The organism is Burkholderia sp. IDO3 (genome assembly GCF_003366075.1).
Taxonomy (GTDB): domain Bacteria; phylum Pseudomonadota; class Gammaproteobacteria; order Burkholderiales; family Burkholderiaceae; genus Burkholderia; species Burkholderia anthina.
Map to the genome: position 1 here is coordinate 3,015,224 of NZ_CP028963.1, position 226,862 is coordinate 3,242,085.

Below are 226,862 nucleotides of genomic sequence, written 5' to 3' on the forward strand. Positions count from 1 at the left end.
GGGTCTCCTGCTCGTAACACAACGACCAACTGAGCTTCCGGACACTGCTCTGGCGCAATGCGGGACCTTGATCGCTCTTCGTTTAACAAATGCTGGAGATCAGGGAGCAATACGTTCTGCTCTACCGGATATGGTAGCGGGCCTTGCCTCAGTTTTGCCATCACTGCGCACAGGTGAGGCGATAGTGAGTGGTGAGTCTCTCGTGCTACCCGTAAGGGCGATGCTGGACAAACCGAATCCAATGCCGCTGGCTGAAGACCCTTCGCTCGATTCATGGCGGATGGATCCTCAGCCGCCTGATATTGCTGCGCCCTTGGCGGCTTGGCGCGGAACATACGAGGCTGAACATGAATGATTGGATACCGGTGGCCGGCTCAACCCGGATTGTTGCGGAAAAATACGACGCGGAGTCTGAGACAATTTACGTGCGGTTCCCAGATGGCGTTGAGTGGTGGTATTCGGGCTGTCCTCCGCATGTTTGGGAGGCGTTTACAGCACCTGGGCAGTCGCGAGGACAATACATCCATCAAGTGCTCGACTACAAGCCAAACGGTCGTTACGCTGGTTAATTGATTGCATTTGGTGTTCAGATGCGTAAAGCGCTTCAAAACCCTAGATTTCTTCTCATTTTTTCGATGTTGGCTGTCGGGTTGTCTGTCCACGCTGACCTGGGAAAGTCGTCATGGGTGTGGTTCCAGCGATCAGGGGCTATTGTCACGTTGGCTGGAGCATTGCTCGGTTACCGCAGCGTCATTCGCCTAGGCCGACATGGTGTGGGTGGTGCATCCATGCATATCGCAATGGGAAAAATCGTCTCAGTAGATGACTCTGGTCCGATCCAGACTGCAAAGATCAAATACGACGAAGAGACGATCGAGCGATTTCGTCAAGATGGCTTGGATAAGGTCGCAGGTTATCTCGGAGCGTGGATGATCGTTCTTGGTACTGCCATTTGGGCTTACGGCGATTTGCTCGGGCAAGTTTTCTAGCATCTCAGTCCAAGGTGCGCTGTCGCTTCCTGAAAATATTTGCTGACGGTCTTTATGTTCATGCCAGTGTGCTCTACGAGCAGGCGACGGCTAAGCTCGTTCCGATAGGCGGGATATAGCTCGTTAGCCGCGTTGACCAGTGTGTCGAGCGACTTCTGCCGACGCACTGCGTTGGTGTGGTCTGCTCCGCGACGCATACGCTCGACGGTTGTTTCATCGGAGAAAGTCAGCACGTGGCGACGGCTATCGACCGAGTTCCGGTTTTTCCAATGCCATTTGGCAACAGATCGAGCGGTCGCCCTGATTTCGGAAACGGGTAGTGGCCTGTCGAAATGCCCGTTGATTTCCTCGGCTTGGGCAAGGGCTGATCGATACCAGACATCCATATCACCGTGCTGACGCACGGCACTGTATGCCCACAGACGAAGTGTATGGAACAGTTCGTCGTTGCGGCCCTGGATGACGATGTTGCCGGGAAGCGAATGCACGGTCGACCGCTTGGGTAGGTCGATCCACTCGATAAAGTCCGTCAGATCGTAGCTGGTCGGGAACGTGATGACTTCCCAAGCGGGATGCAACGGATTCTTCGTCAGCGTGTGATTAAAGGCGGGGTCAGCTGATAGACGAGATTCCATCTCGGACTGAATCGCCTCGAAATAATCCTGTGGGGCGCTCCGACTGTTCCGGTGGTACGCAACCGGGGTATTGAGCCGGTAGAGCATGTGGCAATGCCCGTTCGTTCGGTTCACGGTGATGATGGTGGGGGCTGGTAGGTTGGCATCCTCGAACCGGAATGCCGATGCTGGGCTGTCGAGGTCAAAGCTGAGGTAAGCCCGATAGACCGGGTTCAGTCCGCAATAGGCGAACTGATCGACCTTCTCGCGCTTGCGAAACTTGGTGCCTTCCGCGAAATCGTTGGTGGTGACTACGGCCTCATTCAGATGGTTATAGAAATCTTCTAGTTGTCGGTTCATTCATTTTGTTCGTTGTACAGACAACTAACAAACAAAATTTCCAACACGAAGTCAAGGCCCGCCACGCAGCAATGTTGAGTTCGCTTGCTCGGTGGCTAGGGCCTTCCGGATTGGTGGCTAACGTGGGACACTTGGTGCGTCCGTTTTTTCCGAAAATTCGACCTACCATATGGGGTAAGTGGTTGATCTTGAATGATTTTTCATGAAATGGAATTTCATCCCTGATTCGCCACCAAATGCGAAAAGCCGCTGTTCCGCAAGGATCAGCGGCTTTTTTCATTGTCTCATCCGGCGCAAGCGGGTATCGCGCGTCACCCGTCTTTCAGGTCACGCGCATGTTGCGCGCTATGCCACCACCGCCCCGCGCTGCGACTCAGGCACCTCCGCCCGCACTTTCCCTCGCCAGTTCTCCCCGCCTTCCAGCGCCGGCGTCGATTCGAACAACTCCGCGATCCAGTCCGCGAACACGCGCACCTTCTGCGACAGATGCCGGTTGTGCGGATACACGATCGAGATCGGCTTGGGTTTCGGATTGCAGTCGGGCAGCACCTCGACGAGCGAACCATCGAGCAGGTTCGGCAGCACCATGAACAGCGTCGGCTGGATCATCCCGAACCCTTCGAGCCCGCACGTCACGTACGCATCCGAATCGTTGACGGTCACGCTGCCGTTCATCCGCACCTCGACCGGCTTGCCCTCGATCATGAACACCCACGGAATCGCGCGCGCGCCGTGGCTCGCCCGGAAATTCACCGCATGGTGATCGGCGAGATCGGCGATCTCCTGCGGCTCGCCATGGCGCGCCAGATAGTCGGGCGACGCGCAGGTCACGCGCTTGAGCATCCCGATCCGCCGCGCGACCATCGACGAATCCTCGAGCGGCCCGACCCGGATCATGCAGTCGATGCCCTCCTCGACCGGATCGACGTAGCGGTCCGACAAGCCAAGATCGAGCGTGATGTCCGGATAGCGCTGCCGGAAGCGCGACAACTCGGGCAGCACGACGCGCCGCCCGAGCGAGCTCGGCATGTGTACGCGCAGCACGCCGCTCGGCTTGCGGTTGCCGGTCTGGAAACTCGCGTCGGCTTCCGCGATCTCCGAAATGATCTTCATGCAATGCTCGTAGTACGCGGCGCCCTCCGGCGTCAGCGACAGCCGGCGCGTCGTCCGGTGCATCAGGCGCACGCCGAGCAGCGCCTCGAGATTCTGGATGATGGTCGTTACCGACGCGCGCGGCATCGCGAGCGTGTCGGCCGCGCGCGTAAAGCTGTTTGCGTCGACCACGCGGGTGAAAACTTCCATTGCCTGGATGCGGTCCATGCTGCGCCCCCTTCGAATCGCTAACGGAACAGAATAGAGCGCGCCGCGGGCACGGCACAAGCCCCCGCCTATTGTTCTCCACTTCTGAATAGTCGCAGCGTTTCGGACTCGAAAGTGATCGACCTGCGTTCAGTTCGACACCGCAATCGTTCCGCCCCCGGCAATCGCACGCGGCCGCCAACGGCGTATCGGTGCCGTTACCGCACGAACCGCTCGCGATAGCCCTGCGGCGACACGCCGAGCACGCGCACGAAACTGCGCCGCAGCGTCTCTTCGGAACCGAAGCCGCAGCGCGTGGCAATTCGCTTGATGGGCCACGTGGTTTCACCGAGCAGACGCTGCGCAGCCTCGATACGGATCTGCTCGACCGCGCGCGCCGGCGTGCGGCCGGTTTCGGCGCGATAGTGACGCACGAAGCTGCGCTCGCTCATGCTGACGCGCTCGGCCAGCGCCGGCACCGACAGGTCGGCCGCCAGATGCTCGGCGATCCACGCATGCAGCTCGCCGAAGCGATCGTCGGTGCGCTGCATCGACAGCATCGCGCTGAACTGCGCCTGTCCGCCCGGCCGCTTCAGGAACACGACGAGTTCACGCGCGGCGTCGAGTGCGACCGCCCGCCCGAGATCCTCCTCGACGAGCGCGAGCGCGAGATCGATGCCGGCCGTCACGCCGGCCGACGTCCACAACGCGCCTTCGCGGATGAAGATCGGATCGGCTTCGACGCGCACGTTCGGGTAGCGCGCCGCGAATTCGTCGCAGCGCGCCCAGTGCGTGACCGCACGCCGCCCGTCGAGCAAGCCGGCCTCGGCAAGCAGGAACGCGCCGGTGCAGACCGACGCGACACGTCGTGCGCGCTGCGCCTGCTGCCGGACCCAGCGCACCATCCGCGCATCCCGCGACGCCGCCTGCACACCCTTGCCGCCGGCCACGATCACCGTATCGGGCCGTCCGGCCGAGCGCAGCGAATCGGCCATCACGACGAGGCCGGACGACGTCTCGATCGGCCCCGCGTCGGCGGCGACGACGCGCGGCGCATACGGTGCGGGCTGGCCGCGCTCCTGCGCGAGCTCGTTGACGGAAGCGAACACCTGCAGCGGCCCGGTCACGTCGAGCAGTTGCGCACGGGGAAACGCGAGGACCAGGATCGAGCGTGGCGCAGCGGACATGGCGATTGGCTGAAAACGTGGGTGATATGGCAATTTCGCCAAACACTACGCGCCTAGAATCGATCTGTCCATCGTGCGCCGGCCGCGGCGCGTTCCCCTTCCATCCGGAGTGTTCGCATGACCCTGCATATCGGCCTTCTCGTGTTTCCGGGCGTCCAGCAACTCGATCTCACCGGCCCGCATGACGTGCTCGCGTCGCTGCCCGACGCGGCCGTCCATCTCGTCTGGAAATCGCGCGACACGGTCGCGTCGAGCAGCGGCCTCGCGCTCGCGCCGACCTGCACGTTCGACGACTGCCCGCCGCTCGACGTGATCTGCGTGCCCGGCGGAATCGGAATCAACGCGTTGCTGCTCGATGCCGAAACGATCGCGTTCGTGCAGCAGCGCGCGGCCACGGCGCGCTACGTGACGTCGGTCTGCACGGGCGCGCTGCTGCTCGGCGTGGCCGGCCTGCTGCGCGGACGCCGCGCAACGACGCACTGGACCTTTCATTCGCTGCTGGAGCCGCTCGGCGCGGTGCCCGTGCGCGAACGCGTGGTGCGCGACGGCAACCTGATCACCGGCGGCGGCGTAACGGCCGGCATCGACTTCGCATTGACGATCGCCGCCGAGCTGGCCGGCGACGAAGAGGCGCAGTCGATCCAGCTCGCGCTCGAATACGCGCCGGCGCCGCCGTTCAATGCGGGCTCGCCGGATACCGCACCGGCATCGGTCCTGAAACGCGTGACGGAGCGCTCGGCGGCCGGTCTGGAGAAGCGCAGGCAGATCGTCGACGCCGCGTTGCGTGCGATGTCGCGCTGACACCGAGCAAACGGCATCCCGCAGGCGGGCACCGTCCGTCCGCCGGCCTGTCAGCGTATCAGCACGCAAGGATCCATCGATGAACATCGTCCGCAGTCGCGCGTTCACCGCGCAGCGCCCATGGGGTGCACTGGACATTGCGAACCTGAACGGCATCACGGTCCGTCTGCACTGGACCGATCAGCCGTACCGATGGCACGTGAACGACGGCGAGGAAGTGTTCGCGGTGCTCGACGGCCGTGTCGAGATGCGCTATCGAGAAGCGGGCATCGAGCATGCGGCGGTGCTCGAAACGGGAGACGTTTTCCATGCGACGGTCGGCACCGAACACGTCGCGCACCCGCTCGGCGAAGCGCGCATCCTCGTGATCGAGACCGAAGGCAGCGTCTGACGACGGGCTTCAGCCCGAGATGGTCCCCGTGCCCTGCGACGGGATCAGCTTCGGTTGCGGCGTGCACAGGCACTGGCACAGGTCGTGTTCGAGCGCGACGACCTTGCCCATCACGGTCATCGTCCGCTCCCCGCCGTCCGACACGATCACGCCCTGGGTCTTGCACGTGGCGCAGAACACCGGCGCGCCGAGATAGGCAAGCTCGCGGCCGTCGAACGACGAATTGGCGATTCCGTCGAGCACGACGCCGCCATGGTCGGTCGTGTCGCCCTTCAGAATGAATTTTCGGCTCATGTTCGGCTCTCCCTCGGAAACGCCGCGCAACGCAGCGTCGGGCCGCGTGCGGGCAATCGGTATCCGCCCGTCGGTCGCGGGCGTTTCGCGAGGATATCACCGTGCGGCCGATCTCCATCGTCCGGCTCGGCGCGTCAGAACTTGTGCCGCATGCCGATGCGCGCCTCGAACTGCCGGTCGTTCGCGGACGCGCCCGGGCCGTTGATCGCCGCGACGGCCGCATGCCCCGTCGAATCGGTGCCCGACGCGCGCTGATAGACGGCGGTCACATAGACGTCCGTACGCTTCGACAGGAAATAATCGAGCCCGGCCGCGACCTGATGATATGTCGCGCCGTCACGTCCGTTCACGCCGCCGCCGCGCGTGTAGTCGTACGCGACGCCGCCGAACAGATAGGGCGTGAACTGGTAGCGCACGCTCGCCTCGGCGTTGTTGAACACCGCGTTGCCGGACACGCCGCCCGGGTTCGGTCCGGACGACAGGTCGCCGAGCTGGCGGAACGACGTGTTCGTATACATCGCGCCGAGCGTCACCGCGCCGATCGCGTAGGTGCCGCCCACCGCCGCGACCTGCAGCGTGCGCGCCGATGCATAGCCCGAATACACCGGCGACAGCATGTTGTTGCCGGGCACGCCGCCCACGGTCGGCGCGGGGCTGCCGGTCGTGCCGAAGAACGACACGTTGGGGTTGCGCGCATTCAGGTAGCCGGCCGCCACCGCGAGCGGCCCGCGCGTATAGCCGACGGTCGCCGACCACACCTGGTCGCGCGTCGCCGCGCCCGCCACGCCGCCGACCCCGACCATCGCCGCAAAGCGGAACCCGCCGTAGTCGTTGCTCGTGAACTTGATCGCATTGTTGGTCGAGTTCGCGTTGTTCACGTTGTCGAGGTCGCCGGGGTGCGCAACCATGTAGCCGCCGAACAGCGCGGCGGCCTCCAGCGGGCCAAGGAAGTCGACGTTGGTGTCGTATTGCCGGCCGAGCGTCACGGTGCCGAACGGCCCCGACAACCCGACGAACGCCTTCTTGCCGAAGATCAGCCCGCCCTGCCCGAGCTTGCCGGTGCTCGGATCGAACCCGTTCTCGAGCGTGAAGACCGCCGCCAGCCCGCCGCCGAGATCCTCGCTGCCGCGCAGCCCCCAGCGGCTTGCCTGCTGCACGCCGCCCAGCAACCGCAGCGCGGGCTTGCCACTTACCGTGCCGTTCGCACCGGTCGACGCGACATTGCTCGTGTAGGTCAGCCCTTCATCGATAATGCCGTACAGCGTGACGCTGCTCTGTGCGTGCGCCGCACCCGCGATCAGCGCGACGCCCGCGCCTGCCAACAGCCGTTTTTTCATCGAGAGATCTCCATTGCGCGGGTCGAATGGCCAAACGCAGGCGTGCGCGCCCCCCGCAGGCGCGCGGCCTGCCGGCACAAACCGGAACGGTCCGGTGTCAGCCGGGAAAAATGGTCAGCGCAGTGCGTCGATGACGACGGGCGGCGGCGTCCAGCAACGGCCGGCCGCGACTTCGTACGCATGGCCGAGTTGCAGCACGCCCCAGTCGTCGCGGTAGCGGCCGACGATCTGCATGCCGATCGGCAAGCCGGTCGCGGAGAAGCCGCACGGCACCGACAGGATCGGCGCCTCGGTCGACGACAGCAGCCAGCACACGCGCATCCAGTCGATGTAGGAGGTATTCGCGATGCCGAGCACATCGGCGGGCGCGCGCAGCGCGGCGTCGAACGGCATCACCTGGGTCGTCGGCAGCACGTAGAACGCATGGCGCTGCATGAACGCGCGCATCCGTTCGAACAGGCGCGTCTTCGTCACGAACATGCGGCCGAGATCCGCGGCCGTGAGCGAGCGATGCAGCCGGTATTCGTCGAGGAGCTCGGGTTTCAGCGCCGCGCGCTGCCGCTCGTCGAAACCGTCGACCAGCGTGCCGATCATCCACGCGCGCTCGATCCGGAACACGTCCTCGGCTTCGGCGAGATCGGGGTCGTCGAATTCGACTTCGCAGCCGAGCGACGCGAATACGCGCGCCTGCGCGTCCACCGCGCGCCGGATCTCGGGATCGACCGGCACGCCGGGCAGACCGCGCGACATCGCGATCCGCGTGCCGCGGAAATCGCGTTCGAGCGGCTGCGCGAAGCGCGCGCCCGGCTCCGCGATTTCGGTCGCCGTTTCGCCGCTCGGCCCGGCGATCGCCGACAGCAGCAACGCGGTATCGGCGACATCGCGCGCCATCGGCCCGTCGACGCCGAGCGTCGCCCAGCCGTTGAGGTCCGGTGCACGCGGCACGCGGCCGGACGACGGCCGCAGCCCGACGACGTTGTTCCACGCGGCCGGGTTGCGCAGCGAGCCGCCCATGTCGCTGCCGCACGCGAGCGGATTCATCCCGCATGCGAGCGCGGCCGCCGCGCCGCCGCTGCTGCCGCCCGCGGAGCGCGTCAGGTCCCACGGATTGCGCGTGGTGCCGAACACCTCGTTGAACGTATGCGAGCCGGCGCCGAATTCCGGCGTGTTCGACTTGCCGATCATCAGCGCGCCGGCGCTCGCGCAGCGGCGCACGATCAGCGCGTCATGCTGCGGCACGTGATCGGCGAACAACGGCGAACCGAAGGTCGTGCGCACGCCGCGCGTCGCGGTCAGATCCTTCTGCGACACCGGCAGCCCGTGCAGCGGCCCCTGCCATTCGCCGCGCATCCAGCGCGCATCGAGCTCGCGCGCCCGGGCGCGCAGCGCATCGGGATCGACGAGGGTGACAAGCGCATTCACGCGCGGATTGACCGTCGCGATTCGCGCGAGATGCGCATCGAGCAGGTCGCACGCGCCGATCTGCCGGGACTTCAGCAGCTCGAGCATCGTGCGTGCGGGCAGGTCGCACAGGTCGCCGGCGGCGACGTCGGCAGGCGACGACGAAAACGGAACGGTAGTAGTCATGGGGCGAATGGAAGAATAAGAATAACGATCAGTCATCCTGATCGCTTCGGTCCGACGCAAACACGAGTGCGACGAGCGACAGCACACCGCAGACGATCACGTACCACGCCGGCGCGGCCGGATTGCCGGTCGTGCCGATCAGCCAGGTGACGATGAACTGCGCAAAGCCGCCGAAGATCGATACGCCGCCGGCATACGCGATCGACAGCGCGGTCGCACGCGTGCTCTTCGGAAACAGCTCCGCGAGGATCACGCCGTTCGCGCCGGCGTTGATCGAATGCAGCGCGGCGAGCAGCATCACGACGGCGTACATCGTCGCGATCGACGGCACCGCGCGGATCAGCCAGAAGCCCGGAAGGATCAGCACGGTCAGCGCCACGCGCGTCCACAGTGCGACACGCTTGCTGCCGACGCGGTCCGACAGGCGTCCGCCGATCGGCGCGGCGACGAACATCACCGCACCGGACAGGATCCCGCACCACAGCGCGGTATCCATCGGCAGGTGCAGCACCCGGATCGCGTACGTCGACATGTAATAGAGGACGATGAAGTGCGCGGCCGTGCCGCCGACCACGAGGCCGAGCGCGGTCAGCACCGCGCCGCCGTCGCGCCGCAGCACGGTGCCGAGCACCGCGGACGAGCGTCGCGCAGCGGCGGCCGGCGCATGCTGCTCGATCGCATTGAAGCGTGCGCGCAGATACAGGCCGACCGGCGCGATCAGCACACCGGCGAGAAACGGCACGCGCCAGCCCCACGATTCGAGCGCGGCCGGCTCGAGGAAATACGACAGCAGGAAGCCGACGAACGAGCCGGCCAGCGCCGCGGCGCCCTGGCTCGCGAATTGCCAGCTCGTGTAGTAGCCGCGTTCGCCGGGCGGCGCACGCTCGGCGAGCAGCGACGTCGATACGCCGACTTCGCCGCCGGCCGAAAAACCCTGCAGCAGCCGCGCGAGCACGACGAGCACGGGCGCCGCGACGCCGATCTGCGCATAGGTCGGCAGAATGCCGATCATCCCTGTGCCGAGCGCCATCGTGACGAGCGTGAGGTTCATGGCCGGCACGCGGCCGAAGCGGTCGGCCACGAGCCCGATCGCGACGCCGCCGAGCGGCCGCGCGATGAAGCCGACGCCGAACGTCGCGACCGACATCAGCAATTGCTGCTGCGCGGACGCGGCCGGAAAAAACAGTTTGCCGAGCAGCACCGCGAAGAAGCTGAACACGGTGAGATCGAAGAATTCGAGGCCGTTGCCGATCGTGATTGCGACGATCAGCTGGCGATTGGACGGGGATGCGGCAGCGTCGCCGACATGCCCGCCGAACATGCTGTCCGCTCGGGGCGCCTTCATGAAGGTGTGTCTCCGTACTGGTTGTGCGTGTCTGGTGCGCGGCCCGTTCGACGGCCTGCGCATGCAGTCTAGGCATTCAAAATACGCAGCCCGGAGCGACATTTTTCGATCGTGATAACGCATGGTTATCACGTGTTTTTCCCGCGCCGGCGCGGTGTAGGATACGAACGTCGCCACTGCTGCCGCGCCCCGCCACGCCGTGAAACATCACCAGCTCCGCGCGCTTGCCGCCATCGCCGAACACGGCAGCCTGCGCGCCGCCGCGCGCGCCATCCATTTGTCGCAGCCCGCGCTCACGAAGGCGATCCGCGAACTCGAGCAAGACCTCGGCGTGCCGCTCGTCACGCGCAACGCGCGCGGCGCGCAGCTCACGCGCTTCGGGCAGGCCGTCCATGCACGCGCGCGGCTGATCCTCGCGGAAATGCAGCATGCGCGCGACGACGTGATCCAGTTGTCGGGCGGCACGGAAGGCGCGCTCGCGTGCGCGTTGACGCCGCTGATGTCGCTCGGCTTCCTGCCGGCCGCGCTCGACGCATTCCGCCAGCGGATGCCGACGATCCGCCTGGACGTGCGCGAAGGCTTTCTCGACACGGCACTGCCGCGCCTGCGCGACGGCTCGCTCGATTTCGTGATCGCGATCGTCGATGCGACGCGGCTGTCGCCCGAATTCACGTTCCGGCCGCTGCTCGAATCGGAGCTGATCCTGATGACGCGCGCGAGCAATCCGCTGCGCCACTGCACGTCGCTCGCGCAGCTGCAGGATGCGCAGTGGGTGCTCAACACGTCGCCGGAAAGCATCGGCCGGTTGCTGCAGAACGTGTTCGTCGCGCACGGCTACCCGGCGCCGCAGCCGATCGTCGAATGCACGTCGTTCAGCGCGGCGTTCTCGCTGTCGGTGCACACCGACACCGTGTCGTGCGTGCCGAAGCACTTCATGGAAGTCGACTGGATACGCGAGCGGATGGTCACGATCGACGTGGAGGAGACGATTCCGGCCGTGTCGGCCGGCGTGCTCACGCGGCGCGATGCGCTGAACACGCTCGCATGCGACTACCTGATCCACTGCTTCGTCGAAGCCGTGCGCCGGTACGATCCAGCGAAGCTGCTGTGGCGATAGCGACGCGTTCCGTTCGAATCGAATCGAGCCGGATCGAATCGCACCTGCATTCCGCGAAAATTTGTCGATAATTTCGACCGCGTCGAGGAAACGATCGCGTCGCTGCGCCGCGAGCCGACCGAGTCGCTGACAATCGCCGCCCCCATCATGTTCGGCATGCACGTGCCCGCCCCCGCGATCGATGCGTTCAAGACGCGGCATCCGGCCATCGTGTCGGAAGTCACGATCGTGGGTCGCCACGTCGACCTCGTATCGGAGGGCTCGACGCACCCGGGATGAATATCGCGCACCCGGGCCCGCGCCGTTTTCCGCGCAAGGCCGGCTCTTCGCCGATCACCTGATCGACCATTTCGTCAGGTGAATGAAGGGTGTAATCGCGCACCATTTCCCGGCATCGATCCGGCCCGTTGCGCACCTCCCCGCACGGCCGCAACGGCACGCCAACCGGGGCGCCGGCGGCTCCCGCCCCCTGCTTCGCGCGGCTCGGGCACACGTGTTGCGTCGGTGCATCTCCGTAGTGAACCGCTCTTGGCAGCCCGCGGTTGAGGACTAAACTAATCCTTAATGAGGGGCGCGGCCGGAGCCCGCGCCTTCAGGGAGACGCCGCCATGAATCGGCCGCTGAATCGCATCCTGCCGCGCGTGACCGGTAGTGCATCGGTCTGGACGTGGATCAAATGGTCTTTGCTGGCCGCGCTGGTGATCGCGATCGCGATCATTGCGCGCGTCGTACAGACCGAGATCGAGACGTCGCGCCTGCAGGCGCACTACCTGTCCGAACTCACCCGCGACATCGGCTACACCGTCGAGCCGGGGCCGAGCGACCATATCCGCTTCCCGGCGAACGGCCCGTACGACGCGCGGCTCGGCTATTCGATGATTCCGGTATTCCAGCAGCGCCTGCTCGCGCGCGGCTTCGTCGTCGGCCAGCAGGCGCGCGACTCCGACCGGATGCTGTCGCTCGCCGATCGCGGCCTGTTCCTGCCTTACGACGAGAAAGACCAGACCGGGCTGATGCTGTTCGACTCGACCGGCTCGCCGCTGTTCGCGACGGTGTTCCCGCAGCGCGTGTACGCGGATTTCGACACGGTGCCGCCCGTGGTCGCCAACTCGCTGATGTTCATCGAGGATCGCTACCTGCTCGACCCGACCCAGCCGAACCGCAATCCGGCAATCGACTGGGGCCGCTTCAGCCGCGCGCTCGCCGACCAGGCGATGCACGTCGTCAACCATCACCAGGCGCGCCCGGGCGGCAGCACGCTCGCCACGCAGATCGAGAAATTCCGCCATTCGCCGAACGGGCGCACCGCGACGCCGCCCGAGAAGCTGCGGCAGATCGCGTCCGCGTCGATCCTCGCGTACATGAACGGCCCGCAGACGATGCTCGCGCGCCGCACGGTCCTGGTGCGCTACCTGAACTCGGTGCCGCTCGCCGCGCGTCCGCACATCGGCGAAATCACCGGTATCGGCGACGGCCTGGCCGCCTGGTACGGGCGCGACTTCAACGACGTGAACCGCATCCTGTCCGCGCCGACCTCCGGCGACAACGTCGACGAACAGGGCAAGACGTTCCGCGAGGTGCTGTCGCTGATCATCGCGCAGCGCGCGCCGTCGTACTTCCTGAATCGCGGCTATCCGGCGCTGCAGAAGCTGACGGACAGCTATCTGCGGCTGCTGTCGAGCGGCGGCGTGATCTCGCCCGCGCTGCGCGATGCGGCGCTCGCCGCGCAAATCGAGCGCAGCGCGCCGCCGGCCGCCGCGCACGTGCAGTCGTTCGTGTCGCGCAAGGCCGTGACGTCGGCGCGCGCATCGCTGTTGTCGGTGCTCGGCATCAGCGACCTGTATCAGCTCGACCAGCTCGACCTGCAGGCGACCAGCACGCTCGACAACGGCGTGCAGCAGGCCGTCGCCCAACGGCTCGCGCAGGCGTCGACCCGCGACGGCGCGCAGGCGGCCGGCCTGTACGGCTTCGAGATGCTCGCGCCGAAGGACGATCCGTCGCACCTGACGTACAGCTTCACGCTGTACGAGCATCGCAACGGCGCGAACATGCTGCGCGTACAGACCGACAGCGTGAACGAGCCGTTCGACGTGAATCGCGGCGGGCGCATCAACCTCGGCTCGACCGCGAAGCTGCGCACGCTGATCACCTACCTGCAGATCATGTCCGACCTGCACGCACGCTACGCCGGCCTGTCGAACGCGCAGCTCGCGCAGGTGAAGCCCGATCCGGTCGACGCGCTGTCGCGCTGGGCGCTCGACTACCTGTCGCATACGCGCGACCGCTCGCTGCAAGCGATGCTCGACGCGGCGGTCGAGCGCAAGTACTCGGCGAGCCCCGACGTGTTCTACACAGGCGGCGGCGCGCAGGTGTTCTCGAACTTCGACAAGTCGGACAACGGCCGCATCATGACGCTGCACGCCGCGTTCGAGCATTCGGTCAACCTCGTGTTCGTGCGGCTGATGCGCGACATCGTCCATTACGAAATGCTGAAGGCGGCCGGCCCGTCGTCGTCGTGGCTCGACGATCCCGAACAGCGCCGGCATTACCTCGCGCAGTTCGTCGACGGCGAAAGCCAGGTCTACGTGAAGCGCTACTACACGCGCTATGCGGGCAAGGCCCCCGACGACGCGCTCGCGCTGATGCTGCAGGACGTGCGCAAGTCGCCGCCGAAGATCGCGACGGTGCTGCGCAGCGTCGCGCCGAACGAATCGCTCGCGTGGTTCGATGCGCAGATGCGCGCGCAACTGAAGGGCACGCCGGCCGCGTCGCTGTCGGACGACGATCTCGCCGCGCTCTACGCGAAATACGCGATCGACCGCTTCAACCTGAACGACCGCGGCTATATCGCGAGCGTCCACCCGCTCGCGCTGTGGACGCTGAACTACCTGCGCGCGCACCCGGACGCACCGCTCGCCGACGTGCAGCGCGACAGCCACGACGCGCGCTTCTACACGTATTCGTGGCTGTACAAGACGCGCTACCACGCGACCCAGGATCGCCGCATCCGCCGCATGGTCGAGCTGCGGGCGTACGCGGAAATCACGAAGGCGTGGCGCGCGCTCGGCTATCCGTTCGCGAACGTCACGCCGTCGTATGCGGCCGCGATCGGCGCATCGGGCGACCAGCCCGACGCGCTCGCCAAACTGATCGGCCTGATCGCGGACCACGGCGAGAAGGCACCGACCGAGACGATCACGCGCCTGGACTTCGCGAAGGGCACACCGTACGAAACGCGCTTCGTGCGCGCGGCCGCGCAACCGCAACCGACGCTGTCGCCGGAGATCGTCAACGTGTCGCGCACGCTATTGCGCGACGTCGTGCTCAACGGCACCGGGCGGCGGCTTGCGGGCGGCCTCACGCTGCCCGACGGCAAGACGCTGGCGGTGTACGGCAAGACGGGGACGGGCGACCAGCGCTTCAACGTGTATGCGCGCGGCGCGCGGCTGATCGAGTCGCGCAAGGTCAATCGCAGCGGCACGTTCGTGTTCGTGCTCGGCGACCGCTTCTTCGGCGTGCTGACGGCGACCGCGCACGAGCCGTACGCGGCCCGCTACGACTTCACGAGCGCGATGGCCGTGCAGTTGCTGAAGTCGATGGCGCCGGCGCTCGCGCCGCTGATCGAGCGCCCGGCCGAGGCCGGCACGCGCACGACAGGCCCGGCGCCGCAGGCCGAAATGCCGGCGCCGGTCGAGCCGTCCTGACGGCAACGGGCGCTCGCGCGACGACGCGCCGTCCGAGGCCGGCTCACGCTGCTGCCGGCGCTAGTGCGAGCGGCCGTCGAAGTGCGTGACGGGCAGCGCGTCGATATCGACATCCTCGAGGCATCGCACGTTGATCGCGGCCATTGCGGTGCCGTTCGGATGAGTGCCCTCGCCGAACGGGTGAATCCCGCAGCGCTTGCAGAAGCGATGCCGGATCACGTGCTTGTTGAACATGTAGGTCGCGAGGTTCTCGTCGGGCGTGAGCAGCTTCAGGTGCTCGCGCGGCACGAACCACATCAACGCACCCTTGCGCTGGCAGATCGAGCAGTTGCAGGCCATCACGCCCTGCAGGTCGCCTTCCGCCTCGAACTTCACGTCGCCGCAGTGACAGCTTCCGCGATAAAGCATGGTCGTCTCCCGGGGCAGCCCGTGCGCGTCGACGGCACCCCGGCGGGACACCGTTGGCCGGGCCGACTCAAGCGCGTACAGTAGCGCGCAGCCGCACCGTGCGCAATGTCCCGCGACGGCCGTCCCGAACCGCTCCGATCACGAGGAAACCGCCATGCTCGAACTGCGCCCCGGCTGCGAATGCTGCGACAAGGATCTGCCGCCCGATTCCGCGGAGGCACGCATCTGTACGTTTGAGTGTACGCGGGCGGCCAGCCTTTTTGCGCGAGCTGCGCCGACGACGTGCTGAAGGGCCGCTGCCCGAACTGCGGCGGCGATCTGGTCGCGCGCCCGCGCCGGCCGGCGAGCCTGCTCGCGAAATACCCGGCGTCGACGCAACGCGTGCTGAAGCCCGGCGGCTGCGCGAACGCCTGACGGCGCGCCGGCGCCGCGCCCGTCACGACATCTCGATCCGCGCGCGCGTCACCGCGAGCAGCGTCGTCATCGCGCGGCGCGCGCCGTCCTCGTCGCGCACGCGGATCGCATCGCTGACGGCCGTGTGCTCGGCGAGCGACGCGTTGAACACGTGCGCGCGCCGCGCATTCAGATGCAGTTGCGCTTCCAGCGTGCGGTCGATCAGCGCGCCGAGCGGCACCAGCAGTTCGTTGCCGCCCGCCTCCAGCACGCTCAGGTGAAAGCGCAGGTCGGCGCGCACCCATTCGTCGATGTTGCGTGCGGCGGCCATCGCACGCACCGCGTCCTCGATCGCATCGAAGCCGCCCGGGCCATGTGCGCGCGCAGCCAGCGCGGCCGCGTGCGGCTCGATCATCTCGCGCATCTCCTGCAGCTTCAGCGCGAACGTGAGCGGCGGCGCGACGCGCGCATACCAGTCGAGCAGGTCGGCATCGAGCAGGTTCCACGCGCGGCGCGGCCGCACGCGCGTGCCGACCTTCGGCCGCGATTCGACGAGCCCCTTCGACGTCAGCGTGCGCAGCGCCTCGCGCAGCACCGTGCGGCTCACACCGAACATCTCCATCAGCTCGGGTTCCCTCGGCAGCAGCGATTCGGGCGGATAGTCGCCGCGCAAGATCGCGGTCGCAAGCTGGAAAGCCGTCTGTCCATGCAGGTCGCGTTGAATGATCGTTCTCCGTTGGCGGACGTGCCGCCGGTTGCCCACTATCTGCGCAATAATGCTATTAATACTATTTTTTATCCGCCTACGCTAGGATAACCGCAACGTACGCGACCGGCGCGGTACCCGCACGTCCGCGCCGGTCACTCCTGGAGACTCCCGACATGAAAATCACCCGCCTCGAAACCTTCGTCGTCCCGCCGCGCTGGCTGTTCCTCAAGATCGAAACGGACGAAGGGATCGTCGGCTGGGGCGAGCCGGTCGTCGAGGGTCGCGCGCACACGGTCGAGGCCGCCGTGCAAGAGCTCGCCGACTACCTCGTCGGCCGCGACCCGCTGCTGATCGAGGATCACTGGCAGGTCATGTATCGCGCCGGCTTCTACCGCGGCGGCCCGATCATGATGAGCGCGATCGCGGGCGTCGACCAGGCATTGTGGGACATCAAGGGCAAGCATCACGGCGTGCCCGTGCACGCGCTGCTGGGCGGCCAGGTACGCGACCGGATCAAGGTGTATTCGTGGATCGGCGGCGATCGCCCGAGCGACGTCGCGAACAATGCGCGCGCGGTGGTCGAGCGCGGCTTCAAGGCCGTGAAGATGAACGGCTCCGAGGAGCTGCAGATCGTCGACACCTACGACAAGGTCGAGCAGGTGATCGCGAACGTCTCGGCGGTGCGCGACGCGGTCGGCCCGCACGTCGGGATCGGCGTGGATTTCCACGGCCGCGTGCACAAGCCGATGGCGAAGGTGCTCGCGAAGGAACTGGACCCGTACAAGCTGATGTTCATCGAGGAACCGGTGCTGTCGGAGAACGCCGAGGCGCTGCGCGACATCGTCAACCAGACCAGCACGCCGATCGCGCTGGGCGAGCGGCTCTACTCGCGCTGGGACTTCAAGCACATCCTCGCCGGCGGCTACGTCGACATCATCCAGCCCGACGCATCGCATGCGGGCGGCATCACCGAGTGCCGCAAGATCGCGACGCTCGCGGAAAGCTACGACGTCGCGCTCGCGCTGCACTGCCCGCTTGGGCCCATCGCGCTCGCCGCGTGCCTGCAGCTCGATGCGGTCAGCTACAACGCGTTCATCCAGGAGCAGAGCCTCGGCATCCACTACAACCAGGGCAACGACCTGCTCGACTACCTGCGCAACCCGGAGGTGTTCCGCTACGAAGACGGCTTCGTCGCGATCCCGCAGGGCCCGGGGCTCGGCATCGACGTCAACGAGGAGAAGGTGCGCGAGATGGCAAAGACGGGCCACCGCTGGCGCAACCCGGTGTGGCGTCACGCGGACGGCAGCGTCGCCGAATGGTGAAAGCGGTGAAAGTGGCGAGACAAGCCGGATTGCGCGGCCGTCATGCCGCGCCGCCGGTTTCGAGACGGCCGCCCGACCAGGCGGCCGTTTTTGCGTGCGCGGCACGCGCGGGCCACGCCGCCGCGCACCGCGCCGGACGTACCGTCAGCCGAGCGCCGCGAAGCCCGGCACGCTGAACGACAGCACGGCGGCCGCGACGAACACGCCGATCATCGTCAGCGCTTCGAGATGCAGGATGTTGCGGAACGTGTGCGCATCCTCGGTCGACGCGGTGCGACGCAGGCGCGGCAGCGCGGAGAAGCGGTTCAGCCCGCCGAGCACGAGCGCGAGCACGACGAGCAGCAGCTTGAGCAACAGCACGCGGCCCCACGTGCTGCCGTCGAGCGGCGCGAGCGAGCCGCCGAGCCCGCGCAGCGCATTGAGCACGCCGGTGGCGAGCACGAACACGACCGCGATCATCGACGTGCGCGACAGGTGCTGGCCGACGCGGATCAGCGCGCCGCGCGCGACCGACGAGCCGAGCGCCGGCAGCACCGCGAGCCCGCCCGCGAGCACGAGGCCGCCCCACACCGCGGTGGCGAGCAGGTGCAGCGTCTGCACGCCGACCGCCGCGGACAGCGGGCCCGTGTCGGCCGCATGGCCGAGCGACGCCTTGCCGCCCGCGACCACGATCACCGCGAGCCACAGCACCGCATGCGCGAGCGGGCTGTCGGGCTTGGCCAGCGCGACGATCGCGAGCACCACGGCGCCGGCGAACGCGACGCTCCAGGCGAAGCCCGCATGGGTCTGCATGAGCACGACGGGAATCGCGGCGAACGCGCCGCCGAGCCCCGCGCCGCTCATCGACGCCGCCTCGTACACCAGCCAGCCGAGATCGGCGAGCACGAGCGCCAGCGCCGCCGCGACCAGCGAATGTTGCGCGCGCAGCCATGCGGGGTGCGACGGCGCGACGACCGGCCGCGCGCCGTCCTTGCCGAGCCACGCCTTGAGCAGCGCCGAGCCGACCGCCATCGCGAACGTTGCGTCCATCAGCGCCGCGAGCGCGACCTGCCCGATCCACAAGCTGTCGATCCTCATCGTGCGCGCCCTCCCGAGAACGGCAGGCCGGCGATGCGGCGGCAGGCGGAACAACGGCGGGAAGACGGCAACGGCATGGTAAAAAACGTCATCGATGATTCCGGAAACGGGAGAAATGACTGGATCTGCGGCGGAGGCGGCGCCGCGCGACCCGCGAGTGTACGGTCTTCGATGGTCAAAGCGCACGCCGGTTCACACTGCCGGCGCCCAAACCGCGTCAAATTGTCGCAAGTCGCAAACAGACAGGAACTGACGTCCTTTTGCCAAATAGCCGTCATTACCCATCGATGATAGAATGCCGCGTCGCAGCAGCCCGGCTGTCCTGCCGTCCACGCGCCGAGCCGATCGTAGCCCGGACAGGTCCCCGACGAATAAACATGGAGTCTCGTGTGTCTTCAAGACGCCTCTTCCGTCCGTTGCTCGCCGTTCTCTTGATCGGCAGCGCGGGCCTTATGAGCGCTGCCCAAGCGCAGACCAAGCCCGAGCAAGCGCACGCCCAGCAGGCGCCGCTCAAGGCACCCGATACGATGGCCGAGCGTGTGCGCGGCTGTACCGCATGTCACGGCGTTCACGGCCAGGGCACGGACAACGACTATTTCCCGCGGCTTGCCGGCAAGCCCGCCGAGTACCTGTACAACCAGCTCGTCAATTTCCGTGACGGCCGGCGCAAGTACCCGCCGATGAACTACCTGCTGACGTACCTGAACGACGATTACCTGAAGGAAATCGCCGAGCACTTCTCGGCCGAGCGTCCGCCGTACCCGGCGCCGGCCAAGCCGACGCTGCCGGCCGCCACGCTCGCGCGCGGCAAGCAGCTCGTCACGCAAGGCGACCCGTCCCGCAAGCTGCCGGCCTGCGTGGCCTGCCACGGCGCAGGGCTGACCGGCATGCAGCCGGCGATCCCGGGCCTCGTCGGCCTGCACGCCGACTACCTGAGCGCACAGCTCGGCGCATGGCGCTCGGGCAACCGCCACGCGAAGGCACCCGATTGCATGCACGAGATCGCGTCGAAGCTGTCCGACGAAGACGTGACGGCCGTGACCGCATGGCTTGCGGCTCAGCCGGCGCCCGCCAACCCCGTGCCGGCTCCGGCGCGTTCGATGAAGACTCCGCTCGCCTGCGGCAGCGAACCGCAATAAGGCAAGGGAGACAGACACAATGAAACGCAAGTCCCTGTTTGCACTCTCGGCTGCCGCCATCGTCGCGGCCGCCGCTCTCGTCCCGGTCCTGTGGCCGGGCAACGACACGCTGCACGGCGCTGCTGCCGTCGCGGCCACGCCGGCCGACCAGGCCGCGCTGATCAAGAAGGGCGAATACCTCGCGCGCGTCGGCGACTGTATCGCGTGCCACACCGTGCGCGGCGGCAAGTCGTTCGCGGGCGGCCTGCCGATGGCGACGCCGTTCGGCACGATGTACACGCCGAACATCACGCCGGACGACACCGACGGTATCGGCAAGTGGACATCGGACGACTTCTACCGCGCGATGCACACCGGCCGTTCGAAGGACGGCAGCCTGCTCTACCCGGGCTTCCCGTTCGCGAGCTACACGAAGGTCACGCGCGCCGATTCGGACGCGATCTACGCATACCTGCGTTCGGTCGCGCCGGTGTCGGTGCCGAGCCGCCCGCACGAACTGAAGTTCCCGTTCAACAACCGCAACCTGCTGATCGGCTGGCGCACGCTGTTCTTCAAGGAAGGCGAGTACAAGCCGGATCCGACGAAGTCGGTCGAATGGAACCGCGGCGCGTACCTCGTCGAAGGCCTCGGCCACTGCTCGATGTGCCACACGTCGATCAACATGATGGGCGGCCCGGTGACGGGGTCGGCGTTCGCCGGCGGCCTGATTCCGCTGCAGAACTGGTATGCGCCGTCGCTGACGAACGACAAGGAACTCGGCCTCGGCGACTGGCACGTGCAGGAGCTGTCCGACCTGCTGCAGGCCGGCGTGTCGAACAAGGGCGCGGTGTTCGGCCCGATGGCCGACGTCGTGCACAACAGCCTGCAGTACATGAACGACGAAGATACGCGCGCCATGTCGACGTACCTGAAGTCGATTCCGCAGAAGGCTGAAGCGCCGAAGAACATGCAGTACGAGCCGTCGAAGCAGTTCGGCAATGCACTGTTCGACCAGGGCAAGAAGATCTACGCGGACAACTGCGCGACCTGTCACGCGGCAACGGGCTCGGGCAAGCCGCCGGCCTATCCGCCGCTGGCAGGCAACCATTCGATCGTGATGGAATCGGCAGTCAACCCGATCCGCATGGTGCTGAATGGCGGCTATCCGCCGAGCACGTTCAAGAATCCGCGTCCGTACGGGATGCCGCCGTTCGCACAGTCGCTGTCGAACCAGGAAGTCGCGGCAGTCGTCACGTATATCCGGATGTCGTGGGGCAACAACGGTACGCCGATCTCGCCGCAACAGGTGAGCGACCTGCGTTCCGCGCCGCTTGACTAAATAACGCGCGACACAGACGGGGGCGCGGCTGCGGGAAACCGCAGCCGCGCCCCTTTGCTTTTTGCGACGCCAGTTCCCCGCGCGGGCCGCGCGAGGCGTCGCCGATCATAAAACTCAAGAGTGGTATCTATGTCTTTCGAATCTCTCGGCTTGGCCGAACCGCTCGTCAAGGCGGTCAACGAGCTCGGCTACACATCGCCGACCCCCATCCAGCAACAGGCGATCCCGGCCGTCCTCGGCGGCGGCGACCTGCTCGCCGGCGCACAGACCGGCACCGGCAAGACCGCCGGCTTCACGCTGCCGATCCTGCAGCGCCTGCACACGTTCTACGCCGAGCACCGCGGCGCGAAGCGCGCGGTGCGCGCGCTGATCCTCACGCCGACGCGCGAACTCGCCGCGCAGGTCGAGGAAAGCGTACGTGCATACGGCAAATACCTGAAGCTGCGCTCGACCGTGATGTTCGGCGGCGTCAGCATCAATCCGCAGATCGATGCGCTCAAGCGCGGCGTCGACATCGTCGTCGCGACGCCGGGCCGCCTGCTCGATCACATGCAGCAAAAGACGATCGACCTGTCGGATCTCGACATCCTCGTGCTAGACGAAGCCGACCGGATGCTCGACATGGGCTTCATCCACGACATCAAGCGCGTGCTCGCGAAGCTGCCGCCGCAGCGCCAGAACCTGCTGTTCTCGGCCACCTTCTCCGACGAGATCAAGTCGCTCGCCGACAGCCTGCTCGATTCGCCCGCGCTGATCGAAGTCGCACGCCGCAACACCACCGCGGAAAGCGTCGCGCAGAAGATCCATCCGGTCGACCGCGATCGCAAGCGCGAGCTGCTCACGCACCTGATCCGCGAACACAACTGGTTCCAGGTGCTCGTGTTCACGCGTACGAAGCACGGCGCGAACCGGCTCGCCGAACAGCTGACGAAGGACGGCATCAGCGCGATGGCGATCCACGGCAACAAGAGCCAGTCGGCCCGCACGCGCGCACTCGCCGAATTCAAGAGCAGCACGCTGCAGGTGCTGGTCGCGACCGACATCGCCGCACGCGGGATCGACATCGATCAACTGCCGCACGTCGTCAACTTCGACCTGCCGAACGTGCCGGAAGATTACGTGCACCGGATCGGCCGTACGGGCCGCGCGGGCGCGACCGGCGAAGCCGTGTCGCTCGTATGCGTCGACGAGAAGCAACTGCTGCGCGACATCGAGCGGCTCATCAAGCGCGAGATTCCGCAGGAAGTGATCGCGGGCTTCGAACCCGATCCGACCGCGAAGCCGGAGCCGATCCAGCAGCGCCGCGGCCAGCAGCCGCGCGGCGGCAACAGTGGTGGTGGTGGTGGCGGCAATCGCCAGCCGCGTGCAGGCGGCTCAGGCCAGCCGGCCGCGAAGCGCGACGGCAACGCGCAGCCGAAGGCCGCGAAGGCGGCGAAGCCGCGCGCGGCAGGCGGCGCGAGCGGTAACGGTGGTAACGGCGGCGGCAGCGGTCGCCCGGCCGCCGGCAACGGTGCCCGTCCCGCGAACGGCAATGCCGCGCACGCGAACCGCAACCGTTCGTCGCGCAGCGGTCAGCGCGGCCACTGAAGCCGCGCGGCCGCGCGCCGCAGGTGCTCGACCTGGCGCTGCCAGCGCGCGAGCACCTCGGTGCGCTCCCCTTCCAGCGCAAACGTGACGCCCGTCGCGAGACGCGCATAGCCGACCCGCTGCGCATCGCCGTGCGCGATCGTCGCAGCGAATCCGGCCAGTCCGCCGAAGTCTCCTTCGAGCGGATCGATCTTCAGTTGAGCCTGCCAGAACGCCCCGTCCGCGACGAGCGTCAACGCGGCCGCACGCCGTTGCGCCAGCGCGCGCGCCGCACGCGATTGCGGCCATAGCGCGAGCAGCAGCATGCCCGCATCGTGTGCGTAGATCTCGCCGACGCTGAGCAGTGTCGTGCGCAGCTGGCCGTCGTCGGTCGCGACGATCAGCGATGCGGCGAAGTCGGCGTGGCGTTCGGGCGCGGTGCCGTCGAACAGTGCGACGACGGCCAGCGGCCACGTGTCGAACGTCCATTGCTCGAGCGCGTGGCGATCGGAGTCGGTCATGATGGGGGGCCTCGGTCGGAGCGGATAGATGCGGCAGCCTGGCCGCGATGAACCGCGCCGTGGCAATCGGGCGATCAGCGCAGGAACACGTGCCGCGTGATCTTCGCGAGCGGATAGTGGATGCTCGGCTGGATCTTCGCGGGCAGGTCGAGCGGCTTCAACAGCATCTTCACGCACATGTCGGCCGACACGTTGCGCCGCACGAGCGAACTGATGCGCGCCGCGCGTTCGCGGTTGTATTCGCTGTCGCCGACGCGATCCGGGTAGCGCATCGCGAACACGTGGCGCAGCGCGATCTCCGAATCCTCGTTCTTGATTTCCATCACGCGACGCGCCAGCGCGCCCAGGACCGCGAGCCGGCCGTTGCCTTCGACCTGGTTGTACTTCTTGAAGAACTTGAAGAAGTGCTTGTAGTGGCGCACTTCATCCGTGCGGATGTTGTCGGTGATTTCCTTCAGCACGGGCTCGTCGGAGCATTCGTTGATCGCGCGATAGAGCGTGGCCGTGCCCGTCTCGACGACGCAGCGCGCGACCATCTCGAGCGCGCGCGTCTTCTCGAATGCCTCGACCGAGCAGGTCTTCGAATACTCTTCGAAGAAATTCGCGAAGGCCGTGTCCCAGTCAAACTCGGGCCACACGTGCGCGATGTACGCCTTCAGCGCGCGGCCATGCTGCAATTCTTCGTGCTCCCATGCATTGTTGAGCCATGCGGAGACTTCCGGATCGTCGTTGAAGAACTGGCTCAGATTGCTCGTGTAGAGATCCGAGCCGCTCTCGATGAACGACGATGCGCACAACAGCAGCAGCAGATCCTCGTTCGCGGCGGCGCGCTGACGATCGATCCGGTTCAGGTCGATGTCCTCGATTCGCCACGGCATGACATGTGTCGTTTCGGTGTGCATGGTGGTTCGCTCCCAGTCGTCGCGCGCTCGGGCCGCCCATGCCTCCGGCACGGGCGCCGGCCATCCTGCAGGCGGCGTCTTGCTTGCGTTTATAGTGAGTTGGTCCGGCCGAACCATTCAGGCATCTTAGCCGGACTTTGATGTTCGTGCTTCAAGCACTGACCATGCCCGGGAAGCGCAGTTCCACGCCCCGTGTTGCCGTTCGTTAGACGAGTCCTTCGACGCCGCCCCGTTGACGTGCGCGCCGCGGGGCGCACCAAACGAAACGGGCGGCCATCCGGCCGCCCGTCGTGCCACGAGACTGGAAGCGTTCCGTCAGAAACCGGCCGCCAGCCCGTCGCGACGGCTGTCGCTCGCGGCCACGTAGCCGCGCTCGGGATCGTCCGGATCGAGGCGCCACACGAACTGCCCCGAACCGAAATCCATGTAAGGGTCGTCGATCGACTTGATCGTATGGCCACGCGCGGCGAGCGCATCGACCGTGTCGCGGTTCATCGTCGCCTCGACGTCGAGCGTGAAGTCGCGATTGACCTTCCAGCGCGGCGCGCAACATGCGGCCTGCGGCTGCTGCCCGTAGCCGAGCATCCGCACGATGGTCTGCAGATGGCCCTGCGGCTGCATGTCGCCGCCCATCACGCCGAAGCTCATCACGGCCTCGGTGCGGCCGTTCGCTTCCTCGGTGACGAACGCCGGGATGATCGTGTGGAACGGCCGCTTGCCGCCCGCGACGACGTTCGGCGACGCCGGGTCCATCGAGAAGCCGTGCCCGCGGTTCTGCAATGCAATGCCGGCGCCGGGCACGACGAGGCCCGAACCGAAGCCCATGTAGTTCGACTGGATGAAGCTCACCATCATCCCGCGCTCGTCCGCGGCCGACAGATAGATCGTGCCGCCCGAATGCGGCCGGCCGGCCGCGAAGTGCGTCGCGCGCGAGCGGTCGATCAGCTTCGCGCGCGCCGCGAGATACGCGTCGTCGAGCATCTGCTCGGGCGTCACTTCCATCGCGCGCGGATCGGCGACGTAGCGATAGACGTCCGCGAACGCGAGCTTCATCGCCTCGATCTGCAGGTGCTGCGAGTCGGCAGAATCGACGGGCCATTCGGTCACGCCCGCATGCTCGGCGATGCCGAGCGCGATCAGCGCGGCAATGCCCTGCCCGTTCGGCGGAATCTCGTGAATCGTATGGCGGCCGAAGCGCTTGCCGATCGGCTCGACCCATTCCGGCCGGTACGCGCGCAAGTCGGCTTCGGTCAGCGCGCCGCCGCCTTCGCGCGAGAACGCCGCGATCTGCTCGGCGAGTGCGCCCTCGTAGAAGGCGCGCGCGCCTTCCTTCGCGAGCGTGCGCAGCGTCCGCGCATGGCCCGGCAGGCACATGCGTTCGCCGACGAGCGGCGCGCGCCCGCGCGGCATGAAGGTCTCGGCGAAGCCCGGCAGCCCCTGCAACTCGGGCACCGCGGCCGCCCACTTGTGCGCGACGATCGGCGACACCGCATAGCCGCGCTCGGCGATCTCGATCGCCGGCTCGAGGAGATCCGCGAACGGCAGCGAGCCGAACTTCGCATGCAGCGCTTCCCAGCCCGCGATCACGCCCGGCACCGTGACGGTATCCCAGCCGCGCGTCGGCTTGTTCGCGATGCCGTTCGCGCCCTCGCCGTGGCGCTTGCGGAAATAGTCGGGGTTCCACGCGGCAGGCGCGACGCCCGACGCATTCAGCCCCGACAGCCGCTCGCCGTCCCACACCAGCGCGAACGCGTCGCCGCCCAGCCCGCACGACACGGGCTCGACCACCGTGATCGCGGCCGCGGCGGCCAGCGCCGCGTCGACGGCGTTGCCGCCCTTCCACAGCATCCGCAGCCCGGCCTGCGCGGCGAGCGGGTGCGACGTCGACACGACGTTGCGTGCGAACACCGGGATGCGGGTCGTCGGATACGGGTTGTGCCAGTTGAAGCCAGTCATCGGTTCTACCTCGTCGAAAGCTGAATGAATGCGCGCCCGCGCGTGCGGGCAGTCCGCCATTGCAGCGCGATCCAGGCAATCATGCAAATTCATTTGTCACATCAATCCATGCGATTTGCACATGAATCGCCGGCAACCGTGCGCGGCAGGCCGGTCGAACGCCCTTCCCGCCCTTACAATAGCCGCTCCGCCTTACGATCCGACCGCCGAGCCATGACCCGAGATCCTCGCCTCACCCTCAACGCGCGCCAGCAGGAATTGCTCGAATGGGTGCAGCGCGACGGCTTCGTGACCGTCGACGATCTCGCTGCGCATTTCGCGGTCACGCCGCAGACGATCCGCCGCGACGTGAACTGGCTCGCCGACCTGAACCTGCTGCGCCGCTACCACGGCGGCGCGAGCCTGCCGACCAGCTCGGAGAACGTGTCGTACACCGCGCGCCAGCGGATGTTCCACGACGAGAAGCGGCGCATCGCGGCGCTCGCGGCGTCGCACATCCCCGACCAGGCATCGCTGTTCATCAACCTCGGCACGACGACCGAGGAAGTCGCGCGCGCGCTGAACCGCCATCACGGGCTGCACGTGATCACGAACAACCTGAACGTCGCGTCGATGATGAGCGGCTACCCCGATTGCGAGGTGCTGATCACGGGCGGCATCGTGCGGCCGTGGGACAAGGGCATCGTCGGCGAACTCGCGATCGACTTCATCCGCCAGTTCAAGGTTGACTACGCGATCATCGGCACGTCGGCGATCGAGGCCGACGGCACGCTGCGCGACTTCGACACGCGCGAGGTGCGCGTCGCCGAAGCGATCATGCAGCATGCGCGCACCGTCTATCTCGTCGCCGACCATTCGAAGGTCGGCCGCCCCGCGCTGGTGCGCCAGGGGCATCTGAGCCAGGTGCATGCGCTCTTCACCGACAAGCCGCTGCCGCCCGAGATGGCCGACGCGATCGCGGCCGCCGGCACCCAGGTGTACGTCGCGGAATGACGGTTGCGATGCTGCACCGCACCCAAAACCTCAAGTGAAATCAAGAAGTTGGCGCGCCAGCCGAACCGCTTGCAGCAGGCGTGCCTGTCAAACTGAAAATTAACGGGGCACGATTTGTCGTTGCCCGCGCGCTCGACTAGACTCCAGTTCCCCGGCCCGTTCGCCCGATCCGCCTGTGCCAAGGCGTGTGCGAATCTCAAGGCCGGCGAATACAGCTTTCCCCCCAAGCCATACCCCGCGGGGTATCGCGCACCGGCGTTTGCGCCGGCCGCGCGGGCAAACCGGTTGCCATGGAGAGAACGATGCTGAGTCCGCATGAATTCGCCACGCTACTGCTAGTGAAGGACGCCCCCGATCACGGCGACATGGATCGCGATGAACTCGACGCGCTGCTCGAACAGCAGCTCGTGCGACTGGAAGGGCTGGGATCGGGACGCAAGTACTGCGTGACCGAAACCGGCGACGCCGCGTTGCGATCGATCAAATGCCGCTATTCGTGAAGTCCCGCTGTTCCTGACCCGGGCGCGCCGGCCGGATTCCCGGCCGTGGCGCGTTCCCCGCTCGTTCCGCCTCCCGCAGCTTTCCCGCGTCAGCCGCCGCGCAGCGTCGGATCTACCGCGGCCCGCCAGCTCACCGCCTGCGCACGCGCGCCGTTGAAATACGCGACCCAGCCGGCGCGCCCCGCCGCATCCGGCGCCGCATAGTGCGTCGAAAGTTCGTTTACGAACGCACAATAGTTCGCTTGCGTCAGCCCGCGATACCGTTTCGCGACGTACGCGTCGTACAGCGTCGAATAGACCGGCTGCGCGTCCGCGCCCCAGTCGCGCGCGGCGCCGCCGCACGACGTCTGCAGGTCGACGAACGACGGCGCACGCCAGTTGCCGGCCAGCGGCGGCGTGCCGGTGGTGCAGCCTGCCAGAACGACGGCGCACGCGCCGGCCCACATCCCAATACGCATGATTCACCTCGCGAAACGGTCGATTCCGCCAGTATCGTCCGGGATCGCGTCGCGCGCTACTGGCCCCGCTTTTTCGAACTTTACTTTTTCGATTTCGTTCGTTAAATTTCGAATTCGAACATTTCATGTTCGCCAATTTCCATCAGACGATAAGGACAGCAGGGTGACCCAACCGAATCGCTACGATCTGCTCGTCGTCGGCGGCGGCATCAACGGCGCGGGCATCGCGCGCGATGCGGCCGGCCGCGGCCTGTCGGTCCTGCTCTGCGAGCAGGACGACCTCGCGTCGCACACGTCGTCGTGCAGCACGAAGCTGATTCACGGCGGCCTGCGCTATCTCGAATACAACGAGTTCGGACTGGTGCGCAAAGCGCTGCAGGAACGCGAGACGCTGCTGCGCGCGGCGCCGCACATCATGTGGCCGCTGCGCTTCGTGATGCCGCACATGCCGAACCTGCGGCCGGCGTGGCTGATCCGCATCGGCCTGTTCCTCTACGATCACCTCGCGAAACGCGAACTGCTGCCGGGCTCGCGCGGCATCGACATGCGCCGCCATGCGGCCGGCGCGCCGCTGATCGACTCGATCAAGCGCGGCTTCGTGTATTCGGACGGCTGGGTCGACGACGCGCGCCTCGTCGTGCTGAACGCGCTCGATGCGCAGGAGCGCGGCGCCGAGATCCTGACGCGCACGAAGCTCGTATCCGCCGAACGCCACGGCGACGAATGGGAAGCCCGGCTGCAGCACGCGGACGGTTCGATCCGCGTCGTGCACGCGCGTGCGGTCGCGAACGCGGCCGGCCCGTGGGTCGGCGACGTGCTGCACGGCGCGCTCGGCCGCGGCGCGCATCACAGCGTGCGGCTCGTGAAGGGCAGCCACATCATCACGCGGCGCCTGTTCGATCACGACCACGCCTACATCTTCCAGAACCCGGACAAGCGGATCATCTTCGCGATTCCGTACGAACACGACTTCACGCTGATCGGCACGACCGACGTCGAGTACACGAGCGATCCCGCGAAGGTCGCGATCGACCGCGACGAGACGCAGTATCTGTGCGAGTCGATCAACCGCTACTTCAAGCGCAAGATCTCGCCGGCCGACGTGCACTGGACCTATTCGGGCGTGCGCCCGCTGCTCGAGGACGAGAACGCGGCGAACGCATCGGCCGTCACGCGCGACTACCGCCTCGAGATGGACGACGGCGCCGGCGCGCCGCTGCTGTCGGTGTTCGGCGGCAAGATCACGACGTTCCGCAAGCTCGCCGAAGAAGCCGGCGACATGCTGTGCCGCGCGCTCGGCCGCGACGCGAAGACGTGGACGGCCGGCGCCCCGCTGCCGGGCGGCGACATCGCGAACGCGAAGTTCGACGCCTTCGCCGCCGCGTTCGCGAAACGCCATCCGTGGCTGCCTGCCGCGCTTGCGCGCCGGTATGCGCGTGCGTACGGCACGCGTGCGGAGCGCGTGATCGACGGCGCGAAGTCGCTCGCCGACCTCGGCGCGGAAATCGCACCGGGCATTCACGACGCCGAACTGCGCTACCTGCGCGACGTCGAATGGGCGACCTGCGCGCAGGACGTGCTGTGGCGCCGCTCGAAGCTCGGCCTGCACGTCACGCCGGGCACGCTCGACGCCGTGACGGCCGCGGTCGACGCTTGGTTCGCCGCCGCGCACGCGCCGCACGCCTGATTCCGATTGCAGTAGCAGTTGCGTTACCGACGTTGATTCACCGACGCGCCGCCACACGCGGCGCGCATCACAACTACGCCAATCCACGGATGGAGATGAGAGACATGCAGGATCAGTACATCCTCGCGCTTGACCAGGGCACGACGAGCTCCCGCGCAATGCTGTTCGATCGCCAGGGCAACATCGTATCGATCGCCCAGAAGGAATTCGAACAGATCTACCCGCAACCCGGCTGGGTCGAGCACGACCCGCAGGAAATCTGGTCGACGCAAGCGGGCGTCGCCGCCGAAGCGGTCACGCGCACCGGCCTGAACGGCACGTCGATCGCCGCGATCGGCATCACCAACCAGCGCGAGACGACGATCGTCTGGGATCGCGAGACGGGCCAGCCCGTGTACAACGCGATCGTCTGGCAGGACCGCCGCACCGCCGACTTCTGCGATTCGCTGAAGAAGCAGGGCCTCGAAGCGAAGGTGCGCGCGAAGACCGGCCTGCCGATCGACTCGTACTTCTCCGCCACCAAGATCCGCTGGATCCTCGACAACGTGCCGGGCGCGCGCGAGAAGGCGCGCCAGGGCAAGCTCGCCTTCGGCACCGTCGACAGCTGGCTCGTGTGGAACTTCACGAAGCACGAGTTGCACGTGACCGACGTGACGAACGCGTCGCGCACGATGCTGTTCAACATCCACACGCGCGAGTGGGACGGCGAGCTGCTCGAACTGCTCGACATCCCGCGCAGCATGCTGCCGGAAGTGAAGGCGTCGTCGGAAATCTACGGCCACACGAAGACCACGGTGTTCGCGTCGAAGATCCCGCTCGCGGGCATCGCCGGCGACCAGCACGCGGCGCTGTTCGGCCAGATGTGCACGACCTCCGGCATGGTGAAGAACACCTACGGCACCGGCTGCTTCCTGATGATGAACACCGGCAACAAGCCGATCGAGTCGAAGAACAACCTCGTGACGACGATCGCCTGGCAGATCGGCGACGACGTGCAGTACGCGCTCGAGGGCAGCATCTTCATCGCGGGCGCGGTCGTGCAGTGGCTGCGCGACGGCGTCGGCATCATCAAGACGGCCGCCGAAATCGAAGCGCTCGCCGCGAGCGTGCCGCACACCGACGGCGTCTATCTCGTGCCGGCGTTCGCGGGCCTCGGCGCGCCGCACTGGAACGCACGGGCACGCGGCTCGGTGTTCGGCGTCACGCGCGGCACGACGTCCGCGCACCTCGCACGCGCGGCGCTCGATGCGATCGCCTACCAGTCGCTCGATGTGCTGGCCGCGATGGAAGCCGACTCGGGCATCAGCATCGGCGAACTGCGCGTGGACGGCGGCGCAAGCGCGAACAACCTGCTGATGCAGTTCCAGGCCGACCTGCTCGGCGTCGACGCGGTGCGTCCGCAGATCACCGAGACGACCGCGCTCGGCGCGGCCTACCTCGCGGGCCTCGCGATCGGCTACTGGAAGAACCTCGACGAAGTGCGCAGCCAGTGGCAGCTCGATCGCCGCTTCTCGCCGTCGATGCCGAAGGAGCAGGTCGAACGCTGCATGGCCGGCTGGCAGCGTGCGGTGCGCGCCGCCAAGGCGTGGGCCGACGACGCGCAGTAATCGCAAACAATCCAGAGAAATACAACAACATCGGCGGACCGCGCAGCGCGCGAGTCCGCCGCGACTTACGAGAGACAAATCATGTCACCTTATATTGCGGAATTCATCGGCACTGCGATCCTCGTGCTGCTCGGCAACGGCGCGGTCGCAAACGTGCTGCTGGCGAAGACCAAGGGCAAAGGCGCGGACCTGATCGTGATCGTGATGGGCTGGGCGATGGCCGTGTTCGTCGCCGTCTACGTGACCGCGTCGTTCAGCGGCGCGCACCTGAACCCGATCGTGACGATCAGCCTGGCGCTCGCGGGCAAGTTCGCGTGGTCGAAAGTCGGCGGCTACATCCTCGCGCAGATGCTCGGCGGGATGGCCGGCTCGCTGCTCGTGTGGCTCGCGTATCGTCAGCACTTCGCGAAGGAAGTCGACGCCGACCTGAAGCTCGCGGTGTTCTGCACGGCGCCCGCGATCCGCAGCGTCACGCACAACGTGCTGACCGAAGCGATCTGTACGTTCGTGCTGATCCTCGGCGTGCTGTATCTGGCGTCACCGCAAGTCGGCCTCGGCGCGCTCGACGCGCTGCCCGTCGGCCTCCTGGTGCTCGGCATCGGCATCTCGCTCGGCGGCCCGACCGGCTATGCGATGAGCCCGGCACGCGACCTGTCGCCGCGCATCATGCATGCGCTGCTGCCGATTCCCGGCAAGCGCGACAGCGACTGGCGCTATGCGTGGGTGCCGGTGATCGGCCCGCTGCTCGGCGGCGCCGCGGCCGCCGGCCTGTATCTGCATCTGCACGCGATGGCCTGATCGCGCTGCGATTCTTCACATTCGCCACATTCGGCGCGCGGCATCGGTTGCCGCGCGCGACCCGCATTCTCCTGCCCTCGCACCTTCGCCGCCACCGATCGCCCGCGGCCGGCACCAAAGGCTTCCGCTTCGCACCCGGACAGCAACCGCCGCCGGCGTCGCGTCGATCGCGCGCTCGACCCGCATCCGCGCCACGCGTGAGCGGCACGGGATCGACGCGACGGTGAAAGCGGCCGGCCGAACGGCTCGCGGCGCATCGGCGAAAGCACGTATCATGGCGGCATGATCGGCGTCGCCGACACCCCGCTTCTTCACCATCATGCTCGATCACCTCATCTGCGACTGCGACGGCGTCCTCGTCGACAGCGAAGTCATCGCCGACCGCGTCCTGCTCGAAACGCTGTCCGCCACGTTCCCGCACCTCGATTTCGAAGCCGCCGCAAAATCCGCGTTCGGCCAGCAGACATCCCGCTTTCTCGCCGGACTCGAAGCGCACTTCGCGATCCGGATGCCCGAGAACTTCATCGAAACCATCGAGCACAACATCGAGATCGCGCTCGCTCAGTCGCTCGCGCCGATCACCGGCGTGCGCGATGCGTTGCTGAAGGTCGGCCTGCCGGCCGCGGTGGTCTCGAACAGTCGGCTCGTGCGCGTACGCAACTCGCTGAAGCGCGCGTCGCTGACCGAAATCTTCGGCGAGCGCGTGTTCAGCTCCGAGCAGGTCGCGCGGCCGAAGCCCTACCCCGACGTGTACCTGCATGCAGCGCAAACACTTGGCGTCGCGCCGGCGCGCTGCATCGTCGTCGAGGACAGCGTATCGGGCCTGAACGCCGCACGCGCGGCCGGGATGAAGACGATCGCGTTCGTCGGCGCGAGCCACATCCCCGACAACTACGCGGACGCGCTGCGCGCGATGGGCATCACGCGGATCATGCGCAAGATGGATGAACTGCCGGCGCTCGTCGCGGCCGGCCAGCGCGGCGAATTCGGCGACGTGCAGTCCTGACGGCCGGCGCGCGTGCGCCGATGCGCGCACGCCGTGTCTGTCGCGGGCGCATCGATGCGCCCGCTGTCTTCCCCCGCTGCCCTCCCCGTCAGGCCGGTTCGCAGCAACGCTCGCGCGCAGCCGCCAGCGCCTCGCGGAATTCGACCAGCTCGGCGATCGTCAGCATCGGCAGACCGTGCTGCTGCGCGAAACGCTCGACGTCGTCGCCGCGCGTCATCGTGCCGTCCGGATTCATCAGCTCGCACAGCACACCCGCCGGCTTCAGGCCCGCGAGAATCGACAGGTCGACCGTGCCTTCGGTATGGCCGCGGCGCGCCAGCACGCCGCCCGGCTGCGCACGCAACGGGAATACGTGGCCGGGGCGCACGATGTCGTACGGCTTCGCATCGTCGGCGATCGCCGCGCGAATCGTCGTCACGCGGTCGGCCGCGGACACGCCGGTGTGCACGCCTTCGCGCGCCTCGATCGAGACGGTGAATGCGGTGCCGTTACGGCTCTCGTTGGTCTGCACCATCGGCGGCAGCTCGAGCGCGCGCACCTGGTCGTCGGTCAGGCACAGGCACACGATGCCGCTGCATTCGCGGATCAGCAGCGCCATCGTCTCGGGCGTGATGCGCTCGGCGGCGACGATCAGGTCGGCCTCGTTTTCGCGGTCGTGATCGTCCTGCAACACGACGGCACGGCCCGCGCGCATCGCGTCGAGCGCGGCGGCGATGCGCGGCGGCACCGGTTCGGAATCGAGCAACGGGAGATCGGCAAAGGCGTCGGACGGTGCCGACGAAACGGACATCAAGGACATGTGAAACGCTCCTCGCAAATACGATTTGGGCGAAAAACGTTTCAGGGCATTGCAAACAGACAGAACGACAACCCGCTTCGCACGGATGGCAAAGCGGCCCTGACGGACATGACTATCTGCACATCTTCTCTCATCCGGACTGTGACCGTCGGCTCTGGCATTCGACCAGATCTGCTGACCCCGCGCGGATGCGCGGGCGCTCGCGGGCTCGCCGGCTTTCGCCAGCCTACCGCCGGTGGGGAATTTCGCCCCGCCCTGAAGACGCACTGATGCCGGCCGGGGGCTACCCGTGACCGGCAGGCCAAGCATACATCAGCTGCGCGCACCGCGCAGCGAACCACACCTAAAACCTTACTGACGACGCCGTCTAACGGCATCGTCCAAACGACCGATACCGGGCGCCGGGCGCCCGTCCGGAACGCGACAGGCGCGGGCCCGGCTTCGGCCGAAACATCAGCCGGCCGCGTGTGCGGCGTCGGGCACGAGCCAGCGCGGCGGCACCTCGGGGCTCACCGTCACGCGAAACGCGCGCGCTTCGCTGTCGCCCGGGTTGCGCAGGCTGTACGGCTGGTCGGCGTCGAACACGATTGCGTCGCCGGTCGCGAGCAACTGGCGGCGATCGTGCACGCTGACTTCGAGCGTCCCCTCGCTGACGACCAGGTTCACCGTCGTGCCGGGCGCGCGGCGCGCGCCGGGCTCCGTATGCAACGGCGCGATCCGCAGCTCGTGGAACTCGGCGGCGGCCGGTTCGCCTTCCGGATACAGCGCACGTGCCGAAAAACGGCCGTTCGAACTGACGACGCGCGACGCACGCTCGGCCGCCAGGTGCTCGAAGCCGTTCACCGCGTGCCGACGCAGAAACGCGGCGACCGACACCTTCAGCGCCGCGGCGATCTTGCAGAGCACCTTGATCGACGGCACGCTGCGCGCCGACTCGATCTGCGCGAGCATCGCACGCGATACACCGGACAGCCGCGCGAGCGCATCGAGCGACAGTTGCCGCTCGGCGCGCAAACGCGCGAGGTTCACGCCGACGACCTGCTCGAGGACATCGAGCGACGCGGACGTCCGCGCGTCGGCGGCATCGCCGGACTCGAAGGAAGACACGCCGCGCACCAGCGCCAGGGGTGAAGACATAGCATTGCCTCCGGGCCGCCGCGCGGCCCTGCAAATGGGGTAAACCGGAATCGGGTTGCGCCACGAACAGCGCGTATCGAGACGCTATCACCCGCCCCCCGGCCGGCAAACGAAGTTATCTTCACACCGTTATCAGCATCGCGGAGGAATGCGTTTCTCGCGAACCTTTTCCTGCCGCTGCGGCGTCGATCCGGCACCGAAGGAGGCGCCGGTCGATGCGCCGCTCGTCACACCGCTCAATGCGCCGCCGGTGCCGCACCGCGCGCCGGTGTGCGCGCATCGAGCCGCATCGCGATCCACGTGACGACGAGCGCCGCGAACGTCACCGCGACGGCGACCCACGGCAACGCATCGAGTGCGAAGCCGTGTTCCAGCGCGAGCCCGCCCAGCCACGCGCCGCCCGCGTTGCCGACGTTGAACGCGCCGATGTTCAGCGTCGATGCGAGATGCGGCGCGCTCGCGGCCTTCTCGACCACGCGCGCCTGCAGCGGCGGCACCGTCGCGAACGCGGCGATCCCCCACACGAACACGGTCACGGCGGCCGCGACCGGCAGGTGGCTCGTCTTCGCGAACACGGCCATCACCGCCATCAGCGCGACGAGAATCGCGAGCAGCGACGGCATCAGCGCGCGGTCGGCGAGCTTGCCGCCGAGCATGTTGCCGATCGTCAGCCCCGCGCCGAACAGCACGAGGATCAGCGCGACCGCGCGCGGCGAATAACCGGACACGCTCTCGAGAATCGGCGCGATGTACGTGAACACCACGAACACGCCGCCGAAGCCGAGCACGGTCATCAGCAGTGCGAGCCACACCTGCGGCTCCTTCAGCACGCGCACCTCGCGGCCAAGGCCGACCGGCCCGCTGTCGTGCCGGTTCGGCACCAGCAGCGCGACGCCGCCGAGCGACAGCACGCCGAGCGCGGCGACGATCCAGAACGACGCGCGCCAGCCGAGCAACTGGCCGACGAACGTGCCGAACGGCACGCCGAGCACGTTCGACAGCGTGAGGCCGGTGAACATCAGCGCGATCGCGCTCGCACGCTTGTCGGCCGGCACGAGCGACGCGGCGACCACCGCGCCGATCCCGAAGAACGAGCCGTGCGCGAACGACGTGACGACGCGCGCGACCATCAGCATCGCGTAGCCGGACGCGGTCGCGCACAGCACGTTGCCGACGATGAAGATCGCCATCAGCAGTTGCAGCGCGGCCTTGCGCGGCATGCGGCTCGTCAGCACGGCGAGCAGCGGCGCGCCGACCGCGACGCCGAGCGCGTAGCCCGTGACCAGCAGCCCGGCCGACGGCAGCGACACGGCGAGGTCGTGCGCGACTTCGGGCAGGAGCCCCATGATGATGAATTCGGTGGTGCCGATGGCAAACGCGCTGATCGCGAGCGCCAGTAACGGGATGGGCATGACGTTCTCCGGAAGGCGGCGGATGCGGCGTCGGATCGGTGCCGCACCGCACAAAAAGAGGATGTGCGCGCATTGTCCCGAATACGCCTATCTTTGATAATTGGCGTGGCATTTGAACCATTTTCAAAAAACAGTGAAAAATCCGATGGATCGACTGGGCGATATCCGGCTGTTCGTCGAGGCGGCGGAACTGGGCAGCCTGTCCGCCGCCGGGCGCAAGCTGAACCTCACGCCGGCCGCCGCGAGCGCGCGCCTCGCGAAGCTGGAGGCGGCGGTCGCCACCCGGCTGTTCGACCGTTCGACCCGGCGGTTGCGGCTCACCGACGAGGGCCGCCTGTACCTGAACGGCTGCCGGCAGGCGTTGCAGGCGCTCGACGACGCAAACGCGCTGCTGCAGGCCGGCCGCAACGTCGTCGGCGGCCGGGTGCGGCTGTCGGCGACGTCCGATTTCGGCCGCCGCCGGCTGCTCGACTGGCTCGACGAATTCACCGCGCGCTACCCGGACGTGACGTTCTCGCTGACGGCGTCCGACTCGACGGTGAACCTGTGGCAGGACGAGATCGACCTCGCGATCCGTTTCGCCGCGCCGCCCGACGGCGCGCTGATCGCCCGCCGGCTCGCCGAGGACCGGCGCGTGCCGTGCGCGGCGCCGTCGTTCGTCGAACGCCACGGCGAGCCGCGCGATCCGCACGATCTGGCCCGCTTTCCCTGCAACGTGATCACGGTAGCGTCCGGGCCGATGAACGCGTGGCGCTTCACGCGCGGCGACGACACGCAGACCTGCACGGTGCCGCTCGCCACCGCGTTCGAGACCAACGACGGCGGCCTCGCCCGCGAGTGGGCGCTGCGCGGGCGCGGCATCGTGCTGAACTCGATCTGGGATGTCGCCGACGACATCCGCGCCGGGCGGCTCAAGGTCCTGCTGCCCGACTGGCGGCACCAGAGCGCGCCGCTGCACGCGATCTATCCCGGCAAGCGCTACATGGCGCCGCGCGTGCGCGTGCTGCTCGACTTCCTCGTCGAACGCTTCGCGCGCGAGGAAGCGGCGCACGACGACCTGCTCCGCTGACGGCCGCCGCCGCGGCTGGCCACGTGCCGTTTCGGGGTCGGAGCGCGACGAACGGCGTCGCGCGGCTGCAACCCGCCGGCCGCTCCAGGCAGCGCGTAAAGCTATAATGGAAGGCTTTCCCGACGGCTTTTCACCGCAGTTCACGACAGGCTCGACGCGCGCTGCGCGCCCCGGTCCGCCCTTCGGCGCCGGCAGGCGTCGGCCCGAGCCGCTGCTCCGGCAGCAGCCGTCCCGATTCACCCTTGACGACGCCCCCAGGTCAACCACTGCGAACGGCGAATCCCCATGACCAAGAAAGTTTACGTAAAGACCTTCGGCTGCCAGATGAACGAGTACGACTCGGACAAGATGGTGGATGTGCTCAATGCGGCCGAAGGCCTCGAAAAGACCGATACCCCGGAAGACGCGGACATCATCCTGTTCAACACGTGCTCGGTGCGTGAGAAGGCGCAGGAAAAGGTGTTCTCCGACCTCGGCCGCGTGCGCGAGCTGAAGGAAGCGAAACCGGGCCTGCTGATCGGCGTCGGCGGCTGCGTCGCCAGCCAGGAAGGCGCGTCGATCGTGTCGCGTGCACCGTACGTCGACCTCGTGTTCGGCCCGCAAACCTTGCACCGCCTGCCGCAGATGATCGACCAGCGCCGCGCGAGCGGCCGTGCCCAGGTCGACATCACGTTCCCCGAGATCGAGAAGTTCGACCACCTGCCGCCCGCGCGCGTCGAGGGGCCGAGCGCGTTCGTGTCGATCATGGAAGGCTGCTCGAAGTACTGCAGCTATTGCGTCGTGCCGTACACGCGCGGCGATGAAGTGTCGCGCCCGCTCGACGACGTGCTGACCGAAGTGGCCGGCCTCGCCGACCAGGGCGTGCGCGAAGTCACGCTGCTCGGCCAGAACGTGAACGCCTACCGCGGCGCGCTGACGGCAGGCTCCGCCGAGATCGCCGATTTCGCGACGCTGATCGAATACGTAGCCGACATCCCCGGCATCGAGCGGATCCGCTACACGACGTCGCACCCTAAGGAATTCACGCAGCGCCTGATCGACACGTACGCGAAGGTGCCGAAGCTCGTGAGCCACCTGCACCTGCCCGTCCAGCACGGCTCCGACCGCATCCTGATGGCGATGAAGCGCGGCTACACGGTGCTGGAATACAAGTCGGTGATCCGCAAGCTGCGCGCGATCCGCCCGGACCTGTCGCTGTCGACCGACATGATCGTCGGCTTCCCCGGCGAGACCGAGGACGATTTCGACAAGATGATGGCGCTCGTGCACGACATGAGCTACGACACCAGCTTCTCGTTCATCTACAGCCCGCGCCCCGGCACGCCGGCCGCGAACCTCGCCGACGACACGCCGCGCGAAGTGAAGCTCAAACGCCTGCAACATCTGCAGGCGACCATCGAGGAAAACGTCGCACGCATCAGCCAGTCGATGGTCGGGAAGGTCGAGCGGATCCTCGTCGAGGGTCCGTCGCGCAAGGACCCGAACGAACTGTCGGGCCGCACCGAGAACAACCGGGTCGTGAATTTCCCGGCGCCGCTCGCGTCGCACCCGCGCCTGATCGGCCAGATGATCGACGTGAGGATCAACCATGCGTACCCGCACTCGCTGCGCGGCGAGCTGCTGCTCGTGAGCGACGAAGCGAGCACGGCCACCCACTGACCGATTGACGCTCAACAGGAGCCCGACGCTACTTTGAAGACCGTCCAAGCACTGGAATTCACCGCGCCGCGCGACGACAACGCGCGCCTCGCCAATCTCTGCGGCCCGCTCGACGAGAACCTGCGGCAGATCGAACAGGCGCTCGACGTCACGCTCGCGCGGCGCGGCCACCGGATCACGATCCGCGGGCGCGGCGCAAAGCTCGCGCTCGCCGCACTCGAGAACTTCTACAACCGTTCGCGCGATCCGCTGTCGGTCGACGATATCCAGCTCGCGCTGGTCGAGGTGCGTCACACCGCCGGCAACGGCCGCCAGGACACGCTCGACGTACGGTTCCGCGGCGACCCCGATCATCCGTTCGACGAACCGGGCGTGCAGATCGACGACGACAATCCCGACGAGGAACCGGCACCGAAGCTCTACACGCGGCGCGCCGACCTGCGCGGCCGCACGCCCGCGCAGCGCGAATACCTGAAGCAGATCCTGCAGCACGACGTGACGTTCGGCATCGGGCCGGCCGGCACCGGCAAGACCTACCTCGCGGTCGCGTGCGCGGTCGACGCGCTCGAGCGCGACCAGGTCAAGCGGATCGTGCTGACGCGCCCGGCCGTCGAGGCCGGCGAGCGGCTCGGCTTCCTGCCGGGCGATCTCGCGCAGAAGGTCGATCCGTACCTGCGCCCGCTGTACGACGCGCTGTACGACCTGCTCGGCTTCGACAAGACCGCGAAGATGTTCGAGCGCCAGATGATCGAGATCGCGCCGCTCGCGTACATGCGCGGCCGCACGCTGAACCACGCGTTCATCATCCTCGATGAGGCGCAAAACACCACGCCCGAGCAGATGAAGATGTTCCTCACGCGGATCGGCTTCGGCTCGAAGGCCGTCGTGACCGGCGACACCAGCCAGGTCGACCTGCCGCGCGGACACAAGAGCGGCCTCGTCGAGGCGCAGCAGGTGCTCGGCGGCGTGCGCGGCATCGCGCTCACGCGCTTCACGAGCGCGGACGTCGTGCGCCACCCGCTCGTCGCGCGCATCGTCGAGGCTTACGACGACTTCCACGCTCAGCACAAGGACGCGTGAAGCACCGGCGGCGCCCGCGCGCCGCACCGGCCAACGGCCCGGCCCGCCCGACGGCGCGCCGAGCTTTTTTTCGCCCGCGCGCGGCCGGTTCGAATTCGGGTGCGATCGGCCGTTTGGTGTATCCTCAACGCGTCCCAATCGCCTCACCCGTCATGAAATCTTCCCGCTCCCGCAAGTCCGGTCGCGACCAGTCCGCCGCGCCCGATTCCCCCCGTGTTTCGCTGTTCGATGCGAAGGGCAAAGCCCGGACCATCAGCGCACAAGGACTGCGAATCGACTTCCCGGACGGCCGCAGCCTGATGTTCGACCTGTCGGGCAGTTCGGGCGAGGCGGCCGTCGCGATCGTCGCGCAGCACAACGACCCGGCGATGCGCGCGAAGCTCGCGCTGCAGCCCGAGCACTACGACAGCGTGACGCTGCACGTGGGCGCCGAGCTCGCGCCGCGCGAAGAGGAACTGGAAGCCGAACTGCGCGAACCGGAACTCGACCTGTCCGTGCAGTACGGCGACGAGATCGCCGGCGACGTGCGCAAGGCGCTCCCCAAGCGCAAGCTGATCGCCGAGTGGATCGAACCGGCGCTGTTCGCCAGCGCGCAGCTGACCGTGCGCTTCGTCGGCGAGGAAGAAGGCCGCACGCTGAACGCCGGCTACCGCCACAAGGACTATCCGACCAACGTGCTGACCTTCGCGTACGACGCGGCGCCCGACGGCACCGTGATCGGCGACCTCGTGCTGTGCTGCCCGGTCGTCGAGAAGGAAGCGCACGAACAGGGCAAGCCGCTCACGGCCCACTACGCGCACCTGCTGGTGCACGGCGCGCTGCATGCGCAAGGCTACGATCACGAGACGAGCGACGAGGACGCGGCCGAAATGGAAGCGCTCGAAGTCGACATCCTCGCGAAACTGGGCTTCCCGAACCCGTACCAGTAAGCACCGCCTGCACCATGCACCACGCCGCGATACTGCCGCCCGCCTACCCGCCGTCGATCGGCGACGGACGGCTGCTGACGGAAGACGAGCTCACGGCGTCGCTCGCGCACACGATGCGCGACTGGGACGGCCAGCAGGATCTGTGGCTGTTCGGTTACGGCTCGCTGATCTGGAACCCCGGGCTGCCGACCGTCGCCGCCGTGCGCGGCAAGGTGCACGGCTACCATCGCGGGCTCTACCTGTGGTCGCGCGTGAACCGCGGCACGCCCGAACGTCCGGGGCTCGTGCTCGCGCTCGATCGCGGCGGCTCGTGCTCGGGCATCGCATTCCGGCTCGCGGGCCCCACCGCGCAGCCGCATCTCGAAACCTTGTGGAAGCGCGAAATGCCGATGGGCTCGTACCGGCCCGCATGGCTGCCGTGCTCGCTCGAGACCGGCGAACGCGTGAACGCGCTCGCGTTCGTGATGCGCCGCGACGTGCCGACCTACACCGGCAAGCTGACCGACCCGGTCGTGAAGGAGGTGTTCGACTGCGCGGCCGGCCGCTACGGGACGACGCTCGACTACGTGAGCCGCACCGTGGACGCGCTGCGCGCGAGCGGCATCCCCGACCGCGCGCTCGAAGGGCTGCTCGCGCGATGCCGGTAACGTCCGACCGGCACATCGGCGTCCCGCCGGCGGTCGTCGGCGCGGGACGCGCATCCGGACCCAAAACCGCTCCGCGGCAACCGTCACGCCGTTCGCGCTGCAGGCTCGCCGCGCTGATCGTCGCCGCGAGCGTCGCGCTGTCCGGCTGCGGCCTGCTCGGCTGCGGCGGCGCCGCGACCAACGGCGCGGCTGCCGGCGGCTGCTCGGCCGGCATGCGCTTCTGAACCCCGCGCCGGCGCGGCGCGACGAAATGCCGCCGTGCCGCGCTGCCGCCCGAGCGGCCGGCCACCGCCGGCGCCCGATTTTTGCCGCCGCTGCCCCGGCGACCCTTTCTGAGATACGATGGATATGAAGGACGGCGCCGTGCGCGGCATGGCCGTCCCCGAGCGGGGCTCGCGCGGGCCGCCTGAGCCCGGCCGGACGGCCGGTGTGACACGGCCGCGCCATGCCCTTGGTGTATCCTTGCCTACTCCGTGACAGCGCGCCCCGGCATGACCCGGGCGCACCACCATGAACGATTCGTATCCCAGTCGAAAGCCCACCGACAAACCGCAAGAAAAGCGCTCACTGCTCGAGCGCCTGACCGACTTCATCTCGCCCGAGCCGGAATCCCGGACCGAGCTGCTGGAAATCCTCCAGGACGCCCACGAACGCAACCTGATCGACGCCGATTCGCTGTCGATGATCGAAGGCGTGTTCCAGGTATCCGACCTGTGCGCCCGCGACATCATGGTGCCGCGCGCACAGATGGACGCGATCAACATCGCGGACAAGCCTGAAGACTTCATCCCGTTCGTCCTCGAGAAGGCGCACTCGCGCTACCCGGTGTACGAGGAGAATCGCGACAACGTGATCGGCGTGCTACTCGCCAAAGACCTGCTGCGTTTCTATGCCGAAGAGGAATTCGACGTGCGCGGGATGCTGCGTCCCGCCGTGTTCATCCCCGAATCGAAGCGCCTGAACGTGCTGCTGCACGACTTCCGCGTGAACCGCAACCACCTCGCGATCGTCGTCGACGAATACGGTGGCGTCGCGGGCCTGATCACGATCGAGGACGTGCTCGAACAGATCGTCGGCGACATCGAGGACGAATACGACTTCGACGAAGAAGCCGGCAACATCATCTCGGGGCCGGACGGCCGCTACCGCGTGCGCGCGCTGACCGAGATCCAGCAGTTCAACGAGACGTTCGGCACCGATTTCCCCGACGACGAAGTCGACACGATCGGCGGCCTGATCACCCATCATTTCGGCCGCGTGCCGCATCGCGGCGAGAAGCTGCAGCTCGGCAACCTCGTGTTCGAGATCCAGCGCGGCGATGCGCGCCAGGTCCACGTGCTGCTGGTGCGCCGCAACCCGCTCGCGAGCCGCCGCGCCGAAGCCTCGCACGAGGACTGACCGTCTCGCGCCGGCCGCGCCTCCTTCAACCGCTCGCCCCCTTCCGCTTCACATGGACGATCCGATCCCGTCCCGCCCGGCTGGCGGTCTTCTCGCGCCGGCGCCCGGCCGCGCGCTGCCGCGCTGGCACTACCCGGCCGCGCTGCTCGCCGGCGCGGCCAATACGCTCGGCTTCGCGCCGACGCCGCATGGCGGCTGGCTGCAGCTCGTCGTATTCGTCTGGTTTTTCGCGCAGCTGACACGCACGTCGAGCTGGCGCGGCGCCGCGCTCACCGGCGGCGCGTTCGGCTTCGGCAACTTCATCAGCGGCATCTGGTGGCTCTACATCAGCATGCACGTATACGGCGAAATGGCGGCGCCGCTCGCGGGCGGCGCGCTGGTGCTGTTTTCGCTGTACCTGTCGCTGTACCCCGCGTTCTCGGCCGGGCTGTGGTCGTTCTGCGCGGGCCATGCGTGGCATCGCCGTACCCCCGATCCGCGGCCGTTCTCGCCGACCTGGCACGGCGCATTCGCGTTCGCCAGCGCGTGGGCGCTCGGCGAATGGCTGCGCGGCACCGTGTTTACCGGCTTCCCGTGGCTCGCGAGCGGCTACCCGCAGGTCGACGGCCCGTTCGCGGGCTTCGCGCCGGTCGTCGGCGTGTACGGGATCGGCTGGGTGCTCGCGCTGTTCGCCGCGCTGGTCGTGCAGGCGCTCGTCGCCGCGCGCCGCGCGCCCGCGAATGCGGACGAACAAGGCGCCGGCGGCAACGCGCGCGTGCGGATTGCCGCGCCGGCCGCCATCGCCGTCGCGCTGGTCGCCGCCGGCCTCGGGCTGTCGCAGGCCACGTGGACCGTGCCCGCGAACGCGCCGCTCACCGTGCGGCTGCTGCAGGGCAACGTGAAGCAGGACATCAAGTTCGAGGAAGCGGGCATCGACGCGGCGATCAAGATGTACCAGCAGATGATCGTCGAGAAGCCGGCCGACCTGATCGTCACGCCGGAGACCGCGATCGCGGTGATGATCCAGGAACTGCCCGAGCCGTTCGCCGTCGCGATCCGCAAGTTCAGCGACACGACGGGCTCGGCCGTGCTGTTCGGCGCGGTCGGCGCGTCGGTGACGCCGGACGGCCGCTACGTCGACTACACGAACAGCCTGTACGGCGTGACGCCGCACTCGCGCGACATCTATCACTACGACAAGCACCATCTCGTGCCGTTCGGCGAATTCATCCCGTGGGGCTTCCGGTGGTTCGTCGACCTGATGAAGATGCCGCTCGGCGATTTCGCGCGCGGCGCGCCGGTGCAGAAGCCGTTCTTCGTGCACAACCAGCCGGTGATGGCCGACATCTGCTACGAGGACTTGTTCGGCGAGGAAATCGCCGCGACGATCCGCGACAATCCGCAACCGCCCGGCGTGCTCGTCAACGTGACGAACCTCGCGTGGTTCGGCGACACGATCGCGCTCGACCAGCACCTGCAGATCGCGCGGATGCGCGCGCTCGAAACGGGCCGGCCGATGCTGCGCTCGACCAACACCGGGATGACGGCCGCGATCGACGCGCACGGCCGCGTGCTCGGCCAGTTGAAGCCGTTCACGATCGGCTCGCTCGACGTGCGGATCGAAGGCACGAGCGGCTTCACGCCGTACGTGACGAGCGGCAACAACATCGTGCTCGCGGTGTCGCTGGTGCTGCTCGCATTCGGCTTCACGTTCGGGCCCGGCCTGCGCCGCCGCAACGGCGCGAAGACCGGCGACGACCGCAACGCCTGACGCATCGGGCGGCCGTCGCGCGCTGCGCGGCGGCCGCTGCCCCGGCCTGCGGTTCGGCCCGGGTGCCGAAGCCTCGGCGTGATTCCTTCGAAGCGCCGGTCAACGCTTGCGCTTCGCCTCCTCCACCACCCCGCGCAAATCCCGCGCAAGCGCGTCCATCACCGGCGCCCATGCGCCGAACGCCGGCTGCCGGTACAGCGTGGCGGTCGGATACCACGGGCTGTCCGTGCGTTCGAGCAGCCACGGCCAGTGCGGATTCACGTCGAGCAGCACCCACGTGCGCGCGCCGAGCGCGCCCGACAGGTGCGCAACCGACGTGCACACCGTGATCACCAGATCCAGCGCGCCGATGAACGCGGCCGTATCGTCGAAACTCTTCAGTTCGGCCGTGCGGTCGTCGATCGCGAAGCCGGCCGCGCGCGCCGCGGCGACGTCCGCTTCCGCGCCCGGCTGCAGCGAATGGAATGCGACACCGTCGATGCCGCGAAACGCGCTCGCATAGCGCTCGAGCCCGACGCGCCGGAACGGGTTGCGCTGGTGCCCCGCGCTGCCCGTCCACACGAGCCCGACCTTCAGCCGGCCGTCGCCCGCGAGCCGCGCGCGCCACGCGTCGCGCGCGCGCGGCTCGGCGTGCAGGTACGGCACCGATGCATCGAGCGTCGACGCCTGCGTCCCGAGCAGCAGCGGCAGGCCGATCAGCGGCACTTCGTAGTCGAATGGCGGCAGCGCGTCGACGCCGCCGCCCGCGCTGAACGCGTCCGCGTGCGCGCCGAGGCTGCGCGCCATCAGCGTGCCGACCTGCGGGAACGTGTTCCAGACGAGCCGGCCGCCCTCACGGTGCACGCGCTCGGCGAGCGGCGCGACGTAGCGGCTGAACTGCAGCACGTCGCCGAGCCCCTGCTCGCCCCACACGAGCAGCGTCTTGCCCGCGAGCGGCTCGCCGCGCCAGCGCGGGCCGGGCAGCACCGGCAGGCGGCCGCGCAGTTCGCCGGCACCGTCCCAGCGCGCCTCGTGGCCGCGCCAGCCGTCCGCGTAGTTGCCGCGCACGAGCTGGATGATCGCGAGGTTGAAACGGAACGCCGCGTCGTCGGGCGCCAGCTCGCACGCGCGCGTCGCGTAGCGCTCGGCGTCGTCCCAGCGCTGCGCCTCCTTCATCGTCATCGCGATATTGTTCAGCGCGAGTGCGTTGTCGGGCGCGATCTCCGCGAGCCGTGCGGCGCACACGAGCGCACCGTCGAGATCCTGCATCGCGAGCCGCGCGACGACGAGGTTGATCCACGCCTGCACGTCGTGCGGATCGGCCTCCGCGGCCGCGGCGAGCAGCGCGATTTCCTCGCGGCGATCGCCGCCCGACAGACGCAGCGCGACCGCGAGGTTGTTGCGCAGCGACGGCCAGCCGGGGTCGAGCGCGAACGCCGCGCGGTACGGCGCGACGGCGTCGGCGTGACGGTCGAGCATCTGCAGCGCGTAGCCGTGATTGAAGCCGGCGCCCGCGCCCGGGTGAAGGCGCGCCGCGCATTCGGCCAGCGCGAGCGCGTCGGCCTTGCGCTGCCGCGCGACCAGCGTCGAGGTCAGCCGCGCGAGCGCGGTCATGTCGGTCGCGTGCAGATGACCGGCGGCGCTCAGCCACAGATCGTACGCGGCGCGCTCGCCGCGCGCGTGCGCGTCGGCGGCCCGGCCGAGCAGCGCGAGCAGCGGCGGCAGCAGCGGAATGAGGAGGTCGTTCGAGTCGTCCATGCGCTCCGGGAATCGGCAATCGGTCGCGCGACAACGGCCGCGCGCACCGCGATACGCGCATCTTAACGCCCGCGGGAACCGCTGCCGCAAGCGCATCGCGAACGCCGTCGCGACGCAGCGCCCGAGGCCGCGCCGGGCGCGTCGGCGCCCCGCACGAATGCGGCGAAAATACCGTCGACGGCCCCTTCGTCCGCGTTCCGGCCGCATCCGGTCGCCGATCCGGTAAAATTGCACGTTTCAGCACACTAACAAGCCGCGCCGCCGCGCGAGCCGACCCTCCGGGCCCCGCCCGGAGCGCCGCCCGCAACGGAGCGCCAGCGCCACGAAGGCTCTTCATGCTTACGTTTCAGCAAATCATCCTGACGCTGCAGTCCTACTGGGACAAGCAGGGTTGCGCCCTGCTCCAGCCCATCGACATGGAAGTCGGCGCGGGTACGTCGCACGTCCACACGTTCCTGCGCGCGGTCGGCCCCGAGCCGTGGCGCGCCGCCTACGTGCAACCGTCGCGCCGCCCGAAGGACGGCCGCTACGGCGAGAACCCGAACCGCCTGCAGCACTACTACCAGTACCAGGTCGTGCTCAAGCCGGCGCCGGAAAACATCCTCGACCTGTACCTCGGCTCGCTCGCGGCACTCGGCTTCGACCTGAAGCAGAACGACGTGCGCTTCGTCGAGGACGACTGGGAGAACCCGACGCTCGGCGCATGGGGCCTCGGCTGGGAAGTGTGGCTGAACGGGATGGAAGTCACGCAGTTCACGTATTTCCAGGAAGTCGGCGGCCTCGAATGCAAGCCGGTGCTCGGCGAGATCACGTACGGCCTCGAGCGCCTCGCGATGTATCTGCAGAAGGTCGAGAACGTGTACGACCTGGTCTGGACCGAGTGGGAAGAGCAAGGCCCGAACGGCCCCGAGCTGCGCCGCCTGTCGTACGGCGACGTCTACCACCAGAACGAGGTCGAGCAGTCGACCTACAACTTCGAGCACGCGAACGTCGACCTGCTGTTCACGTTCTTCAACAGCTACGAAGCGGAAGCGAAGAAAATGATCGACGCGCAGCTCGCGCTGCCCGCGTACGAACTCGTGCTGAAGGCCGGCCACACGTTCAACCTGCTCGACGCGCGCGGCGCGATCTCGGTGACGGAACGTGCGGCGTACATCGGCCGCATCCGCGCGCTGTCGCGTCTCGTCGCGCAGGCTTACTACGACTCGCGCGAGAAGCTCGGCTTCCCGATGCTCGGCAACCCGCCGGGCGTGCCGGGCCTCACCACCGACGCCCAGGACGCCGCACAACCGGCATGGGCGCCGCCGCTGAAGGTCGAACGCAAGATCGATCAGGACTGACGAGACGAGATTTATTCCAGACATGACGCACAATCATCCCGCCCCCCTGCTCGTCGAACTGCTGACCGAAGAGCTGCCGCCGAAGGCCCTCGCGCGCCTCGGCGACGCATTCGCCGAAGGTGTCGCACAACGCCTCGCCGCGCGCGACCTCATCGAAGGCGAACTCGTATTCGAGCGCTACGCCACGCCGCGCCGCCTTGCGGTCGTCGTGCAGAACGTGCGCGCCGTCGCGCCTGAAAAGCAGGTCCGCGAAAAGGTCCTGCCCGTGTCGGTCGCGCTCGACGCCGAAGGCAAGCCGACCGCCCCGCTCGCGAAGAAGCTCGCGGCGCTCGGCCACCCGAACCTGACGATCGCCGATCTCGAGCGCGCGCAGGACGGCAAGGCCGAAGCGTTCTTCGTCAACTATTCGGCGGCCGGCGCAACGCTCGCCGACGGGCTGCAGGCCGCGCTCGACGAAGCGCTCGCGAAGCTGCCGATCCCGAAGTTCATGACCTACCAGCGCCCGGACGGCTCCGACGTGAAATTCGTGCGGCCGGTGCACCGCCTGACGGTGCTGCACGACGATCGCGTCGTGCCGGTCACCGCGTTCGGCATCGATGCCGGCGACACCACGCTCGGCCACCGCTTCCTGTCCGACGGCCTCGTCGCGATCCAGCATGCGCATGCGTATGCCGACACGCTGCGCGACAAGGGCCGCGTGATCGCGCACTTCGCCGATCGCCGCGAAACGATCCGCACGCAACTGAACGAGCACGCGAACGGCGACACCGTCGTGATGCCCGAATCGCTGCTCGACGAAGTGACGTCGCTGGTCGAATGGCCGGTCGTCTACCCGTGCCGCTTCGAGGATGAATTCCTGCAGGTTCCGCAGGAATGCCTGATCCTCACGATGCAGACGAACCAGAAGTACTTCGCGCTGACCGACGTGGGCGGCAAGCTGCGCTCGCGCTTCCTGATCGTGTCGAACATCGAGACGAAGACGCCGGGCGAGATCATCGAAGGCAACGAGCGCGTCGTGCGCCCGCGCCTCGCCGACGCGAAGTTCTTCTTCGAGCAGGACAAGAAGAAGCCGCTCGCCGAGCGCGTGCCGCTGCTCGCGAACGTCGTCTATCACAACAAGCTCGGTTCGGCGCTCGCGCGCGTCGAGCGCCTCGAAGCGCTGGCCGGTGAAATCGCGCCCGCGATCGGCGCCGATGCCGCGCACGCGAAGCGCGCCGCGCGCCTCGCGAAGGCCGACCTGCTGACCGACATGGTCGGCGAGTTCCCGGAACTGCAGGGCACGATGGGCACGTACTACGCGCGTCACGACGGCGAACCCGACGACGTCGCGCTGGCATGCGCCGAGCACTATCAGCCGCGCTTCTCCGGCGACGCGCTGCCGACCACGCCGGTATCGACCGCCGTCGCGCTCGCCGACAAGCTCGAGACGATCGTCGGCATCTGGGGCATCGGCCTCGCGCCGACCGGCGAGAAGGATCCCTTCGCGCTGCGCCGTCACGCGCTCGGCGTGCTGCGCCTGCTGCTCGAGAAGCAGTTGCCGCTCGATCTCGTGTCGCTGCTGCGCACGGCCCACGCGCGCTTCGAAGGCGTGCCGGGCGTCGCCGAGTCGACCGATGCGATCTTCGCGTTCTTCATGGATCGCCTGCGCGGCCTGCTGCGCGAACGCGGCTACACGGCCGGCGAAGTCGACGCGGTGCTGAGCCTGAACCCGACCCGTGTCGACGATCTCGTCGCGCGTCTCGACGCCGTGCGCGAATTCACGCGTCTCGCGGAAGCCGAAGCGCTCGCGGCCGCGAACAAGCGGATCTCGAACATCCTGAAGAAGTCGGAAGGCGGCGCGAACGGCGCGGTACAGCCGACGCTGCTCGTCGAAGCGGCCGAAAAGGCGCTGCACGAACAGCTCACGGCCGTGACGCCGCACGTGCAGTCGCAGCTCGAAGCACGTGCGTACACGGGCGCGCTGTCCGCGCTCGCCGCGCTGCGCGCACCGGTCGACACGTTCTTCAACGACGTGATGGTCAATGCCGAGGATCCCGCGCTGCGCGCGAACCGCCTCGCGCTGCTGTTCGCGCTGCACCAGCAGATGAACTGCGTCGCCGACATCTCGAAGCTCGCCGCATAAAGGCCGAACGATGCCGACCAGCCCCAACCGCAAGCTCGTCGTCCTCGACCGGGACGGCGTGATCAACGTCGATTCGGATGCGTTCATCAAGACGCCCGACGAGTGGATCGCGCTGCCCGGCAGCCTCGAGGCGATCGCACGGCTCAACCACGCAGGCTATCGCGTGGTCGTCGCGACCAACCAGTCCGGCATCGGTCGCGGGCTGTTCGACATGGCCACGCTCAACGAGATGCACCTGAAGATGCATCGCGCGGCGGCCGCGGTCGGCGCGCGCATCGACGCGGTGTTCTTCTGCCCGCACACGGCCGAGGATCACTGCGACTGCCGCAAGCCGAAGCCCGGCATGATGCAGATGATCGCCGAGCGCTTCGAGATCGATCCCGATCACACGCCGGTCGTCGGCGATTCGCTGCGCGACCTGCAGGCCGGCGTCGCGGTCGGCTTCCAGCCGCACCTCGTGCTGACCGGCAAGGGCAAGAAGACGCTCGCCGCGGGCAACCTGCCCGGCGGCACGAAGGTCCACGACGACCTGCGCGCGTTCGCCCTGGATTTCCTTTCACACGAACACGAGTGATGCGGGCGCCGCGCGCATCCTCCTTACTGTCAGACCCACGCCGATGCGCTTCGTCCGCTCCCTGCTGCTGCTGCTCTACTTCATCGTGTACACGGTGCCGTACGCCACCGCGTGCTTCATCGCGTTTCCGTTCATGCGTCCCGACGCGCGCTACTGGATGGCGGCCGGCTGGTGCAAGTCGACGCTGTGGGTCGTGCGCTGGCTGAACGGCATCCGCTACCGGATCGAAGGGATGGAGAACCTGCCCGACGGCCCGGCCGTGCTGCTGTCGAAGCACCAGTCCGCGTGGGAGACGCTCGCGTTTCCGGCGCTGATGCCCAAGCCGCTCTGCTACGTGTTCAAGCGCGAGCTGCTGTACGTGCCGTTCTTCGGCTGGGCGCTCGGGCTGCTGCACATGGTCAACATCAACCGCAAGGAAGGCAAGAACGCCTTCGTGTCGGTGATCCGCCAGGGCAAGAAGCGCCTGTCGGAAGGCGCATGGATGATCATGTTCCCGGAAGGCACGCGCACGCCGGTCGGCAAGCAGGGCAAGTACAAGACGGGCGGCGCGCGCTTCGCGATCGAAACCGGCGCGCCGGTCGTGCCGATCGCGCACAATGCAGGTCGTGTGTGGCCGCGCAATTCGTTCACGAAATTCCCGGGCGTGGTCACCGTGTCGATCGGCAAGCCGATTCCGGTCGAAGGCAAAACGCCCGACGTATTGAACTCGCAGGTCGAAGCATGGATCGAAGCGGAAATGCGCCGCATCGACCCGGATTCTTATCGCGAGCCGGGCAATGCGGGTACGCGCGATGCCGCGCGCGTCTGAATCCCCCGGATTGCCGCCGTTGCGTACGACGAAACGAAGCGAATTGATGAAAAAGCGTCCGCGGCCACGGCCTGCCGTCGTGGCTCTCGATCATCGCCAGATGGATCTGCCGCTCTTCGACGGGCCGGCTGCCGCACCGTCGGCGCCCGCCGCACCGCCCACGCCGACGCAGCCTGACGCCACGCCGGTGGCCGCCGCGCCCACCGCCCCGCTCGCCCCGGGCCGCGCGCCCGATCGCTCCCGCGTCCGCACGTTCGCGCTCGACAGCCGCGTGCTCGAATACCGGCTGAAGCGCTCGGCGCGCCGCACGATCGGCTTCACGATCGACGGCAGCGGGCTGTCGATCACCGCGCCGCGCTGGGTCACGCTCGCCGACATCGAAGCGGCGATCGCCGAGAAGCAGCGCTGGATCTTCGCGAAGCTCGCGGAATGGAAGACCCGCACCGAGCAGCGCGCGCTGCCGCAAATCGACTGGCGCGACGGCGCGCAACTCCCGTATCTCGGCAAGACGGTGACGATCGCACTCGGCGCGGGCGCCCTCGCGTTCGACGCCGATGCACTGCGACTGTCGCTGCCGCTGCCCGTGCAGGCGGACATGCAGCAGATCAAGGATCGCGTGCAAGGCTGGCTGCAGAACGAAGCGAAGCGGATCTTCGGCGAACGTCTCGTCGTCTACGCGGAAAAGCTCGGCGTCACGTATTCGATGGTTGCGCTGTCGTCGGCCGCGACGCGCTGGGGCAGTTGCTCGAGCGACGGCAAGATCCGGCTGAACTGGCGGCTGATCCATTTCCCGATGTCGATCATCGACTACGTCGTCGCGCACGAACTGTCGCACCTGCGCGAAATGAACCACAGCCCGGCCTTCTGGCAGACGGTCGAATCGATCTTTCCGGAATTCCGCGAAGCGCGGCACACGCTCAAGCATCATCCGCCCGAGCTGCTGCCGTCGCTGTAACGCTACCGGTATCGGTACGACGTAAACGCCAAACGGGCGATGCGGAGAACTCCGCATCGCCCGTTTTCGTTGCCCGCGGCGCGCAATGCGCCGCGAACCGCTCATCCGGCGCTCAGTGCGCCTTCTTCTGGATGAACTCGATCTTGTAGCCGTCCGGATCCTCGACGAACGCGATCACGGTCGTGCCGTGTTTCATCGGGCCCGCTTCGCGCGTGACCTTGCCGCCTTGCGCCTTGATCTTGTCGCAGGCCGCGTACGCGTCTTCGACTTCCAGCGCCAGGTGACCGAAGCCGTTGCCGAGATCGTAGGACGGCGTATCCCAGTTGTGGGTCAGCTCGATCACGGTGCCCGTGCTTTCCGCTTCATAGCCGACGAACGCAAGCGTGAACTTGCCGTCCGGATAATCCTCGCGACGCAGCAGCTTCATGCCGAGCAATTCGGTGTAGAACTTGATCGAGCGGTCGAGATCGCCGACTCGCAGCATCGTATGCAGCAAACGCATGTGTTGTACTCCTGTGGGGCCTTTCCAGAACCGGAAATTCTACCGGAGTCGCGTGAATCTCGCCGCGCACGCCCCGTGCGCCACCGGCCGATATCGCGCATCGGTGCGCGGCACCGCCGCCCGCACGCCCGTGGAAACCATCAGGCGCGACGCGCCCCGGCACCGCGGCCGATCGGGTAACATCGTCCCACCTCGCACTAAAAGCGGGCATGCCGCCCGCCGCGGAAACGCGACTCACCCCCTTCATTCAGCCACACTGCCTCCCGTGCGAAACCGCCGATTCGAGCGCACCGTCCGCGCCGTCCGCCTGCCGTCGTCTTCCCGTCATTGCGCCGAGGCCCGCCGATGAGCGCGCTCGCCGCTTCGCCCGTGCGCCGCGCGCTCGACACGCGCGCCGTCGGCGTCATGCTGCTGCTCTGCGCGATCTGGGGCTTCCAGCAGGTCGCGATCAAGAGCACGAACGCAGCCATCCCGCCGATGTTCCAGGCCGGACTGCGCTCGGTGATCGCCGCACTGCTGCTGTGGGGCTGGGCCCGCTCGCGCGGCACGCCGCTGTTTCGCGCGGACGGCACGCTCGGCGCGGGTATCGCGGCCGGCGCACTGTTCGCCGGCGAGTTCATCTGCGTGTTCTTCGGGCTGACGCTGACGAGCGCATCGCACATGGCGATCTTCCTGTATACGGCGCCGTGCTTCACGGCGCTCGGCCTGCACCTGTTCGCGCCAGGCGAGCGGCTGCAGCGCATGCAGTGGGCCGGCGTCGCGCTCGCCTTCGCCGGCATCGCGCTCGCGTTCGCGGACGGCTTCCTGAAGCCAAGCGCACCCGGCGCGTCGGTGCTGGCCGGGCTCGCCGGCGACGCGCTCGGGATCCTCGGCGGCGCGATGTGGGCCGCGACAACCGTCGTCGTGCGCTCGACGTCGCTCGCACGCGCGAGCGCGAGCAAGACGCTGTTCTACCAGCTCGCGGTATCGGCCGTCGTGCTGGTCGGGCTCGCGGCCGTGCTCGGCGAGACGTCGTTCGCACGCGTCACGCCGCTTGCGCTCGCGAGTCTCGCTTACCAGTCGGTGATCGTCGCGTTCGTCAGCTATCTGTCGTGGTTCTGGCTGCTCACGCGCTACAGCGCATCGCGGCTGTCCGTGTTCACGTTCCTGTCGCCGCTGTTCGGCGTTGCGTTCGGTGTGCTGCTGCTCGGCGAGTCGGTCGGCTGGCGCTTCATGTCCGCGGCCGCGCTGGTGCTGACCGGCATCGCACTCGTCAACGCGCCGCCGCGCCGGCGGGCATGACGCGCGCACGGCGGCGCGGCACCACACCGCCGAAACGGCCCGGCAATAAAAAGGCTGCCCCGCAGGGCAGCCTCGTGAACCGCGACACGGCGCGCGACGCGCGCTGCGATCAGCCGGCGGCCTTGCGCACCGCCGCAAGCGCCTGCGCGACGCCGACGTATTCGGCCACGCTGACATCCTCCGCACGCCGTGCGAGATCGAAGCCGAGCGCGTCGAAATCGATCGTCTCGCGATAGTCGCCCAGCGTATTGCGCAGCATCTTGCGGCGCTGCGAGAACGCGGCCGTGACGACTTCGCCGAGCAGCACGGGATCGACGTCCGGCAGTTCGTGCGGCGCGTACGGAATCATCCGGACGATCGCCGAATCGACCTTCGGCGGCGGCTGGAACGATTCCGGCGGCACGTCGAGCATCTTCTCCATCACGTAGCGGTACTGCAGCATCACCGACAGCCGCGAGAATGCCTTCGTGCCCGGCTCCGCAACCATCCGCTCGACGACTTCGTTCTGCAGCATGAAATGCTGGTCGATGACCGCGTCCGCGAACGACATCAGGTGAAACAGCAGCGGGCTCGAAATGTTGTACGGCAGGTTGCCGACGATGCGCAGCGACGGCGTGTCGCCGGGCGCCGCGAGCGAGCGGAAATCGAAGGCGAGCGCATCGCCCGCGTGCAGCTCCAGCAACGCACCGAAGCGCTGCTGCAGGCGGCCGATCAGGTCGCGATCGAGTTCGACCGCGTGCAGCGGCGACTCGGGCGTCGCGAGCCGCTCGATCAGCGGGCCCGTCAACGCGCCGAGCCCGGGGCCGATCTCGACCATCCGCTGGCCGCGCGCGGGGCCGATCGTCGAGACGATCGAGTCGATCACGCCGTGATCGACGAGGAAGTTCTGCCCGAAGCGCTTGCGCGCGAAGTGGCCTTGGTGCTGTCTGCTGTTCGACATCGACTGAGAAAAACGAAAAATACGACGAATAAAGTCAGGCCGCGAAGGCCTGCGTGCGTCAGGACGCGCGGCGATGGCGCGCCATCGTGACGGCCGTGTCGAGCGCGGCGACCATGCTGCCCGGATCCGCGCGGCCCGTGCCGGCCAGATCCAGCGCGGTGCCGTGATCGACCGACGTGCGGACGATCGGCAGCCCGAGCGTGACGTTGATGCCCTCGCCGAACGTCGCGTACTTCAGCACGGGCAAGCCCTGATCGTGGAACATCGCGAGCACGCAGTCGGCATCCGCGAGGTAGCGCGGCTGGAACAGCGTGTCGGCCGGATACGGGCCGCGCGCGTCGATGCCCTGCGCCTTCGCGCGCGCGAGCGCCGGCGAGATCACGTCGATCTCCTCGCGCCCGAGATAGCCGTTCTCGCCCGCGTGCGGGTTCAGCCCCGTGACGAGGATGCGCGGCGCGGCGAGACCGAAGTCGCGCCGCAGATCGTGATCGATGATCGCGAGCGTCTCGACGAGCCCATCGATCGTCAGCGCGGCCGATACGTCCTTCAGCGGCAGGTGGGTCGTCGCGAGCGCGACGCGCAGCGGCCGCTCGCCGGTGCCCGCCAGCATCATCACGACGCGCGGCGTGTGCGTGCGTTCCGCAAGATATTCGGTGTGGCCGGTGAACGGCACGCCGGCATCGTTGATCGTGCTCTTCTGCAGCGGCGCGGTGACGATCGCGTCGTACCGCCCCGCCACCGCCCCGTCGATTGCCGCGTCGAGCAGCCCGAGCACGTAGCGGCCGTTGGCCGCGTCGAGCGTGCCCGCCTGCGCGGGCGCGGCGAGCGCGTGATGCGCGACCGACACCTGGCCGCCCTGACTGCCACCGGCAAGCACCGCCCGGTCGGCGCCGACGGCCGCCGCGCGTGCATCGAGCAGCGCGGCGTCGCCGAGCACGGTGAAATGTGCATCCGGCCAGCGCCGTGCGGCGTCCTGCAATGCCTGCACGGTCAGCTCCGGACCGACACCCGCGGGCTCACCGGTCGTGATCGCGATCTGCAGCGCGGGTGTCGTCATCTGGCGCTCGCTCAGTTCGCCGGGCCCATGCCACTGATCTTGTACTGAACGTACGACGAATCGCGCAGCTCGCGCAGCCAGTCGGCATACGCCTGCTCGGCCTTGCGCTGGCCGATGGCCTGACGCGCGATATCCATCTGCTGCTGCACCGAACCTTCCGCGTCGCGACGGCCGATCACCTGGATCAGGTGATAGCCGTACTCGGTACGCACCGGCTGGCTGATCTGGCCGTCCTGCAGGTTGTTCATCGCGCGCTCGAATTCAGGCACGGTCTCACCCGGGCTGATCCAGCCCAGATCGCCGCCTTGCGACGCCGAACCGTCCTGCGAGTAGGTGCGCGCGAACTTCTCGAAATCGCCGCCGGCCTCGATCTGCTTGCGGATGTCGAGCAGTTGCTGGCGCGCCTGGCCTTCCGACTTGCCTTCTCCCACGCGCAGCAGGATGTGGCGCACGTGCGTCTGCACGATCTTCGGCGCAGCGGCCGAGGTCCCCTGGCTCTCGCGGCGATCGACCAGACGCACGACCTCGAAGCCGTCCGGCACGCGGATCAGCGTCGGGTTGACCTGGCCCGGGCGCAGCTTCGATGCGGCTGCGACGACGTCCGGCGGCAGCGCGCCCGGCGCCTTGAAGCCGAGGTCGCCGCCCTTCTTCGCGTCGTCCGCTTCCGAATTGCTCTTCGCGAGCTTCTCGAAATTGGCGCCCGACGTCGCCTGCTGCAGCAACGCTTCAGCCTTCTTCTGCGCGGCTTCGATCTCCGGCTGCGGCGCGTTGGTCGGCGCCTTGATGAAGATGTGCTCCAGGCGCAGGTCCTGCTGCTGCGATGCGCTCGGCCCGCGCTGGCTCGCGATGTAGTTCGCGACTTCCGCGTCCGACACGGTGATCTTGCCGTCGACTTCGCGCTCGCGCAGCTTCGACAGCATCAGTTCGGTACGCGCATCGTTCGTGAAGATGCTCCAGGGCACGCCTTGCCCCTCGATACGCGCACGATACTGGTCGAGCGTCATCCCGTTCGCCTGCGCGAGGCGCTGCAGCGTGGACTGCACGGTGGCATCGTCGACGCGGATCCCGTCGTCCTTCGCCTTCTGCACCTGGATGCGCTCGAGCACCATCTGGTTCAGCACCTGCGCGCGCAGCTGGTCGGCCGGCGGCACGGGCGCGTTCTGCTGCTGCAGCCGGCGCGAGATCAGGCCGACGCGCTGGTCGAGTTCGCGGCCCGTGATCACGTCGTTGTTGACGACCGCGACGACTTCGTCGGCGAGCTGCGCGCCTTGCGAACCGAGCGCCTGCGCCGCAGCCGGCGCAGCGGCGAGCAGCGCGGCGGACGCGGCGAGGCTGGACACGACTGCCGCGAAACGAAGGGTTTTCTTCATTGCCACTGATACTCCATTGAAATCGTGCTGACCGGTGCAGACAAGCCGGCGTTACTCGTAGTTGCTGAAGCGGGACATCGGCGGCGGCGCGGACGGCAGCGGCGTGTAGCCCGGCACCCCGGCGCGGAATGCCGAGACGAGGCCGTTGTCCACCGTCGACAGGCCCTTGAGCGTCAGTTGCATCATGAAACGCGTCGACGAGTTCTGCTGCCCCGACGTATTCACGCCGTTCGCAAACCGCTGGACCCCGACCCCGAGCGCCCAGCAATCCGCGTCATATTGTAAGCCGAGCAGACCGTCGACCACGCGATCTCCGGCCAGGTCGTAGTTGAAACGGCCGATCGCGTACAGGCGGCGCGTGAGCGGCCACTGCGCGGACACCAGGAACTGGTTGATCGGCTGGCCGTCGAGCGTCGTGTTCGCACGCGTGTAGCGATAGCCGACGTTGATCACGCGGCGCTCGCCCGGGCTGTAACCGAAACCGACGCTCGATTTCACGAGCTGGTTGTTGTTCTGGTTGTACTGGAACGCCGTCTCGGACATGAAGCCCGAGCCGAGCTTCAGCGCGGCGCCGACGATCAGGTCCGAGTGGCGCGCCTGCACCGCGGTCTGGCCCGAGTTCAGCGTGACGCGCTGGTCGGCGAAGTAGTACTGCTGCGCGATCACGAAGCGCGCGCGTTCGTCGCCGGTGCGCGGATCGATGAAGCGCGACGTCAGGCCGGCCGTGATCCGGTTCGCGTCCGCGATCCGGTCGTTGCCGACGAACGTGTTCGGCTGGTAGATCTCCGCGAGCCCGAAGTCCGACTCCGCGGTGTCGAACAGCGGCGCGTTCGACTGGTCGCGATACGGCGTGTACACGTAGTACAGGCGCGGCTCGAGGGTCTGGATGAAGTCCTGGCCGAACAGGCGCACCGAGCGGTCGAAGATCAGGCCCGAGTCGAAGCTCACGGTCGGGATCGACTCGGTGAAGCGCTTCGGGCTGTTCGGCGTGCTCGACGACAGGTAGTTGAGGTCGTACGACGCGAAGTGGTACTGGACCTTCGGCACGACGAAGTAGCCGGGGCCGTACACGCCGTACGAGAGGTACGGGTTGAAGACGACGCGGTCGCCTTCGGTCGAATCGGCGGTCGTGATGCGGAACCGCGAATAGTCGGCTTCCGCGCCGTAGTCGAAGCCGCCGACGTTGTACTTCGTGTACTTCACGTTCAACTGCGGCTCGCGGCTGTACGGCGCGATCGACGGCGGCAGCGTCTGCCAGTGCTGATAGCGCGCGAGCACCGACCACGGGCCCTTGTTGTACGTGAGGCCGGCTTCCTGCTGGTACAGCGTCTGCGTCCCGTTGATGAACTGGTTCATCGACCCAAGGTCTTCGGGATACGTGTTGTCCGAGACCTTGTTGAAGTAGACGTAGCCGCCGAAACCGCCGCCGAAGTTCTGCTGGTGCTGCCAGTAGATCGCGTAGCGGTCGCGGTGCGCGAGCCGGTCATCCGGCAGGTAATTCGCCGTAAACGTGCCCGAATACGTCGGCGACAGATAGCGGAACGTCGCCTCGGTCTGCACGCCGCGCCGCGAGATGATGCGCGGCGTGAGCGTCAGGTCGCGGTTCGGCGCGATGTTGAAGTAGTACGGCAGCGTCAGCTCGAACCCGTTGTTCGAGTTCATCGAGAACGTCGGCGGCAGCAGGCCGCTGCGCCGCTCGCCCGACAACGGGAACGTCATCCACGGGCTCGCGAAGATCGGCACGCCCTGGAAGAACAGCACGCTGTTGCGCACGGTGCCTTCGTCGGCACCCGTATCGAAGTCGAAACGGCTGCCCTTGATGTACCACGCGGGATTCGTCGAGCACTGGCACGCCGTGTAGGTGCCGTTCACGAACACCGAGCGCTCGCTGTCGAGCAGGTCGACGCGCTCCGCGCTGCCCGATCCGCCCGTCACGTTGAAGTGGTACTTCGGCGCCGTCATGAAGCCCTGGTTCGCCTCGATCTTCAGATGCGCTTCGGGGCCCGCGAACGACGTGCCGTTGTTGACCACCCGGACCTGGCCGTACGCATCGGCCATGTCGGTATCCTGATCGTAGTGGATCGCGTCGGCCTTCACGACCGCGTCGCCGCGCCGCAGCTCGGCCGAGCCCTTCGCGGCCAGGTCCTGATCGGCCGTGCCGCTCGTATGGTCGGCGATCACGAAGGCGGCCGGCTTCGCGCCGTCCTTCAGCGGATGATCCTCGAGCTGGGGTGCGAGACGCAGATCCCACGGCGAATCGAGCGGCTGCGGCTGCGCGGCCGCACCCGACAGCTGCGCGTACGACACGGCCGGCACGAGGCCGGGCACGGCCAGGAGCGCGAGCGCGAGCCGCCGTTTGCGCGGCGCCCCGTCACCGGGGAAGACATTCGGGAATAGCGGTTTGGGCGGCATCTATCGTTTGGCGAATCGCCCCTTGTCAACCGTACCTGCATGGCACATTCGCGCGCGGCCGGCCGCACCGTCGAACCGCGACTGCGGCTGAGCGCAAACGAGGGAGGCGATCGGGCGAGCGGCGCGACAGGCGGCGGACCTGCACGGCGGAAGCTGACGCGGGGCGCGTCAAAAAAGTCGTGGGGTATTATATGGCAAGACGTTCCCCCCTCCTCCGAGTTTCATGACGCCCCCATCCGCCGCATCCCAGCCCGACGCCCGCCTCGAAGCGCTCACCGCGTGGCTGCACTCGCTCGCCGGGCGCTACGCCCTTGACCTGTCGACGCTCGCGCCCGCCTCGTCGGACGCCAGTTTCCGCCGCTATTTCCGTGTCGCGTCTGCCACGATCCCCGGCGGCGCGCTGATCGCCGTCGACGCGCCGCCGCCCGAGAAGTGCCGCGAGTTCGTCCAGGTCGCGCAGTTGCTGGCCGCGGCCGGCGACCACGTGCCGGACGTGCTGGCATGCGATTTCGACGCGGGTTTCATGCTCGTGACCGATCTCGGCCGCACGTCGTACATCTCGATGCTCGATCCGGCCGACCCGCTCGCCGCCCGCCCGCTGATGCGCGACGCGCTCGACGCGCTGATCCGCTTCCAGCTGAGCTCGAAGCCCGACGTGCTGCCGCCGTTCGACGAAGCGTTCCTGCGCCGCGAAATGGAGCTGCTGCCCGAGTGGTACGTCGGCCGGCACCTCGGCAAGCCCGTGACCGACGCGATGCGCGGCACGCTCGACCGCACCTTCGCGCTGCTGGTCGCGAGCGCCCATGCGCAGCCGCAGGGCTTCATGCTGCGCGACTTCATGCCGCGCAACCTGATGATCTGCGAGCCGAACCCGGGCATGCTCGACTTCCAGGATGCCGTGTACGGGCCGCTGACGTACGACGTCGTGTCGCTGCTGCGCGACGCGTTCATCAGCTGGGACGAGGCGTTCGAGCTCGACTGCTTCGCGTACTACTGGGAGAAGGCGAAAAAGGCCGGCCTGCCGGTCGACCCGGATTTCGGCGAGTTCTACCGTCAGCTCGAATGGATGGGGCTGCAGCGCCACATCAAGATCCTCGGCCTGTTCGCGCGCATCAACTACCGCGACGGCAAGCCTCACTATCTGAACGACCTGCCGCGCTTTTTGACCTATGCGCGCAAGGTCGCGCTGCGCTACCGCCCGCTCGTGCCGTTCGCGAAGCTGCTCGATGAACTCGAGGACAAGGCGGCGCCCGACGTCGGCTATACGTTCTGACCGCCCTCTACCGTTCTGATATCCGGCCGAACATGAGCACTCCCCTGACCACGGCGATGATCTTCGCCGCCGGGCGCGGCGAACGGATGCGCCCGCTCACCGACACCCGCCCGAAGCCGCTGCTCGAAGCAGGCGGCAAGCCGCTGATCGTCTGGCAGATCGAAGCGCTCGCACGCGCGGGCATCGAGACGATCGTGATCAACCACGCCTGGCTCGGCGACCAGCTCGAGGCCACGCTCGGCGACGGTTCGCGCTGGGGCGTGCGGCTCGCGTATTCGGCCGAGGGCGACGCGCTGGAAACTGCCGGCGGCATCGCGCAGGCGCTGCCGCTGCTCGAACGCGACGGCCGGCCGACGGTGTTCGCGGCGGTTGCCGGCGACGTGTACTGCGCATTCGACTACCGGACGCTCGCCGCGCGCGCCGCGCAGATGGCCGCGCTCGACGCGCCCGCGATGCATCTCGTGATGGTGCCGAACCCGCCGTTCCACCCGGCCGGCGATTTCGTGCTCCGCGACGACGGCCGGCTGTCGCTCGCCGGCACGCCGCGCGTGACGTTCGGCAGCATCGGCGTGTACGACACGCGGATGTTCCGCGACATCGTGCCCGGCACGCACCGCGCGCTGTCGCCCTACTTCAAGGCGACGATCGAGGCCGGCCGTGCGACCGGCGAATTGTATGAAGGTATCTGGGAGAACGTCGGGACGCCCGCGCAGCTCGGCGAGCTCGACGCGCGGCTGCGCGCCGCCGCGGGCTGATCGTTTCGTGACCGAGCGCCGGCCGCCGGCCGCCGGTTCGCCGGTTCGCCGGCCGATGGCCCGACAGGCCGCTGAAGGCCCCGCCGAGCCGGGTTCAGGCTGCGAACGCGCCACCGGGTCACCCGGTCGTGACGTCGTGACACCGCGACACCGCTGCGCCACCCGCTACCGAGCGAACGAACGGCCAACCACCCGCTCCCGCCGCGCACCGCTTCGCGCGCCCCCCCACGCTCACGCGGCCTCGGCCGCTTCCCCGCCCGCCGCCGCGCGCTGCTGCTGCAGCGCCCACATCTGCGCGTACAGCCCGTCGGCGCGCACGAGTTCGTCATGCGTGCCGCGCTCGACGATGCGTCCGTGGTCCATCACGAGAATCTGCTGCGCATGCACGACCGTCGACAGCCGGTGCGCGATCACGAGCGTCGTGCGATGCCGCGCGATCTGGTCGAGCTCGTGCTGGATCGCTCGCTCCGAGCGCGAATCGAGCGCCGACGTCGCCTCGTCGAACAGCAGCACCGGCGGATCCTTCAGCAGCGTGCGCGCGATCGCGACGCGCTGCTTCTCGCCGCCCGACAGCTTCAGTCCGCGCTCGCCGACCGGCGTGTCATAGCCCTTCGGCAAGCTTTCGATGAAGTCGTGGATGTGCGCGGCGCGCGCGGCCGCGATCACTTCGTCGCGGCTCGCGGTCGGCCGGCCGTATGCGATGTTGTAGTAGATCGAGTCGTTGAACAGCACGGTGTCCTGCGGCACGATCCCGATCGACGCGCGCAGCGAATCCTGCGTGACGTCGCGAATGTCCTGACCGTCGATCCGGATCGCGCCGCCCGTCTGGCGGTCGAGATCGTAGAAGCGGAACAGCAGCCGCGACAGCGTCGACTTCCCCGAACCGCTGTGGCCGACCACCGCGGTCGTCGTGCCCGCGTCGATCGTGAACGTCACGTCGTGCAGGATCGCGCGCGACGCTTCATACGAGAAGTTCACGTGCTCGAAGCGCACCTGCGCGCCGGCCACCGCGAGCGGCCGCGCATCGGGAAGATCCGCGACTTCCTTCGCGGCCGACAGCAGCCCGAACATCCGGTCCATGTCGGTGAGGCTCTGCTTCAGCTCGCGATACACGACGCCGAGGAAATTCAGCGGAATGTACAGCTGCAGCATGAACGTGTTGATCAGCACGAGATCGCCCAGCGTCAGCTTGCCCGCCAGCACGCCCTGCGTCGCGCGCCACAGGATGAACACGAGCCCCGTGCCGATGATCGCCTGCTGGCCGAAGTTCAGCACCGACAGCGAGTTCTGCGAGCGGATCGCGGCCTTGCGGTAGCGCCTCAGGTTCTCATCGTAGCGCTGCGCTTCCCACTCCTCGTTGCCGAAGTACTTCACCGTCTCGTAGTTGATCAGCGAATCGATCGCGCGCGAGTTCGCACGCGAGTCGAGCTCGTTCATCGTGCGGCGAAAGTGCGTGCGCCAGTTCGTGACCTTCACGGTGAACACGATGTACGTGACGAGCGCCGCGAACGTCACGTACGCGTAGTACGCCTCGTACTTGACCACGAAGAAGCCGAGCACGAGCCCGACTTCGACGAGCGTCGGCAGGATGCTGTACAGCGAATAGGAAATCAGTTGCTGGATCCCGCGCGTGCCGCGCTCGATGTCGCGCGACATGCCGCCCGTCTGGCGCTCGAGGTGAAAGCGCAAAGACAACCCGTGCAGATGCCGGAACACCTGCAGCGCGAGCTGGCGCACCGCGCTCTCGGTGACCTTCGAGAACAGGATTTCGCGCAGCTCGGTAAACAGCGACGTCGACAGCCGCACGAACGCATACGCGACGACGAGCAGGCCCACGCCGCCCGCGAGCACGATGCCGGCCGAGTGCTCGGCGCGGCCGAGCGCGGTGAGCTGCTGCACGGCGGACAGATGATCGACGATGCGCTTCATCACGACGGGCACGCCGAGGTTCGCGACCTTCGCGCCGATCAGGCAGCCGAGCGCGAGCGCGACGCGCCATTTGTAGGTAGCGAGATACGGCAGCAACGACCGGATGGTCTGCCAGTCGTTGCGAGGCCCGGTCGAAGCCGGCGCGGGCTCGCCGGAAGCAGGAAATCGGCGCATGGGGGAAGGATCGGCGGTGTGTCGGGCGCGTGCGGCGGCGACCGACTGGCGCGCTTTCTCGTACAATTTGCGAACGTTGTATTGTCGCAGAAGCCGCTTCGCGCCGCTGCCGGCGGCCTCGCCGGCTGTCGTGCGCGCGGCGGCGCATTTATTACAGGATGAAAGCACCCGCCATGACCGATTCGACCCTCGAGCTCCCGCACAAGCAGCCCGCGCTGCGCGTCGTCCCGCAACCGCACGACGCCAACGTCCACGGCGACGTGTTCGGCGGCTGGATTATGTCGCAAGTCGACATCGCCGGCTCGATCCCCGCCAGCCAGCGCGCGAACGGCCGCGTCGCGACGGTCGCGGTCAATTCGTTCGTGTTCAAGCAGCCGGTGTTCGTCGGCGACCTGCTGAGCTTCTACGCCACCATCACGCGCACCGGCAACACGTCGGTGACGGTCGACGTCGAGGTGTACGCGCAACGCATGCGCCTGATGGGCGAAATCGTGAAGGTCACCGAAGCGACGCTCACCTACGTCGCGACCGGCGCCGACCGCAAGCCGCGGTCGCTGCCGCCGCTGTAATGCGCGCGCCGCGCTGCGGCGCGGCACCGCGACCCGTCAGTGCGTGGCCGTCAGCCCGAACTCCCGCATCGCGGGCAGGAAGTCGTGATTGAGCTTCGGCTTGCGCGACAGCTTCATCAGCACGTAGCGCTGGAACGGCGCGAGCCGCTGCCACTGCGCAAGGGCAGGCGCCGGCAGCCCGGCCAGCGCGCTCTGCTGCACCAGCGCATCCGGCACGGTGTCGGTCCCGCGCCAGGCCGGCTGATCGTCCGGCTGGAACCACGACGGCTCGAGGTCGGCATGCGTGCGCAGCATCTCGAATAACGCGTGATCGAAGTTGGGCTCGATCGCGGTGTCGTCGTCGGCCGGAAAGCGCGCGAGCAGCTTGCGGTCCTCGAGCGGCAGCAGTTGCCACTGCTCCAATGAAATCCGCAGACCGAAACGGTCGAGATTGAAACGCACGATCATCGGGATGTACGTCAGGTTTTCCGACGAATCGTGTTCGAAATTGAATAGCAGCGGAGCGTCGCTGAGTCCCATGGTCGTTACCTGAGTGGCGGATGCCGGCGCGGCCGGCCTGCCTGAGGTATTTTAGAACCTCTGCGCGCGAGCGGCGAATGCGATCGCCGCCGCACGGCTTCGAATCAACGGGAGTGCTCGTGAATCCGACCCAATCCGACCCACTGCGCGACGAACCGCAAGATGCACCGCGAGACGAGCCGCGCGGCGCGATCGAGCTGTCCGTGCGCCGCACGCGCGGCAGCGCGGTCGAGACCGCGCACGACTATGTCGGCCAGGAATGGCCGGTCGCGCTCGTCTTCAACGGCATCTCGCATGCGGTGATGATGTGCACGCCGCTCGACCTCGAAGCATTCGCGGTCGGCTTCGCGATATCGGAAGGGATCGTCGCGCGCGGCAGCGACATCAAGGACATCGAGGTGATCCTGCACGCCGACGCGCCGCTGCCGCACGCGGAGGTGCATCTGGAGGTCGTCCAGCAGGCGTTCGCCGCGCTGAAGGACCGGCGTCGCGCGCTCGCGGGGCGCACCGGCTGCGGCGTGTGCGGCATCGAGAGCATCGACCTGCTCGACCTCGCGCCCGAACGCGTGCCCGATACCGGCTTTCTCGCCCGCCTCGCGCCCGACGCACTCGCCCGCGCGGCCCACGGGCTGCCCGCGCACCAAGCGCTCACGCGACTCACCGGCGGCCTGCACGCGGCTGCGTGGTGCGACGCAACAGGCGCGATCCGGATGGCGTTCGAGGATGTCGGCCGCCACAACGCGCTGGACAAGCTGATCGGCGCGCTCGTGCTGTCGCGCGCCGACGCGACCGACGGCTTCGTGTTCCTGTCGAGCCGCGCGAGCTACGAGCTCGTGCGCAAGTCGGCGCGGGTCGGCATCCCGATGGTCGCGACGATCTCCGCGCCGTCGTCGCTCGCGATCGGCATCGCGAAGGCGGCCGGGTTGCGGCTGGTCAGCTTCTGCCGGGAAACCGGCCACGTCGATTACGGGACGGCCTGACCCCGGCCGTCCGCGCGCGCCGGCCACGCATCGCCGGCGCGGCCCGCTGTATCAGTCGAACTGACGGAAATCCGGCTTGCGCTTCTCGAAGAACGCCGTCATCGCCTCGCGCGCTTCCGGCGCACGAAGCATCGCGGCGAAGTGGCCGGCTTCCTCTGCCATCCGCGCGGCAACCGCCACGCCGCCCGTATCCTTCAGCAGCGCCTTCGTCACGCGCAGCGACGACGCCGGCAGCGCCGCGAGCTTCGCAGCCTGCTTCGCCGCGAAGGCGTCGAGTTCGGCCGCCGGCAGCACGCGATTGACGATGCCGATCCGGTGCGCTTCCAGCGCATCGAACGCTTCGCCGAGCAGCAGCTTTTCAGCGGCGACCTGGTGGCCGGCCAGACGCGGCAGCAACACGCTGGACGCCGCTTCCGGGCACAGCCCGAGCTGCGCGAACGGCAGCGAGAACGTCGCGGTGTCGGCCGCGTAGACGAGATCGCAGTGCAGCAGCATCGTCACGCCGACGCCGATCGCGATGCCCGGCACCGCGGCGACGACCGGCTTGCTGGCGCTGCTGATGCGCGCGAGAAACTGGAACACCGACGCGTTCTCGTCCTTCGGCGGCGTCTTCAGGAAGTCCTCGAGATCGTTCCCCGCGGTGAAGTTGCCGTCGCTGCCGCGCAGCAGGATCACGCGGATTGCCTTGTCTTCCTGCGCGTCGGCGAGCGCATCGGCCATCGTCTGATACATCGCCGCCGTCAGCGCGTTCTTCTTCGCCGCACGCGCGATCGTGATCGTCATCACGCCGTTGGCGCGTTCCACTTGAATTTCGGCCACAACCGTCTCCTTGGTCTTTCCGCTTCCGGAATGAAAAACGGTGCGCAAGCTCGTGGCTCGCGCACCGTGATCGCTACTGCCCCGCTCCGCTTACAGGCGTTCGATGATGCCCGCCGCACCCATGCCGGTGCCGACGCACATCGTGACCATCCCGTACTTCAGGTTGCGGCGGCGCAGGCCGTGCACGACGGTCGCCGCGCGGATCGCGCCGGTCGCGCCGAGCGGGTGGCCGAGCGCAATCGCGCCGCCCATCGGGTTGACCTTCGACGGGTCGAGGCCGAGATCGCGCATCACCGCCAGCGACTGCGCGGCGAATGCCTCGTTCAGTTCGATCCAGTCGAGGTCGTCCTGCTTCAGGCCCGCGGCCTTCAGCGCGGCCGGAATCGCTTCCTTCGGACCGATGCCCATGATTTCCGGCGGCACGCCGCGCACCGCGAAGCTCACGAAGCGCGCGAGCGGCGTCAGGTTGAATTCCTTGAGCACCTTCTCCGACACGACGAGCAGCGCGCCCGCGCCGTCCGACGTCTGCGAGCTGTTGCCGGCCGTGACCGAGCCCTTGTTCGCGAACACCGTGCGCAGCTTCGCGAGGCCTTCGATCGACGTATCCGCGCGCGGACCTTCGTCGAGCACGATCTCGCGCGTCTTCACGTCGACTTCGCCTGTCGCGAGGTTCGGGAAACGCTCAGTGAGCGTGTAGGCAGCGATTTCGTCGCCGAACTCGCCGGCCTGCTGCGCGGCGAGCGCCTTGCGGTGCGATTCGACCGAGAACGCGTCCTGGTCTTCGCGGCTCACCTTCCACTGCTCGGCGACGCGCTCGGCGGTCAGCCCCATCCCGTATGCAATGCCGAAGTCTTCGCTGCGATCGAAGATGTGCGGCGACATCGACGGCTTGTTGCCCATCATCGGCACCATGCTCATCGATTCGCAGCCGCCCGCGAAGATCGCGTCCGATTCGCCGACGCGGATGCGGTCGGCCGCCATCGCCAGCGCGGTGATGCCCGACGCGCAGAAACGGTTGACCGTCACGCCGCCGACCGTCTGCGGCAGGCCGGCGAGCAGCGCGCCCATCCGGGCGACGTTCAGGCCCTGCTCGGCCTCCGGAATCGCGCAGCCGATGATCGCATCCTCGATCAGCTTCGTGTCGAAGCCCGGCACCTGCGCGACCGCCGACCTGATCGCGTGGACCAGCAGCTCGTCGGGGCGCGTGTTCTTGAAGACACCGCGCGGGGCCTTGCCGATCGGGGTGCGGCTGGCGGCGACGATGTATGCGTCTTGCAGTTGTTTGCTCATTTCAGACTCCTTGTCTGCTCGCTCAGTTACGCACCGGCTTGCCGGTCTGCAACATGCCCATGATCCGTTCCTGCGTCTTCTGCGTGCCGAGCAGCTCGACGAACGCGCGGCGCTCGAGCGCGAGCAACCACTGCTCGTCGACGAGGCTGCCGGCTTCGACGTCGCCGCCGCACACGGCTTCGGCGATGCGGCTCGCGATCAGGTAGTCGTGGTCGCTGATGAAGCGGCCGTCACGCATGTTGACGAGCGATGCCTTGATCGTCGCAATCGCCGAACGGCCGGCCACCGGCACGTCCTTCGCACGCAGCGGCGCACGGTAGCCGACGGCGGCCAGCGCGCGGGCTTCCTTCTTCGCGGTGTCGAGCAGTTCGAACACGTTGAAGACGATCGTGTCGGACGGCTTCAGGTAGCCCATCGCACGCGCATCGTGCGCCGACGACGACACCTTCGCCATCGCCGCGTTCTCGAACGACTTCGTGACGAACTTCAGGATGTCGGTGGTCGCATTCGCGGCCGTTGCGGCATCCGCCGCGCGCAGCGCCGCTTCCTTCAGGCCGCCGCCCGCCGGCACGAGGCCGACGCCCACTTCGACGAGACCGACGTAGCTCTCGACGTGCACGACGCGCTTCGCGCTGTGCAGCATCAGCTCGCACCCGCCGCCGAGCGCGATGCCCGACACGGCCGCGACGACCGGCACGTTCGCGTACTTCACGCGCAGCATGCCTTCCTGGAACTTCTTCACGAACGGCTCGATGCCCTTCGCGCCACCCATCATGAACGCGGGCATCGCCTCTTCGAGGTTCGCGCCGGCCGAGAACGGGCCGCCCGGCGTGCCGAGCTTCAGCGACGTCGGCTGCCAGATCACCACGCCCTTGTAATCCTTCTCCGCGAGTTCGATCGCCTGCACGAGGCCGTCGATCACGCTCGGTCCGATCGTGTTCATCTTCGACTTGAACGACACGATCACGACGTCGTCTTCACCGGCACGATCGTCGACCCACGCGCGCACCGCGTCGGTTTCGAACAGCGTCTTGCCGTACGTCTTCGGATCGGCGCCCGTTTCACCGATGAGCGGCGCGCGGAATACCTGCTTGTCGTAGACGGCGAGGTCCGAACGCGGCACGAAGCGCTTCGATGCCGGCGCCCACGAGCCTTCGGCCGTGTGCACGCCGCCCTTCTCGGCGACCGGGCCTTCGAGCACCCACAACGGCAGCGGCACGTTCGCGAGCGCCTTGCCGGCCGCGATGTCTTCCTGCACCCACTCGGCGACCTGCTTCCAGCCGGCGGCCTGCCAGCCTTCGAACGGGCCTTCGTTCCAGCCGAAGCCCCAGCGGATCGCGAGGTCGACGTCGCGCGCGTTGTCGGCGATCGATTCGAGATGCACGCCGATGTAGTGGAACACGTCGCGGAAGATCGACCACAGGAACTGCGCGTGCGGATGGTCCGTCTCGCGCAGCAGCTTCAGGCGTTCCGCCGGCGGGCGCTTCAGGATGCGGCCGACGGTCTCGTCGGCCTTCGCGCCCGCGTCGACGTAGCTGCCCGTCTTCGCGTCGAGCACCTTGATCGCCTTGCCTTCCTTCTTGTAGAAACCGCCGCCCGTCTTCTGGCCGAGCGCGCCCTGCTTCACCAGCTCGGCGAGCACGGCAGGCGTCTGGTAGACCGGGAAGAACGGATCGTCGGCGAGGTTGTCCTGCATCGTCTTGATCACGTGCGCCATCGTGTCGAGGCCGACCACGTCCGCGGTGCGGAACGTCGCCGACTTCGCGCGGCCGAGGCGGCTGCCCGTCAGGTCGTCGACTTCGTCGAAGCGCAGGCCGAACTTCGCGGCCTCGGTGATCACCGCGAGGATCGAGAAGATGCCGACGCGGTTCGCGATGAAGTTCGGCGTGTCCTTCGCACGCACGACGCCCTTGCCGACGATGCTCGTCAGGAAGGTTTCGAGCTGGTCGAGGATCTCCGGGCGCGTATGCGCGGTCGGGATCAGCTCGACGAGGTGCATGTAGCGCGGCGGGTTGAAGAAGTGCACGCCGCAGAAGCGCGACTTCAGCTCGTCCGAGAAACCTTCGGACAGCGTCGTGATCGACAGGCCCGACGTGTTGGTCGCGAAGATCGCGTTCGGTGCGATGTGCGGCGCGACCTTCTTGTACAGGTCGTGCTTCCAGTCCATCCGCTCGGCGATCGCTTCGATCACGACGTCGCACTCGGCGAGCTTCGCGATGTCGTCTTCGTAGTTCGCGGCTTCGAGGTATTTCGCGTCGTCCTTCACGCCGAACGGCGCGGGCGACAGCTTCTTCAGGTTCTCGATCGCCTTCAGCGCGATCGCGTTTTTCGGGCCTTCCTTGGCCGGCAGGTCGAACAGCAGCACCGGCACGCGCGCGTTGACGAGGTGCGCGGCGATCTGCGCGCCCATCACGCCGGCGCCCAGCACGGCGACCTTGCGAATCAGGAAATTGCTCACGGGATGTCTCCGGATAGTGTCGTGCAGCGCGGGTTGTGAGGGCTGCACGGCGAAGTGAGTACCAGGAACCGTTGCGTTCGGGCGGCGCGCGGCGCGCACCGCCCGGACTCGCGTCAGAACAGCGATTCGTCGACTTCCATCATCGTCTTCGAACCGGCGCGCGCGGCGCGGATCGTCGACGCCGTCTCGGGCAGGAGGCGCGCGAAGTAGAAGCGCGCGGTGGCGAGCTTCGACTTGTAGAACGGATCGCCCGACGCTTCGTTGTCGAGGGCGAGGCGTGCCATGCGCGCCCAGAAGTACGAGAACACCAGGTGGCCGACGGTGCGCAGGTACGGCACGGCAGCAGCGCCGACTTCGTCCGGGTTCTGCATCGCCTTCATGCCGATTTCCATCGTCAGCTTCTGCACCTTCTCGCCGATGTCGGCGAGCGGGTTGATGAACTCGGCCATCTCCGGCTTCACGCCTTCGGCTTCCGCGAATTCCGTGACGAGCTTGCCGAACTTCTTCAGCTTCGCGCCCATGTCGCCGAGCACCTTGCGGCCCAGCAGGTCGAGCGACTGGATCGAGTTCGTGCCCTCGTAGATCATGTTGATCCGCGCGTCGCGCACGTACTGCTCCATGCCCCACTCGGAGATGAAGCCGTGGCCGCCGTAGATCTGCATCGCGTGGTTGGTCGACTCAAACGCGTTGTCGGTCAGGAACGCCTTGATGATCGGCGTGAGCAGCGCGACGAGATCGGCCGCTTCCTTGCGCACCGCTTCGTCGCCGTGCGACAGCTCCTTGTCGATCTGCAGCGCGGACCAGTACGTGAACGCGCGCGCGCCTTCCGCGTAGGCCTTCTGCGTAAGCAGCATGCGACGCACGTCCGGGTGCACGATGATCGGGTCGGCCGGCTTGTCCGGTGCCTTCGGGCCCGTCAGCGAGCGCATCTGCAGACGTTCCTTCGCGTACGTCAGCGAGTTCTGGTAGGCGACTTCCGTGAGGCCCAGGCCCTGCATCCCGACGCCCAGGCGCGCGGCGTTCATCATCACGAACATCGCGTTCAAACCCTTGTTCGGCTCGCCGACCATCCAGCCCTTCGCGCCGTCGAGGTTCATCACGCACGTCGAGTTGCCGTGGATGCCCATCTTGTGTTCGATCGAGCCGCACTTGATGCCGTTGCGCTCGCCCGGCTCGCCCGCGGCGTCCGGAATGAATTTCGGCACGATGAACAGCGAGATCCCCTTCGTGCCTTGCGGCGCGTCCGGCAGGCGCGCGAGCACGAGGTGGACGATGTTCTTCGACATGTCGTGCTCGCCGCTCGAAATGAAGATCTTCGTGCCGCTGATCGAGTACGAGCCGTCGACGTTCGGTTCGGCCTTGGTGCGCAAAATGCCGAGGTCGGTGCCGCAATGCGGCTCGGTCAGGCACATCGTGCCCGTCCATTCGCCCGACACGAGCTTCGGCAGATATTGCTGCTGCAGTTCCGGCGTGCCGTGCGCGTGCAGGCACTCGTAGGCGCCGTGCGACAGGCCCGGATACATCGTCCATGCCTGGTTCGCCGAGTTCAGCATTTCGAAGAGCGCGTTGTTCACGAACGCGGGCAGGCCCTGGCCGCCGTAGTCCGGATCGCAGCCGAGCGCCGGCCAGCCGGCCTCGACGTACTGCTGGTACGCTTCCTTGAAGCCGGTCGGGGTCTTCACGACGCCGTCGCCTTCATACGTGCAGCCTTCGCGGTCGCCGACCTGGTTCAGCGGGAACAGCACCTCGGAGCAGAACTTGCCCGCTTCCTCGAGGACCTGGTTGATCGTGTCGGCGTCGAGGTCCGCATGCCGCGGCATTTGCTTGACCTCGGCTTCGACGTTCAGAAGCTCGTGCAACACGAATTGCATGTCGCGCAGCGGCGCGGCGTACTGTCCCATGACTCTCTCCAAAGGTGGGCAAAACGGCTCGAGCTCCCGGCGGGCGGTTCCGCGCCGCTAACGGCTCTCGCTCTGATACGAAACGATCGTCTTTTCCAGCGCGGCCCACGTGAGGCGCACGGCATCCGGCGAATGCAGGAAGCGGGCGTCGTGATGCAGGCCGAGCGTGAAGCTGTACAACTCGAAGAGCATCAGGTCCGGATCGGAATCCGCACGCAGATGGCCTTCTTCCTTCGCCTGCGAAATGGCGCGCAGCAACGCGGCACGCCAGGCGGTCACGCTCGCGATCAACTGCTCGCGCACGGGGCTGTCGGGCCGGTCGTCGTACTCGACGGCGCCGCTGATGTAGATGCAGCCAGTCGTCACCTCCTGGATGCGCTTCTCGATCCATCGCGCCAGCATCGCCCGCAGGCGCGGCAGACCGCGCGACTCGCGCAGGCTCGGAAAGAACACCTCGTTTTCGAAACGATGGTGGTACTCGCGGACGACCTCGACCTGCAGGTCTTCGCGCGATCCGAAGTGCGCGAACACGCCGCTCTTGCTCATCTGCATGCGCTCGGCCAGCAGGCCGATCGTCAGCCCCTCCAGCCCGTCACGGCTGGCGAGGTCCAAAGCAGCTTCGAGTATCGCGGCACGCGTCTGTTCGCCTTTTCGCATAGCTTTTTCTGTAACCGTTCGGGGGTTCGAATAAAATCGAACGGCCGTACTATTATTGAGTGCGGCCGCTCGCGAAACAAGGAAATTATTAGAAACCGGTGTCTAACCGAGCCGCTATTTTGCGCGATTCCGGCGGGACCGGAGCGGCTTTTCCGCACGAACGTGCGGACAGATATTTTGAAGCGAGTGCTGAGTCCGCTTCAGTCGTAACCGCCGACCGTCAGCGCCTTCATCACGATGCGGTACGTGTTGTACGCAAGCCAGTTCAGGATACGCTCGATGCGCGGGCGTGCGGCATACCGTGCGGCGTCGATTTCGCGGCCTTCGGAGAAGGCGGCCGCGATCGCGTCGCGCAGCTCGTTCGTGACCGTGTCGTAGCGCACCAGCACGACATTGGCCTCATTGTTCAGCATCAGGCTCAGCGCGTCCAGATTCGACGAGCCGACCGTCGCCCAATTGTCGTCGATCACGGCCACCTTGCCGTGCAGGATCGTCTTGTCATATTCCGCCACGCGCACGCCGGCGCGCAACAGCGAGTGATACAGGAACGGCACGGCCGTATCGAGCGCCGTGAATTCGTTGCGTCCGATCAGGATGCGCACGTCGACGCCACGGCGTGCCGCGCCCGTCAGCGCGCGGCGCAGCTTGCGGCCCGGCATGAAGTACGGGTTCGCGAGCAGGATCCGGTGGCGCGCCTGGCCGATCGCCGCGAGATAGGCCTTCTCGATCGCACGGCGGTTCACGACGTTGTCGCGCGCGACGAACGCGACGCTCGGCTCCGTCACGATCCGCAGCGCGCCGGCCTTGACCCACCGGTGGCTGCGCATCCAGCGCCGGAACATGTCGGGAAACGCTTCGCCGCCGTGCAGCCCCGCCGCGTACTGCGCATACGGCTTGTGGCCGAACCGGATCCGGTGCCACTGCAGTTCGAACGCGGCACGCACGTCCGCCACCGCCGGCCCCGCCATCTCGACCGCGAAATCCCAGCGCGGAAACGGCAGCGTCGCGCTGCCCTGCGTGAAGTCGTCGACGATGTTGATGCCGCCGCAGAACGCGGCCGTCTGGTCGATCACCGCGAGCTTGCGGTGCGTGCGCGAGAAGCCGAAGCGGCCGAACAGGTAACGGTTGTAGATGCAATGCTCGACGCCGGCCGCAGCCCACGTGTCGAACAGCGGCAGGCGCGCGGTGCCGACGCCGTCGGTGATCACGCGCACGCGCACGCCGCGCTGCGCCGCGCGAATCAGCGCATCCGACACCGGGCGGCCGGCCGCATCGTCGCAGAAGATGTAGGTTTCGAGCATCACCTGCTCGCGCGCCGCATCGATCCGCTCGATCAGCGCGCTGAAGAATGCGCTGCCGGTCTCGCACAGCCGCACCGTGTTGCCGGCCGTGAATGCGAGCCGCGACGCGGAGCCGCGCTCCTGCAGGAACATCTGCCGCAATTGCGCGAAGCGCTTGCGGGTTTCCGCATTCATGCGGACGAGCCGTGCGGCGCGCGGGCGAGCGCCACGCGCACGGGCAATTGCAGGATCGCTTCGGCGTTCGACGGCGAGAAACAGCGCGCGGCCGCTTCGCGGAACGGCAGCCATGCATGGTCGACGTGCTCGCGCGGCGACAGCGTCACGTCGACGCGGCCCGGCACGCACAGGCCGAACCAGTGCTCGACATTGCGCGTGACGCCCGGCGCGTAGCGATGCAGGTATTGCGGATAGATGGCGTATTCGATCCGGTGGCGCCAGTCGACCAGCGCGGTGGCCGGCACATCGTGCGTGCCGACCGAGATGCCGGTTTCCTCGGCCACTTCGCGCGCGGCGGTGAGCGCGAGCGGCTCGTCGAGCGCGTCCTTCGATCCGGTCACCGATTGCCAGAAATCGGGCTGGTCGGCACGCTTGATCACCAGCACGTCGAGTTCGGGCGTGTAGATCACGACGAGAACGGATTCGGGGATTTTCGGCGGCTTCGTCATCTTGGTTTCATGCGGCACTGGGCCGTGCGGCGGGCCCGTGCCCGAACGTGCGGCAAGTGCTGCGACTGTACCGCAAAAAACGAAAAAGGCGCATCACGGCGCCTTTTTCGTTGGGTGTCGTGCGCGCGTTACGCCTTCGGCTGTTCCGGCTGACGCAGACGGATGTGCAGTTCGCGCAGTTGACGCTCGTCCACCGGGCTCGGCGCCTGCGTGAGCAGATCCTGCGCACGCTGCGTCTTCGGGAACGCGATCACGTCGCGGATCGAGTCGGCGCCGGCCATCATCGTGACGATGCGGTCGAGACCGAATGCGATACCGCCGTGCGGCGGCGCGCCGTACTGCAGTGCGTCCAGCAGGAAGCCGAACTTCAGCTGCGCTTCTTCCGCACCGATCTTCAGCGCGCGGAACACCTTGCTCTGCACTTCCTCGCGGTGGATACGCACCGAGCCGCCGCCGATTTCCCAGCCGTTCAGCACCATGTCGTAGGCCTTCGCGAGGCAACGGCCCGGATCGGTCTCGAGGTATTCGAGGTGCTCGTCCTTCGGGCTCGTGAACGGGTGGTGCGCCGCGACGTAGCGCGCATCTTCGTCGTCGTATTCGAACATCGGGAAGTCGACGACCCACAGCGGCTTCCAGCCGGCCTGGACGAGGCCGTTCGCCTTGCCGAATTCCGAATGGCCGATCTTCAGGCGCAGTGCGCCGAGGCTGTCGTTGACGACCTTCGCGCGGTCGGCCGCGAAGAAGATGATGTCGCCGTCTTCAGCGCCGGTGCGCTCGAGGATCGCCGCGATCGATGCGTCGTGCAGGTTCTTGACGATCGGGCTTTGCAGGCCGTCGCGGCCCTTCGCCTTCTCGTTGACCTTGATCCATGCGAGGCCCTTCGCGCCGTAGATGCGCACGAATTCCGTGTAGCCGTCGATGTCGCCGCGCGACAGCTCGCTGCCCTTCGGCACGCGCAGCGCCGCGACACGGCCGTCCTTCGCGTTGGCCGGCGTGCTGAACACCTTGAAGTCGACGTCCTTCATCGCGTCGGTCAGCTCGGTGAATTCGAGCTGCACGCGCAGGTCCGGCTTGTCCGAACCGAAACGCGCCATCGCTTCCGAGTACGGCATCACCGGGAACGTCGCGTCGAGCTCGACGTCGATCGTCGTCTTGAAGATGTGACGGATCATGTCTTCGAACAGGTCGCGGATTTCCTGCTCGCCGAGGAACGACGTTTCGCAGTCGATCTGCGTGAATTCCGGCTGACGGTCGGCGCGCAGGTCTTCGTCGCGGAAGCACTTGGTGATCTGGTAGTAACGGTCGAAGTTCGCGACCATCAGCAGCTGCTTGAACAGCTGCGGCGACTGCGGCAGCGCGAAGAACTGGCCCGCGTTCACGCGCGACGGCACGAGGTAGTCGCGCGCGCCTTCCGGCGTGCTCTTCGTCAGCATCGGCGTTTCGATGTCGATGAAGCCCTGCTCGTCGAGGTACTTGCGTGCCTCGATCGCGACGCGGTAGCGCAGGCGCAGATTGTGCTGCATCTGCGGACGGCGCAGGTCGAGCACGCGGTGCGTGAGGCGCGTCGTTTCCGACAGGTTGTCGTCGTCGAGCTGGAACGGCGGCGTGACCGACGCGTTCAGCACGTTCAGTTCGTGGCACAGCACTTCGATCTTGCCGCTCTTCAGGCCGGCGTTGACCGTGCCTTCCGGACGGTTGCGCACGAGGCCCTTGATCTGCACGCAGAACTCGTTGCGCACGCCTTCGGCGGTCGCGAACATTTCCGCGCGATCCGGATCGCACACCACCTGCACGAGGCCTTCACGATCGCGCAGGTCGATGAAGATCACACCGCCGTGATCGCGGCGGCGCTGCACCCAGCCGCACAGCGACACGGTTTGGCCCAGCAGGTGTTCGGTCACGAGACCGCAGTATTCAGTACGCATCGACATGATGTTTGCTTTCGTTCGGTTTGATCAACGGGCGCCGCAACGCGCGGCCCGGGCGATGATTCTTTACTTACAGCGGCGGCTCGACGGGACGGCGGGCGGGCGCCGGAGCCGGCGCCGGAGGCGCCACGACGCCCATCGAGACGATGTACTTGAGCGCGGCATCGACCGACATGTCGAGTTCGATGACTTCGCTCTTGGGCAGCATCAGGAAGAAGCCCGACGTCGGGTTCGGCGTCGTGGGCACGTACACGCTCACGTACTCTTCCGTCAGATGGTTGACCACGTCGCCGCCGGGCGCACCGGTCAGAAACGCGATCGTATACGAGCCGCGACGCGGGTATTCGATCAGCAGCGCCTTGCGGAACGCGTTGCCGCTGCTCGACAGCAGCGTGTCCGACACCTGCTTGACGCTCGTGTAGATCGGCCCGACGACCGGGATGTGACGCACGACCGCGTTCCACCACGTGACGAGCTTCTGGCCGATGAAGTTCTGCGTGGCCAGCCCGACCACGAAGATGAACGCGAGCGTCAGCACCGCGCCGATCCCCGGCAGGCGGAAACCGAGCACGCGCTCGGGCTGCCACGATTCGGGCAGCAGGAGCAGCGTCTGATCCATCGTGCCGATGATGAGACCGAGCACCCACAGCGTGATCGCGAGCGGGACGAGAACCAGCAGGCCGGTCAGAAACACCGATTTCAGGGTCGTCTTTTTCATCATCTGCCGTCAATGAACCGCGCCGGCGGCGCGGTGTGGGCGCGGCCCGACCGGGCCGCGACTGTCAACTGCCGGCGGCGGGCGCCGCGGCCGGGGCCGGCGCAGCGCTCGCCGTCGTACTTTCGGAACTCGCGGCGGCCGGCGCGGCTGCCGCGGGCGCTGCGTCGGCCGGCGCTGCAGCACCGTCGCCCGACGCCGTGGCCGGCGCGCTGGTGCCGCCCGAGCCGCCGCGGAAATCGGTGACATACCAGCCGGAACCCTTCAGCTGGAAGCCGGCGGCGGTGACCTGCTTGCGAAAAGCATCCTTCCCGCATTCCGGACACTGCGACAGCGGCGCGTCGCTCATCTTCTGAAGCACATCCTTCGCGAAACCGCACGCTTCGCATCGATAGGCGTAGATCGGCATGATATTTATCCCGCAGAAACTGGAAACGGCTTGCAAAACCTTGAATTATAGCCGAAACCCCCGGCGCGCTCCGGCAACGGAGCACAACGACGGGGATCAACGACGGCGCCACGTGAGCCAGCGCTCGTGCCCTTCGAACACGGCCAGCGAATCGGTCACGGGCAGATCCTCGATCGGTTCGAAGTACGGCGCGAGCAGCGCATCGAGTTCGGCACGCTCGATTCCGAACGGCGGCCCCTTCGGTTTCGCCATCACGAAGAAATAGCCGGCCAGCAATCCGCCGGCGGGCAGCAGTTCGGCCATCCGCGCCGCATAGTCCGCGCGCAGGCTCGGCGGCAGCGCGCACAGGAACGCGCGCTCGTACACCCACTGCACGTCGAACGGCGGCTGGTACGCGAAGAAATCGGCCTGCTCGACGACGTCCGCATGCGCACCGAGTTGCACCTTCGCGGCCGACACCGCCCGCGCGGCGAAATCGATCGCGCGCACGGGCCAGCCGGCCTGCGCGAGCCAGCCGGCCTCCTGCGCGCTGCCGCAGCCCGGAATCAGCACCGCGCACGGCTCGCGCCGCTGCGCGAACGCGCGAAACCCGTCCGGCACGCCGCCGAATTCCCACGGCGTCACGCCGCGCGCGAAACGCTCGTCCCAGAACGATGCGTTGCCGGGGTCGCGCGTCGCGAATTCGGCCGCGCCCGGCGCTGAAGGTTGTTTCGGTTCGGACATCGCACTGCTCCTTTCGGTCATGCGCCGTACGCGAGCGCGAGCAGCACGCGCGCGACCAGCGCGCCGACGCCGACGGCCAGGCCGAAGATCAGCAGCGCCTGCATCAGCCGGTTCGTCCGTTTCTGCTCGATGAGGATCTGACGCATCAGGTCCTCGCTCGCCGCGCGCGGCGCGTCGTGGCGCGCCGCCATCGCGTGATGGAGCAGGCGCGGCAGTTGCGGCAGCGTCTTGCTCCATTGCGGCGCTTCGACCTTGAAACGCTCATACCAGCCGCGCAGGCCGATCTGCTCGGTCATCCAGCGCTCGAGATACGGTTTCGCGGTCTTCCACAGGTCGAGTTCGGGGTCGAGCGAGCGGCCGAGCCCTTCGACGTTCAGCATCGTCTTCTGCAGCAGCACCAGCTGCGGCTGGATCTCGACGTTGAAGCGGCGCGACGTCGAGAACAGGCGCATCAGCACCTGGCCGAGCGAAATGTCCTTCAGCGCGCGGTCGAAATACGGCTCGCACACCGCGCGGATCGCACTTTCGAGCTCCTCGACGCGCGTCTCGGGCGGCACCCAGCCCGATTCGAGGTGCAGCGTCGCGACGCGGTGGTAATCGCGCTTGAAGAACGCGAGGAAGTTCTGCGCGAGGTAATTCTTGTCGAAGTCGGACAGCGCGCCGACGATCCCGAAATCGAGCGCGATGTAGCGGCCGAAGGTCTTCGGATCGAGGCTCACCTGGATGTTGCCCGGGTGCATGTCCGCATGGAAGAAGCCGTCGCGGAACACCTGAGTGAAGAAGATCTCGACGCCTTCGCGCGCCAGCTTCTTGATGTCGACGCCCGCCGTGCGCAGCGTCTCGACCTGGCTGATCGGCACGCCCGTCATGCGCTCCATCACGAGCACCTGCGACGTCGAGAAATCCCAGAACATCTCCGGCACGAGCAGCAGGTCGAGGCCCGCGAAGTTGCGGCGCAGCTGGCTGCCGTTCGCGGCCTCGCGCATCAGGTCGAGCTCGTCGTGCAGATACTTGTCGAATTCGGCGACGACTTCGCGCGGCTTCAGGCGCCGGCCGTCGGCCCACATCCGCTCGGTCCACGTCGCGATGTCGCGCATCAGCGCGAGGTCGGAATCGATCACCGGCAACATGTTCGGGCGCAGCACCTTGACCGCGACGGCCTTGCCCGCGTGCGGGCCCTGCTTGAGTTTCGCGAAATGCACCTGCGCGATCGACGCGCTCGCGACCGGCTCGCGCTCGAATTCGTCGAACAGCTCGTCGACCGGCGCGCCGAGCGACTTCTCGATGATCGCGATCGCGACCGCCGAATCGAACGGCGGCACCTGGTCCTGCAGCTTCGCGAGTTCGTTCGCGAAATCGACGGACAGCAGATCGCGGCGCGTCGACAACACCTGGCCGAACTTCACGAAGATCGGGCCGAGGCTTTCGAGCGCGTGCCGCAGCCGCACCGCGGGCGGCGACGAATAACGGCGGCCGATCGTCGTGACGCGCAGCAGCAACTTCACGCGCCGGTCGTCGATCCGGGACAGCATCACCTCGTCGAGGCCGAAGCGGATGACGGTGTAGACAATCTTGATGAAACGGAAAATGCGCATGCCCTGCTGCCCTCAGTGCGCGCCGCGCGGGCCGGAACCCGTGCGCGCGCCGATTTTCTGTTCGAGTCGCTCGACCCGCTTTTCGACCCGCGCGAGCGCATCGCGCGCGCGCGCGAGCTCGGCATCGAAGCCGCCGAGCGCCGTGCGCCGGACGACCTGCGGGTTTTCGTCGAGCCAGTATTCAGCGACGGAATCGAGCACGTTGCGGCCGGTGCGGCGCGCACGCGCGCCGGCGTCGCGCACGACCGTCGCGATCCGGTACGCCGCCGCGTCGCCAACCAGCTTCGCGAGATCTTCTTCGGGTTCCCAGCGCAGATGCTCGGCCAGTTTCGCGATCTGCGTCGCGAACTCCGCGTCGCCCTCGATCTTCACGTGCTTCATCACGGCCGCCTGGCCGCCCTGCAGGAATGCGGCGACCGTGTCGCCCGCGAGCGCGATCGACACGTCGACGTGTTGCGCATCGTGCGCTTCGACCGCGGACAGGTAGCCGTCGGGCTGCACGAGCAGCGTGAGCGTGACGGGCGGCACGTCGAGCCGGGCGGTCTTGCCCGCGTAGGGGATCAGGCGGTCGCGCGCCCACGATTCGCGCGCGAGCAGGTGATTGACAGCAGCAGCAAAAGGCTTGGCGGCAAAGGTCATCGGGCTGGGAAAGAAAAAACCCGCGCGGGCCGGGCGCCCGCGCGGGTTTCTATTGTAACGTCGGATCGTCGGCAGACCGCGGCCGACCGCACATCCGGGCGGCAACCGGTCGCAGCGCGGCGGCCGTCGCCCGGAAAGCCGGCGGGCGGGGCCGCCAGCCACGTTCAGTGCGTGTTGATCTGCTGGATACCCGCGAGCAACCAGCCCTGACTGCCCGACTTCGACAGGTTCCACACCTCGTCGAACGGCGCGGCCGACGCATTCGCCGATTCGCGGATCAGGCCGTGGAAGCGCACGCTCGCCGACTGCTCGATGCCGCGATCCTCGATCCCGACCAGTTCCGCGTCGAGCTGCACGACGTCGGTCTGGTTCGACTCGTTGCCGCGCGAATCGAGGTCGATCTTGATCTCGGCGAACATTTCGGGTGTCGTGAACTCGCGGATGTCGGCCAGGTTGCCCTGGTCCCATGCCGCCTGCAGGCGCACGAAATAGACCTTCGCGCTGCGCAGGAACGCTTCCGTGTCGAAGCCGGCCGGCACCTGCAGCGGCGCGGCCGCCATTGCGCCCGCCGCTGCGGCGGCCGGCGCGCCGCCGCCGAACACGCCCTGCGCTTCGTTCGCGTAGCTGCTGCCGCTGCCCGCATAGTTGCTGCCGGTGTTGCCCTGCTGGAACGACGGGCCTTGCGAGTAGCTGCCCGACGACGATGCCGAGCCGCCCACCGAGTACGCCGGCTCCTGCGGACGGCGACGGTTCATGAACTTGCGGACCAGCCAGATGCCGATCATCGCGAGCAGCGCGATCACGATGAGGTTCGACATCATGCCGGCGAACGCTTCGCCGAGGCCGAAGTGCGACAGCAGCGCCGCGATGCCGAGGCCGGCCGCGAGACCGGCGATCGGCCCGAGCCAGCGCGAGCGGTTCGGCTGCGCGGCCGCTGCGGGAGCGGCCGGGTTCGCGCGCTGCGCCTGCGACGGCGCGGCCTGCTGCATCGGCTGCGCCGGCGGCGTGGCCTGGCGCTGCGTGACGGTTGAGCTCTGGCGGCCGATGCTGCGCCCACCGCCCATGCGCTTGGCTTCAGCGTCGAGCGATGCGAACGTGCCGGCCGTGAGCAGGCCGACCATCAGCAGCGTGCCGACCCGTCGAGCCCACGGCTTCGACGGCTTGCTACGGTTGAACAACGAACGCGATTCGGCCATCAGTTTCTCCAGATGTAAGGCGAATGTATGGAAAGAACCCCTTAGTACTTGGTTCCTAGGTGTAAAGCTACCACGCCACCTGACAAATTGTAATATTTGACGGCGTCGAGGCCTGCTTGTTCCATCATCGTCTTCAGGGTGTCCTGATCGGGGTGCATCCGGATAGATTCAGCAAGATACCGGTAACTTTCAGCATCTTTCGCGAACTTGTCGCCAAGCCACGGTAATACTTTGAAAGAATACAAATCGTAGGCTTTTTTCAGCGGATCCCAGACTTTCGAGAATTCCAGCACCATCACGCGGCCGCCGGGCTTCGTCACGCGGCGCATCTCGGCGAGCGCGGCGTCCTTGTGCGTCATGTTGCGCAGTCCGAACGCGACCGTGACCACGTCGAAGTAATTGTCCGGAAACGGCGTTTTCTCCGCGTCGCACAGCAGCGACGGCGTCACGATGCCCTTGTCGAGCAGCCGGTCGCGGCCAACGCGCAGCATCGATTCGTTGATGTCGGTATGCCAGACTTCGCCGGTCGGGCCCGCCGCCTTCGCGAACGCCTTGGTCAGGTCGCCGGTGCCGGCGGCGATGTCGAGCACCTTGAAGCCCGGGCGCACGTTCGCCTGCGCGATCGTGAACGCCTTCCATGCGCGGTGCATGCCGGCCGACATCAGGTCGTTCATCAGATCGTAGTTGCTTGCGACCGAATGGAACACGCCCGCCACTTTCTTCGCTTTTTCGTTTTCCTCGACGCTTTCGAAGCCGAAGTGGGTTTTGCTCATCGCGTTGATCCTCAGTAAATGGCAAGACGGCGCCGAGCGGGCGCCGTCGATTTCAGTGGCAGTGGCCGTGCGGCGCGGGGGCCGCCTGCATCGGCGCGTCGCGCTCGACGCCCGCCGCCTTCAGTTTGTCGAAATAGTCGCGCCACAGCGCGTCCTGCTGCGTCGCCAGCTCGTACAGCAGATCCCACGAGTAGATGCCGGTGGAATGGCCGTCGGAGAACGTCGGCTGCAGCGCGTAGTTGCCCACGCCCTCGAGCGCGGTGATCGTCACTTCGCGCTTGCCCGTCTGCAGGGTTTCCTGGCCGGGCCCGTGGCCGCGCACCTCGGCCGACGGCGAATAGACGCGCATCAGCTCGAACGGGATCCGGAAACTGTCGCCGTTCGGGTACTGCAATTCGAGCACGCGCGACACTGCGTGCACGACGACGCCGGACGGAATCGGCGTCGTGGAAGTCAAACCGCTCATGGCTGCCTCGGATCGGTCGTTCGTTGAATTTCCTCGCGCACCGCATTGTGCAGCAGCGAGGCCTGCGCCGCGCGCGTGCGCAGCAGCGCCCCGGACACGCTGCGCTGGCGCGGCGCCCACACGGGCTGCGGGAAATGGGCGTCGTTCGAGAAGCGCGGGATCACGTGCCAGTGCACGTGCGGCACCATGTTGCCGAGGCTCGCGAGATTCACCTTGTTCGGCTGCATCACGCGGCGCACGGCCCGCTCCACCGCGTACACCACGCGCATCAGATGTGCCCGCTCGGGTTCGCCGAGATCGGAGAACTCGGCCACGTGCGCGCCCCAGATCACCCGGCAGAAGCCCGGGTACTCGTGCTCGCCCGTCGCAAGGACGACGCGCAGCACGTCGTCCTGCCAGAGCACCTCGCCACCGTCTTCACGGCAAAACACGCATTCCATCGTCGCTCCCATGTGGACGGGCGCCGGCGTTTCAGCGCCGGCGCCCGCTCTCATCCCAAGCCCCGCCGGGCGGTCGTCATGCCCGCATTAGACCAGCACGCGCTCGATCCCGCCATTGTTCGCGTGTGCGACATAGTCGGCCATCCAGTTCTCGCCGAGCGTCTGACGCGCGATTTCGACCACGATGTAGTCGGCCTCGAGGTTCGCGTCCTCGCTGTAGCGCGACAGGCCCTGCAGGCACGACGGGCAGCTCGTCAGGATCTTCACGTCCGGGCCGTTCTCGGCCGCGGCGGCCGGCGCCGGTGCATCGCCGGCCACGACCGGGATGCTGCGCAGCTTGGCCGCGCCCTTGCGGATTTCCTCTTCCTTGCGGAAGCGGACCTGCGTGGAGATGTCCGGACGCGTGACCGCGAGCGTGCCCGATTCGCCGCAGCAGCGCTCGTTCTTCTCGATCTTGTAGCCGTCCTTCTCCGTGCCCATCAGCTCGTTGACGAGTTTCACCGGATCCATCGTCTTGATCGGCGTGTGGCACGGGTCGTGATACATGTAGCGCGTGCCCGTGACGCCGTCGAGCTTCATCCCCTTCTCGAGCAGGAACTCGTGGATGTCGATGATCCGGCAGCCCGGGAAGATCTTGTCGAATTCGTAGCCCGCGAGCTGGTCGTAGCAGGTGCCGCACGACACGACCACCGTCTTGATGTCGAGGTAGTTGAGCGTGTTCGCGACCCGGTGGAACAGCACGCGGTTGTCGGTGACGATCTTCTCGGCCTTGTCGTACTGGCCCGAGCCGCGCTGCGGATAACCGCAGCACAGGTAGCCCGGCGGCAGCACGGTCTGCACGCCCGCTTCCCACAGCATCGCCTGCGTCGCGAGGCCGACCTGCGAGAACAGGCGCTCGGAACCGCAGCCCGGGAAGTAGAACACCGCTTCCGAATCGACGGTCGTCGACTTCGGGTTGCGGATGATCGGCACGATCTTGTTGTCCTCGATGTCGAGCAGCGCGCGCGCCGTCTTCTTCGGCAGGTTGCCCGGCATCTTCTTGTTGACGAAGTGAATCACCTGCTCGACGACGGGCGGCTTGCCGGTCGTCGCGGGCGGGTGCTGCGTCTGCTTCGTCACGACCTTCTTCAGCATGTCGTTCGCGAAGCGCTGCGCCTTGTAGCCGACGCCCATCATCACGCTGCGCGCGGCGTTGATCGTCTGCGGATTGGTCGCGTTCAGGAAGAACATGCCCGCCGCATTGCCGGCATTGAACTTCTTCTTGCCCATCTTGCGCAACAGGTTGCGCATGTTCATCGTGACGTCGCCGAAGTCGATCTTCACCGGGCACGGTGTCACGCACTTGTGGCACACCGTGCAGTGGTCGGCCACGTCGTTGAACTCGTCCCAGTGCTTGATCGACACGCCGCGGCGGGTCTGCTCCTCGTACAGGAACGCCTCGACCAGCAACGACGTCGCGAGAATCTTGTTGCGCGGGCTGTACAGCAGGTTCGCGCGCGGCACGTGGGTCGCGCACACCGGCTTGCACTTGCCGCAGCGCAGGCAGTCCTTCACCGAATCGGCGATCGCGCCGATGTCGGACTGCTTCATGATCAGCGACTCGTAACCCATCAGCCCGAAGCTGGGCGTGTACGCGTTGCGCAGGTCGGCGCCGTCGAGCAGCTTGCCCTTGTTGAAGCGGCCGTTCGGGTCGACGCGCTGCTTGTACGCGCGGAATTCGGCGATCTCGTCGTCGGTCAGGAACTCGAGCTTCGTGATGCCGATCCCGTGTTCGCCGGAGATCACGCCGTCGAGCGAACGCGCGAGCGTCATGATGCGCGCAACCGCCGCGTGCGCATCCTGCAGCATCTCGTAGTTGTCGGAGTTGACCGGCAGGTTCGTGTGGACGTTGCCGTCGCCCGCGTGCATGTGCAGCGCGACGAACACGCGGCCGCGCAGCACGCGCTTGTGGATCGCCTGCGCTTCGTCGAGGATCTGCTTGAACGCGCCGCCGTTGAAGATCGTGCGCAGCTCCGCGCGGATCTCCTGCTTCCACGAAATGCGGACCGTGCGGTCCTGCGTGACGTGGAACACGGTCGCGCCCGGCTGGTCGTCCGCGCGATCCGCGAACTTCTCGGCGAGCGCCTCGTAACCGAGCTGCACGAGGTAATGCTGCGCCTCGCGCAGCGGCTGGTCGAGCCGGTCGCGCACGAACTCCCAACGCGCGCGCACGCGCTTGAGCAACTCCAGCGCCTGCTGCACGCGGTCTTCCAGCAGCTCGGCGCTCGGGATTTCGTTCGCGTCGTCGGTCTTGCCGAGCGGCAGGTTGCCGGCCCTGAAGAACGCTTCGAGCGCGTCCACCAGCTGCAGCTTGTTCTTCAGCGACAGCTCGATGTTGATCCGCTCGATGCCGTCGGTGTACTCGCCCATCCGGTTCAGCGGGATGACGACGTCTTCGTTGATCTTGAACGCGTTGGTGTGCTTCGCGATCGCGGCCGTGCGGCTGCGGTCGAGCCAGAAGCGCTTGCGCGCCTCCGCGCTGACCGCGACGAAGCCTTCGCCGCTCTTGCCGTTCGCCATCCGGATCACTTCGGACGTCGCGTGCGCGACCGCATCGGCGTCGTCGCCGACGATGTCGCCGATCAGCACCATCTTGGGGAATGCGTTGCGCTTGCTCTTGGTCGCGTAGCCGACCGCGCGCAGGTAGCGCTCGTCGAGGTGCTCGAGGCCCGCGAGGATCGCGCCGCCCTGCTTCGACGTTTCGAACAGGTAGTCCTTGATCTCGACGATGCTCGGAATCGCCTCGCGCGCCTGGCCGAAGAATTCGAGGCACACGGTGCGCGTGTGCGCGGGCATCTTGTGCAGCACCCAGCGCGCGGACGTGATGAGCCCGTCGCAACCTTCCTTCTGCACGCCCGGCAGGCCGGCGAGGAACTTGTCGGTCACGTCCTTGCCGAGGCCTTCCTTGCGGAAGCGCCGGCCTTCGATCTCGAGCATCTCGGTGCGCAGCAGCCTCTCGCCCGGCGCGTACGCGCCGTCGAACCACTTCAGCTCGAAACGCGCGACCGCGATGTCGTGGATCTTGCCCTGGTTGTGCTCGTGGCGCGTGACTTCGAGCCAGTTGCCGTCCGGGTCGACCATCCGCCACCAGGCCAGGTTGTCGAGCGCGGTGCCCCACAGCACGGCCTTCTTGCCGCCCGCGTTCATCGCGACGTTGCCTCCGATGCACGATGCGTCGAGCGAGGTCGGATCGACCGCGAACACGTAGCCGGCCGCCTCGGCCGCTTCGGTCACGCGGCGCGTGACGACGCCCGCGCCGGAGAAGATCGTCGGCACCTTGTGCGCGACGCCCGGCAGCTCGGTGAGTTCGACCGCGCCGAGCTGTTCGAGCTTCTCGGTGTTGACCACCGCGGAGAACGGCGTGAGCGGCACCGCGCCGCCCGTGTAGCCGGTGCCGCCGCCGCGCGGAATCACGGTCAGGCCGAGTTCGAAGCAGGCCTTGATCAGCGCCGCGATCTCGGCTTCGGTATCGGGGGTCAGCACGACGAACGGGTATTCGACACGCCAGTCGGTCGCGTCGGTCACGTGCGACACGCGCGACAGCCCGTCGAAGCGGATGTTGTCCTTCTGCGTGCAGCGGCCGAGCGCCTTGGTCGCGCGACGGCGCAGGTCGGCCATTTTCTCGAATTCGTCGGCGAACTCGTCGACCGCGCGCTGCGCGGCCGTCTCGAGCATCTCGACACGCGATGCGCGCTCGCGGCCCGCGTCGTCGTGGTGCTCGGTCAGGTCGGCGCGGCGGCGCTTGCCGATCTCGGTCAGGCGGTGGTTCAGCGCCTCGATCAGGAGCGCGCGGCGCTTCGGGTTGTCGAGCAGGTCGTCCTGCAGGTACGGGTTGCGGCGCACGACCCAGATGTCGCCGAGCACCTCGTACAGCATCCGTGCCGAGCGACCCGTGCGGCGCTCGGCGCGCAGCTCGTCGAGCACCGACCACGCCTCCTCGCCGAGCAGGCGGATCACGATCTCGCGGTCGGAGAAGGACGTGTAGTTATAGGGAATCTCGCGCAGTCGGGGCGCGGGGTCGGCAGCGACGGCGGCGGCCGCGCCATGCGGATCGAAAACTTGTGGTGCGTTCATGTTCGGACGACTCGGAGGGCCGATACACCGTGAACGGGCGTCGGCAAGCGCGTACGCGCAATCTTGGGGAAATCTGTTCTGGTGCCAGGCGCGCGACTATCTCGCATGGGGCCGGAGCGGGTCTGGACTCACCGTTCCGGGCCGGCAGGGCCTGGCGGCACTCGGAGCCATCAGCACGATCGCGCGCGGCGCGCATGCCGCTCCGCCGCGGGGCTGGCTGCACGCGGCGTCGGCTTCAATGGGGCGATCCGAGGGTGCCTCTGCATCTTCCGATCCTTGATTCAAAACGGAATTCTAACCCATGATCGGGTCGTCCGTGACACGCCGGACAGGTCGTGGGGCTATCCCCGCAACCCGCGCCACGCCTGGGCCTGCGCGGTTTTGCTGCGGCATTCGCCATCCGTCCGGTCGGTAACCGCGCAGTTAACGTGCAGTTAAACCAGTAAAAAACGGGCGTCGCATCCGTCAAATACGCGCGCGGGGCCACGCCACGGCGGTGCGCCCGGCATACCGCTTGCGTGCGCACGGACCCTTGGCGCTATCATTGATCCTTTACCGTCTGCTTTCCGCACTGCACGCGAGCGTCCATGGCATCCCACGATTACCTGAAGAAAATCCTCACCGCGCGCGTCTACGACGTCGCGCTCGAGACGGAACTCGAACCCGCCCGCAATCTGTCGGCACGGCTGCGCAACCCCGTTTACCTGAAGCGCGAGGACAACCAGCCGGTGTTCTCGTTCAAGCTGCGCGGCGCGTACAACAAGATGGCGCACATTCCGGCCGACGCGCTCGCGCGCGGCGTGATTACGGCCTCGGCCGGCAACCACGCGCAGGGCGTCGCGTTCTCGGCGGCCCGGATGGGCGTCAAGGCCGTGATCGTCGTGCCGGTCACGACGCCGCAGGTGAAGGTCGATGCGGTGCGTACGCACGGCGGCCCGAGCGTCGAGGTGATCCAGGCGGGCGAATCGTACAGCGATGCGTATGCGCACGCGGTCAAGGTGCAGGCCGAGCGCGATCTCACGTTCGTCCACCCGTTCGACGATCCGTACGTGATCGCCGGCCAGGGCACGATTGCGATGGAGATCCTGCGCCAGCACCAGGGCCCGATCCACGCGATCTTCGTGCCGATCGGCGGCGGCGGGCTCGCGTCCGGCGTGGCCGCGTACGTCAAGGCGGTGCGTCCGGAGATCAAGGTGTTCGGCGTGCAGGCCGAGGATTCCTGCGCGATGGCGCAATCGCTGCAGAAGGGCGAGCGCGTCGAGCTGAGCGAGGTCGGCCTGTTCGCGGACGGCACCGCGGTGAAGCTCGTCGGCGAGGAAACCTTCCGGCTGTGCCGCGAATTCCTCGACGGCGTCGTGACGGTCGACACCGACGCACTGTGCGCGGCGATCAAGGACGTTTTCCAGGATACGCGCAGCGTGCTCGAACCGTCGGGCGCGCTCGCGGTCGCGGGCGCCAAGCGCTACGCGGAACGCGAAGGCATCGAGAACCAGACGCTCGTCGCGGTCACGTCGGGCGCGAACATGAACTTCGACCGGATGCGCTTCGTCGCCGAACGCGCGGAAGTCGGCGAAGCACGCGAAGCCGTGTTCGCGGTCACCATCCCCGAGGAACGCGGCAGCTTCAAGCGCTTCTGCTCGCTCGTCGGCGACCGCAACGTCACCGAGTTCAACTACCGGATCGCCGATGCGCAGTCCGCGCACATCTTCGTCGGCGTGCAGATCAAGCGCCGCGGCGAATCGGCCGAGATCGCCGAGAATTTCGAGTCGCACGGCTTCAAGAGCGTCGACCTGACGCACGACGAACTGTCAAAGGAACATATCCGCTACATGGTGGGCGGCCGCTCGCCGCTCGCGCTGGACGAACGCCTGTTCCGCTTCGAATTCCCGGAGCGGCCCGGCGCGCTGATGAAGTTCCTGTCGTCGATGGCGCCGGAATGGAACATCAGCCTGTTCCACTACCGCAACCAGGGCGCGGACTACAGCTCGATCCTCGTCGGGCTGCAGGTGCCGCAGGCCGATCGCACCGAGTTCGAGCGCTTCCTCGCGGCACTCGGCTATCCGTATGTCGAAGAGAGCGCCAATCCGGCTTACCGCCTCTTCCTGTCGTAAAGGCGTCACGCAATGAATCCCGAACACTCCCCGCTCGGCAAGGCCACCGTCTATGCCACGCAGTACGACGCGTCGCTGCTGTTCCCGATCCCGCGCGCCGGCGCGCGCGAGCAACTCGGCATCACGTCGGCGCTGCCGTTCTTCGGCACCGACATCTGGAACGCGTACGAGCTGTCGTGGCTCAATGCGCGCGGCAAGCCGCAGGTCGCGGTCGCGACGTTCTACGTGCCGGCCGAATCGCCGAGCATCGTCGAATCGAAGTCGTTCAAGCTGTATCTCGGCTCGTTCGCGCAATCGAAGTTCGACTCGGTCGACGCGGTGCGCGACGCGCTCAAGCGCGACGTGTCGGCCGCGTGCGGCGCGAGCGTGTCGGTGCAGCTCGTGTCGCCGCACGATTTCGCCAAGCTCGAGATGGAAGAACTCGACGGGCTGTCGCTCGACCGGCTCGACCTCGACACCGACGTGTACGAACCCGATCCGTCGCTGCTGTCGGCGGCCGACGCCGAGGACGAAGCGCCGGTGGAGGAAACGCTCGTGTCCGACCTGCTGCGCTCGAACTGCCCGGTCACCGGCCAGCCCGACTGGGGCAGCGTGCAGATCCACTACGTCGGCCCGCAGATCGATCATGCGGGGCTGCTGCGCTACATCATCTCGTTCCGCAATCACACGGGCTTTCACGAGCAGTGCGTCGAGCGCATCTTCCTCGACATCATGCACGCGTGCAAACCGGTGAAGCTCGCGGTATATGCGCGCTATACGCGCCGCGGCGGGCTCGACATCAACCCGTTCCGCACGAACTACAACCAGCCGATGCCGGATAACGCGCGGACGGCGCGGCAGTGACGGCGGCGTCGCCGCCGCAGTTCAAAGCACGCCAGACAACCACGAATAAAACAGCCCGGCCGGATCCAACCGCCGGGCTGTTTTCTATGCAAGGAGAAGCGCAGCCGGCCCGCTGTCATCCGCTCACCGGCCGCTCCGGAAGGATCTCCACTAGACGCAACAGGTAGCCGTCTGGGTCCTGCACAAGCATCTCGATCTGGCCGTGCTCGATATCGTCCTGTCGGTACCACGACGTTCGCGGTTCGACAAACAGCGCCACGCCTGCGTTACGGATCCGGTCAAGGATGGGATCAAGCGAATCAACCTCGATCTGAAGATTGATCCCGCGCCCGAACGGCCGTTCCAGCAGGCCGATCAGCCAGCCGTCCCGACTGTACTGCTCGAGCATGAGCTGAGCCCGCCCGATTTCAAGATACGCGAACCCGTCTTCCGGACGCTCGAAGCGAATCCCGAATCCCAACACGTCGCGATAGAAGCAAACGCTTTCGGCCAGGTCCGAGCAGATCAGCTCCGGTACCAGGGCAGCCCATTCCATGCTTTTCCTCTCGGTATGACCAAGGACGCTGCCGGAACGGGCGGGATCCGTGGTGGCGGTGGCTGCATCGAGAGCCCTTCATCCGCAGCCCCGGCACGCTACATGACAAAACGAGCCCAGCACACGTGAATGTGCCGGCCCGTTTTGTAGCGATTCACCGTGTACGCGCGCACTGCGCGGCAGCAAATGATGTGGCGCTAACGGAAATTTTGCAGCCCGCCAGCGCCGACCGTTTGCAGAAGTAGCGGATTCGCGGACGTCGGTTCCCAATTCCGTGCGTTGAAATCCGGATCGACACGTGCGGAAACCCGCCCTTTCACGACAGTGCGGCCAATCGTGTGGCGTCCCATTTTCCTTCAACGGCTGCACGATGCAGCATCGCGAGCGTAATCGATTCCCGCTTGAAGTCGTGCGGCTTTCGAAGCACCCATCGCCGAAATAGCGAATAGAGCAGCCCCTCGCCTTCCATCAGAAAATACCGGTGGAAGTCGAAATCGCCCGTGTCGACAGCAAACCGCTCAAAAAAGCGCTCCATGAAGTCGTTTGCTTCGTCGCCGGTTTGACCCAGGTCGTCCCAGAGCCGCGTGCCGGCGGCGAGCGGCTTCGAGCGACCGAGCCCGACCTCTGATCTGACGAAGGCTTCGATCTCGTCCCAACGCACGTTTTCCATCAGAACACCTTGTCCTCGGGTTTGACTAGGCTGTTGTACCTGGAGACCGTGCCGTGAACGATCCCGAATACGTCGTGGGCAAGCAGCGCCCAACCGACGCCCGGAATGGCGCGCCCGACGAATACGCTGAGCTTCCGGGTCAGAATGATCCGGAACGACTTGATGCTTTGAAGCGTCACCGTTGGTAAAACCTTCCTGTTGAGCTGGTAGCGAAAAACCGAACGGGCCATCACGGATGCGACGGACGTCCCTTTCGTCGCGCCACCGAATTTTTGCCGCGTCGGTAAAACGGGCCAACCCGCTAGAATCAGGACCACGGCTTCGACATCGTCGATCCCGACGCGTGCGCAGGTCTCTTCCACCGCAACGAAAAAGAAAAGCTCGGCAGACGTGAGATCCGAATAAACGCCGTAGCGGTACGTATTGCTCGTCATGATTTGATTTCACGAAATCGTTAATCGGAATGACGACCATACCCGACGATCCACTCAATTTACTCTATCGAGATTCATCGACGCCGCTGGCGTATTACGCGTCCATCACCAGAGGCGCCCGACGGACGCAGCATATCGTGTCACGATCGAGTCGCAAGAATTTCATTCGGAGTGTAAAAATTCGGCGCTACTCAGCGCCAATCATGATTGGGTTCCCTGCCGAATTATTGCGGTTGCCAGGAGACGAGCGCTCTCAATATCCAACGCCGGAAACACGTCGCCCCCCCAAACGCAACGAGGCCGGCGCACATCAATGCGCCGGCCCCGTCACCCAACCATTCGCCCTCGCGCGTTACTTCGCCGGCGCCTTGTAAGCGATGCAGTCGACCTCGACCTTGCAGTCGATGACCATGCTCGACTGCACGCACGCGCGTGCCGGCGGGTGCTCGCCGAAGTACGACACGAACACCTTGTTGAACGACGCGAAATCGCGTGCGTCGTCGAGCCACACGCCGCAGCGCACGACGTGCTCGAGGCCGTAACCGGCTTCCTTCAGGATCGCGATCACGTTCTCGATCGTCTGCTTCGACTGCGTGACGATCCCGCCTTCGACGACCTCGCCGTTCACCATCGGCGTCTGGCCCGACACGTACAGCCAGCCGTCGGCCTCGACCGCACGCGCAAACGGCATCACCTGGCCGCCGGTCCCCTTCGCTTCGCCTACGCCATATCGCTTCATCGTTTCACTCCTTGTTTGTCGGCGGGAGCCGACGCTTCAGCGCCTGCTCCCGCCCCATGCAACGCACGGTTGCGGATGCGCGCGCCGACCCTGGCACGCGCGGCAGATCGAATCGGAACCGCGCTCAGAACGCGGCGTCGGCACTCGCCGGCACGCGCTCGCCGCGCGCGACGAAACCGCCGGCGCGCTCGCCGGTCGGCTGGCCGTTCTCGTAAGTCAGCACGCCGTTCACCCACACCGCATCGATCCCGTGCGCGGGTTGCTGCGGCTTCTCGAACGTCGCGGCGTCGATCACGCGCGCCGGATCGAACAGCACGAGATCCGCGTGATAGCCGACATGCACTTCGCCGCGCCGCGCGATCCCGTAGCGGCGCGCGGACAGCGACGTCATCTTGCGGATCGCTTCCTCGAGCGGCAGCAGGTTCGTGTCGCGCACGTAATGGCCGAGCACGCGCGGAAACGCGCCCCACAGCCGCGGATGCGGCAGCGGATCGTTCGGCAGGCCGTCCGAGCCGACCATCGTCGCCGGGTGCGACAGGATCCGGCGCACGTCGTCCTCGGACATGTTGTGGTACACGGCGCCGGCCGGGCGGATCCGCTGCGCGGCTTCCTGCTCGGTCACGCCCCAGTCGGCCGCGATCGCCTTCAGCAGCTTGCCGGCGACTTCCGGATGCGGCTCCGACCACGTGATCGTGATGTCGATGTCGCCCGTCACCTGCTTCAGGTCGAGCGTCGACGAACTGCGGCTGTACGGATAGCAGTCGCAGCCGACCGGCTGGTAGCGACGCGCGCCTTCGAGCGACGCGAGCACCTCGGTGCTGCGCCCCCAGTTCGACGGGCCCGCGCACTTCAGGTGCGAGATCACGACCGGCACCTGCGCGTGACGGCCGACGCGGTAGGCCTCGTCCATCGCGTCGAGGATCGCGTCGAACTCGGTGCGCATGTGGGTCGTGTACAGCGCGCCCGCATTCGCGAGCGGCTCGGCCAGCGCCATCACTTCCTCGGCCGGCGCCGCAAACGCGGAGCCGTACGCGAGGCCCGACGACAATCCGAGCGCGCCGTTCGCGAGCGCCTCTTCGAGCTGCGCGCGCATCCCGGCGATTTCGCCGTCGGTCGCCGCGCGGTCGAGGCGGTCCATCTGGTTGTTGCGCAGCGCGGTGTGCCCGACGAGCGCCGCGACGTTGACGGCCGGACGCGCGGCGTTCACGGCCGCGACGTAGTCGGCGAAGGTCGGATAGCGGAATGCATCGCGCTCGCCGAGCAGGTTCATCGGGTCGGGCGGATCGCCCGCGAGCGTCACGGGCGACGCGCTGATCCCGCAGTTGCCGACGATCACGGTCGTCACGCCCTGCGAGATCTTCGGCAGCATCTCCGGGGCGCGGATCACGTGCGTGTCGTCGTGCGTGTGCACGTCGACGAAGCCCGGCGCGAGCGCGCGGCCGTTCGCATCGACGACGGTCTCGGCGAGCCAGTTCGACAGGTTGCCGATCGCCGCGATCGCGCCGTTGCGGATCGCGACGTCGCGCGTGACGGGCGGGGCGCCGGTGCCGTCGTACAGCTGCGCGCCGACGATCAGCGTATCGGCGGCTTCGGGGTGCGAATGCATGGTCAGTCTCCTACCGGTTGACGGTCTCCGCCGCCGCGATGCGCATCGAGCGCATGCTTGATGCGACGCAGCGATTCTCGGCCCGCATCGCCGAGCCGCAGCGCGACTCCGGTGACGAGCACGTCGATCGCCATCATCATCGCGTAGCGCGATGTCGAAGGCTTGTAAATGAAATCGGTTTCGAATGCGACGACCGGAATCAGGTGGTCGGCGAGCTTCGCGAGCGGCGACGCCGGCGCGGTGATCGCGATCAGCTTCGCGCCGTAGCGCTTCGCAAGCCGGCAGCTCTCGAGCAGCTCGGGCACGCGGCCGCTGACCGACAGCGCGACGACCACGGCGTCGCGCGACAGCGTCGCGGACACCATCCGCTGCAGCAGGCTGTCCTGGTAGCTCGCGACCGGCCGGCCGAAACGCACGAGCCTGAAGCGCAGCTCGTCGGCGAGCGCGGTCGAGCCGCCGCCCTGCCCGTACACATAGATCATCTTCGCGCCGGCGAGCAGGTCGGCGGCCGCGTCGAACGACGTGTTGCGCAGCAATTGATGGTTGTGCGCGAGCGCCACGCGGATTTCGTCGTAGACGACCGACGCGGGGCTCGCGTCTTCGGCGGGACCGTCGTCGGACGGCACCAGAAAGCGCTGGCCGACGGCCGCCGCCTGCGCGACGAGCACCTTCAGTTCGCGCACGTCGCGGCAGCCGACGGCCTTCGCGAACCGCGTGACCGTCGCGACGCTGACTTCCGCGTCGCGTGCCAGCGCGCCGATGCTCGCATGCGCGGCGCGCGCGAGATCGGCGAGGATGAACGCGGCGACCTTGCGCTCGGCTTCGCGCAACTCGGGCGCGCATTCGGCGATCCGCGCGACGATGTCGAGGACCGGCGGGGCAACCGGAGCCGGTTGCTCGGCGCCGGACGAAGCGGACGGGATGGCGGGCGTATTCATCTGCTGAAAAGGGTGTGGAGCTCGATGTTACTAAATAACATCACCGCGCCGATGCTACTTTCTGTACCATCTGCATGTCAACTTCAATGCAATGCATAGTGATGATGGAGCGGGATGACATGAAAGTTACAAACTATCAAGAACCGACGATCGATCCGTTGGGCAAGGGTCTCGGCAACGTCCCGAGCGCGAGCGTGCCGCTCGACGACGCGGGCCGTCTCGAGTGGAACCTGCTCGCGGAAGACGTCAGCCTGCCGGCCGCGGTGCTGTACGCGGATCGCATCGAACACAACCTGAACTGGATGCAGGCGTTTGTCCAGCAGTACGGCGTCCAGTTCGCGCCGCACGGCAAGACGACGATGGCGCCGCAACTGTTCCGCCGCCAGCTCGACGCCGGCGCGTGGGGCATCACGCTCGCGACCGCGCATCAGACGCAGGCCGCGTATCACGGCGGCGTGCGGCGCGTGCTGCTCGCGAACCAGCTGGTCGGCCGCCAGAACATGACGATCATCGCGGGGCTCTTGTCCGATCCCGATTTCGAGTTTTTCTGCCTCGTCGATTCGGCCGACAGCGTCGACCAGCTCGGCCGCTTCTTCGGCGACGCGAAGAAATCGCTGAACGTGCTGATCGAACTCGGCGTGCCGGGCGGCCGCGCGGGCGTGCGCGATGCCGCGCAGCGCCAGGCGGTGCTCGACGCGATCGCGCGCTATCCGGACACGCTGAAGCTGGCCGGCATCGAACTCTACGAAGGCGTGCTGAAGGAGGAAGGCGAGATCCGCGCGTTCCTGCAGGGCGCGGTCGCGCTCACGCGCGAGCTGGCCGAAGCCGGCCGCTTCGCGCGCACGCCGGCGATCCTGTCGGGCGCGGGCTCGGCCTGGTACGACGTGGTCGCGGAGGAATTCGCGAAGGCCTCCGACGCGGGTTTCGCGGAAGTCGTGCTGCGTCCGGGCTGCTACCTGACGCACGACGTCGGCATCTACAAGAAGGCGCAGACCGACGTGTTCGCGCGCAACCCGATCGCGCGCAAGATGGGCGAAGGGCTGCTGCCGGCGCTGCAGCTGTGGGCGTACGTGCAGTCGGTGCCGGAGCAGGATCGCGCGATCATCGCGCTCGGCAAGCGCGACGCCGCGTTCGACGCGGGCCTGCCCGAGCCGGCGCGGCACTTCCGTCCGGGCCGCGACAGCGCACCGCGTGACGTCGCCGCGAGCGAAGGCTGGGCGGTCACCGGGATGATGGACCAGCACGCGTACCTGCAGATCCCGCCGGGCGCGGACGTGAAGGTCGGCGACATGGTCGCGTTCGACATCTCGCACCCGTGCCTGACGTTCGACAAGTGGCGCCAGTTGCTCGTCCTCGATCCGCAGTTCCGCGTGACGGAAGTCGTCGAAACCTTCTTCTGACGCACCGCACGCGCCACCCCACCGCCCCGCCGCCGCGCGGGGCGGCCGTCACGCGCGCTTCAATCGGCCGGAGTACACTGCGCTTTCGTCCTCGGGGCCGCTTCGCCGCCGTTGCACCGTCTGCCGCACACGACGCGAACGGGCCCTCAACGCTGTTCAATGGAGAAAGCCATGGCCGCGAAGAAGATCCTGTTCCTGACCGGTGATTTCGCCGAAGACTACGAAACGATGGTGCCGTTCCAGGCGCTGCAGGCCGTCGGCCATCACGTCGATGCAGTCTGCCCGGGCAAGCGCGCGGGCGACAAGGTCAAGACCGCGATCCACGATTTCGAAGGCGACCAGACCTACACCGAAAAACCCGGCCACCAGTTCACGCTGAATGCGACGTTCGACGACGTCGATGCGTCCGGCTACGACGCGCTCGCGATCGCGGGCGGCCGTGCGCCCGAATACCTGCGGCTCGATGCGAAGGTGATCGCGCTGGTGCGCGCGTTCGCGGAAGCCGGCAAGCCGATCGCCGCGATCTGCCATGCGGCGCAACTGCTCGCGGCCGCCGACGTGATCCGCGGCAAGCGCATCTCGGCCTACCCGGCCTGCGCGCCCGAAGTGAAGCTCGCAGGCGGCGAATACGCGGACATTCCGGTCGATGCCGCCGTGACCGATGCGCCGTTCGTCACCGCACCCGCGTGGCCCGCGCATCCGGCATGGATCGCGCAGTTCCTCGCGCTGCTGGGCACGCGCATCGAGCTGTGAACGAAGTGAAATGAGATGAGATGAAAGGCCGGCCGGCGGCGGGTTCGTGCAACCCGTGCTCCGGTCGCGCACGGCCGGGGCGTGCTGTTCCGTGCCGCGTCTTCTCCAGCCCGCCCCTTCTTCCTGCCCGTTTCCGCCGCGCCGTTCAGGGCGACGCCGGCGTGGACGCGACGTCCGCGATCCGCGATTCCAGCATCGCCAGCGCGCCCGACAGCGCACTGAGCACGTCGTCCGGCAGTTGCGCCATCGTCTGATCGAGGAATGCCTTGCGGCGCGGCAAGCACGCGTCGAATGCGGCGCGGCCGTCGGCGGTGAGCGTCACGTTGGTCACGCGGTTGTCGCGTGCGTCGGACGCGCGCTCGATCCAGCCGAGCGCGTCGAGCGACTTCAGCTGGCGCGTGAGCGCGCCCGGATCGATGCGCAGCACCTCGACGAGCTTCTTCTGCGACGCATGCCCGCCCAGCGTGTGCAGCGCGACCATGATCCGCCAGCGCGGCATCGGCTGTCCGACGTGCGTTTCGAACGCGGTCATGAACGCGCGATACGTGCGTCCGAATTGCTGCAAGATCGCGACGCGGTCCTGTTCTTCCATGCGCTGAGTTCTATTCATTCAATCGATCAATCGGCCGCGACATGCGGCTCGATCTTGTGCCGCAGCGCGATCGGCGGCACGCGGCGGCACTGCCACACCGACACGACGGCGACGACGGCCGCCATCGCGACGCCCAGGTGAATCGCGCCGACCAGCGATTCGCGGGCCGCTTCCAGCAGCAGCGCGCCATTATGCCCGGCGCGCGTGAGCGCCGCGACGAGACCGCCCTGCGCCGCGCGATCGATCAGGATCGGCGGATCGGCGAGCTGCGCATGCCACTGCATTGCGTGGTCGCCCGACAGCGCATCGCGCACGCCGCTCGAATACAGCTGATTGACGAGCGTGCCCGTCAGCGCGGTGCCGATCATCCCGCCGACCATCCGCAGCGACTGCAGCAGCGCGGTCGCGATGCCGAGGTGCTCGCGCCCGGCCGTCTGCTGCGCGAACACGGTGAGGTTCGGCAGCACGAAGCCCAGGCCGATGCCGCCCGAGACCATCAGCGCCATCAGCACCCAGGTCGACGTCGTATGCGTCGACACGACGATGCCCGCGCACGCGATCGCGAACAGCACGAAACCGACGTGCAGCATCGCGTTCGGATTGCGGATGCGCGTGACGACCCGTCCGTTCATGATGCTGCCGATCGTGATGAACACGACGAGCGGCGTGATCACGAGCCCCGCCTCCTTCGGCGACATCCCGAAGCCGCCCTGGAACAGCAGCGGCGCATAGAACAGCAGCGAGAACATCGAGAAGCCCGCGAGGATCGCGAGCACGAACAGCGCGGACAGCGCGCGGTTGCCGAACATGTCGAACGGCAGGATCGGCTGCGCGCAGCGCTTTTCCCAATGCCACAAGCCGACGCCGGCGCCGACCGCGACGACCAGCAGCAGCGACGCCCAGCTCATCACGCCGTACTTCGGCAGCCATTCGACGAACAGCTGCAGCGCGCCGAGCGACAGCGCGATCAGCAGCGCGCCGGGCCAGTCGAGCCGCATCTTGCGGTCGTGCGCGACGTGCCGCAGGTGCGGCAGGTAGCGCCACACGAAGAACAGCGACAGCAGGCCGACCGGCAGGTTCACGTAGAACACCGAGCGCCAGCCGAACGACTGGGTCAGGATCCCGCCCAGCGACGGCCCGACCGCGTTGGCGATGCCGAACGCGGAGCTCATCAGCACCTGCCAGCGCAACCGCACGACGGAATCGGGGAACAAGTCGGGAATGCACGCGAACGCGGTGCCGACCAGCATCCCGCCGCCGATGCCCTGCAGGCCGCGTGCGAGCACCAGGTACAGCATGTCGTTGGCCATCCCGCACAGCACCGACGCGCCGGTGAACACGACGATCGACGCGATCACGAACGGCTTGCGGCCGTAATAGTCGCCGAGCCGGCCGAAGATCGGCACGGTAATCACGGAACTGAGCAGGTACGACGTCGCGACCCATGCGTACAGGTCGAAGCCCCTCAACTCGGCGACGATGGTCGGCAGCGCGGTGCCGACGACCGTCTGGTCGAGCGCGACGAGCATGGTGACGAACGAGATCCCGATCATCGCCAGCAGCGATTCGCGGAACGGCAGGACTTGCCCGCTCGAATGGTGGGCGGCAGTATGGACGGCCATTTTTTGTTGATGCAACTTTTGACGAGTCAAACAATCTCAAAATTTTAGCATGGCGGAGTAATCTAGGCTGGCGACGGTTTAGGGCTTCTGGCCCCGAAGGAGAAAGATGGAACCGATTTCAATCACGCCCGCGACGACGCTGTCGCCCGACGACCGGGACGCGCTGCGGCGCGCGAAACAGGTGCTGGAAAGCCCGTCGCTGACGATGAAGCTGACGGGCGTGCTGGGTGCGCCGGTCGAGAAGATGATCGCGCGGCTGCCCGACTTCGCGACCGGCAAGATCAACGACGCAACGCAGCTCGCGCTGCGCAAGTGCCTGAACATCGCGCTGCGCACACTCGGCAAGCCGCCGGGGCCGGATGCCGAACCGGACAAGCCGAGCAACCTGCTGCACAAGCTGGCGGTCGCCACGACGGGCGCGGCAGGCGGCGCGTTCGGCTTCCTCGCGCTGCCGGTCGAGCTGCCGGTAACGACCACGCTGATCTTCCGCTCGGTCTGCGACATCGCGCGCAGCGAGGGCGAGGACCTGGGCTCGGTGGATACGCAGTTGCAGTGCCTGGCCGTGCTCGGCATGGGCGGCAACCCGGACAGGCACGACGACGAAGCCGATCTCGGCTATTTCGTGCTGCGCGGCGCGCTCGCGCAGGCGATCTCGAAGGCCTCGTCGGACATCACGACGAAAGGGATCGCCGCGCACAGCTCGGCGGCGGTGTTCAAGCTCGTGCAGACGGTGGCGTCACGCTTTTCGGTGCAGGTGACCGAGCAGATGGCCGCGAAGTCGATCCCGGCGATCGGCGCGGTGCTCGGCGCGACCGTCAACACGCTGTTCATCGACCACTTCCAGCAGATGGCGCACGGCCACTTCACCGTGCGCCGGCTCGAACGCAAGTACGGCGCGGTGGCCGTGAAGGCCGCGTATCAGGCGATCGACGCCTCGCCGACGCGCTGAACCGCCCGTTCGACCGCGACGCGGCGCAGGAACGCGGCCGCCCGGTCGAGCGCATCGCGCGACTCCGGCACCATCGGCGTATAGAGCTGCCACACGTGCGGCATGTCCGGCCAGATCTCGATGTCCACCGGCACGCCGGCCGCCTTCGCCTTGTCGGCGACGCGGCGCGAATCGTCGAGCAGCACTTCGGTGCTGCCGACCTGGATATACAGCGGCGGCAGCCCGGTGAAATCCGCATAGAACGGCGACGCGTACGGATGCGTCGGCGCCGCGTCCCCGAGGTACAGCTTCGCCGCCTTCGGCAGCGCCGCGCCCGCGAACATCGGGTCGGGGCCGTCGTTGGTGCGCATCGTGCCGCCCGTGCCGGCCAGGTCCGTCCACGGCGAGAACAGGATCGCGCCGGCCGGCAGCAGTTCGCCGCGATCGCGCAGCGCGACGAGCGTCGCAAGCGCGAGGCCGCCGCCCGCCGAGTCGCCGCCGAACACGATCGATTCGGGTGGCGTTCCGAGCGCGAGCAATTGCCGGTACGCGGCGAGCGCGTCGTCGAGCGCGGCCGGGAAGCGGTGCTCGGGCGCGAGCCGGTAATCGAGCGAGAACGCGCGCACGCCCGCGCGCTTCGTCAGGCCGAATACCAGCGGCCGGTGGGTTTTCGTCGAACAGAAGTAGTAGCCGCCGCCGTGGAAGTACAGCAGCGTGCGGCCCGGCCCGCGCGCGGGCGCCGCGTCGGTACGCTCGAGCCACTCGCCGCGCAGCGGCGCGTCGCCGGGACCGTAGCATTCGCGCAGCCGGTAGCCCGACGGCGCGCGGCGCGGCACGATCATCCTGAGATCCGTGAAGCGCCGCGCACGGGCGGGATCGAGCACCGGACGCGTGGTCTCGGGACGAAACTGCCAGCGCAGCAGCCAGCACGCGAACCTGCTTTGCCAACTCATCGAACGCACTCCGTCATCACAGTGTGACGATGGTACGTGCGATCGCGCCGGCGCCGCTCGACGGGAGGCTCTACATCAAACGCGCCGCCCGGTTCGCGCGCCGCTTCGCCGGGGTCAGTTCGCCGGCATCACCTGGCCGCGGATCTCGCCGGACGGATGCGCCTTCGTGTGGATGTTGAAGTACCACTTGCCGCCCATCAGGTCGGTGACCTGCGCGTCGGTGAGCGCCTTCGAACCCTTGATCGGGCTCGCGAGCGCGTCCTTCGGAATCGGCACCTGCACACCGGCGTTCTGGCCGACCGGCGCCGGCCCATGGAAGTGCGCGGCGGTCGCCGGCCCCGTGAGGTGTTCGTAAGTCACGCTCCACTGCAGCATGTGGCTGGCCGTGTCGTAAGTCGCGTCGAGCGCGCCGGCGCCTTTCGTCGCGGTCGGCGGCACTTCGCTCGACGGTTGCAGGTTGGCGGACAGGCGCACCGTTTCGGCGGCGGCGCTGCCGGCGGCCAGCACGCCCGCGAGTAACGCCACCTGGAGCAAACGCAGCTTCGGCATGAATCCTCCTTGTACGACGTAGTACGCCACCCGGCCGGCGACGCTCCATGATGGTAGTCGATCGCCGCGGATCCGGCAGACTGCCGCAACCTGGAAGAGACCTTTGCAGCCCGGGCCCTGAATCCGCTCGCGGCCTTTCGCTACACTTCGTCTCACAGTTGCTTGTTTCCTTCGTCCGAAGGAGTCTGCGAGTATTTACGCGGCCATCCGGCCGCGTTTTTTTTTGCCCGTCGCGCACGGCATGCGCGCAGCGCCGGGCACATCCGGTTTCGCCGGCCGTCAAGCATCGCGAATCAACTTTCGCCGCGCCGATCGAATCCGGCATCGTGCCGACACCGCGCCCCTACGCGCGATAGCCGGGATCGATCCGGTCGACGATGCGCTGCAGCGCGTCGAATGCGTCCTGCCCCGCGCCATGCTTCGGATCGAAATTCAGCGAATCGCGCACGCATGCGTCGAGCACCGCCGGCGCGATCGGCAACGCATCGCCGATCGCGCGGGTCGCGACCTGCACCTCGCACGCGCGATTGAGCAGCCACATCAGCGAGAACGTCTGCGCGAGCGTCGCGCCGATCGTCACCGGCCCGTGGTTGCGCAGCAGCAGCACGGGCCGCCCGCCCGCGCTCCCGACGATGCGCCGCCCTTCTTCGAGATGCACGGTGATGCCCTCGAAATCGTGATACGCGACCTTCCCGTACAACTGCGCCGAATAGAAATTCGTGAACGACAGCCCGTCGCGCGAGCAGCACACGGCCATCGTCGGCGTCGTATGCACGTGCATCACGCAATGCGCATCCGGCAGCGCCGCATGAATCGCGCTGTGGAACGTGAAGCCGGCCGGGTTGATCGGCCAGTCGGAATGACCGATCACGTTGCCGTCGATGTCGATCTTCACGAGGTTCGATGCGCATACCTCGCGGTAATGGAGCCCGAACGGGTTGATCAGGAAATAGCCGTCCTCGCCCGGCACGCGCAGCGAGATGTGGTTGTAGATGAGTTCGGTCCAGCCGAGATGGTCGAAGATCCGGTAGGCGGCGGCGAGCTGCACGCGCGCCTGCCATTCGGCTTCGGAGAAACGGGCGGGACGCGTGAACGGCTGGTTCGGTACACGTTGCATGGGGCACTCCGGTTGCGGGCGGGCGCAACCGCGCGGGCGGCTGCGCACATCGTCCCTCGTCTCCTGGCGTCGCGCGCGGGTCGCGCGGCGCATGCGGCGTGTCGTTCCGCGCCGCGCCGGCCCGCGTTGCACGAGCCGTTCGACGGCGCCTTCACGATACGCATATAGTTGCGCGCACAACCATATCACCTTTCCCCGCGCACCGGTATCGCGGGTTTGGCCCGAGCCGTTCCGGCCCTTACAACTGGTCGTCGACCGGCAGCAGCATGAAGAGGCCGGTCATCAGGTTGCGCATCAGCCCCGCATGCGGATCGACGTGATAGGTGGTGAACGTGCCGTTGTCCATCCCGGTCCACTCGAGTTCGGGCGTACCCCACCCCGTCGGCGCCACGAGGCCCAGGCGATAGCTTTCGTCGGGCTGCGTCGCGCGCGCGAAGATCGCCGCGGCCTGCTGCGCGATCGCCGGGCTGTGGATCACGAGCGCCAGTTCCGTATTCAGGTGCGCGGAACGCGGATCGAGGTTCATCGAGCCGATCACGAGGATCTGCCGGTCGATCACGTACGCCTTCGCATGCAGGCTCGCCCGCGAACGCGAGCCGAACAGGCGCGCGCGCGGCGAGCCCGGCTGCGCCTTGAATTCGTACAGCTCGACGCCGTGCTGCAGCAGCGGCACGCGATACGGCGCGTAGCCGGCCTGCACGGCAACCGCGTCGGTCGCGGCGAGCGAGTTGGTGAGGATCGCGACGCGCACGCCGCGCGCGGTCATGTCGCCGAGAATCGTCACGCCCGCATCGTGCGGCACGAAGTACGGCGAAAACGCGAGGAACTCCTTTTGCGCGGTGTGCGTCAGGTCGACCAGGCGCCGCATCGGCGGGCTCACGTAGGTATCGGTCGGCCGCGCGACCTTGGACGGCGCGTCGACCTCGAATTCGGCCGGCGCCCACACGAGTTCGAGCTCGTCGCGCGCGATCTGCTGCGCGAGCGGCGTCGCATTCAGCGGCTTCGCGTTGTACGGGTCCGCGTACTTGCGCCAGTGGTCGCGCAACTCGTCGCGCATCGCGTCGAGATCCTTCGGGTCGAACGACTGATGATTCAGCACGCGCAGCGGATAGCTGCTCGCGCTCGCCCAGTAGTCGTCGAAACTCGTCGAGACGTCGTTCGTCACGGGCCCGGCTGCCAGCACGTCGAGATCGCGGAACTGCAGCGTCGGGCTCGCGCTGAAGTATTCGTCGCCGAGGTTGCGCCCGCCGACGATCGCGATCTGGTTGTCCGCGATCATCGCCTTGTTGTGCATCCGGCGCGTGAAGTTGTCGATGCGCGTGAAGAAATTGGCCGTGCGCTCCACCATCCCGTGCCGCGACGCGCCGAACGGGTTGAACACGCGGATCTCGATGTTCGGATGCGTATTGAGCGCGGCCATGACGCGGTCGATATCGCGGAAGTTCAGGTCGTCGACCAGCATCCGCACGCGCACGCCGCGATCGGCCGCGTACAGCGCGGCGCCGAGCAGCAGCTTGCCCGTCGTGTCCTCGGTCGCGATGTAGTACTGCATGTCGAGCGTCCTGGTCGCCGCGCGCGCGAGCGCGATGCGCATCTGCAGCGCGGTGGCGCCATCGGGCAGCAGCCGGAAGCCCGACTGGCCCGGGTGCGCGGCTTCCGGCGCGACCAGCGCGTCGCGCAGCGGCGTCGCGGCATCGGGCGGCAACGCGTGGGAGACCGGACGATCGAGGGACGTGGCGGGCGGATGGGTCGCGCAGGCGGCGACCAGCGACAGCAGCACGCAGACGGCCAGCGCGCGGGCCGGGCGGCACGCGGCGCGCCACGTGAGCGCGGCCGGCGCGCGCCGGATCAAAGACGTGAGCACGAGAGCTTCCTCGACAGGCGGATCAATGGGTCCGCAATCGCCGCGGCGCGCGGCTGACGGGCGGTTCCGGCCGATTCTAGTGGGCGCCCGACGAACCGGTCAATCGCGCGGCCGGCGCGCGCGGCGGCGCCAGGCCGCGGCTCGCACTACGCACGGCGGCCCGCCGGAACAGAGAACGCGGCGCGCGAGCGCCCGTCGGGCGGGCCTGCCGTGGCCGCGGTCCAACCAATCTCACGGCGCATCGCCGCTTCGCTCGAAGTGGCTGCGCACGTAGTCGATATGGGTCTGCATCGCGGTGCGCGCCTCCTCGGGCCGGTGCGCGCAGATCGCGTCGCACACCACGCGATGCTGCAGCAACAGCAGCTCGGACGCCTGCTCGTCGTGCGTCGTCATCCCCGCGACGTTGATCGAGATGTGCTCGCGCAGCATCCCGATCACGCTCGTGTGCAGGTGCAGGAACATCGTGTTGTGCGACGCGAGCGCGATCGCCTCGTGCAGCTTCGCGTCGGTCGACGCCTCGACGGCCGCATCGTCGTTCGCATGCGCGGTTTCGAGCTCGCGCAGCAGCGTGCGGATCCGGCGCCGGTCGTTCGCGTCGGCGCGCAGCGCGGCGAAATACGCGGTCGCGCCCTCGAGCACGCGGCGGAATTCGAGAATGTCGTCGCGCAGCGCCGGATGATCGGCGACCAGCTGGCCCCACGGCGACGCGATGCCCGCGCGCAGCTGATCCGTCACATAGACGCCCGCGCCGCGCCGGCTCTGCAACAGTCCGCGCGCGACGAGCCGCTGGGTTGCCTCGCGCACCGTATTGCGCGCCACGCCGTACTGCTGAGCGAGCACGCGCTCGGCCGGCAGCCGCGCGCCGGCCGGCCACGTGCCGTCGAGCAGCGCCGTTTCGATCTTGCGCATCACCACTTCGGTCCGGCCCCGTGCCGTCATCGCCGCCATCGCCGCCTCTCCATCCGGAATGTCCGTCGCGCCGATTGGCCCAACCAATTTGAGCTGCGGCGCCGTCGCGGGAATTATGCAGCGAAATCGTCGCCCCGCATTCGAATGCCGGGCGGTCGCCCCTGGAGCGAGACATGAACGAAAGGCACTACGCCGCCACCGCCCCCACGCACGTCTATCTGTTCGCGACCTGCCTGGTCGACCTGTTCGTCCCCGAAGCCGGGCTCGATGCGGTTCGCCTGCTGGAACGCGAAGGCCTGACCGTCCACTATCCGCGCGGCCAGAGCTGCTGCGGGCAGCCGGCCTACAGCAGCGGCAATCCCGACGAGGCGCGCCGCGTCGCGGCCGCGCAGCTCGACCTGTTCGGCGAGCCGTGGCCCGTGATCGTGCCGTCCGGCTCGTGCGGGGGCATGATCCGGCACCATTGGCCGGCCCTCTTCGCCGACGACCCCGTGCACGGCCCGAAGGCCCGCGCGATCGCGGAACGCACCTACGAACTCGCGGAATTCCTCGTCCATGTGCTCGACGTGCGGCTGGACGCCCTCCCCGCGAACGCCGGCCCGGCAGAACGCGTGGTGCTGCACACGTCGTGCGCGGCCCGCCGCGAGATGGGGACGCGCGTGCATGGCGTCGCGCTCGTCGATGCGCTGCCCGGCGTCACGCGCATCGAACATGAACGCGAATCCGAATGCTGCGGCTTCGGCGGCACGTTCTCGCTGAAGCATCCCGACATCTCCGGCGCGATGGTGCACGACAAGGTCGCGTCGGCCTGCGCGACGGGCTGCGACCGGCTCGTGTCGGCCGACTGCGGCTGCCTGCTGAACATCAGCCACGCCGCGACCAAGGCCGGCGCGGCGCTGCCCGTCGAGCATCTCGCGAGCTTCCTGTGGCGCCGCACGGCCGGCGCCGCGTCGCTGCGCGGAGATTCGCAATGAGCGCGCGCGACGCCATCCTCGCGCGCCTGCGCAGCGCAGCGCCCGGCGTCGCGGCGCGCGCCGCGAGCGCGCTCGATGCGCGCATCGACACGCATTACGCGGCACGCCGTGCGCCGGTTGCCCCCGATCCTCACGCGCTCGCGCAGACGATGCAGGCCGCGCTCGCCGCGTCGCACGCGGAGGTCTGGTGCGCCAGCGCCGATGCGTGGCCCGCGCAGCTTGCCGCGCGTCTCGCCGAAGCCGGCGTGCGCCGCTTGCTGCTCGATCCGGCCCGCGCCGAATCCGCGGCACTCGCGCGCGCGCTGCCCGACGCGGTGGCGCCGGTGCCGTTCGACCGTCCGATCGACGCGTGGAAGGCCGAGCTGTTCGACACGATCGATGCGGGCTTCACCGTCGCGCGCTCGGGCATCGCGGCAACCGGCACCGTCGTGCTCGCACCCGATCCCGGCACGCCGCGCACGGTATCGCTGGTGCCGCCGCTGCACGTCGCGCTCGTGCATGCGAACACGCTGCACGCGGATCTTCATGCAGCCGTGCATGCGGAACGCTGGCACGCCGGCATGCCGACCAACGTCGTGCTGGTGTCGGGCCCGTCGAAAACTTCCGATATCCAGCAGACCCTTGCGTACGGCGCACACGGCCCGCGCAACCTCTGGGTCGTGATCGTCACCGAACCGGCCGCCGCGCCGGCCGCAACCGCCCGCCAGGACCTGCCGCGATGAGCGACCAACCGCTGCAATTCGTCGCCCCCGGCGACTTCAAGGCCCGCGCGCGCGCCGCGCTCGACGATCCGGCGCTGCGCAGCAGCTTTCGCGGCGCGATGGACTTCCTGCAAGGCAAGCGCGCGACCCAGTTCCCCGACGACACCGAGCTGCAGCAATTGCGCGATCTCGGCGAAGCCGTGCGGCAGCATGCGCTCGCGCAACTGCCGTCGCTGCTCGAGCGGCTGGAAGCGAAGCTGACCGAAGCCGGCGTCCACGTGCACTGGGCCGAGACGGCCGCCGACGCGAACGCGATCGTGCTCGGCATCGCGCAGGCGAACAAGGCGCGCCGCGTGATCAAGGGCAAGTCGATGGCGAGCGAGGAAATCGAGCTGAACCATTACCTCGCGGATCATGGCGTCGACTGCATCGAGTCCGACATGGGCGAGTTCATCGTGCAGCTCGCGGGCGAGAAGCCGTCGCATATCGTGATGCCGGCGATCCACAAGACGCGCGGCGACATCGCCGGGCTGTTCGAGCAGCACATCCCCGGCACGCGCTACACGGAAGATGTCGACGAGCTGATCCAGACCGGCCGGCGGGCGCTGCGCCGCGCGTTCGCCGAGGCCGACATCGGCCTGTCCGGCGTGAACTTCGCGGCGGCCGACACGGGCACGCTGTGGCTCGTCGAGAACGAAGGCAACGGCCGGCTGTCGACGACGGTGCCCGACACGCACGTCGCGATCATGGGGATCGAGAAGGTCGTCGAGAAACTCGAGCACATCGTGCCGCTGTCGAGCCTGCTCACGCGTTCGGCCACCGGCCAGGCAATCACGACCTACTTCAACCTGATTTCCGGCCCGCGCCGCGACGGCGAACGCGACGGCCCGCGCGAGCTGCATCTCGTACTGCTCGACAACGGCCGCACGCAGGCGTATGCGGACGAACAACTGCGCGCGACGCTGCAGTGCATCCGCTGCGGCGCGTGCATGAACCACTGCCCCGTCTATACGCGCATCGGCGGCCACGCATACGGCACCACCTACCCGGGCCCGATCGGCAAGATCATCTCGCCGCACCTGCTCGGCCTCGACGCGACGGCCGACCTGCCGACCGCGTCGACGCTGTGCGGCGCATGCGGCGAGGTGTGCCCGGTCCGGATTCCGATCCCGCAATTGCTCGTGCGGCTGCGCACCGAGGCGAACCGCAAGCCCGACGAACCCGTCGCGCACCCGCTGCGCGGCCAGGGCGCGAACTACAACCGCGCGGAAGACCTCGTGTGGCGCTTCTGGTCGGGTGCGTTCGCGCATCCGCGCGCGTATCGCGCATTCCGCTGGACCGCGACGCGGCTGCGCGCGCTGACGCCCGCCAAGCAGATGGGCTGGACCCAGCACCGCACGCCGCTCGAGCCCGCGCCGCGCAGCCTGTCCGACCTGCTGCGCGCCCGCGGCCAGCCCGAATAACCCATCCGTTTTCAAACCCGTACCAATAGAAATCCATGGAGGAGACACCCATGCAGGTTTGGCATCAGATCTACACCCCGCTCGGCAGCCTCGGGCTGTCGGCGTTCGTCGCCGCAATTCCGATCATCTTCTTTTTCGTCGCGCTCGCCGCGCTGCGGATGAAGGGGCACGTCGCCGCCGCGATCACGCTGCTGCTGTCGCTCGGCGTCGCGGTCCTCGCGTACGGGATGCCCGTGCCGCAGGCGCTCGCGGCGGCCGGCTTCGGCTTCGCGTACGGCCTGTGGCCGATCGCGTGGATCATCGTCGCGGCCGTGTTCCTGTACAAGATCGTCGTGAAGACCGGCCAGTTCGACGTCATCCGCGCGTCGGTACTGTCGATCACCGACGACCAGCGGCTGCAGATGCTGCTGATCGGCTTCTCGTTCGGCGCGTTCCTCGAAGGTGCCGCCGGCTTCGGCGCGCCCGTCGCGATCACGGCCGCGCTGCTGGTCGGCCTCGGCTTCAAGCCGCTGCACGCGGCAGGACTGTGTCTGATTGCAAACACCGCGCCGGTCGCGTTCGGCGCGATGGGCATTCCGATCATCGTCGCCGGACAGGTGACGGGCATCGACCCGATGCACATCGGCGCGATGGCCGGCCGCCAGTTGCCGCTGCTGTCGCTCGCGGTGCCGTTCTGGCTCGTGTTCATGATGGACGGGCTGCGCGGCGTGCGGCAGACGTGGCCGGCCGCGCTCGTCGCGGGCGGCAGCTTCGCGATCACGCAGTACTTCACGTCGAACCACATCGGGCCCGAGCTGCCGGACATCACGTCGTCGCTCGTCAGCCTCGTCGCGCTCGCCGCCTTCCTGAAGGTGTGGCAGCCGAGCAGCGCGAAACAGACGGACGGCGGCATCGTCGCTTCGGGCGGCGGCGCGGCGCTTGGCGGGTTCGGCGCGGGCGGCAACGTTGCGGGAGCGCACACGAGCCGTCAGGCGTCGCCGTACACGCTCGCGCAGACCGTGCGCGCATGGTCGCCGTTCCTGATCCTGACCGCCGTCGTCACCGTGTGGAGCATCGCGCCGTTCAAGGCGCTGTTCGCCGCGCACGGCGCGCTGGCATCGACCGTGCTGAAGTTCCATGTGGCGGGGCTCGACCAGCTGGTCGTGAAAACCGCGCCGATCGCCGCGACGCCGAAGGCGCTCGAAGCCGTGCTGAAGATCGACCTCGTGTCGGCGGTCGGCAGCGCGATCCTCGTGACCGCGCTGATCTCGATGGTGCTGTTGCGGATGAAGCCGCGCGATGCGCTCGTCACGTTCGGCGAAACGCTGTCGGAACTCACGCGCCCGATCCTGTCGATCGGCTTGGTGCTCGCGTTCGCGTTCGTCGCGAACTACTCGGGGATGTCGTCGACGCTCGCGCTGATGCTGGCCGCGACCGGCGCCGCGTTCCCGTTCTTCTCGCCGTTCCTCGGCTGGCTCGGCGTGTTCCTGACGGGCTCGGACACGTCGTCGAATGCGCTGTTCTGCTCGCTGCAGCAGACGACCGCGCACCAGCTCGGCGTGCCGGAAACGCTCGCGGTCGCCGCGAACACGACGGGCGGCGTCACGGCGAAGATGATCTCGCCGCAGTCGATTGCAGTGGCCTGCGCGGCGACCGGCCTCGTCGGCAAGGAGTCCGAGCTGTTTCGCTTCACCGTGCGCCACAGCCTGCTGTTCGTCGTAATCGTCGGCCTGATCACGCTCGTGCAGGCCTACGTGCTGCCGGGGATGGTGCCGTAAGCCGCACCGCTGCGCCACGCACCCCCGAAAAACAAAAACCCCACGCCCGGACGAGCGTGGGGTTTTCTTCATCGCGCCGGACGCCGGGGCGAGCCGCTCCGGCGCCGCACGAGGCGGTCAGCTGCCTTTCGCGATGCGATCCTGGATGTGCTGGGCACGGCTCGCCGACGACGGGTGCGAGCTCATCATCGAGCTCTGGCCGCCGTCGAGCTGCGCGAGCTTCTGGAACGCGGTGACGAGGCCCTTCTGGTTCATGCCCTTCTGCTTCATCAGGTCGAACGAGTAATCGTCGGCCGCGCTTTCCTGCGTCTGCGAGAACTGCGCGTTGATGAACTTCTCGGTGATGTCGCCGAGCTGCGAGCTCGTCAGTGCCGCCACGCCGGGCGACGCCGCGCCGGCCGCGCTGCGCGCCGCGCTGACCGCGTAGGCCGTCTGCATCGCCTTCTTCGAGTGACCCAGTGCGACGTGGCCCATTTCATGACCGATCACGCCGCGCAGTTCGTCGTCGTTCATCATGTCCATCAGGCCGCTGTACACGCGCACGCAGCCGTTGCCCATCGCCCACGCGTTGACGTCCTTGGTCACGTAGACCTTGTAGTTGACCTTCTGGCCGTTCAGCGTCATGTCGCCGAAGCCCTTCATCACCTTCGTCAAACGCTTCGAGTACGCGCTGTTCGGTGCCGCGATCTTCGATTCCGCGTCGCTCGCCTTGCACGAATCGTTCGACAGGGCTGCGATGTCCGTGTCCGACAGCGTTGCCGCCTTGAACAGGTTGGTCCCTGCCGACGTCAGGCTGTTCGCGTCGAGACTCTGCATCCCGCCGCATGCGCTCAACAGGAACGCCACGCCACATGCCGCCGCCGCTTTCTTGATATGCATCCCGGATCCCTCGATAGTTGTATTTAGGAGCGGCGATTTTGCATAATCCGGCAGAAAATTACCAGTTGTTTACAACGCATGACAACTTGATTACTTGCCGATCCGACACGCAATGCTCAATCATCCAGCGAATTGATGCCGAAAATGCAATCAATCGCTGCGGCCCGGCGACCGGCTGAACGGCGAGCGCGACCGGCGCGTCAGCCGTCGCGCGACGAGCATCGGCAGCCGCGCGACGAAACCGGCGAAGAGCCGCAGATGCATCCATGCGAGCAGCGCGTTGTCGCGGCCATAGTGGAAATGCGACACGCCGCCCTCGTGCTCGCCGAAGTAGCGCACCGGCGCTTCGATGCGGATCGGCTGCACGCCGGCCCAGCACAGTCGCACCGCCGCTTCGGGATCGAAGTCGAAGCCGCGCATCCACGGCTGCCGGTGCATGATCGCGGCGAGCGGCGCGACCGGGTACACGCGAAAACCGTACAGCGAATCGCCGATCCCGGCCCACAGCGTCTCGAGGTCGGCCCACGCGTTCGACAGCCGGCGGCCCTGCACGCGCAGTTGCGGCGCGCTCGCATCGAACTTCGGCAGGCCGAGCACCATCGCGTCGGGCGCCGCCTGCGACGCGGCCATGAAGTCGGGAATCAGCTGGGCCGGATGCTGGCCGTCCGAATCCATCGTCAGCACGTGCGTGAAGCCGCTCGCGGCGGCCGCGTCGAGCCCGGCGAGCACCGCTGCGCCCTTGCCGCGGTTCTCCGGCAGCACGATCACGCGCAGCCCCGGATCGCGCTCGGCCATCGCCTGCAGCCGCTCGGCACTGCCGTCCGTGCTGCCGTCGACGACGACCCACACCGGATTCCACTGCGCGCGGGCGTTGCGCACGGTCGTGTCGACCTTGGCGCCCGGGTTGTAGCTCGGAATCAGAACGAGATGAGTGGACGAGGCGTGCAGCTTGGACATGGGAACGGCCGATTGCGAAGACGGTGATCCTGACAAAAGTGTATGACCTGCGGGCGACCGCGGACAGGCTGCGTCGACGCCGCCCGCGCGCGTCGACGGTTCGCGCAGCGACAGGCCCGCGCGCTTCACGACAACGGCTCCAGCGGATGCCCGGCGCTCGCCTCGATCTCGACCAGCAGATCGTCGCGGCACACGTCCGCGTGGACGAACAGCGGCCGCACGTCGGGGCCGGCCGCATCGCGCAACGCGCGTTCGATCGCGGCGAGCGCCGCGGCATCGGCGGCGTCGCGCACGTAGACGCGATAGCTCAGGTCGGCCAGTGCGAACGGGCCATGCCCCTGCCGCGCGGCCTGCTCCAGCACGGCGGCCAGGTTCGCGATCGTCTCGCGCGTTTGCGCGACGACGTCGCCGCGATGCACGGTGCGATGTCCGACGATGCTGGCGGTGCCCGACACGAACAGCAGCGGCGGCGCATCGCCGTCGCTCCATGCGGCCGCGCGCGCAAACGTCGGCGCACGCGGGCCGTATTCCGCCGGGTAGTGATACGCGCTGACCTGGCGCGGGTTCTCGACCGGATCGGCCGGCGTGCGGCTCGCGATGAAATGGATCGCGAGCGGCGCGGCCGGCGGCATGTCGCCCGCGACCGGCACGATCGAACCGAGCGCGCACGCGGCCGGCACGCCGCCCGTCAGCGCGCGGCGGCACGCGTCGAATGCGCGCTGACGGCCGATATTGAACTGACGATAGCGCTCGATTCCGAACTGCTGCGCATTGATCGCCGGCACGGTGTTCCAGATCCGCAGCGGATGCGCGATGCCGAGCGTATCGAGCACGTCGAACAGCGCGCGATACGCATCGTGGGTCGCCCGTTCGAGCGGCGTGCCGCCATCGCGCTCCGCACCCGTCACACCGGCCGCTTCCTGCACGACGATGCTGCCGAACACGAGCCCCGCCGTTTCGCTGTAGCGGTACTGCAGCGCGCCGCGCCGTTCGCTGCGCAGGTCGGGCGCGTCGCACTGCCAGATTTCGCAGACGGCGCCGGCGCGTGCGTGACCGCCGGCGTCGAGCAGCGCCATCGGTACGGGCGCGAGCGGCAGGTCGGGCGCGGCATCGGTCAGCAGGCGCGCCATCGCGTCGGTCGACGCGCCGGCCGCGCCGATACACACCGCGCCCAGCGCGCCGGGAAACACCTGGTCGAACGTGTCGCCGCGCCGTTGCGCATCGTGCAGGCGCACCGCCAGCCGCGCGTGATCGATCCGGACGAGTCGCAGCGCACGATTGCCGCCGTCCGCGGCGAGCCCGGCTGCCATGCGGCCGCGCGCGACCGCGGCCGTGGCGGACGACAGGGAACACGCTCGCCGTTCGGCGTCGACTGGATGCACTGACACTTCGATTTCCTCACTAAGCGGCGCAGGCGCGCGGCACCACGGTTGCTACGCGCCGCGTTGCGCGCCGTTGCGCCGCGTCAATCCGACGCTGCGCGCGTCGTCGTCATGCGAGCCCGCCGTTGACGGACAACACCTGCCCGGTCACATAGGCGGCCGCATCGGATACCAGATACGCGACCATCGCCGCGACTTCGTCGGGCCGGCCCGCGCGTTGCGCCGGCACGAGCTGCTTGATCCGGTCGGCGGGAAACGCGTGCTCGGCCATCGGCGATTCGATGATGCCGGGTGCGACCGCGTTCACGGTGATGCCGCGCGACGCAAGCTCCAGCGACAGCGACTTCGTCGCGCCGATCAGCCCCGCCTTCGCGGCCGCGTAATTCGCCTGCCCGCGGTTGCCGGTCACGCCGGCGACCGACGCGATATTGACGATCCGGCCGCGCCGCGTGCGGATCATCGGCAGCAACAGCGGCTGCGTGACGTTGAAAAAACCGTTGAGCGTCACGTCGATCACGCTGCGCCACTGCTCGCGCGACATCCCGGCCAACGGCGCGTCGTCGTGAATGCCCGCGTTGTTGACGAGGATCTGCACCGGCGCATCGTCGATGAACGGCGCGAGCGCGGCGAGCGTCGCATCGGCGTCGGTCACGTCGAACGCGATTGCGTGCGCGGTGCCGCCGGCCGCGACGATCCGCTGCGCGACCGCCTCCGCGTGCTCGGGATTGCGGTTCGCATGCACCCACACTTCATGGCCGGCCTGCGCGAGCGCCGTGCAGATCGCCTGCCCGAGTGCGCCGCTGCCGCCCGTTACGAGCGCCCGCATCGAATTGCTCCGTTCATCGCGTTCCACCTCGATCGACGCGGCGGCGTGCCGCCCAGCAACCGCCGCCGCATGCCGTCATCCTCCGCGTATCGCGTCGCGACCGCGCGCGCCGCCGTCACTTCGTGCGATGGGCGGCGACGTACCCGGCAAGCGCGCCGAGCGTCGCGAAGATCTGCTTGTTGTCCGGATTGTCCGAGCGCAGCTCGAAGCCGTATTTCTTCGAGATCAGCAGCGCGATTTCCAGGATGTCGATGGAGTCGAGCCCGAAGCCCTCGCCGTACAGCGGGGTCCCGGCCGTCACCGTATCAAGCGGGACGTCTTCGAGATTCAGTTCGCCGATGATCAGCGTGGCGAGCTCTTGTTCCAGTGCGTTCATCATGCTTGCGGGCAGGCGGCCCATGGCAGCGGAAGGCGCCCGGAAACGGCAACTGTCGTGCACGCCCGGCGCGTGCAAATCTCCGTCCCTCCGGTGTCTGCCGGCTTCCCCGCCTGCGTAATCTGGGGATCGTTTGTAAAAGTTACGCGGATTCTAGACGATGGGTATCGACGCGTATACCGCGAATGGTTACAGACTGAAGGGCCCCGCCGAGGCCCCTGTCGGGACCGGATCGCACGAGACGCTTGAGCCGCTTCGGATGTAAACGAATCGTCATCGGGAAACGTTCAACGCGCTGCCATACATTCGGTTACAAAACCCGGCCGCGCCTGCTCCGAACCGCGGTGCCGGGGCCCTAAAATGTGCGTGCACGACAGCCGGACGATGCACCTGCCCCGGCTGCCTTTCATATGATGTTTAACGGCCCGACGCTTGCGTCCGGGCCTCGATCCGTCCGATGTTTCCAGCCGCCATGCCGCGCCCGTTCGACCGTTCCGCTCAGCCTCGCTCGCCGCTTTGCCTGCCGCGTGGCCGCCATGCCGCGACCGCCGGCAACGCGCGCCTGCCCAGCACGCATGGAGCGCGGCCATGAGCACGCTGCTGAACGTCGCGCGCGGCGTCGGCGCGGTCGGTGCGGTGGCGGCCTGGCAGATCGGCGCGCACCATGCGGCCGCGACGCCCGGCGCGCACGGCTTCGGCCTCGCGATGGCGCTCGTGCCGCCGCTGCTGATCGCGCTCGGTGCCGCGTGGCGCTCGCCGCGACGCGCATGGCTGGTGCCGGCGTGGCTGCTGGTCGCCGCCGTGCTGTGGGCCGCACGCATGCCGCTCGCGCGGCATTTCGAATGGGGTTTGTATCTGGAGCACGCAAGCTTCAACCTCGCGATGGCGCTGCTGTTCGGCCGCACGCTCGCGGCCGGCCAGATGCCGCTCTGCACGCGCTTCGCGACGATGATCCACGGCACGATCACGCCGGCCGTCGCGCGCTATACGCGGCGCATCACGCTCGCGTGGACGCTGTTCTTCGTCGCGATCGCCGCGGTGTCGACGCTGATGTTCGCGGCCGCGCCGATCGTCGCGTGGTCGACCTTCGCCAACTACCTGTCGCTGCCGCTCGTCGCCGTGATGTTCGCCGCCGAGCATGCGTGCCGGCGCTTCGCGCTGCCCGACGACGCGCGGCCGCGGATGATCGACGCGGTGCGTGCGTACCGCGCGTCGACGCAGCCGTCACGATGAATTCACGACCGGCGCGGCGCCGCTTCGCGGCCGCGCCGGTCACCGCCTTCCGTTTCCGTTGATTTATGCCGACTCACCCGCTGGTATTCCATTCCTCGCCGGACCAGACGATCGCCTGGCGCGACGGCTCGCCCGTCACCGTGCGTGCGTTCGTCGCCGACGTCATGCGCGTGGCCGCCGCGCTGCCCGCCGGCGGCCACGTGTTCAACGTGTGCCGCGACCGCTACCGCTTCGCCGTCAGCCTGTGCGCGGCGCTCGTCGCCGGCAGGATCAGCCTGCTGCCGTCGACGCACACGCCGGAAACGGTTCGCCAGCTCGCGTCGTTCGCGCCGGATGCGTTCTGCCTGCACGACGCGCCGGACTGCACGATCGACCTGCCGCGCTTCGCGTATCCGGACGCCGCCCCCGCCGCGCTTGCCGGCGACGCGCACTTCGTGGTGCCGCGGATCGACGCGGCGCGGATCATGGCGTACGTGTTCACGTCCGGCTCGACCGGCGCGCCGGTGCCGCACCGCAAGACCTGGGGCTTCCTCGTCGGCTGCGTGCGCGCCGCGGCCGACCGCCTCGGCCTGCTCGACGGCGACGCGGCCACGCTGATCGGCACCGTGCCCGCGCAGCACATGTACGGCTTCGAATCGACGGTGCTGCTCGCGCTGATCGGCGGCCTCGCGTTCAGCAACCGCCAGCCGTTCTACCCGGTCGACATTCGCGAGGCGTTGCAGGCCATCCCGCAGCCGCGCGTGCTCGTCACGTCGCCGATCCACCTGCGCGCACTGCTGTCGGCCGGCCATGCGCTGCCGCCGGCCGCGCTCGTGCTGTCGGCCACCGCGCCGCTGTCGGAAAAGCTCGCGCGCGAAGCCGAAGCCGCGCTCCACGCGCCGCTCGTCGAAATCTACGGCAGCACCGAGACCGGCCAGATCGCCACGCGCCGCACGTCGCAGGGCGCGGCCTGGTCGTTGTTCCCGGAGATCCGGCTCGACGCGCGCGACACGCATGACACAACGGATCACGGCCATGCGAGCGACGACGGCGGGCCGACCGTGTGGGTGTCGGGCGGGCACGTCGAGACGCCCGTGCCGATGGGCGACGCGCTCGAGCTGCTCGGCGACGGCCGGTTCCTGCTGCACGGCCGCAAGGCCGACCTCGTCAACATCGCCGGCAAGCGCACGTCGCTCGCGTACCTGAATCATCAATTGAACGCGATTGCCGGCGTCGTCGACGGCGTGTTCTTCATGCCGGACGACACCGCGTCGGCCGACCGCGATGCCGACCGCGAATCCGTCACGCGTCTGGTTGCGCTCGTGGTCGCGCCGACGCTTGCCGCAGCCGAACTGCAGCGCGCGCTGCGCGAACGGATCGATTCCGCATTCATGCCGCGCCCGCTCGTGTTCGTCGATGCATTGCCGCGCAACGAAACCGGCAAGCTGCCGCGCGACGTGCTCGCCGCGCTCGTCGCCCGGCACGCGCGCACCGCCACGGCCGACACGCGGCCGCTCGCGTTCACGATTCCCGCCGATCATCCGGCGCTGCCCGGTCATTTCCCCGGTCATCCGATCGTGCCGGGCGTCGTGCTGCTCGATCACGCGATCGCGGCACTCGGCGCGTCGCTGAACCGCCCGCTGCACACGTGGCGGCTCGCTTCCACGAAATTCCTGAGCCCGGTCGCGCCCGGCGAACCGGTCGACCTCGCGTTCGAGGCGGCGGCCGGCGGCGCGATCCGCTTCACGCTGCGGGTCGGCCCGCGCGACGTCGCGACCGGCATGCTGTCCGCCCCGCCGGGCCCGCAGAACGGCGCGCGGCCATGAAACGCACCGCGTGGGCCGAGCGCCAGGAGCGCAGCAACGCCGCGCTGCTGCGCGCGATGACGTGGATCTCGCTGTACTTCGGTCGACGGCCGTCGCGCGTCGTGCTGCACGTCATCGCCGCGTATTTCGTGCTGTTCTCGCCGGCCGCCTGCGCGGCGTCGCGCGACTATCTGCGCCGCGCGCTCGGCCGTCCCGCGCGCTGGCGCGACGTGTACCGCCACGTGTTCACGTTCGCGGCGACGATCCACGATCGCATCTACCTGATGAACGGCCGCTTCGACCTGTTCGACATCCGGCTGCACGGCGCAACGCTCGTCGACGACGCGCTCGCCGGCGGGCGCGGCGCGTTCATGCTGGGCGCACACCTCGGCAGCTTCGAAGTCGTGCGCGCAATCGGCCGCACGCGTCCGGACCTGCGCGTCGTCGTCACGATGTATGAAGAAAACGCGCGCAAGATCAACGCGACGCTCGCCGCCGTGAACCCGGCCGCGAAGCCCGAAGTGATTCCGCTCGGACAGGTCGACTCGATGCTGAAAGTGCGCGAGCGGCTCGACGCGAACTGCATGGTCGGCATGCTGGCCGACCGCACGCTGCTCGACGATGCGGCCGCGTCGCTGCGGCGGCTGCCGCTGCTCGGCGCGCCTGCCGCGTTTCCGCTCGGGCCGCTGTACATGGCCGCGATGCTGCGGCGTCCGGTGCTCTTCATGACGGGCCTTTACCGCGACGGCAACCGCTACGACGTGCACTTCGAGACGCTCGCCGACTTCTCCGACGTGCGCCGCGATGCGCGCGCGGCGGCCGTCGACGCGGCGCTCGCGCGCTACGTCGCGCTGCTCGACCGGTACTGCCGCGCGGCGCCGTACAACTGGTTCAACTATTTCGATTTCTGGCGGAGCGACGAGATCGCCGCGCGCCGCGACGATGCGCGCGCGCATACCGACCTGACCGCCACGAGGGATTCCGACGCATGACCGCCGTTCACCGCTCCTGGCTTCCGCCCGCACTGCGCCGCGCGGTGCGCACGTTCGCCGTCACGGCCGCCGTCGCGCTGGCGACGCCCGCGCATGCCGCCGACACCGGCTCGGCGTGGACGCTCGACCGGCTGATGTCGACGCTCGCGCAGCACAAATCCGGCCGCGCGACGTTCACCGAGACGAAGACCCTGTCGATCGCCGCGCAACCGATCGAATCGTCGGGCGAACTCGTGTTCGTCGCGCCCGACCATCTCGAGAAGCACACGCTGAGCCCGAAGCCCGAACATCTCGTCGTCGACGGCGACATGCTCACCGTCGAGCGCAACAACCACAAGTACACGCTCGCGCTGTCGCGCTACCCGGAACTCGGCGCGTTCATCGACAGCATCCGCGCGACGCTCTCCGGCAACCGCTTCGCGCTCGAGCAGGTCTACAAGGTCGCGCTCGCCGGACGCGGCGACGACTGGACGCTGACGCTCACGCCGCTCGATTCGCGGATGCTGAAGGCGGTCAGCACGATCACGCTCGAAGGCACGCGCGACGCGCTGCGCAGCGTCGCGATCCGGCAGGCCGACGGCGACCATTCGCTGATGCGCCTGCAACCCGTCGCCGCGAACTGATGGACGAGATGAACGAACGCGCCCGGCCGCCCGCCCCCGTCGCTCGCCGCGTGCCTGCTTGGCAGCGGCGCGCCGTGCTCGTGTGGCTGTTCGCGCTCGTCGCATGCGGGATTGCGATCGCCCGCGCGAACTTCACGGCCGACCTGTCCGCGTTCCTGCCGCGCGCGCCGAGCGCCGGGCAGCGCGTGCTCGTCGACCAGTTGCGCGACGGCATCGTGTCGCGGCTGATCCTCGTCGCGATCGACGGCGGCGACGCGACCACGCGTGCCGCGCTGTCGCGCCGCGTGGCGGGCACGCTGCGCGCGGACCGGCAATTCTCGGCGGTCAACAACGGCGAGGCCGTGAACGACGCGCGCGACCGGCAGTTCGTGTTCGACCATCGCTACCCGCTGAGCCCGACGGTCACGCCGCAGCGCTTCAGCGCCGACGGGCTGCATCAGGCACTCGGCAACAGCCTCGATTTGCTGAGCTCGTCGGCGGGCCTCGTCGCGAAGGCGATGCTGCCGCGCGACCCGACCGGCGAAGTCAGTGCGCTCGTCGACCAGCTCGACAGCGGCGCGCAGCCGGCCATGCGCGACGGCGTGTGGGCGTCGCGCGACGGCGCGCGCGCCGTGCTCGTCGCACAGACGGCCGCCGCCGGCTCCGACACCGATGCGCAGGCACGCGCGCTCGACGCCGTGCGCCGCGCGTTCTCCGCCGCGACGCAGGCGCTGCCGAACCCGGGCGCGTACACGCTCGCGATGACGGGGCCCGGCGTGTTCTCGGTCGAGACGCGCGACACGATCCGGCACGACGTCGAGCGGCTGTCGACGGCGAGCGTCGTGCTGATCGTCGCGCTGCTGCTGACGCTGTATCGCTCGCCGCGCACGCTCGCGCTCGGGCTGCTGCCGGTGCTGACGGGCGTCGCGGCCGGCATCGCCGCGGTCAGCGTCGCGTTCGGCACGGTCCACGGGCTGACGCTCGGCTTCGGCACGACGCTGATCGGCGAAGCCGTCGACTATTCGATCTACCTGTTCGTGCAATCGGCACCGGGTGCGGCGCGCGGCGCCGAACGGCCCGCCGACGCGACGCGCGCCTGGATCGCCGCATACTGGCCGACGATCCGGCTCGGCGTGCTGACGTCCGTGTGCGGCTTCGCGTCGATGCTGTTCTCGGGCTTCCCCGGCCTCGTGCAGCTCGGGCTGTATTCGATCGCCGGGCTGACGTCCGCCGCGCTCGTCACGCGCTTCGTGCTGCCGCACCTGCGCGGCGAGCACGTCGCGATTCGCGACGTGTCGCGCGCGGGCGCCGTGCTCGCACGCGCGGCCGATGCGGCGCCGCGGCTGCGCTGGCCGCTCGCCGTGCTCGTGCTCGCCGCGTGCGCGACGCTCGTGCTGCATCGAGGCGGCCTGTGGAGCCGCGAGCTCGCCGCGCTGAGTCCCGTTCCCGCCCGCGCGCAGGCGCTCGACGCGCGCCTGCGCGCCGACGTCGGCGCACCGGACGTGCGCTACCTCGTCGTGATTTCCGCGCCGACCGAACAGGCTGCGCTCGAACGCGCGGAACACGTCGCCGCGCAATTGCAGCCGCTCGTCGATCGCGGTGCGCTCGCGGGCTTCGAAAGTCCCGCGCGCTACCTGCCGAGCGACGCTGCGCAGCGCGCGCGCCAGGCGAGCCTGCCGGCGCCCGATGTGCTTGCCGCAAGGATGCGTGACGCGGTCGAGAACCAGCCGATCGCGGTCAAGCCCGGGCTGTTCGCCCCGTTCATCGCCGATGTCGACGCCGCGCGTCACGCGCCGCTGCTCACGCGCGCGGATCTGCGCGGCACGTCGATGGCGCTCGCCGTCGACGCGTTGCTGACCGAGCGCGCCGGCCGCTGGAGCGCGATGCTGCCGCTGCGCGCACCGGACGTCGCGCGCACCGCCACGCAGCCGTCGCCCGGTCTGGATACCGCGCCGATCCGCGCGGCCGTCGCGCGCGCCGGCGTGCCCGATGCGCTGTTCGTCGACATGAAGGCCGAGGCCGATCGCCTGTACGTGGATTACGTGCACGAGGACATCCGGCTGTCGCTCGCGGGCTTCGCGGCGATCGCCGTGCTGCTGCTGATCGCGCTGCGCTCGCCGCGACGCGGTGCGCGCGCGCTCGCACCGCTCGTCGCAGCCGTGCTCGTCGTGGCCGCCGGCTTCGCGCTCGCCGGCGTGCAACTGACGATCCTGCACCTCGTCGGGATGCTGCTGATCGTCGCGGTCGGCTCGAACTACGCGCTGTTCTTCTGCAAGCGCGACGATGCGCAGCCGGTCACGCCGTACACGCTCGTGTCGCTGCTGATCGCGAACCTCGCAACCGTCGCCGGCTTCGGACTGCTCGCGCTGTCGAGCGTGCCGCTGCTCGAAACCTTCGGGCTGACCGTCGGCCCCGGCGCGATGCTGGCGCTCGCGTTCGCGGCGATTCTCGCGCCGCACACGCCGCGCACCGATAGCCCGCGACCGCATCCGACAGGAGGGCATGCATGAACGCGCGCGCATCCGTTTCGTCCGTTGACGATGCACGCCGCTGGAAGCCGACGCCGCTGATTACGGGCACGGCCGCGCTGCACGTCGGCGCGCTCGCGACCGTGGTCGCACAGCCGGCCACGTGGACGTGGGCCGCCGGCGGCGTGGTCGCGTCGCATCTCGCATTGACCGCCGCGGGCCTGTGGCCGCGCAGCACGCTGCTCGGCCCGAACTGGACGCGCCTGCCCGCCGGCGCCGGCCGCCGGATCGCACTGACGATCGACGACGGCCCGGACCCGGACGTCACGCCGCGCGTACTCGACCTGCTCGACCGCTACGATGCGCGCGCAACCTTCTTCTGCATCGGCGATCTCGCGCGCCGCCATCCGCAGTGGATCGAAGCGATCGTCGCGCGCGGCCATGCGATCGAGAATCACAGCCAGCGGCACCGGCATACGTTCTCGCTGTCGGGGCCCGCCGCGCTGCGGCGCGAGATCGCAGCCGCGCAGCAGACGCTGACCGACATCGCCGGCACGCGCCCGCGGTTCTTCCGCGCGCCGGCCGGCCTGCGCAATCCGTTTCTCGAACCGGTGCTGTGCGAGCTCGGCCTGCAGCTCGCGAGCTGGACGCGGCGCGGCTTCGACACGCGGGCACACGACGCGGGCACCGTCGCGCGCCGCCTGCTGAAAGACCTCGCACCGCGCGACATCCTGCTCGTGCACGACGGCCATGCGGCCCGCGATACGCGTGGCGAGCCGGTCGTGCTCGACGTGCTGCCGGCGGTGCTGCGCGCGGCCGCCGACGCGCAGTTGCACTGGATCACGCTGCGCGCCGCGCTCGGGCCCGAGCCGCCCCGCCAGACGGGCATTGCGACACCCCCGCTTGATAAAATCTGACCACGCCCGGCGCGCCCGCCAGCCTCGCTGCGGCGCCCGTTCCGGCCACCGGATGCGACCTTCGTGAAACCTCTCCTGCTCTCGCACTTCACCGCCACCAGCTGCATCGGCCGCGGCCTCGACGCGACGCTCGACGCACTGCGCAACGCGCGCGGCGGCCTCGTGCCGTGCCACTTCGAACGCGCCGATCTCGACACGTGGATCGGCGCCGTGGACGGCGTCGATGCGCAGCCCGTGCGCGCGGATCTCGCCGACTTCGACTGCCGCAACAACCGCCTCGCGCAACTCGGCCTCGTCCAGGACGGCTTCGACGCGCACGTCGCGGCGGCCGTATCGCGCTACGGCGCGGCGCGCGTCGGCGTGTTCATCGGCACGAGCACGTCCGGCATCCTCGAAACCGAGCGCGCGTACGCGCATCGCGATCCGGCAAGCGGCGCGCTGCCGGCCGTGTTCCGCTATGCGCACACGCACAACCCGTATTCGGTCGCCGCGTTCGTGCGCGCGTATTTCGCGCTGCGCGGGCCCGCGACGGCGATCTCGTCCGCGTGCTCGTCGGGCGCCAAGGTGTTCGGCTCCGCACGCCGGATGATCGACGCGGGGCTGATCGACGCGGCCGTCGTCGGCGGCGTCGATTCGTTGTGCCTCACGACGCTGTACGGCTTCAATTCGCTCGAACTGCTGTCGCGCCGGCCGTGCCGGCCGTTCGACGTCGCGCGCGACGGCATCTCGATCGGCGAGGCCGCCGCGTTCGCGCTGCTCGAACGCGTGCCCGATTCGCCCGCCGCGCTCGACGACGACGCGATCCTGCTGCTCGGTATCGGCGAATCGAGCGACGCGCATCACATGTCGTCGCCACACCCTGAAGGACTCGGCGCGCGCATCGCGATCGAACAGGCGCTCGCATCGGCCGGCCTCGACGCGAGCGGGATCGACTACGTGAACCTGCATGGCACCGCGACGCCCAGCAACGACGCCGCCGAAAGCCACGCCGTCGGCGCGCTGCTCGCGCGCACGCCGTGCAGCTCGACCAAGGGCGCGACCGGCCATACGCTCGGCGCCGCCGGCGCGCTCGAAGCCGTCGTCGCCGCGCTCGCGTTGCGCGAGCAGTTCGTGCCGGCCGGCGTCAACACGACGCAACCCGACCCGGCGCTGGCCGCCGATTACGTGCTCGCCAGCCGCGACGCGCGCATTCGCGCCGTCCTGTCCAATTCGTTCGGCTTCGGCGGCACGAACTGCAGCCTGATCCTCGGCCGCGCCGAGCCTGCCAGCCGCCGGGAGCCGACATGATGCTGACCGCCTTCATCGAAAGCGTCGGCCTGATCGGGCCGGGACTGAACGACTGGCCGCACGCGGCCGACGTGCTCGCGGGCCGCGCAGCCTATGCGAACGCGCGCACCGTGCTGCCGCCGCCGGCCGGCCTGCCGCCGGCGGAACGCCGCCGCACCGGCCCCGTCGTGCGCGTCGCGCTCGCGGTCGGTCACGAAGCGGCGGCCGCGAGCGGGCGCGACGCCGCCGCGCTCGCGACCGTGTTCAGCGCATCCGGCGGCGACGGCCAGAATTGCCACGCGATCTGCGAAACGCTCGCCGGCGACGATCGCCAGCTGTCGCCCACGCGGTTCCACAACTCCGTGCACAACGCGCCGGCCGGCTACTGGAGCATCGCGGCGCGTGCGATGGCGACGTCGAACGTGCTGTGCGCGCACGACGGCAGCTTTTGCGCGGGCCTGCTCGAAAGCCTGTGCCAGGTCGCGGTCGACCGCGTTCCGAGCCTGCTGATCGCGTACGACACCGACTATCCGGAGCCGCTGCACGCGGTGCGGCCGATCGTCGACGCATTCGGCGTCGCGCTCGTGCTCGCACCCGACGCGACCGGGCGCGCGCTCGCGCGCATCGACGTGCAACTGACCGACGCACCGGCGACCACGCTCGCGAACGCCGAGTTCGAAGCGCTGCGCACCGGCAATCCGGCCGCGCGCGCGCTGCCGCTGCTCGACGCGCTCGCCGCGCGGCGCCCGGCGCGGGTCGTGCTCGACTATCTGCCCGATACGCGCGTGCAGGTCGATGTCGCGATGCCGGATGGCGCGGCGGAGCACGCGCGATGACCACGCCCGCATCGTCACGAATACCCGCGCTCGATCAAGCGTGGATCGCCGCGCATATCCCGCACGACGGCGCGATGTGCCTGCTCGATCGCGTCGATGCATGGGATGCCGCACGCATCCGCTGCAGCGCGACGAGCCATCGCGATCCGCACAATCCGCTGCGTTCGCAAGGCCGGCTCGCGTCGGTCTGCGGAATCGAATATGCCGCGCAGGCGATGGCCGTGCACGGCGCGCTGCTCGGCACGCAGCAGGCGGAGCGACCGGAACAAGCGGAACAAACGCGCCCGCGCGTCGGCTATCTCGCCAGCGTGCGCAACGTCGACGCGTTCGTCGACCGGCTCGACACGTTCGCGTTGCCGCTGACCATCGAGGCCGAGCGCATCGGCGGCGATAACCGTTCCGTGCTGTACGGCTTCGCGCTGCGCTGCGGCGAGCGCATGCTGCTCAGCGGCCGTGCCGCCGTGATGCTCGATGCATCGGCGGCCAGCGCATTTCGTCCGTCGCCGGCCGGCGACGCCGATCCCCGATGAATTTGCCCAAGGAAATCAGGTCGTGAAAGCACGTCAGTTCATTCGCACCGCGCTCGTTCTCGCGCTGATCAGCCCGATCGCGCACGCGGACATGTCCGAAGTGAAGCAGGACATCAAACGGGATTCGAAGGAAGCCGCCCACAAGACCGGCGAGGCCGCACGCGGCTTCGGTCATGCGACCGCGAGCGCCGCGAAGACGGTCGGCCACGGCATCGCGCATGCGTCGCGCGAAGGCTGGGATGCCACCAAGCGCACGACGAAGCGGATCTTCCACAAGAGCGATTCGGGCGAAGGCGCGCAGAAGAAGAGCGATTGAACGCGGGCGGCTCGCGCATCGCCGATCGGATGCGCGAGCGGCGAGATGCGGCAGACGCGCGAATCGCACCGCCGCCTTTATCGCGCGCCGCCGCGGGTGCGGCGCGCCGGCCCGCGCGCGAGGCGCTTGCCGTACGCGACGAGCCAGCAATCGCGATGATCGAAGTTGCGCAGCAGCCGCGCGCGGCGCCGCTCCAGCCAGTGAAGCGCGATCGCCATCGTCAGCGCGACGGCCAGTGCCGAGCCGCCGATCGCGAGTCCCATCCAGGTGTCGCCCATGCGTCCTCCGGAATGCGAGGCCGGTGCCGCGCGCGTGCGCGCCGCCCCGGCGCTGGATACAGCGGGAGCGCGGCCCGGACACGCGCGCGAACGCCGCCGGGCCGCCGCGCGTCAGTGCATGTGCTGGCCGCCGTTGATCGCGATGTTGGAGCCCGTCACGAAGCCCGCTTCCTCGGAGCAGAGATACGCGACCAGCGCCGCGACTTCCTCCGGCTGACCGAGCCGTCCCGCCGGAATCTGCGGAAGGATCTTCGTATCGAGGATGTCCTGCGGGATCGCCGTCACCATCTTCGTCGCGAGGTAGCCCGGCGACACCGTGTTCACCGTCACGCCCTTGCGCGCGATCTCGAGCGCGAGCGATTTCGTGAAGCCGTGCATGCCCGCCTTCGCGGCCGCGTAGTTGGTCTGACCGACCGAGCCCTTCGAGCCGTTGACCGACGAGATGTTGACGATGCGCCCCCAACCGCGCTCGACCATGCTGTCGCAGACCGGCTTGGTCATGTTGAACACGGAATCGAGGTTGGTGCGGATCACCGCATCCCAGTTGACCTTGTCGAGCTTGCGCAGCGTCATGTCGCGCGTGATGCCCGCGTTGTTCACCAGGATGTCGACCGCGCCGACGTCCCCGGCGATCTTCTCGATGCACTGCTGGCACGAGTCGTGATCGGCCACGTCGACCGGATATGCGTGGAATGCGCGGCCGGCCGCGTGCATCTCGGTCAGCCAGCGATCGGCGCCGGCATTGTTCGGCGAATACGTGACGACGACCTGGTGACCCGCATCGTGCAGCCGGATGCTGACCGCTTCACCAAGACCGCCCATTCCACCTGTCACAACCGCAATTCGCTTAGTCATCCTATAAGTTACCGACAAAAAAAGTAGTCAATGATGCGGAGCGACGGCATGGCACATGCTGCCGCCCCACCGCTGCGATGCGCGGCCACCCTTTACGGGCGGGCGCGCACCGGAACATCACGCTTGTTGTTGGTTGCCTGTTCCGCGCGATATCGTCGTCAGACCTCTGCGCGACGCCCTGCTCAGCCGCGTTCGACCGCGAGTGCGACGCCCATCCCGCCGCCGATGCACAGCGACGCCAGCCCGCGCTTCGCGTCGCGCTTGACCATCTCGTGCAGCAGCGTCACCAGGATCCGGCAGCCCGATGCGCCGATCGGGTGGCCGATCGCGATCGCGCCGCCGTTCACGTTCACCTTCGACGTGTCCCAGCCCATCTGCTTGTGCACCGCCAGCGCCTGCGCCGCGAATGCCTCGTTGATTTCCATCAGGTCCAGGTCGCCCGGCGTCCACCCCGCACGCTCCAGGCAACGGCGCGAGGCCGGCACCGGACCCATCCCCATCACGCTCGGATCCACACCCGCGTTCGCGTACGCCTTGATCCGCGCAAGCGGCGTCAGCCCCAGGGCCGCCGCCTTCTGCGCCGACATCACCAGCACCGCCGCCGCGCCGTCGTTCAGACCCGACGCGTTCGCCGCCGTCACCGAGCCGTCCTTCGAGAACGCCGGCTTCAGGCCCGACAGCGATTCCGCCGTCACGCCGTGACGCACGAATTCGTCCGTCGCGAACTGCAGCGGCTCGCCCTTGCGCTGCGGTATCGACACCGGCACGATCTCGTCGTTGAAACGGCCGGCCTTCTGCGCGGCTTCCGCCTTGTTCTGCGACAGCGCCGCGAATGCGTCCTGCTCTTCGCGCGTGATCCCGTATTCCTTCGCGACGTTCTCCGCCGTGATACCCATGTGGTACTGGTTGTACACGTCCCACAGGCCATCGACGATCATCGTGTCGACCAGCTTCGCGTCACCCATCCGGAACCCGTCGCGCGAGCCCGGCAGCACGTGCGGCGACGCGCTCATGTTTTCCTGGCCGCCTGCGATCACGATCTCCGCGTCGCCCGCCGCGATCGCGTTCGCTGCCAGCATCACGGCCTTCAGGCCCGAGCCGCACACCTTGTTGATCGTCATCCCCGGCACCGCATTCGGCAGGCCGGCCTTGATCAGCGACTGGCGCGCCGGGTTCTGCCCCGAGCCTGCCGCCAGCACCTGACCCATGATCACTTCGCTCACCTGATCGGGCTTCACGCCCGAGCGCTCCAGCACCGCGCGAATCACCGTCGCGCCCAGTTCCGGTGCTGCAACCTTCGCCAGCGAGCCGCCGAATTTGCCGACCGCGGTCCGCGCGGCCGATACGATCACTACGTCCGTCATGTTCAATTCCTGCATCGAAATCAGTGGGTCGATCCGTATATTGCGTGCCGGTGCCGGCATGGCGACCGTGGCGCGCAAGCGCCACGCGCCCTGGATGGGGCTGCATGTTCACGCGCTCATGCGCGCGGCAGGCCCGCATGATCCAGCCGTGCCCGGGCACGCCGCGGCGAACCGGACGTTCGCCGACCGCCACGCGGCACACGCGGCGGCCGACGCCGTCCGGCGCCGGTCAATCGTGTCGCGCCGATGCGCGACACGCGGTCATGCTGCCGATTCGCGCGAAGCGGCTTCCTTGCGTGCTGCGGCGGCCGTCTGCTTGCCGCCGCGCGCCGCCGTTTCGCTGACCGCGTCGAAACCGCTTTGCGCGGCTTCGATCGCCTGCCCCGCCGCTGCGCGCACGGAGTCGGCCGCGGCCGTCGCTGCGGACAGCGCCGAGTTCAGCGCGGCAACCACCGGCGCCGAGCCGGCCGGCGCATGCTTCGTCAGTTCGCCGAACACATCCTTCACGCGCTTGTCGGTCTGCTCGTACTGCGCTTGCGCGACCTTCGCCCACTCGGCCTGCGTCGACACCGCGATGTCGAACAGATGGCGGCTGTACGCGACGGCCTTGCCGGCGGCTTCCTGCGGTGCAGCCACTTGCTGCGCGAAGCCCGCGGCCGGGTTGCTGGCGTTGAATGCGTTCTTCAGCTTGTCCTCGTACTCTTCGAGCGCCGTCTTGGTCGCTTGCAGGTTGAGTTCGACGACGGCCTCGAAACCGTGGATTGCCGGGCGGGCAATTGCGAACCACGCGGCAATTCCAGACTGATAATCGGCGGCGAATTTTTCGGGGGCAAATACGGACATCGGGCACGCTCCTGTTGGCAATGCGAGAGACGACGTAAAGAAAACGGGAACCAGGTCGAGCGCCTGCTCCCTTATTCACGACCCGCGCGTCATTGAATGCGGGAAGTTGAGGATCGCCATTCTAGAGGCATTAATTGTCAATTAAGTGGCATTAATGCTAGGTGAAAACCCTTATCCTTCAGAGCGGCTGTCGGCGCCCGGGCAGCCGTACACAACGGGGGCCGGTTCGCAAGCCGCTGTTTCGGAATGATTTTTACCTTTTTGCAGCATAACGCATCGCGACGATCCGCAACATTTACCCCGTCATTATTCCCGTCATTAGAAAAAAGGTCGGCATTGAAACGGATAACGCCATCCGTGTAATCGTTTTTACAGATTTATTTTGAAACCGTTTCCGGGATTATTAATGACGAATTCAATGATCCGATGAATTACGACATACGATTGGGGCGCCGGCCTTACCCGGCCAATTCGCGATGCAGCGCGCGAAACTCCTGCGCGAGCTTGTGCGCCGGTTCGAGATGGATCACCGGCGTCGACTGCTGATGCGATTCGCGGATCTTCACCGACGCCGACAGCCTCGACGCCAGCACCGGCAGCCCTTCGTCGACGAGTTCGTCGACCAGCCGCTGCGGCAGGCTCGCGCGCGGCTGGAATTGATTGATGACGATCCCTTCGACCTCGAGCGCCGCGTTGTGGTCCTGCTGGATTTCCCTCACGTTCTCGAGCAGCGTGTACAGCGCGCGACGCGAGAAGTCATCGCAGTCGAACGGGATCAGGCAGCGCTCGACCGCGATCAGCGCCGAGCGCGTGTAGAAGTTCAGCGCGGGCGGCGTGTCGATGTAGACGGCATCGTAGGTGTCGAGTTCGTTCAGCGCATCGCGCAGCTTGTAGATCTTGTAGCGCGATTCCAGCTTGCCGTGCAGCGTGTCGAGATCCGGATGCGCGGGCATCACGTCGAGACCTTCGAACGGGCTCGGGTGGATGAACGACGCGACGTCGACCGGCCGGAAGTTGAACGTCAGCGCGGTCTCGAAGAATTCGGCGACGCCGGGATGCGCGTCGGCCGCGCCGTCGCCGAGCAGGTAACGCGTGGAATTCGCCTGCGCGTCGAGGTCGATGACGAGCGTGCGCAGCCCTTCGCTCGCGCTGATCGCCGCCAGGTTGCAGACGATCGTCGATTTGCCCACGCCGCCCTTCTGGTTGAATACGACCCGCCGCATTGTGTCCCCTTCGATCGAAACGTCGAAAGATCCAGCTTAGCCGGTCAATCATGGCGGCCGCGTGACATCCGTCAGATGCGCGGCAACGCGCCCGATACATAACGGTTGCCCGGCACGCTCCACCGCCACGGCAGATCCGTGCCGACGCGAATGCCGATGCGCGGCCCGCCCGCCAGATTCGCGGGCGGCGCCATGCCGTCGTCCACGATCGCGAAGCCGTCGCGGGCAACGACCAGGTCGATGCCATCCTGCGCGCCGCCGATACCGAGCGCCTGGGTCAGCCGCGCCGGCCCGCGGCACAGATCGCGATCGCGTGTCAGCGGCGGCCGTGCCGCGCGCATCCGTTCGAGCCCGCGCAGCGGCTCCAGCGCCCGGATCAGCACGCCCGTGCCGGTGCCGTCCGGCCCGCACACGCAATTGCAGCACCAGTGCATCCCGTAGGTGAAATAGACGTACATATGCCCGGGCGGCCCGAACATCGTCGCATTGCGCGGCGTCTTGCCGCGGTACGTGTGCGCGGCCGGGTCGATCGCGCCGGCATAGGCTTCCACTTCGACGATCCGGCCGGCGCGGCCGTCCGCGGCCGCGAGGATCTTGTTCAGCAATTGCGGCGCGACTTCAGTGGCCGGGCGATCGAAGAACGCGCGCGGCAACAACGTGCCCGGCCAGTCCGGTGCGCGCTTATTTCGCGTCATTCCGTACCTCCGGCTCCGCTGCCGGAAACCGCTAGTGCCGCCAGACGAAGCTGACGATATGCGTCGACCAGTTCGTCGAGACTGAACGCGCGGTTTCTGCCGCTCGGGTTCGGCAGGATCCAGACGGCCGCGCGCCGCATGCATGCCGGTTGCAGCCCCCATGCGATCTCGCGCTGCCCGGACAGCGCCGCGTAGGCGGCCTTGCCCAGGAACGCGACGAAGCGCGGCGCGTAACGTTCGAGCTTCTGCTCGAAGACGTCCGCGGCGGCGACGAATTCGTCGTGCGACAACTGATCTGCACTCGCCGTCGGCCGCGGCACGACCGCCGTCAGCCCGCAGCCGTATCCGAGTATCGTCCGGTCGTCCTGCGGCGCGATTTCGTCCGGCGTGAAACCCGCGAGATGCAGCACGCGCCAGAAGCGGTTGCTCCTTCCCGCGAAGTGATGGCCGGTCGCGGCCGCGGTCATGCCGGGATTGATCCCGCAGAACAGCACGTCGAGATGCGGGGCGATGATGTCGGGAAGTGCGTCAGCCACGTTCGGCCTCGCGCGTGAGGAACGTTAACGAAAAAAGACCCGAAGATCCACGCCAGGCAATGCGCCTGGCCCGGACATTCGGGCCCCTTCCTGTGCCGAATACCGACGTGACGATCAGAACGGTTAGCGGAACATGCCACGACAAAACGTTTCCGGTAACCATTTGATTTTTCAATGATCTCGACGACCCGCCAAACTAAGTTTGTAAAAGCCAGATTGCGAAGTGTAGCGAAATTTGACTCCCGAACCGCTTCCGCGCTCTTTCGTTAGTAGCTTTCCGCTGGCCCCGCGTTGACAGACTCCCGTCTGCGCCAGGACTCAGGGCTTACGCCACTTATCCGGCTTCCCGCCCCCCGTCGTCCGCACCCGTTCGACGAGCACCGGGCCACTCGGGTTAAGTTCACGGGCACGCTCGATTGCCTCTCGTTGCGTCGAGGCAATCACGCCCGCTCGCTGGAAATTCGGGCGACGAACCGCGTAATCACCTTCGTCCAAGCGACGCACGACAAAAATTTTATCGATCACGAGTCTTCTCCATTGCTGTTCAAAATTGCTTACCGGTCGCGAAGAGCGAGCAAGTTGTCCGTCCAGCGTCCGTCGGCGACGGTCCGGACATACGTGGTCCGCCCGTTATGACTGACGTGCACCCAGGGTCCTTGCCGCTGAGGATCCCGATCCGGACACCAGACCGAATGGTTTCCTTGGCACTCGATGTACGGAACCGTCTGGTCGCGAGTGAAGACCCCGCCTTCACCGATCGACCGACACCATCCACACTTCCCACCAGAGATGCATGATGCATTCGTGGCTTGCACCACCCTCCGTGCACTGACTACACCGCTTCGAGAACAGTCGCGATCCCTTGTCCTCCACCGATACATTGCGTGGCAAGTGCGTAACGACCATTGACACGACGCAGCAGCGTTGCTGCCTTGGCCGTGATCCGTGCTCCAGTTGCACCGAGCGGATGGCCAAGCGCGATTGCTCCGCCGTCGATATTGGTTCGATCGGGACGGATATCGAGCTCGCGCATACATGCGATCGCTTGCGAGGCAAAGGCTTCGTTGATTTCGATCACATCCATGTCCTCGATGCGCAAACCAGCACGCGCAAGTGCCTTGCGAGTTGCGTGTACCGGCCCCATCCCCATGATTTCGGGTTCAAGGCCCGCAATTGCAGTCGACCGTACGCGGGCCAGCATGTCGAGCCCATGCTGTCGCGCGAATGCTTCCGACGTGACAAGTACGGCAACTGCACCATCTGTCAAAGGCGAGGCGGTACCAGCCGTTACTGTGCCGCCTTCCCCGAACGCAGGTTTCAGCGCAGCGAGCCCTTCGAGCGAAGTCTGCGGACGCAGACAGAGATCGCGATCGATCACGGTGCCATCAGGCGTGGTCACCGGCACAAGCTCATCGTCCAGACGACCTTCGGCTTGCGCGAGTGCAGCCTTGCGCTGAGACTCGACGGCGAACGCGTCTTGTTGCTCACGCGAGATATTCCAGCGTGCCGCCACGTTTTCGGCAGTGACGCCCATTGGCGTGTACGCCTGGGTCGGAACGTCCGCATCGGGATGTTCTCTCGAAGCGAAACGCGGATTCCGAGACGCCGACAAGCCGCCTTGCGGCACCATCGTCATGCTCTCGACACCGGCCGCGATGAACGCTTCGCCGGCACCGATGGCTATTTGTCCGGCTGCCATGTGGATGGCATACATCGATGAGCCGCAAAAGCGATTCACGGTCGCGGCACCGATTTGAACGGGCAGTCCTGCGAGCAGCGATGCGATACGTGCGACGTTGTCGCCCTGAGCGCCCTCGGGATAGGCGCACCCCATCAGCACATCCTCGATCAGATGTGGATCGATTCCGCTGCGGCGGACCAATTCGGCAAGTGCGACGGCGGCGAGATCATCCGGACGCGTTGCGTGAAAGGGCCCCTTGCGTGCAAATGCGAAAGGCGTGCGAACATAACCCGCGATGACGGTACGATTCATTTCACAATTCTCCAAATATTGCCGATCGATAACGGCAGGCCGTTGCGCAATCCGTCACACCTCGACCCGAGTCCAGATACGTTTGGGCACCATCGTGGCCGCGCACACCAGCGCTGAACCGACCGTCCCCGCTGCGACGAAGGCAGATAGCGTCCCCATGCCACCGCCCAACTGATTGACGGCCAGCCATCCACCACCGGCTGCAATAAGCAAGCGAGCCGTTCCACCCAGGATTGTCCAGAAAGGACGGCCGATGCCCTGGGCCGCAAACGAGAGGATGAAAGACACGCCGACCAGACCGTAGAGTGGCGCGATGATCCTCAAATAAAGGTCTCCGAAATGGGTCGCGGCCGTGTCATGCGTGAACAGACCCAGCCAGACAGGGGGATGGATGGCAACGACCAGCCCGATGATCTGCGTGAAGCCGGCTCCCATCGCAATACCGAGCCATGTGGCTCGTCTGGCCCGTGCGATGTCGCCCGCTCCCATGCACGTCCCGACGACGGTCAGCACAGCGGTACCCAGACCAAACAGCAGCGGTATCAAGACGTAGTCGAGTCGTGAAGCGATGCCGTAGCCGGCCAGCGCAGCCTGGCCAAAACGCCCGACCACCGCGGTCAGCAATACGACCATCAGATTCAGTTGCAGCGCACCTATCGACGAGAGTGCCCCGACCCGAAGAATGTCCGAGAAGGAACGTCGATTCAGCGTCGCGCGCGTCAGGACCAATCCGGCGTGCCCCCTGGCCATGTAGACCAGAAGCGCGACGGCTGCAATGCTGTAATAAAGGGAGACGGCAATACCTGCACCGGCAATGCCCAGGCCGGGTACAGCGCCTATGCCGAAAATCAGCAAGGGCGAAAGCGGAATCAGCACCAGCGCACCGGCGAAAGTCGTGATAGCGGGAATCCTGACGTTCCCGCTACCTCGCAGAGCTGCGCACAGCATGTTGACGATCCAGACTGGTATGGCGCCAGCGAATACGTAGTTTGAATAGGTCACCGCCGCGGCGAGGCCCGGCCCCCGGCCGCCGAGTGCGGCATACAACTCGGGACCGTAGCACCACGCCAATATCGTGAAAAGGCCGCCGAGCACCACGGCCACGACAATCGCATGCAGGACGAGCGCATCGGCTTCGCGCCGTTTGCCGCCGCCAATTGCTCGAGCCACGGCGGACGCAACGCCACCCCCAATGCCGCCGTTGGACATCATCGTCATCAACATCGAGATGGGGAAAACAAGCGACACGCCGACCAGCGAATCGGTACCGAGAAAACTCACGTACCACGTCTCCAGCACGCCGACGCATGTCTGAGCGATCAATACGGCTATGGTGGGTATCCCGAGCGACAGCAGGGTTCGAAACAGGGGACCGCCCAAGATGCGAGCGCGACGTAGCGCGCCGGCATCGGGCTTGTTTGAAGTCTGATCCATATGCCTCGTCCCTATCCCCGGGTGGACAGGAACGACAGCAGCAGCCGATTGACCGCATCGGGCGCTTCTTGTTGCGCGTAATGCCCGACTCCTGCAATCAGGTGTTTGCCATTCAGGTTGGGCACGTTGCGTTCGAGCGTCTCGTATTCGTCCTTCGCCATCTTCAGCACGCCGTCCAGTTCACCCGCGATGAAGACGGTGGGCTGTAGGAGCCTCGCACCGTCCAGGAACGGCGTCAGCTCCCAGTTCCGATCGAAGTTCCGGTACCAGTTGATGCCACCCCGGAAGCCCGATCTCATGAACTGTGCCGTAAAGTAGTCGAGCTCTTCCGTCGTCAGCCACGCGGGTTGCTCGTCGGGAAACACGAGACTGTCGACCAGGCGGCTGGCCTTGTCGAAACGGACGAAGCTGGCATGGCGGTGCTTTTCGCTCGAGCGAGCCTGCCCCGAGGCCGAATACAGAATGCCCAGCAACGAGAGTCGAATGTCGGCTTCCAGCTCGCGTTCGATTCGTTCAGGTTCCTGAAAATACTGCTGATAGAAATGCTGCTCCTGCGAAAGCAATTGCAGGCGGACGGACGGCCGCAGTGTCTGGCGCGGCAGATACGGCACGCTCAGCAAGGCTAGTTGGGTGAACATGTCCGGACGAAGCAGCGCGGCGGCCGCCGTGACCATCGATCCCCAGTCGTGCCCGACCAGAATCGCCTGTCTTTCCCCCAGCGCATGAACGAGGCCGACCAGATCCGCGACGAGATTCAGGACGGTATAGGCATCGATCGCTTGAGGCGCATCGGTGTCGCCGTAGCCGCGCTGATCCATCGCGACAACCCGATACCCGGCCCCCGCCAGCGGCGTGATTTGATGGCGCCACGAAAACCACGATTCCGGCCACCCATGACAGAGCAGGACCAGCGGCCCGGAACCCTGCTCCACGTAGTGCATGCGAATGCCGTTGGTATGCACGTAGCCATGCTTCCAGTCTTGTCCCACTTCCACCCCCTTGGACAAATAAGAGTATGATCGACATCCAATTAGAGTATGAATACACTCTAAGTGTCAATGAAATGTTTTACATGGAGCGCTCAGGCGCCTGATCGACATGAGAAAGTCCAGGGAAGAGGCAAACGAGACCCGCAAGCGGATCGTGGAAACCGCCGCAAGGGAGCTGCGCGAAAAGGGCGTGGTTGGCGCAGGGATTGCCGACATCATGTCGGCTGCCGGCTTGACCCCAGGCGGGTTTTATCGGCACTTCGAGTCGAAGGACCATCTCGTGGCGGAAGCATGCAATGTCGCCAGCGCGACGCTATACGAGACGCTCGAGTCGTTCGTGCAGGGGAAGCCGCCGCGTGAGGCGCGCCGGGAGATTGCGGAGCGTTACCTGTCGGTCACGCATCGAGACAATATGTCGATTGGCTGCCCGTTTGCAGCGCTGGGTGGAGATATGGCGAGAGCCGACGCGCGCACGCGGCAAGTCGCGACGGCCGGGTTTTTACGTCTCGCAGGTCTCATTGCGGAACAGTTGGGAGGCACGGAAGCGAGCAAAAGTGGCAAGTCACTGGCGGCCGCGTCAGCCATGATCGGTGCGCTGATGATGTCGCGCGTGGTCGACAACGAAGCTCTGTCGCAAGAAATACTTCAGGCCGCTCGGGATGCGCTGTGCAGATGACGCGACAATGTCTTTTCTCAATGCCGCGATCGATCCGACGTTGCCGCGCCGCGGCGGCTCTTTGACGGGCGCACTGGCCGAGCGCAACTGCCATCAGGCGCTCGACATCCTCTCGGGCCTGTTCAACTACCTGGTGACCGCCGTCTATCTCGCCGGCAACCCAGCGCACCATCTGACGCCCACTGCTGTCTACATGATCGCGATCCGCGGAGCGACTCACGATCATGTAGACAGCAGATCGAGCGGCTGGTCGCCCGGTATCGCGCTGCTGGCCCGGCCGGGCTGATTTCACAGCGTCGCGGCCATGCGAGCAACCATCAACTTCCCGAGAATTTGGCACGCCGTGTTTGAGCCTGATTCGGGAGCGCCACGCCGATTTGGGCCGGCGCTGGCCTGCGAGAAGCTGGACTTGCTACCCACCGCGCGGGCGCCACCGCTCCTTCGAAATCTGAATCGGTCTTGAAGACGTCGCCATCGCCAAGAGCGCGATCAGCTATGCGAACGGGGAAAAAGGGGGAACTCATCTATCGTGGCTTCTGGGTTGCGGAACTGGCTCAACAAAACACGTATGAGGACGTCTTGTACCTGCTCTTGCATGAGCACCTACCCGGTACGTTGGAGTCAGTTCAGTTTCACAGCCAGTTGGCCGCGCGGCGCACCTTGCCCGTCGGCATCACACGACTGATCGACGCCTTGCCCAGGGATATTTCCCATATGACGGCATTGCGATCGGTGATTTCGGCGCTTCACGTCGATGACGGTGACTGGCCGCCTGTACTGGACCAGGCGTTGAGCATCTTTGCAAAGGCGCCGACGATCGTTGCTTATCGCTACCGCCTCCTGAACGGGAAGGCAGCCCAACCGGATCTCCATACACCAGAAGAGGGAAGCGTTCGCCGTTCTCAAGGCGAACTTCGCGAACTGCATAGCTGGTCACGATAGGCTTCATCCAATGAACGGAACCCATTTTTTACCGATTAGGCACGTTCCGCCTAGATCGAATAATGTGTAAACGAAAAAAGACCCAAAGATCCAGGCTAAATCGCTGATTTAGCTTGGAAACTCGGGTCTATCCTTACACTAGGAACTAACGTTCCTCCTAGAACGGGATATCGTCGTCCATCTCGTCGAAGCCGCCGCCTGCCGGCGCGCTCGGACGGCTCTGGCCGCCGCCTGCACCGCCGCGCGACGCGCCGCCGGCACGACCACCGCCGCCGCGTTCCATCTGTTCACCGCCGCGACCGCCGCCACCACCACCGTAGCCGCCGCCGTAACCGCCTTCGTCACCGCCGCCACCGCCGCCGCCCGCACCGCCGCGGCCGCCGAGCATCTGCATTTGATCCGCGACGATTTCGGTCGAATAGCGATCCTGGCCGTCCTGGCCTTGCCACTTGCGCGTGCGGATGCGGCCTTCGATATAGACCGACGAGCCCTTCTTCAGGTACTCGCTGACGATTTCGGCGAGACGGCCGAAAAACGCGACGCGGTGCCACTCGGTCATTTCCTTGAAATCGCCGCTCGCCTTGTCTTTATAGCGATCGGTCGTTGCGAGACGAATGTTCGCAACCGCGTCGCCGCTCGGCAGGTAACGGACTTCAGGATCGGCGCCGAGATTGCCGACGAGGATGACCTTGTTGACGGATGCCATGTGTTTCTCCAGTAAATTCGATGCGGGGCCGCCCGCGAAAGTCGTCGGAGCGGCCCGCCGGGCAAGCCGGCGAGCGCCGCCGACGCCTGCCCGAAAAGAAGGTTCAGGCCTTGCGCGGCGGCGGCGCTTTCATGCTGGCCGCGATTATAAGCCACGCGGCAACGAGCCCCGAGCATGCATAAAAGACGGTATCCGCGCCGCCGTGCTTCAGCAGCCAGCCGCCCGCGATGCCGCCGAGCGCGAGCCCGATCGACTGCGTGGTGTTGTAGACGCCCGTGGCCGCGCCCTTGCGCGAACCCGGCGCGAGCTTCGACACGAGCGACGGCTGCGACGCTTCCAGGATGTTGAAGCCCAGGAAGTACACGAACAGGATCGCCGCCACAATCAGGATGGTATGCGGCGCGCTGCCCAGCAGCAATTGGCCGATCAGGATAGCCAGAATGCCGCCGAGCAGCACCGGTTTCATCTTGCCCCGTTTTTCCGCGACGATGATCGCGGGGACCATCATCACGAACGCGAGCCCCATCACCGGCAGGTAGACCTTCCAGTGCGACGCGACCGGCAGCCCGCCGTCGACCAGCAGGCGCGGCACGACGAGGAACAGCGCCGTCTGCGTCGCATGCAGCACGAGCACGCCGAAGTTCAGGCGCAGCAGTTCGACGTTGTGCAGCACCTCGGCGAACGGCGCGGGCACGTGCACCGGCTTCGCCGCGTCGGGCACGATCCACAGCACGACGCCGATCGCGAGGATCGACAGCACGCCGACGATCGCGAACAGGCCGCTCATCCCGACCCAGTGGAACACGATCGGCGCGCCGACGATCGCGATCGCGAACGACATGCCGATCGAGCCGCCGACCATCGCCATCGCCTTGGTGCGGTTCTGCTCGGAGGTCAGGTCGGCGATGAACGCGAGCACCGCGGACGACACGGCGCCCATCCCCTGGATCACGCGGCCGACGATGATCCACGTGATGTCGTGCGCGAACGCGGCGACGAAGCTGCCGAGCGCGAAGATCAGCAGGCCGGTGGCAATCACGGGCTTGCGGCCGAACTTGTCGGACGCCCACCCGTAGAAGATGTACAGCAGCGACTGCGTGACGCCGTAGGCCCCGAGCGCAAGGCCGACGAGCAGCACGTTGTCGCCGCCCGGGATGGTTTTCGCATAGACCGAAAACACCGGCATGATCATGAACAGGCCGAGCATGCGCAGCGCGAAGATCGCCGCGAGCGACGTGGTCGCGCGCAGTTCGGGCGCGCTCATGCGGGAAGACGTGGCGGACGGATTGGACATCGGGAATGAATTTCGAATGATCGGATTGTCCGCCCGGCGGCGGGCGGCGGAAGATCAGGGCCACCGGCCTGGCAGGCCGGGCAAGTCGCTTGCCGGGCCATGACGCAGGCAGCCCGCGGGCCGTGCGAAGCCGCGCGGCGCGGCCGTTTTCCCGGCGCGGGCACTGCCTTGCTGCCAACTGCTGCCGAGGCTGGGGGCCCCCAACGACGGCCTCGAAAAGCCGTTATAGTAGCAGGTTTGGTTCCCTCCATTTTCGCCAGGTTCATGGAACAGATCCGTATCCGTGGGGCACGTACCCACAACCTGAAAAACGTCAATCTCGACCTGCCGCGCCACAAGCTCGTCGTGATTACCGGGTTGTCCGGGTCAGGCAAGTCGTCGCTCGCGTTCGATACCCTTTATGCCGAAGGGCAGCGCCGCTACGTCGAAAGCCTGTCCGCGTATGCCCGCCAGTTCCTGCAGTTGATGGAGAAGCCCGACGTCGACCTGATCGAGGGCCTGTCGCCCGCGATCTCGATCGAGCAGAAGGCGACGTCCCACAACCCGCGTTCGACCGTCGGCACGGTCACCGAGATCCACGACTACCTGCGACTTTTGTTCGCACGTGTCGGCACGCCGTACTGCCCCGACCACGACATCCCGCTCGAGGCGCAGAGCGTGTCGCAGATGGTCGACGCCGCGCTGGCGCTGCCCGAGGAAACCAAGCTGATGATCCTCGCGCCGGTCGTCGCGAACCGCAAGGGCGAGCACGCCGAGCTGTTCGAGGACATGCAGGCCCAGGGCTTCGTGCGCTTTCGCGTGCGCTCGGGCGGCGGCACCGCGAACGAAGGCGTCGCGAAGATCTACGAGGTCGAGTCGCTGCCGAAGCTGAAGAAGAACGACAAGCACACGATCGACGTCGTCGTCGATCGCCTGAAGGTGCGCCCGGACATGAAGCAGCGCCTCGCGGAATCGTTCGAGACCGCGCTGCGCCTCGCCGACGGCCGCGCGATCGCGCTCGAGATGGAGTCCGACCGCGAGCATCTGTTCAGCTCGAAGTTCGCGTGCCCGATCTGCTCGTATTCGCTGCAGGAACTCGAGCCGCGGCTGTTCTCGTTCAACAACCCGATGGGCGCCTGCCCGGAATGCGACGGCCTCGGCCAGATCACGTTCTTCGATCCGAAGCGGGTCGTCGCGCACCCGTCGCTGTCGCTCGCCGCGGGCGCCGTGAAAGGCTGGGACCGCCGCAACCAGTTCTACTTCCAGATGCTGCAGAGCCTCGCGGCGTTCTACGAATTCGACATCGACGCCGCCTTCGAGGATCTGCCTGAAAAGATCCGCAAGGTGCTGCTGTTCGGCTCGGGCAAGCAGACGATCCCGTTCTCGTACATCAACGAACGCGGCCGCACGACGATCCGCGAGCACGTGTTCGAAGGGATCATCCCGAACCTCGAGCGCCGCTACCGCGAGACCGATTCGGTCGCGGTGCGCGAAGAGCTGTCGAAGTACCAGAACAACCAGCCGTGCCCGTCGTGCGAAGGCACGCGCCTGCGCCGCGAAGCGCGCCACGTGCGCGTCGGCACCGGCGACTACGCGCGCGGCATCTATGAAATCAGCGGCTGGCCGCTGCGCGACGCGCTCGGCTACTTCGACGGCCTGACGCTCGACGGCGCGAAGCGCGAGATCGCCGACAAGGTGATCAAGGAAATCGTCGCGCGCCTGACCTTCCTGAACAACGTCGGCCTCGACTACCTGTCGCTCGAGCGCAGCGCGGAGACCCTGTCGGGCGGCGAGGCGCAGCGGATCCGGCTCGCGTCGCAGATCGGCTCGGGCCTGACCGGCGTGATGTACGTGCTCGACGAGCCGTCGATCGGCCTGCACCAGCGCGACAACGACCGCCTGATCGGCACGCTCAAGCACCTGCGCGACCTCGGCAACTCGGTGATCGTCGTCGAGCACGACGAGGACATGATCCGCACGGCCGACTACGTCGTCGACATGGGCCCGGGCGCCGGCGAACACGGCGGCGTGGTGGTCGCCGAAGGCACGCCGAAGCAGGTGCAGTCGAACCCGCAGTCGCTGACGGGCCAGTACCTCGTCGGCAAGCGCACGATCGAATATCCGGACGAGCGCCTCGCGCCCGATCCCGAGCGGATGCTGCGCATCGTCGACGCGCACGGCAACAACCTGCAGCACGTCGATCTCGAACTGCCGGTCGGCCTCTTGACCTGCATCACCGGCGTGTCGGGCTCCGGCAAGTCGACGCTGATCAACGACACGCTGTATCACGCGGTCGCGCGCCACCTGTACGGCTCGTCGGCCGAACCGGCGGCGCACGAGGCGATCGAGGGGCTCGAGCACTTCGACAAGGTCATCAACGTCGACCAGTCGCCGATCGGCCGCACGCCGCGCTCGAACCCGGCCACCTACACGGGCCTGTTCACGCCGATCCGCGAGCTGTTCTCGGGCGTGCCGACCGCGAAGGAGCGCGGCTACGACCCGGGCCGCTTCTCGTTCAACGTGAAGGGCGGCCGCTGCGAGTCGTGCCAGGGCGACGGCGTGCTGAAGGTCGAGATGCACTTCCTGCCGGACGTGTACGTGCCGTGCGACGTGTGCCACGGCAAGCGCTACAACCGCGAAACGCTCGAAGTGCAGTACAAGGGCAAGAACATCAGCGAAGTGCTCGACATGACGGTCGAACACGCGTACGAATTCTTCAGCGCGGTGCCGGTCATCGCCCGCAAGCTGAAGACGCTGCTCGATGTCGGCCTCGGCTACATCCGCCTCGGCCAGTCGGCCACGACGCTGTCGGGCGGCGAGGCGCAGCGCGTGAAGCTGTCGCTGGAGCTGTCCAAGCGCGACACCGGCCGCACGCTGTACATCCTCGACGAGCCGACCACCGGCCTGCACTTCCACGACATCGCGCTGCTGCTCGAGGTGATCCACCGGCTGCGCGACCAGGGCAATACGGTCGTGATCATCGAGCACAACCTCGACGTGATCAAGACGGCCGACTGGGTGATCGACCTCGGCCCCGAGGGCGGCGCCGGCGGCGGCCAGATCATCGCGCAGGGCACGCCCGAGCAAGTCGCGAAGACCAAGGCCAGCTTCACCGGCAAATACCTCGCTCCGCTGCTCAAACGCCCGACCCGCAAGGCGGCGGCCGGCTGACGGCGCCCCTCTACCGTGCGCAGCCGCCCGGCCGCGCACGGTTCGGGCCCGCGGCGGCGCTCGCCCCCGCGCTTTCCATTCAGTGGTTTTCCCTTCTGCGTTTACACCATGAGTCAAACTGCCTCATGGCGGACCATAATGGCAGCTATACTTTACGGTCGTAAGATTCGCCGTCCGCACCAACCCGGTGCGATGCCCGGCGAACGCCGCTCTGCCGCCCATCGCGCGGCATGACACACGAACGACAGGAATCCACGATGGAGAAGCAACAAGAGTCGCGCGACACGCAGAACCGCGAGCCGCACCTGCGCAGCGTGCGGCTGACGAGCGACTTCAGCCTGCCGAAGTTGTCGGCGATCGAGATCGGCAGCTACCTGTTCGCCCTCGTCTCGATGGTGCTCGTCATCGAACTGAGGCTCCTCGGCGGGCTGCTGGCCGGCATGCTGGTCTACCAGCTCATCCACACGATCGCGCCGGTGATCGAACGCCACACCACCAGCATGCGGGCGCGCTGGGTCGCCGTCGTGCTGCTGTCGATCGCGATCGTCGGCGGGCTCACCGGCCTGACGATCGGCATCATCGAACACTTCGAGCACACGGTGCCGAACCTGCAGACCCTGCTCGGCCAACTGATGCAGATCGTCGAGCAGACGCGCGCGCGCACGCCGGCGTGGATCGCGAACCTGCTGCCCGTCGACGTCGAACAGATGAAGACCAAGGCGGCGGTGCTGATGCACTCGCACATGGATCAGCTCCAGCAAGGCGGCAAGAGCGTCGCGCGCGGCTTCGGCCACGTGGTGTTCGGGATGATCATCGGCGCGATGATCGCGATCGGCGTCGAGCACGGCAAGGTGCGCCGGCCGCTGTCGACCGCCCTCGTCACGCGCGTGTCGCGCTTTGCCGAATCGTTCCGCCGGATCGTGTTCGCGCAGATCAAGATCTCGGCGATCAACGCGGCCTTCACGGCCATCTACCTGCTCGTCGCGCTGCCGATCTTCCACCAGCAGCTGCCGCTGTCGAAAACGCTGGTGCTCGTGACCTTCATCGTCGGCCTGCTGCCGGTGATCGGCAACCTGATCTCGAACACGCTGATCGTCGCGGTGTCGCTATCGGTCAGCATGGGCACCGCGATCGCGTCGCTCGCGTTCCTCGTGATCATCCACAAGTTCGAATACTTCCTGAACGCGAAGATCATCGGCGGCCAGATTGAGTCGCGCGCGTGGGAGCTGCTGCTCGCGATGCTGATCATGGAAGCCGCGTTCGGGCTCCCCGGCGTGATCGCCGCGCCGATCTTCTATGCGTACCTGAAGCGCGAACTGTACATGTTGCGGCTGATCTGACGCCGCGCACGTCGCGCAACAAAAAACGCCGCGCCCCGAAAAGGGCGCGGCGTTTTTGTTTGTGGGGGACGGCCATCCGGGGCCGGCCCTCCCGCCGGCAGCCGATCAGCGGAACACGACCGTCTTGGTCCCGTTCAGCACGATCCGGTGCTCGACGTGCCACTTCACCGCGCGCGCAAGCGTCACGCACTCGACGTCGCGGCCGATCGCGGTCAACTGGTCGGGCGTCATGCTGTGGTCGACGCGCTCGACTTCCTGCTCGATGATCGGGCCTTCGTCGAGATCGGTCGTCACGTAGTGCGCGGTCGCGCCGATCAGCTTCACGCCGCGGTCGAACGCCTGGTAGTACGGCTTCGCGCCCTTGAAGCTCGGCAGGAACGAATGGTGGATGTTGATCGCGCGGCCGGCGAGCTGCTGGCACATGTTCGGCGACAGGATCTGCATGTAGCGCGCGAGCACGACGAGATCGGCCCGGTGTTCGTCGATCACTTCCAGCACGCGCGCTTCCTGCGCGGCCTTCGCCGCATCGGACGAACCGCCGACGAGCGGGAAGTGATGAAACGGAATGTTGTAGCTCGCGGCGAGCTGGTAGAACTCCTTGTGGTTCGACACGATCGCCGGAATCTCGATCGGCAGCTGGCCGGTGCGATAGCGGAACAGCAGGTCGTTCAGGCAATGGCCGATCTTCGACACCATGATCACGACGCGCGGCTTCACGGCTGCGTCGTGCAGCTCCCAGCGCATCCCGAATTGCTCGGCGAGCGGCGCGAATTCCTGGCGGAGCGTGTCGAGCGCCGACGCGGCGTCCGTGCCGTCGGCATCCTGCTCGAAGTGCACGCGCATGAAGAACTCGCTGGTGCGGCTGTCGCCGAACTGCGCCGAGTCGAGGATGTTGTTGCTGCGCTCGAACAGGAAGCCCGAGACCGCGTGGACGATGCCGTGCCGGTCGGGGCACGACAGTTTCAAGATAAAGCTGTGATCGGTCGGCATGACCGCTACTCCCTTCGTTTCGGTATTCGTCAAATAGCCCGTTCGCGCGGCTGCGCTTTAGCCCGGGCGCGCGTCACGCGGGCGGCGCGAACAGCGCGTCGATGCCCTCGGCATCCGCCGCCGCGAGCCAGCGATGGCGCAACAGCGTGTCGAGCATCGCGAGGCTCGCATCCATCGTCGCGCGACCCTCGCGCAACCAGCCGATCACCTCGGGCACGCCGGCCAGCAGGTGCTCGGCCACTTCGCCGTCCTGGTTGTGCGGCGCGAAGTCGCGCGGCAGCGGCAGGTCGTACACGAAGATCAGTTCGGACTGCGTGCCTTCCGGCAGCGAGCACAGCACCTGCACCGCGCGGCCCGCGATCGCACGCGCCGCCAGTTCGGCCGGCATGCCGGCCTCTTCCCAGCATTCCTTCGTAAGCGTCTCGTGAACGCCCAGGCCCCAGCCGATACCGCCCGCCACGACGTTGTCGAGCATGCCGGGGTCGGTCGCCTTGGTCGCGCTGCGGCGGCCGAGCCACATCTGCGGCACCGCGGGCGAACCGGGCGCAGCCGCATATTCTACGATGCCGTTCAGGTGGACCGCATAGGTCTGCGTGCCGAAAAAGCGCGACGCGGCGCGCTCGATGTAAGCGAGCGGCGGATCGTCGAAGCGGTTGCGGATCGCATAGATCTCGTCGCGCCAGCCCGGGATCGCGCCCTCGGCCGCCAGCGCGCCGATCGCGCTCGCGAGCGCCATGCTGCGCGCGTCCGCGGTGTCGTAGCGCGCCGACAGCACCACGCGCGCGTCGGTCAGCTCGAACACGTCGGGCCAGCGGGCGAGCTTCGCGACGTCCTGGCGACGCACCCAGCCGACCTGCTCGCCGGCGATCTCGAAACGCAGGTGCGCGGCCGGATCGAAACGGCGCGCGGCCGCAATGCACGGAAACGTCATCGGGCTCAGTCCTTCAGCGCGACGCGGATGCCGATCGCGATGAACGTCGCGCCGGCGATCCGGTCGAGCCACACGCCGGCCTTCGGGCGGCGCTTCAGCCACGTGCCGATCGCGCCCGCGCCGACGCCGAACAGCGTGAAGATCGCGGCCGTCTGCAGCATGAACAGCGCACCCAGCTCGAACATCTGCAGCGTCACGCTCTGCACGCCGTGCGGATCGACGAACTGCGGCAGGAACACGACGAAGAACAGCGTGACCTTCGGGTTCATCAGGTTGCCGATCACGCTCTGGCGGAAGATCGCGCCGAGCGGCTGCGGCGGACGCTCGTGCGCGTTCGCGAGGCCCTGGCTGCGCAGCGCCTTGATGCCGATCCACACGAGGTACGCGGCGCCCGCGAGCTTCAGCGTCTGGAATGCGACCGGCGACGAACGCAGCACGGCCGCGACGCCGAGCGCCGCCAGCGTCGTGTGGAACAGGATTCCGGCCGTGAAGCCGAGCGCCGCGACGAAACCGGCGGCGCGCCCCTGCGAGATGCCGCGCGCGAGCACCTGCAGGTTGTCGGGACCCGGCGCGAACGTGATCGCGATCGACGTCGCGAGAAACAGCATGAAGTTGGGCATCGTGACCTCGCGGCGTGGGCCGGCGTTCGGTGGTTCAGTGGCCGGCGAATTCGGTGACGGTATAGACGGGCAGCCCCGCGTTGCGCAACAGCGTCGAGCCGCCGAGATCCGGCAGGTCGATGATCGCCGCGCCCTCGACGACGACCGCGCCGAGCCGCTGCAGCAGGTTGCGCCCCGCCATCATCGTGCCGCCGGTCGCGATCAGGTCGTCCATGATGATCACGCGGTCGCCGGGGCGGCACGCGTCTTCGTGGATCTCGACCGTCGCGCTGCCGTATTCGAGGTCGTACGATTCGGAGCGCGTCTTGTACGGCAGCTTGCCGACCTTGCGGATCGGCACGAAGCCGACGCTCAGTTCGTACGCGACGATCGGCGCAATGATGAAGCCGCGCGCATCGAGCCCCGCGACGTAGTCGAGCTTCGCATCGACATAGCGTTCGACGAACAGGTCGACGAGGATGCGCAGCGCCTTCGGGCTCTGCAGCAGCGTCGTAATGTCGCGGAACATCACGCCCGGCTGCGGCCAGTCGGGCACCGTGCGGATCTGGCTGTGAATGAAGGCGACCGGATCGAGCGGTGCGCCCGACGACGAATGCGGCATGACACTCTCCGAAAAAAACGGTGCGCGAAGATCGGGCACCGTTTCGAATAAATACGGGTCAGGTTATCGAATCGCGACTCCGGCGACTCAGGCGACCGCGGTCGGCGGCTCGCGCCGATGGCGCGACAGCCGTTCCTCCGCGAGCGCGAGCGCCTCGGGCAGCCCGCGCAGCACGACGATGTCGCTCGCGCGCAGCTTGGTCTGCGGATCGGGTTCGACGCCGCGAATGCCGTGCCGGCGGATCGCCGTGACTTCCAGCCCGAGCGCATACAGCCCGAGCTCCTCCAGCGAGCGCCCGACCGCGTCCGCGCGCGCGTCGACCGGCACAGATTGTAGCCGCACCTGCTCGTGATCGTCGTCGTCCGCGTCGTCCGCGCCGCGGAAATAGCCGCGCAGCAGGCTGTAGCGCTCGTCGCGCATCTCCTCGACGCGCCGCACGACCTTGCGCATCGGCACGCCGACCAGCACCAGCGTATGCGACGCGAGCATCAGGCTGCCCTCGACGATCTCCGGAATCACCTCGGTCGCGCCGGCCGCGAGCAGCTTCTCGAGATCGGCATCGTCGACGGTGCGCACGATCGCCGGCAGCGTCGGCTCCAGCTCGTGCACATGGTGCAGCACGCGCAGCGCGGACGGCGTGTTCGCATAGGTGATCGCGACGGCCGCCGCGCGGTGGATACCGGCCGCGAGCAGCGATTCGCGGCGCGCCGCATCGCCGAACACGACGGATTCGCCGGCGGTCGCGGCCGCGCTCACGCGATCGGGATCGAGGTCGAGCGCGACGTACGAAATGCCTTCCTGCTCGAGCATGCGCGCCAGGTTCTGGCCCGCGCGGCCGTAGCCGCAGATGATCACGTGGCCGCGCTGCTTGAGGCTTTGCGTCGCGATCCGCGTCATCTGCAGCGATTGCTGCATCCATTCCGTCGACGACAGCCGCATCACGATCCGGTCGGCGTTCTGGATCAGGAACGGCGCGGCGAGCATCGACAGCAGCATCGACGCGAGGATCGCCTGCAGCAGCGTCGAATCGACCAGATGCCGGTCGAGGATCAGGTTCAGCAGCACGAAGCCGAATTCGCCGGCCTGCGCGAGCCCGATGCCGGTGCGCATCGCGACGCCCGGCGTCGCGCCGAACAGCCGCGCGAGCCCCGCGATCATCGTCCCCTTGAACAGGATCTGGCCGACGAAGAAGCCGAACACGAGGAGCGGATGCTCCCAGATCACGCGCGGATCGAGCAGCATCCCCGTCGTCACGAAGAACAGGCCGAGCAGCACGTCGCGAAACGGCTTGATGTCCTCCTCGACCTGATGGCGGAACGGCGTCTCGGAGATCAGCATCCCGGCGATGAACGCGCCGAGCGCGAGCGACAGGCCGAAGCGGTCGGTGATGAAGGCGGCGCCGAGCGTGACAAGCAGCAGGTTCAGCACGAACAGCTCCTGCGAGCGGCGCCGCGCGACGACGTTGAGCCAGCGCGTCATGAAGCGCTGGCCGACGATCAGCAGCAGCGCGAGCGCGATCACGATCTTGACCGCCGCGAAGCCGAGCGTGATCGCGAGATCCTTCGACGATTCCGCGCCGAACGCGGCGATCACGATCAGGAGCGGCACCACCGCGAGATCCTGGAACAGCAGCACGCCGAAGATGTTGCGGCCGTGGGCAGTCTCGATCTCGAGCCGCTCGGCGAGCATCTTCGACACGATCGCCGTCGACGACATCGCGAGCGCGCCGCCGAGCGCGACGGCACCCTGCCACGTGATGTGCACCCAGCGCTCGAACAGGAAGCCGAGCACGACCGCGAGCAGGAGCGTCGCGACGACCTGCAGCAGTCCGAGCCCGAACACGAGCCGCTGCATCGCCCTGAGCTTCGCGAGCGAGAATTCGAGGCCGATCGAGAACATCAGGAACACCACGCCGAATTCCGCGAGGTGTTCGGCCCGTTCGAGGTCCGCGGCAATGCCGAACGCGTGCGGGCCGACCAGGATGCCGACTGTCAGGTAGCCGAGCATCGGCGGCAGGTTCAGCGAGCGGAATACGACGACACCCACCACCGAGGCCAGCAGCAGCAGCAGGGTCATTTCGAGCGGGGAAATCACAGGCGAAGCGTCCTCGTTCGTCGGGGCCACGGCAATGCGGGCACGGGTGGTGGCGGTGGTCAGGCGACCTCGGACGAGTCCGAAGGCCCGGCGCGGCGAACAAACGCCTTTGCTATACTCCGCGCATGATAGCGAAAATCAATGATGATCGGGCGCTCGCGCTCGCCCGCGACGTGCTCGACATCGAGGCGGACGCCGTACGCGCGCTGCGCGACCAGCTCGACGGCGACTTCGTCCAGGCCGTTGCGCTGCTGCTCGGCTGCCGCGGCCGCGTGGTGGTGTCCGGCATCGGCAAATCGGGGCATATCGCCCGCAAGATCGCGGCCACGCTGGCGAGCACCGGCACGCCGGCCTTCTTCGTCCATCCGGCCGAAGCCAGCCACGGCGACCTCGGCATGGTCACGTCGGACGACGTCTTCATCGGTATCTCGTATTCGGGCGAGTCGGAAGAACTCGTCGCGATCCTGCCACTCGTCAAGCGAATCGGTGCAAAGCTGATCGCGATCACGGGTCGCGCGGAATCGAGCCTCGGCACGCTCGCCGACGTGAACCTGAACGCCGCGGTCTCGAAGGAAGCGTGCCCGCTGAATCTCGCGCCCACCGCGAGCACGACCGCCGCGCTCGCGCTCGGCGATGCGCTCGCCGTCGCGGTGCTCGACGCGCGCGGCTTCGGTTCCGAGGATTTCGCGCGCTCGCATCCGGGCGGTGCGCTCGGCCGCCGCCTGCTCACCCATGTGCGCGACGTGATGCGTTCGGGCGACGACGTGCCGCTGGTCGGCGCCGACGCGACGCTGTCGGACGCGCTGTTCCAGATTACCGCAAAGCGGATGGGCATGACGGCCGTGGTCGATGCCGACGGCCGCGTCGCTGGCATCTTCACCGACGGCGACCTGCGCCGCGTGCTCGCCCGCGACGGCGATTTCCGCGCGCTGCCGATCGTCGACGTGATGACCCGCGAGCCGCGCACGATCGGCCCCGAACATCTCGCGGTCGAAGCCGTGGAACTGATGGAGCGCCACCGGATCAACCAGATGCTGGTGGTCGATGCCGACGGCGTGCTGATCGGCGCGCTGAACATGCACGACCTGTTTTCGAAGAAGGTGATCTGATGAGCGCAGCGCTGACTGCGGCCGAACGCGCGAGCCGCGTGAAGCTGATGATTTTCGACGTCGACGGCGTGCTAACCGACGGCGGCCTGCTGTTTACCGCGGCCGGCGACGCGATGAAGTCGTTCAATTCGCTTGACGGCCACGGCGTGAAGCTGCTCGGCGAGGCCGGCATCGCGACCGCGATCATCACCGGCCGCCGCTCGGACATCGTCGCGGCGCGCGCGAAGGAAATGAAGATCGCGCACCTGTTCCAGGGCGTCGAGAACAAGCTCGCCGTGTTCGCCGATCTGATCGCGTCGCTCGGCATCGGCGCCGACGCCTGCGGCTACATGGGCGACGACTGGCCCGACCTGCCGGTGATGCTGCGCTGCGGCTTCGCGACCGCGCCGGCCAATGCGCACCCCGAGGTGATCGCCCGCGCGCACTGGGTGGCCGAGGCCCGCGGCGGCCACGGCGCCGTGCGCGAAGTGTGCGACGCGATCCTGCGCGCGCAACGCCGCTACGACGCCATGCTCGCGGCCGCCTGCGGAGCCTGACGGATGAACACGCACTTCCGCTGGACCCAGTTGCTGCCGCTCGTCGCGGTCGCCGCGCTCGCGGGCATCACGTGGTGGCTGCTGCAGGCGACGCTGCCGCCGCCCGGCGAGGGCGCCGTGCAGCCGAAGCGCCATACGCCCGACTATTTCGCGGACAACTTCTCGGTCACCGAGCTCGACCAGTCCGGCACGACCCAGTACCGGCTGACGGCCGCGAAGCTGATCCATTACGAAGACACCGAAAACAGCGACCTGACCGATCCGGCCATGCGCGCGTTCCAGCCCGGCAAGCCGGTCGTGACGACCACCGCGAAGCGCGGCACCGTCAACGGCGACGTGTCGATCGTCGATTTGTACGACGACGCGCGCATCCTGCGCGTGGCCGGCGGCGGCGATCCGCAGATGCAGGCCGATTCCCAGCATTTCCGGATCTTCGTCAATGACGATGTGATCCAGACCGAAAAGCCGGTTAAACTTCAGCGCGGCCTGTCGCTCGTCAACGCGACCGACGGCATGAAGTACAACAACGTCACCCGGGTCATCGAGCTTTACGGCAACGTGCGCGGCACGATTGCCGCGTCCGACGCGTCCGGCGGCTCGAAAGCTCAATCCAGGTGACGCATCCCTCACGTGACTGCATGAACGAACCGTTCCCTCGACCGAATTCCGGCGGCGCTGCGCGCGCCGTCCGCGCCGCGCTCGCCGCGACGCTCGTGGCGCTCCCGCTCGTCGGGCTGGCGCCGCTCGCCCATGCCGAGAAGGCCGACCAGAACAAGCCGATCAACGTCGAGGCGGACAACCTGACCTATGACGACCTGAAGCAGGTCACGGTCGCGACCGGCAACGTCGTGATCACGAAGGGCACGATCATCATCAAGGGCGACCGCGTCGAAGTGCGCCAGGACCCGGAAGGCTATCAGTACGCGACGTCGTTCGGCAGCGGCAAGAAGCATGCGACGTTCCGCCAGAAGCGCGAAGGTCTCGACGAGTACATCGACGGCGACGCCGAGCGCATCGACTACGACGGCAAGCAGGACCTGACGACGCTGACGACCGCGGCCACCGTGCGCCGCCTGCAGGGCACGTCGACCATCGCCGACACCGTGCACGGCAGCGTGATCACGTACGACGGCCAGCACGACTTCTACACCGCGAAGGGCGGCAAGGACGTCGCGGCGCCGGGCAACCCGACCGGCCGCGTGCGCGCGATGCTGTCGCCGAAGAACGGCGGCGCAGGGCCGCTGAACGGCGCGCCGGCGAAGCTGTCGCCGTCGACCACGATCCAGGGAGCGCCGGGCCAATGAACGCGCTACCGAATCGCCAGCCGGCCGGCACGACGAGTTCGCTCGTCGTCCGCAACCTGAAGAAGCGCTACGGCTCGCGCACCGTCGTCAAGGACGTGTCGCTCGACGTGAAGAGCGGCGAGGTCGTCGGCCTGCTCGGCCCGAACGGCGCCGGCAAGACGACGTCGTTCTACATGATCGTGGGCCTCGTGCCGCTCGACGCGGGCGAGATTTCGCTGAACGGCAGCTCGATCAGCCTGCTGCCGATCCACAAGCGCGCATCGCTCGGCCTGTCGTACCTGCCGCAGGAAGCGTCCGTGTTCCGCAAGCTGACCGTCGAGGAGAACATCCGCGCGGTGCTCGAGCTGCAGTACGGCGACGACGGCAAGCGGCTGTCGAAGGACGCGATCGCGTCGCGCACCGAGGCGCTGCTCGACGAGCTGCAGATCGCCCACCTGCGCGAGAATCCGGCGCTGTCGCTGTCGGGCGGCGAACGCCGTCGCGTCGAAATCGCGCGTGCGCTCGCGACCAACCCGAACTTCATCCTGCTCGACGAACCGTTCGCCGGCGTCGATCCGATCGCGGTGCTCGAGATCCAGAAGATCGTCAAGTTCCTGAAGCAGCGCAACATCGGCGTGTTGATTACCGATCACAACGTCCGCGAAACGCTCGGCATCTGCGACCACGCATACATCATCAGCGACGGTTCGGTGCTCGCCGCCGGCGCGCCGAGCGACATCATCGAGAACGAAAGCGTACGCCGCGTGTACCTCGGCGAACACTTCCGCATGTAACTCCCCTCGTGGCTGGCCGCCCCCCGCCCGGCACCGCCGTGCGGGGCCGCACGCGGCTTTCCAGCCATGTCGCCGCCCTACCCGCGGCCGGGCGGCGCGCCGCGCGTAATCGCGGATGGCTCAAGGCGCCTGGGTCGTGGCACACTGCCGGTATGACTCCCTCTCTGCCATGAAAGCCAGCCTTCAACTCCGCCTGTCGCAACATTTGGCGCTGACGCCGCAGCTACAGCAGTCGATCCGGCTTCTGCAGTTGTCGACGCTCGAACTGCAACAGGAAGTCGCGATGGCCGTCGCGCAGAATCCGCTGCTCGAAAACGACGATGAATGGATCGCGAGTCCGCTGCGTGTCGCGGCGGATGGATCGCTGATCGCGCAGACGCCGCCCGCGCAAAGCACCGAACCTGCCGCCGCGAACGGCAGCAGCCAGTCGGGCGAGCGCGCCGAACGCGACGAACCGGCCGGCGCCGACGAATACGACGGCTACGCATCCGGCGACGGCAACGACGGCCCGCAGTGGAATCTCGACGAGTTCGGCCGCTCGAGCGGCGCATCGGACGACGACGACCTGCCGCCGCTGCAGGTGCAGGAAGCCGCGACGTCGCTGCGCGACCATCTCTCCGCGCAACTGCGCGTCACGCAGGCCGGCCCGCGCGATCGCGCGCTCGTGATGTTCCTGATCGAATCGCTCGACGACGACGGCTACCTGACCGCGTCGCTCGACGAAGTGCTCGCCGATTTGCCAGCCGAACTCGAAATCGACTGCGACGAACTGAACGCGGCGCTCGCGCTGCTGCACAGCTTCGACCCCGCCGGGGTCGGTGCGCGCTCGGCATCCGAATGCCTGAAGCTGCAGCTGCTGCGCCTCGATCCGTCCCCCACCCGCACGCTCGCGCTCGAAATCGTGTCGCAGCATCTCGAACTGCTCGCCGCGCGCGATTTCACGCGGCTGCGCAAGCACCTGAAGGCGAGCGACGACGCGCTGCGCGACGCGCACACGCTGATCCGCTCGCTGGAGCCGTTCCCGGGCGCCGCCTACGGCAAGGCCGAAGCCGACTACGTCGTGCCCGACATCATCGTGAAGAAGTCCGGCCAGAGCTGGCTTGCGGAACTCAATCCGGAAGTGATGCCGCGCCTGCGGATCAACAACCTGTACGCGAACATCCTGCGCAACAGCCGCGGCGATCCGTCGGCCGGATCGTTGAAACAGCAGCTCCAGGAAGCGCGCTGGCTGATCAAGAACATCCAGCAGCGCTTCGACACGATCCTGCGTGTCGCGCAGGCTATTGTCGAGCGTCAGAAGAATTTCTTTGCGCACGGTGAAATTGCCATGCGCCCCTTGGTTTTGCGGGAAATAGCTGATACGCTGGGCCTACACGAGTCGACTGTCAGCCGTGTGACAACAGGCAAGTACATGCTGACCCCGTTCGGGACGCTTGAATTTAAGTACTTCTTCGGATCACACGTTTCGACCGACACCGGAGGCGCCGCTTCGTCGACCGCCATCCGAGCCCTGATCAAGCAACTGATAGGAGCTGAAGACCCAAAATCGCCACTTTCGGACAGCCGCATTGCCGAGCTGCTGGCAGAACAGGGTTTCGTGGTTGCGCGCCGCACGGTCGCCAAGTATCGCGAAGCCCTCAAAATCCCGGCAGTGAATCTGCGCAAGTCTCTTTAAGCCTGCTGCCTGCCCGGCGGCAGGCGTGTTCCGGCCACCGCGCACACGGGGAACAGGCCGGGCGACCTGTCCGCGAATTTGCCGCTACGTGCGGCAGGGGCAAGTCGACCGGAGCGCCGCCTCGATGCGGCCGGGTGGTCACTCGCTTGGAGAAGCACTATGAACCTGAAGATCAGTGGACATCATCTCGAAGTCACGCCTGCCATTCGCGAATACGTGATCACCAAGCTGGACCGGGTGCTACGCCATAGCGATCAGGTGATCGATGGCACTGTGATCCTCTCGGTCGACAACCACAAGGAAAAGGACAAGCAGCAGCGCGCGGAAATCAATCTGCACCTGAAGGGCAAGGACATCTTCGTCGAAAGCGCGAACGGTAACCTGTACGCCGCGATCGATCTGCTGATCGACAAGCTGGATCGCCAGGTCGTCAAGCACATGGAGCGTCTGCAAACGCACGCACACGATCCGATCAAGCTGCAGCCGTCGATCGACCAGATCGAACTGCCGCCGCAATAACGGTTACTGCAGCACACACGCCGCCCGGTTCGCCGGGCGTTTTTTTTGTGACTTCGACGCAGTGGTGCGACCGGTCCGTCCATGCTGCGCCACGCGCGCGGCTGTGCTCTATAATGTTCCGGTTATCGCCGGGGGGCGTTGGTGCGGTAGCTGCCTTGCAGGTTGCCGATACCGAACGCCTTGATATCGCCGAACATGGAAAATCAGTCTGCCGCAGCAAGGAGACCCCAGGCCGCCCAATCGCCTGCCAACATGAATCGCCTAGCCAAAATCCTGCCCATAGAGAACGTCGTCATCGACCTCTCCGTCACCAGCAAGAAACGCGTCTTCGAACAAGCCGGGCTGATCTTCGAGAATCAGAACGGCATCGCCCGCAGCACCGTCACGGACAACCTGTTCGCGCGCGAGCGCCTCGGCTCGACCGGGCTCGGCGAAGGCGTCGCGATTCCGCACGGGCGTATCAAGGGGCTCAAGCACCCGCTCGCCGCGTTCGTGCGGCTCGCCGATGCGATCCCGTTCGAAGCGCCCGACGGCCAGCCGGTCGGTCTCCTGATTTTCCTGCTCGTCCCCGAGCAAGCCACCCAGCAACACCTCGAGATCCTGTCGGAAATCGCGCAACTGCTGTCCGATCGCGACGCGCGCGAGCGTCTGCACAACGAAACGGATATCGCCGAGTTGCATCGCCTGCTCACTCAGTGGCAACCTTGAGTTGATCCGGGCAGAATATTTTCCCGAACGAGGCGGCATGCGCCGCCGTCCACGGCTGCCCGGCGCCGGCCCCGCATGGCGACGCCCGTCGCCGCGCGCGTGCACCGGCTCATTGGAGTGACGAGAGTCATGGATACGTCCAGCATCAACGCCCAGAGCATCTTCGACGACAACGCAGCCACGCTGAAGCTGAGCTGGCTGACGGGGCATGAAGGCTGGGAGCGCGGTTTTTCGGCCGACACCGTCGGCAACGCGACGTCGAGCGCCGACCTCGTCGGCCACCTGAACCTGATCCACCCGAACCGGATCCAGGTGCTCGGCGAAGCCGAAATCGACTACTACCAGCGGCAGACCGACGAAGACCGTTCGCGCCACATGGCCGAGCTGATCGCACTCGAACCGCCGTTCCTCGTCGTCGCCGGCGGCGCGGCGGCGCCGCCCGAACTGGTGCTGCGCTGCACGCGCTCGTCCACCCCGCTGTTCACGACGCCGATGTCGGCCGCCGCGGTGATCGACAGCCTGCGGCTCTACATGTCGCGCATCCTCGCGCCGCGCGCGACGCTGCACGGCGTGTTCCTCGACATCCTCGGGATGGGCGTGCTGCTCACCGGCGACTCCGGTCTCGGCAAGAGCGAACTCGGCCTCGAGCTCATCAGCCGCGGTCACGGCCTCGTCGCCGACGACGCGGTCGACTTCGTTCGACTTGGCCCCGATTTCGTCGAAGGCCGCTGCCCGCCGCTGCTGCAGAACCTGCTCGAAGTTCGCGGCCTCGGCCTGCTCGACATCAAGACGATCTTCGGCGAAACCGCCGTGCGGCGGAAAATGAAGCTGAAGCTGATCGTCCAGCTCGTACGCCGTCCGGACGGCGAATTCCAGCGCCTGCCGCTGGAAAGCCAGACCGTCGACGTGCTCGGCCTGCCGATCAGCAAGGTCACGATCCAGGTGGCGGCCGGCCGCAACCTCGCGGTGCTCGTCGAGGCAGCCGTGCGAAACACGATCCTGCAGTTGCGCGGAATCGACACGTTGCGCGATTTCATGGATCGGCAACGACTCGCGATGCAAGATCCCGACAGTCAGTTCCCCGGCAAGCTGGTGTAATTCCCCCGCGCCGGCCACGCAGCGCCGGCGCGTCGAGCCGGTGCTATGATGAAACGTCAGGATTCTCTGCTTCCCATGCGCATCGTCCTCATCACCGGCATCTCCGGCTCAGGCAAATCCGTCGCGCTGAACGCGCTTGAAGACGCGGGCTATTACTGCGTCGACAACCTGCCGCCGCACGTGCTCCCCGAACTCGCCCGCTACCTCGCCGAGGCAGGCCAGCACCGGCTCGCGGTCGCAATCGATGCGCGCTCGAGCGCGTCGCTCGACGAAATGCCCGGCCTGATCCGCGCGCTGTCGCTCGAGCACGACGTCCGCGTGCTGTTCCTGAACGCGAGCACGCAGGCATTGATCCAGCGCTTCTCCGAAACGCGCCGGCGCCACCCGCTGTCCGGCTCGCCGTCGCACGATGCGAACGTCGGGCTGCTGTCGTCGCTCGAGGAAGCGATCGAGCGCGAACGCGATCTCGTCGCGCCGCTCGCCGAATTCGGTCACCAGATCGATACCAGCACGCTGCGTGCGAACGTGCTGCGCACGTGGGTCAAGCGCTTCATCGAGCAGAAGAACAACGACCTGATGGTGATGTTCGAGTCGTTCGGCTTCAAGCGCGGCGTGCCGCTCGACGCCGACCTGATGTTCGACGTGCGCGCGCTGCCGAATCCGTACTACGACCATGAGCTGCGCCCGCTCACCGGGCTCGACCAGCCGGTCATCGCCTTTCTCGACGCACTGCCGATCGTCCATCAGATGATCGACGACATCCATGCGTTCCTGATGAAATGGCTGCCGCACTTTCGCGAAGACAACCGCAGCTACCTGACCGTCGCCATCGGCTGCACGGGCGGGCAGCATCGCTCGGTGTTCATCGCGGAAACGCTCGCCGCGCGCCTCGCGCCCGAGGCGAACGTGATCGTGCGGCATCGTGACGCGCCCGTGGATGTCGACGCGTCGTCGCGGCTCGTCACCGAGGTCGACCGACCTTAGCGACTCCGCCCTTTCGCCGGCGCGCCATGTCTACCCTATCGACCACCCTGATCGACCTGCCGCTGTTTCCGCTGCACACGGTGCTGTTCCCCGGTGGCTGGCTGCCGCTCAAGGTGTTCGAGGCGCGCTATCTCGACATGGCCCGCGCCTGCCTGCGCGACGAGGCGCCGTTCGGCGTGTGCCTGCTGAAGAGCGGCCCCGAAGTCGCGCAGGACGGCGCCGTCTCGGTGCCCGAGACCATCGGCTGCATGGCACGCATCACCGAATGCGACACCGGCGAATTCGGGATGCTGTTCCTGCAGACCGTCGGCACGCAACGCTTCGAGCTGCTGTCGTATCGCGTCGAAGGCAACGGGCTGCTGGTCGGCATCGCGGAGCCGCTGCCCGACGACATCCCGCTCGAAGGCGAGCAGGCGCTCGCGCAATTCGGCTCGTGTGCCGAGGTGCTCGAGCGCATCATCGAAGCGCTGAAGAAATCGGAACCGGGCAAGATGCCGTTCGGCGAACCGTTCCGCCTCGACGATCCGAGCTGGGTGTCGAACCGCCTCGCCGAACTGCTGCCGCTCGACCTGCGCGCGCGGCAGAAGCTGATGGAGTTTCCGGACGTCGGCGCACGCATCGACGCCGTACACCACGTGCTCGACCGGCACGGGTGGCTGTAAGCGCACCCATCGCGCGTCGCGTCGTGGCGACATCCCGCGCGGTGCACGGGCCGGGTTGAAACCCGGCGCGTTGGAAAGCACGCGGCGCCTGCCGCGCACCGCCCCTTTCGTTACAGCAGCGGCCCGCTCAGCGCATCGAGCAGCTTGCGCACGGGCGCCGGCACGCCGTACGCGTCGAGCCTGCTCAGCGGCACCCACGCCGTCTCGGCATCCTGCGCAAGCGGCAGTCCGCCGGCCGTCATGTCGCTCAGCCGCGGCTCGATCTCGAGCCGGAAATGCGTGAACGTATGCGTGAACGGCGCGAGCGCCACCGGGCCGCCGCCGCCGAAGCCGCGCGCGAGTTCCGTGAGCGCGGCGTCGCCGTCGGCCTGCGGCAGGCACCACAGCCCGCCCCAGATGCCGGCCGGCGGACGCCGCTCGAGCAGCACGGCATCGCCGTCGCGCAGCACGAGCATCCAGGTCTTGCGCGTCGGCACCGCCTTCTTCGGCCGTGCGGCCGGCAGTTCGCGCTGCCGCCCCGTCGATTGCGCGACGCAGTCGCCCGCGAACGGACAACGCGCGCAATCCGGCTTGCCGCGCATGCACAGCGTCGCGCCGAGATCCATCAGCCCCTGCGTGTACGCGCTCACGTCGGCCGGGTTCGCGGCATCCGGCAGCAGCGATTCGGCAAGCGCCCACATGTCGTTCTCGACGCGCTTCTCGCCCGGAAAGCCTTCGACGCCGAACACCCGGGCGAGCACGCGTTTCACGTTGCCGTCGAGAATCGTCGCACGCGCGCCGTAGGCGAACGACGCGATCGCCGCGGCCGTCGAGCGGCCGATGCCGGGCAGTTCGGCGAGCGCGTCGGGCGTCGGCGGGAATACGCCGCCATGCTCGGCGGCGACCACCTGCGCGCAGCGATGCAGGTTACGGGCGCGCGAGTAGTAGCCGAGGCCGGCCCACAGCGCCATCACGTCGTCGGCCGGCGCGTCGGCCAGCGCGACGACGGTCGGGAAGCGTTCGAGAAAGCGCGCGTAGTACGGAATGACGGTCGACACCTGCGTCTGCTGCAGCATGATTTCCGACAACCAGATCCGGTACGGATCGCGGGTGTTCTGCCACGGCAGGTCGTGGCGGCCGTGCACGCGCTGCCACGCGACGAGGCGCGAGGCGAACGTGCCGTGCAGCGGCGTGACGGGGTATGGGGCGGGGGCGGTGCGAGGCGGCTTCAAGTGGTCGAGTCTGTGAAAAAAGGTTCAACGCGCGGTTCAGCGCTGGCAGGTCGGGCAGTAATAGGTCGAACGCTGACCCTGGACGATCTGCCGGATCGGCGTGCCGCAGACGCGGCACGGCAGGCCCGCGCGATCGTAGACGAAGCAGTCGAGTTGGAAATACCCGCTTTCGCCGTTGCTGCCGACGAAGTCGCGCAGCGTGCTGCCGCCGCGCTCGATCGCGTCGGCGAGCGTCGCCCGGACGGCGTCGGCCAGCCGCTCGTAGCGCGGCAACGATACCTTGCCGGCGGCCGTCGTCGGCCGGATGCCGGCGCGAAACAGGCTCTCGGACGCATAGATGTTGCCGACGCCGACGACCATGTCGCCCGCGAGCAGCGCCTGCTTGACCGACACCGTGCGGCCGCGTGTGCGCGCGTGCAGCAGCGCGCCGGTGAACGCGGGCGAGAACGGTTCGACGCCGAGGCTCGCGAGCAGCGGATGCGCATGCACGTCGCCCGCTTCGCGCGGGTGCCACAGCACGGCGCCGAAACGGCGCGGATCGCGGAACCGCAGCACGAATTCGTCGAAAATCCAGTCGATGTGGTCGTGTTTGGCGGCAACCGGCACGCCGGCCGCGGGCAGGACGCGCAACGTGCCCGTCATCCCGAGATGGACGATGAACCAGCCCGCGTCGACCTCGAACAGCAGGTACTTGCCGCGACGCTCGACCGCGAGCACCTCGCGCGCGCGCAATTGCTCCGCGAGCCCCGCCGGCACGGGCCAGCGCAGCATCGCGGTACGGACGTCGACACGCTCGACGCGGCGGCCTGCGACAAAGGGCTCGATGCCCCGGCGCGTGACTTCGACTTCTGGCAACTCTGGCATATTTTGCGGGTCTGAGGCGAGGGTCTGTTTACATGTGGAACGCGCATGCGTTGCCACGAGAACGGCCGCTCGCGAGGCGCGCGACGCCGCGAATACTGACGTATTCGCAAGAAGCGCAACGCGGCGAGCGGCCGTTCTCGTGGCAACCCCTAATTAAAAAAATTCATTCCACGGGAATGCTCCAAATCGCCCGCATGGCGGCGTCGCTCGTCGCTTGTTTGGCTCGCCAAACGGCGCTCCTCGCTTCTTGCCTGCGCCCCGCAAGGAAGTCCCCTTGGGGGACGGGCGATTTGGGGCATTCGCATGCGCGTTCCACATGTAAACAGACCCTATCACTATCGTGCGTGTATTGTAGCGAGCGCGTTACAATCGGTTGAAACATCGAACGGATTTCCATGACCTTGCCCTCGAAGCTGCTTCTGAAGCGCCCCGCCGCCGAGCGTGGCGCGCGTGCGTTCCCGGTCCGCCGCGCGCTCGGCGCCGCGCTGTTCGCGGCCTGGACCCTCTCCGCCTTCCCGGCTCACGCGCAGGATCTGGCATCGGACGACGCGGATTCGCAGGGCGCGTTCGAGCACGTAATGCCGGACGAGAAGAAGGATCTCCCCGGCGTCCCGCTGACGAGCCAGATCGTCTATCAGGTGCTGGCTGCCGAGGTCGCGCTCCAGCGCAGCCAGCCCGCGCCGGCCTACCAGACCTATCTCGCGCTCGCCCGCGACACGCACGATCCGCGCATGGCGCAGCGCGCGACCGAGATCGCGCTCGGCGCGCAGAGCCCGGCCGACGCACTGTCGGCGGCGTCCCTGTGGCGCCAGTACGCCCCCGATTCGAACCGCGCATCGCAGGTCGACGCCGCGCTGCTCGTGCTCGCCGGCAAGCCGGCCGACGCAGAGCCGATGCTCGCGCGCGAACTGGCCCGCGCGACCGGCGAAACGCGCGGCCCCGCGATCCTCGCGCTGCAGGCGCTGCTGGTGCGCGGCGCCGACCGCGTCGGCGGCCTCGCGGTGCTGAAGGACATGCTGAAGAACGACATGAACCGGCCCGAAGCGCAGCTCGCGATCGCGCGGCAGCAGCTCGCGGTCGACGACAAGGACGGCGCCGCGCAATCGCTGAAGCAGGCGCTGCAGATCCGCCCGGACTACCTGCCGGCGGCGCTGATGCTGTCGCAGATGGGCCCCGCAGAGCGGGCGGCCGGCATCGCGTCGTTCGAGAAATATGTTCAGCAGAATCCGAAGTCGCGCGACGCGCGGCTCGCGCTGTCGCAGCTCTATCTCGCCGATGATCGCCTGGACGACGCGCAGAAGCAGTTCGAGACGATGCGCAAGCTCGACTCGAAGGATCCGACGCCGCTGATGGCGCTCGCGCTGATCAAGATCCAGCAGAAGAAGCTCGACGACGCGAGCGCGTACCTGAAACAGTACGTGCAGCTCGGCGACAAGCAGCCGAACCTCGACGTTGGCCAGGGCTACATCTATCTCGCGCAGATCGCGATCGAGCAGGGCAACGACGCGCAGGCGTCGCAATGGCTCGACAAGGTCGACCAGACGAGCCAGCACTACCTGCCCGCGCAGATCACGCGCGCGCAGCTGCTGCAGAAACAGGGCAAGACCGACGAAGCGCGCAAGGTGCTCGACGACCTGCCGATCAGCGATCCGCGCGATGCAGCGGTCGTCGCACGCACCGACGCGTCGATCCTGTTCACCGCGAAGCGCTATCCGGAAGCCGAGGCGCGGCTCGCGCAGGCGGTGCAGGACTTCCCGGACGATCCCGACCTGCGCTACGACTACGCGATGGCGGCCGAAAAGACCGGCCACTACACGACGATGGAAAAGCAGCTGCGCGAGCTGATCCGCACGCAGCCCGACAATCCGCAGGCGTACAACGCGCTCGGCTATTCGCTGGCCGATCGCAACCAGCGCCTGCCCGAGGCCAGCAAGCTGATCGACAAGGCAATGTCGCTCGCGCCGAACGACGCGTACATCATGGACAGCCTCGGCTGGGTGAAGTACCGGATGGGCGACACGGCCGGCGCGGCGAAGGTCCTGCGGCATGCGTACGACCTGCAGCCGAACGCCGAGATCGGCGCGCACCTCGGCGAAGTGCTGTGGAAGAGCGGCGCGCAGGACGACGCGCGCGCCGCGTGGCGTGCCGCGCAGAAGCTCGAACCCGACAACGACACGCTCGTGCAGACGCTCAAGCGCTTCCAGATCAACAGCCTCTGATGCGGATGTCCCCGATGCTTTCCCCGTCTTCCCGCGTGCTGCGCACGCTGGCCGCGGCCGGTGCGGCGCTCGCGCTTGCCGGCTGCGCGAGCACGCCGCCGTCGGCGAATGCGCCGTCGGGCGCCGTGCTGCAGACGGCCGCAACGCATGCGTACCACGGCCGCTTCGCGGTGCAGTACAACGACAGCCTCGGCAGGCCGCAGAACGTGTACGGCAACTTCGACTGGCAGGAGCACGGCGACGACGTCTCGCTCGAATTGCTCAGCCCGCTCGGCCAGACGCTCGCGATCGTGAAATCGACGCCGCAGGCCGCATCGCTCGAGCTGCCGAACCGTCAGCCGCAATACGCGACGGACGTCGGCGAGCTGATGCAGAACACGCTCGGCTTCTCGCTGCCGCTGGCCGGCCTGCGCTACTGGCTGCTGCCGACGCCCGCGCCCGCGACGCCCGCGCAGACGGTGCGCGACCCGGCCGACGCGACGCACGTCAAGCAGATTCGCCAGGACGGCTGGACGATCGACTACCTCGCCTACGCGGACGCACCGGCCACCGGCGTCAAGCGCGTCAACCTCGTGCGCGCGACGCCGCCGCTCGACATCAAGCTCGTGCTCGACCAGTAAGCACGCGAACCTAGCCCCGACATACGCATGACCGATTCGACCCGCTCGCTGCGCAATTGCCTCGCGCCCGCGAAACTCAACCTGTTCCTGCACATCACCGGCCGTCGTCCGAACGGCTATCACGATCTGCAGAGCGTGTTCCAACTGCTGAACTGGGGCGACACGCTGCACTTCACGCTGCGCGACGACGGTCGCGTCGCACGCGTCACGGACGTGCCTGGCGTGCCCGAGGAAAGCGACCTCGTCGTGCGCGCCGCGAACCTGCTGAAGGCCCACACGGGCACCGCGGCCGGCGTCGACATCGAAATCGACAAGTGCCTGCCGATGGGTGCGGGCCTCGGCGGCGGCAGCTCCGACGCGGCGACGACGCTGCTCGCGCTGAACCGCCTGTGGCAGCTCGACCTGCCGCGCACGGCGCTGCAATCGCTCGCGGTAAAACTCGGTGCTGACGTCCCGTTTTTTGTTTTTGGAAAAAATGCGTTCGCAGAGGGTATCGGGGAGGAATTAGCTGAGGTACAATTGCCGACTCGCTGGTTCCTGGTTGTGACGCCGCGAGTTCATGTCCCCACCGCTGAAATTTTTTCAGATGAGTTGTTGACAAGGGATACGAAGCCAGTCACAATTGCTGACTTTCTTGCACAGCAAAACAGCGATGCGGGATGGCCAGACAGTTTCGGCCGGAACGATATGCAGCAAGTTGTAGCAAGTAAGTACGCGGAAGTTGCACAGGTGGTCAAATGGTTGTATAATGTGACCCCCGCGAGGATGACAGGCTCCGGAGCAAGTGTGTTTGCGGCGTTTCGCAGCAAGCATGAGGCAGAAGCGGCGAAAGCCAAGCTGCCCACCGGCTGGAACGGTGCAGTTGCCGAGAGCTTGAACGAGCATCCGCTCTTCGCTTTCGCATCATGAAGTTTTGCTTTATCGGATGGCCTACAAGTCCGGTAAAGTTATCAGTTAAGTGTAGGGGAGTCGCCAAGTTGGTCAAGGCACCGGATTTTGATTCCGGCATGCGAGGGTTCGAGTCCTTCCTCCCCTGCCAAAAATTTTCCCGCATTTCCCGCCTAAGCCTGAAGCAGGTGCACGATGAGCAGCCACAGCCATGATGGCTTGATGGTCTTTACTGGCAACGCGAATCCCGCGCTCGCCCAGGAAGTCGTCAATATCCTTGGAATTCCCCTCGGCAAAGCAATGGTCAGCCGGTTCTCCGACGGCGAGATCCAGGTCGAGATCCAGGAAAACGTGCGCGGCAAGGACGTCTTCGTCCTGCAATCCACGTGCGCGCCGACGAATGACAACCTGATGGAACTGATGATCATGGTCGATGCGCTCAAGCGCGCATCCGCCGGCCGGATCACTGCTGCCATCCCCTACTTCGGCTATGCCCGCCAGGACCGTCGCCCGCGTTCGGCGCGTGTCGCGATCTCGGCGAAGGTCATCGCGAACATGCTGGAAATCGCCGGCGTCGAGCGGATCATCACGATGGATCTGCACGCCGACCAGATTCAAGGCTTCTTCGACATTCCGGTCGACAACATCTACGCAACGCCGATCCTGCTGGGTGACCTGCGCAAGCAGAACTACTCGGATCTGCTCGTCGTGTCCCCGGACGTCGGCGGCGTGGTGCGTGCCCGTGCACTCGCGAAGCAGCTCAACTGCGATCTCGCGATCATCGACAAGCGTCGTCCGAAGGCGAACATCGCCGAAGTGATGAACATCATCGGTGAAGTCGAAGGCCGTACCTGCGTGATCATGGACGACATGGTCGATACGGCAGGCACGCTCTGCAAGGCTGCTCAAGTGCTGAAGGATCGCGGCGCGAAGCAGGTGTTTGCCTACGCGACGCACCCGGTGCTGTCGGGCGGCGCCGCCGATCGTATCGCCGCATCGGCACTCGACGAGCTGGTCGTCACCGATACGATCCCGCTGTCGGCCGAATCGCTGGCCTGCTCGAAGATCCGCTCGCTGACGAGCGCGAGCCTGCTGGCCGAAACGTTCTCCCGGATCCGCCGCGGCGATTCGGTGATGTCGCTGTTCGCGGAATCCTGATCGCGTCACGACACGACAAAGTAATGCGCGGAAAGCGAAGCGGCGACGCTTCGCTTTTTGCACAATCGGACGGGATAGACGAAACCCCGTCCGCTTCATCGGGGGCCGCCATTTCGCCGGCCCCGTTTTACTGCCTGGTCGCGGGCAGCTATTGGAGAATCACATGAAAGTCGTCGCTTTCGAGCGCCAAGAGCAAGGTACGGGTGCGAGCCGCCGCCTGCGCAACGCTGGCAAGACCACGGGTATCGTCTACGGTGGCGAAGCTGCCCCGCAAAAGATCGAACTCGATCACAACGCGCTGTGGCACGCACTGAAGAAGGAAGCCTTCCACTCGTCGATCCTCGACCTCGAAGTGGCTGGTCAGTCGCAACAGGTTCTGCTGCGCGACGTGCAATACCACCCGTTCAAGCAACTGGTGCTGCACGTTGACTTCCAGCGCGTCGATGCGAAGAAGAAGCTGCACACGAAGGTGCCGCTGCACTTCCTGAACGCTGAAGTCAGCCCGGCAGTGAAGCTGTCGAGCGCAATCGTCTCGCACGTCGCGACGGAAATCGAAATCGAGTGCCTGCCGACGGCTCTGCCGGAATTCCTCGAAGTCGATCTGTCGAAGATCGAAGCAGGTCAGTCGCTGCACGCGAAGGACATCACGCTGCCGAAGGGCGTCGCGCTGGTCGCGCACGTCGACGCGGAAAACCCGGTTGTCGCATCGGCGACGGTCCCGGCTGGTGCCGTGTCGGACGCAGCAGAAGGCGAAACGCCGGCTGCCTAAGCGGTCGCCTATGCGCCCGTTCGATCCGTTTCACGAAACGGTCGACGCAACCCGCCGCGGCTTGCCCGGCGGGTTTTTCTTTTTCTGCGCCCAGGCGGCTCCTGCCGCCCACGAAACGTCATGATCAAACTGATCGTCGGCCTCGGCAATCCCGGGGCGGAATACACCGCGACGCGCCACAACGCCGGCTTCTGGCTGATCGACCAGCTCGCCCGCGAAGCAGGCACGACGCTGCGCGACGAGCGCCGCTTCCACGGCTTCTACGCGAAAGCGCGCCTGCACGGCGAGGAAGTCCACCTGCTCGAGCCGCAAACCTACATGAACCGCTCCGGCCAGTCGGTCGTCGCGCTCGCGAGTTTCTTCAAGATCCTGCCCGACCAGATCCTCGTCGCCCACGACGAACTCGATCTGCCGCCCGGTACCGTGAAGCTGAAACTCGGCGGCGGCAGCGGCGGCCACAACGGCCTCAAGGACATTTCCGCGCACCTGTCGTCGCAGCAGTACTGGCGGCTGCGGATCGGCATCGGCCATCCGCGCGACCTGATTCCGGAAGGCGCGCGCGCCGGCGCGAAGCCCGACGTCGCGAACTTCGTGCTGAAGCCGCCGCGCCGCGAGGAGCAGGACGTGATCGACGCGTCGATCGAACGCGCGCTCGCCGTGATGCCGATGGTGGTGAAAGGCGAACTCGACCGCGCGACGATGCAACTGCATCGCAACTGAACGCGCATCGCACCGGCATGGTGCATCGTGCCGTCCGGCTGCGCCGGGCGGCCGCCCCTTCCCGCGCCATTGCGCACCGCAACGTCCACATGCGGTAATCTCATCGTTTTGCCCGTCAGGAGCCAAGCGGTGAGCCGTTACTGGAGCGACGTCGTTCAGCAACTCGTGCCCTACGTGCCGGGCGAACAGCCCGCGCTCGCGCACCCCGTCAAGCTGAACACCAACGAGAATCCCTATCCGCCTTCACCGCGCGTCGTCGCGGCGATTTCACGCGAACTCGGCGAAACCGGCGACACGCTGCGCCGCTATCCCGATCCGCTCGCGCGCGCGCTGCGCGAGACGGTTGCGGCCCATCACCGCATCAAGCCCGAGCAGATCTTCGTCGGCAACGGCTCCGACGAAGTGCTCGCGCATGCGTTCCAGGCGCTGCTCAAGCACGACCGGCCGCTGCGCTTCCCGGACATCTCATACAGTTTCTATCCGACCTATGCACGCCTGTACGGCATAGCGACCACCGTCGTGCCGCTCGCGGACGACTTCTCGATCCGGGTCGAAGACTATCTGGACGACGCAGGCGGCGTGCTGTTTCCGAATCCGAATGCGCCGACCGGGCGCGCGCTGCCGCTCGCGGACATCGAACGGATCGCGGCCGCGAACCCGTCGTCGGTCGTGGTGATCGACGAAGCGTACGTCGATTTCGGCGCGCAGTCGGCCATCACGCTGATCGACCGGTATCCGAACCTGCTGGTCGTGCACACGACGTCGAAGGCGCGCTCGCTCGCGGGCATGCGCGTCGGTTTCGCGTTCGGCGATGCGGGGTTGATCGACGCGCTGAATCGCGTGAAGGACAGCTTCAACTCGTATCCGCTCGACCGGCTCGCGCAGGTTGCCGCCCAGGCCGCATACGAAGACACCGACTATTTCGGTGCGACCTGCCGGCGTGTGATCGACAGCCGCGAGCGGCTCACGCACGCGCTCGACGGGCTCGGTTTCGACGTCGTCCCGTCGGCCGCGAATTTCGTGTTCGCGCGCCATCCCGCGCACGATGCGGGCGCGATCACCGCAAAGCTGAAGGATCGGGAGATTTTCGTGCGGCACTTCCGCGCGCCGCGAATCGACCAGTATCTGCGCATCACCGTCGGCACCGATGCCGAGTGCGACGCGCTCGTCGCGGCACTGCGCGAGCTGCTGGGCTGAAACGGAACCGGCGCCGAAAGGCGCCGGCCGGAAATCGTGACGCCATGACCGCGACGCGCGCAGCCATGCCGACGCGCGTCACCGCAGGGTCACTGCGCGTCGTCGCCCTTCGCGGCGATCAACGCATGGTACTTCTCCATCAATTGCGCGTGCGATTCGTCATGCTGCGGATCGCGCGGGATGCACTCGACCGGACACACCTGCTGGCACTGCGGTTCGTCGAAATGGCCGACGCACTCGGTGCACTTGTTCGGGTCGATCACGTAGATATCCGGGCCCATCGAAATCGCGCCGTTCGGGCACTCGGGCTCGCACACGTCGCAATTGATGCACTCGTCGGTAATCATCAAAGACATACTGATCTCACTTCTTCAGGCCGGCGGCCGGCTTCGCAACGAAACCGGCCGGCGCCGCGTCACGCGGCCGGGCCTCCCATCGCAGCGACTTTCTCGGTCAGCCACTTCTCGACGGACGGAAACACGAACTTGCTGACATCGCCGCCCAACTGCGCGATTTCTCGCACGATCGTCCCCGAGATGAACTGGTACTGATCGGACGGCGTCATGAACATCGTCTCGACGTCGGGCAGCAGATAGCGGTTCATCCCTGCCATCTGGAACTCATATTCGAAATCGGACACGGCGCGCAGGCCGCGCACGATCACGCGTGCGTTGTTGACGCGGACGAAGTCCTTCAGGAGGCCGGTGAAGCTCATCACCTTCACGTTCGGATAATGACCGAGCACCTCGTTCGCAATCGTCAGACGTTCTTCCAGCGAAAAGAACGGCTTCTTCGCGCGGCTGTCCGCAACGCCGACTACCAGCGTATCAAAAATGCTCGACGCACGCCGCACGAGGTCTTCGTGCCCGCGCGTCAGCGGATCGAACGTACCGGGATACACGGCGACTACCATGTCGCTCCTCCTGTCATCACGCAAACGGGTTGGCAGCCGTGCAATCCGCACACCGCCGCCGAGATGGGCATGCGTCGCCTTTGCGGCGCGCCGCCTCGTATGGAACGCGCATTATTCATCATTTTCGCGCCGCAGCAAATGATAGTGAACCGCACCGGCCTTGCCGTGCTTCACCACCTGCCAGCCCGCGAGCGCTTCGTGCGCGGCCGTGTCGAGCTCCGCGCCCGTCTCGACGTACAGCGCGCCGCCCGGCGCGACGAGCGATGCCGACAGCGCGATCGCGCGATCGAGCACGGCCTGCTCGCCGAACGGCGGATCGAGGAACACGACGTCGAACGCGCCCGGCGTCAGCCCGGCCGCGAGCCTCAGCGCGTCGGCTTCCGCGACCTCGACCGAGCGTGCGCCGAGCTTGTCCTTGATCGCGCGCAGTTGCTGCGCGGCGCGCGGGTGACGCTCGACCATCACGACGCTCGACGCGCCGCGCGACGCGGCTTCGAAGCCGAGCGCACCGGTGCCCGCGAACAGGTCGAGACAGCGCCGGCCTTCGAGATCCTGGCCGAGCCAGTTGAACAGCGTCTCGCGCACGCGATCGGGCGTCGGCCGCAGGCCGTCGAGATCGAGCACGGCGAGCGGCGTGCGCTTCCAGTCGCCGCCGATGATGCGGATCGTGTGCGGCTTGCCGCGGCCAGAGGGGGCCGCAGCGCGGCCGGAAGAGGAACGGGACATACGGAATATCGACAACGGAGGGACCGGGTGCGCACGAGGGCGCACCGCCAAACAGGCGCACGTTACCACAGCGGCGGCGCGCACTGACGCGAGCGCCCCGCCGCACTGATAAAATGCACGGTTTCGGCCGCCGTGCGCACGCAGGACGGCCCCTCCGGCGCTCCGCCATGGCGGCGCCCGCCCTCTTCCCGACGCCAGACCATGTTCAGCTTCTTCAAACGATTCAAGAAAACGCAGGAGTCCGACTCCGCGGAATCGCAATCGGCCGATGCGCCGCAACCGGACGAGACGTCCGAAGCGCCTGAAGCGCCCGCGCCCGAGGCCCCGCAAGCCCCCGTGCAGCCGGCCGCGTCGGCCGTCGTCATGACGGTCACGCCGGCCAACGACGGCAGCGACGAGGTCGTCGAAACGGTCGAGATCGTGCCGCCGCCCACGCAGGATGCGAGCGCGAAGAAATCGTGGCTCGCCCGCCTGAAAACGGGGCTCGCAAAAACAGGCTCGAGCATCACCGGCGTGTTCGTCAACACGAAGATCGACGAGGATCTGTACGAAGAGCTCGAAACCGCGCTGCTGATGTCCGACGCCGGTGTCGACGCGACCGAGTACCTGCTCGGCGCGCTGCGCGAAAAGGTGCGCGTGGGCCGGCTGACCGACCCGCAGCAGGTGAAGAGCGCGCTGCACGACCTGCTCGTCGAACTGCTGACGCCGCTCGAGAAATCGCTGATGCTCGGCCGCGCGCAGCCGCTCGTGATGATGATCGCCGGCGTGAACGGTGCGGGCAAGACGACCAGCATCGGCAAGCTCGCGAAGCATCTGCAGAGCTTCGACCAGTCGGTGCTGCTGGCCGCGGGCGACACGTTCCGCGCGGCCGCGCGCGAACAGCTGGCGGTCTGGGGCGAACGCAACAACGTGACGGTCGTGCAGCAGGAAAGCGGCGACCCGGCCGCAGTGATCTTCGACGCGGTCAGCGCCGCGCGCGCGCGCAAGATCGACGTGATGATGGCCGACACGGCCGGCCGCCTGCCGACGCAGCTCCACCTGATGGAGGAACTGAAGAAGGTGAAGCGCGTGATCTCGAAGGCGCACGACGGCGCGCCGCACGAGGTGCTGCTCGTGATCGACGCGAACACGGGCCAGAACGCGCTCACGCAGGTGAAGGCATTCGACGACGCGCTCGGCCTCACCGGCCTGATCGTCACGAAACTGGACGGCACCGCGAAGGGCGGGATTCTCGCCGCGATCGCACGGCAGCGTCCAGTGCCCGTCTACTTCATCGGCGTCGGCGAGAAGGTGGAAGACCTGCAGCCGTTCAGCGCAGCGGAATTCGCGGACGCGCTGCTCGGCTGAACGCCGCCGGCCCGCACCGCACAGGGCGCCTTCGGGCGCCCTTTTTCATGCGCGGCCGCCCGCCGGCGGCCGCCACGTCATTCGGCGTCGGGCTGCGCGCCGGGCTCGGCGGCCTTGAACGCGTCGAGCGTCGATGCGTAGTCGGCGATCCGCCGGATCGTCGGGAAGCGCGTCGTGTCGATCGAGAACCGGTTCGCGTTGAACACCTGCGGCACGACGCAGATATCGGCGAGCGTCGGCGTGTCGCCGAAGCACAGCTTGCCGGTGCGCGGATCGTTCGCGAGGCGCGTCTCGAGCGATGCGAAACCGGCCTCGATCCAGTGCCGGTACCATGCGTTCTTCGCTTCCTCGGGCACCTTCAGCGTGTGCTTCAGGTATTTCAGCACGCGCAGGTTGTTCAGCGGATGGATCTCGCATGCGACCTGCAGCGCAATCGCCCGCACATACGCGCGGTCGAGCGGCTGCGTCGGCAGCAGCGCGGGTTCGGGATGCGTCTCCTCGAGATATTCGATGATCGCGAGCGATTGCTGCAGCGTGGCGTCGCCGTCGACCAGCGACGGCACGACCGCATCCGGATTCACCGCGCGGTATGCGTCCTTCAGTTGCTCGCCGCCGTCGCGCAGCATGTGCACCGGGACGGTTTCGTACGGCAGCTGCTTCAGGTTCAGGGCGATCCGCACGCGGTACGACGCGGAACTGCGGAAATAGCTGTAGAGCTTCATGGGATGTCTCTGTTGGTCGTCTTCGGCCCGCACCGGTATGCGCGGCACGCGCGCGGCACCGCCGGGAACCAGAGTTTAGCGCGCCACGCCGCGTCGGCGCGCGCAGCCGTGCGCTTGGGCGAGCCGCGCCCGTGCGATACTCGGGGCATTCCTTACCGCTCACCGCGCGGCCCGATGCCGGCCGCCCGCCCCACGTTCCGATGACCGCTCCCCAAGACTCCGCAGCCTCGCCGTTCCCTTGCGCCCGCTTCATCAAGGAAATCGGCCGCGGCCCGCACGGCGCGCGCGCGCTGTCCGCCGACGACACGTTCGAACTCTATCGCGCAATGCTCGATGCGCGCGTGTCGGACGTCGAACTCGGCGCGATCCTGATCGCCTATCGCCTGAAGGGCGAAACCGCCGACGAGCTGGCCGCCATGCTCGCCGCCGCACAGGCGTCGTTCGAGCCGGTTCGCGTGCAGGACGCGGCGTTCCGCCCGGTGTCGATCCCGAGCTACAACGGCGCGCGCAAGCAGCCGAACCTGGTGCCGCTGCTCGCACTGCTGCTCGCACGCGAAGGCGTGCCGGTGCTCGTGCACGGCGTGGCGCGCGATCCGGGCCGCGTGACGAGCGCGGAGATCTTCTCCGCGCTGTCGATCGCGCCGTCCACGTCGCACGATGCGATCGAGGACACGCTCGCCGAGCGCCGCGTCGCATTCGCGCCAATCGACGCACTGGCGCCGCGCCTCGCGCGCCTGCTGGCGCTGCGCGGCGTACTCGGCGTGCGCAACTCCACGCATACGCTCGTCAAGATCCTGCAGCCGTTCGCGCCGACGGGCCTGCGGCTCGTCAACTACACGCATCCGCCGTACCGCGACAGCCTCGCGCAACTGTTCCGCGACCATCCCGACGCCGCGCTCGGCGGCGCGCTGCTCGCGCGCGGCACCGAAGGCGAGGCGGTGGCCGACACGCGGCGCCAAGTGCAGGTCGACTGGCTGCACGACGGCGTATGCGACACGCTGATCGAGGCCGAGCGCTCATCGACGGACGCCGAGCCCGTCGCGCTGCCCGAATCGCGCGACGCGGCGACGACGGCCGCATGGACGGATGCCGTGCTGCGCGGCGAAATCCCGGTGCCCGACACGCTCGCGCGACAGGTCGAAACGATCGTGCGGATCGCCCGGATCGCGCCCTGACCGCCGCGTGGGTCGCACCGGTTCGCGCCGATATTTCCGCCGACCATTTGACACGCGCCCGCATCCTGGCATAGAGTTGCCGACATGCGTTCCTTTCCGAACACCCTCCGAATTACCTCCGGCCGCCTAGCGCGGCCGCTATCGCTACGACTAGCCTAAGGCTGTCGTAGCGCCGTGTGCTGTTCGCACGGTCCCTCCCAGCAGTTCCTCGCAGCACCCTTCTCGCAGTTTTTACAACCCGAAGTCGTCAGCATTCGTCCGTCTATCCGTCGGTCGATTCGCGAAGATCATCCGTATCCGTAGCGCTATCCGGCGCCACGGTGCGAGGCAGCGCCAACCGTCGCCCATGCCGCCCGTCTTCGCTCGCGACTTGAGACCCGAGGTCCAGAAGATGAAACGCAACCCGCAAGACAAGTACCGCCCGTTCGAGCCCGTCCGCATCCATGGCCGCCGCTGGCCGACCCGCACCATCGAACGCGCGCCGGTCTGGATGAGCACCGACCTGCGCGACGGCAACCAGTCGCTGATCGAGCCGATGAGCATCGAACAGAAGCTGGAATTCTTCGACATGCTGGTCGCGATCGGTTTCAAGGAGATCGAAGTCGGTTTTCCGTCGGCGTCGCAAACCGACTTCGATTTCGTCCGCAAGCTGATCGACGAGAAGCGCATCCCCGACGACGTGACGATCGAAGTGCTCGTGCAGTCGCGCGAAGACTTGATCGCCCGGACGTTCGACGCGCTCGAAGGCGCGCCGCGCGCGATCGTGCACCTCTACAACGCGATCTGCCCGTCGTTCCGCCGCATCGTGTTCGGGATGTCGAAGGCCGACGTGAAGGCGCTCGCGGTCGAGGGCACGCGGATCATCAAGGAATACGCGGCCGCACGTCCGGACACGCAATGGACCTATCAGTATTCGCCGGAAACCTTCAGCATGACCGAGCTGACGTTCGCGCGCGAAGTGTGCGATGCGGTCGCGCAGACGTGGCGCCCGACCCGCGATCACAAGATGATCGTGAACCTGCCGGCGACCGTCGAAGCGGCGAGCCCGAACGTGTTCGCCGACCAGATCGAGTGGATGGACCGCAACCTCGCGTATCGCGACAGCATCGTGCTGTCCGTGCATCCGCACAACGATCGCGGCACCGCGGTCGCGGCCGCCGAACTCGCGCTGCTCGCGGGCGCCGACCGCATCGAAGGCTGCCTGTTCGGCAACGGCGAGCGCACCGGCAACGTGGACCTCGTCACGCTCGCGCTGAACCTCTACACACAGGGCATCGACCCGGGCCTCGACTTCTCCGACATCGACGCGGTGCGCCGCGTGGTCGAGCGCTGCAACCAGATTCCCGTGCATCCGCGCCACCCGTATGCGGGCGACCTCGTGTTCACCGCGTTCTCGGGCTCGCATCAGGACGCGATCCGCAAGGGCTTCGCGCAGCAGCGCCCCGACGCGGTGTGGGAAGTCCCGTATCTGCCGATCGACCCGGCCGACCTCGGCCGCAGCTACGACGCGGTGATTCGCGTCAACAGCCAGTCCGGCAAGGGCGGGGCGACGTTCCTGCTCGAACGCGGGATGGGCTTCACGCCCACGCGCCGCGTGCAGATCGAGTTCAGCGCCGCGGTGCAGACGCTCGCCGACGCATCCGGCGAGGAAGTAACGGGCGACGCGATCTGCGCGCTGTTCGCACGCGAATTCTTCGAGACGGATGGCCCGGCCGCGCGCCACGGCAACGGCGCACGCTGGCAGAACCACGAGATCGCGGGCGCGCCGCCGGCCGACGCGACGGCCGAGGACGCCGCGCAGCGCGCGGCCGCGGCGTTCGCAGCGGCGGCCGGCGTGACGATCGACGTCGCGTCGTGCGAGCACGCACGCGCGACGGACGGACGGATCGCGGTATCGGTCGGCTGCCGGGTCGGTGATGCGCCGCTGCGGCATGGCGTCGGGCTGCACGCCGATGCGGCAAGCGCCGCGCTCGACGCGGTCGCGAGCGCGATCAACCGCTCGGCGTGGCAATGCGCCGACCGCCGCGCGGCAGCCTGACTGCCGGGCTTCGCTTCAAGGTTTGAACGTCAGCGAGCGGTGTGTGACCGCCCGTGCGCCGCGCGATCCGCGCCGCACGGGCCAGCAAAAAGCGGCCCAGAAGGCCGCTTCGGTCGGGACATGAAAACGGGCGCTACCCGCGCTCACGTCTCGGTCGCACACCGCGTCGCCTGCCACGCCAGCAGGCGCCAGTGGCCCTGCTCGTGGGTGTGGACGGCGGTGTAGGCGATCGGGAACACGAGCCCGCCGTTGTTCGTTTCCATCTCGATCAACGCGCGCCCCGTGACGACGCAGGTTGCGTCGCCGACCGGCAGCAGATCCTGCGACTGGATTTCGATCTGGCGATAGCGGCGGCGGCCGGCGACGATGGCGTCGATGAACTGCTGCTTGGTTTCGCGCTTGCCGTTGGTGTGCACGAAGAACACCTTGTCCGACAATTGCGCAGCGAGCGCTTCGCCGTCCCCGTCCACCATCGCCCGGAACCGATCGCGCTCGAGCGCGCGGATCGCATCGACCACCTTCGCCATCGCCTGACTCCTCGGCAACGCGCCCGCCATGCGGGCGTAGTACGGATCAGAAGTTGTACTGCACGTAGAACTGGTGGAAATTTATACCAGGATTCGGCTCTTTGATACCCGCGTTAGACACATGTTCGAAACGGTAGCCGACCTGATACTGTTGCCGTTGGCCGAACTGCACGCCCACCCCTGCGGTCGGCGCGAACTGGAACGCGGTCGACACCGAGAAATTGTTCGAGATCGTCGGATGCGTCAGCAGCCGGATGCCGCCGCCGGCCTCGATGTACGGCCGAATGTCCCCTGCGCTCTTGATGAAACGGAACATCGGCGTCACGCCGAATTCGCCGATGCTGCTGTGGACGTTGCCGCCCGTGTGCCAGTAGCCCACGTGCCCCTCGACCGCGAACGCGAAATGCCAGCCGCCGATTTCCCACCAGTTCCAGCCCGGATCCCAAACCACGCCGAGATCGCCCTTGTCGATCCCGTGACGGTCGGAAAACCCGCCGCCCGCCTGGATCCCCCACCGATCCGCGAATGCTGCCGTCGATCCGCCAAGCAATGACGCAGCGAGCATCGCATGCAGCGCAAGCCGGCTGCGGGGCCGGCGATTCTTTTTATTGTTCATCTGACACTCCAACTTTTTGGGTTGAATGGAGCCTGCCGCAGCGGCCGGACTCGAGCGAACTGAATGGTATGGTAAAGGACTTTCCGGATCGGCATCACGAAGCGAAATGGTTTGCTTCTAAAACTACAAAAATCGAAATCGTCTACTGATTCCCATCGAAAACAACGGCTTACGGAACTTCGCCGCTTCATCCGGGTCGCACTTTAGACTATCGATTCGACTAACCCGATAGAAAAACCGGGAACTCCGATGCCCACGTGCGCTCTAAGGAATTAGCACTCGGATTGCGGGAGTGCTAAGATTGGCCCCGGAGTCTCATCCGAGACCAGGGGTTTGTCCCTGATTCCAAAGGAGTTTTTTAGTGAGCCACGCTTTGACCCTTCCGAATACCCTGAGCCCGACGCCGGCCAAGGCCGAATCGGCAGGCTCGCTGGCGCTCGCAACTCAATCGATGTTGTCGGGCCAGCTTGGCAACATCGACGCGTATATCCAGGCCGTCAACCGCATCCCGCTGCTGACCGCCGAGGAAGAACGCCAGTACGCAACCGAATTCCGCGACAACAACAACCTCGACTCGGCGCGCCGCCTGGTGCTGTCGCACCTGCGGCTCGTCGTGTCGATCGCCCGTAACTATCTCGGCTACGGGCTGCCGCACGGCGACCTGATCCAGGAAGGCAACATCGGCCTGATGAAGGCCGTGAAGCGCTTCGACCCGGCGCAAAACGTGCGCCTGGTGTCGTACGCGATCCACTGGATCAAGGCCGAGATCCACGAGTACATCCTGCGCAACTGGCGGATGGTGAAGGTCGCGACGACGAAGGCGCAGCGCAAGCTGTTCTTCAACCTGCGCAGCCACAAGAAGAGCATGCAGGCGATGACGCCCGAGGAAATCGACGGCCTCGCGCAGGAGCTCAACGTCAAGCGCGAAGACGTGACCGAGATGGAAACGCGCCTGTCGGGCGGCGACATCGCGCTCGAAGGGCAAGTCGAGGACGGCGAGGAGTCGTACGCGCCGATCGCCTATCTGGCCGATTCGCACAACGAGCCGACCGCCGTGCTGGCCGCGCGTCAGCGCGACATGCTGCAGACGGACGGCATCTCGCAGGCGCTCGACGCGCTCGACGCGCGCAGCCGCAGGATCATCGAGGCACGCTGGCTGAACGTCGACGACGACGGCTCGGGCGGCTCGACGCTGCACGATCTCGCCGCCGAATTCGGCGTATCCGCGGAACGCATCCGCCAGATCGAAGCGAGCGCAATGAAAAAGATGCGCACCGCACTCGCCGAATACGCGTAAAGCCCGGCGATTCAGAGCGCTTCACCCAAAACCGCTGCCCCACCGGCAGCGGTTTTTTTTCGCCTGTTTGTCCGCCGGCCGCCGCGCTTATTAATCGACCTTATTGATCGGGTATTGGGCGGCTTGCGCCCCCTTCCGCATAACCTTGATCTAACTCAAGTTTTTACCCGCAATTAGCGACGGTCTGCCGCAGCGCAGCACTCGGCATCGGAAAGCCGGCATTTTAAAATCGGCATGTCGGCGCAAAAGGATTAATAACAGCTCCACCGCCGCCATAAATCCGACGTAAAGTCGCCCCAAAACCGACGTAAATCGATTCAGGATTATCGCCTTGATCTCGATCAATAAAGAGCCTGCGCCGCCTCCCCCACCGGCCGCCGGTGCGATCGGCTGGCGCGCCCGCATCGCCGCGTGGGCCCGCGGGCCCACGCTCGTGCGCGACATCACGCTGGTGCTGATCGTCAAGATGATCCTCCTGATGTCGCTCAAATACGCGTTCTTCAATCATCCGCAGGCCGAGCACATGTCGCTGCCACCTGCCGTCGTCGCCGAGAGACTGCTTTCGGTGCCGGCACCCGCCTCTACCGAGGGAGACCACCATGATAAGTAGCGAAGTCGTCGATCTGTCGCGTCTGCAGTTCGGCATCACGGCGCTCTACCACTTCCTGTTCGTGCCGCTGACGCTCGGCCTGTCCTGGCTGCTCGTCATCATGGAAGCCGTCTACGTGATGACCGGCAAACAGGTCTACAAGGACATGACCCAGTTCTGGGGCAAGCTGTTCGGGATCAACTTCGCGATGGGCGTGACGACCGGCATCACGCTCGAATTCCAGTTCGGCACGAACTGGTCGTACTACTCGCACTATGTCGGCGACATCTTCGGCGTGCCGCTCGCGGTCGAAGGCCTGATGGCGTTCTTCCTCGAATCGACGTTCGTCGGCCTGTTCTTCTTCGGCTGGAACCGTCTGTCGAAGGTCAAGCACCTGATCGTCACGTTCCTCGTCGCGCTGGGCTCGAACCTGTCCGCGCTGTGGATCCTGGTCGCGAACGGCTGGATGAACAACCCGGTCGGCGCGGAGTTCAACTACCAGACGATGCGCATGGAAATGACGAGCCTGTTCGACGTGCTGTTCAACCCGGTCGCGCAGGTGAAGTTCGTGCACACCGTGTCGGCCGGCTACGTGTCGGCGGCGATGTTCGTGCTCGGCGTGTCGTCGTGGTACCTGCTGAAGAAGCGCGACGTCGACTTCGCGCTGCGCTCGTTCGCGGTCGCTGCCGGCTTCGGTCTCGCGGCGACGCTCTGCGTGATCGTGCTCGGCGACGAATCGGGCTATACGACCGGCGAAGTGCAGAAGATGAAGCTCGCCGCGATCGAATCCGAATGGGAAACGCAATCGGCGCCCGCGTCGTTCACGCTGATCGGCATCCCGAACCAGGAGGCACAGCGCACCGACTACGCGATCAAGATCCCGTACGCGCTCGGCCTGATCGCGACGCGCTCGATCGACGAACCGGTGATCGGCCTGCGCGAGCTGGCAAAGCTCAGCGAGGAACACATCCAGAGCGGGATGGTCGCGTACGGCGCGCTGCAGAAGATCAAGCAGGGCGACACGAGCGACGCGACCCGCGCGCTGTTCGATCAGCACAAGCAGTATCTCGGCTACGGGCTGATGCTCAAGCAGTTCACGCCGAACGTGACGGATGCGACGCCCGAGCAGATCAAGGCCGCCGCGAAGAAGACGATCCCGCCGGTCGCGCCCGTGTTCTTCTCGTTCCGGATCATGGTGGCGCTCGGCTTCCTGTTCGTCGCGACGTTCGTTGCCGCGTTCTGGTTCTGCGCGCGCCGCGAACTGCTGCAGGACAACCGCCGCTGGTTCCTGCGCTACGCGGTGTGGGCGATCCCGCTGCCGTGGATCGCGATCGAATTCGGCTGGATCGTCGCCGAGCTCGGCCGCCAGCCGTGGACGATCGCGGGCGTGCTGCCGACGCACCTGTCCGCGTCGAGCCTGCAGCCGAGCGACCTGTACCTGAGCCTCGCCGGCTTCATCCTGTTCTACACCGCGCTGTTCGTCATCGAGATCAAGCTGATGTTCAAGTACGCGCGCCTCGGCCCGTCGTCGCTGCACACCGGCCGCTATCACCACGAACTCGCCGCCGGCGAGCGCGCCGCGGTTTGAGCACGCCCCTGCAACGGAACAAGGAATCGCTATGGACTATGCAACTCTCAAGCTGATCTGGTGGGTGCTCGTGGGCGTGCTGCTGATCGGCTTCGCCGTCACCGACGGCTTCGACATGGGCGCCACCGCGCTGCTGCCGTTCCTCGGCAAGACCGACGACGAACGCCGCATCATCGTCAACACCGTCGGCGCGACGTGGGAAGGCAACCAGGTGTGGCTGATCACGGCCGGCGGCGCGATGTTCGCCGCGTGGCCGCTCGTCTACGCCGCGTCGTTCTCCGGCTTCTACTTCGCGATGCTGCTCGTGCTGTTCGCGCTGTTCTTCCGGCCGGTCGGCTTCGACTACCGCAGCAAGCGCCCCGATCCGCGCTGGCGTGCCGGCTGGGACTGGGGCCTGTTCGTCGGCGGCTTCGTGCCGGCGCTGGTGTTCGGCGTCGCGTTCGGCAATCTGCTGCAGGGCGTGCCGTTCCAGTTCGACAGCGACCTGCGCGTGACCTATTACGGCAGCTTCTGGGCGCTGCTGAACCCGTTCGCGCTGCTCTGCGGGCTCGTCAGCCTCACGATGCTCGTCGCGCACGGCGCCGCGTTCATCAAGATGAAGACCGACGGCGTGATCGCCCGCCGCGCGTCGATCGCGCTGCGCGTGTCGGCGCTCCTCGCGGTCGTGCTGTTCGTGCTGGCCGGCGTGCTGGTCGCATCGGCGATCGGCGGCTTCCACATCACGCACGCCGCACCGAACGATACGGTTGCGAACCCGCTGCTGAAGGACGTCGCCGCCGGCTCGGGGCTGTGGCTCGCGAACTACGGCGAATATCCGTGGATGATCGCGGCGCCGGTGGTCGGGATCGCCGGCGGCCTGCTCGCGCTGCTGCTTGCCGGCTCGAAGCAGGAAAAGACGGCGTTCTTCTGCACCGGCCTGATGATCGCCGGCGTGATCCTGACCGCGGGCTTCTCGATGTTCCCGTTCATCATGCCGTCGTCGCTCGATCCGCGCAGCAGCCTGACCGTGTGGGATTCGACGTCGAGCCAGAAGACGCTGCAGGTGATGCTGTTCGCGGTGATCGTGTTCCTGCCGATCATCCTGATCTACACGAGCTGGGTCTACCGCGTGATGCGCGGCAAGGTCACGCGCCAGACGCTCGAAGAGAACACGCACTCGATGTATTGAACCCGGCCGGGGCGCGCAAGCGCCCCGCCCTCCCGTTTCGCAAGGAGTCGGATCATGTGGTATTTCAGCTGGATTCTCGGTATCGGCGTCGCGCTGTCGTTCGGCATCGTCAACGCAATGTGGCTCGAAGCGCGGCAGAAGTCGCCGGAAGCGCCGGTGCGCGCCCGGCGCGACTGATCGATGTGCGGGGCGGTTCGCTCCGCTCCGCCGCCGCCCGCCGGAACGAACCTCGCTTCGCGCGAGGTTTTTTTCGTCCGGGCACCGCACCAAAGAAAAACGGCTTGCGATGCAATTCGCAAGCCGTTTCGTTTTGCCGACCAGCCCGATTCCGCGGCGCGGGTCAGGCCGGCGTCATCGTCGTGGTTCGCATCAGGCCGGTTGCGCGGCCGCGCCGCCGCCCGTCGACGGCAGACGCGCGCCGAGCTGTTCGGCATAGCGCGCGGCCGCGTTGCCGCACACGATGTGGAACGTATCCGTCGACACCCATGCGACGTCGAGCGCCCCAAGGCGGTCGCGATCGACCGCCGACGCATCGCGCACGACGACGCGCAGGCGCGTGGTCGCGATCGCGTCGAGCGACACGACGTTGGTCGCACCGCCGAACACGGCGAGCCAGCGCACCGGATCGGGGTCGAGCGGGCCGGCCGCCGCGCCCGTGACCGGCGGCGCGGCGGCGGCCGTGGCGGTCGCCGCGGCACCGGTCGCGCCGCTGCCGATGGCCGAGCGCATTTCGTCGGCAATGATGTCGGCTTCGGGCCCGATGATCACCTGCACGCTGTTGCCGCCGCGCTTGAGCACGCCACGCGCGCCGATCGACTTCAGTTGCGGCTCCGACACCTTCTCCGGATCGACGACGGTCAGCCGCAGACGCGTCGTGCATGCGTCGACGACCGTCAGGTTGCCCGCCCCGCCGAGCGCGGCGATGTAGCGCTGCGCGCGCGGCGCTGCCGCGGCGGCACCGGCCGCCGGCGCGACGAAACCGCCCGTCGCATACGACTCGGTCGCCGCATCGGCCGACGCCGGCTCGCGGCCCGGCGTGGCCATGTTGAACTTGCGGATGAAGAAGCGGAACAGCCCGTAGTACGCGATGCCATACGCGATGCCGAGCGGAATCGCGATCCAGCCCTTCGTCGACAATCCGTAGTTCAGCACGTAGTCGATCGCGCCGGCCGAGAACGTGAAGCCGAGCTTCACGTCGAGGATCTGGCAGATCGCGAGCGACAGCCCCGTGAGCACCGCGTGGATCACGTACAGCACCGGCGCGAGGAACATGAAGCTGAATTCGATCGGCTCGGTCACGCCGGTCAGGAACGACGTGAGCGCCATCGAGAACAGCAGGCCGCCGACCATCGCGCGGCGCTCCTTCGGCGCTTCGTGCAGCATCGCGAGACACGCGGCCGGCAGGCCGAACATCATGATCGGGAAGAAGCCCGCCATGAAGGTGCCCGCGGTCGGATCGCCCGCGAAGAAGCGGTGCAGGTCGCCGTGCACGATCTCGCCGCCGCCGGGCGGCGTGAAATTGCCGAACACGAACCAGGCGAGCGAGTTGATGATGTGGTGCAGGCCCGTGACGAGCAGCAGGCGGTTCAGGAAGCCGAACACGAACGCACCGATCGCGCCCGCCGTCGTCAGCCACTGGCCGGCCGCGTCGATCGCATGCTGGATCGGCTGCCACACGTATCCGAACACGATGCCCAGTATCACGCACACCAGCCCCGTGATGATCGGCACGAACCGCTTGCCGCCGAAGAACGCGAGGTAGTCGGGCAGCTTGATGTCCTTGTAGCGGTTGTACAGCAAGCCCGCGACCACGCCCGCGATGATCCCGGACAACACGCCCATGTTCAGCTTGGGATCGATGTCCTTCATGATCGCGGTTTCGATCAGGTAGCCGATCGCGCCCGCGAGTGCCGCCACGCCGTTATTGTCCTTCGCGAAACCGACCGCCACGCCGATCGCGAACAGGAGCGGCAGGTTGTCGAAGATCGCGCCGCCGGCGTCGGCGATCATCTTGATGTTGAACACATCCGGCTGCCCGAGTCGCAGCAGGATGCCGGCGACCGGCAACACCGCGATCGGCAGCATCAGGGCCCGGCCCAGGCCCTGTATTTTCAGAAACGGATTCCCGTTCATTCAGTCCTCCAATCCATGTCTCGTCGTTAATCGTCGTTGACCTAATTGCTTGCGTAGTGAAACGGGTCGCGCGCCCGCCGTCGACGTTCAGTCGAGCGGCCAGACTTCGCGGCTTGCTGCCCTTACCGCCTGTGCCGAGTCGAGTGCGAGCAGATCCTGCGCACGCTGGCGGCACAGCTGGTAATCGAGACGGCGCACGCGCGCCTTGATGCCCGGCACCGATACCGGATCGACCGACAGTTCGGTCACGCCGAGGCCGACGAGAATCGGCACCGCGAGCGGATCGCCGCCCAGCGCGCCGCACACGCCGACCCACTTGCCGTGCTTTTGCGCGCCGCGCACCGCGATGTCGATCAAGCGCAGCACGGCCGGATGCAGGCCGTCGGACTGCGCGGCGAGATCGGCCTGGCAGCGGTCCATCGCGAGCGTGTACTGCGTGAGGTCGTTGGTGCCGATCGACAGGAAATCCGCATGCTGCGCGAGCTGGTCGGCCAGCAGCGCCGCCGACGGCACCTCGATCATCACGCCGACCTCGATCGGCTCGGTGCGGCCCTGCGCCTGCGCGAATTCGTCGATGCGCTTCCTGATCCGCACGAGCTCGCCCGCGTCCGTCACCATCGGCAGCAGGATGCGCACCGCGCCGAACGGCTTCACCGCGAGCAGGCCCTGCAGCTGATCGTCGAGCAGATCCGGTCGCACCTGCGCGAGGCGGATGCCGCGCAGGCCGAGCGCCGGGTTCGGTTCGGGCGGCAGCGTCAGGTAATCGACTTCCTTGTCGGCGCCGACGTCGAGCGTGCGGATGATCGCGGTGCGGCCCTGCAGCGCGTCGACGATCGACTGGTAGCTCTGCTGGTGTTCGACGACCGTGGGCGCCGCCTGGCGATGGATGAACATCAGCTCGGTGCGCAGCAGGCCGACCGCGTCCGCGCCGTTGTCGACCGCGGTGTTCGCGTCGTCGAGCGTCGCGATGTTCGCGGCGATCTCGATCGCACGGCCGTCGATGGTCGCCGCGGCCGCGCCGGCCATCTGCCGGTTCGCTTCGCGTACACCGTCCAGACGCTGGCGCTCGTGCCGGGCACGCTCGACGTCGAGTGCAGTCGGCGCGTGTTCGAGGCGGCCCGCGCTCGCATCGACGACGACCTGCGTGCCGTCTGGAATCGCGTACAGCGCGTCGCCGACCGCGACGAGCGCCGGGATGCCGAGCTGACGCGCGATGATCGCCGCATGCGACGTCGCGCCGCCGCGTGCCATCACGAGCGCGGTCACGCGCTGGCGATCGAGCGACGACAGGTCGGACGGCGTGAATTCCTCGGCGGCCAGCACGGCCTCGTCAGGCAGCGTGCGTGTCGCGCCGCTCGTGTGGCCGAGTGCGCGCAGCACGCGCTTTTCGATGTCGCGCAGATCCGCCGCGCGCTCGGCGAGCAGCGTGTCGTCGAGCTTCGACAGCGTGTCGATCTGCGCGCGGATGGTCGCGCGCCACGCGAAGCCCGCGCTCTTGCCGAGGCTGATCTGGTCGCGCGCCGCATCGACGAGTGTCGGATCTTCGAGCAATACGCGATGCACCGCGAAGATCCCCGCCTCGCCGACCGCGCCGCGCGCGGATGCGTTGCGCACCGTTTCGCCGAGCTCGGCGTCAACCGCCTTCAGCGCCTGGTCGAGGTGGCGGCTTTCGGCGGCAGGCGTGCCGGCCGCCTGTTCGGGCGGCACGATGTCGGCATCGTCGAGACGCACCAGCGTGCCGACCGCGATGCCGGGCGCCGCGCATACGCCCGCGAGCGTGTTCGGATCGAGGGGCGCGCCGGTGTTGCGCACGATAGCCTGCGGCGCGGGCGAGCGCAGCCGGGCCGGCTTCTCCTCGGCCTCGCCGTGCGCTTCGCGCAGCAGTTCGTTCGCGATCGCATCGACCGCCTGTTGCGCGTGCGCGCCGCGACCGACCAGCTCGACGGTCGCACGTTCGCCGGCGCCGAGACCGAGCAGGCCGACCACGCTTTCGATCGACGCCTTGCGGCCGTCGAAATGCACTTCGACGTGCGCGTCGAGCCCGCGCGCGGCTTCGCGCGCCCGTGCGGCCGGCCGTGCATGCAGGCCGCCCGGCTGCGTCAGCACGATCTCGCGACGCACTTCGTTCATCGCGGCCGCACCGGCCTGCGCCGCCTGCGCGGCGGCTTCGCCCTTGCCGCGCAGCGCGAGCAGCGGCGTCTTGCCGGCCGTCGCGAAGCCGCTCGCGCGCTCGACGACGTCGAACGCGTCGGAGTTCGCGATCGCGATCACCGACACCAGCGAATGCGCGCTGCGCGCGACCGCGTCCTGGTCGAACTCGATCAGCAGGTCGCCCGCTTCGACACGCGCGCCGGCTTCGACGTGCGCCGTGAAGCCCTGCCCGTTCAGCTCGACCGTATCGATGCCGATGTGCAGCAGCACTTCCGCGCCTTGCGGCGTCGTGATCGTCACGGCGTGACCGGTGCGCGCGAGATGCGACACGATGCCGGCGCACGGCGCGACGAGCTTGCCTGCGAGCGGATCGATACCGATGCCGTCGCCGAACATCCCGCCGGAGAACACCGGATCGGGCACGTCGGCCAGCGCAACGATCGGCCCCGTCAACGGGGCAAGCAGAACGACCTGATCATGGGTGGAACTCTTCAACTGGGACTCCTCGGCGCGTCTCATCGGCTGTCTCGGCTATCAGTGCGTTTCGGTGACTTTGTTCAGATGGCGCGGCGTGTCGGGATTGCGGCCGCGCGCGACGGCGAGATCCGCCGCCATTACGTAGAACGAAAGAATGGCGGCGATCGGGTCGAGCGCCGAATGGGCGGACTGCGCGAGCGGCAAGGTCGCGCCGGGCGTGCCGGCGGGCGCCGCGAGCAACACGGCCGCGCCGCGTGCGCGCATGTCCTGCGCGAGCTGCAGCAGCCCGGCCTGCTCGGGCCCCGGCGGTGCGAACACGAGCAGCGGATAGTCGCGGTCGATCAGCTCCATCGGGCCATGACGGACTTCGGCGCTCGAGAACGCCTCGGCCTGAATGCCCGAGGTTTCCTTCAGCTTCAGCGCGGCTTCCTGCGCGATCGCCAGGCCGAGGCCGCGGCCGATCACGATCATCCGTTCGATCCCCGCGAGCGCGGCGACGGCCGGCGACCAGTCCAGCTGGCCGGCTTGCGCGAGCACGTCCGGCAGGCCGCGCAGTGCGGTCATCAGCGCGGCGTCGCGCTGCCAGTACGCGACGATCTGCGCGGACGCCGACAGCATCGCGATGTAGCTCTTGGTCGCGGCGACCGACAGTTCGGGGCCGGCCAGCAACGGCAACGGGTGCTCGCACGCATCGGCGAGCGGCGACGGCAGCACGTTCACGGCGGCGACGGTACGCGCACCGGCGTCGCGCAACGCGGCCATCGTGTTGACGAGATCGGGGCTCTTGCCCGACTGGGAGAACGCGATCGCGAGCTGGTCCCGCACTTTCAGCGGCGCCTGCTGCAGCGTCGCGACCGACATCGGCAGCGACGCGACGGGCACGCCGAGGCGGCTCATCGTCAGGCTCGCGAAGTAACTGGCGGCGTGATCCGAACTGCCGCGCGCGACCGTCAGCGCGACGGCAGGCGGGTGATCGAGCAGTTGGCCGGCGAGCGCTTCGACGCGCGTGGTGTCGGCGAGTTGCGCGGCGACGACCTGAGCGGACTCGCGCGCTTCCTTAAGCATATTCGACAATCGATTCTCCTTCGACGTAGGTCGCGGTGAGGTTCAGGTCGCGATCGAACACCGCGAGGTCGGCCCATGCGCCGCGCTCGAGGCGGCCGCGATCGGCGATGCCGAGGTAGTCGGCCGCATAGCGCGACATCCGGTTCGACACGTCGGCGATCGGCAGGCCGATCGACACGAGGTTGCGCAGCGCCTGGTCCATCGTCAGCGTGCTGCCGGCGAGCGTGCCGTCGGCGAGCCGCACGCCGCCGAGGCACTTGGTCACGTGCTGGCTGCCGAGCCGGTATTCGCCGTCGGGCATGCCGGTGGCGGACGTGCTGTCGGTCACGACGTACAGGCGCGGGATCGCGCGCAGCGCCGCACGGATCGCGCCCGGGTGCACGTGCAGCAGATCGGGGATGATTTCCGCGTACTCGGCATGCGCGAGCGCGGCGCCGACGAGGCCCGGGTTGCGGTGATGCAGCGGCGACATCGCGTTGAACAGGTGCGTGAAACCGCACGCGCCATGCTTGAGCGCGGCGACGGCATCGTCGTAGGTCGCGAGCGAGTGGCCGAGCTGCACGCGCACGCCGCGCGCGGCCATCTCGCCGATGATCTCGATGTGTCCGGCGATTTCCGGTGCGAGCGTGACGACGCGGATCGGCGCGATCGACAGGTACTTCAGCACTTCGTCGAGCACGGCCGACACGGCCGCGTCGGGCTGCGCGCCGAGCTTGCCGGGGTTGATGTACGGCCCTTCGAGGTGCACGCCGAGCACGCGCGCGCCGCCCGGCGTACGGGTGCGCGCGACGGTGCCGAGGTTCGCGACGACTTCCATCAGTTCGTCGCGCGGCGCGGTCATCGTCGTCGCGAGCAGGCTCGTCGTGCCGAACTGCGCGTGGGTGCGCGCGATCGTCTCGATCGCGTCGCCGCCTTCCATCACGTCGGCGCCGCCGCCGCCGTGCACGTGCAGGTCGATGAAGCCGGGCAGGATGTACGGCGCGTCGTTCTTCGCGGGGTCGGCGGGCGCGCCGTCGAGCGTGGTGATGCGGCCGTTCTCGCTATCGAGCGAACCGTGAATCCAGCCGTCGGGGGTAAGGATGTTTCCAGTCAGCATGACGTTTCTCTTGATGATCTGGTGACGCGGACATCCGCGTCGCGATTTGCAAATCGGTTGCGTTCGTTGCGCGTGGCGCGCGGGCAGTCTCGCGCGTCAGCGTTTCAGTTCGGCGACGAAGTCGTAGTAGTCGTCGCGGCAATACGTTTCGGACACTTCGATCGCGCGCTGGTCGGCGCCATAGCCGATGCGCGTGATCACCAGCAGGGCCGAGCCCGGCTTCACCGCCATCCACTTCGCGATCTCGTGCGTCGCGTTGGCCGCGCGAAAGTGCTGCAGCGCGCGCACGACGGTCATCCCGCGCGCGTCGAGGTATTCGTACAGCGACGCGCCGAGCGCCTGCGGATCCGGCAACACCGCGGCCGGCAGCGTCGAATGCTCGACGGCCATCACGATGCCGTCCGCGCGACGCAGCCGTTCGAGCCGCGCAACCGTCGCGCCGGGCGCGAGGCCGAGACGCGTGATCTCGTCGCGGTTCGCGGCGCGCAGCTTGCGCGACAGCCACACCGAATCGGGCCTGAAGCCGCGCTGCTGCATCTTCGCGGTGAAGCCGACGAGACGCGACAGCGGATCGGCGACACGCGGCGTGATGAAGCTGCCCGCACCGCGCGCCCGCTTGATCAGCCCCTGCTCGACCAGCAGCGCGAGCGCACGGCGGGCCGTGATCCGCGACACGCCGACCGACACCGACAGCAACCGCTCCGACGGCAGCGCCTCTCCGGCTCGCCACGCGCCGGCGTGAATCGCGCTCGCCAGATTGCGGGCGAGCTGCAGATACAGCGGCGTGTCGTTGACGGGATCGGGCGCCAGTTCGGCCCAGCCGGTTTCCATGTGCCTCCGGGTGTCGGACGACGATCTCGGACCGTCGAAAGTGAACGCATTATATAACCACAACAATACCAGTCAACGAACTGGTATTAGCGGTGCGAAAATCGCCGAAAGCCTTGTCCGGCAAGCGTTTTAGTAGCGGGAAAGCCTTTGTTTACAACGCGATGCGGGATAGGGATTTACCCGGATTGGTATGCAAGGGGACCGTTCCAGTGCCGGATTCGTCGTGCTGGCGGTGCTGAAAACGAGACGAAAATAGAACCAGTTCGGCCAACTGGTATGCATGGAACGCGGCCACCGCACGCATGCCGGCACGCCGCGTCAATGGAACTCGCGGCTCGACGTGCGCAGGCCGCCGAGCAGCGGCGTCAGATCCTCGAAATGCTGCGCGACGAGGTGCCTCACGTCGCTGACGACCTGCCATACGCCCGACGCCGCGAGCAGCCGCGAATCGAGCGTTTCGCGACGCTGCCGCGCGAGCAGCTCGGGCCGCACGATCACGTTCACGCAGCCCGTTTCGTCCTCGAGCGTCATGAACATCACGCCCTTCGCGGTGCCCGGCATCTGTCGTGCGATCACGAGCCCGCACGCGCGCGCGAGCCGGCCGTCGGGACGGTCGCGCAGCTCGGCCGCGGACGACAGCCGCTGCGCGCGCAGCGCGGGCCGCAGCAGCGCGACCGGGTGACGGTTCAGCGTGAGACCGGTGGTGTCGTAGTCGGCGAGGATGTCGTCGGCTTCCGACGGCGCGCCAAGCGCGGGCTTCTCCGCTTCGTCGATCGGCGCGGCGGCGAGCAGGTCGCGTTCGGGCGCCGCGGCGACGGCCTGCCACAGCGCATCGCGGCGATGGCCGGCAAGCGTCGCGAGCGCGTTCGCGGCGGCGAGCGCTTCGAGATCGCGCCGTTCGAGCTGCGCGCGACGCGCGAGCGTGTCGACGTTCTCGAACGGGCCGGCCGCGCGCGCGGCCTCGATGCGCCGCGCGGCAGCTTCGCCGAGACCGCGCACGAGCGACAGACCGAGCCGCACCGCCGGCTGGCCGCGCGGTGGCGGCTGACCCGGCAGCGCTTCGAGCGACGCTTCCCAGCCGCTTTGCGTGACGTCGATCGGCAGCACCGTCACGCGGTGACGTTTCGCGTCCTGCACGAGTTGCGACGGCGGGTAGAAACCCATCGGCTGGCTGTTCAGCAGCGCGGCGAGGAAGACCGCCGGTTCGTGGCATTTGAGCCAGCTGCTCGCGTATGCGAGCTTCGCGAAGCTGGCCGCGTGGCTCTCGGGGAAACCGTATTCGCCAAAGCCCTTGATCTGCTCGAAGATCTGCTCGGCGAATTCGCGCGTGTAGTTGCGCTCGAGCATCCCGTCGACGATCTTGCCGTAATACTTCTCGAGGTTGCCCTTGCGTTTCCACGCGGCCATCGCCCGGCGCAATTCGTCGGCCTCGCCGGGCGTGAAACCCGCCGCGACGATCGCGATCTGCATCACCTGCTCCTGGAAGATCGGCACGCCGAGCGTGCGTTCGAGCACGGCCTTGAGCGCGTCGCTCGGGTACGTGACCTCGCCCGCTTCTTCGCCGGCCACGATCCTGCGCCGCTTCAGATACGGATGCACCGCGCCGCCCTGGATCGGGCCGGGCCGCACGATCGACACCTGGACGACGAGATCGTAGTAGTTGCGCGGTCTCAGCCGCGGCAGCATCGACATCTGCGCGCGCGATTCGATCTGGAACACGCCGACCGTATCGGCGCGGCAGATCATGTCGTAGGTGGCTTCGTCATCCTGGGGAATGTGCTTCAGCGTGAACGGTTCGCCGCCTGGCTCCGGCGGCCCGCGCCACGCGGTGCGCATGTCGAATGCGCGATGCAGCGCCGACAGCATGCCGAGCGCGAGCACGTCGACCTTCATCAGGCCGAGCGCTTCGAGATCGTCCTTGTCCCACTGGATCACGCGCCGCCCGTCCATCGCCGCGTTCTCGACCGGCACGAGCCGCGTGAGCTTGCCGCGGCTGATCACGAAGCCGCCCGAGTGCTGCGACAAGTGGCGCGGGAAGTTGAGCAATCTCCCCGCCAGTTCGGCCCATGCGCGAATCAGCGGCGTTTCGGGATCGAGCCCGGTCGTCGCAAATTGCTGCAGCAAATCGCGACTGCCGTCGAACCAGCGATGCCCCTTCGCGACGCGGTCGACCAGCATCGGATCGACGCCGAGCGCCTTGCCGGTTTCGCGCAGCACGCCGCGCGGGCGATACGTCGACACGGCGGCCGCGAGTGCGGCGCGGTCGTGCCCGTATTTTTTGTAGATATGCTGAATCACTTCTTCCCGACGCTGGTGCTCGAAGTCGACGTCGATATCGGGCGGCTCGCCGCGTTCCGCGCTGATGAAACGCTCGAACAGCATCGTGCTTTGATCCGGATTGACTTCGGTGATGCCGAGGCAGTAGCAGACGACCGAGTTCGCGGCCGAGCCGCGACCCTGGCACAGGATGTTCTGGCTGCGCGCGTATTTGACGATGTCGTAGACGGTCAGGAAGAAGGGCTCGTATTCCAGTTGCGCGATCAACGCCAACTCGTAGTCGATCCGCTCCCGCACGTGCCCGGGTACCGTTCCGGAGTAACGTTGAAGTGCACCGTTCCGGGTCTCCTGCTCGAGGTAACTCGTTGGCGTATGTCCGGCCGGCACGATCTCGTCGGGATACTCGTAGCGAAGCGTGTCGAGTTCGAAACGACACGCATCGAGAATCACGCACGTTTCGGCGATTTCGCCCGGCGAAAACAACTTCGCGATCCGCCCACGCGTACGCAGATGCTGCTCCGCGTTCGGCGCAAGCGCATACCCGCACTCGGCAACCGGCATCCCGACCCGGATCGCCGTCATCACGTCCTGCAGTGCCTTGCACGAGCGCCGGTGCATCGTCACGTCGCCGAGCGCGACGACACGCACCCCGCGCCGCGCGCCGGCCGCGCGGATATCGTCGCGCTGCGCACCATCGAGCGCGCGCTGCAGTTGCACGAGCCCGAGCCGCGCGCGCTCGCCGAATGTCGTGCGAAACCACGCGACCTGCGCATCGAGCACGTCCGCGCGCACCGGATACGCGGGCACGAGGATCGCGAAGCAGTCGGGCATGCCGCGCAGATGCGCACACTCCGCGGGCGGTGCCGACAGCATCCGCGACGTCAGCGTGTAAGTCCCCTTCGGCGCGGCCATCCGCCGCCACGAAATCAGTTCGGAAAGATTGCCGTAACCCTCGCGGTTCTGCGCGAGCAACACGAGCCCGAACGCGCCGGGGCCAGGATCGTGGCCGGGCGCGACGTCATCCGGCGTGACTTCGAAATACGATCCGATGACGAGCGGCAGCTCTTTCGCCTTCGCCGCGACATGCATGCGCGGCGCGCCCGCGAGCGAGCATTCGTCGGTGATCGCGATCCCGCGATAGCCTTGCTCGGCCGCGCGCTCGACCAGTTCCTCCGCATGCGACGCGCCATGCAGAAACGAAAAGTTCGAACGGCAGAACAACTCCGCGTAATCGGGCAGCCAACTGAATTCCGCAACCATCGCCGCTCATCCGAACAGGCCGTGCAGGAACCAGCGCGGCACGGCCTGGCTGCTCGAACGCTCCAGGAACACCCAGTAGCACGCACCCTCTTCGTCCTGCGCGACGTGGTAATCGCGTGCGACCATCTGCCCGTCGAACCACCCGGCTTCGATCCGCTCGGCCGACGACATCATCCTGAGCGGCGTATGAAATACCGGCCGCTCGCCGCGCATCAACAACGGCAGCGGCTCGGCCAGCAGCCACGCGGGGCGCGGCGGCGCGGCGGGCGGCCCGCCGGCCGGCTTGCCCGCGTGCGCATCGAGCGGCAGCCAGCGGTTCGCGGCCTCGGGACGGTAATCGGCGACGGGGGCCGCGCGCAGCACGTTGTCCGCGCCGAGCCGTGCGACCAGCAATTCGAACAGCCGCGCGCGCGTCTCTTTCGTGCCGCCCGGTTCCGGAAAGAGATCGTCGGCCGGCGGCGCGACCGATTCGACGCGCGTGGCCTTCAGCCGCACCGCGATCACCGCGGCCGGCAACTCGACGCGCGCGAGCCGCTCGCCGAGCAGCCGCATGAAGTGCGCCTCGTCGCGCACGGGGGCGGCGAACGCGAGTTCGAGCGGCGTCGGCGGCACGGCCTGGCGGCCGCGCTCGTGCTCGAGATCGAACGTCATCGCGGCCAGCGACAACTGTCGCGCGGCCAGCCACCCGCATAGCTGCACGACGAGCCGCCGTGCGGCGAACAGCACGGCTTCCGCATATTCGACGCGCTCCGGCAATTCGAGCCGCACGTCGAACACCGGCGGCACCGCCATCCACGCAAGCGGTTCGACCGCATCGCCGTATGCGCGATCGAGCGCGGCGAGCAACGCCGGACCGCAGCGGCGCTGCAGCCCCGCGCGTGGCAGGCCGCGCAGATCGGCGAGCGTGCGGCAGCCGAGGCCGTCGAACCAGCCCGCATACGGGCGCGCCTCGGGCAACAGCACGCACGGCAAGCGATCGAGCGCACGAACGAGCGAGGCCGGCGCGGCCACGCGACGCCGGATGCAGGCGCGCGCCGACGTGCGCGCGAGCAGCCACGCACCGCGCCCGGTCGGCGCGGCGGACAGGCGCGCCGCATAGCCGAGCGCCGCGAGCGTCGCGCGCACCTGGCGGCACAGCGACGGCAGGCCGCCGAACAGGCGCAGGCTCGGGCCGACGTCAACGATCAGCGTGGCTTCGTCGTCGAGCGCGACGCACGGCGAGAAACGCAGCAACGCGAGCGCGACCGCGCGCAGCGCATCGGCCTCGCGCGCGGGATCGCGTTCGACGAGCCGCGTATCGGGCGCAAGCGTCAGCACGCCGCCGCGCTTCATGCCCGCGCGCACACCCTGCCGGCGCGCCGGTGCGTCGGCAATCAGCACGACGCCCTGCTCGAGCACCGCGCAGCCGGCATCGCCGGCCGCTGCGTCAGACGGCGGCGGGGCGCACACGTCGAGCGGCAGGCGCGGCAGATGGATGCCGAGCAAGACGCGCATAGCGGCTCTCCACGATGGGCGACGGCAAATCGAGCGTAAGCGGCTCGCTGCGCGCGGGCCCGCGACGCTTGACGATGTCGAGCGACACGCCGCCCGGCACCGGATACAGCGCGACGCGCAGCACGGCCGGCGACGGCTGACGTGCGGCCGACAGCGGGCGCAGCATCACGAACAGCGTGTCGCCGGTGCGCGCGGCCGCAAGATGCAGGCGCCGCAACGCATCGGCGCGCGCGTCCTGCCACAGCAGCAGCGCACCGCAGCAGCCCGTCCTGAGCGCCTGCTCGGCGGCCCACAACGCATCGGTGCGGTTGCCGGCGCGCAGCCACAGCAGCGCGTCGGACGGCACGCCGAGACTGGCGAGCGCGGTTGCATGCGGCGACTGCGGCGGCGCGACGAGCGCGAGCGGACGCCGCGCGCTGACCGTGCGCGCGAGCGCCGGCGCGAGCAGCCGCATCTCGCCGCTGCCCGGCTGCGCGGCCAGCAGTTCGACCAGCCCGCCGACCGGCCAGCCGCCGCCCGGCAGCTCTGCCGACAGCGGCGCAAAGCCCGTGTCGATCGTGCGCGGGCCACCGCGCGCGAGCTGCGAGCCGCGCCACAGCGACGGATGAAGGGATTCGGGAGAAATGGAGGATGCGAGCATGACGCCACCCACAACTGTATGGATATACAGTATATGGCAATGCGCTCGCGTCGCACAGTACTGGTACGAAACCAGTCTTTCGTCAGATGAAACGCGGAAGAAAAACCGGCGCGCCCGTCATCTCAAGGCGAACCGGCCCGGGCGTGGCCGGCTCGCATCGACCGAACGCCCACGACAACCACCCGGCCTGGGCGACGCCCGCGAAACCGGATCACGCCGCCGGACCGGCAAGCAAACCGGCACGATGCCCGCACCGCACACCGCGCCGATCCGCGCCGCCTGTCACGCGTCAGCCGAGCAGCAGCGCGTCGTCGTCGAGCTGCTCGTGACGCACCTTCTCGAACATCTGCAGCAGGTCCGGCACGTCGAGCCCCTTGCGCTGGTCGCCCGACACGTCGAGCACGACCTGCCCCTGATGCAGCATCACCGTGCGGTCGCCGTAGTCGAGCGCCTGCCGCATGCTGTGCGTGACCATCATCGTGGTCAGCTTGCTCTCGGCGACGATGCGCGCGGTCAGCTCCAGCACGAACGCGGCCGTCTTCGGATCGAGCGCGGCCGTGTGCTCGTCGAGCAGCAGGATCCGCGACGGCCGCAGCGATGCCATCAGCAGGCTCACCGCCTGCCGCTGCCCGCCCGACAGCAGCCCGATCCGGTCGGTCAGCCGGTTTTCCAGCCCGAGGTTCAGCAGACGCAGCTTGTCGCGGAACAGCTCGCGCGACGGCCGGTCGAGCGCCGCGCGAAAGCCGCGCCGTGCGCCACGCGCCATCGCGAGCGCCATGTTCTCCTCGATCGTCAGCGCCTCGCAGGTGCCGGCCATCGGGTCCTGGAACACGCGCGCGACGAGGTGCGCGCGGTCCCACGCGGGCTGGCGCGTGACGTCCGTGCCGTCGATCGCGATGCGCCCCGAATCGACGCGCTGGTCGCCGCTGACCGCGTTGAGGAAGGTCGACTTGCCGGCGCCGTTCGAGCCGATCACCGCGACGAACTGGCCGTCGGGAATCTCGAGCGACAGCCCGCGCAGCGCGCGCGTCTCGATCGGCGTACCGGGGTTGAACGTGAGTTTCAGGTCTTGTGCGGACAGCATGTCATGCCCCTCCGTTCTTGCGCGCGAACAGCTTCTTGCGCGTCGCCGGCAACACCAGTGCGATCGTGACGAGCGCGGCCGTCACGAGGTTCAGGTCCTGCGCCTTCAGGCCGATGAATTCGCTGTTCAGCGCCAGCGCGATGAAGAAGCGGTAGACGATCGCGCCGAGCACGACGGCGAGCGTCGTCAGCACGAGCCGGCGCGCCGGCAGCAGCGTCTCGCCGATGATCACCGCGGCCAGCCCGATCACGATCGTGCCGATCCCCATCGAGATGTCGGCGCCGCCCTGCGTCTGCGCGAAGAGCGCACCGGCGAGCGCGACGAGCGCGTTCGACAGCGCCATCCCGGCAAGCGTCGCGCGGCCCGTCGCGATGCCTTGCGCACGCGCCATCCGCGGGTTCGCGCCGGTCGCGCGCATCGCGAGGCCGAGCTGCGACGAGAAGAACCAGTCGAGGCCGAGCTTCGCGACCACCACGACGATCGCGAGCAGCGCCGGGCGCAGCACGTAGTCGGGCATCCAGTCGGGTTGCAGCACGGTGAAGATCGTCGGCTCGGTGATGAGCGGCACGTTCGGCCGGCCCATGATCCGCAGGTTCACCGAGTAGAGCGCGATCATCATCAGGATACTGGCGAGCAGATCCATGATCTTCAGGCGCACGTTGAGCCAGCCGGTGACGAAGCCGGCCAGCGCGCCCGCGACGATCGCGATCACCGTCGACGTGAACGGGTCGTAGCCGGCGGAGATCAGCGTCGCGGCGACGGCGCCGCCGAGCGGAAAGCTGCCGTCGACGGTCAGGTCGGGGAAATTGAGGATGCGAAACGAGATCAGCACCCCGAGGGCGACGAGACTGAAGATCAGGCCGATCTCCAGGGCGCCCAGAAACGAGAACAGAGACATGATGGGGAAATCCTGTTGCTTCCCGGCCGGACGTGTACGGCCGGGTGAAGCGGACGGGCGGCCCCGGGTGGGAGCCGCCCGTCCGGCGAGGTTGTCCAGGCCCGGATCGGGCCTGCAAGCGCGGCGGTCGGACCGCTTACTTGATGACCGTCTTCGCTTCCTTCACGAGATCCGGCGACAGCGTGACGCCCTGCTTCGCGGCCGCGCCCGTGTTCACGAACAGCTCGAGGTTGCTGCTCGTCTCCGACGCGATCGCGCCCGGCTTCTCGCCCTTCAGGATGCGCGCGACGATCTTGCCGGTCTGGCGGCCGAGGTCGCCGTAGTTGATGCCGAGCGCCGCGATGCCGCCGCGCTTCACGCTGTCGGTGTCGCCGGCGACGAGCGGGATCTTCGCTTCGTTCGCAACCTTCACGAGCGCTTCGTACGCGGACACGACGTTGTTGTCGGTGTTCGTGTAGATCACGTCGACCTTGCCGATCAGGCTCTTCGCGGCCGGGCCGATGTCGACGGTGCGCGGCGCGGCCGCTTCCTTCAGCGTCATGCCCTGCTTCGCGAGGATCTCCTTGAGTTCCTTCACGACCACGACCGAGTTCGCCTCGCCCGGGTTGTAGACCATGCCGACCGTCTTCGCCTTCGGCACGACGCGCTTGATCAGCGCGACCTGGCGGTCGAGCGGCAGCTTGTCGGATACGCCCGTCACGTTGGTGCCCGACGGGCCCCAGCCCTTCACGAGCTGCGCGGCGACCGGATCGGTCACGCCCGAATAGACGACCGGCACGCTCTTGGTCGCCGCGACGACCGACTGTGCGGCCGGCGTCGCGATCGCGACGATCACGTCGGGCTGGTCGCCGACGAACTTGCGCGCGATCTGCGCGGCCGTGCCCGTGTTGCCCTGCGCGCTCTGGTATTCCCACTTGAGCTTGTCGTCGCCGTAGCCTTCCGCCTTCAGTTCGGCACGCACGCCGTCGCGGATCGCGTCGAGTGCCGGATGGTCGACGATCGACAGCACCTTGACCGTCTGCGCGTGCGCAGCGCCGGCGAGTGCCAGTGCGGCCACGCCGGCCGTGATCGAACGGATCGCGAAAGTCTTGAAACGCTTCATGGGTGAGTCTCCCCCGTATTTGTGTCGGTTCTGGATGATGGATTCCCGCCGCCGTCATGCAGGTGCCGGCGCACGCAATGCAGCGGCACCGGCCTCGCGCGGGCCCCGGGAAGGCGCGCGGCGGCGAACGCATGAGAATACCATTTCCGCAGACCACCGCCTGACTCCGCGCTTTCGCACGACAGCCCGGCGCACACCGGTGCCGTGACACGTCGAAACGCGCGAGACGCCCGGCCGGCGGCAGTTTGCGCCAGGGTGGGTGCAACACGTCAGCCACTGTCGAGGCTTTACGTTATCCTGTCGATCGACCCAGTCCACGCCAGCGGAGGGCAGATGAAACCGGGGATCCATGCCGCCGCATGCGCGGCCGTCGCGCTGATGCTGCCGGGCGCGGCATTCGCGCTGACCGACGGCAATGCGCCCTACGACGATTGCATGCTCAACGCGCTGCGCGAGAGCCGCAACGGCGCGGCGGCCCAGTTGATCCAGCGCTCGTGCGACGCGCTGTACCGCAACAACGCGATGCTGCTGCCGCGCGAGCGGCGCTATCACGAGTGTGTCGTGCAGTCGCTGCCGGGCGTGCGCGACAACTACGCGATCCAGCAGATCATGGCGATCTGCTCGCGGCGCGGCGAGATGTGAGGGCGGCGGCGCGTGCCCGTCAACTGTAGAGCCAGCGCCCTGCTTTGGCCGAAACGATCAACATCCGAACATTCAGGTCCGGAACCTGATGAATTACCCTCTTCTTGAAGGGATTGATCAAGTCAAGCAATGAGGAATCGTCCTCCGGATAATATTTTTTGATGTCGAATCCACTCATATCGACATTAAATTCCTTCGAATACGCCGCCATCACCTCTTCGACCTCAGCCGCATCAAAACCCAGATCAACATCCAGATCGGTGTTCTCAGTTCCACCCTCGCCCCCTGACAACAGATAAAACCCGGACATCCCCCTCACAAAATCGATTATCCGGCGATCGATATCCACCACAATCCATCCCCCTCTCTCGCAACTCTGTTGCAGTGACTCACCGCCTTGCAAGGAATGGTTAGAACGTCACTCGCGAGAGCGCCCCATCCGATCTTGAACTGCCTTTTCAGTCTACCGAAGACATACGACCACGACATAAAGACATTCCCACCGATCCGCTGACAATTCATGTCGCGACGATCGTGCAATATCCCGAGAGATCGCTCTTATTTGGCTCGAGTGAGCAACGACGGGGCTCGGCGGGATGCCGAGGAGGAAAAACGCATACCGATTCCGCGTTCGAGCAGCGGCACGCTGAACCGATGCCAACCTGACAGACCGTTACGAAACCGTACCGATCGGATAAGCGCAAATGCAATGAGCGATCTTCAAGTCGCCCCTGCATCTCGCAAGCGCGTCAGAGCTACGCAGCCAACGCATGCGCAGCAGCAACGGAACGCCGCCTGTCGCATATAAAAAAGGCCTGCACACGTGCAGGCCTTCGTTCGGTCAACCGATCGCGCTCAGAACGACGCGACCATCGAGCCCTTGAACTGCTTGTTGATGAATTCCTTCACTTCACGCGACTGGTACGCCTTGACCAGCTTCTTCACCCACGGCTGATCCTTGTCCTTCGCGCGCACGGCGATCAGGTTCGCGTACGGGCTCGTCAACGATTCGAGCGCGATCGCATCCTTGGTCGGCTGCAGGTTCGCGGCGATCGCGTAGTTCGTGTTGATCACGGCTGCGTCGACGTCCGACAGCACGCGCGGCAGTTGCGCGGCGTCGAGTTCGGAAATCTTCAGCTTCTTCGGGTTATCGGCGATGTCGAGTACCGTCGCGTTGTTGCCGCCCGTGCCGGCGCCGGCCTTCAGCTTGATCACGCCTTGCGTCTGCAGCAGCAGCAGTGCGCGGTTCTCGTTCGACGGATCGTTCGGCACCGCGAGCTTCGCGCCTTGCGGCAGATCCTTCAGCGACTTGAACTTCTTCGAGTACACGCCCATCGGCGAGATGTAGGTCAGGCCCGCGCTGACGATCTTGTAGCCGCGCTGCTTCACCTGGCTGTCGAGGTAGGGCTGGTGCTGGAAGCTGTTCGCGTCGAGGTCGCCCGCGTCGAGCGCCGCGTTCGGCTGCACGTAGTCGTTGAACTCGATGACCTTCACGTTCAGGCCTTCCTTCTCCTTCGCGACCTTCTGCACGACTTGCCACACTTCCGAATCCGGACCGGCAACCGTACCGACCTTGATCACCTTGTCTTCGGCGTGCACGCCAGCCGACAGCGTCAGTGCGGCACCGGTGGCCAGCACGGAAAATACCTTCAGGAGACTGCGACGCTTCATCTGTTTCTCGCTTTCTTGCTAACTGAAAATGGGGGCGCGATACGGGTATGCCCCGACTCGCAGGAAGGGGCAAATGGTGTCACAGGATGAGCCGGAAGTGAAATACATCCCGCTCATATGGGTATGCACCGCGACGGTGCTGGCGGGGGCTGTGCGAATTGGCCGTTAGTTGCGTTTAATGAGACGAAGGAGCGACCTTCCTTTGCGAACTGCCGGCCGGGCACGATGCTTCATGACGCCGTGCCCGCCTTCGTCGATAGCAGCACGCTGCCGCGGTTACGCGGCGACCGCTTCTTCCGCGGGCTGCACGCCGAACACCGGTTCGCCTGTCCGCCCGCCGGCGCGATGCGACGCGCCACCCCCGTTGCCACCACCGACCCGGAACGCACCGACCGCGTCGCGCAGCCGCCCGGCCTGCTCCTGCAGCGACGCAGCGGCTGCTGCGGCCTCCTCGACGAGCGCCGCGTTCTGCTGCGTGACCTGATCCATCTGCGTGACGGCACGCCCGACCTGCGTGATGCCGCTCGCCTGCTCTTCGGATGCGGCCGCGATCTCGCCCATGATGTCGGTCACGCGCGCGACCGCCTGCAGGATCTCGCCCATCGTCGTGCCGGCCTGGCCGACCAGCGTCGAGCCGTTGCGCACACGCTCGACCGAGTCGACGATCAGCTCGCGGATCTCCTTCGCGGCCGTCGCGCTACGCTGCGCAAGCGAGCGCACCTCGCCCGCGACCACCGCGAACCCGCGCCCCTGCTCGCCGGCGCGCGCGGCCTCGACCGCCGCATTCAGCGCGAGGATGTTGGTCTGGAACGCAATGCCCTCGATCACGCCGATGATGTCGGCGATCTTGCGCGAGCTGTCGTCGATCTCGCCCATCGTGCCGATCACGCGGCTCACGACGTCGTTGCCCGCGCGCGCGATCTCCGATGCGTTGTTCGCGAGCCCGCTCGCCTGCCGCGCGTTGTCGGCGTTCTGCTTCACCGTCGCGGTCAGTTGCTCCATGCTCGCGGCCGTTTCTTCCAGCGACGCGGCCTGCTCCTCGGTACGCTGCGACAGGTCGTCGTTGCCGGACGCGATCTCGCGGCTCGCCGATGCAATCGATTCGGCCGACTGGCGGATCCCGCCGATCGTCGCCTGCAAGCGCGCCTGCATGTCGCGCATCGCCGCCATCATGCTCGTGCTGTCGCCGTCGCGCACGGGCACCGGCCGGCTCAGGTCGCCCTGCGCGATACGGATCGCCAGCGCGGCCGCTTCGTCCGGCTCGCCGCCGAGGCTGCCGCGCACGTTGCGGATGATCACGAGCATCGCCGCGCTGATCACGAAACCGATCACGAACACGACCGCGAGGTGACCGAACAGCGTCCGGTAGTAGACGGTATCGATGTCCTTCAGGAATACGCCGCTCGAGATGTTCCAGTCCCACGGCGCGAAGCGCGTGACGTAGCTGATCTTCGGCACGGCCGTCTCGCTGTGCGGCAGCCGTCCGCGATACTCGGCGAAGCCGCTGCCGGTCGCCTTCGCGGCATTCAGGATCGTGACGAACAGCGGTTTGCCGTCCGGATCGAGATAGTCGCCGACCTGCGTGCCGACGAGCTTCGGCAACGTCGGATGCATCAGCACGACGGGCTTCGAGTCCATCACGAACACGTAGCCCGCATCGCCGTAGCGCATCGCGGCCAGGCTCGCGAGCGCCTCGCGCTTCGCGTCGGCCTCGGGCAGCGTGCCGTTCTGCGCGAGTGCGTGATACGCGCTCACGATGCCGGCCGCCGAGTCGACGAGGTTCGCGATGCCTGCCTTGCGTTCGGCGAGCATCGTCGCGCGCGTCTCGTACGCGCTCCACGCGCCGACGCCGAGAAGGCCGACCCATACCAGCGCAAGCGCGAGCCACAGCTTGCGGTTCAAACTCATTCTGCTCATCTGCATGCCTCTCGTCGATATCGATGCCCGGAATGCGCGCGACGGTCTCGACCGCGCGCAAACGGTTGCTTCCATATTTACGGCAGCGACGCTTACAACTTGAATACACGCGGCCGGCGCGCGAAGCACGGCACGACACGGAACGGCCGCTGTGCTACAAAGACCAGCTGGCCGGCACGCACCGCGCCGGCGACATTCCAGGGCCATCCATGTACGTCATCGACATCCACTACACCGCGTCGCTCGAGCGCATCGACGACGCGCTCGAACGCCATCGCGCGTATCTGCAGCCGCTGCTGGAGCGCGGCATCTTCATCGCGGCAGGGCCGAAGGTGCCGCGCGAAGGCGGCGTGATCCTCGCGGCCCGCATCGACCGCGACGAACTCGACGCGATCCTGAAGACCGATCCGTTCGTGACCGAAGGGCTCGCGACCTATCGCGTGACCGAATTCAGGATCACGCGCGCCGCGCAGGGCTTCAACGTGCCGGCGCTGCCGTAATCGCGCCCGGGCGCGGCGAATGTGCGTGCACGTACGCGCCGCGCGCTGCGAAGCGGTGACGGCAATTCGAGGGGAAGCAGGAAGCATGCGTGACGGCGCGTCGCGGCCGTCACGCGTATCGCCGGGCGAGCGCCCGGGCGATCATGCGGCGCGTGCCGCTCAGTCGACCAGCAGTTTCAGGTCGTGGACCCACGGGCCGGGGCCCTGGCCGTCGCGCACGAACAGGCGCAGCTTGCCGTCGCGATCGAACACGTAGCTCGCGGCGGTGTGATCCATCGTGTAGCTGCCGGGCGTCTTGCCGGGCACCTTCGCGTAGTACACGCGGAAATCCTTCGTGACCTTCTTCAGCTGCGCTTCGTCGGCCGGCCGCAGGCCGATGAACGACGGATCGAACGCGGGCACGTACTGGCCGAGCAGCGCGGGTGTATCGCGCTCCGGATCAACGGTGACGAACAGCACCTGCACCCGCTTCGCGGCATCCGGCCCGAGCTGCTTCAGCGCCTCGGACAATTCGGCCATCGTCGTCGGACAGACGTCCGGGCAGTGCGTATAGCCGAAGAACATCACGACCGCGCGGCCCTTGAAGTCGGCCAGCGTGCGCACCTTGCCGGTCGTGTCGGGCAGCGAGAAATCGGTGCCGAACTGCGTGTTGCCGGTGATGTCGAGATTCTGGAATTTCGGCGCGTTGTCGCATCCGGCGAGCAGCAAAGCCGCCGCGAATGCGCACGCCAGCATCCAGCCTTGGCGCGCGCGGCGCCCGAACCGTGAATGGAGCATTGCGTTCAAACCGTGCAGTTACACGCCGAGCAGCGGACGTGCATAGTGATCGACGAGCAGCGCGGCGAACAGCAGCGACAGGTAGACGATCGAATAACGGAAAGCCTTGCGGGCGAGTGCGTCCGAGTAATCGCGGTAGATCTTCCACGCATACGCGAGAAACACCGCGCCGAGCAGCACCGCGCTCGTCAGATAGACGGCCCCGCTCATCCCGGAGATGAACGGCATCAGCGTGACCGCGAACAGGATCACCGTGTACAGCAGGATGTGCAGCCGCGTGAACTTCTCGCCGTGCGTGACGGGCAGCATCGGCAGCCCCGCGTTCTCGTAGTCCTTGCGGCGATAGAGCGCGAGCACCCAGAAATGCGGCGGCGTCCACACGAAGATGATCAGCACGAGGATCCACGCGTCGCCCGGCACCGCGCCGGTGACCGCGGCCCAGCCGAGCGCCGGCGGCATGGCGCCCGACGCCCCGCCGATCACGATGTTCTGCGGCGTCATCGGCTTGAGCAGCAGCGTATAGATGACCGCGTAGCCGACGAACGTCGCGATCGTCAGCCACATCGTCAGCGGATTCGTGAACGTATAGAGCGTCCATGCGCCGACGCCGCCGAGCACGGCAGAGAACAACAGGATCTGCGGCGTCGTGATCTCGCCGCGCGCGGACGGACGCCACGCGGTGCGGCGCATCATCGCGTCGATCTTCTGCTCGACGAGGCAGTTGATTGCGAACGCGGCGCCGGCCAGCAACCAGATACCGACCGTGCCGCCGATCAGCACATGCCACGGCACCATGCCCGGCGTCGCGAGAAACATGCCGATCACCGCGCAGAACACTGCGAGCTGCGTGACACGCGGCTTCGTCAGCGCCATGTACTGCGAAAACCGGCTACCGGGCGATTGGGAAAGGGTGCTTTGCATGGGGACGGTCACGCCGGGGCGGCGTCGCGCGCGGGCTGCACGACACGGCCGGGGCGGCTTGAAAGGATGCGAAAGTTTAACATGACGACGAGCAGCAGCAGGATCGCGGCGCCGCCGTTGTGCGCGACGGCCACCGGCAGCGGCCACTGCAGCACGATGTTGGTCAGGCCCGTCACGAACTGCAGCAGCACGACCAGCAGCACGCCGTTCGCGGGCCGCCGCAGCGACGCGAAGCGGCGCATCTTCAGCGCGAACGCGACCAGATACGCGACGACGACGAACGCGAACGTGCGGTGCGTCCAGTGGATCGCGACCAGCGCGTCCTGCGTGATCGCCTCGCCGTCCTGCGTCATCCCGAGCGCGCGCCACAGATGGAAGCCCTGGCCGAAGTTCATCGGCGGGATCCACTGCCCGTTGCAGGTCGGGAAATCGGTACACGCGAGCACCGCGTAGTTGGTGCTCACCCAGCCGCCGAGCGCGATCTGCACGACCAGCAGCACGAGCGCCGCGAGCGCGGCCGCGCGGTAGCGGCCGGCCTCCGGATCATGCGACGGCAGCGGCGTCTGCCGCGCCGCGAGCCAGCCGAGCGTGCCGAGCAGCGTCAGACCGAGCAGCAGATGGGTCGTGACGATCACGGGCTGGAGCTTCATCGTGACGGTCCAGGCGCCGAACACGCCCTGCACGACGATCAGCAGCAACAGGCTCGTCGGCCACCACGGCGACACGTGCAGCGGCCGGCGGCGCAGCCGCGCGGACCACGCGATCACGACCTGCGCGATGATCAGCACGCCGATCGCCATCGCGAAATAGCGGTGGATCATCTCGATCCACGCCTTCGTCATGCTGACGGGGCCGGTCGGCATCGCCTGATGCGCGGCCGTGATCGCGGCGTGCGCGATGAACGGCGACGACGTGCCGTAGCAGCCGGGCCAGTCCGGACAGCCGAGGCCCGAATCGGTCAGACGCGTGAAGCCGCCGAACATCACCAGATCGAGCGTCAGGAACGTGGTGATCCACACCAGCTTGCGGAACTTGTTGTCGTCGGCCTTCACCCACACGTACGACAGCGGCAGCAGCGCGATGCAGAAGCCGATCAGGCCGAGTTGCAGTAGATACGACATCGAATGTTTGCCTCGTTGTCTCGCCTTAACCGATGCTCGACCACTTCAGCAGCTTCGTGACGTCCGTCTTGATCTTGCTGGGGTTCGGGTTCTTCGGGAAACGCATCATCAGGTTGCCGTTCGGGTCGACCATATAGAGATGGTCGGTGTCGCGCGTGCCGGCATCGGCCGGCAGCCACGCGGCCACCGCGGCCGGATCGGCGACCAGCCGGCGCGTGTCGGGATAGGCGTCCAGCACCTTCTGCGGAATCGCGCCCGCATCGCTGCGCAGCCACACCATCGTGATCCGGTGCCGCTCGCCCGCCTGCGTGACGCGGATCTGGCGCATGAAATAGAGCTTTTCCGCGCATGCGTCGTCGCACGCGCTGTCGTCGGTCATCACGAACAGCCACACGCCGCGCAGCGACGACAGCGGGACCGTCTTGCCGGTTTCGTCGGTGACCTGCAGATCGGCCGGAATCGGCCGCTGCGGCTCGATCAGCGTGCCGTAATTGGTCGAGCCGCCCTTCGGCTTGATTACGTAATAGGTGAAGTACGACGCGAGTATCGGCGCCGCGCACACGAGGCCGAGCAACACGAGCATCCAGCGGCCGCGCTTGCGGGCCGCCGGAGAAATCGGCGCCGCGGCCGAACCCTGACGGGAAGATTGCATGGACAAATCAAACCTCTCGAAACGAACCCGCGGCATGGCCGCCGCGTCCGGGCATCGCGCTCACGCGCCGGCCGACTTCTTCGCCGCACGCCGCGCGGCGTACAGACCGAAACCGAGCGCGGCCGCCGCCATGGCCCACCACTGAAACATGTAACCGTAATTGCGCTCGACGCCGGTCGTCGCCGCCGGCCAGTCGCGCACGAGCTTGTCGCCGTCGTCGCTCGTCTGCTGGATCACGAACGGCTGCAGCGGCAACCCCGTTTCCTTCGCATATGCGCCGACGTCCAGGTTCTGCCGGATCTTCTGGTGCGCGGCCGAGCCGCCTTCGCCGAGTTCGAACGCGCGCGACGCATCGGCGCGCGCGATACCCTCGATCTCGACTTCGCCGGCAGGCGTCGGAAACGGCTCGATCGCCGTGCGATCGGAGATGTTGCGCGGCAGCCAGCCGCGGTTGACCAGCACGACGCCGCCGCCCGTGAGTTTAAACGGCATCACGACGTAAAAACCTGGCTGGTCGTTATACGGCCGATTGTCGAGGAACACCGCTTGCTCCGGCACGAAGCGGCCGGTGGCGCGCACGCGGTGAAACTCGATCGACGCCAGCGGCATCGGCTGCGCACCGACATCGACGGGCGCCGCGTGCTCGTAGCGGACGATATTCGCCTGCAGCGCTTCCTTCTGGTGCGCGCGGTCGCGCTGCCAGAAACCGAGACGGATCGTGACCGCGACGACGATGAGGATCAGCAGCGCGGGCAGCAAACGGATCTTCATCATGCCGCCCGCCAGGCGCATTCGCGAAAGCGAAGTGCGATAATTATCCTCTTCCTTTCGAATTGCCGTCGTCCGGTTCGTGTCATGCACATACTCGTTCCTATTGCCTTCGTCCTCATCATCGCCAGCATGGGCTCGGCGCTCTACTTCATGATGCACGACCGCGGCCACACGAAACGCATGGCCTGGTCGCTCGCCACCCGCGTCGGGCTGTCGATCTCGCTGTTCCTGTTCATCCTGCTCGCGAACTGGATGGGCTGGATCCATTCGACCGGCCTGCCGATCGGGCGTTGATGCATTCGCCACGGCGGCCGCCGCAGCCGCTGTGACATTTCGCCGCACAGCCGCGCCACCAAGCAAAAGCGCCGCCTGACTGAGTCGCGGCGGCGCCGGGGTGGCGTTGAGCACAAGCAGCCAGCCGCTGCTCCGTCCCCGCCAATGAAAACGGCCCGCGCATCGCTGCGCGGGCCGTTGTTGCATTTACAGCCAGTAGACGACGACGTACAGGCCGAGCCAGACGACGTCGACGAAGTGCCAGTACCACGCGGCCCCTTCGAATGCGAAGTGATGATCGGGCTTGAAGTGGCCGCGGATCATCCGCACCAGCACCACCGCGAGCATCGTGCCGCCGAGGAACACGTGGAAACCGTGGAAGCCCGTCAGCAGGAAGAACGTCGAGCCGTACACGCCCGAGTTCAGCGTCAGGTTCAGTTCGTTGTACGCGTGGTAGTACTCGAAGCCCTGCATGAACAGGAAGCAGATACCGAGCACGAGCGTCGCGGCCAGCCAGGCAATCGCCTTCTTGCGGTGATCGTCGCGCAGCGCGTGGTGCGACACCGTCAGCGTCACGCCCGACGACAGCAGGAATGCCGTGTTCAGCGTCGGGATCGGCCACGGACCCATCGTCTTGAAGTGGCCGGCGAGCGCGGCGGGGCCTTCGTTCGGCCACACGGCGGAGAAATCCGGCCAGATCAGCTTGTAGTCGAGGCTGCCGAGCTGATGCAGCGCGATTTCACGCGCATAGAACAGCGCACCGAAGAACGCGCCGAAGAACATCACTTCGGAGAAGATGAACCAGCTCATGCTCCAGCGGTACGACTTGTCGACGTTCTTGCCGTAATGACCGCCTTCCGACTCGGAAATCGCATCGCCGAACCAGTGATACAGCGTGAAGAGCAACCACAGCAGGCCAACCAGCGCCGTGTACGGAGCCCAGTCGTGACCGTTGATCCACAGCGCCACCGACCCGAGCATGACCAGCAGGCCGATGGCCGCGCTGATCGGATGCTGCGACGGATGCGGCACGAAATAGTACGGGGTCTGGTTTTGACCGCTCATGCTTGATTCTCCACTTCAGTCCAATTTGTGTACCGGAAACCGCTCCGGCTTTATTTCTTGCGCGGCGCGACCGCCGCCGCTCTTTCCCGCACGCAGCGCCGAGGCGCCGCGCACTGCATTCTTTCGTGGCCGCGGGCGTCAGCCCACGACCGCGCGCACGATCAGGATCAGCACGCCGATGAACATGCCGGCCGCGATCAACGCGACGATCAGCACGTGCAGCGGATTGAGCTGCGTCGCGTCGGCCTCCAGATCGCGCCGCTTGCGCACACCGAAGAACGACCACAACACCGCCTTCAGCGCCTGGCCGAACGTGCCGTTCCGCCTGGTCTCCGTCATCGCCCTGTCTCCGTCGTCACGCGCCCGGCGTCGTCGCGCCCGGCGCCGCCGTACTGCGCTGCGCCGGCGCCGACGCGGCCGGTGTATTCAGTTCGAAGAACGTGTACGACAGCGTGATCGTCTTCACGTCCTTCGGCAGTTTCGGATCGATCACGAACACCACCGGCATCCTGCGCGACTCGTTCGCGGCCAGCGTCTGCTGCGTAAAGCAAAAGCACTCGATCTTCTTGAAGAACTCCGTCGCCTGCTTCGGCGCGTAGCTCGGAATCGCCTGCGCGACCACCGGCCGGCCCTGCCCGTTCGTCACGTCGTACATGATCGTCGTCAGTTCGCCCGGATGCACGTCGAGGCTGTTGTGCTCCGGCTTGAAGCCGAGCGGGCCGCGTGCATTCGCATCGAATTCGACCGACACCGTACGGCTGTAGTCGACCTGCGAATTCTTTGCCTCACGTTCGCTGACGTCGCGCTGCACCAGGTTGTTGATACCGGTGACCTGGCAAATCGCGCGATACATCGGAATCAGCGCGAAGCCGAAGCCGAACATCAGTGCGGCCACGACGAAGAGCTTCACCAGCATCGAACGATTGAATGCGCGATCGACGGCGCCCTCTTCCGGCTTCGACATACGACTGCTTCCTCGTTACTACGTCAGTTACTGCATCAGTGTGTGGACAGCCACCACTGCTTGATCACGACACTCACAAAAAAAACGGCGGCGATGACGAGCAGGATGAAGCCGAGCCGCTTGTTGCCCGCGCGAATCTGCTCGGGCGTACGTCTTTGTTGTGGATTCCGGTTCATCTGAAACTTCGCTGAAATTTCAATTCGGCGCCCGCCGCGCCTGCCTGCACGGCAGGCAGCGGCGGAGCGCGGTGAAACTTATTCGACGTGCGGCGGTTGCTCGAACGTGTGGAAGGGAGCCGGGCTCGGCACCGTCCACTCGAGGCCCGTCGCGCCATCCCACGGCTTGTCCGACGCCTTTTCCAGCTCGCCGCCGCCACGGTAGGCCGGCAGCGCGACCGCGAACAGGAAGTACACCTGCGCGAGGCCGAAGCCGAATGCGCCGATCGTCGCCACCTGGTTGAAGTCCGTGAACTGCGCAGGGTAGTCCGCATAGCGGCGCGGCATGCCCGCGAGACCGACGAAGTGCATCGGGAAGAACGTCAGGTTGAAGAAGATCATCGACGACCAGAAGTGGATCTTGCCGCGCGTCTCGTTGTACATCCAGCCCGTCCACTTCGGTGACCAGTAGTACCAGCCCGCGAACAGCGCGAACAGTGACCCGGCCACCAGCACGTAGTGGAAGTGCGCCACCACGAAGTAAGTGCCGTGGTACTGGATGTCGAGCGGCGCCATGGCCAGCATCAGGCCCGTCAGGCCGCCGAACGTGAACACGAACAGGAAGCCGATCGCGAACAGCATCGGGGTTTCGAGCGTCATCGAACCGCGCCACATCGTCGCGAGCCAGTTGAACACCTTCACGCCCGTCGGCACCGCGATCAGCATCGTCGCGTACATGAAGAACAGCTGACCGGTGACCGGCATGCCCGTTGCGAACATGTGGTGCGCCCAGACCATGAACGACAGGATTGCGATCGAAGCCGTCGCGTACACCATCGAGCTGTAGCCGAACAGCGTCTTGCGCGCGAACGCCGGGATCACCTGCGACACGATCCCGAACGCCGGCAGAATCATGATGTACACCTCGGGGTGGCCGAAGAACCAGAAGATGTGCTGGTACATCACCGGGTCGCCGCCGCCTGCCGCGTTGAAGAACGACGTGCCGAAGTGGCGGTCGAACAGCACCATCGTGATCGCGCCCGCCAGAACCGGCATCACGGCGATCAGCAGGTACGCCGTGATCAGCCACGTCCATGCGAACATCGGCATCTTCATCAGCGTCATGCCCGGTGCGCGCATGTTCAGGATCGTCACGACGATGTTGATACCGCCCATGATCGACGATGCACCCATCAAGTGGACCGCGAAGATCGCGAAGTCCATGCCCGGGCCCATCTGCGTCGACAGCGGTGCGTACAGCGTCCAGCCGGCAGCCGTCGCGCCACCCGGCGCGAAGAACGAACTGACCAGCAGCACGGCTGCAACCGGCAGCAGCCAGAAGCTGAAGTTGTTCATCCGTGCGAACGCCATGTCCGATGCGCCGATCTGCAGCGGAATCATCCAGTTCGCGAAGCCGACGAATGCCGGCATGATCGCGCCGAACACCATGATCAGGCCGTGCATCGTCGTGAGTTCGTTGAAGAACTCCGGACGCATGATCTGCAGGCCCGGCTCGAACAGCTCGGCGCGGATGCCGAGCGCCATCACGCCGCCCGACAGGAACATGATGAACGAGAACAGCAGGTACAGCGTACCGATGTCCTTGTGGTTGGTGGCGAACAGCCAGCGCCGCCAGCCGTGCGGTGTTTCGTGCGCGTGGTCGTCGTGCGCGTGGTCCGCGGCTACGTCGTGCCCGATGCTAGACATGAGAATCTCCTAATGCGAATACGTCGACTAACTCAGCGACACGTCAAGCCGCCGGGCCGATCTCGACACGCCGGGCTTCCTTCGCGTCTGCCCCGCCCGTGATCGTTTCCGGCTTTTTGAGAATAATGTGGTCTTCCGCCACGCCTGCTGCCTTCAGTGCGTCGCGCACGGCTTGTGCACGATGCTTGGCCAGTTCGGCGTTCGCGTCGGCCGAACCCGTCTTGTCGGTGAAGCCCGACAGCGCGAGCTTCGCGTCCGGATGTGCCTTCGCATAGTCGGCCGCTGCGGCGATCGCTGCTTTCGCATCCGCCGGCAGCACGCTCTTGCCCGTCTCGAAGTAGATCGTCGACAGGGCGGCCGATGCCGACGCCGCCGGCTGCTCGGCTGCGTCCGACGCGGCTTGCGCCGGTGCCGCTGCGCCTGCCGTGTCTTCCGGCATCTTGCCGTTGCGCGCATCAGCCACTTGCTTCGGCTGCAGCAGATCGTTCTTGTGGTTGCCCCACGAATTGCGCTCGTACGTGATGACCGATGCGATATCGAGATCCGACAACGATGCCCACGACGGCATGGCGCCCTTGCCGTGCAGCACGCGCTCGACGTGGCCGGCGATCGGGCCGTTCACGATCGGGCTGCCGTCCATTGCCGGGAATGCGCCGAGACCCTTGCCGTTCACCTGGTGGCAGGCCGCGCAGTTCGCCTTGTAGACGTCCTCGCCGTGCGAGACGAGTTCGGCCATCGTGTAAACCTTGTTCGGATCGACCGCCGCGCCGGCCAGCTTGGCCTTCTGCGCCGTGACCCACTTCGCGTAGTCGTCTTCCGACAGGACTTCGACCACGACCGGCATGAACGCGTGTTCCTTGCCGCACAGTTCGGTACAGAAGCCGCGGAACGTGCCGACCTTGTCAGCCTTGAACCACGTGTCGCGCACGAAGCCAGGGATCGCATCCTGCTTCACGCCGAACGCGGGCACGTACCACGAGTGGACGACGTCGTTCGCGGTCGTGATGATGCGGATCTTCTTGTTGACCGGCACGACGAGCGGGTTGTCGACTTCCTGCAGATAGGTGTCGGTGATCGGCTTCTTGCCCATCACTTCGTCACGCGGGGTGCTGAGCGTCGACAGGAAGCTGATGCCCTCGCCCGGGCCCTTCACGTAATCGTAGCCCCACTTCCACTGGTAGCCGGTGACCTTGATCGTGAGGTCGGCGTTGGTCGTGTCCTTCATGGCGACGACGGCCTTCGTCGCCGGCAGCGCCATCAATACGACGATGATGAACGGCACGATCGTCCAGATGATTTCGACGGTCGTGCTTTCATGGAAATTGGCGGCCTTGAAGCCCTTGGATTTGCGGTGCGCGAAGATCGAATAGAACATCACGCCGAACACGCCGACGAAGATCACCGTACACAGGATCAGCATCATCGTGTGGAGATCGTAGAGCTCCTCGGCGATCTTCGTGACCGGCGGCTGAAAGTTGATCTCGTTGACGCGGGGGCCGCCCGGGCTATCACCGACCGCCAGAGCAGCGCCGGCAAAGAGCAATCCGCTGCATGCCAGCACGCCCGTGAGGGCTCGCTTGATTGTTTTCATAGCATCCTTACCCAAAATTTCCATTCAAACCCTCCCCCGTCGCAAGACGCCGGCCTCCTTGCGGCCGGTGCCCGCGCCTCGTCAGCCGCAGCGCCTGAGCGACACGCGCAGTTCGTCGGCGAACTGCGCACGCTTGTACTGCGCGAGATGCTGCCCGATTACGACGGTCTGCCCGCGCGATACCAGTCGAATCGGATCGCGTGGCGTCGCACCCGGCTCGACCCGCACCCAGCGCGGGTTGAATTCGATCTGCGTGAGCCGCTCCGCATCCATCCGCTCGATCACGAGCCGGTGCGGAAACAGCCTGATGCGCTCGTAATCGACTGCATGGCGAGCATAAATCGCAAATGCGACACCCACTACAAGCAACTCGATTCCGGTGAAGGGCATGACGAGCCAAGCCCCCCGCCACATCAGCAATGCCGCGATCACCAGCGAGAAGCCCGCGAGCGACGCGTAAAACAGCACGAACTGGCGCGGCGACACCGAACAATTGCGTTTCATGAGCCAGTCTGCGATGACCGGTTCATTGTTCGTCGTCTCCGCCAAAACCCTCGCTGCTTCCATCGCCGCCTCACGCGAATGGCATGCGATGCATGCCTGCATCGGACTCGTCGCCCCGTATTGCGGGGACCCCGGGACGACAAGCTGACGCATTATAGGCGGGTTCAATGGCATCCACAAGCAAGCGCCTATCGGCCCGCGAGCCAAGCGCCACAAGCTTCCCGGCCATTTTTGCCGCTAATTCGACCCCGCTTTGCGCCGCTAATTTCAGACATAACAAAACACCTCTTTACCGCTTTACCGATTCTTCGGACGTCCCTTACCGATATCTTCGATACGCACGATCCCGTGCCCCTCGGCAGTCGTACGCGGCACGGCCTTCCACGCGTGGCCGTAGACCACCTCGAACGTCAGGGCAATCGTGCCGTCCGCGCGCCGGCGCGCCTCCAGCGCATCGCCGAGCGCCGCGCGAAAGCGCCGCGTCGCGCGCTGCGGCGTCGTGCGCTCGAACGGATAGGCGCCCCAGCGGCGCACGTCGGCCAGCAGGGAGTCGGGTGTCTTGTAGGTGACGGTGAGCACTTCCTGGTCCATCACCGGGATCTCGAAACCGCTCTCGACGAGCATGTCGCCGAGATCGTGCATGTCGACGAAATCGACGACGCGCGGTGCGGGCGGCGCGATGCCGAGCGCCGCTTCGGCGTCCGCGCAGGCCGCGCGCAGCTCGCGCAGCGTGTCGGGGCCGAACGTGCTGAACATCAGCAGGCCGTTCACGCGCAGCACGCGCTGCCATTCGGGGAACACCGTATCGGGACGCGAATGCCAGTGAAGCGCGAGATTCGACCAGATCAGGTCGAACGCGCCGGCCGCGAACGGCAGCATCGAGAAATCGGCCTGCGCGACGCGCGGGCCGCGCTGGCCCAGCGCCCGGCCGAGCGAGGCCGGCAGCCAGCGGCGCCAGTTCGTCTGCTCGACCTCGCGCTGGCCCGCCCGCGCGAGCATCGCGCCGGACAGGTCGACGCCGAACACCGGGGCCTCGGGAAAGCGCGCGCGCAGTGCCGGCAGGTCGTCGCCCGGCCCGCAGCCCGCATCGAGCACGGCCGCCGGGCTCACCTTGATGTACTCGAGGCGCTCGTTCATCCGTTGCGCGATCTCGCGCGGCAGAAATGCGACCGCGTCGAACGAGGCGGCACGGCGATCGAAGATCCGCCGCAAACGCCGGGCGTCATTGGCCGGACGGCCGGGTGAAGTCGAAGCTGAGGACATGTCGGGCACACTGGCGAAGAGCCCGAAGTATACTCGCTCGCCTCGCAGCCTTCATCGAGGCGGGCCATCTGGAGTGTTCCCGATGGATCGCAGTTCCGCTCCGCATACGATGCGCGTCGTTTTGTCGCAGGTCGGTGTGTTGCTTGCGCGCATCGTCGTGCACGCGCTGCCGAATCGATGCGCGCTGTGCGGCAATTTGTCACACAGCGTGATTTGCGCCGCCTGCGACGCCGCGTACTGGAATGAAGCGCGCTTGCGGTGCGACGTCTGCGCCGTGCCGCTGGGCACCGCGCGGCCGCGTTCGCGCGCCGCGGATTACCGGTGCGACGCATGCCGCGCGACGCCGCCGCCGTTCGACGCGACGCTCGCGCTCGCCGATTACCGCGCGCCGCTCGACGGGCTCGCGCGTGGCCTGAAGTTTCACGCGCGGCTCGCGCTCGGCGCGGAATTCGCGGCCCGGCTCGCGCAGCGGGTCAGCGATACGGACGACATGCAGCGCGCCGGCGGCTTCGACGTCATCGCGCCGGTGCCGCTGTCGCACGGGCGGCTCGTCGCGCGCGGCTACAACCAGGCATGGGCGATCGCGCGTCCGCTCGCGCGCCGGCTCGGCGTGCGCGCCGATGCGGCGCTGCTCGCACGCGTGGCCGAAACCGCGCCGCAGTCGCGGCTCGACCGGCGCGCGCGGCGGGACAACATGGTCGCGGCGTTTGCGGTGGCGGGCGACGTCGCCCGTCGCCACGTGGCGCTCGTCGACGACGTGATGACGTCCGGCGCGACGCTCGCGGCCGCCGCGCACGCATTGAAGGCAGCGGGCGCCGCGCGCGTGACGAATCTGGTTGCGCTGCGCACCGCCAGGGATTAATTAGATAGAGAGGCCGGCCGCCCGAACGCGGCCACGGCCGTCACGAACCGGCCGGCCGGGAAGGAATGCACGTTGCTCCGTCCCGGCCGGCCCAGCCAGACCCAACCATGTTCAACGTCGTCCTCGTCGCCCCCGAAATTCCGCCGAACACCGGTAACGTGATCCGCCTGTGCGCCAACACCGGCGCGCGCCTGCATCTGATCGAGCCGCTCGGCTTTCCGCTCGACGATGCGAAGATGCGCCGCGCAGGGCTCGACTATCACGAATATGCGGAAATGCGCGTGCACCGCGACTGGGACGCGTTCGTCGCGGCCGAAGCGCCCGACCCCGCGCGGATGTTCGCGTTCACGACCCGCGGCTCGGGCCGCTTCCACGATCACGCGTTCGTGCCGGGCGACTGGTTCGTGTTCGGTTCGGAAACGCGCGGGCTGCCTGCCGGCGTGCTCGAGCGCTTTCCGAACGAACAGCGCGTGCGCCTGCCGATGCGGCCGGGCAATCGCAGCCTGAATCTGTCGAACACGGTCGCGGTGGTCGTGTTCGAAGCGTGGCGCCAGGCCGGCTTCGAAGGCGGCGCCTGACGCCACTGCAGCTCGCGCGCCGCGCGGCCCGCCCTGCTAGATGCGCGCGAGCCGCGCGCGATACAGGTCGTAGATGTCGGAAGAAAAGCACGCGAACACCACGCGTGCGAGATTCGGCGCCTGCGGCAGCGTTTCCACGACCGTGCCGACCGCGATGTCGACGGCCTCCTCGGCCGGATAGCGGTATATGCCGCAGCTGATCGCGGGAAACGCGATCGACGTCGCGGCGACGTCCTCGGCCAGTTCGAGCGCGCGCCGGTAGCACGACGCGAGCAGTTCGGGCTCGCCGCGCCCGCCGCCGTACCACACCGGGCCGACCGCATGAATCACGTAGCGCGCCGGCAGCCCGTGACCGCGCGTGAGCTTCGCGTCGCCGGTGCCGCAGCCGCCGAGCGTGCGGCACTCGGCCAGCAGGCCGGGGCCGGCCGCGCGATGAATCGCGCCGTCGACACCGCCGCCGCCCAGCAGCGAGCCGTTCGCGGCATTGACGATCGCGTCGACGTCGAGCGTCGTGATGTCGACGACTTGTGCATCGAACGTGGTGGAACCGATCTGCAGCATGACATCCTCCCGAAACGCCGGAGACTGTTCAAGCGTAGTGCGCTTTGGCGCCGCGCGCATGGCGCGGGCGCGTACGGCGACGGCGAATCGGCGTTATTCGGCGCGCGCGTCGCGCCGCAGCAGGCCGCTGACCGCATCGCGCGGCGCCACGCCGTCGAACAGCACGCCGCACACGGCTTCGGTGATCGGCATTTCGATCGATTGCGCGCGTGCGAGCGCGAGCACGGCCTGTGCGCAGCGCACGCCTTCGGCCACATGGCCGAGCGCGCCGAGGATGTCGTTCAGCGAGCGGCCGGCCGCGAGTTGCAGGCCGACCGTGCGATTGCGCGACAGGTCGCCCGTCGCGGTGAGGATCAGGTCGCCGAGGCCCGTGAGCCCGGTGAAGGTTTCCGCACGACCGCCGAGCGCGACGCCGAGGCGCGACATTTCGGCGAGGCCGCGCGTGACCAGCGCGGCGCGCGCGTTCAGCCCGAGCCCGAGGCCGTCGGCGATGCCGGTCGCGATCGCGAGCACGTTCTTGACCGCGCCGCCGACCTCGACACCGACCACGTCGTCGCCCGTATAGATCCGCATCGCGCCGTGGTGGAAGGCGGCGAGCGTGCGCTCGCGGCATTCGGCGGACGCGCTCGCGACCGTCAGCGCGACCGGCAACGCGAGCCCGACTTCGCGGGCGAAGCTCGGCCCCGACAGCACGCCGTTGCTGTGCTGCCCGGGCAACTCGGCCGCGATCACCTGATGCGGCAGCAGATGCGTGTCGGCCTCGAAACCCTTGCAGACCCACACGACGTGCGCGGGCACGCAGCCCGCGTCGCGCATCGCGCCGAACAGCGTGCGCAGCCCGGCCACGGGCGCGGCGATCACGCACAGCGCGTCGTCCGCGGCGCCGTGCGCGAGCGCGACGCCGAGATCGGCGTCGTAGCGCAGCGCATCGGGCAGCGCAATGCCGTCCAGATAGCGGGAATTTTCGTGCCGGGCCTGCAGCCCGGCGATCAGCGCGGCGTCGCGCGCCCAGAGAAGCGTATCGTGCCGCGCGGCCAGATGGCCCGCGAGCGCGGTGCCCCAGGCACCGGCGCCGAGAACGGCTACTTTCATACCCAGCACCGGTCCGGAGTGAAACGTCAGTTCAGCGTCGTGCCGTTCGGCGCGCCTGCTGCACCGGCCTGCTGCTGAAGCTGCTCGAGACGCTGCTCGTACAGCGCCTGGAAGTTGATTTCCGCCAGGTGGATCGGCGGGAAGCCCGCACGCGTGATCGCGTCGGCGATGTTCGAGCGCAGGTACGGGAACAGGATCGTCGGGCAAGCGATGCCGACGAGCGGGTCGAGTTGCTCGTCAGGAATGTTGCGAATGTCGAAAATGCCGGCCTGCTTCGCTTCGATCAGGAACGCGACCTTGTCCTTCACCTTCGCGGTGACGGTACCCGACACGACGACCTCGAACACGCTTTCGGCAAGGCGCTCGGCCTTGACGTCGACTTCGACTTCAACCGACGGCATGTCCTGCTCGAGGAAGATCGCCGGCGAATTCGGCTGCTCGAGCGACATATCCTTCAGGTAGACGCGCTGGATATTGAAGAACGGTTGGTTTTCGACGTCGGACATGGTGTTTCCCTAAAAGTGGTGACGGGTCGGCCCGGCTTCACGCCGGCCGCCTCGGTTGAATCCTGCGCGCTCAGCCGCAGCGCGGCCGGCGGCCATTCTGCCCTAATCAGGCCGCTTGCAGAAGCGGCAGCAGGCCGCCTTCGCGGTCGAGCTTCGACAGATCGTCGTAACCGCCGACGTGCGTGTCGCCGATGTAGATCTGCGGCACCGTGCGACGGCCCGTGCGCGTCATCATTTCCTCACGGCGGGCCGGATCGCGGTCGATCAGCACCTTTTCGATCTGCTCGACGCCGCGCAGCTTCAGCAGGCGCTCGGCCTGCATGCAATACGGACACACCTGCGTGCTGTACATCAAAACCTTGTTCACTTCGCCACTCCTTGTTTGACGACCGGCATCCCGGCCTGCTGCCAGGCGGCGACGCCGCCCTCGAGCACGTGCACCTCGGCATAGCCTGCCGCCTCGACCTCGCGCGCCGCCTTCTGCGACTGCTGGCCGTTCTGGCAGACGAGCAGCACGGGGGTGCTCTTGTTCTTTGCGACCTGCGCAATTTTCGCGCCGATCTCGCCGGCGGCGACCTGGCGCGCCGACGGCAGGTGGCCGGCAGCGAAGTCGGACGCGGCACGCACGTCGATCACGACCGCGTTGCGGCGATTGATGAGCTGCGTCGCCTCCGCAGCCGACAGGCCGCCGCGGCCGCGGCGCAGGACGGGCCATGCAAGCAGGCCGCCGGAAACCAGCAGGATCGCGATGAGGGCCAGGTTCGTGTAATCGGTAAAGAACTTCACGGAATTCCGCCGGAAAAAGAGAAATCGGAAAAGGACAATCCTGCCATTATAAAATAACCGTCTTGCGCGATGGCGGGCCCCGAACCGGGCACCGTGCGACGCGCCCCGCTTCCCTATCACTACCGACCGCAAGATCCATGTACAAACTCGTTCTCATCCGCCACGGCGAATCGACGTGGAACAAGGAAAACCGCTTCACCGGCTGGGTCGACGTCGACCTGACCGAACAGGGTCGCAACGAGGCCTACCAGGCCGGCGAATTGCTCAAGGAGGCCGGCTACACGTTCGACATCGCGTACACGTCGGTGCTCAAGCGCGCGATCCGCACGCTGTGGCACGTGCAGGACAAGATGGACTTGATGTACCTGCCGGTCGTCCACTCGTGGCGCCTGAACGAGCGCCACTACGGCGCGCTGTCGGGCCTGAACAAGGCGGAAACGGCCGCCAAGTTCGGCGACGACCAGGTGCTCGTGTGGCGCCGCAGCTACGACACGCCGCCGCCCGCGCTCGAGCCGACCGACGAACGCGCGCCGTTCAACGACCCGCGCTACGCGAAGGTGCCGCGCGAGCAGCTGCCGCTCACCGAGTGCCTGAAGGACACGGTCGCGCGCGTGCTGCCGCTGTGGAACGAGTCGATCGCACCGGCCGTCCGCGCGGGCAAGCAGGTGCTGATCGCCGCGCACGGCAACTCGCTGCGTGCGCTGATCAAGTATCTCGACGGCATCTCGGACAGCGACATCGTCGGCCTGAACATCCCGAACGGCGTGCCGCTCGTGTATGAACTCGACGAGAACCTGAAGCCGATCAAGCATTACTACCTCGGCGACCAGGACGCGATCGCGCAGGCGCAGGCCGCCGTCGCGAAACAGGGCAAGGCGGGCTGACGCCCGTCGGGCGGGGCGGGGCCGCCTTCGGTGCGCCCGGCCCCGTTCGGCCTTTCCGGTGCGCGGCGCGAACCTTCGCGGCTCCGGTGCTGTCGAATCCGCTTTCGAATCCGTCGCGCGTCCGGCGGCACCCCGCCGGGGCCCGAAACCCGGGGCGCGAGACCTTTTCGCACCGTTCCACTGAGTAATCGGACGAACAGTTATACTTGTCCGCTACATCCCCGCTACCGCCACGCGCTTCCCGACCGCACCAGACTCTCTATGCGAATGAAATTGAAGAACATCGGCCTGATTGCCGCGGGCCTCGCCACGGGCGTATTCGCCACGCTGCAGGTTTCGGCATCGGCAGAGCAGAACGCCACGGCCCCGCTTCCCCTCGACCAGCTTCGCCTGTTCGCGGAAGTGTTCGGCCAGATCAAGCGCGAGTACGTCGAGCCGGTCGACGACAAGAAGCTGCTGACGGCGGCGATCAAGGGCATGGTGTCGAGCCTCGACCCGCACTCGTCGTTCCTCGACAAGACCGACTACGATGAACTGCAAGAGCAGACGAAGGGCCGCTTCGCGGGCCTGGGCATCGAGATCTCGCAGGAAGACGGCCTCGTCAAGGTGATCTCGCCGATCGAGGACACCCCCGCGTTCCGCGCCGGCATCCGTCCGGGCGACCTGATCACGCGCATCAACGACAAGCCGGTGCGCGGCATGACGCTCGACAAGGCCGTCAAGCAGATGCGCGGCGAGCCGGGCACCAAGGTCACGCTGACGATCTTCCGCAAGAGCGACGACCGCACGTTCCCGGTCACGGTCACGCGCGCGATCATCAAGGTCCAGAGCGTGAAGATGAAGCTGCTCGACCCGGGTTACGCGTACATCCGGATCACGAGCTTCCAGGAGCGCACGACGCCCGATCTCGCCGCGAAGCTGCAGGACATCGCACGCCAGCAGCCGAACCTGAAGGGCCTGATCGTCGACCTGCGCAACAACGGCGGCGGCCTGCTGCAGAGCGCGGTCGGCGTCGCCGGCGCGTTCCTGCCGCCCGACTCCGTCGTCGTGTCGACCAACGGCCAGATCCCGGATTCGAAACAGGTCTACCGCGACACCTACGACAACTACCGCCTGCCGTCCTTCGACGGCGATCCGCTGAAGAACCTGCCGCCGGTCTTCAAGACCGTGCCGATGATCGTGCTGACGAACGCGTATTCGGCGTCCGCGTCGGAAATCGTCGCCGGTGCGCTGCAGGATTCGAAGCGCGCGCTGATCATGGGCAAGACGACGTTCGGCAAGGGTTCGGTGCAGACGGTCCGCCCGATGACGGCCGACACCGCGCTGCGCCTGACGACCGCGTACTACTACACGCCGAGCGGCCGGTCGATCCAGAACAAGGGCATCACGCCTGACGTGCCGGTCGATCAGTACGCGGACGGCGATCCGGACGACGTGCTCGTGACGCGTGAAGTCGATTACTCGAACCACCTCGCGAACACGCAGGATCCGAACGAGAAGAAGGAACAGGAAGAGCGCGAGCAGCGCCGGATGGATCAGCTGCGCATCCTCGAAGAGCAGAACGACAAGAAGACGCCGGAGCAACGCCAGAAGGACCGCGATCGCAAGCCGATCGAGTTCGGCAGCGCCGACGACTTCATGATGCAGCAGGCGCTCAACAAGCTCGAAGGCAAGCCGGTGCAGGAATCGAAGTCGCTGCTCGCCGAGAGCACGACGAAGAGCCCTGCGGCCAAGGCCGCGTCCGCCGCGAAGGCGTCGGGCACGAAGGCCGCCGCACCGAAGCCCGCGTCGGCACCGCAGTAAGCGCCGGCCGGCATCCGACGGGCCATCGCGGGAAGACCGCGATGGCCCGTTTTTCATGCGCGCCTAGAATAGCCAGCAGGTCCGCCTCGCTCACGACTTCCCCATGAACGACGATCAACTCCTTCGCTACTCCCGCCACATCCTCGTCGACGAAATCGGCATCGAGGCGCAACAGCGCTTTCTCGACGCGCATGCGATCGTCGTCGGCGCCGGCGGCCTCGGCTCGCCGGCCGCGATGTATCTCGCGGCGTCCGGCGTCGGCACGATCACGCTGGTCGACGCCGACACGGTCGATCTCACGAACCTGCAGCGGCAGATCCTGCACGTGACGGCCTCGGTCGGCCGCAGCAAGGTCGAATCGGGACGCGACGCGCTCGCGCAGCTGAATCCCGAGGTGACGGTGCACGCGGTCGCGGCGCGCGTCGACGATGCGTGGCTCGACGAACACGTGCCACGCGCGAGCGTCGTGCTCGACTGCACCGACAACTTCGCGACGCGCCACGCGATCAACCGTGCGTGCGTCGCGCACGGCGTGCCGCTCGTGTCGGGCGCCGCGCTGCGCTTCGACGGCCAGATCAGCACGTTCGATTTCCGCGATCCGGCCGCGCCCTGCTACGCCTGCGTGTTTCCGGAAGACCAGCCGTTCGAGGAAGTCGCGTGCTCGACGATGGGCGTGTTCGCGCCGACGGTCGGGATCATCGGTGCGATGCAGGCCGCCGAAGCGCTGCGCGTGATCGGCGGGATCGGCACGACGCTCAACGGCCGGCTGATGATGCTCGATTCGCTGCGGATGGAATGGACGACGATGAAGATCGCGCGCCAGGCCGACTGCCCTGTGTGCGGCGGCCGGCACTGACGCGCGTCGGATGCATGCGCCGGCGGCGCATGCGTGACGTTTCGCGACTATTTCGCGACTCCGGTTGCGCGGCGCGGCCTGCGCCGCTGCCGCTCAGGCGGCCGCGTCCGCGCGCGGCTCGGCGACCGCCAAGCGCTTGAGCGCCGCCTGCACTTCTTCCGGCTCGAACGCGGCGAGCACGTCGGCCGTCGGCTTCTCGAGCGCCTTCAGGTGCGCACGCAAAATCTCCTGCTTCACCACCAGCAACTGGCTCGGATGCATCGAGAACTCGGTGAGCCCCATCCCGAGCAGCAGGCGCGTGAGCGCCGGGTCGCCGGCCATCTCCCCGCACACCGACACCGACACGCCCGCCCGCTTCGCTTCGCGCAGCGTATAGGCGATCAGATGCAGCACCGCCGGATGCAGCGGGTCGTACAGGTGCGCGACCGCGTTGTCCGCGCGGTCGATCGCGAGCGTGTACTGGATCAGGTCGTTCGTGCCGATCGACAGGAAGTCGAAGCGCTTCAGGAACAGCGGCAGCGCGATCGCCGCAGCCGGGATCTCGATCATCGCGCCGAGACGCACGTTCGGATCGTATGCGAGCCCCGCGTCGTCGAGCTGGCGCTTCGCCTCGCGGATCAGGTCGAGCGTCTGGTCGATCTCCTGCGCGTGCGCGAGCATCGGGATCAGGATCTTCACCTGCCCGAACGCGGACGCGCGCAGGATCGCGCGCAACTGCGTGAGGAACATCTGCGGCTCGGACAGGCTCCAGCGGATCGCGCGCAGCCCGAGCGCCGGGTTCGGCGCCGTCTCGTAGCCTTCGTCGAGCGCCTCGAGCGGCTTGTCCGCGCCGACGTCGATCGTGCGGATCGTCACCGGCATGCCCTTCATCCACTCGACCGCACGCTTGTACGCGGCGAACTGCTCCTCCTCCTCGGGCATCTCCTTCTGATGCATGAACAGGAACTCCGAGCGAAACAGCCCGACGCCGACCGCGCCGGCCTCGACCGCCGCCTTCGCGTCGTCGGGCAGCTCGATGTTCGCGTACAGCTCGATCTTGGTGCCGCACAACGTCTGCGTCGGCGAGAACTTCAGGCGCTGCAGCTTGCGCTGCTCCAGCAGTTTCTCGGACTGGCGGTACGAATATTCCTCGAGGACGATCGGCGCCGGATCGACGATCACGATGCCCTGGTCGCCGTCGACGATGATCAGGTCGTCCTGGCGGATCAGCGCGCTCGCGTGCTGCACGCCGACCGCGGCCGGAATGCCGAGGCTGCGCGCGACGATCGCCGTGTGCGACGTGCGGCCGCCGAGATCGGTGACGAACGCCTGGAACGACTGCGACTTGAACTGCATCATGTCGGCCGGCGCGATGTCGTGCGCGACGACGATCATCTCGTTCGTGCCGTTCCTGGCCGCGCGATCGAGCGCCTGCGACGCGGACGGCGCGCCCGCGAGCGCCTTCAGCACGCGCTCGACCACCTGCTCGATGTCGGCCTTGCGCTCGCGCAGGTATTCGTCCTCGATGTCGTCGAAGTGGCGCGTGAGCAGTTCGAGCTGCTCGGTCAGCGCCCATTCGACGTTGTAGCGCCGCGTGCGGATCAGGTCGATGGTTTCCTGCACGAGCATCGCGTCGCTCAGGATCATGGCGTGCACGTCGATGAACGCGCCCACTTCGGTCGGGGTGTCGTCGGTCAGGTCGGCGCGCAGCGCCTCGAGTTCGTGATGCACGGTTTCGAGCGCCGTGCGGAAACGCTCGACCTCGGCATCGATCTGGTTCGCTTCGATCAGGTAATGGGCGACGTCGAGCGCCGCCGGCGCGATCAGGTACGCTCGCCCGATCGCGATACCACGTGAGACGGGAATGCCATGCAGCGTGAAGGACACGCGCACCTCCTCTGTACATGTAAAGCCGCGGCACACTGCTGCGATGCGCTTATGACCCCGGTTAGCGATTATAAATTCCGTCCCCTCATGCTGACTGCGTGCAGCGCAGCATTACGCGTTACGTATCAATGCTTCAGACGAAAAAAATGCCGCGAAAAACGCGGCATTCCGATTCGAAACGGCAGTGATCCCGCGCGGAATCACTGACCTTCGCCGAACTTGTCCGCGATCAGCTTGAGCAGCGCATCCATCGCTTCGCGTTCGTCCGGCCCCTCGGTCTCGATCGTCACCGTACTGCCGATGCCCGCCGCCAGCATCATGACGCCCATGATGCTCTTCGCATTGATCTTGCGCCCGTTGCGCGTCATCCAGACTTCCGACTGGAAGTTGCCGGCCAGTTGCGTAAGCTTGGCCGATGCGCGCGCATGGAGCCCCAATTTGTTGACGATGGTGGTTTCTTGTTGAAGCATGATTCTCGGTCGGGTCGGTCGAGGCCGCCGGCGACGGGCGTCGGCGGGTCAGTCTGAAACGGAAAACGGGATGGTCAGTGCGATTCGGTGCGCGGTTGCGGCTCAGGCGGAATCGGCGCGCACTGGCCGCAGCCGGTTTCCGACGGCGGCGGCGGCGTGCCGGCCGATACCTCGTGAACGCCCTTCGCGCCGCCGGACAGCGCCTTGTCGACGAGCTTGTCGAGCGGCACCGTGCGGTAGCAGACGGCGCGCACCAGCATCGGCAGGTTCACGCCGGCGAGCACGCGCACGTTCTCGAGCTTCGCCAGTTGCCCCGCGATGTTCGCGGGCGTCGCGCCGTACATGTCGGTCAGCACGACGACGCCGTTCTCTTCCCTGAGCCGCGCGAGCTCCGCATGCGCGAACGCCATCACCTGGGTGGGGTCGCTGTCCGCCATCACGTCGATACAGCCGATGCGCGCGGGCACGCCGCCGTAGATGTGCGCGATGCAGTCCCGCAGCGCGGTGGCGAGCGGGGCATGCGCGATGATCAGAATCCCGGCCATGTCAGACCGCTCCCGGCCGCCCCTGGCGGGCCGATACCCCGCGACGGGGCAATGAGCGTAGCGAGTGTGGGAAACGTTTCATGTTCAGCCTTGCAACGGTTTCGGCCCGACCGCCGGGCCTTCGGCGCGCTGGTCGCGGCACCGGGCAAGCGGGCATTGTAGCAGGCCGATCGAACCGCTCCGGCGACGGGGGACCTGCGCGGCCGCCGCCGGGGTTGCGCGGAAAACGGGCTACGCGGCCGCCCGCTCCAGCGCGTCGATGAACATCGCGGCGACGTCGAAACCCGTCTGCTCCATGATTTCGC

Annotated in this window: 215 protein-coding genes, 1 tRNA gene, 3 pseudogenes and 1 riboswitch (2 of these 220 running past the window's edge); of the genes and pseudogenes, 95 read left to right on the forward strand and 124 right to left on the reverse strand. The window is 67.2% G+C overall.

The genetic code is table 11. The annotated features are described in order from the left end of the window. Together DCN14_RS28785 and DCN14_RS38130 are read left to right on the forward strand one after the other, a co-directional pair. Positions 1 to 355 carry the 3' portion of an ATP-binding protein gene (locus DCN14_RS28785; RefSeq protein ID WP_096507155.1) on the forward strand. Its footprint begins 1,412 nt before the window's first position, so only the last 355 of its 1,767 coding nucleotides appear in the window; the start codon falls outside the window, past its left edge; the stop codon is at positions 353 to 355. A gap of 235 nt (positions 356 to 590) precedes the next feature. Further along, positions 591 to 989, forward strand: coding sequence for a hypothetical protein (locus tag DCN14_RS38130; protein WP_143331704.1), 399 nt, complete (start codon positions 591 to 593; stop codon positions 987 to 989). Here the strand turns inward: DCN14_RS38130 and DCN14_RS28800 are convergent. The 3 genes from DCN14_RS28800 to DCN14_RS28810 all read right to left on the reverse strand — a co-directional run bounded on the left by DCN14_RS28800 (position 986) and on the right by DCN14_RS28810 (position 4,449). Then, entirely contained in the window at positions 986 to 1,963 is a 978-nt protein-coding gene (locus tag DCN14_RS28800) for a replication initiation protein (protein ID WP_096507152.1), read from the reverse strand. The two genes, DCN14_RS38130 and DCN14_RS28800, sit on opposite strands and share 4 nt — an antisense overlap. A 345-nt stretch (positions 1,964 to 2,308) precedes the next feature. Continuing rightward, on the reverse strand, positions 2,309 to 3,283 hold the full coding sequence (locus DCN14_RS28805; protein WP_096507151.1) for a LysR family transcriptional regulator: 975 nt from the start codon (positions 3,281 to 3,283) through the stop codon (positions 2,309 to 2,311). Between the two features lie 197 nt (positions 3,284 to 3,480). Next, positions 3,481 to 4,449 (reverse strand): GlxA family transcriptional regulator, encoded by a 969-nt coding sequence (locus DCN14_RS28810; RefSeq protein ID WP_096507150.1) that lies wholly within the window; start codon positions 4,447 to 4,449, stop codon positions 3,481 to 3,483. Between the two features lie 117 nt (positions 4,450 to 4,566). Here DCN14_RS28810 and DCN14_RS28815 point away from each other — a divergent pair, with 117 nt between their 5' ends. Continuing rightward, positions 4,567 to 5,250, forward strand: a complete 684-nt coding sequence (locus DCN14_RS28815; protein ID WP_096507149.1) for a DJ-1/PfpI family protein — start codon at positions 4,567 to 4,569, stop codon at positions 5,248 to 5,250. A 79-nt stretch (positions 5,251 to 5,329) separates the two neighbouring features. After that, positions 5,330 to 5,641, forward strand: coding sequence for a cupin (locus tag DCN14_RS28820; RefSeq protein ID WP_096507148.1), 312 nt, complete (start codon positions 5,330 to 5,332; stop codon positions 5,639 to 5,641). Between the two features lie 9 nt (positions 5,642 to 5,650). On the opposite strand, the gene DCN14_RS28825 is transcribed toward DCN14_RS28820, so the two are convergent. The 4 genes from DCN14_RS28825 to DCN14_RS28840 form a co-directional block, all read right to left on the reverse strand. Then, the gene (locus tag DCN14_RS28825; protein WP_096507147.1) at positions 5,651 to 5,935 is read right to left on the reverse strand and encodes a PAAR domain-containing protein; all 285 of its coding nucleotides are present in this window, start codon (positions 5,933 to 5,935) and stop codon (positions 5,651 to 5,653) included. Between the two features lie 134 nt (positions 5,936 to 6,069). After that, positions 6,070 to 7,272: a porin gene (locus DCN14_RS28830; protein WP_096507146.1), complete on the reverse strand. Its 1,203-nt coding sequence runs from the start codon at positions 7,270 to 7,272 to the stop codon at positions 6,070 to 6,072. A 114-nt stretch (positions 7,273 to 7,386) separates the two neighbouring features. After that, positions 7,387 to 8,859, reverse strand: coding sequence for an amidase (locus DCN14_RS28835; protein WP_096507145.1), 1,473 nt, complete (start codon positions 8,857 to 8,859; stop codon positions 7,387 to 7,389). 28 nt (positions 8,860 to 8,887) lie between these two features. Next, positions 8,888 to 10,204, reverse strand: coding sequence for an MFS transporter (locus DCN14_RS28840; RefSeq protein ID WP_096507144.1), 1,317 nt, complete (start codon positions 10,202 to 10,204; stop codon positions 8,888 to 8,890). Positions 10,205 to 10,403: 199 nt separating this feature from the next. Between DCN14_RS28840 and DCN14_RS28845 the strand changes: the two genes are divergently transcribed. The 3 genes from DCN14_RS28845 (at position 10,404) to DCN14_RS28855 (ending at position 15,025) form a co-directional block, all read left to right on the forward strand. Beyond that, complete coding sequence (locus tag DCN14_RS28845; RefSeq protein ID WP_096507143.1) at positions 10,404 to 11,321, forward strand: LysR substrate-binding domain-containing protein; 918 nt, start codon at positions 10,404 to 10,406, stop codon at positions 11,319 to 11,321. Between the two features lie 147 nt (positions 11,322 to 11,468). Next, on the forward strand, positions 11,469 to 11,600 hold the full coding sequence (locus DCN14_RS39060; RefSeq protein WP_275404994.1) for a hypothetical protein: 132 nt from the start codon (positions 11,469 to 11,471) through the stop codon (positions 11,598 to 11,600). Positions 11,601 to 11,929: 329 nt separating this feature from the next. Next, positions 11,930 to 15,025 (forward strand): biosynthetic peptidoglycan transglycosylase, encoded by a 3,096-nt coding sequence (locus DCN14_RS28855; RefSeq protein ID WP_096507142.1) that lies wholly within the window; start codon positions 11,930 to 11,932, stop codon positions 15,023 to 15,025. A 60-nt stretch (positions 15,026 to 15,085) separates the two neighbouring features. On the opposite strand, the gene DCN14_RS28860 is transcribed toward DCN14_RS28855, so the two are convergent. Next, positions 15,086 to 15,433 (reverse strand): GFA family protein, encoded by a 348-nt coding sequence (locus tag DCN14_RS28860; protein ID WP_096507141.1) that lies wholly within the window; start codon positions 15,431 to 15,433, stop codon positions 15,086 to 15,088. A 154-nt stretch (positions 15,434 to 15,587) separates the two neighbouring features. Here DCN14_RS28860 and DCN14_RS28865 point away from each other — a divergent pair. Continuing rightward, positions 15,588 to 15,847: pseudogene (locus DCN14_RS28865) on the forward strand (DUF1272 domain-containing protein). A gap of 22 nt (positions 15,848 to 15,869) precedes the next feature. On the opposite strand, the gene DCN14_RS28870 reads toward DCN14_RS28865, so the two are convergent. Next, complete coding sequence (locus tag DCN14_RS28870) at positions 15,870 to 16,589, reverse strand: FadR/GntR family transcriptional regulator (protein ID WP_096507140.1); 720 nt, start codon at positions 16,587 to 16,589, stop codon at positions 15,870 to 15,872. 119 nt (positions 16,590 to 16,708) lie between these two features. On the opposite strand from DCN14_RS28870, the gene dgoD reads away from it, so the two are divergent. Further along, positions 16,709 to 17,857: a galactonate dehydratase gene (gene dgoD / locus DCN14_RS28875; RefSeq protein ID WP_096507139.1), complete on the forward strand. Its 1,149-nt coding sequence runs from the start codon at positions 16,709 to 16,711 to the stop codon at positions 17,855 to 17,857. A 144-nt stretch (positions 17,858 to 18,001) separates the two neighbouring features. Here the strand turns inward: dgoD and DCN14_RS28880 are convergent, their stop codons facing one another. Then, on the reverse strand, positions 18,002 to 18,934 hold the full coding sequence (locus DCN14_RS28880) for a CopD family protein (protein WP_096507138.1): 933 nt from the start codon (positions 18,932 to 18,934) through the stop codon (positions 18,002 to 18,004). A 377-nt stretch (positions 18,935 to 19,311) separates the two neighbouring features. Between DCN14_RS28880 and DCN14_RS28885 the strand changes: the two genes are divergently transcribed. From DCN14_RS28885 to DCN14_RS28895, 3 genes are all read left to right on the forward strand, one after another. After that, positions 19,312 to 20,073: a c-type cytochrome gene (locus DCN14_RS28885; protein ID WP_096507137.1), complete on the forward strand. Its 762-nt coding sequence runs from the start codon at positions 19,312 to 19,314 to the stop codon at positions 20,071 to 20,073. A 19-nt stretch (positions 20,074 to 20,092) separates the two neighbouring features. Beyond that, the gene (locus tag DCN14_RS28890) at positions 20,093 to 21,391 is read left to right on the forward strand and encodes a cytochrome c (RefSeq protein ID WP_115531460.1); all 1,299 of its coding nucleotides are present in this window, start codon (positions 20,093 to 20,095) and stop codon (positions 21,389 to 21,391) included. Between the two features lie 129 nt (positions 21,392 to 21,520). Next, positions 21,521 to 22,978, forward strand: coding sequence for a DEAD/DEAH box helicase (locus tag DCN14_RS28895; RefSeq protein ID WP_096507136.1), 1,458 nt, complete (start codon positions 21,521 to 21,523; stop codon positions 22,976 to 22,978). Here the strand turns inward: DCN14_RS28895 and DCN14_RS28900 are convergent. The 3 genes from DCN14_RS28900 to DCN14_RS28910 all read right to left on the reverse strand — a co-directional run bounded on the left by DCN14_RS28900 (position 22,963) and on the right by DCN14_RS28910 (position 26,336). After that, a complete protein-coding gene (locus tag DCN14_RS28900; protein WP_096507135.1) occupies positions 22,963 to 23,478 on the reverse strand; it encodes a hypothetical protein in 516 nt (171 codons plus the stop codon). The two genes, DCN14_RS28895 and DCN14_RS28900, sit on opposite strands and share 16 nt — an antisense overlap. 74 nt (positions 23,479 to 23,552) lie before the next feature. After that, positions 23,553 to 24,380 (reverse strand): ferritin-like domain-containing protein, encoded by an 828-nt coding sequence (locus tag DCN14_RS28905; RefSeq protein WP_096507134.1) that lies wholly within the window; start codon positions 24,378 to 24,380, stop codon positions 23,553 to 23,555. Between the two features lie 315 nt (positions 24,381 to 24,695). Beyond that, positions 24,696 to 26,336 carry a gamma-glutamyltransferase family protein gene (locus DCN14_RS28910; RefSeq protein ID WP_096507212.1) on the reverse strand — a complete coding sequence of 547 codons (1,641 nt, stop codon included), beginning with the start codon at positions 26,334 to 26,336 and terminating at the stop codon, positions 24,696 to 24,698. 213 nt (positions 26,337 to 26,549) lie between these two features. Here DCN14_RS28910 and DCN14_RS28915 point away from each other — a divergent pair, with 213 nt between their 5' ends. Both DCN14_RS28915 and DCN14_RS28920 read left to right on the forward strand, forming a co-directional pair. Continuing rightward, complete coding sequence (locus DCN14_RS28915; protein WP_096507133.1) at positions 26,550 to 27,329, forward strand: DeoR/GlpR family DNA-binding transcription regulator; 780 nt, start codon at positions 26,550 to 26,552, stop codon at positions 27,327 to 27,329. 302 nt (positions 27,330 to 27,631) lie between these two features. After that, positions 27,632 to 27,829, forward strand: a complete 198-nt coding sequence (locus tag DCN14_RS28920; protein ID WP_044846784.1) for a hypothetical protein — start codon at positions 27,632 to 27,634, stop codon at positions 27,827 to 27,829. 89 nt (positions 27,830 to 27,918) lie between these two features. Here the strand turns inward: DCN14_RS28920 and DCN14_RS28925 are convergent, their stop codons facing one another. Next, positions 27,919 to 28,287, reverse strand: coding sequence for a hypothetical protein (locus DCN14_RS28925; RefSeq protein ID WP_172441930.1), 369 nt, complete (start codon positions 28,285 to 28,287; stop codon positions 27,919 to 27,921). Positions 28,288 to 28,450: 163 nt separating this feature from the next. On the opposite strand from DCN14_RS28925, the gene glpD reads away from it, so the two are divergent. The 3 genes from glpD (at position 28,451) to DCN14_RS28940 (ending at position 32,379) form a co-directional block, all read left to right on the forward strand. Continuing rightward, the gene (gene glpD, locus DCN14_RS28930) at positions 28,451 to 29,974 is read left to right on the forward strand and encodes a glycerol-3-phosphate dehydrogenase (protein WP_096507130.1); all 1,524 of its coding nucleotides are present in this window, start codon (positions 28,451 to 28,453) and stop codon (positions 29,972 to 29,974) included. Between the two features lie 104 nt (positions 29,975 to 30,078). Further along, positions 30,079 to 31,581 (forward strand): glycerol kinase GlpK, encoded by a 1,503-nt coding sequence (gene glpK / locus DCN14_RS28935; RefSeq protein WP_096507129.1) that lies wholly within the window; start codon positions 30,079 to 30,081, stop codon positions 31,579 to 31,581. Positions 31,582 to 31,662: 81 nt separating this feature from the next. Then, the gene (locus tag DCN14_RS28940; protein ID WP_096507128.1) at positions 31,663 to 32,379 is read left to right on the forward strand and encodes an MIP/aquaporin family protein; all 717 of its coding nucleotides are present in this window, start codon (positions 31,663 to 31,665) and stop codon (positions 32,377 to 32,379) included. A 15-nt stretch (positions 32,380 to 32,394) separates the two neighbouring features. On the opposite strand, the gene DCN14_RS38135 is transcribed toward DCN14_RS28940, so the two are convergent. Beyond that, positions 32,395 to 32,700: a hypothetical protein gene (locus DCN14_RS38135; protein WP_143331703.1), complete on the reverse strand. Its 306-nt coding sequence runs from the start codon at positions 32,698 to 32,700 to the stop codon at positions 32,395 to 32,397. On the opposite strand from DCN14_RS38135, the gene DCN14_RS28945 reads away from it, so the two are divergent. Further along, a complete protein-coding gene (locus DCN14_RS28945) occupies positions 32,699 to 33,385 on the forward strand; it encodes an HAD family hydrolase (protein WP_096507127.1) in 687 nt (228 codons plus the stop codon). The two genes, DCN14_RS38135 and DCN14_RS28945, sit on opposite strands and share 2 nt — an antisense overlap. An 88-nt stretch (positions 33,386 to 33,473) precedes the next feature. On the opposite strand, the gene ribB is transcribed toward DCN14_RS28945, so the two are convergent. The 3 genes from ribB to DCN14_RS28960 form a co-directional block, all read right to left on the reverse strand. Then, on the reverse strand, positions 33,474 to 34,184 hold the full coding sequence (gene ribB, locus DCN14_RS28950; protein ID WP_096507126.1) for a 3,4-dihydroxy-2-butanone-4-phosphate synthase: 711 nt from the start codon (positions 34,182 to 34,184) through the stop codon (positions 33,474 to 33,476). A 118-nt stretch (positions 34,185 to 34,302) separates the two neighbouring features. Then, positions 34,303 to 34,451: riboswitch (FMN riboswitch) on the reverse strand. 186 nt (positions 34,452 to 34,637) lie between these two features. Then, positions 34,638 to 35,321, reverse strand: coding sequence for an XRE family transcriptional regulator (locus tag DCN14_RS28955; RefSeq protein ID WP_096507125.1), 684 nt, complete (start codon positions 35,319 to 35,321; stop codon positions 34,638 to 34,640). A 236-nt stretch (positions 35,322 to 35,557) separates the two neighbouring features. Further along, on the reverse strand, positions 35,558 to 36,733 hold the full coding sequence (locus DCN14_RS28960; protein ID WP_096507124.1) for an MFS transporter: 1,176 nt from the start codon (positions 36,731 to 36,733) through the stop codon (positions 35,558 to 35,560). A gap of 145 nt (positions 36,734 to 36,878) precedes the next feature. Between DCN14_RS28960 and DCN14_RS28965 the strand changes: the two genes are divergently transcribed. The 8 genes from DCN14_RS28965 (at position 36,879) to lnt (ending at position 45,265) form a co-directional block, all read left to right on the forward strand. Continuing rightward, complete coding sequence (locus DCN14_RS28965) at positions 36,879 to 37,802, forward strand: LysR family transcriptional regulator (RefSeq protein ID WP_096507123.1); 924 nt, start codon at positions 36,879 to 36,881, stop codon at positions 37,800 to 37,802. 285 nt (positions 37,803 to 38,087) lie between these two features. Then, entirely contained in the window at positions 38,088 to 39,461 is a 1,374-nt protein-coding gene (gene miaB / locus DCN14_RS28970; RefSeq protein WP_096507122.1) for a tRNA (N6-isopentenyl adenosine(37)-C2)-methylthiotransferase MiaB, read from the forward strand. A 33-nt stretch (positions 39,462 to 39,494) separates the two neighbouring features. Further along, positions 39,495 to 40,541, forward strand: a complete 1,047-nt coding sequence (locus DCN14_RS28975) for a PhoH family protein (protein WP_096507121.1) — start codon at positions 39,495 to 39,497, stop codon at positions 40,539 to 40,541. Positions 40,542 to 40,693: 152 nt separating this feature from the next. Beyond that, positions 40,694 to 41,470 carry an rRNA maturation RNase YbeY gene (ybeY, locus tag DCN14_RS28980; RefSeq protein ID WP_096507120.1) on the forward strand — a complete coding sequence of 259 codons (777 nt, stop codon included), beginning with the start codon at positions 40,694 to 40,696 and terminating at the stop codon, positions 41,468 to 41,470. Between the two features lie 14 nt (positions 41,471 to 41,484). Beyond that, positions 41,485 to 42,117: a gamma-glutamylcyclotransferase gene (locus tag DCN14_RS28985; protein ID WP_096507119.1), complete on the forward strand. Its 633-nt coding sequence runs from the start codon at positions 41,485 to 41,487 to the stop codon at positions 42,115 to 42,117. Further along, positions 42,108 to 42,341 (forward strand): hypothetical protein, encoded by a 234-nt coding sequence (locus tag DCN14_RS28990; protein WP_096507118.1) that lies wholly within the window; start codon positions 42,108 to 42,110, stop codon positions 42,339 to 42,341. Before DCN14_RS28985 ends, DCN14_RS28990 begins: the two co-directional genes overlap by 10 nt. A 286-nt stretch (positions 42,342 to 42,627) precedes the next feature. Continuing rightward, positions 42,628 to 43,515 carry a transporter associated domain-containing protein gene (locus DCN14_RS28995; RefSeq protein WP_096507117.1) on the forward strand — a complete coding sequence of 296 codons (888 nt, stop codon included), beginning with the start codon at positions 42,628 to 42,630 and terminating at the stop codon, positions 43,513 to 43,515. A gap of 52 nt (positions 43,516 to 43,567) precedes the next feature. Then, entirely contained in the window at positions 43,568 to 45,265 is a 1,698-nt protein-coding gene (lnt, locus tag DCN14_RS29000; RefSeq protein WP_096507116.1) for an apolipoprotein N-acyltransferase, read from the forward strand. A gap of 99 nt (positions 45,266 to 45,364) precedes the next feature. Here lnt and DCN14_RS29005 read toward each other — a convergent pair whose 3' ends face one another. After that, on the reverse strand, positions 45,365 to 47,002 hold the full coding sequence (locus tag DCN14_RS29005) for a hypothetical protein (protein ID WP_096507115.1): 1,638 nt from the start codon (positions 47,000 to 47,002) through the stop codon (positions 45,365 to 45,367). Between the two features lie 335 nt (positions 47,003 to 47,337). Here DCN14_RS29005 and glyQ point away from each other — a divergent pair, with 335 nt between their 5' ends. The 5 genes from glyQ to DCN14_RS29030 are packed head-to-tail and all read left to right on the forward strand — an operon-like array spanning position 47,338 to position 52,801. Further along, positions 47,338 to 48,342, forward strand: coding sequence for a glycine--tRNA ligase subunit alpha (gene glyQ / locus DCN14_RS29010; protein ID WP_080681364.1), 1,005 nt, complete (start codon positions 47,338 to 47,340; stop codon positions 48,340 to 48,342). 22 nt (positions 48,343 to 48,364) lie between these two features. Further along, positions 48,365 to 50,464 (forward strand): glycine--tRNA ligase subunit beta, encoded by a 2,100-nt coding sequence (gene glyS / locus DCN14_RS29015; protein ID WP_096507114.1) that lies wholly within the window; start codon positions 48,365 to 48,367, stop codon positions 50,462 to 50,464. Between the two features lie 10 nt (positions 50,465 to 50,474). Further along, entirely contained in the window at positions 50,475 to 51,038 is a 564-nt protein-coding gene (gene gmhB, locus DCN14_RS29020) for a D-glycero-beta-D-manno-heptose 1,7-bisphosphate 7-phosphatase (protein WP_096507113.1), read from the forward strand. 43 nt (positions 51,039 to 51,081) lie between these two features. Continuing rightward, entirely contained in the window at positions 51,082 to 51,846 is a 765-nt protein-coding gene (locus DCN14_RS29025; protein ID WP_096507112.1) for a lysophospholipid acyltransferase family protein, read from the forward strand. A 46-nt stretch (positions 51,847 to 51,892) separates the two neighbouring features. Beyond that, positions 51,893 to 52,801: a SprT family zinc-dependent metalloprotease gene (locus tag DCN14_RS29030; protein ID WP_096507111.1), complete on the forward strand. Its 909-nt coding sequence runs from the start codon at positions 51,893 to 51,895 to the stop codon at positions 52,799 to 52,801. A gap of 112 nt (positions 52,802 to 52,913) precedes the next feature. Here DCN14_RS29030 and gloA read toward each other — a convergent pair whose 3' ends face one another. Then, the gene (gloA, locus tag DCN14_RS29035; protein WP_096507110.1) at positions 52,914 to 53,303 is read right to left on the reverse strand and encodes a lactoylglutathione lyase; all 390 of its coding nucleotides are present in this window, start codon (positions 53,301 to 53,303) and stop codon (positions 52,914 to 52,916) included. Between the two features lie 345 nt (positions 53,304 to 53,648). On the opposite strand from gloA, the gene DCN14_RS29040 reads away from it, so the two are divergent. Beyond that, positions 53,649 to 54,584: a DMT family transporter gene (locus tag DCN14_RS29040; RefSeq protein WP_096507109.1), complete on the forward strand. Its 936-nt coding sequence runs from the start codon at positions 53,649 to 53,651 to the stop codon at positions 54,582 to 54,584. Positions 54,585 to 54,693: 109 nt separating this feature from the next. Here the strand turns inward: DCN14_RS29040 and rsmA are convergent, their stop codons facing one another. Genes rsmA through DCN14_RS29060 form a run of 4 tightly spaced genes read right to left on the reverse strand, consistent with a single transcriptional unit; the run spans position 54,694 to position 60,363 of the window. Next, positions 54,694 to 55,524, reverse strand: a complete 831-nt coding sequence (rsmA, locus tag DCN14_RS29045; protein ID WP_096507108.1) for a 16S rRNA (adenine(1518)-N(6)/adenine(1519)-N(6))-dimethyltransferase RsmA — start codon at positions 55,522 to 55,524, stop codon at positions 54,694 to 54,696. Between the two features lie 58 nt (positions 55,525 to 55,582). Further along, positions 55,583 to 56,581, reverse strand: coding sequence for a 4-hydroxythreonine-4-phosphate dehydrogenase PdxA (pdxA, locus tag DCN14_RS29050; protein ID WP_096507107.1), 999 nt, complete (start codon positions 56,579 to 56,581; stop codon positions 55,583 to 55,585). Positions 56,582 to 56,592: 11 nt separating this feature from the next. After that, entirely contained in the window at positions 56,593 to 57,951 is a 1,359-nt protein-coding gene (locus tag DCN14_RS29055) for a peptidylprolyl isomerase (RefSeq protein WP_096507106.1), read from the reverse strand. A 51-nt stretch (positions 57,952 to 58,002) separates the two neighbouring features. Next, positions 58,003 to 60,363, reverse strand: a complete 2,361-nt coding sequence (locus DCN14_RS29060) for an LPS-assembly protein LptD (protein ID WP_096507105.1) — start codon at positions 60,361 to 60,363, stop codon at positions 58,003 to 58,005. 223 nt (positions 60,364 to 60,586) lie between these two features. On the opposite strand from DCN14_RS29060, the gene DCN14_RS29065 reads away from it, so the two are divergent. Continuing rightward, positions 60,587 to 61,636, forward strand: a complete 1,050-nt coding sequence (locus DCN14_RS29065) for a phosphotransferase (protein ID WP_096507104.1) — start codon at positions 60,587 to 60,589, stop codon at positions 61,634 to 61,636. Between the two features lie 32 nt (positions 61,637 to 61,668). Next, on the forward strand, positions 61,669 to 62,391 hold the full coding sequence (gene murU / locus DCN14_RS29070) for an N-acetylmuramate alpha-1-phosphate uridylyltransferase MurU (protein ID WP_096507103.1): 723 nt from the start codon (positions 61,669 to 61,671) through the stop codon (positions 62,389 to 62,391). Positions 62,392 to 62,622: 231 nt separating this feature from the next. Here the strand turns inward: murU and DCN14_RS29075 are convergent, their stop codons facing one another. Further along, complete coding sequence (locus DCN14_RS29075) at positions 62,623 to 64,494, reverse strand: ABC transporter ATP-binding protein/permease (RefSeq protein ID WP_096507102.1); 1,872 nt, start codon at positions 64,492 to 64,494, stop codon at positions 62,623 to 62,625. Between the two features lie 173 nt (positions 64,495 to 64,667). On the opposite strand from DCN14_RS29075, the gene DCN14_RS29085 reads away from it, so the two are divergent. Beyond that, complete coding sequence (locus DCN14_RS29085; RefSeq protein WP_096507100.1) at positions 64,668 to 65,063, forward strand: acyl-CoA thioesterase; 396 nt, start codon at positions 64,668 to 64,670, stop codon at positions 65,061 to 65,063. A 36-nt stretch (positions 65,064 to 65,099) separates the two neighbouring features. Here DCN14_RS29085 and DCN14_RS29090 read toward each other — a convergent pair whose 3' ends face one another. Then, entirely contained in the window at positions 65,100 to 65,582 is a 483-nt protein-coding gene (locus DCN14_RS29090; RefSeq protein WP_096507099.1) for a nitrate reductase associated protein, read from the reverse strand. A gap of 113 nt (positions 65,583 to 65,695) precedes the next feature. On the opposite strand from DCN14_RS29090, the gene fdhD reads away from it, so the two are divergent. Further along, complete coding sequence (gene fdhD / locus DCN14_RS29095; protein WP_240327357.1) at positions 65,696 to 66,562, forward strand: formate dehydrogenase accessory sulfurtransferase FdhD; 867 nt, start codon at positions 65,696 to 65,698, stop codon at positions 66,560 to 66,562. 51 nt (positions 66,563 to 66,613) lie between these two features. Here fdhD and DCN14_RS29100 read toward each other — a convergent pair whose 3' ends face one another. From DCN14_RS29100 to DCN14_RS29185, 18 genes are all read right to left on the reverse strand, one after another. Continuing rightward, the gene (locus DCN14_RS29100; protein ID WP_096507098.1) at positions 66,614 to 67,381 is read right to left on the reverse strand and encodes an enoyl-CoA hydratase; all 768 of its coding nucleotides are present in this window, start codon (positions 67,379 to 67,381) and stop codon (positions 66,614 to 66,616) included. 90 nt (positions 67,382 to 67,471) lie between these two features. Then, positions 67,472 to 68,671 carry an acetyl-CoA C-acyltransferase gene (locus tag DCN14_RS29105; protein WP_096507097.1) on the reverse strand — a complete coding sequence of 400 codons (1,200 nt, stop codon included), beginning with the start codon at positions 68,669 to 68,671 and terminating at the stop codon, positions 67,472 to 67,474. A 22-nt stretch (positions 68,672 to 68,693) separates the two neighbouring features. Further along, positions 68,694 to 71,129, reverse strand: coding sequence for a 3-hydroxyacyl-CoA dehydrogenase/enoyl-CoA hydratase family protein (locus DCN14_RS29110; RefSeq protein ID WP_096507096.1), 2,436 nt, complete (start codon positions 71,127 to 71,129; stop codon positions 68,694 to 68,696). A 113-nt stretch (positions 71,130 to 71,242) separates the two neighbouring features. Continuing rightward, complete coding sequence (locus DCN14_RS29115; protein ID WP_096507095.1) at positions 71,243 to 73,030, reverse strand: acyl-CoA dehydrogenase C-terminal domain-containing protein; 1,788 nt, start codon at positions 73,028 to 73,030, stop codon at positions 71,243 to 71,245. Between the two features lie 57 nt (positions 73,031 to 73,087). Next, complete coding sequence (locus tag DCN14_RS29120; RefSeq protein WP_096507094.1) at positions 73,088 to 73,687, reverse strand: TetR/AcrR family transcriptional regulator; 600 nt, start codon at positions 73,685 to 73,687, stop codon at positions 73,088 to 73,090. A 200-nt stretch (positions 73,688 to 73,887) separates the two neighbouring features. After that, positions 73,888 to 75,162, reverse strand: a complete 1,275-nt coding sequence (clsB, locus tag DCN14_RS29125; RefSeq protein ID WP_096507093.1) for a cardiolipin synthase ClsB — start codon at positions 75,160 to 75,162, stop codon at positions 73,888 to 73,890. Next, positions 75,159 to 75,653, reverse strand: a complete 495-nt coding sequence (gene nudB, locus DCN14_RS29130) for a dihydroneopterin triphosphate diphosphatase (protein ID WP_096507092.1) — start codon at positions 75,651 to 75,653, stop codon at positions 75,159 to 75,161. Before nudB ends, clsB begins: the two co-directional genes overlap by 4 nt. Positions 75,654 to 75,781: 128 nt before the next feature. Beyond that, a complete protein-coding gene (gene aspS, locus DCN14_RS29135; RefSeq protein ID WP_085042373.1) occupies positions 75,782 to 77,584 on the reverse strand; it encodes an aspartate--tRNA ligase in 1,803 nt (600 codons plus the stop codon). A 67-nt stretch (positions 77,585 to 77,651) separates the two neighbouring features. Beyond that, positions 77,652 to 78,302, reverse strand: coding sequence for a DUF502 domain-containing protein (locus DCN14_RS29140; protein WP_162826253.1), 651 nt, complete (start codon positions 78,300 to 78,302; stop codon positions 77,652 to 77,654). Positions 78,303 to 78,363: 61 nt separating this feature from the next. Further along, on the reverse strand, positions 78,364 to 78,705 hold the full coding sequence (locus tag DCN14_RS29145) for an FmdB family zinc ribbon protein (RefSeq protein ID WP_096507091.1): 342 nt from the start codon (positions 78,703 to 78,705) through the stop codon (positions 78,364 to 78,366). 96 nt (positions 78,706 to 78,801) lie between these two features. Then, complete coding sequence (locus tag DCN14_RS29150; protein ID WP_096507090.1) at positions 78,802 to 79,428, reverse strand: SAM-dependent methyltransferase; 627 nt, start codon at positions 79,426 to 79,428, stop codon at positions 78,802 to 78,804. A 17-nt stretch (positions 79,429 to 79,445) separates the two neighbouring features. Next, entirely contained in the window at positions 79,446 to 81,023 is a 1,578-nt protein-coding gene (ubiB, locus tag DCN14_RS29155) for a ubiquinone biosynthesis regulatory protein kinase UbiB (protein WP_096507089.1), read from the reverse strand. 12 nt (positions 81,024 to 81,035) lie between these two features. After that, positions 81,036 to 81,662 (reverse strand): SCP2 sterol-binding domain-containing protein, encoded by a 627-nt coding sequence (locus tag DCN14_RS29160; protein ID WP_096507088.1) that lies wholly within the window; start codon positions 81,660 to 81,662, stop codon positions 81,036 to 81,038. A 164-nt stretch (positions 81,663 to 81,826) separates the two neighbouring features. Continuing rightward, positions 81,827 to 82,858 (reverse strand): TIM44-like domain-containing protein, encoded by a 1,032-nt coding sequence (locus DCN14_RS29165; RefSeq protein WP_096507087.1) that lies wholly within the window; start codon positions 82,856 to 82,858, stop codon positions 81,827 to 81,829. 41 nt (positions 82,859 to 82,899) lie between these two features. Further along, a complete protein-coding gene (gene ubiE, locus DCN14_RS29170; protein WP_096507086.1) occupies positions 82,900 to 83,631 on the reverse strand; it encodes a bifunctional demethylmenaquinone methyltransferase/2-methoxy-6-polyprenyl-1,4-benzoquinol methylase UbiE in 732 nt (243 codons plus the stop codon). Positions 83,632 to 83,683: 52 nt separating this feature from the next. After that, complete coding sequence (locus DCN14_RS29175) at positions 83,684 to 84,097, reverse strand: DUF971 domain-containing protein (protein ID WP_014896073.1); 414 nt, start codon at positions 84,095 to 84,097, stop codon at positions 83,684 to 83,686. Further along, entirely contained in the window at positions 84,094 to 84,537 is a 444-nt protein-coding gene (locus DCN14_RS29180; protein WP_096507085.1) for an HIT family protein, read from the reverse strand. Before DCN14_RS29180 ends, DCN14_RS29175 begins: the two co-directional genes overlap by 4 nt. Before the next feature lie 87 nt (positions 84,538 to 84,624). Then, complete coding sequence (locus tag DCN14_RS29185; RefSeq protein ID WP_115531461.1) at positions 84,625 to 88,650, reverse strand: DUF3683 domain-containing protein; 4,026 nt, start codon at positions 88,648 to 88,650, stop codon at positions 84,625 to 84,627. Between the two features lie 587 nt (positions 88,651 to 89,237). Between DCN14_RS29185 and ilvA the strand changes: the two genes are divergently transcribed. Together ilvA and queF are read left to right on the forward strand one after the other, a co-directional pair. Further along, entirely contained in the window at positions 89,238 to 90,761 is a 1,524-nt protein-coding gene (ilvA, locus tag DCN14_RS29195) for a threonine ammonia-lyase, biosynthetic (protein WP_096508705.1), read from the forward strand. 12 nt (positions 90,762 to 90,773) lie between these two features. After that, a complete protein-coding gene (gene queF, locus DCN14_RS29200) occupies positions 90,774 to 91,604 on the forward strand; it encodes an NADPH-dependent 7-cyano-7-deazaguanine reductase QueF (RefSeq protein WP_096508704.1) in 831 nt (276 codons plus the stop codon). Between the two features lie 115 nt (positions 91,605 to 91,719). On the opposite strand, the gene DCN14_RS29205 is transcribed toward queF, so the two are convergent. From DCN14_RS29205 to DCN14_RS29230, 6 genes are all read right to left on the reverse strand, one after another. Beyond that, positions 91,720 to 92,139, reverse strand: coding sequence for a VOC family protein (locus tag DCN14_RS29205; protein WP_096508703.1), 420 nt, complete (start codon positions 92,137 to 92,139; stop codon positions 91,720 to 91,722). Between the two features lie 316 nt (positions 92,140 to 92,455). After that, positions 92,456 to 92,809, reverse strand: a complete 354-nt coding sequence (locus tag DCN14_RS29210; protein WP_096508702.1) for a DUF1493 family protein — start codon at positions 92,807 to 92,809, stop codon at positions 92,456 to 92,458. Continuing rightward, positions 92,809 to 93,243 (reverse strand): STM2901 family protein, encoded by a 435-nt coding sequence (locus DCN14_RS29215; RefSeq protein WP_096508701.1) that lies wholly within the window; start codon positions 93,241 to 93,243, stop codon positions 92,809 to 92,811. Before DCN14_RS29215 ends, DCN14_RS29210 begins: the two co-directional genes overlap by 1 nt. Before the next feature lie 352 nt (positions 93,244 to 93,595). After that, positions 93,596 to 93,982: a Rid family hydrolase gene (locus DCN14_RS29220; RefSeq protein WP_006751946.1), complete on the reverse strand. Its 387-nt coding sequence runs from the start codon at positions 93,980 to 93,982 to the stop codon at positions 93,596 to 93,598. 124 nt (positions 93,983 to 94,106) lie between these two features. Beyond that, entirely contained in the window at positions 94,107 to 95,588 is a 1,482-nt protein-coding gene (locus DCN14_RS29225) for a D-aminoacylase (protein ID WP_096508700.1), read from the reverse strand. 2 nt (positions 95,589 to 95,590) lie between these two features. Further along, entirely contained in the window at positions 95,591 to 96,526 is a 936-nt protein-coding gene (locus DCN14_RS29230) for a MurR/RpiR family transcriptional regulator (protein ID WP_096508699.1), read from the reverse strand. A gap of 119 nt (positions 96,527 to 96,645) precedes the next feature. Between DCN14_RS29230 and DCN14_RS29235 the strand changes: the two genes are divergently transcribed. Continuing rightward, positions 96,646 to 97,926: an amino acid deaminase gene (locus DCN14_RS29235; protein ID WP_096508698.1), complete on the forward strand. Its 1,281-nt coding sequence runs from the start codon at positions 96,646 to 96,648 to the stop codon at positions 97,924 to 97,926. A 171-nt stretch (positions 97,927 to 98,097) separates the two neighbouring features. Further along, positions 98,098 to 98,679: a DJ-1/PfpI family protein gene (locus DCN14_RS29240; protein ID WP_096508697.1), complete on the forward strand. Its 582-nt coding sequence runs from the start codon at positions 98,098 to 98,100 to the stop codon at positions 98,677 to 98,679. Positions 98,680 to 98,824: 145 nt separating this feature from the next. Here the strand turns inward: DCN14_RS29240 and DCN14_RS29245 are convergent, their stop codons facing one another. Together DCN14_RS29245 and DCN14_RS29250 are read right to left on the reverse strand one after the other, a co-directional pair. Next, positions 98,825 to 99,271 (reverse strand): MarR family transcriptional regulator, encoded by a 447-nt coding sequence (locus tag DCN14_RS29245; RefSeq protein WP_096508696.1) that lies wholly within the window; start codon positions 99,269 to 99,271, stop codon positions 98,825 to 98,827. 26 nt (positions 99,272 to 99,297) lie between these two features. After that, on the reverse strand, positions 99,298 to 100,893 hold the full coding sequence (locus DCN14_RS29250; protein WP_096508695.1) for an MDR family MFS transporter: 1,596 nt from the start codon (positions 100,891 to 100,893) through the stop codon (positions 99,298 to 99,300). A gap of 106 nt (positions 100,894 to 100,999) precedes the next feature. Here DCN14_RS29250 and DCN14_RS29255 point away from each other — a divergent pair, with 106 nt between their 5' ends. Further along, the gene (locus DCN14_RS29255; RefSeq protein WP_096508694.1) at positions 101,000 to 101,842 is read left to right on the forward strand and encodes an EcsC family protein; all 843 of its coding nucleotides are present in this window, start codon (positions 101,000 to 101,002) and stop codon (positions 101,840 to 101,842) included. On the opposite strand, the gene DCN14_RS29260 is transcribed toward DCN14_RS29255, so the two are convergent. The 5 genes from DCN14_RS29260 to DCN14_RS29280 all read right to left on the reverse strand — a co-directional run bounded on the left by DCN14_RS29260 (position 101,812) and on the right by DCN14_RS29280 (position 107,252). Beyond that, positions 101,812 to 102,774, reverse strand: a complete 963-nt coding sequence (locus DCN14_RS29260) for an alpha/beta hydrolase (RefSeq protein ID WP_096508693.1) — start codon at positions 102,772 to 102,774, stop codon at positions 101,812 to 101,814. The genes DCN14_RS29255 and DCN14_RS29260 overlap by 31 nt on opposite strands. A 114-nt stretch (positions 102,775 to 102,888) precedes the next feature. Beyond that, entirely contained in the window at positions 102,889 to 103,323 is a 435-nt protein-coding gene (locus DCN14_RS29265; protein WP_096508692.1) for a CHRD domain-containing protein, read from the reverse strand. Positions 103,324 to 103,666: 343 nt separating this feature from the next. Further along, on the reverse strand, positions 103,667 to 104,440 hold the full coding sequence (locus tag DCN14_RS29270) for a class II aldolase/adducin family protein (protein ID WP_096508691.1): 774 nt from the start codon (positions 104,438 to 104,440) through the stop codon (positions 103,667 to 103,669). Positions 104,441 to 104,678: 238 nt separating this feature from the next. Then, positions 104,679 to 106,304: a phospholipase D family protein gene (locus tag DCN14_RS29275; RefSeq protein ID WP_096508690.1), complete on the reverse strand. Its 1,626-nt coding sequence runs from the start codon at positions 106,302 to 106,304 to the stop codon at positions 104,679 to 104,681. 231 nt (positions 106,305 to 106,535) lie between these two features. After that, positions 106,536 to 107,252 carry a FadR/GntR family transcriptional regulator gene (locus tag DCN14_RS29280; protein ID WP_096508689.1) on the reverse strand — a complete coding sequence of 239 codons (717 nt, stop codon included), beginning with the start codon at positions 107,250 to 107,252 and terminating at the stop codon, positions 106,536 to 106,538. Between the two features lie 134 nt (positions 107,253 to 107,386). Here DCN14_RS29280 and DCN14_RS29285 point away from each other — a divergent pair, with 134 nt between their 5' ends. The 4 genes from DCN14_RS29285 to DCN14_RS29300 are packed head-to-tail and all read left to right on the forward strand — an operon-like array spanning position 107,387 to position 112,108. Then, positions 107,387 to 108,187 (forward strand): (Fe-S)-binding protein, encoded by an 801-nt coding sequence (locus DCN14_RS29285; RefSeq protein WP_096508688.1) that lies wholly within the window; start codon positions 107,387 to 107,389, stop codon positions 108,185 to 108,187. After that, positions 108,184 to 108,909 (forward strand): LUD domain-containing protein, encoded by a 726-nt coding sequence (locus DCN14_RS29290; RefSeq protein ID WP_096508687.1) that lies wholly within the window; start codon positions 108,184 to 108,186, stop codon positions 108,907 to 108,909. Before DCN14_RS29285 ends, DCN14_RS29290 begins: the two co-directional genes overlap by 4 nt. After that, a complete protein-coding gene (locus DCN14_RS29295; RefSeq protein ID WP_096508686.1) occupies positions 108,906 to 110,351 on the forward strand; it encodes a LutB/LldF family L-lactate oxidation iron-sulfur protein in 1,446 nt (481 codons plus the stop codon). Before DCN14_RS29290 ends, DCN14_RS29295 begins: the two co-directional genes overlap by 4 nt. Positions 110,352 to 110,401: 50 nt before the next feature. Further along, positions 110,402 to 112,108 carry a lactate permease LctP family transporter gene (locus DCN14_RS29300; protein ID WP_096508685.1) on the forward strand — a complete coding sequence of 569 codons (1,707 nt, stop codon included), beginning with the start codon at positions 110,402 to 110,404 and terminating at the stop codon, positions 112,106 to 112,108. 117 nt (positions 112,109 to 112,225) lie between these two features. Here DCN14_RS29300 and DCN14_RS29305 read toward each other — a convergent pair whose 3' ends face one another. The 5 genes from DCN14_RS29305 to DCN14_RS29325 all read right to left on the reverse strand — a co-directional run bounded on the left by DCN14_RS29305 (position 112,226) and on the right by DCN14_RS29325 (position 116,552). Beyond that, positions 112,226 to 112,987 (reverse strand): M48 family metalloprotease, encoded by a 762-nt coding sequence (locus DCN14_RS29305; RefSeq protein ID WP_096508684.1) that lies wholly within the window; start codon positions 112,985 to 112,987, stop codon positions 112,226 to 112,228. A gap of 150 nt (positions 112,988 to 113,137) precedes the next feature. Further along, positions 113,138 to 113,944: a glycosyltransferase family 2 protein gene (locus tag DCN14_RS29310; protein WP_096508683.1), complete on the reverse strand. Its 807-nt coding sequence runs from the start codon at positions 113,942 to 113,944 to the stop codon at positions 113,138 to 113,140. Between the two features lie 125 nt (positions 113,945 to 114,069). After that, a complete protein-coding gene (locus tag DCN14_RS29315; protein WP_096508682.1) occupies positions 114,070 to 115,332 on the reverse strand; it encodes an endoribonuclease L-PSP in 1,263 nt (420 codons plus the stop codon). A 103-nt stretch (positions 115,333 to 115,435) separates the two neighbouring features. Beyond that, a complete protein-coding gene (gene fabG, locus DCN14_RS29320; RefSeq protein WP_096508709.1) occupies positions 115,436 to 116,152 on the reverse strand; it encodes a 3-oxoacyl-ACP reductase FabG in 717 nt (238 codons plus the stop codon). Positions 116,153 to 116,267: 115 nt separating this feature from the next. After that, positions 116,268 to 116,552: a phosphopantetheine-binding protein gene (locus DCN14_RS29325; RefSeq protein ID WP_096508681.1), complete on the reverse strand. Its 285-nt coding sequence runs from the start codon at positions 116,550 to 116,552 to the stop codon at positions 116,268 to 116,270. A 564-nt stretch (positions 116,553 to 117,116) separates the two neighbouring features. Here DCN14_RS29325 and DCN14_RS29335 point away from each other — a divergent pair. From DCN14_RS29335 to DCN14_RS29380, 10 genes are all read left to right on the forward strand, one after another. Next, complete coding sequence (locus DCN14_RS29335) at positions 117,117 to 117,761, forward strand: hypothetical protein (protein ID WP_096508679.1); 645 nt, start codon at positions 117,117 to 117,119, stop codon at positions 117,759 to 117,761. 65 nt (positions 117,762 to 117,826) lie between these two features. Further along, the gene (locus DCN14_RS29340; protein ID WP_096508678.1) at positions 117,827 to 119,566 is read left to right on the forward strand and encodes an AMP-binding protein; all 1,740 of its coding nucleotides are present in this window, start codon (positions 117,827 to 117,829) and stop codon (positions 119,564 to 119,566) included. Further along, positions 119,563 to 120,537 (forward strand): acyl-CoA synthetase, encoded by a 975-nt coding sequence (locus tag DCN14_RS29345; RefSeq protein ID WP_096508677.1) that lies wholly within the window; start codon positions 119,563 to 119,565, stop codon positions 120,535 to 120,537. The genes DCN14_RS29340 and DCN14_RS29345 overlap by 4 nt, the downstream gene beginning before the upstream one ends. Beyond that, positions 120,534 to 121,160, forward strand: a complete 627-nt coding sequence (locus DCN14_RS29350) for an outer membrane lipoprotein carrier protein LolA (RefSeq protein WP_096508676.1) — start codon at positions 120,534 to 120,536, stop codon at positions 121,158 to 121,160. Before DCN14_RS29345 ends, DCN14_RS29350 begins: the two co-directional genes overlap by 4 nt. 8 nt (positions 121,161 to 121,168) lie before the next feature. Beyond that, on the forward strand, positions 121,169 to 123,649 hold the full coding sequence (locus DCN14_RS29355) for an MMPL family transporter (RefSeq protein ID WP_096508708.1): 2,481 nt from the start codon (positions 121,169 to 121,171) through the stop codon (positions 123,647 to 123,649). Next, positions 123,646 to 124,524: a polysaccharide deacetylase family protein gene (locus tag DCN14_RS29360; protein WP_096508675.1), complete on the forward strand. Its 879-nt coding sequence runs from the start codon at positions 123,646 to 123,648 to the stop codon at positions 124,522 to 124,524. Before DCN14_RS29355 ends, DCN14_RS29360 begins: the two co-directional genes overlap by 4 nt. Before the next feature lie 63 nt (positions 124,525 to 124,587). After that, the gene (locus DCN14_RS29365) at positions 124,588 to 125,811 is read left to right on the forward strand and encodes a beta-ketoacyl-[acyl-carrier-protein] synthase family protein (RefSeq protein WP_096508674.1); all 1,224 of its coding nucleotides are present in this window, start codon (positions 124,588 to 124,590) and stop codon (positions 125,809 to 125,811) included. Beyond that, on the forward strand, positions 125,808 to 126,626 hold the full coding sequence (locus DCN14_RS29370; RefSeq protein ID WP_096508673.1) for a beta-ketoacyl synthase chain length factor: 819 nt from the start codon (positions 125,808 to 125,810) through the stop codon (positions 126,624 to 126,626). Before DCN14_RS29365 ends, DCN14_RS29370 begins: the two co-directional genes overlap by 4 nt. Beyond that, the gene (locus DCN14_RS29375; RefSeq protein ID WP_096508672.1) at positions 126,623 to 127,156 is read left to right on the forward strand and encodes a hotdog family protein; all 534 of its coding nucleotides are present in this window, start codon (positions 126,623 to 126,625) and stop codon (positions 127,154 to 127,156) included. The genes DCN14_RS29370 and DCN14_RS29375 overlap by 4 nt, the downstream gene beginning before the upstream one ends. Positions 127,157 to 127,178: 22 nt before the next feature. After that, on the forward strand, positions 127,179 to 127,472 hold the full coding sequence (locus tag DCN14_RS29380; protein ID WP_096508671.1) for a hypothetical protein: 294 nt from the start codon (positions 127,179 to 127,181) through the stop codon (positions 127,470 to 127,472). 77 nt (positions 127,473 to 127,549) lie between these two features. On the opposite strand, the gene DCN14_RS29385 is transcribed toward DCN14_RS29380, so the two are convergent. From DCN14_RS29385 to DCN14_RS29440, 11 genes are all read right to left on the reverse strand, one after another. Continuing rightward, complete coding sequence (locus DCN14_RS29385; protein ID WP_096508670.1) at positions 127,550 to 127,750, reverse strand: hypothetical protein; 201 nt, start codon at positions 127,748 to 127,750, stop codon at positions 127,550 to 127,552. Between the two features lie 111 nt (positions 127,751 to 127,861). Continuing rightward, on the reverse strand, positions 127,862 to 128,605 hold the full coding sequence (gene phbB / locus DCN14_RS29390; protein ID WP_096508669.1) for an acetoacetyl-CoA reductase: 744 nt from the start codon (positions 128,603 to 128,605) through the stop codon (positions 127,862 to 127,864). Positions 128,606 to 128,787: 182 nt separating this feature from the next. Further along, positions 128,788 to 129,969: an acetyl-CoA C-acetyltransferase gene (locus DCN14_RS29395; protein WP_115531474.1), complete on the reverse strand. Its 1,182-nt coding sequence runs from the start codon at positions 129,967 to 129,969 to the stop codon at positions 128,788 to 128,790. Between the two features lie 261 nt (positions 129,970 to 130,230). Further along, complete coding sequence (phaP, locus tag DCN14_RS29400) at positions 130,231 to 130,812, reverse strand: TIGR01841 family phasin (RefSeq protein ID WP_096507337.1); 582 nt, start codon at positions 130,810 to 130,812, stop codon at positions 130,231 to 130,233. Positions 130,813 to 131,270: 458 nt separating this feature from the next. Next, the gene (locus tag DCN14_RS29405) at positions 131,271 to 132,035 is read right to left on the reverse strand and encodes a ParA family protein (RefSeq protein WP_096507338.1); all 765 of its coding nucleotides are present in this window, start codon (positions 132,033 to 132,035) and stop codon (positions 131,271 to 131,273) included. Positions 132,036 to 132,106: 71 nt separating this feature from the next. Then, entirely contained in the window at positions 132,107 to 132,730 is a 624-nt protein-coding gene (locus DCN14_RS29410) for a DNA-3-methyladenine glycosylase (RefSeq protein ID WP_096507339.1), read from the reverse strand. Next, positions 132,727 to 133,266 (reverse strand): G/U mismatch-specific DNA glycosylase, encoded by a 540-nt coding sequence (mug, locus tag DCN14_RS29415; protein ID WP_096507340.1) that lies wholly within the window; start codon positions 133,264 to 133,266, stop codon positions 132,727 to 132,729. The genes DCN14_RS29410 and mug overlap by 4 nt, the downstream gene beginning before the upstream one ends. 318 nt (positions 133,267 to 133,584) lie before the next feature. Further along, complete coding sequence (locus DCN14_RS29420) at positions 133,585 to 133,791, reverse strand: DUF2188 domain-containing protein (protein ID WP_096507341.1); 207 nt, start codon at positions 133,789 to 133,791, stop codon at positions 133,585 to 133,587. Positions 133,792 to 134,098: 307 nt separating this feature from the next. Further along, positions 134,099 to 135,259, reverse strand: a complete 1,161-nt coding sequence (locus DCN14_RS29430) for a thiolase family protein (protein ID WP_096507342.1) — start codon at positions 135,257 to 135,259, stop codon at positions 134,099 to 134,101. A gap of 54 nt (positions 135,260 to 135,313) precedes the next feature. Next, positions 135,314 to 136,693 (reverse strand): MATE family efflux transporter, encoded by a 1,380-nt coding sequence (locus tag DCN14_RS29435; protein WP_096507343.1) that lies wholly within the window; start codon positions 136,691 to 136,693, stop codon positions 135,314 to 135,316. 11 nt (positions 136,694 to 136,704) lie between these two features. Next, positions 136,705 to 137,682, reverse strand: a complete 978-nt coding sequence (locus DCN14_RS29440; RefSeq protein WP_203368151.1) for an alpha/beta hydrolase — start codon at positions 137,680 to 137,682, stop codon at positions 136,705 to 136,707. 109 nt (positions 137,683 to 137,791) lie between these two features. On the opposite strand from DCN14_RS29440, the gene DCN14_RS29445 reads away from it, so the two are divergent. From DCN14_RS29445 to DCN14_RS29460, 3 genes and pseudogenes are all read left to right on the forward strand, one after another. Beyond that, positions 137,792 to 138,358 (forward strand): TetR family transcriptional regulator, encoded by a 567-nt coding sequence (locus DCN14_RS29445; protein WP_096507344.1) that lies wholly within the window; start codon positions 137,792 to 137,794, stop codon positions 138,356 to 138,358. A 31-nt stretch (positions 138,359 to 138,389) separates the two neighbouring features. Beyond that, positions 138,390 to 138,521: pseudogene (locus DCN14_RS38825) on the forward strand (site-specific integrase); the annotation flags it as partial. Between the two features lie 332 nt (positions 138,522 to 138,853). Continuing rightward, positions 138,854 to 139,300, forward strand: a complete 447-nt coding sequence (locus tag DCN14_RS29460; protein WP_096507346.1) for a citrate/2-methylcitrate synthase — start codon at positions 138,854 to 138,856, stop codon at positions 139,298 to 139,300. Positions 139,301 to 139,457: 157 nt separating this feature from the next. Here DCN14_RS29460 and DCN14_RS29465 read toward each other — a convergent pair whose 3' ends face one another. After that, the gene (locus DCN14_RS29465; RefSeq protein ID WP_096507347.1) at positions 139,458 to 140,006 is read right to left on the reverse strand and encodes a single-stranded DNA-binding protein; all 549 of its coding nucleotides are present in this window, start codon (positions 140,004 to 140,006) and stop codon (positions 139,458 to 139,460) included. 103 nt (positions 140,007 to 140,109) lie between these two features. Further along, positions 140,110 to 141,300 carry an MFS transporter gene (locus DCN14_RS29470; protein ID WP_096507348.1) on the reverse strand — a complete coding sequence of 397 codons (1,191 nt, stop codon included), beginning with the start codon at positions 141,298 to 141,300 and terminating at the stop codon, positions 140,110 to 140,112. Positions 141,301 to 141,564: 264 nt separating this feature from the next. On the opposite strand from DCN14_RS29470, the gene uvrA reads away from it, so the two are divergent. Both uvrA and DCN14_RS29485 read left to right on the forward strand, forming a co-directional pair. Beyond that, the gene (uvrA, locus tag DCN14_RS29480) at positions 141,565 to 144,450 is read left to right on the forward strand and encodes an excinuclease ABC subunit UvrA (protein WP_096507349.1); all 2,886 of its coding nucleotides are present in this window, start codon (positions 141,565 to 141,567) and stop codon (positions 144,448 to 144,450) included. A gap of 257 nt (positions 144,451 to 144,707) precedes the next feature. After that, positions 144,708 to 145,790, forward strand: coding sequence for an AI-2E family transporter (locus DCN14_RS29485; protein WP_162826254.1), 1,083 nt, complete (start codon positions 144,708 to 144,710; stop codon positions 145,788 to 145,790). A 105-nt stretch (positions 145,791 to 145,895) separates the two neighbouring features. On the opposite strand, the gene purU is transcribed toward DCN14_RS29485, so the two are convergent. The 5 genes from purU to DCN14_RS29510 form a co-directional block, all read right to left on the reverse strand. Further along, positions 145,896 to 146,780, reverse strand: coding sequence for a formyltetrahydrofolate deformylase (gene purU, locus DCN14_RS29490; RefSeq protein WP_096507350.1), 885 nt, complete (start codon positions 146,778 to 146,780; stop codon positions 145,896 to 145,898). A 73-nt stretch (positions 146,781 to 146,853) separates the two neighbouring features. Then, complete coding sequence (locus tag DCN14_RS29495; protein ID WP_096507351.1) at positions 146,854 to 147,711, reverse strand: DUF4743 domain-containing protein; 858 nt, start codon at positions 147,709 to 147,711, stop codon at positions 146,854 to 146,856. 5 nt (positions 147,712 to 147,716) lie between these two features. Next, the gene (locus tag DCN14_RS29500) at positions 147,717 to 148,331 is read right to left on the reverse strand and encodes a LysE family translocator (protein ID WP_096507352.1); all 615 of its coding nucleotides are present in this window, start codon (positions 148,329 to 148,331) and stop codon (positions 147,717 to 147,719) included. Positions 148,332 to 148,365: 34 nt separating this feature from the next. After that, on the reverse strand, positions 148,366 to 148,932 hold the full coding sequence (locus DCN14_RS29505; protein WP_034179054.1) for an adenine phosphoribosyltransferase: 567 nt from the start codon (positions 148,930 to 148,932) through the stop codon (positions 148,366 to 148,368). 87 nt (positions 148,933 to 149,019) lie between these two features. Continuing rightward, a complete protein-coding gene (locus DCN14_RS29510; RefSeq protein WP_096507353.1) occupies positions 149,020 to 151,026 on the reverse strand; it encodes a monovalent cation:proton antiporter family protein in 2,007 nt (668 codons plus the stop codon). Between the two features lie 125 nt (positions 151,027 to 151,151). On the opposite strand from DCN14_RS29510, the gene kdsD reads away from it, so the two are divergent. The 11 genes from kdsD to DCN14_RS29565 all read left to right on the forward strand — a co-directional run bounded on the left by kdsD (position 151,152) and on the right by DCN14_RS29565 (position 160,394). Beyond that, complete coding sequence (kdsD, locus tag DCN14_RS29515) at positions 151,152 to 152,135, forward strand: arabinose 5-phosphate isomerase KdsD (protein WP_096507354.1); 984 nt, start codon at positions 151,152 to 151,154, stop codon at positions 152,133 to 152,135. After that, a complete protein-coding gene (locus DCN14_RS29520) occupies positions 152,135 to 152,671 on the forward strand; it encodes an HAD family hydrolase (protein WP_096507355.1) in 537 nt (178 codons plus the stop codon). Before kdsD ends, DCN14_RS29520 begins: the two co-directional genes overlap by 1 nt. A 3-nt stretch (positions 152,672 to 152,674) precedes the next feature. Then, on the forward strand, positions 152,675 to 153,289 hold the full coding sequence (gene lptC / locus DCN14_RS29525) for an LPS export ABC transporter periplasmic protein LptC (protein ID WP_096507356.1): 615 nt from the start codon (positions 152,675 to 152,677) through the stop codon (positions 153,287 to 153,289). A 20-nt stretch (positions 153,290 to 153,309) separates the two neighbouring features. Next, entirely contained in the window at positions 153,310 to 153,975 is a 666-nt protein-coding gene (lptA, locus tag DCN14_RS29530) for a lipopolysaccharide transport periplasmic protein LptA (RefSeq protein WP_096507357.1), read from the forward strand. Continuing rightward, the gene (lptB, locus tag DCN14_RS29535; protein ID WP_096507358.1) at positions 153,972 to 154,748 is read left to right on the forward strand and encodes an LPS export ABC transporter ATP-binding protein; all 777 of its coding nucleotides are present in this window, start codon (positions 153,972 to 153,974) and stop codon (positions 154,746 to 154,748) included. The genes lptA and lptB overlap by 4 nt, the downstream gene beginning before the upstream one ends. A 169-nt stretch (positions 154,749 to 154,917) precedes the next feature. After that, the gene (locus tag DCN14_RS29540; RefSeq protein ID WP_096507359.1) at positions 154,918 to 156,423 is read left to right on the forward strand and encodes an RNA polymerase factor sigma-54; all 1,506 of its coding nucleotides are present in this window, start codon (positions 154,918 to 154,920) and stop codon (positions 156,421 to 156,423) included. 159 nt (positions 156,424 to 156,582) lie between these two features. Next, positions 156,583 to 156,942 carry a ribosome-associated translation inhibitor RaiA gene (gene raiA, locus DCN14_RS29545; RefSeq protein WP_006477786.1) on the forward strand — a complete coding sequence of 120 codons (360 nt, stop codon included), beginning with the start codon at positions 156,583 to 156,585 and terminating at the stop codon, positions 156,940 to 156,942. A gap of 195 nt (positions 156,943 to 157,137) precedes the next feature. Further along, on the forward strand, positions 157,138 to 157,650 hold the full coding sequence (locus tag DCN14_RS29550) for a PTS sugar transporter subunit IIA (protein ID WP_059451610.1): 513 nt from the start codon (positions 157,138 to 157,140) through the stop codon (positions 157,648 to 157,650). Positions 157,651 to 157,779: 129 nt separating this feature from the next. Further along, positions 157,780 to 158,748, forward strand: coding sequence for an HPr(Ser) kinase/phosphatase (gene hprK / locus DCN14_RS29555; RefSeq protein ID WP_006483133.1), 969 nt, complete (start codon positions 157,780 to 157,782; stop codon positions 158,746 to 158,748). A 75-nt stretch (positions 158,749 to 158,823) separates the two neighbouring features. Beyond that, positions 158,824 to 159,732: an RNase adapter RapZ gene (gene rapZ / locus DCN14_RS29560; protein ID WP_096507360.1), complete on the forward strand. Its 909-nt coding sequence runs from the start codon at positions 158,824 to 158,826 to the stop codon at positions 159,730 to 159,732. 26 nt (positions 159,733 to 159,758) lie between these two features. Continuing rightward, the gene (locus DCN14_RS29565; RefSeq protein WP_096507361.1) at positions 159,759 to 160,394 is read left to right on the forward strand and encodes an LON peptidase substrate-binding domain-containing protein; all 636 of its coding nucleotides are present in this window, start codon (positions 159,759 to 159,761) and stop codon (positions 160,392 to 160,394) included. 110 nt (positions 160,395 to 160,504) lie between these two features. On the opposite strand, the gene mutY is transcribed toward DCN14_RS29565, so the two are convergent. Further along, the gene (gene mutY, locus DCN14_RS29570; RefSeq protein WP_096507362.1) at positions 160,505 to 161,605 is read right to left on the reverse strand and encodes an A/G-specific adenine glycosylase; all 1,101 of its coding nucleotides are present in this window, start codon (positions 161,603 to 161,605) and stop codon (positions 160,505 to 160,507) included. A gap of 36 nt (positions 161,606 to 161,641) precedes the next feature. Then, positions 161,642 to 162,469 (reverse strand): bifunctional DNA-formamidopyrimidine glycosylase/DNA-(apurinic or apyrimidinic site) lyase, encoded by an 828-nt coding sequence (gene mutM / locus DCN14_RS29575; protein ID WP_044847468.1) that lies wholly within the window; start codon positions 162,467 to 162,469, stop codon positions 161,642 to 161,644. Positions 162,470 to 162,864: 395 nt separating this feature from the next. Between mutM and DCN14_RS29580 the strand changes: the two genes are divergently transcribed. The 8 genes from DCN14_RS29580 to hisC all read left to right on the forward strand — a co-directional run bounded on the left by DCN14_RS29580 (position 162,865) and on the right by hisC (position 170,040). Beyond that, positions 162,865 to 164,688, forward strand: a complete 1,824-nt coding sequence (locus DCN14_RS29580; RefSeq protein ID WP_096507363.1) for a tetratricopeptide repeat protein — start codon at positions 162,865 to 162,867, stop codon at positions 164,686 to 164,688. Further along, entirely contained in the window at positions 164,688 to 165,308 is a 621-nt protein-coding gene (lolB, locus tag DCN14_RS29585) for a lipoprotein insertase outer membrane protein LolB (protein ID WP_096507364.1), read from the forward strand. Before DCN14_RS29580 ends, lolB begins: the two co-directional genes overlap by 1 nt. A gap of 27 nt (positions 165,309 to 165,335) precedes the next feature. After that, on the forward strand, positions 165,336 to 166,217 hold the full coding sequence (ispE, locus tag DCN14_RS29590) for a 4-(cytidine 5'-diphospho)-2-C-methyl-D-erythritol kinase (RefSeq protein WP_096507365.1): 882 nt from the start codon (positions 165,336 to 165,338) through the stop codon (positions 166,215 to 166,217). A gap of 53 nt (positions 166,218 to 166,270) precedes the next feature. Continuing rightward, positions 166,271 to 166,347, forward strand: a tRNA-Gln gene (locus DCN14_RS29595). Positions 166,348 to 166,391: 44 nt separating this feature from the next. Then, positions 166,392 to 167,354 (forward strand): ribose-phosphate pyrophosphokinase, encoded by a 963-nt coding sequence (locus tag DCN14_RS29600; protein ID WP_059233164.1) that lies wholly within the window; start codon positions 166,392 to 166,394, stop codon positions 167,352 to 167,354. A 163-nt stretch (positions 167,355 to 167,517) separates the two neighbouring features. Then, the gene (locus DCN14_RS29605) at positions 167,518 to 168,123 is read left to right on the forward strand and encodes a 50S ribosomal protein L25/general stress protein Ctc (protein ID WP_096507366.1); all 606 of its coding nucleotides are present in this window, start codon (positions 167,518 to 167,520) and stop codon (positions 168,121 to 168,123) included. 120 nt (positions 168,124 to 168,243) lie between these two features. After that, a complete protein-coding gene (gene pth, locus DCN14_RS29610; RefSeq protein ID WP_096507367.1) occupies positions 168,244 to 168,843 on the forward strand; it encodes an aminoacyl-tRNA hydrolase in 600 nt (199 codons plus the stop codon). A gap of 129 nt (positions 168,844 to 168,972) precedes the next feature. Then, positions 168,973 to 170,040, forward strand: coding sequence for a histidinol-phosphate transaminase (gene hisC / locus DCN14_RS29615; RefSeq protein ID WP_096507368.1), 1,068 nt, complete (start codon positions 168,973 to 168,975; stop codon positions 170,038 to 170,040). 89 nt (positions 170,041 to 170,129) lie between these two features. On the opposite strand, the gene DCN14_RS29620 is transcribed toward hisC, so the two are convergent. The 3 genes from DCN14_RS29620 to rsmD form a co-directional block, all read right to left on the reverse strand. Further along, the gene (locus DCN14_RS29620) at positions 170,130 to 170,396 is read right to left on the reverse strand and encodes a YfhL family 4Fe-4S dicluster ferredoxin (protein WP_039321670.1); all 267 of its coding nucleotides are present in this window, start codon (positions 170,394 to 170,396) and stop codon (positions 170,130 to 170,132) included. 59 nt (positions 170,397 to 170,455) lie between these two features. Next, positions 170,456 to 170,953 (reverse strand): pantetheine-phosphate adenylyltransferase, encoded by a 498-nt coding sequence (gene coaD, locus DCN14_RS29625; protein ID WP_014895999.1) that lies wholly within the window; start codon positions 170,951 to 170,953, stop codon positions 170,456 to 170,458. A gap of 111 nt (positions 170,954 to 171,064) precedes the next feature. Then, on the reverse strand, positions 171,065 to 171,679 hold the full coding sequence (gene rsmD / locus DCN14_RS29630) for a 16S rRNA (guanine(966)-N(2))-methyltransferase RsmD (protein ID WP_096507369.1): 615 nt from the start codon (positions 171,677 to 171,679) through the stop codon (positions 171,065 to 171,067). A gap of 201 nt (positions 171,680 to 171,880) precedes the next feature. Here rsmD and ftsY point away from each other — a divergent pair, with 201 nt between their 5' ends. Then, positions 171,881 to 173,026 carry a signal recognition particle-docking protein FtsY gene (gene ftsY / locus DCN14_RS29635; RefSeq protein WP_096507370.1) on the forward strand — a complete coding sequence of 382 codons (1,146 nt, stop codon included), beginning with the start codon at positions 171,881 to 171,883 and terminating at the stop codon, positions 173,024 to 173,026. Between the two features lie 77 nt (positions 173,027 to 173,103). On the opposite strand, the gene maiA is transcribed toward ftsY, so the two are convergent. Continuing rightward, positions 173,104 to 173,748: a maleylacetoacetate isomerase gene (gene maiA, locus DCN14_RS29640; RefSeq protein ID WP_096507371.1), complete on the reverse strand. Its 645-nt coding sequence runs from the start codon at positions 173,746 to 173,748 to the stop codon at positions 173,104 to 173,106. 200 nt (positions 173,749 to 173,948) lie between these two features. Between maiA and ybiB the strand changes: the two genes are divergently transcribed. Both ybiB and leuA read left to right on the forward strand, forming a co-directional pair. Further along, the gene (gene ybiB, locus DCN14_RS29645) at positions 173,949 to 174,923 is read left to right on the forward strand and encodes a DNA-binding protein YbiB (protein ID WP_096507372.1); all 975 of its coding nucleotides are present in this window, start codon (positions 173,949 to 173,951) and stop codon (positions 174,921 to 174,923) included. A gap of 391 nt (positions 174,924 to 175,314) precedes the next feature. Next, complete coding sequence (leuA, locus tag DCN14_RS29650) at positions 175,315 to 176,961, forward strand: 2-isopropylmalate synthase (protein WP_096507373.1); 1,647 nt, start codon at positions 175,315 to 175,317, stop codon at positions 176,959 to 176,961. Positions 176,962 to 177,104: 143 nt separating this feature from the next. On the opposite strand, the gene DCN14_RS29655 is transcribed toward leuA, so the two are convergent. Next, positions 177,105 to 177,488, reverse strand: a complete 384-nt coding sequence (locus DCN14_RS29655; protein WP_096507374.1) for a nuclear transport factor 2 family protein — start codon at positions 177,486 to 177,488, stop codon at positions 177,105 to 177,107. A gap of 46 nt (positions 177,489 to 177,534) precedes the next feature. After that, positions 177,535 to 178,104 carry an acyloxyacyl hydrolase gene (locus DCN14_RS29660; protein ID WP_096507375.1) on the reverse strand — a complete coding sequence of 190 codons (570 nt, stop codon included), beginning with the start codon at positions 178,102 to 178,104 and terminating at the stop codon, positions 177,535 to 177,537. Between the two features lie 361 nt (positions 178,105 to 178,465). Between DCN14_RS29660 and rpoH the strand changes: the two genes are divergently transcribed. The 5 genes from rpoH to cydX all read left to right on the forward strand — a co-directional run bounded on the left by rpoH (position 178,466) and on the right by cydX (position 182,923). Next, a complete protein-coding gene (gene rpoH, locus DCN14_RS29665; protein WP_096507376.1) occupies positions 178,466 to 179,401 on the forward strand; it encodes an RNA polymerase sigma factor RpoH in 936 nt (311 codons plus the stop codon). A gap of 325 nt (positions 179,402 to 179,726) precedes the next feature. After that, positions 179,727 to 180,011: a cytochrome oxidase putative small subunit CydP gene (gene cydP / locus DCN14_RS29675; RefSeq protein WP_172441933.1), complete on the forward strand. Its 285-nt coding sequence runs from the start codon at positions 179,727 to 179,729 to the stop codon at positions 180,009 to 180,011. Next, a complete protein-coding gene (locus DCN14_RS29680) occupies positions 180,001 to 181,578 on the forward strand; it encodes a cytochrome ubiquinol oxidase subunit I (RefSeq protein ID WP_096507379.1) in 1,578 nt (525 codons plus the stop codon). Before cydP ends, DCN14_RS29680 begins: the two co-directional genes overlap by 11 nt. A gap of 31 nt (positions 181,579 to 181,609) precedes the next feature. After that, positions 181,610 to 182,746 carry a cytochrome d ubiquinol oxidase subunit II gene (cydB, locus tag DCN14_RS29685; protein WP_096507380.1) on the forward strand — a complete coding sequence of 379 codons (1,137 nt, stop codon included), beginning with the start codon at positions 181,610 to 181,612 and terminating at the stop codon, positions 182,744 to 182,746. 54 nt (positions 182,747 to 182,800) lie between these two features. Beyond that, positions 182,801 to 182,923 (forward strand): cytochrome bd-I oxidase subunit CydX, encoded by a 123-nt coding sequence (gene cydX / locus DCN14_RS29690; RefSeq protein ID WP_014895987.1) that lies wholly within the window; start codon positions 182,801 to 182,803, stop codon positions 182,921 to 182,923. A gap of 192 nt (positions 182,924 to 183,115) precedes the next feature. On the opposite strand, the gene nagE is transcribed toward cydX, so the two are convergent. The 11 genes from nagE to DCN14_RS29745 all read right to left on the reverse strand — a co-directional run bounded on the left by nagE (position 183,116) and on the right by DCN14_RS29745 (position 199,254). Next, positions 183,116 to 184,879, reverse strand: a complete 1,764-nt coding sequence (gene nagE / locus DCN14_RS29695; protein ID WP_096507381.1) for an N-acetylglucosamine-specific PTS transporter subunit IIBC — start codon at positions 184,877 to 184,879, stop codon at positions 183,116 to 183,118. An 87-nt stretch (positions 184,880 to 184,966) separates the two neighbouring features. Further along, positions 184,967 to 187,549, reverse strand: a complete 2,583-nt coding sequence (ptsP, locus tag DCN14_RS29700; protein WP_096507382.1) for a phosphoenolpyruvate--protein phosphotransferase — start codon at positions 187,547 to 187,549, stop codon at positions 184,967 to 184,969. Positions 187,550 to 187,564: 15 nt separating this feature from the next. Next, a complete protein-coding gene (locus DCN14_RS29705) occupies positions 187,565 to 188,572 on the reverse strand; it encodes an SIS domain-containing protein (RefSeq protein WP_096507383.1) in 1,008 nt (335 codons plus the stop codon). Next, entirely contained in the window at positions 188,565 to 189,668 is a 1,104-nt protein-coding gene (nagA, locus tag DCN14_RS29710) for an N-acetylglucosamine-6-phosphate deacetylase (RefSeq protein ID WP_096507384.1), read from the reverse strand. The genes DCN14_RS29705 and nagA overlap by 8 nt, the downstream gene beginning before the upstream one ends. A gap of 96 nt (positions 189,669 to 189,764) precedes the next feature. Further along, positions 189,765 to 190,499, reverse strand: coding sequence for a GntR family transcriptional regulator (locus DCN14_RS29715; protein WP_096507385.1), 735 nt, complete (start codon positions 190,497 to 190,499; stop codon positions 189,765 to 189,767). 318 nt (positions 190,500 to 190,817) lie between these two features. After that, positions 190,818 to 194,036, reverse strand: a complete 3,219-nt coding sequence (locus tag DCN14_RS29720) for an error-prone DNA polymerase (protein WP_096507386.1) — start codon at positions 194,034 to 194,036, stop codon at positions 190,818 to 190,820. 6 nt (positions 194,037 to 194,042) lie between these two features. Next, on the reverse strand, positions 194,043 to 195,530 hold the full coding sequence (locus tag DCN14_RS29725; protein ID WP_096507387.1) for a DNA polymerase Y family protein: 1,488 nt from the start codon (positions 195,528 to 195,530) through the stop codon (positions 194,043 to 194,045). Next, the gene (gene imuA, locus DCN14_RS29730; RefSeq protein WP_096507388.1) at positions 195,463 to 196,170 is read right to left on the reverse strand and encodes a translesion DNA synthesis-associated protein ImuA; all 708 of its coding nucleotides are present in this window, start codon (positions 196,168 to 196,170) and stop codon (positions 195,463 to 195,465) included. Before imuA ends, DCN14_RS29725 begins: the two co-directional genes overlap by 68 nt. Positions 196,171 to 196,459: 289 nt before the next feature. Then, positions 196,460 to 197,254, reverse strand: coding sequence for an ABC transporter ATP-binding protein (locus DCN14_RS29735; RefSeq protein ID WP_096507389.1), 795 nt, complete (start codon positions 197,252 to 197,254; stop codon positions 196,460 to 196,462). Between the two features lies 1 nt (position 197,255). Beyond that, a complete protein-coding gene (locus DCN14_RS29740; RefSeq protein ID WP_096507390.1) occupies positions 197,256 to 198,152 on the reverse strand; it encodes an ABC transporter permease in 897 nt (298 codons plus the stop codon). A 136-nt stretch (positions 198,153 to 198,288) separates the two neighbouring features. Next, a complete protein-coding gene (locus DCN14_RS29745; protein ID WP_096507391.1) occupies positions 198,289 to 199,254 on the reverse strand; it encodes an ABC transporter substrate-binding protein in 966 nt (321 codons plus the stop codon). A 333-nt stretch (positions 199,255 to 199,587) separates the two neighbouring features. On the opposite strand from DCN14_RS29745, the gene DCN14_RS29750 reads away from it, so the two are divergent. Then, complete coding sequence (locus DCN14_RS29750) at positions 199,588 to 199,896, forward strand: VF_A0006 family four-cysteine protein (protein ID WP_096507392.1); 309 nt, start codon at positions 199,588 to 199,590, stop codon at positions 199,894 to 199,896. 19 nt (positions 199,897 to 199,915) lie between these two features. Here DCN14_RS29750 and DCN14_RS29755 read toward each other — a convergent pair whose 3' ends face one another. From DCN14_RS29755 to DCN14_RS29765, 3 genes are all read right to left on the reverse strand, one after another. After that, complete coding sequence (locus tag DCN14_RS29755; RefSeq protein ID WP_203368152.1) at positions 199,916 to 200,245, reverse strand: DUF1493 family protein; 330 nt, start codon at positions 200,243 to 200,245, stop codon at positions 199,916 to 199,918. Positions 200,246 to 200,751: 506 nt separating this feature from the next. Beyond that, entirely contained in the window at positions 200,752 to 201,567 is an 816-nt protein-coding gene (locus DCN14_RS29760; protein WP_096507393.1) for a MetQ/NlpA family ABC transporter substrate-binding protein, read from the reverse strand. Positions 201,568 to 201,843: 276 nt separating this feature from the next. Further along, positions 201,844 to 203,484 carry a methyl-accepting chemotaxis protein gene (locus DCN14_RS29765; protein ID WP_096507463.1) on the reverse strand — a complete coding sequence of 547 codons (1,641 nt, stop codon included), beginning with the start codon at positions 203,482 to 203,484 and terminating at the stop codon, positions 201,844 to 201,846. Between the two features lie 209 nt (positions 203,485 to 203,693). On the opposite strand from DCN14_RS29765, the gene DCN14_RS29770 reads away from it, so the two are divergent. Then, on the forward strand, positions 203,694 to 203,984 hold the full coding sequence (locus DCN14_RS29770) for a YciI family protein (protein WP_039321616.1): 291 nt from the start codon (positions 203,694 to 203,696) through the stop codon (positions 203,982 to 203,984). Positions 203,985 to 204,143: 159 nt separating this feature from the next. On the opposite strand, the gene DCN14_RS29775 is transcribed toward DCN14_RS29770, so the two are convergent. The 5 genes and pseudogenes from DCN14_RS29775 to DCN14_RS29795 all read right to left on the reverse strand — a co-directional run bounded on the left by DCN14_RS29775 (position 204,144) and on the right by DCN14_RS29795 (position 208,226). Then, on the reverse strand, positions 204,144 to 204,761 hold the full coding sequence (locus DCN14_RS29775) for an SCO family protein (protein ID WP_096507394.1): 618 nt from the start codon (positions 204,759 to 204,761) through the stop codon (positions 204,144 to 204,146). Between the two features lie 18 nt (positions 204,762 to 204,779). Continuing rightward, positions 204,780 to 205,682, reverse strand: a complete 903-nt coding sequence (cyoE, locus tag DCN14_RS29780) for a heme o synthase (protein WP_096507395.1) — start codon at positions 205,680 to 205,682, stop codon at positions 204,780 to 204,782. A gap of 8 nt (positions 205,683 to 205,690) precedes the next feature. Then, a complete protein-coding gene (locus tag DCN14_RS29785) occupies positions 205,691 to 206,803 on the reverse strand; it encodes a COX15/CtaA family protein (protein WP_096507396.1) in 1,113 nt (370 codons plus the stop codon). Between the two features lie 25 nt (positions 206,804 to 206,828). Then, positions 206,829 to 207,401: pseudogene (locus DCN14_RS29790) on the reverse strand (cytochrome C oxidase subunit I); the annotation flags it as partial. A gap of 114 nt (positions 207,402 to 207,515) precedes the next feature. Beyond that, complete coding sequence (locus DCN14_RS29795) at positions 207,516 to 208,226, reverse strand: SURF1 family protein (protein ID WP_239007782.1); 711 nt, start codon at positions 208,224 to 208,226, stop codon at positions 207,516 to 207,518. An 84-nt stretch (positions 208,227 to 208,310) separates the two neighbouring features. Between DCN14_RS29795 and DCN14_RS29800 the strand changes: the two genes are divergently transcribed. Further along, positions 208,311 to 208,520 carry a twin transmembrane helix small protein gene (locus DCN14_RS29800; RefSeq protein WP_096507399.1) on the forward strand — a complete coding sequence of 70 codons (210 nt, stop codon included), beginning with the start codon at positions 208,311 to 208,313 and terminating at the stop codon, positions 208,518 to 208,520. Positions 208,521 to 208,706: 186 nt separating this feature from the next. Here the strand turns inward: DCN14_RS29800 and DCN14_RS29805 are convergent, their stop codons facing one another. The 8 genes from DCN14_RS29805 to DCN14_RS29835 all read right to left on the reverse strand — a co-directional run bounded on the left by DCN14_RS29805 (position 208,707) and on the right by DCN14_RS29835 (position 215,748). Continuing rightward, positions 208,707 to 209,564 carry a cytochrome c oxidase subunit 3 gene (locus tag DCN14_RS29805; protein ID WP_096507400.1) on the reverse strand — a complete coding sequence of 286 codons (858 nt, stop codon included), beginning with the start codon at positions 209,562 to 209,564 and terminating at the stop codon, positions 208,707 to 208,709. Positions 209,565 to 209,702: 138 nt separating this feature from the next. Next, on the reverse strand, positions 209,703 to 209,903 hold the full coding sequence (locus tag DCN14_RS29810) for a DUF2970 domain-containing protein (RefSeq protein WP_096507401.1): 201 nt from the start codon (positions 209,901 to 209,903) through the stop codon (positions 209,703 to 209,705). Between the two features lie 16 nt (positions 209,904 to 209,919). Then, on the reverse strand, positions 209,920 to 210,528 hold the full coding sequence (locus DCN14_RS29815) for a cytochrome c oxidase assembly protein (protein ID WP_096507402.1): 609 nt from the start codon (positions 210,526 to 210,528) through the stop codon (positions 209,920 to 209,922). 35 nt (positions 210,529 to 210,563) lie between these two features. After that, positions 210,564 to 210,704 (reverse strand): cytochrome oxidase small assembly protein, encoded by a 141-nt coding sequence (locus tag DCN14_RS38490; RefSeq protein WP_096507403.1) that lies wholly within the window; start codon positions 210,702 to 210,704, stop codon positions 210,564 to 210,566. Between the two features lie 78 nt (positions 210,705 to 210,782). Continuing rightward, positions 210,783 to 212,390 carry a cytochrome c oxidase subunit I gene (gene ctaD, locus DCN14_RS29820; protein ID WP_096507404.1) on the reverse strand — a complete coding sequence of 536 codons (1,608 nt, stop codon included), beginning with the start codon at positions 212,388 to 212,390 and terminating at the stop codon, positions 210,783 to 210,785. A gap of 43 nt (positions 212,391 to 212,433) precedes the next feature. After that, complete coding sequence (coxB, locus tag DCN14_RS29825; RefSeq protein ID WP_096507405.1) at positions 212,434 to 214,005, reverse strand: cytochrome c oxidase subunit II; 1,572 nt, start codon at positions 214,003 to 214,005, stop codon at positions 212,434 to 212,436. Positions 214,006 to 214,062: 57 nt separating this feature from the next. Then, a complete protein-coding gene (locus DCN14_RS29830) occupies positions 214,063 to 214,587 on the reverse strand; it encodes a DUF2244 domain-containing protein (RefSeq protein WP_096507406.1) in 525 nt (174 codons plus the stop codon). 195 nt (positions 214,588 to 214,782) lie between these two features. Then, a complete protein-coding gene (locus tag DCN14_RS29835; protein ID WP_096507407.1) occupies positions 214,783 to 215,748 on the reverse strand; it encodes a methyltransferase domain-containing protein in 966 nt (321 codons plus the stop codon). 82 nt (positions 215,749 to 215,830) lie between these two features. On the opposite strand from DCN14_RS29835, the gene DCN14_RS29840 reads away from it, so the two are divergent. Both DCN14_RS29840 and trmL read left to right on the forward strand, forming a co-directional pair. Continuing rightward, complete coding sequence (locus DCN14_RS29840; protein WP_096507408.1) at positions 215,831 to 216,610, forward strand: phosphoribosyltransferase family protein; 780 nt, start codon at positions 215,831 to 215,833, stop codon at positions 216,608 to 216,610. A gap of 107 nt (positions 216,611 to 216,717) precedes the next feature. After that, a complete protein-coding gene (gene trmL / locus DCN14_RS29845; RefSeq protein WP_096507409.1) occupies positions 216,718 to 217,188 on the forward strand; it encodes a tRNA (uridine(34)/cytosine(34)/5-carboxymethylaminomethyluridine(34)-2'-O)-methyltransferase TrmL in 471 nt (156 codons plus the stop codon). A 36-nt stretch (positions 217,189 to 217,224) separates the two neighbouring features. Here the strand turns inward: trmL and DCN14_RS29850 are convergent, their stop codons facing one another. The 5 genes from DCN14_RS29850 to DCN14_RS29870 all read right to left on the reverse strand — a co-directional run bounded on the left by DCN14_RS29850 (position 217,225) and on the right by DCN14_RS29870 (position 220,133). Further along, positions 217,225 to 217,749, reverse strand: a complete 525-nt coding sequence (locus tag DCN14_RS29850; protein WP_096507410.1) for an O-acetyl-ADP-ribose deacetylase — start codon at positions 217,747 to 217,749, stop codon at positions 217,225 to 217,227. 93 nt (positions 217,750 to 217,842) lie between these two features. Then, positions 217,843 to 218,841, reverse strand: coding sequence for an NAD(P)H-dependent glycerol-3-phosphate dehydrogenase (locus DCN14_RS29855; protein ID WP_096507411.1), 999 nt, complete (start codon positions 218,839 to 218,841; stop codon positions 217,843 to 217,845). A gap of 26 nt (positions 218,842 to 218,867) precedes the next feature. Then, on the reverse strand, positions 218,868 to 219,347 hold the full coding sequence (gene secB, locus DCN14_RS29860) for a protein-export chaperone SecB (RefSeq protein ID WP_096507412.1): 480 nt from the start codon (positions 219,345 to 219,347) through the stop codon (positions 218,868 to 218,870). 106 nt (positions 219,348 to 219,453) lie between these two features. After that, entirely contained in the window at positions 219,454 to 219,714 is a 261-nt protein-coding gene (gene grxC / locus DCN14_RS29865; RefSeq protein ID WP_011886111.1) for a glutaredoxin 3, read from the reverse strand. Then, positions 219,711 to 220,133, reverse strand: coding sequence for a rhodanese-like domain-containing protein (locus DCN14_RS29870; RefSeq protein WP_096507413.1), 423 nt, complete (start codon positions 220,131 to 220,133; stop codon positions 219,711 to 219,713). Before DCN14_RS29870 ends, grxC begins: the two co-directional genes overlap by 4 nt. 137 nt (positions 220,134 to 220,270) lie before the next feature. Between DCN14_RS29870 and gpmA the strand changes: the two genes are divergently transcribed. The 3 genes from gpmA (at position 220,271) to DCN14_RS29885 (ending at position 223,676) form a co-directional block, all read left to right on the forward strand. Beyond that, positions 220,271 to 221,017 (forward strand): 2,3-diphosphoglycerate-dependent phosphoglycerate mutase, encoded by a 747-nt coding sequence (gene gpmA, locus DCN14_RS29875; RefSeq protein WP_027789056.1) that lies wholly within the window; start codon positions 220,271 to 220,273, stop codon positions 221,015 to 221,017. A 261-nt stretch (positions 221,018 to 221,278) separates the two neighbouring features. Beyond that, on the forward strand, positions 221,279 to 222,820 hold the full coding sequence (locus DCN14_RS29880; RefSeq protein WP_096507414.1) for a S41 family peptidase: 1,542 nt from the start codon (positions 221,279 to 221,281) through the stop codon (positions 222,818 to 222,820). Between the two features lie 103 nt (positions 222,821 to 222,923). Continuing rightward, positions 222,924 to 223,676, forward strand: a complete 753-nt coding sequence (locus tag DCN14_RS29885; protein ID WP_096507415.1) for a HesA/MoeB/ThiF family protein — start codon at positions 222,924 to 222,926, stop codon at positions 223,674 to 223,676. A 93-nt stretch (positions 223,677 to 223,769) separates the two neighbouring features. On the opposite strand, the gene ptsP (DCN14_RS29890) is transcribed toward DCN14_RS29885, so the two are convergent. From ptsP (DCN14_RS29890) to gshB, 4 genes are all read right to left on the reverse strand, one after another. Beyond that, the gene (gene ptsP / locus DCN14_RS29890) at positions 223,770 to 225,542 is read right to left on the reverse strand and encodes a phosphoenolpyruvate--protein phosphotransferase (protein ID WP_096507464.1); all 1,773 of its coding nucleotides are present in this window, start codon (positions 225,540 to 225,542) and stop codon (positions 223,770 to 223,772) included. Between the two features lie 200 nt (positions 225,543 to 225,742). Further along, the gene (locus tag DCN14_RS29895) at positions 225,743 to 226,012 is read right to left on the reverse strand and encodes an HPr family phosphocarrier protein (protein WP_006477716.1); all 270 of its coding nucleotides are present in this window, start codon (positions 226,010 to 226,012) and stop codon (positions 225,743 to 225,745) included. A gap of 74 nt (positions 226,013 to 226,086) precedes the next feature. Then, on the reverse strand, positions 226,087 to 226,557 hold the full coding sequence (locus tag DCN14_RS29900; RefSeq protein WP_096507416.1) for a PTS fructose transporter subunit IIA: 471 nt from the start codon (positions 226,555 to 226,557) through the stop codon (positions 226,087 to 226,089). A 231-nt stretch (positions 226,558 to 226,788) separates the two neighbouring features. Beyond that, positions 226,789 to 226,862 carry the final stretch of a glutathione synthase gene (gene gshB / locus DCN14_RS29905; RefSeq protein WP_096507417.1) on the reverse strand. 883 nt of this gene lie beyond the right edge of the window, so only the last 74 of its 957 coding nucleotides appear in the window; its start codon lies beyond the right edge, outside the window; the stop codon is at positions 226,789 to 226,791.

Coding starts and splice junctions, on each gene's coding strand:
- DCN14_RS29245 (WP_096508696.1), bottom strand. CDS start 99,271: ATGGAAGAACAGGACCGCGTCGCGATCTTGCAGCAATTCGGACGCACG.
- DCN14_RS29360 (WP_096508675.1), top strand. CDS start 123,646: ATGAACGCGCGCGCATCCGTTTCGTCCGTTGACGATGCACGCCGCTGG.
- DCN14_RS29805 (WP_096507400.1), bottom strand. CDS start 209,564: ATGAGCGGTCAAAACCAGACCCCGTACTATTTCGTGCCGCATCCGTCG.
- cydX (WP_014895987.1), top strand. CDS start 182,801: ATGTGGTATTTCAGCTGGATTCTCGGTATCGGCGTCGCGCTGTCGTTC.
- DCN14_RS29655 (WP_096507374.1), bottom strand. CDS start 177,488: ATGGCGAAGGTGGTCGATGCGATCCGCGCGCTCGAGCGCGATCGGTTC.
- DCN14_RS29240 (WP_096508697.1), top strand. CDS start 98,098: ATGGCCGCGAAGAAGATCCTGTTCCTGACCGGTGATTTCGCCGAAGAC.
- trmL (WP_096507409.1), top strand. CDS start 216,718: ATGTTCAACGTCGTCCTCGTCGCCCCCGAAATTCCGCCGAACACCGGT.
- DCN14_RS29265 (WP_096508692.1), bottom strand. CDS start 103,323: ATGCCGAAGCTGCGTTTGCTCCAGGTGGCGTTACTCGCGGGCGTGCTG.
- DCN14_RS28840 (WP_096507144.1), bottom strand. CDS start 10,204: ATGAAGGCGCCCCGAGCGGACAGCATGTTCGGCGGGCATGTCGGCGAC.
- ptsP (WP_096507382.1), bottom strand. CDS start 187,549: ATGAGACGCGCCGAGGAGTCCCAGTTGAAGAGTTCCACCCATGATCAG.
- DCN14_RS29205 (WP_096508703.1), bottom strand. CDS start 92,139: ATGGAATGGGCTGCCCTGGTACCGGAGCTGATCTGCTCGGACCTGGCC.
- DCN14_RS29290 (WP_096508687.1), top strand. CDS start 108,184: ATGAGCGCGCGCGACGCCATCCTCGCGCGCCTGCGCAGCGCAGCGCCC.
- hprK (WP_006483133.1), top strand. CDS start 157,780: ATGGATACGTCCAGCATCAACGCCCAGAGCATCTTCGACGACAACGCA.
- ubiB (WP_096507089.1), bottom strand. CDS start 81,023: ATGCGCATTTTCCGTTTCATCAAGATTGTCTACACCGTCATCCGCTTC.
- DCN14_RS29040 (WP_096507109.1), top strand. CDS start 53,649: ATGAGCGCGCTCGCCGCTTCGCCCGTGCGCCGCGCGCTCGACACGCGC.
- fabG (WP_096508709.1), bottom strand. CDS start 116,152: ATGCGGGCGCTCGTAACGGGCGGCAGCGGCGCACTCGGGCAGGCGATC.
- DCN14_RS29660 (WP_096507375.1), bottom strand. CDS start 178,104: ATGAACAATAAAAAGAATCGCCGGCCCCGCAGCCGGCTTGCGCTGCAT.
- DCN14_RS28830 (WP_096507146.1), bottom strand. CDS start 7,272: ATGAAAAAACGGCTGTTGGCAGGCGCGGGCGTCGCGCTGATCGCGGGT.
- DCN14_RS28860 (WP_096507141.1), bottom strand. CDS start 15,433: ATGCTTTATCGCGGAAGCTGTCACTGCGGCGACGTGAAGTTCGAGGCG.
- murU (WP_096507103.1), top strand. CDS start 61,669: ATGAGCACTCCCCTGACCACGGCGATGATCTTCGCCGCCGGGCGCGGC.
- DCN14_RS28945 (WP_096507127.1), top strand. CDS start 32,699: ATGCTCGATCACCTCATCTGCGACTGCGACGGCGTCCTCGTCGACAGC.
- nagE (WP_096507381.1), bottom strand. CDS start 184,879: ATGAACGGGAATCCGTTTCTGAAAATACAGGGCCTGGGCCGGGCCCTG.
- glyS (WP_096507114.1), top strand. CDS start 48,365: ATGACGCACAATCATCCCGCCCCCCTGCTCGTCGAACTGCTGACCGAA.
- glyQ (WP_080681364.1), top strand. CDS start 47,338: ATGCTTACGTTTCAGCAAATCATCCTGACGCTGCAGTCCTACTGGGAC.
- DCN14_RS28800 (WP_096507152.1), bottom strand. CDS start 1,963: ATGAACCGACAACTAGAAGATTTCTATAACCATCTGAATGAGGCCGTA.
- aspS (WP_085042373.1), bottom strand. CDS start 77,584: ATGTCGATGCGTACTGAATACTGCGGTCTCGTGACCGAACACCTGCTG.
- DCN14_RS29505 (WP_034179054.1), bottom strand. CDS start 148,932: ATGCCGCATTCGTCGTCGGGCGCACCGCTCGATCCGGTCGCCTTCATT.
- DCN14_RS29565 (WP_096507361.1), top strand. CDS start 159,759: ATGTCTACCCTATCGACCACCCTGATCGACCTGCCGCTGTTTCCGCTG.
- DCN14_RS29215 (WP_096508701.1), bottom strand. CDS start 93,243: ATGACGAGCAATACGTACCGCTACGGCGTTTATTCGGATCTCACGTCT.
- DCN14_RS28915 (WP_096507133.1), top strand. CDS start 26,550: ATGACCCGAGATCCTCGCCTCACCCTCAACGCGCGCCAGCAGGAATTG.
- DCN14_RS29765 (WP_096507463.1), bottom strand. CDS start 203,484: ATGAGCAGAATGAGTTTGAACCGCAAGCTGTGGCTCGCGCTTGCGCTG.
- DCN14_RS29405 (WP_096507338.1), bottom strand. CDS start 132,035: ATGCGGCGGGTCGTATTCAACCAGAAGGGCGGCGTGGGCAAATCGACG.
- kdsD (WP_096507354.1), top strand. CDS start 151,152: ATGATAGCGAAAATCAATGATGATCGGGCGCTCGCGCTCGCCCGCGAC.
- DCN14_RS28925 (WP_172441930.1), bottom strand. CDS start 28,287: ATGCGTATTGGGATGTGGGCCGGCGCGTGCGCCGTCGTTCTGGCAGGC.
- DCN14_RS28905 (WP_096507134.1), bottom strand. CDS start 24,380: ATGCACACCGAAACGACACATGTCATGCCGTGGCGAATCGAGGACATC.
- lptB (WP_096507358.1), top strand. CDS start 153,972: ATGAACGCGCTACCGAATCGCCAGCCGGCCGGCACGACGAGTTCGCTC.
- secB (WP_096507412.1), bottom strand. CDS start 219,347: ATGTCCGACGTCGAAAACCAACCGTTCTTCAATATCCAGCGCGTCTAC.
- DCN14_RS29735 (WP_096507389.1), bottom strand. CDS start 197,254: ATGCTGTCCGCACAAGACCTGAAACTCACGTTCAACCCCGGTACGCCG.
- DCN14_RS38135 (WP_143331703.1), bottom strand. CDS start 32,700: ATGATGGTGAAGAAGCGGGGTGTCGGCGACGCCGATCATGCCGCCATG.
- DCN14_RS28855 (WP_096507142.1), top strand. CDS start 11,930: ATGAATCGGCCGCTGAATCGCATCCTGCCGCGCGTGACCGGTAGTGCA.
- DCN14_RS29325 (WP_096508681.1), bottom strand. CDS start 116,552: ATGGGCCGCCTGCCCGCAAGCATGATGAACGCACTGGAACAAGAGCTC.
- DCN14_RS29310 (WP_096508683.1), bottom strand. CDS start 113,944: ATGTCCAAGCTGCACGCCTCGTCCACTCATCTCGTTCTGATTCCGAGC.
- queF (WP_096508704.1), top strand. CDS start 90,774: ATGAATCCCGAACACTCCCCGCTCGGCAAGGCCACCGTCTATGCCACG.
- DCN14_RS29715 (WP_096507385.1), bottom strand. CDS start 190,499: ATGGAAACCGGCTGGGCCGAACTGGCGCCCGATCCCGTCAACGACACG.
- raiA (WP_006477786.1), top strand. CDS start 156,583: ATGAACCTGAAGATCAGTGGACATCATCTCGAAGTCACGCCTGCCATT.
- DCN14_RS29230 (WP_096508699.1), bottom strand. CDS start 96,526: ATGAATACGCCCGCCATCCCGTCCGCTTCGTCCGGCGCCGAGCAACCG.
- DCN14_RS29705 (WP_096507383.1), bottom strand. CDS start 188,572: ATGCTTAAGGAAGCGCGCGAGTCCGCTCAGGTCGTCGCCGCGCAACTC.
- DCN14_RS28835 (WP_096507145.1), bottom strand. CDS start 8,859: ATGACTACTACCGTTCCGTTTTCGTCGTCGCCTGCCGACGTCGCCGCC.
- cyoE (WP_096507395.1), bottom strand. CDS start 205,682: ATGCAAAGCACCCTTTCCCAATCGCCCGGTAGCCGGTTTTCGCAGTAC.
- DCN14_RS29150 (WP_096507090.1), bottom strand. CDS start 79,428: ATGTCCGAACCGAAACAACCTTCAGCGCCGGGCGCGGCCGAATTCGCG.
- DCN14_RS29120 (WP_096507094.1), bottom strand. CDS start 73,687: ATGCGAAAAGGCGAACAGACGCGTGCCGCGATACTCGAAGCTGCTTTG.
- DCN14_RS28910 (WP_096507212.1), bottom strand. CDS start 26,336: ATGACTGGCTTCAACTGGCACAACCCGTATCCGACGACCCGCATCCCG.
- DCN14_RS29460 (WP_096507346.1), top strand. CDS start 138,854: ATGCGAACGGGGAAAAAGGGGGAACTCATCTATCGTGGCTTCTGGGTT.
- DCN14_RS29090 (WP_096507099.1), bottom strand. CDS start 65,582: ATGGGACTCAGCGACGCTCCGCTGCTATTCAATTTCGAACACGATTCG.
- ilvA (WP_096508705.1), top strand. CDS start 89,238: ATGGCATCCCACGATTACCTGAAGAAAATCCTCACCGCGCGCGTCTAC.
- DCN14_RS28805 (WP_096507151.1), bottom strand. CDS start 3,283: ATGGACCGCATCCAGGCAATGGAAGTTTTCACCCGCGTGGTCGACGCA.
- DCN14_RS29680 (WP_096507379.1), top strand. CDS start 180,001: ATGATAAGTAGCGAAGTCGTCGATCTGTCGCGTCTGCAGTTCGGCATC.
- DCN14_RS29140 (WP_162826253.1), bottom strand. CDS start 78,302: ATGATGAAAAAGACGACCCTGAAATCGGTGTTTCTGACCGGCCTGCTG.
- DCN14_RS29855 (WP_096507411.1), bottom strand. CDS start 218,841: ATGAAAGTAGCCGTTCTCGGCGCCGGTGCCTGGGGCACCGCGCTCGCG.
- DCN14_RS29335 (WP_096508679.1), top strand. CDS start 117,117: ATGAGCACGCTGCTGAACGTCGCGCGCGGCGTCGGCGCGGTCGGTGCG.
- DCN14_RS29470 (WP_096507348.1), bottom strand. CDS start 141,300: ATGTCCAATCCGTCCGCCACGTCTTCCCGCATGAGCGCGCCCGAACTG.
- DCN14_RS29180 (WP_096507085.1), bottom strand. CDS start 84,537: ATGGAATGCGTGTTTTGCCGTGAAGACGGTGGCGAGGTGCTCTGGCAG.
- DCN14_RS28990 (WP_096507118.1), top strand. CDS start 42,108: ATGCCGGTAACGTCCGACCGGCACATCGGCGTCCCGCCGGCGGTCGTC.
- nudB (WP_096507092.1), bottom strand. CDS start 75,653: ATGACGAAGCCGCCGAAAATCCCCGAATCCGTTCTCGTCGTGATCTAC.
- ispE (WP_096507365.1), top strand. CDS start 165,336: ATGACCGATTCGACCCGCTCGCTGCGCAATTGCCTCGCGCCCGCGAAA.
- DCN14_RS29620 (WP_039321670.1), bottom strand. CDS start 170,396: ATGTCTTTGATGATTACCGACGAGTGCATCAATTGCGACGTGTGCGAG.
- DCN14_RS29900 (WP_096507416.1), bottom strand. CDS start 226,557: ATGGCCGGGATTCTGATCATCGCGCATGCCCCGCTCGCCACCGCGCTG.
- DCN14_RS29815 (WP_096507402.1), bottom strand. CDS start 210,528: ATGTCGAAGCCGGAAGAGGGCGCCGTCGATCGCGCATTCAATCGTTCG.
- DCN14_RS29800 (WP_096507399.1), top strand. CDS start 208,311: ATGCACATACTCGTTCCTATTGCCTTCGTCCTCATCATCGCCAGCATG.
- gmhB (WP_096507113.1), top strand. CDS start 50,475: ATGCCGACCAGCCCCAACCGCAAGCTCGTCGTCCTCGACCGGGACGGC.
- DCN14_RS29770 (WP_039321616.1), top strand. CDS start 203,694: ATGTACGTCATCGACATCCACTACACCGCGTCGCTCGAGCGCATCGAC.
- DCN14_RS28995 (WP_096507117.1), top strand. CDS start 42,628: ATGAACGATTCGTATCCCAGTCGAAAGCCCACCGACAAACCGCAAGAA.
- DCN14_RS29750 (WP_096507392.1), top strand. CDS start 199,588: ATGAAACCGGGGATCCATGCCGCCGCATGCGCGGCCGTCGCGCTGATG.
- DCN14_RS29410 (WP_096507339.1), bottom strand. CDS start 132,730: ATGACGCGAAATAAGCGCGCACCGGACTGGCCGGGCACGTTGTTGCCG.
- DCN14_RS29355 (WP_096508708.1), top strand. CDS start 121,169: ATGAACGAACGCGCCCGGCCGCCCGCCCCCGTCGCTCGCCGCGTGCCT.
- DCN14_RS38490 (WP_096507403.1), bottom strand. CDS start 210,704: ATGAACCGGAATCCACAACAAAGACGTACGCCCGAGCAGATTCGCGCG.
- DCN14_RS29600 (WP_059233164.1), top strand. CDS start 166,392: ATGAGCAGCCACAGCCATGATGGCTTGATGGTCTTTACTGGCAACGCG.
- DCN14_RS29065 (WP_096507104.1), top strand. CDS start 60,587: ATGACGCCCCCATCCGCCGCATCCCAGCCCGACGCCCGCCTCGAAGCG.
- DCN14_RS29795 (WP_239007782.1), bottom strand. CDS start 208,226: ATGAAGATCCGTTTGCTGCCCGCGCTGCTGATCCTCATCGTCGTCGCG.
- rsmA (WP_096507108.1), bottom strand. CDS start 55,524: ATGTCGAACAGCAGACAGCACCAAGGCCACTTCGCGCGCAAGCGCTTC.
- DCN14_RS29370 (WP_096508673.1), top strand. CDS start 125,808: ATGATGCTGACCGCCTTCATCGAAAGCGTCGGCCTGATCGGGCCGGGA.
- DCN14_RS29445 (WP_096507344.1), top strand. CDS start 137,792: ATGAGAAAGTCCAGGGAAGAGGCAAACGAGACCCGCAAGCGGATCGTG.
- DCN14_RS29395 (WP_115531474.1), bottom strand. CDS start 129,969: ATGACGGACGTAGTGATCGTATCGGCCGCGCGGACCGCGGTCGGCAAA.
- DCN14_RS29235 (WP_096508698.1), top strand. CDS start 96,646: ATGAAAGTTACAAACTATCAAGAACCGACGATCGATCCGTTGGGCAAG.
- DCN14_RS29520 (WP_096507355.1), top strand. CDS start 152,135: ATGAGCGCAGCGCTGACTGCGGCCGAACGCGCGAGCCGCGTGAAGCTG.
- DCN14_RS29255 (WP_096508694.1), top strand. CDS start 101,000: ATGGAACCGATTTCAATCACGCCCGCGACGACGCTGTCGCCCGACGAC.
- DCN14_RS28880 (WP_096507138.1), bottom strand. CDS start 18,934: ATGAGGATCGACAGCTTGTGGATCGGGCAGGTCGCGCTCGCGGCGCTG.
- DCN14_RS29175 (WP_014896073.1), bottom strand. CDS start 84,097: ATGAGCGGTTTGACTTCCACGACGCCGATTCCGTCCGGCGTCGTCGTG.
- DCN14_RS29485 (WP_162826254.1), top strand. CDS start 144,708: ATGGAGAAGCAACAAGAGTCGCGCGACACGCAGAACCGCGAGCCGCAC.
- gloA (WP_096507110.1), bottom strand. CDS start 53,303: ATGCGTTTGCTGCATACGATGCTGCGAGTCGGCGATCTCGACCGCTCG.
- DCN14_RS29745 (WP_096507391.1), bottom strand. CDS start 199,254: ATGAAGCGTTTCAAGACTTTCGCGATCCGTTCGATCACGGCCGGCGTG.
- DCN14_RS29810 (WP_096507401.1), bottom strand. CDS start 209,903: ATGACGGAGACCAGGCGGAACGGCACGTTCGGCCAGGCGCTGAAGGCG.
- leuA (WP_096507373.1), top strand. CDS start 175,315: ATGAAACGCAACCCGCAAGACAAGTACCGCCCGTTCGAGCCCGTCCGC.
- DCN14_RS29030 (WP_096507111.1), top strand. CDS start 51,893: ATGAAAAAGCGTCCGCGGCCACGGCCTGCCGTCGTGGCTCTCGATCAT.
- coxB (WP_096507405.1), bottom strand. CDS start 214,005: ATGGAAATTTTGGGTAAGGATGCTATGAAAACAATCAAGCGAGCCCTC.
- DCN14_RS28815 (WP_096507149.1), top strand. CDS start 4,567: ATGACCCTGCATATCGGCCTTCTCGTGTTTCCGGGCGTCCAGCAACTC.
- DCN14_RS29430 (WP_096507342.1), bottom strand. CDS start 135,259: ATGAATCGTACCGTCATCGCGGGTTATGTTCGCACGCCTTTCGCATTT.
- DCN14_RS29835 (WP_096507407.1), bottom strand. CDS start 215,748: ATGTCCTCAGCTTCGACTTCACCCGGCCGTCCGGCCAATGACGCCCGG.
- lptA (WP_096507357.1), top strand. CDS start 153,310: ATGAACGAACCGTTCCCTCGACCGAATTCCGGCGGCGCTGCGCGCGCC.
- maiA (WP_096507371.1), bottom strand. CDS start 173,748: ATGAAGCTCTACAGCTATTTCCGCAGTTCCGCGTCGTACCGCGTGCGG.
- purU (WP_096507350.1), bottom strand. CDS start 146,780: ATGCCGACCGATCACAGCTTTATCTTGAAACTGTCGTGCCCCGACCGG.
- ftsY (WP_096507370.1), top strand. CDS start 171,881: ATGTTCAGCTTCTTCAAACGATTCAAGAAAACGCAGGAGTCCGACTCC.
- DCN14_RS28885 (WP_096507137.1), top strand. CDS start 19,312: ATGGAGTCTCGTGTGTCTTCAAGACGCCTCTTCCGTCCGTTGCTCGCC.
- DCN14_RS29375 (WP_096508672.1), top strand. CDS start 126,623: ATGACCACGCCCGCATCGTCACGAATACCCGCGCTCGATCAAGCGTGG.
- uvrA (WP_096507349.1), top strand. CDS start 141,565: ATGGAACAGATCCGTATCCGTGGGGCACGTACCCACAACCTGAAAAAC.
- ubiE (WP_096507086.1), bottom strand. CDS start 83,631: ATGAGCAAAACCCACTTCGGCTTCGAAAGCGTCGAGGAAAACGAAAAA.
- DCN14_RS28810 (WP_096507150.1), bottom strand. CDS start 4,449: ATGTCCGCTGCGCCACGCTCGATCCTGGTCCTCGCGTTTCCCCGTGCG.
- DCN14_RS29225 (WP_096508700.1), bottom strand. CDS start 95,588: ATGCATTCGCACCCCGAAGCCGCCGATACGCTGATCGTCGGCGCGCAG.
- DCN14_RS29465 (WP_096507347.1), bottom strand. CDS start 140,006: ATGGCATCCGTCAACAAGGTCATCCTCGTCGGCAATCTCGGCGCCGAT.
- dgoD (WP_096507139.1), top strand. CDS start 16,709: ATGAAAATCACCCGCCTCGAAACCTTCGTCGTCCCGCCGCGCTGGCTG.
- DCN14_RS29500 (WP_096507352.1), bottom strand. CDS start 148,331: ATGCCCAACTTCATGCTGTTTCTCGCGACGTCGATCGCGATCACGTTC.
- DCN14_RS28900 (WP_096507135.1), bottom strand. CDS start 23,478: ATGACCGACTCCGATCGCCACGCGCTCGAGCAATGGACGTTCGACACG.
- pth (WP_096507367.1), top strand. CDS start 168,244: ATGATCAAACTGATCGTCGGCCTCGGCAATCCCGGGGCGGAATACACC.
- DCN14_RS29880 (WP_096507414.1), top strand. CDS start 221,279: ATGCGAATGAAATTGAAGAACATCGGCCTGATTGCCGCGGGCCTCGCC.
- DCN14_RS29495 (WP_096507351.1), bottom strand. CDS start 147,711: ATGACGTTTCCGTGCATTGCGGCCGCGCGCCGTTTCGATCCGGCCGCG.
- DCN14_RS29025 (WP_096507112.1), top strand. CDS start 51,082: ATGCGCTTCGTCCGCTCCCTGCTGCTGCTGCTCTACTTCATCGTGTAC.
- DCN14_RS29345 (WP_096508677.1), top strand. CDS start 119,563: ATGAAACGCACCGCGTGGGCCGAGCGCCAGGAGCGCAGCAACGCCGCG.
- rapZ (WP_096507360.1), top strand. CDS start 158,824: ATGCGCATCGTCCTCATCACCGGCATCTCCGGCTCAGGCAAATCCGTC.
- lptC (WP_096507356.1), top strand. CDS start 152,675: ATGAACACGCACTTCCGCTGGACCCAGTTGCTGCCGCTCGTCGCGGTC.
- DCN14_RS29260 (WP_096508693.1), bottom strand. CDS start 102,774: ATGAGTTGGCAAAGCAGGTTCGCGTGCTGGCTGCTGCGCTGGCAGTTT.
- DCN14_RS29085 (WP_096507100.1), top strand. CDS start 64,668: ATGACCGATTCGACCCTCGAGCTCCCGCACAAGCAGCCCGCGCTGCGC.
- DCN14_RS29775 (WP_096507394.1), bottom strand. CDS start 204,761: ATGCTCCATTCACGGTTCGGGCGCCGCGCGCGCCAAGGCTGGATGCTG.
- ybiB (WP_096507372.1), top strand. CDS start 173,949: ATGACCGCTCCCCAAGACTCCGCAGCCTCGCCGTTCCCTTGCGCCCGC.
- DCN14_RS39060 (WP_275404994.1), top strand. CDS start 11,469: ATGTTCGGCATGCACGTGCCCGCCCCCGCGATCGATGCGTTCAAGACG.
- DCN14_RS29850 (WP_096507410.1), bottom strand. CDS start 217,749: ATGCTGCAGATCGGTTCCACCACGTTCGATGCACAAGTCGTCGACATC.
- gpmA (WP_027789056.1), top strand. CDS start 220,271: ATGTACAAACTCGTTCTCATCCGCCACGGCGAATCGACGTGGAACAAG.
- DCN14_RS29250 (WP_096508695.1), bottom strand. CDS start 100,893: ATGGCCGTCCATACTGCCGCCCACCATTCGAGCGGGCAAGTCCTGCCG.
- DCN14_RS29340 (WP_096508678.1), top strand. CDS start 117,827: ATGCCGACTCACCCGCTGGTATTCCATTCCTCGCCGGACCAGACGATC.
- cydB (WP_096507380.1), top strand. CDS start 181,610: ATGGACTATGCAACTCTCAAGCTGATCTGGTGGGTGCTCGTGGGCGTG.
- DCN14_RS28940 (WP_096507128.1), top strand. CDS start 31,663: ATGTCACCTTATATTGCGGAATTCATCGGCACTGCGATCCTCGTGCTG.
- ctaD (WP_096507404.1), bottom strand. CDS start 212,390: ATGTCTAGCATCGGGCACGACGTAGCCGCGGACCACGCGCACGACGAC.
- DCN14_RS29760 (WP_096507393.1), bottom strand. CDS start 201,567: ATGAAGCGTCGCAGTCTCCTGAAGGTATTTTCCGTGCTGGCCACCGGT.
- phbB (WP_096508669.1), bottom strand. CDS start 128,605: ATGACTAAGCGAATTGCGGTTGTGACAGGTGGAATGGGCGGTCTTGGT.
- DCN14_RS29305 (WP_096508684.1), bottom strand. CDS start 112,987: ATGCATATCAAGAAAGCGGCGGCGGCATGTGGCGTGGCGTTCCTGTTG.
- DCN14_RS29165 (WP_096507087.1), bottom strand. CDS start 82,858: ATGGCCGAATCGCGTTCGTTGTTCAACCGTAGCAAGCCGTCGAAGCCG.
- DCN14_RS28890 (WP_115531460.1), top strand. CDS start 20,093: ATGAAACGCAAGTCCCTGTTTGCACTCTCGGCTGCCGCCATCGTCGCG.
- DCN14_RS29740 (WP_096507390.1), bottom strand. CDS start 198,152: ATGTCTCTGTTCTCGTTTCTGGGCGCCCTGGAGATCGGCCTGATCTTC.
- DCN14_RS29830 (WP_096507406.1), bottom strand. CDS start 214,587: ATGCAGGCATGCATCGCATGCCATTCGCGTGAGGCGGCGATGGAAGCA.
- DCN14_RS28920 (WP_044846784.1), top strand. CDS start 27,632: ATGCTGAGTCCGCATGAATTCGCCACGCTACTGCTAGTGAAGGACGCC.
- ybeY (WP_096507120.1), top strand. CDS start 40,694: ATGAAATCTTCCCGCTCCCGCAAGTCCGGTCGCGACCAGTCCGCCGCG.
- DCN14_RS29885 (WP_096507415.1), top strand. CDS start 222,924: ATGAACGACGATCAACTCCTTCGCTACTCCCGCCACATCCTCGTCGAC.
- DCN14_RS28960 (WP_096507124.1), bottom strand. CDS start 36,733: ATGCCCATCCCGTTACTGGCGCTCGCGATCAGCGCGTTTGCCATCGGC.
- DCN14_RS29605 (WP_096507366.1), top strand. CDS start 167,518: ATGAAAGTCGTCGCTTTCGAGCGCCAAGAGCAAGGTACGGGTGCGAGC.
- DCN14_RS28985 (WP_096507119.1), top strand. CDS start 41,485: ATGCACCACGCCGCGATACTGCCGCCCGCCTACCCGCCGTCGATCGGC.
- DCN14_RS29115 (WP_096507095.1), bottom strand. CDS start 73,030: ATGGGACAGTACGCCGCGCCGCTGCGCGACATGCAATTCGTGTTGCAC.
- DCN14_RS29075 (WP_096507102.1), bottom strand. CDS start 64,494: ATGCGCCGATTTCCTGCTTCCGGCGAGCCCGCGCCGGCTTCGACCGGG.
- phaP (WP_096507337.1), bottom strand. CDS start 130,812: ATGTCCGTATTTGCCCCCGAAAAATTCGCCGCCGATTATCAGTCTGGA.
- DCN14_RS29005 (WP_096507115.1), bottom strand. CDS start 47,002: ATGGACGACTCGAACGACCTCCTCATTCCGCTGCTGCCGCCGCTGCTC.
- DCN14_RS28825 (WP_096507147.1), bottom strand. CDS start 5,935: ATGAGCCGAAAATTCATTCTGAAGGGCGACACGACCGACCATGGCGGC.
- DCN14_RS29895 (WP_006477716.1), bottom strand. CDS start 226,012: ATGCTTCAACAAGAAACCACCATCGTCAACAAATTGGGGCTCCATGCG.
- DCN14_RS29580 (WP_096507363.1), top strand. CDS start 162,865: ATGACCTTGCCCTCGAAGCTGCTTCTGAAGCGCCCCGCCGCCGAGCGT.
- DCN14_RS29295 (WP_096508686.1), top strand. CDS start 108,906: ATGAGCGACCAACCGCTGCAATTCGTCGCCCCCGGCGACTTCAAGGCC.
- DCN14_RS29270 (WP_096508691.1), bottom strand. CDS start 104,440: ATGCAACGTGTACCGAACCAGCCGTTCACGCGTCCCGCCCGTTTCTCC.
- DCN14_RS29785 (WP_096507396.1), bottom strand. CDS start 206,803: ATGTCGTATCTACTGCAACTCGGCCTGATCGGCTTCTGCATCGCGCTG.
- DCN14_RS29185 (WP_115531461.1), bottom strand. CDS start 88,650: ATGAACGCACCACAAGTTTTCGATCCGCATGGCGCGGCCGCCGCCGTC.
- DCN14_RS29105 (WP_096507097.1), bottom strand. CDS start 68,671: ATGAGCAAACAACTGCAAGACGCATACATCGTCGCCGCCAGCCGCACC.
- lnt (WP_096507116.1), top strand. CDS start 43,568: ATGGACGATCCGATCCCGTCCCGCCCGGCTGGCGGTCTTCTCGCGCCG.
- nagA (WP_096507384.1), bottom strand. CDS start 189,668: ATGCTGACTGGAAACATCCTTACCCCCGACGGCTGGATTCACGGTTCG.
- DCN14_RS29145 (WP_096507091.1), bottom strand. CDS start 78,705: ATGCCGATCTACGCCTATCGATGCGAAGCGTGCGGTTTCGCGAAGGAT.
- DCN14_RS29060 (WP_096507105.1), bottom strand. CDS start 60,363: ATGCCGCCCAAACCGCTATTCCCGAATGTCTTCCCCGGTGACGGGGCG.
- DCN14_RS29435 (WP_096507343.1), bottom strand. CDS start 136,693: ATGGATCAGACTTCAAACAAGCCCGATGCCGGCGCGCTACGTCGCGCT.
- DCN14_RS28895 (WP_096507136.1), top strand. CDS start 21,521: ATGTCTTTCGAATCTCTCGGCTTGGCCGAACCGCTCGTCAAGGCGGTC.
- glpK (WP_096507129.1), top strand. CDS start 30,079: ATGCAGGATCAGTACATCCTCGCGCTTGACCAGGGCACGACGAGCTCC.
- DCN14_RS28820 (WP_096507148.1), top strand. CDS start 5,330: ATGAACATCGTCCGCAGTCGCGCGTTCACCGCGCAGCGCCCATGGGGT.
- clsB (WP_096507093.1), bottom strand. CDS start 75,162: ATGAATGCGGAAACCCGCAAGCGCTTCGCGCAATTGCGGCAGATGTTC.
- pdxA (WP_096507107.1), bottom strand. CDS start 56,581: ATGACGACACCCGCGCTGCAGATCGCGATCACGACCGGTGAGCCCGCG.
- imuA (WP_096507388.1), bottom strand. CDS start 196,170: ATGCTCGCATCCTCCATTTCTCCCGAATCCCTTCATCCGTCGCTGTGG.
- coaD (WP_014895999.1), bottom strand. CDS start 170,953: ATGGTAGTCGCCGTGTATCCCGGTACGTTCGATCCGCTGACGCGCGGG.
- DCN14_RS29055 (WP_096507106.1), bottom strand. CDS start 57,951: ATGAAGAAAACCCTTCGTTTCGCGGCAGTCGTGTCCAGCCTCGCCGCG.
- lolB (WP_096507364.1), top strand. CDS start 164,688: ATGCGGATGTCCCCGATGCTTTCCCCGTCTTCCCGCGTGCTGCGCACG.
- DCN14_RS29220 (WP_006751946.1), bottom strand. CDS start 93,982: ATGAAGCGATATGGCGTAGGCGAAGCGAAGGGGACCGGCGGCCAGGTG.
- ribB (WP_096507126.1), bottom strand. CDS start 34,184: ATGTCCTTGATGTCCGTTTCGTCGGCACCGTCCGACGCCTTTGCCGAT.
- DCN14_RS29350 (WP_096508676.1), top strand. CDS start 120,534: ATGACCGCCGTTCACCGCTCCTGGCTTCCGCCCGCACTGCGCCGCGCG.
- DCN14_RS29210 (WP_096508702.1), bottom strand. CDS start 92,809: ATGGAAAACGTGCGTTGGGACGAGATCGAAGCCTTCGTCAGATCAGAG.
- DCN14_RS28965 (WP_096507123.1), top strand. CDS start 36,879: ATGGATCGACTGGGCGATATCCGGCTGTTCGTCGAGGCGGCGGAACTG.
- DCN14_RS29280 (WP_096508689.1), bottom strand. CDS start 107,252: ATGGCGGCGATGACGGCACGGGGCCGGACCGAAGTGGTGATGCGCAAG.
- DCN14_RS29840 (WP_096507408.1), top strand. CDS start 215,831: ATGGATCGCAGTTCCGCTCCGCATACGATGCGCGTCGTTTTGTCGCAG.
- DCN14_RS29550 (WP_059451610.1), top strand. CDS start 157,138: ATGGAAAATCAGTCTGCCGCAGCAAGGAGACCCCAGGCCGCCCAATCG.
- DCN14_RS29300 (WP_096508685.1), top strand. CDS start 110,402: ATGCAGGTTTGGCATCAGATCTACACCCCGCTCGGCAGCCTCGGGCTG.
- DCN14_RS29720 (WP_096507386.1), bottom strand. CDS start 194,036: ATGGTTGCGGAATTCAGTTGGCTGCCCGATTACGCGGAGTTGTTCTGC.
- DCN14_RS38130 (WP_143331704.1), top strand. CDS start 591: ATGCGTAAAGCGCTTCAAAACCCTAGATTTCTTCTCATTTTTTCGATG.
- DCN14_RS29160 (WP_096507088.1), bottom strand. CDS start 81,662: ATGACCTTTGCCGCCAAGCCTTTTGCTGCTGCTGTCAATCACCTGCTC.
- miaB (WP_096507122.1), top strand. CDS start 38,088: ATGACCAAGAAAGTTTACGTAAAGACCTTCGGCTGCCAGATGAACGAG.
- DCN14_RS29285 (WP_096508688.1), top strand. CDS start 107,387: ATGAACGAAAGGCACTACGCCGCCACCGCCCCCACGCACGTCTATCTG.
- mutM (WP_044847468.1), bottom strand. CDS start 162,469: ATGCCAGAGTTGCCAGAAGTCGAAGTCACGCGCCGGGGCATCGAGCCC.
- DCN14_RS28955 (WP_096507125.1), bottom strand. CDS start 35,321: ATGTCTTCACCCCTGGCGCTGGTGCGCGGCGTGTCTTCCTTCGAGTCC.
- DCN14_RS29725 (WP_096507387.1), bottom strand. CDS start 195,530: ATGCGCGTCTTGCTCGGCATCCATCTGCCGCGCCTGCCGCTCGACGTG.
- rsmD (WP_096507369.1), bottom strand. CDS start 171,679: ATGTCCCGTTCCTCTTCCGGCCGCGCTGCGGCCCCCTCTGGCCGCGGC.
- DCN14_RS29385 (WP_096508670.1), bottom strand. CDS start 127,750: ATGGGCGACACCTGGATGGGACTCGCGATCGGCGGCTCGGCACTGGCC.
- DCN14_RS29540 (WP_096507359.1), top strand. CDS start 154,918: ATGAAAGCCAGCCTTCAACTCCGCCTGTCGCAACATTTGGCGCTGACG.